This is a genomic window from Mycoplana sp. 10N416, assembly GCF_056394765.1.
On sequence record NZ_JBFTIM010000001.1, the window covers coordinates 115,076 to 339,659 of the forward strand.

The 224,584-nt window shown below is 63.5% G+C and carries 208 protein-coding genes, 1 tRNA gene and 3 pseudogenes (1 of these 212 only partly in view); 97 read left to right on the top strand and 115 right to left on the bottom strand.

Annotated elements, in window-relative coordinates; translation table 11 throughout:
* Window positions 1–92: the 3' portion of a calcium-binding protein gene (locus AC1DDS_RS00535; protein WP_477477117.1), read on the top strand. 1,219 nt of this gene lie to the left of the window's left edge; only the last 92 of its 1,311 coding nucleotides appear in the window; its start codon lies off the left edge, out of view; its stop codon occupies window positions 90–92.
* Between the two features lie 211 nt (window positions 93–303).
* On the opposite strand, the gene AC1DDS_RS00540 is transcribed toward AC1DDS_RS00535, so the two are convergent.
* From AC1DDS_RS00540 to AC1DDS_RS00565, 6 genes are all read right to left on the bottom strand, one after another.
* Window positions 304–1,200: a calcium-binding protein gene (locus AC1DDS_RS00540; protein WP_477477118.1), complete on the bottom strand. Its 897-nt coding sequence runs from the start codon at window positions 1,198–1,200 to the stop codon at window positions 304–306.
* A 129-nt stretch (window positions 1,201–1,329) separates the two neighbouring features.
* Window positions 1,330–2,853 carry an exopolyphosphatase gene (ppx, locus tag AC1DDS_RS00545; protein ID WP_477477119.1) on the bottom strand — a complete coding sequence of 508 codons (1,524 nt, stop codon included), beginning with the start codon at window positions 2,851–2,853 and terminating at the stop codon, window positions 1,330–1,332.
* 12 nt (window positions 2,854–2,865) lie between these two features.
* Window positions 2,866–5,067, bottom strand: a complete 2,202-nt coding sequence (locus AC1DDS_RS00550; RefSeq protein WP_477477120.1) for an RNA degradosome polyphosphate kinase — start codon at window positions 5,065–5,067, stop codon at window positions 2,866–2,868.
* A gap of 66 nt (window positions 5,068–5,133) precedes the next feature.
* Complete coding sequence (hdaA, locus tag AC1DDS_RS00555; protein ID WP_477477121.1) at window positions 5,134–5,835, bottom strand: DnaA regulatory inactivator HdaA; 702 nt, start codon at window positions 5,833–5,835, stop codon at window positions 5,134–5,136.
* Between the two features lie 11 nt (window positions 5,836–5,846).
* Window positions 5,847–7,010, bottom strand: a complete 1,164-nt coding sequence (locus AC1DDS_RS00560; RefSeq protein WP_477477122.1) for an AI-2E family transporter — start codon at window positions 7,008–7,010, stop codon at window positions 5,847–5,849.
* Window positions 7,007–7,549 carry a CDP-alcohol phosphatidyltransferase family protein gene (locus AC1DDS_RS00565; RefSeq protein WP_477477123.1) on the bottom strand — a complete coding sequence of 181 codons (543 nt, stop codon included), beginning with the start codon at window positions 7,547–7,549 and terminating at the stop codon, window positions 7,007–7,009. The genes AC1DDS_RS00560 and AC1DDS_RS00565 overlap by 4 nt, the downstream gene beginning before the upstream one ends.
* Window positions 7,550–7,747: 198 nt before the next feature.
* Between AC1DDS_RS00565 and purM the strand changes: the two genes are divergently transcribed.
* Together purM and purN are read left to right on the top strand one after the other, a co-directional pair.
* Complete coding sequence (gene purM, locus AC1DDS_RS00570) at window positions 7,748–8,821, top strand: phosphoribosylformylglycinamidine cyclo-ligase (RefSeq protein WP_477477124.1); 1,074 nt, start codon at window positions 7,748–7,750, stop codon at window positions 8,819–8,821.
* Window positions 8,818–9,486: a phosphoribosylglycinamide formyltransferase gene (purN, locus tag AC1DDS_RS00575; protein WP_477477125.1), complete on the top strand. Its 669-nt coding sequence runs from the start codon at window positions 8,818–8,820 to the stop codon at window positions 9,484–9,486. The genes purM and purN overlap by 4 nt, the downstream gene beginning before the upstream one ends.
* Before the next feature lie 266 nt (window positions 9,487–9,752).
* Here the strand turns inward: purN and AC1DDS_RS00580 are convergent, their stop codons facing one another.
* Both AC1DDS_RS00580 and AC1DDS_RS00585 read right to left on the bottom strand, forming a co-directional pair.
* Window positions 9,753–10,337, bottom strand: a complete 585-nt coding sequence (locus AC1DDS_RS00580) for an NUDIX domain-containing protein (RefSeq protein ID WP_477477126.1) — start codon at window positions 10,335–10,337, stop codon at window positions 9,753–9,755.
* The gene (locus tag AC1DDS_RS00585; RefSeq protein WP_477477127.1) at window positions 10,334–12,454 is read right to left on the bottom strand and encodes a molybdopterin-containing oxidoreductase family protein; all 2,121 of its coding nucleotides are present in this window, start codon (window positions 12,452–12,454) and stop codon (window positions 10,334–10,336) included. The genes AC1DDS_RS00580 and AC1DDS_RS00585 overlap by 4 nt, the downstream gene beginning before the upstream one ends.
* Before the next feature lie 87 nt (window positions 12,455–12,541).
* Here AC1DDS_RS00585 and AC1DDS_RS00590 point away from each other — a divergent pair, with 87 nt between their 5' ends.
* The 4 genes from AC1DDS_RS00590 to AC1DDS_RS00605 all read left to right on the top strand — a co-directional run bounded on the left by AC1DDS_RS00590 (window position 12,542) and on the right by AC1DDS_RS00605 (window position 15,438).
* A complete protein-coding gene (locus tag AC1DDS_RS00590; RefSeq protein WP_477477128.1) occupies window positions 12,542–13,405 on the top strand; it encodes a 23S rRNA (adenine(2030)-N(6))-methyltransferase RlmJ in 864 nt (287 codons plus the stop codon).
* Window positions 13,406–13,520: 115 nt separating this feature from the next.
* On the top strand, window positions 13,521–13,982 hold the full coding sequence (locus AC1DDS_RS00595) for a hypothetical protein (protein ID WP_477477129.1): 462 nt from the start codon (window positions 13,521–13,523) through the stop codon (window positions 13,980–13,982).
* A 3-nt stretch (window positions 13,983–13,985) separates the two neighbouring features.
* Window positions 13,986–14,732, top strand: a complete 747-nt coding sequence (locus tag AC1DDS_RS00600; protein WP_477477130.1) for a ribonuclease T2 family protein — start codon at window positions 13,986–13,988, stop codon at window positions 14,730–14,732.
* A 115-nt stretch (window positions 14,733–14,847) separates the two neighbouring features.
* Complete coding sequence (locus AC1DDS_RS00605; RefSeq protein WP_477477131.1) at window positions 14,848–15,438, top strand: glutathione S-transferase; 591 nt, start codon at window positions 14,848–14,850, stop codon at window positions 15,436–15,438.
* 252 nt (window positions 15,439–15,690) lie between these two features.
* On the opposite strand, the gene AC1DDS_RS00610 is transcribed toward AC1DDS_RS00605, so the two are convergent.
* Complete coding sequence (locus AC1DDS_RS00610; protein WP_477477132.1) at window positions 15,691–16,329, bottom strand: outer membrane protein; 639 nt, start codon at window positions 16,327–16,329, stop codon at window positions 15,691–15,693.
* A 383-nt stretch (window positions 16,330–16,712) separates the two neighbouring features.
* Between AC1DDS_RS00610 and AC1DDS_RS00615 the strand changes: the two are divergent.
* Both AC1DDS_RS00615 and uvrC read left to right on the top strand, forming a co-directional pair.
* A pseudogene (locus AC1DDS_RS00615) lies at window positions 16,713–16,910 on the top strand (short-chain dehydrogenase); the annotation flags it as partial.
* Window positions 16,907–18,958, top strand: a complete 2,052-nt coding sequence (uvrC, locus tag AC1DDS_RS00620) for an excinuclease ABC subunit UvrC (RefSeq protein ID WP_477477133.1) — start codon at window positions 16,907–16,909, stop codon at window positions 18,956–18,958. The pseudogene AC1DDS_RS00615 and the gene uvrC, both read left to right, overlap by 4 nt.
* Window positions 18,959–19,020: 62 nt before the next feature.
* On the opposite strand, the gene AC1DDS_RS00625 is transcribed toward uvrC, so the two are convergent.
* Window positions 19,021–22,104 carry a cadherin-like domain-containing protein gene (locus AC1DDS_RS00625; RefSeq protein WP_477477134.1) on the bottom strand — a complete coding sequence of 1,028 codons (3,084 nt, stop codon included), beginning with the start codon at window positions 22,102–22,104 and terminating at the stop codon, window positions 19,021–19,023.
* A gap of 370 nt (window positions 22,105–22,474) precedes the next feature.
* Here AC1DDS_RS00625 and pgsA point away from each other — a divergent pair, with 370 nt between their 5' ends.
* Genes pgsA through AC1DDS_RS00640 form a run of 3 tightly spaced genes read left to right on the top strand, consistent with a single transcriptional unit; the run spans window position 22,475 to window position 23,805 of the window.
* Window positions 22,475–23,056 (top strand): CDP-diacylglycerol--glycerol-3-phosphate 3-phosphatidyltransferase, encoded by a 582-nt coding sequence (gene pgsA, locus AC1DDS_RS00630; protein ID WP_477477135.1) that lies wholly within the window; start codon window positions 22,475–22,477, stop codon window positions 23,054–23,056.
* Complete coding sequence (gene moaD, locus AC1DDS_RS00635; protein WP_310418494.1) at window positions 23,056–23,310, top strand: molybdopterin converting factor subunit 1; 255 nt, start codon at window positions 23,056–23,058, stop codon at window positions 23,308–23,310. Before pgsA ends, moaD begins: the two co-directional genes overlap by 1 nt.
* A 3-nt stretch (window positions 23,311–23,313) precedes the next feature.
* A complete protein-coding gene (locus tag AC1DDS_RS00640) occupies window positions 23,314–23,805 on the top strand; it encodes a molybdenum cofactor biosynthesis protein MoaE (RefSeq protein ID WP_477477136.1) in 492 nt (163 codons plus the stop codon).
* A 37-nt stretch (window positions 23,806–23,842) separates the two neighbouring features.
* Here AC1DDS_RS00640 and AC1DDS_RS00645 read toward each other — a convergent pair whose 3' ends face one another.
* Window positions 23,843–24,739 carry a branched-chain amino acid ABC transporter permease gene (locus AC1DDS_RS00645; RefSeq protein WP_477477137.1) on the bottom strand — a complete coding sequence of 299 codons (897 nt, stop codon included), beginning with the start codon at window positions 24,737–24,739 and terminating at the stop codon, window positions 23,843–23,845.
* A gap of 67 nt (window positions 24,740–24,806) precedes the next feature.
* On the opposite strand from AC1DDS_RS00645, the gene AC1DDS_RS00650 reads away from it, so the two are divergent.
* Entirely contained in the window at window positions 24,807–25,361 is a 555-nt protein-coding gene (locus AC1DDS_RS00650; RefSeq protein ID WP_477477138.1) for a CGNR zinc finger domain-containing protein, read from the top strand.
* Window positions 25,358–25,891 carry a hypothetical protein gene (locus AC1DDS_RS00655; protein WP_477477139.1) on the top strand — a complete coding sequence of 178 codons (534 nt, stop codon included), beginning with the start codon at window positions 25,358–25,360 and terminating at the stop codon, window positions 25,889–25,891. Before AC1DDS_RS00650 ends, AC1DDS_RS00655 begins: the two co-directional genes overlap by 4 nt.
* Here the strand turns inward: AC1DDS_RS00655 and pdxR are convergent.
* The gene (gene pdxR, locus AC1DDS_RS00660; RefSeq protein ID WP_477477140.1) at window positions 25,888–27,294 is read right to left on the bottom strand and encodes a MocR-like pyridoxine biosynthesis transcription factor PdxR; all 1,407 of its coding nucleotides are present in this window, start codon (window positions 27,292–27,294) and stop codon (window positions 25,888–25,890) included. The genes AC1DDS_RS00655 and pdxR overlap by 4 nt on opposite strands.
* A 78-nt stretch (window positions 27,295–27,372) precedes the next feature.
* Here pdxR and AC1DDS_RS00665 point away from each other — a divergent pair, with 78 nt between their 5' ends.
* The gene (locus AC1DDS_RS00665; protein ID WP_477477141.1) at window positions 27,373–28,110 is read left to right on the top strand and encodes a pyridoxamine 5'-phosphate oxidase family protein; all 738 of its coding nucleotides are present in this window, start codon (window positions 27,373–27,375) and stop codon (window positions 28,108–28,110) included.
* 282 nt (window positions 28,111–28,392) lie between these two features.
* Here the strand turns inward: AC1DDS_RS00665 and ndk are convergent, their stop codons facing one another.
* Together ndk and AC1DDS_RS00675 are read right to left on the bottom strand one after the other, a co-directional pair.
* Window positions 28,393–28,815 carry a nucleoside-diphosphate kinase gene (gene ndk / locus AC1DDS_RS00670; RefSeq protein ID WP_034803877.1) on the bottom strand — a complete coding sequence of 141 codons (423 nt, stop codon included), beginning with the start codon at window positions 28,813–28,815 and terminating at the stop codon, window positions 28,393–28,395.
* 104 nt (window positions 28,816–28,919) lie between these two features.
* Complete coding sequence (locus AC1DDS_RS00675) at window positions 28,920–29,609, bottom strand: glutathione S-transferase family protein (RefSeq protein ID WP_477477142.1); 690 nt, start codon at window positions 29,607–29,609, stop codon at window positions 28,920–28,922.
* Window positions 29,610–29,752: 143 nt separating this feature from the next.
* Here AC1DDS_RS00675 and AC1DDS_RS00680 point away from each other — a divergent pair, with 143 nt between their 5' ends.
* From AC1DDS_RS00680 to AC1DDS_RS00700, 5 genes are all read left to right on the top strand, one after another.
* Entirely contained in the window at window positions 29,753–30,268 is a 516-nt protein-coding gene (locus AC1DDS_RS00680; protein ID WP_477477143.1) for a DinB family protein, read from the top strand.
* 143 nt (window positions 30,269–30,411) lie between these two features.
* Window positions 30,412–30,693: a hypothetical protein gene (locus tag AC1DDS_RS00685; protein ID WP_477477144.1), complete on the top strand. Its 282-nt coding sequence runs from the start codon at window positions 30,412–30,414 to the stop codon at window positions 30,691–30,693.
* Window positions 30,694–30,907: 214 nt separating this feature from the next.
* A complete protein-coding gene (locus AC1DDS_RS00690; protein ID WP_477477145.1) occupies window positions 30,908–31,924 on the top strand; it encodes a GGDEF domain-containing protein in 1,017 nt (338 codons plus the stop codon).
* Window positions 31,925–32,089: 165 nt separating this feature from the next.
* Entirely contained in the window at window positions 32,090–33,979 is a 1,890-nt protein-coding gene (locus tag AC1DDS_RS00695) for an ABC-F family ATP-binding cassette domain-containing protein (protein WP_477477146.1), read from the top strand.
* A gap of 363 nt (window positions 33,980–34,342) precedes the next feature.
* A complete protein-coding gene (locus tag AC1DDS_RS00700) occupies window positions 34,343–35,449 on the top strand; it encodes a TRAP transporter substrate-binding protein (protein ID WP_477477147.1) in 1,107 nt (368 codons plus the stop codon).
* Between the two features lie 169 nt (window positions 35,450–35,618).
* Here AC1DDS_RS00700 and AC1DDS_RS00705 read toward each other — a convergent pair whose 3' ends face one another.
* From AC1DDS_RS00705 to AC1DDS_RS00715, 3 genes are all read right to left on the bottom strand, one after another.
* A complete protein-coding gene (locus tag AC1DDS_RS00705) occupies window positions 35,619–37,013 on the bottom strand; it encodes an ArnT family glycosyltransferase (protein WP_477477148.1) in 1,395 nt (464 codons plus the stop codon).
* A 220-nt stretch (window positions 37,014–37,233) separates the two neighbouring features.
* Complete coding sequence (locus AC1DDS_RS00710; protein WP_477477149.1) at window positions 37,234–39,087, bottom strand: TRAP transporter large permease; 1,854 nt, start codon at window positions 39,085–39,087, stop codon at window positions 37,234–37,236.
* Window positions 39,084–39,659 carry a TRAP transporter small permease subunit gene (locus AC1DDS_RS00715; RefSeq protein ID WP_477477150.1) on the bottom strand — a complete coding sequence of 192 codons (576 nt, stop codon included), beginning with the start codon at window positions 39,657–39,659 and terminating at the stop codon, window positions 39,084–39,086. The genes AC1DDS_RS00710 and AC1DDS_RS00715 overlap by 4 nt, the downstream gene beginning before the upstream one ends.
* Window positions 39,660–39,911: 252 nt before the next feature.
* Between AC1DDS_RS00715 and AC1DDS_RS00720 the strand changes: the two genes are divergently transcribed.
* Together AC1DDS_RS00720 and AC1DDS_RS00725 are read left to right on the top strand one after the other, a co-directional pair.
* Window positions 39,912–40,838: a Gfo/Idh/MocA family protein gene (locus tag AC1DDS_RS00720; RefSeq protein WP_477477151.1), complete on the top strand. Its 927-nt coding sequence runs from the start codon at window positions 39,912–39,914 to the stop codon at window positions 40,836–40,838.
* Window positions 40,839–41,216: 378 nt separating this feature from the next.
* Entirely contained in the window at window positions 41,217–41,639 is a 423-nt protein-coding gene (locus tag AC1DDS_RS00725) for a TIGR02594 family protein (RefSeq protein ID WP_477477152.1), read from the top strand.
* Between the two features lie 55 nt (window positions 41,640–41,694).
* On the opposite strand, the gene AC1DDS_RS00730 is transcribed toward AC1DDS_RS00725, so the two are convergent.
* Complete coding sequence (locus AC1DDS_RS00730; protein ID WP_477477153.1) at window positions 41,695–42,144, bottom strand: DNA polymerase III subunit chi; 450 nt, start codon at window positions 42,142–42,144, stop codon at window positions 41,695–41,697.
* 5 nt (window positions 42,145–42,149) lie between these two features.
* The gene (locus AC1DDS_RS00735) at window positions 42,150–43,640 is read right to left on the bottom strand and encodes a leucyl aminopeptidase (protein WP_477477154.1); all 1,491 of its coding nucleotides are present in this window, start codon (window positions 43,638–43,640) and stop codon (window positions 42,150–42,152) included.
* Between the two features lie 274 nt (window positions 43,641–43,914).
* On the opposite strand from AC1DDS_RS00735, the gene lptF reads away from it, so the two are divergent.
* The 7 genes from lptF to AC1DDS_RS00770 all read left to right on the top strand — a co-directional run bounded on the left by lptF (window position 43,915) and on the right by AC1DDS_RS00770 (window position 52,274).
* Complete coding sequence (lptF, locus tag AC1DDS_RS00740) at window positions 43,915–45,102, top strand: LPS export ABC transporter permease LptF (RefSeq protein ID WP_477477155.1); 1,188 nt, start codon at window positions 43,915–43,917, stop codon at window positions 45,100–45,102.
* Complete coding sequence (gene lptG / locus AC1DDS_RS00745) at window positions 45,099–46,178, top strand: LPS export ABC transporter permease LptG (RefSeq protein ID WP_477477156.1); 1,080 nt, start codon at window positions 45,099–45,101, stop codon at window positions 46,176–46,178. Before lptF ends, lptG begins: the two co-directional genes overlap by 4 nt.
* Window positions 46,178–48,520, top strand: a complete 2,343-nt coding sequence (locus tag AC1DDS_RS00750; protein ID WP_477477157.1) for an LPS-assembly protein LptD — start codon at window positions 46,178–46,180, stop codon at window positions 48,518–48,520. The genes lptG and AC1DDS_RS00750 overlap by 1 nt, the downstream gene beginning before the upstream one ends.
* Before the next feature lie 231 nt (window positions 48,521–48,751).
* Window positions 48,752–49,666: a SurA N-terminal domain-containing protein gene (locus tag AC1DDS_RS00755; protein WP_477477734.1), complete on the top strand. Its 915-nt coding sequence runs from the start codon at window positions 48,752–48,754 to the stop codon at window positions 49,664–49,666.
* Window positions 49,667–49,729: 63 nt separating this feature from the next.
* Window positions 49,730–50,755, top strand: a complete 1,026-nt coding sequence (gene pdxA, locus AC1DDS_RS00760) for a 4-hydroxythreonine-4-phosphate dehydrogenase PdxA (RefSeq protein WP_477477158.1) — start codon at window positions 49,730–49,732, stop codon at window positions 50,753–50,755.
* The gene (gene rsmA / locus AC1DDS_RS00765) at window positions 50,755–51,588 is read left to right on the top strand and encodes a 16S rRNA (adenine(1518)-N(6)/adenine(1519)-N(6))-dimethyltransferase RsmA (RefSeq protein ID WP_477477159.1); all 834 of its coding nucleotides are present in this window, start codon (window positions 50,755–50,757) and stop codon (window positions 51,586–51,588) included. The genes pdxA and rsmA overlap by 1 nt, the downstream gene beginning before the upstream one ends.
* A 77-nt stretch (window positions 51,589–51,665) precedes the next feature.
* Window positions 51,666–52,274, top strand: a complete 609-nt coding sequence (locus AC1DDS_RS00770; protein WP_477477160.1) for a methyltransferase family protein — start codon at window positions 51,666–51,668, stop codon at window positions 52,272–52,274.
* 24 nt (window positions 52,275–52,298) lie between these two features.
* Here AC1DDS_RS00770 and gmk read toward each other — a convergent pair whose 3' ends face one another.
* The 8 genes from gmk to fabD all read right to left on the bottom strand — a co-directional run bounded on the left by gmk (window position 52,299) and on the right by fabD (window position 59,058).
* Window positions 52,299–52,964, bottom strand: a complete 666-nt coding sequence (gmk, locus tag AC1DDS_RS00775; protein ID WP_477477161.1) for a guanylate kinase — start codon at window positions 52,962–52,964, stop codon at window positions 52,299–52,301.
* A 2-nt stretch (window positions 52,965–52,966) separates the two neighbouring features.
* Window positions 52,967–53,854 carry a YicC/YloC family endoribonuclease gene (locus AC1DDS_RS00780; RefSeq protein WP_477477162.1) on the bottom strand — a complete coding sequence of 296 codons (888 nt, stop codon included), beginning with the start codon at window positions 53,852–53,854 and terminating at the stop codon, window positions 52,967–52,969.
* Window positions 53,855–54,010: 156 nt separating this feature from the next.
* Window positions 54,011–55,204: an endolytic transglycosylase MltG gene (gene mltG, locus AC1DDS_RS00785; protein ID WP_477477163.1), complete on the bottom strand. Its 1,194-nt coding sequence runs from the start codon at window positions 55,202–55,204 to the stop codon at window positions 54,011–54,013.
* Window positions 55,201–55,404 carry a hypothetical protein gene (locus tag AC1DDS_RS00790; RefSeq protein ID WP_477477164.1) on the bottom strand — a complete coding sequence of 68 codons (204 nt, stop codon included), beginning with the start codon at window positions 55,402–55,404 and terminating at the stop codon, window positions 55,201–55,203. Before AC1DDS_RS00790 ends, mltG begins: the two co-directional genes overlap by 4 nt.
* Window positions 55,405–55,470: 66 nt before the next feature.
* Window positions 55,471–56,730 carry a beta-ketoacyl-ACP synthase II gene (gene fabF / locus AC1DDS_RS00795; protein ID WP_477477165.1) on the bottom strand — a complete coding sequence of 420 codons (1,260 nt, stop codon included), beginning with the start codon at window positions 56,728–56,730 and terminating at the stop codon, window positions 55,471–55,473.
* 107 nt (window positions 56,731–56,837) lie between these two features.
* Window positions 56,838–57,074 (bottom strand): acyl carrier protein, encoded by a 237-nt coding sequence (locus tag AC1DDS_RS00800; protein ID WP_097139127.1) that lies wholly within the window; start codon window positions 57,072–57,074, stop codon window positions 56,838–56,840.
* 277 nt (window positions 57,075–57,351) lie between these two features.
* Window positions 57,352–58,089, bottom strand: a complete 738-nt coding sequence (gene fabG / locus AC1DDS_RS00805; protein WP_310418373.1) for a 3-oxoacyl-[acyl-carrier-protein] reductase — start codon at window positions 58,087–58,089, stop codon at window positions 57,352–57,354.
* A 24-nt stretch (window positions 58,090–58,113) separates the two neighbouring features.
* Window positions 58,114–59,058, bottom strand: coding sequence for an ACP S-malonyltransferase (gene fabD, locus AC1DDS_RS00810; protein WP_477477166.1), 945 nt, complete (start codon window positions 59,056–59,058; stop codon window positions 58,114–58,116).
* Window positions 59,059–59,401: 343 nt separating this feature from the next.
* On the opposite strand from fabD, the gene AC1DDS_RS00815 reads away from it, so the two are divergent.
* Window positions 59,402–60,445 carry an aldo/keto reductase gene (locus AC1DDS_RS00815; RefSeq protein ID WP_477477167.1) on the top strand — a complete coding sequence of 348 codons (1,044 nt, stop codon included), beginning with the start codon at window positions 59,402–59,404 and terminating at the stop codon, window positions 60,443–60,445.
* Between the two features lie 77 nt (window positions 60,446–60,522).
* Here the strand turns inward: AC1DDS_RS00815 and AC1DDS_RS00820 are convergent, their stop codons facing one another.
* Window positions 60,523–60,822 (bottom strand): hypothetical protein, encoded by a 300-nt coding sequence (locus AC1DDS_RS00820; protein ID WP_477477168.1) that lies wholly within the window; start codon window positions 60,820–60,822, stop codon window positions 60,523–60,525.
* 400 nt (window positions 60,823–61,222) lie between these two features.
* Here AC1DDS_RS00820 and rpsF point away from each other — a divergent pair, with 400 nt between their 5' ends.
* The 6 genes from rpsF to AC1DDS_RS00850 all read left to right on the top strand — a co-directional run bounded on the left by rpsF (window position 61,223) and on the right by AC1DDS_RS00850 (window position 66,968).
* On the top strand, window positions 61,223–61,675 hold the full coding sequence (gene rpsF / locus AC1DDS_RS00825; RefSeq protein WP_310418366.1) for a 30S ribosomal protein S6: 453 nt from the start codon (window positions 61,223–61,225) through the stop codon (window positions 61,673–61,675).
* A 24-nt stretch (window positions 61,676–61,699) separates the two neighbouring features.
* Window positions 61,700–61,948: a 30S ribosomal protein S18 gene (gene rpsR / locus AC1DDS_RS00830; RefSeq protein ID WP_108001130.1), complete on the top strand. Its 249-nt coding sequence runs from the start codon at window positions 61,700–61,702 to the stop codon at window positions 61,946–61,948.
* Between the two features lie 214 nt (window positions 61,949–62,162).
* Complete coding sequence (locus AC1DDS_RS00835; RefSeq protein ID WP_477477169.1) at window positions 62,163–63,140, top strand: DUF2232 domain-containing protein; 978 nt, start codon at window positions 62,163–62,165, stop codon at window positions 63,138–63,140.
* Window positions 63,141–63,163: 23 nt separating this feature from the next.
* Window positions 63,164–63,739 (top strand): 50S ribosomal protein L9, encoded by a 576-nt coding sequence (gene rplI, locus AC1DDS_RS00840; protein WP_477477170.1) that lies wholly within the window; start codon window positions 63,164–63,166, stop codon window positions 63,737–63,739.
* Window positions 63,740–63,926: 187 nt separating this feature from the next.
* Window positions 63,927–65,279 (top strand): class I SAM-dependent methyltransferase, encoded by a 1,353-nt coding sequence (locus AC1DDS_RS00845; RefSeq protein WP_477477171.1) that lies wholly within the window; start codon window positions 63,927–63,929, stop codon window positions 65,277–65,279.
* A 186-nt stretch (window positions 65,280–65,465) separates the two neighbouring features.
* Window positions 65,466–66,968 carry a replicative DNA helicase gene (locus AC1DDS_RS00850; protein ID WP_477477172.1) on the top strand — a complete coding sequence of 501 codons (1,503 nt, stop codon included), beginning with the start codon at window positions 65,466–65,468 and terminating at the stop codon, window positions 66,966–66,968.
* 18 nt (window positions 66,969–66,986) lie between these two features.
* Here the strand turns inward: AC1DDS_RS00850 and AC1DDS_RS00855 are convergent, their stop codons facing one another.
* Window positions 66,987–67,577 carry a hypothetical protein gene (locus AC1DDS_RS00855; RefSeq protein WP_477477173.1) on the bottom strand — a complete coding sequence of 197 codons (591 nt, stop codon included), beginning with the start codon at window positions 67,575–67,577 and terminating at the stop codon, window positions 66,987–66,989.
* A 156-nt stretch (window positions 67,578–67,733) separates the two neighbouring features.
* On the opposite strand from AC1DDS_RS00855, the gene alr reads away from it, so the two are divergent.
* From alr to AC1DDS_RS00880, 5 genes are all read left to right on the top strand, one after another.
* Window positions 67,734–68,912 (top strand): alanine racemase, encoded by a 1,179-nt coding sequence (alr, locus tag AC1DDS_RS00860; RefSeq protein WP_477477174.1) that lies wholly within the window; start codon window positions 67,734–67,736, stop codon window positions 68,910–68,912.
* Window positions 68,913–68,982: 70 nt separating this feature from the next.
* Window positions 68,983–70,386, top strand: coding sequence for a DNA repair protein RadA (gene radA, locus AC1DDS_RS00865; protein ID WP_477477175.1), 1,404 nt, complete (start codon window positions 68,983–68,985; stop codon window positions 70,384–70,386).
* 147 nt (window positions 70,387–70,533) lie between these two features.
* A complete protein-coding gene (locus tag AC1DDS_RS00870; protein WP_477477176.1) occupies window positions 70,534–71,160 on the top strand; it encodes a CvpA family protein in 627 nt (208 codons plus the stop codon).
* A 244-nt stretch (window positions 71,161–71,404) separates the two neighbouring features.
* A complete protein-coding gene (gene purF / locus AC1DDS_RS00875) occupies window positions 71,405–72,901 on the top strand; it encodes an amidophosphoribosyltransferase (RefSeq protein ID WP_477477177.1) in 1,497 nt (498 codons plus the stop codon).
* A 95-nt stretch (window positions 72,902–72,996) separates the two neighbouring features.
* Window positions 72,997–73,737 (top strand): SDR family NAD(P)-dependent oxidoreductase, encoded by a 741-nt coding sequence (locus tag AC1DDS_RS00880; protein ID WP_477477178.1) that lies wholly within the window; start codon window positions 72,997–72,999, stop codon window positions 73,735–73,737.
* A 94-nt stretch (window positions 73,738–73,831) separates the two neighbouring features.
* Here the strand turns inward: AC1DDS_RS00880 and AC1DDS_RS00885 are convergent, their stop codons facing one another.
* The 7 genes from AC1DDS_RS00885 to AC1DDS_RS00915 form a co-directional block, all read right to left on the bottom strand.
* Window positions 73,832–74,911 carry an HlyD family secretion protein gene (locus tag AC1DDS_RS00885; RefSeq protein ID WP_477477179.1) on the bottom strand — a complete coding sequence of 360 codons (1,080 nt, stop codon included), beginning with the start codon at window positions 74,909–74,911 and terminating at the stop codon, window positions 73,832–73,834.
* A gap of 9 nt (window positions 74,912–74,920) precedes the next feature.
* Entirely contained in the window at window positions 74,921–76,630 is a 1,710-nt protein-coding gene (locus tag AC1DDS_RS00890) for an MFS transporter (protein WP_477477180.1), read from the bottom strand.
* Between the two features lie 2 nt (window positions 76,631–76,632).
* On the bottom strand, window positions 76,633–77,082 hold the full coding sequence (locus AC1DDS_RS00895) for a MarR family winged helix-turn-helix transcriptional regulator (RefSeq protein ID WP_477477181.1): 450 nt from the start codon (window positions 77,080–77,082) through the stop codon (window positions 76,633–76,635).
* A gap of 405 nt (window positions 77,083–77,487) precedes the next feature.
* A complete protein-coding gene (gene pssA / locus AC1DDS_RS00900; RefSeq protein WP_310418328.1) occupies window positions 77,488–78,339 on the bottom strand; it encodes a CDP-diacylglycerol--serine O-phosphatidyltransferase in 852 nt (283 codons plus the stop codon).
* An 88-nt stretch (window positions 78,340–78,427) separates the two neighbouring features.
* Window positions 78,428–79,126, bottom strand: a complete 699-nt coding sequence (locus AC1DDS_RS00905; RefSeq protein ID WP_310418325.1) for a phosphatidylserine decarboxylase — start codon at window positions 79,124–79,126, stop codon at window positions 78,428–78,430.
* 214 nt (window positions 79,127–79,340) lie between these two features.
* Window positions 79,341–81,230, bottom strand: coding sequence for an ABCB family ABC transporter ATP-binding protein/permease (locus AC1DDS_RS00910; protein WP_477477182.1), 1,890 nt, complete (start codon window positions 81,228–81,230; stop codon window positions 79,341–79,343).
* Window positions 81,231–81,440: 210 nt separating this feature from the next.
* Window positions 81,441–83,600: a LysM peptidoglycan-binding domain-containing protein gene (locus tag AC1DDS_RS00915; protein ID WP_477477183.1), complete on the bottom strand. Its 2,160-nt coding sequence runs from the start codon at window positions 83,598–83,600 to the stop codon at window positions 81,441–81,443.
* A 158-nt stretch (window positions 83,601–83,758) separates the two neighbouring features.
* On the opposite strand from AC1DDS_RS00915, the gene AC1DDS_RS00920 reads away from it, so the two are divergent.
* Window positions 83,759–84,379 (top strand): LOG family protein, encoded by a 621-nt coding sequence (locus tag AC1DDS_RS00920; RefSeq protein WP_477477184.1) that lies wholly within the window; start codon window positions 83,759–83,761, stop codon window positions 84,377–84,379.
* A gap of 85 nt (window positions 84,380–84,464) precedes the next feature.
* Here the strand turns inward: AC1DDS_RS00920 and rarD are convergent, their stop codons facing one another.
* The 9 genes from rarD to cysS all read right to left on the bottom strand — a co-directional run bounded on the left by rarD (window position 84,465) and on the right by cysS (window position 91,291).
* Window positions 84,465–85,403 carry an EamA family transporter RarD gene (gene rarD / locus AC1DDS_RS00925; protein WP_477477185.1) on the bottom strand — a complete coding sequence of 313 codons (939 nt, stop codon included), beginning with the start codon at window positions 85,401–85,403 and terminating at the stop codon, window positions 84,465–84,467.
* Between the two features lie 133 nt (window positions 85,404–85,536).
* The gene (locus AC1DDS_RS00930; protein WP_477477186.1) at window positions 85,537–85,962 is read right to left on the bottom strand and encodes a hypothetical protein; all 426 of its coding nucleotides are present in this window, start codon (window positions 85,960–85,962) and stop codon (window positions 85,537–85,539) included.
* Between the two features lie 6 nt (window positions 85,963–85,968).
* Window positions 85,969–87,585, bottom strand: a complete 1,617-nt coding sequence (gene cimA / locus AC1DDS_RS00935) for a citramalate synthase (protein ID WP_477477735.1) — start codon at window positions 87,583–87,585, stop codon at window positions 85,969–85,971.
* Window positions 87,586–87,661: 76 nt separating this feature from the next.
* Window positions 87,662–88,138, bottom strand: coding sequence for a GFA family protein (locus AC1DDS_RS00940; RefSeq protein WP_310418303.1), 477 nt, complete (start codon window positions 88,136–88,138; stop codon window positions 87,662–87,664).
* Window position 88,139: 1 nt separating this feature from the next.
* Complete coding sequence (locus AC1DDS_RS00945) at window positions 88,140–88,634, bottom strand: GFA family protein (protein WP_477477187.1); 495 nt, start codon at window positions 88,632–88,634, stop codon at window positions 88,140–88,142.
* Complete coding sequence (locus tag AC1DDS_RS00950) at window positions 88,631–89,113, bottom strand: GFA family protein (protein WP_477477188.1); 483 nt, start codon at window positions 89,111–89,113, stop codon at window positions 88,631–88,633. The genes AC1DDS_RS00945 and AC1DDS_RS00950 overlap by 4 nt, the downstream gene beginning before the upstream one ends.
* On the bottom strand, window positions 89,110–89,526 hold the full coding sequence (locus tag AC1DDS_RS00955) for a PIN domain-containing protein (RefSeq protein WP_477477189.1): 417 nt from the start codon (window positions 89,524–89,526) through the stop codon (window positions 89,110–89,112). Before AC1DDS_RS00955 ends, AC1DDS_RS00950 begins: the two co-directional genes overlap by 4 nt.
* The gene (locus tag AC1DDS_RS00960) at window positions 89,523–89,801 is read right to left on the bottom strand and encodes an antitoxin (RefSeq protein ID WP_477477190.1); all 279 of its coding nucleotides are present in this window, start codon (window positions 89,799–89,801) and stop codon (window positions 89,523–89,525) included. The genes AC1DDS_RS00955 and AC1DDS_RS00960 overlap by 4 nt, the downstream gene beginning before the upstream one ends.
* Before the next feature lie 62 nt (window positions 89,802–89,863).
* On the bottom strand, window positions 89,864–91,291 hold the full coding sequence (gene cysS / locus AC1DDS_RS00965) for a cysteine--tRNA ligase (protein ID WP_477477191.1): 1,428 nt from the start codon (window positions 91,289–91,291) through the stop codon (window positions 89,864–89,866).
* 401 nt (window positions 91,292–91,692) lie between these two features.
* Here cysS and AC1DDS_RS00970 point away from each other — a divergent pair, with 401 nt between their 5' ends.
* A complete protein-coding gene (locus AC1DDS_RS00970; protein WP_310418289.1) occupies window positions 91,693–91,830 on the top strand; it encodes a hypothetical protein in 138 nt (45 codons plus the stop codon).
* Window positions 91,831–92,082: 252 nt separating this feature from the next.
* Window positions 92,083–92,259: a hypothetical protein gene (locus AC1DDS_RS00975; protein ID WP_310418286.1), complete on the top strand. Its 177-nt coding sequence runs from the start codon at window positions 92,083–92,085 to the stop codon at window positions 92,257–92,259.
* A gap of 42 nt (window positions 92,260–92,301) precedes the next feature.
* Here the strand turns inward: AC1DDS_RS00975 and AC1DDS_RS00980 are convergent, their stop codons facing one another.
* Complete coding sequence (locus AC1DDS_RS00980) at window positions 92,302–93,081, bottom strand: SOS response-associated peptidase (RefSeq protein ID WP_477477192.1); 780 nt, start codon at window positions 93,079–93,081, stop codon at window positions 92,302–92,304.
* A gap of 155 nt (window positions 93,082–93,236) precedes the next feature.
* Between AC1DDS_RS00980 and AC1DDS_RS00985 the strand changes: the two genes are divergently transcribed.
* From AC1DDS_RS00985 to AC1DDS_RS01020, 8 genes are all read left to right on the top strand, one after another.
* Window positions 93,237–93,677, top strand: coding sequence for an NUDIX domain-containing protein (locus AC1DDS_RS00985; RefSeq protein ID WP_477477193.1), 441 nt, complete (start codon window positions 93,237–93,239; stop codon window positions 93,675–93,677).
* A gap of 5 nt (window positions 93,678–93,682) precedes the next feature.
* A complete protein-coding gene (locus tag AC1DDS_RS00990; RefSeq protein WP_477477194.1) occupies window positions 93,683–94,111 on the top strand; it encodes a TIGR02301 family protein in 429 nt (142 codons plus the stop codon).
* 93 nt (window positions 94,112–94,204) lie between these two features.
* Window positions 94,205–94,474, top strand: coding sequence for a hypothetical protein (locus AC1DDS_RS00995; protein WP_310418280.1), 270 nt, complete (start codon window positions 94,205–94,207; stop codon window positions 94,472–94,474).
* 16 nt (window positions 94,475–94,490) lie between these two features.
* Window positions 94,491–95,282: a hypothetical protein gene (locus AC1DDS_RS01000; RefSeq protein ID WP_477477195.1), complete on the top strand. Its 792-nt coding sequence runs from the start codon at window positions 94,491–94,493 to the stop codon at window positions 95,280–95,282.
* Between the two features lie 132 nt (window positions 95,283–95,414).
* Complete coding sequence (gene ygfZ / locus AC1DDS_RS01005) at window positions 95,415–96,254, top strand: CAF17-like 4Fe-4S cluster assembly/insertion protein YgfZ (RefSeq protein ID WP_477477196.1); 840 nt, start codon at window positions 95,415–95,417, stop codon at window positions 96,252–96,254.
* A complete protein-coding gene (locus AC1DDS_RS01010; RefSeq protein WP_477477197.1) occupies window positions 96,251–96,886 on the top strand; it encodes an HD domain-containing protein in 636 nt (211 codons plus the stop codon). The genes ygfZ and AC1DDS_RS01010 overlap by 4 nt, the downstream gene beginning before the upstream one ends.
* Window positions 96,883–97,434 (top strand): tyrosine phosphatase family protein, encoded by a 552-nt coding sequence (locus tag AC1DDS_RS01015; protein ID WP_310418268.1) that lies wholly within the window; start codon window positions 96,883–96,885, stop codon window positions 97,432–97,434. The genes AC1DDS_RS01010 and AC1DDS_RS01015 overlap by 4 nt, the downstream gene beginning before the upstream one ends.
* On the top strand, window positions 97,431–98,399 hold the full coding sequence (locus AC1DDS_RS01020) for an NUDIX hydrolase (protein ID WP_477477198.1): 969 nt from the start codon (window positions 97,431–97,433) through the stop codon (window positions 98,397–98,399). The genes AC1DDS_RS01015 and AC1DDS_RS01020 overlap by 4 nt, the downstream gene beginning before the upstream one ends.
* A 137-nt stretch (window positions 98,400–98,536) precedes the next feature.
* On the opposite strand, the gene AC1DDS_RS01025 is transcribed toward AC1DDS_RS01020, so the two are convergent.
* The 10 genes from AC1DDS_RS01025 to recO form a co-directional block, all read right to left on the bottom strand.
* Window positions 98,537–99,046, bottom strand: a complete 510-nt coding sequence (locus AC1DDS_RS01025; protein WP_477477199.1) for a superoxide dismutase family protein — start codon at window positions 99,044–99,046, stop codon at window positions 98,537–98,539.
* Window positions 99,047–99,132: 86 nt separating this feature from the next.
* Complete coding sequence (gene nadC / locus AC1DDS_RS01030) at window positions 99,133–100,038, bottom strand: carboxylating nicotinate-nucleotide diphosphorylase (RefSeq protein ID WP_477477200.1); 906 nt, start codon at window positions 100,036–100,038, stop codon at window positions 99,133–99,135.
* Window positions 100,039–100,081: 43 nt separating this feature from the next.
* On the bottom strand, window positions 100,082–101,680 hold the full coding sequence (locus AC1DDS_RS01035) for an L-aspartate oxidase (RefSeq protein ID WP_477477201.1): 1,599 nt from the start codon (window positions 101,678–101,680) through the stop codon (window positions 100,082–100,084).
* A 53-nt stretch (window positions 101,681–101,733) separates the two neighbouring features.
* Window positions 101,734–102,807, bottom strand: coding sequence for a quinolinate synthase NadA (gene nadA, locus AC1DDS_RS01040; protein ID WP_477477202.1), 1,074 nt, complete (start codon window positions 102,805–102,807; stop codon window positions 101,734–101,736).
* A 159-nt stretch (window positions 102,808–102,966) separates the two neighbouring features.
* Entirely contained in the window at window positions 102,967–104,202 is a 1,236-nt protein-coding gene (locus AC1DDS_RS01045) for an MFS transporter (protein ID WP_477477203.1), read from the bottom strand.
* A 120-nt stretch (window positions 104,203–104,322) separates the two neighbouring features.
* Window positions 104,323–105,168: an MOSC domain-containing protein gene (locus AC1DDS_RS01050; RefSeq protein ID WP_477477736.1), complete on the bottom strand. Its 846-nt coding sequence runs from the start codon at window positions 105,166–105,168 to the stop codon at window positions 104,323–104,325.
* Window positions 105,169–105,272: 104 nt separating this feature from the next.
* Entirely contained in the window at window positions 105,273–106,370 is a 1,098-nt protein-coding gene (locus tag AC1DDS_RS01055; RefSeq protein ID WP_477477204.1) for an acyltransferase family protein, read from the bottom strand.
* An 86-nt stretch (window positions 106,371–106,456) separates the two neighbouring features.
* A complete protein-coding gene (locus AC1DDS_RS01060) occupies window positions 106,457–109,369 on the bottom strand; it encodes a DUF2339 domain-containing protein (RefSeq protein ID WP_477477205.1) in 2,913 nt (970 codons plus the stop codon).
* 132 nt (window positions 109,370–109,501) lie between these two features.
* Complete coding sequence (locus AC1DDS_RS01065) at window positions 109,502–110,011, bottom strand: PaaI family thioesterase (RefSeq protein ID WP_477477206.1); 510 nt, start codon at window positions 110,009–110,011, stop codon at window positions 109,502–109,504.
* Window positions 110,008–110,763, bottom strand: a complete 756-nt coding sequence (gene recO / locus AC1DDS_RS01070; RefSeq protein WP_477477737.1) for a DNA repair protein RecO — start codon at window positions 110,761–110,763, stop codon at window positions 110,008–110,010. Before recO ends, AC1DDS_RS01065 begins: the two co-directional genes overlap by 4 nt.
* Before the next feature lie 226 nt (window positions 110,764–110,989).
* Between recO and AC1DDS_RS01075 the strand changes: the two genes are divergently transcribed.
* Entirely contained in the window at window positions 110,990–111,730 is a 741-nt protein-coding gene (locus tag AC1DDS_RS01075; protein WP_477477207.1) for a L,D-transpeptidase, read from the top strand.
* 67 nt (window positions 111,731–111,797) lie between these two features.
* Here AC1DDS_RS01075 and AC1DDS_RS01080 read toward each other — a convergent pair whose 3' ends face one another.
* Window positions 111,798–112,286, bottom strand: a complete 489-nt coding sequence (locus AC1DDS_RS01080; protein WP_477477208.1) for an SRPBCC domain-containing protein — start codon at window positions 112,284–112,286, stop codon at window positions 111,798–111,800.
* Window positions 112,287–112,336: 50 nt separating this feature from the next.
* On the opposite strand from AC1DDS_RS01080, the gene AC1DDS_RS01085 reads away from it, so the two are divergent.
* Together AC1DDS_RS01085 and AC1DDS_RS01090 are read left to right on the top strand one after the other, a co-directional pair.
* Entirely contained in the window at window positions 112,337–112,660 is a 324-nt protein-coding gene (locus AC1DDS_RS01085) for an ArsR/SmtB family transcription factor (RefSeq protein WP_477477209.1), read from the top strand.
* Between the two features lie 413 nt (window positions 112,661–113,073).
* Window positions 113,074–113,709: a DUF1062 domain-containing protein gene (locus tag AC1DDS_RS01090; protein ID WP_477477210.1), complete on the top strand. Its 636-nt coding sequence runs from the start codon at window positions 113,074–113,076 to the stop codon at window positions 113,707–113,709.
* A 97-nt stretch (window positions 113,710–113,806) separates the two neighbouring features.
* On the opposite strand, the gene AC1DDS_RS01095 is transcribed toward AC1DDS_RS01090, so the two are convergent.
* On the bottom strand, window positions 113,807–114,040 hold the full coding sequence (locus AC1DDS_RS01095; protein WP_477477211.1) for a hypothetical protein: 234 nt from the start codon (window positions 114,038–114,040) through the stop codon (window positions 113,807–113,809).
* A gap of 208 nt (window positions 114,041–114,248) precedes the next feature.
* Between AC1DDS_RS01095 and AC1DDS_RS01100 the strand changes: the two genes are divergently transcribed.
* On the top strand, window positions 114,249–114,887 hold the full coding sequence (locus tag AC1DDS_RS01100) for a glutathione S-transferase family protein (RefSeq protein ID WP_477477212.1): 639 nt from the start codon (window positions 114,249–114,251) through the stop codon (window positions 114,885–114,887).
* A 65-nt stretch (window positions 114,888–114,952) separates the two neighbouring features.
* Window positions 114,953–115,447: a methyltransferase family protein gene (locus tag AC1DDS_RS01105; protein ID WP_477477213.1), complete on the top strand. Its 495-nt coding sequence runs from the start codon at window positions 114,953–114,955 to the stop codon at window positions 115,445–115,447.
* Window positions 115,448–115,465: 18 nt separating this feature from the next.
* Here AC1DDS_RS01105 and AC1DDS_RS01110 read toward each other — a convergent pair whose 3' ends face one another.
* From AC1DDS_RS01110 to AC1DDS_RS01120, 3 genes are all read right to left on the bottom strand, one after another.
* Window positions 115,466–116,146 (bottom strand): redoxin domain-containing protein, encoded by a 681-nt coding sequence (locus AC1DDS_RS01110; RefSeq protein ID WP_477477738.1) that lies wholly within the window; start codon window positions 116,144–116,146, stop codon window positions 115,466–115,468.
* Window positions 116,147–116,433: 287 nt separating this feature from the next.
* The gene (locus tag AC1DDS_RS01115; protein ID WP_477477214.1) at window positions 116,434–118,731 is read right to left on the bottom strand and encodes a Tex family protein; all 2,298 of its coding nucleotides are present in this window, start codon (window positions 118,729–118,731) and stop codon (window positions 116,434–116,436) included.
* 146 nt (window positions 118,732–118,877) lie between these two features.
* A complete protein-coding gene (locus AC1DDS_RS01120) occupies window positions 118,878–120,125 on the bottom strand; it encodes a class I SAM-dependent methyltransferase (protein WP_477477215.1) in 1,248 nt (415 codons plus the stop codon).
* Between the two features lie 163 nt (window positions 120,126–120,288).
* Between AC1DDS_RS01120 and AC1DDS_RS01125 the strand changes: the two genes are divergently transcribed.
* Both AC1DDS_RS01125 and AC1DDS_RS01130 read left to right on the top strand, forming a co-directional pair.
* Window positions 120,289–121,341: a polyamine ABC transporter substrate-binding protein gene (locus AC1DDS_RS01125; protein ID WP_477477216.1), complete on the top strand. Its 1,053-nt coding sequence runs from the start codon at window positions 120,289–120,291 to the stop codon at window positions 121,339–121,341.
* Complete coding sequence (locus AC1DDS_RS01130; protein WP_477477217.1) at window positions 121,328–123,697, top strand: putative bifunctional diguanylate cyclase/phosphodiesterase; 2,370 nt, start codon at window positions 121,328–121,330, stop codon at window positions 123,695–123,697. Before AC1DDS_RS01125 ends, AC1DDS_RS01130 begins: the two co-directional genes overlap by 14 nt.
* Before the next feature lie 57 nt (window positions 123,698–123,754).
* Here AC1DDS_RS01130 and era read toward each other — a convergent pair whose 3' ends face one another.
* The 8 genes from era to rpoZ form a co-directional block, all read right to left on the bottom strand.
* Window positions 123,755–124,684 carry a GTPase Era gene (gene era / locus AC1DDS_RS01135; RefSeq protein WP_477477218.1) on the bottom strand — a complete coding sequence of 310 codons (930 nt, stop codon included), beginning with the start codon at window positions 124,682–124,684 and terminating at the stop codon, window positions 123,755–123,757.
* Window positions 124,685–124,810: 126 nt separating this feature from the next.
* Window positions 124,811–125,524: a ribonuclease III gene (gene rnc, locus AC1DDS_RS01140; RefSeq protein WP_477477219.1), complete on the bottom strand. Its 714-nt coding sequence runs from the start codon at window positions 125,522–125,524 to the stop codon at window positions 124,811–124,813.
* On the bottom strand, window positions 125,521–126,264 hold the full coding sequence (lepB, locus tag AC1DDS_RS01145) for a signal peptidase I (protein WP_310418200.1): 744 nt from the start codon (window positions 126,262–126,264) through the stop codon (window positions 125,521–125,523). The genes rnc and lepB overlap by 4 nt, the downstream gene beginning before the upstream one ends.
* A 183-nt stretch (window positions 126,265–126,447) precedes the next feature.
* Complete coding sequence (gene acpS, locus AC1DDS_RS01150) at window positions 126,448–126,858, bottom strand: holo-ACP synthase (protein ID WP_477477220.1); 411 nt, start codon at window positions 126,856–126,858, stop codon at window positions 126,448–126,450.
* 48 nt (window positions 126,859–126,906) lie between these two features.
* Window positions 126,907–127,479 (bottom strand): DUF2062 domain-containing protein, encoded by a 573-nt coding sequence (locus AC1DDS_RS01155; RefSeq protein ID WP_477477221.1) that lies wholly within the window; start codon window positions 127,477–127,479, stop codon window positions 126,907–126,909.
* Window positions 127,480–127,628: 149 nt separating this feature from the next.
* On the bottom strand, window positions 127,629–127,781 hold the full coding sequence (locus AC1DDS_RS01160) for a DUF3563 family protein (RefSeq protein ID WP_310418191.1): 153 nt from the start codon (window positions 127,779–127,781) through the stop codon (window positions 127,629–127,631).
* 204 nt (window positions 127,782–127,985) lie between these two features.
* Window positions 127,986–130,226, bottom strand: a complete 2,241-nt coding sequence (locus AC1DDS_RS01165; RefSeq protein ID WP_477477222.1) for a RelA/SpoT family protein — start codon at window positions 130,224–130,226, stop codon at window positions 127,986–127,988.
* 178 nt (window positions 130,227–130,404) lie between these two features.
* Window positions 130,405–130,809: a DNA-directed RNA polymerase subunit omega gene (gene rpoZ / locus AC1DDS_RS01170; RefSeq protein ID WP_477477223.1), complete on the bottom strand. Its 405-nt coding sequence runs from the start codon at window positions 130,807–130,809 to the stop codon at window positions 130,405–130,407.
* Window positions 130,810–131,148: 339 nt separating this feature from the next.
* Between rpoZ and AC1DDS_RS01175 the strand changes: the two genes are divergently transcribed.
* Together AC1DDS_RS01175 and AC1DDS_RS01180 are read left to right on the top strand one after the other, a co-directional pair.
* Entirely contained in the window at window positions 131,149–131,727 is a 579-nt protein-coding gene (locus AC1DDS_RS01175) for a LabA-like NYN domain-containing protein (protein ID WP_477477224.1), read from the top strand.
* Between the two features lie 137 nt (window positions 131,728–131,864).
* On the top strand, window positions 131,865–132,272 hold the full coding sequence (locus AC1DDS_RS01180; protein WP_477477225.1) for a hypothetical protein: 408 nt from the start codon (window positions 131,865–131,867) through the stop codon (window positions 132,270–132,272).
* Window positions 132,273–132,429: 157 nt separating this feature from the next.
* Here AC1DDS_RS01180 and smpB read toward each other — a convergent pair whose 3' ends face one another.
* Both smpB and dapA read right to left on the bottom strand, forming a co-directional pair.
* Window positions 132,430–132,909 carry an SsrA-binding protein SmpB gene (gene smpB, locus AC1DDS_RS01185; protein ID WP_310418177.1) on the bottom strand — a complete coding sequence of 160 codons (480 nt, stop codon included), beginning with the start codon at window positions 132,907–132,909 and terminating at the stop codon, window positions 132,430–132,432.
* 8 nt (window positions 132,910–132,917) lie between these two features.
* A complete protein-coding gene (gene dapA / locus AC1DDS_RS01190; protein ID WP_477477226.1) occupies window positions 132,918–133,802 on the bottom strand; it encodes a 4-hydroxy-tetrahydrodipicolinate synthase in 885 nt (294 codons plus the stop codon).
* Between the two features lie 297 nt (window positions 133,803–134,099).
* Here dapA and AC1DDS_RS01195 point away from each other — a divergent pair, with 297 nt between their 5' ends.
* Both AC1DDS_RS01195 and AC1DDS_RS01200 read left to right on the top strand, forming a co-directional pair.
* The gene (locus AC1DDS_RS01195; RefSeq protein WP_477477227.1) at window positions 134,100–136,163 is read left to right on the top strand and encodes a lytic transglycosylase domain-containing protein; all 2,064 of its coding nucleotides are present in this window, start codon (window positions 134,100–134,102) and stop codon (window positions 136,161–136,163) included.
* Window positions 136,164–136,256: 93 nt separating this feature from the next.
* Window positions 136,257–137,156 (top strand): alpha/beta fold hydrolase, encoded by a 900-nt coding sequence (locus AC1DDS_RS01200; protein ID WP_477477228.1) that lies wholly within the window; start codon window positions 136,257–136,259, stop codon window positions 137,154–137,156.
* A 150-nt stretch (window positions 137,157–137,306) separates the two neighbouring features.
* Here the strand turns inward: AC1DDS_RS01200 and AC1DDS_RS01205 are convergent, their stop codons facing one another.
* Window positions 137,307–138,404 (bottom strand): porin, encoded by a 1,098-nt coding sequence (locus AC1DDS_RS01205; protein ID WP_477477229.1) that lies wholly within the window; start codon window positions 138,402–138,404, stop codon window positions 137,307–137,309.
* 507 nt (window positions 138,405–138,911) lie between these two features.
* Window positions 138,912–139,982 (bottom strand): porin, encoded by a 1,071-nt coding sequence (locus tag AC1DDS_RS01210; RefSeq protein ID WP_477477230.1) that lies wholly within the window; start codon window positions 139,980–139,982, stop codon window positions 138,912–138,914.
* 511 nt (window positions 139,983–140,493) lie between these two features.
* On the opposite strand from AC1DDS_RS01210, the gene AC1DDS_RS01215 reads away from it, so the two are divergent.
* Together AC1DDS_RS01215 and AC1DDS_RS01220 are read left to right on the top strand one after the other, a co-directional pair.
* Window positions 140,494–140,739: a porin gene (locus tag AC1DDS_RS01215; RefSeq protein WP_477477231.1), complete on the top strand. Its 246-nt coding sequence runs from the start codon at window positions 140,494–140,496 to the stop codon at window positions 140,737–140,739.
* A 135-nt stretch (window positions 140,740–140,874) separates the two neighbouring features.
* A complete protein-coding gene (locus tag AC1DDS_RS01220; protein WP_477477232.1) occupies window positions 140,875–141,933 on the top strand; it encodes a porin in 1,059 nt (352 codons plus the stop codon).
* Window positions 141,934–142,002: 69 nt separating this feature from the next.
* Here the strand turns inward: AC1DDS_RS01220 and ftsZ are convergent, their stop codons facing one another.
* Window positions 142,003–143,019 (bottom strand): cell division protein FtsZ, encoded by a 1,017-nt coding sequence (ftsZ, locus tag AC1DDS_RS01225; RefSeq protein WP_310418151.1) that lies wholly within the window; start codon window positions 143,017–143,019, stop codon window positions 142,003–142,005.
* A gap of 827 nt (window positions 143,020–143,846) precedes the next feature.
* On the opposite strand from ftsZ, the gene AC1DDS_RS01230 reads away from it, so the two are divergent.
* A complete protein-coding gene (locus AC1DDS_RS01230) occupies window positions 143,847–145,109 on the top strand; it encodes a pilus assembly protein TadG-related protein (protein WP_477477233.1) in 1,263 nt (420 codons plus the stop codon).
* Between the two features lie 139 nt (window positions 145,110–145,248).
* On the opposite strand, the gene AC1DDS_RS01235 is transcribed toward AC1DDS_RS01230, so the two are convergent.
* The gene (locus AC1DDS_RS01235) at window positions 145,249–145,431 is read right to left on the bottom strand and encodes a hypothetical protein (RefSeq protein WP_477477234.1); all 183 of its coding nucleotides are present in this window, start codon (window positions 145,429–145,431) and stop codon (window positions 145,249–145,251) included.
* A 117-nt stretch (window positions 145,432–145,548) separates the two neighbouring features.
* Window positions 145,549–145,638, bottom strand: a tRNA-Ser gene (locus AC1DDS_RS01240).
* Window positions 145,639–146,163: 525 nt separating this feature from the next.
* Between AC1DDS_RS01240 and AC1DDS_RS01245 the strand changes: the two genes are divergently transcribed.
* From AC1DDS_RS01245 to AC1DDS_RS01265, 5 genes are all read left to right on the top strand, one after another.
* Entirely contained in the window at window positions 146,164–147,750 is a 1,587-nt protein-coding gene (locus AC1DDS_RS01245; RefSeq protein ID WP_477477235.1) for a sugar ABC transporter ATP-binding protein, read from the top strand.
* Window positions 147,747–149,060 (top strand): ABC transporter permease, encoded by a 1,314-nt coding sequence (locus tag AC1DDS_RS01250; RefSeq protein ID WP_477477236.1) that lies wholly within the window; start codon window positions 147,747–147,749, stop codon window positions 149,058–149,060. Before AC1DDS_RS01245 ends, AC1DDS_RS01250 begins: the two co-directional genes overlap by 4 nt.
* Window positions 149,057–150,022 carry a substrate-binding domain-containing protein gene (locus tag AC1DDS_RS01255; protein ID WP_477477237.1) on the top strand — a complete coding sequence of 322 codons (966 nt, stop codon included), beginning with the start codon at window positions 149,057–149,059 and terminating at the stop codon, window positions 150,020–150,022. The genes AC1DDS_RS01250 and AC1DDS_RS01255 overlap by 4 nt, the downstream gene beginning before the upstream one ends.
* A gap of 125 nt (window positions 150,023–150,147) precedes the next feature.
* Window positions 150,148–150,720 (top strand): DUF1349 domain-containing protein, encoded by a 573-nt coding sequence (locus tag AC1DDS_RS01260; RefSeq protein ID WP_477477238.1) that lies wholly within the window; start codon window positions 150,148–150,150, stop codon window positions 150,718–150,720.
* Between the two features lie 502 nt (window positions 150,721–151,222).
* Window positions 151,223–152,260: a calcium-binding protein gene (locus AC1DDS_RS01265; protein WP_477477239.1), complete on the top strand. Its 1,038-nt coding sequence runs from the start codon at window positions 151,223–151,225 to the stop codon at window positions 152,258–152,260.
* A 54-nt stretch (window positions 152,261–152,314) separates the two neighbouring features.
* Here the strand turns inward: AC1DDS_RS01265 and AC1DDS_RS01270 are convergent, their stop codons facing one another.
* The gene (locus tag AC1DDS_RS01270) at window positions 152,315–153,448 is read right to left on the bottom strand and encodes a Gfo/Idh/MocA family protein (protein ID WP_477477240.1); all 1,134 of its coding nucleotides are present in this window, start codon (window positions 153,446–153,448) and stop codon (window positions 152,315–152,317) included.
* A gap of 135 nt (window positions 153,449–153,583) precedes the next feature.
* Between AC1DDS_RS01270 and AC1DDS_RS01275 the strand changes: the two genes are divergently transcribed.
* From AC1DDS_RS01275 to AC1DDS_RS01310, 8 genes are all read left to right on the top strand, one after another.
* The gene (locus AC1DDS_RS01275; protein WP_477477241.1) at window positions 153,584–154,459 is read left to right on the top strand and encodes a MurR/RpiR family transcriptional regulator; all 876 of its coding nucleotides are present in this window, start codon (window positions 153,584–153,586) and stop codon (window positions 154,457–154,459) included.
* A 105-nt stretch (window positions 154,460–154,564) separates the two neighbouring features.
* The gene (locus AC1DDS_RS01280; protein ID WP_477477242.1) at window positions 154,565–156,487 is read left to right on the top strand and encodes a bifunctional 5-dehydro-2-deoxygluconokinase/5-dehydro-2-deoxyphosphogluconate aldolase; all 1,923 of its coding nucleotides are present in this window, start codon (window positions 154,565–154,567) and stop codon (window positions 156,485–156,487) included.
* A gap of 119 nt (window positions 156,488–156,606) precedes the next feature.
* On the top strand, window positions 156,607–158,451 hold the full coding sequence (gene iolD / locus AC1DDS_RS01285) for a 3D-(3,5/4)-trihydroxycyclohexane-1,2-dione acylhydrolase (decyclizing) (RefSeq protein ID WP_477477243.1): 1,845 nt from the start codon (window positions 156,607–156,609) through the stop codon (window positions 158,449–158,451).
* A 79-nt stretch (window positions 158,452–158,530) separates the two neighbouring features.
* The gene (gene iolE / locus AC1DDS_RS01290; protein ID WP_477477244.1) at window positions 158,531–159,430 is read left to right on the top strand and encodes a myo-inosose-2 dehydratase; all 900 of its coding nucleotides are present in this window, start codon (window positions 158,531–158,533) and stop codon (window positions 159,428–159,430) included.
* A gap of 279 nt (window positions 159,431–159,709) precedes the next feature.
* Entirely contained in the window at window positions 159,710–160,507 is a 798-nt protein-coding gene (iolB, locus tag AC1DDS_RS01295; RefSeq protein ID WP_477477245.1) for a 5-deoxy-glucuronate isomerase, read from the top strand.
* 267 nt (window positions 160,508–160,774) lie between these two features.
* A complete protein-coding gene (locus AC1DDS_RS01300; protein ID WP_477477246.1) occupies window positions 160,775–161,998 on the top strand; it encodes an acyl-CoA dehydrogenase in 1,224 nt (407 codons plus the stop codon).
* Between the two features lie 204 nt (window positions 161,999–162,202).
* Window positions 162,203–162,631 (top strand): PilZ domain-containing protein, encoded by a 429-nt coding sequence (locus tag AC1DDS_RS01305; RefSeq protein WP_477477247.1) that lies wholly within the window; start codon window positions 162,203–162,205, stop codon window positions 162,629–162,631.
* Window positions 162,632–162,854: 223 nt separating this feature from the next.
* Window positions 162,855–163,976, top strand: a complete 1,122-nt coding sequence (locus tag AC1DDS_RS01310) for a pyridoxal phosphate-dependent aminotransferase (RefSeq protein WP_477477248.1) — start codon at window positions 162,855–162,857, stop codon at window positions 163,974–163,976.
* A 93-nt stretch (window positions 163,977–164,069) separates the two neighbouring features.
* Here the strand turns inward: AC1DDS_RS01310 and AC1DDS_RS01315 are convergent, their stop codons facing one another.
* The gene (locus tag AC1DDS_RS01315) at window positions 164,070–164,339 is read right to left on the bottom strand and encodes a sel1 repeat family protein (protein ID WP_310418101.1); all 270 of its coding nucleotides are present in this window, start codon (window positions 164,337–164,339) and stop codon (window positions 164,070–164,072) included.
* A gap of 555 nt (window positions 164,340–164,894) precedes the next feature.
* The gene (locus tag AC1DDS_RS01320) at window positions 164,895–165,596 is read right to left on the bottom strand and encodes a glutathione S-transferase N-terminal domain-containing protein (RefSeq protein WP_477477249.1); all 702 of its coding nucleotides are present in this window, start codon (window positions 165,594–165,596) and stop codon (window positions 164,895–164,897) included.
* A gap of 195 nt (window positions 165,597–165,791) precedes the next feature.
* Here AC1DDS_RS01320 and AC1DDS_RS01325 point away from each other — a divergent pair, with 195 nt between their 5' ends.
* The 4 genes from AC1DDS_RS01325 to AC1DDS_RS01340 all read left to right on the top strand — a co-directional run bounded on the left by AC1DDS_RS01325 (window position 165,792) and on the right by AC1DDS_RS01340 (window position 168,163).
* Window positions 165,792–165,959 (top strand): hypothetical protein, encoded by a 168-nt coding sequence (locus AC1DDS_RS01325; RefSeq protein WP_310418094.1) that lies wholly within the window; start codon window positions 165,792–165,794, stop codon window positions 165,957–165,959.
* A gap of 25 nt (window positions 165,960–165,984) precedes the next feature.
* Window positions 165,985–166,164, top strand: a complete 180-nt coding sequence (locus AC1DDS_RS01330; RefSeq protein WP_310418090.1) for a hypothetical protein — start codon at window positions 165,985–165,987, stop codon at window positions 166,162–166,164.
* Window positions 166,165–166,242: 78 nt separating this feature from the next.
* Window positions 166,243–166,563, top strand: coding sequence for a YnfA family protein (locus AC1DDS_RS01335; RefSeq protein WP_477477250.1), 321 nt, complete (start codon window positions 166,243–166,245; stop codon window positions 166,561–166,563).
* 97 nt (window positions 166,564–166,660) lie between these two features.
* Window positions 166,661–168,163 carry an AMP nucleosidase gene (locus AC1DDS_RS01340; protein WP_477477251.1) on the top strand — a complete coding sequence of 501 codons (1,503 nt, stop codon included), beginning with the start codon at window positions 166,661–166,663 and terminating at the stop codon, window positions 168,161–168,163.
* 4 nt (window positions 168,164–168,167) lie between these two features.
* Here AC1DDS_RS01340 and AC1DDS_RS01345 read toward each other — a convergent pair whose 3' ends face one another.
* Window positions 168,168–169,136: a lysylphosphatidylglycerol synthase domain-containing protein gene (locus AC1DDS_RS01345; protein WP_477477252.1), complete on the bottom strand. Its 969-nt coding sequence runs from the start codon at window positions 169,134–169,136 to the stop codon at window positions 168,168–168,170.
* A 142-nt stretch (window positions 169,137–169,278) separates the two neighbouring features.
* On the opposite strand from AC1DDS_RS01345, the gene AC1DDS_RS01350 reads away from it, so the two are divergent.
* Together AC1DDS_RS01350 and AC1DDS_RS01355 are read left to right on the top strand one after the other, a co-directional pair.
* The gene (locus AC1DDS_RS01350; RefSeq protein WP_477477253.1) at window positions 169,279–170,289 is read left to right on the top strand and encodes a glycosyltransferase family 2 protein; all 1,011 of its coding nucleotides are present in this window, start codon (window positions 169,279–169,281) and stop codon (window positions 170,287–170,289) included.
* 5 nt (window positions 170,290–170,294) lie between these two features.
* On the top strand, window positions 170,295–171,788 hold the full coding sequence (locus AC1DDS_RS01355) for a glycosyltransferase family 39 protein (protein WP_477477254.1): 1,494 nt from the start codon (window positions 170,295–170,297) through the stop codon (window positions 171,786–171,788).
* A gap of 155 nt (window positions 171,789–171,943) precedes the next feature.
* Here the strand turns inward: AC1DDS_RS01355 and AC1DDS_RS01360 are convergent, their stop codons facing one another.
* The gene (locus AC1DDS_RS01360) at window positions 171,944–173,305 is read right to left on the bottom strand and encodes an aspartate aminotransferase family protein (protein WP_477477739.1); all 1,362 of its coding nucleotides are present in this window, start codon (window positions 173,303–173,305) and stop codon (window positions 171,944–171,946) included.
* Between the two features lie 202 nt (window positions 173,306–173,507).
* Between AC1DDS_RS01360 and AC1DDS_RS01365 the strand changes: the two genes are divergently transcribed.
* Window positions 173,508–174,866: a glutamine synthetase family protein gene (locus AC1DDS_RS01365; RefSeq protein ID WP_477477740.1), complete on the top strand. Its 1,359-nt coding sequence runs from the start codon at window positions 173,508–173,510 to the stop codon at window positions 174,864–174,866.
* 4 nt (window positions 174,867–174,870) lie between these two features.
* On the opposite strand, the gene AC1DDS_RS01370 is transcribed toward AC1DDS_RS01365, so the two are convergent.
* Window positions 174,871–175,806 (bottom strand): diacylglycerol/lipid kinase family protein, encoded by a 936-nt coding sequence (locus AC1DDS_RS01370; RefSeq protein WP_310418072.1) that lies wholly within the window; start codon window positions 175,804–175,806, stop codon window positions 174,871–174,873.
* A 311-nt stretch (window positions 175,807–176,117) separates the two neighbouring features.
* Here AC1DDS_RS01370 and AC1DDS_RS01375 point away from each other — a divergent pair, with 311 nt between their 5' ends.
* Together AC1DDS_RS01375 and AC1DDS_RS01380 are read left to right on the top strand one after the other, a co-directional pair.
* The gene (locus AC1DDS_RS01375; protein WP_477477255.1) at window positions 176,118–177,365 is read left to right on the top strand and encodes an MFS transporter; all 1,248 of its coding nucleotides are present in this window, start codon (window positions 176,118–176,120) and stop codon (window positions 177,363–177,365) included.
* 160 nt (window positions 177,366–177,525) lie between these two features.
* The gene (locus AC1DDS_RS01380; RefSeq protein WP_477477256.1) at window positions 177,526–177,954 is read left to right on the top strand and encodes a DoxX family protein; all 429 of its coding nucleotides are present in this window, start codon (window positions 177,526–177,528) and stop codon (window positions 177,952–177,954) included.
* Between the two features lie 49 nt (window positions 177,955–178,003).
* Here AC1DDS_RS01380 and AC1DDS_RS01385 read toward each other — a convergent pair whose 3' ends face one another.
* Window positions 178,004–178,477, bottom strand: coding sequence for an Lrp/AsnC family transcriptional regulator (locus AC1DDS_RS01385; RefSeq protein WP_477477257.1), 474 nt, complete (start codon window positions 178,475–178,477; stop codon window positions 178,004–178,006).
* Between the two features lie 131 nt (window positions 178,478–178,608).
* Here AC1DDS_RS01385 and AC1DDS_RS01390 point away from each other — a divergent pair, with 131 nt between their 5' ends.
* Complete coding sequence (locus AC1DDS_RS01390) at window positions 178,609–179,514, top strand: DMT family transporter (protein WP_477477258.1); 906 nt, start codon at window positions 178,609–178,611, stop codon at window positions 179,512–179,514.
* Window positions 179,515–179,623: 109 nt separating this feature from the next.
* On the opposite strand, the gene AC1DDS_RS01395 is transcribed toward AC1DDS_RS01390, so the two are convergent.
* From AC1DDS_RS01395 to AC1DDS_RS01410, 4 genes are all read right to left on the bottom strand, one after another.
* Entirely contained in the window at window positions 179,624–180,511 is an 888-nt protein-coding gene (locus tag AC1DDS_RS01395) for an ABC transporter permease (RefSeq protein ID WP_477477259.1), read from the bottom strand.
* Window positions 180,512–180,618: 107 nt separating this feature from the next.
* Window positions 180,619–181,617 carry an ABC transporter substrate-binding protein gene (locus AC1DDS_RS01400; protein ID WP_310418056.1) on the bottom strand — a complete coding sequence of 333 codons (999 nt, stop codon included), beginning with the start codon at window positions 181,615–181,617 and terminating at the stop codon, window positions 180,619–180,621.
* 313 nt (window positions 181,618–181,930) lie between these two features.
* Window positions 181,931–182,548 carry a L,D-transpeptidase gene (locus tag AC1DDS_RS01405; protein WP_310418053.1) on the bottom strand — a complete coding sequence of 206 codons (618 nt, stop codon included), beginning with the start codon at window positions 182,546–182,548 and terminating at the stop codon, window positions 181,931–181,933.
* A gap of 318 nt (window positions 182,549–182,866) precedes the next feature.
* Window positions 182,867–184,531: an electron transfer flavoprotein-ubiquinone oxidoreductase gene (locus AC1DDS_RS01410; RefSeq protein WP_477477260.1), complete on the bottom strand. Its 1,665-nt coding sequence runs from the start codon at window positions 184,529–184,531 to the stop codon at window positions 182,867–182,869.
* A gap of 289 nt (window positions 184,532–184,820) precedes the next feature.
* Here AC1DDS_RS01410 and AC1DDS_RS01415 point away from each other — a divergent pair, with 289 nt between their 5' ends.
* From AC1DDS_RS01415 to AC1DDS_RS01440, 6 genes are all read left to right on the top strand, one after another.
* Entirely contained in the window at window positions 184,821–186,110 is a 1,290-nt protein-coding gene (locus AC1DDS_RS01415; protein ID WP_477477261.1) for an Hsp70 family protein, read from the top strand.
* A gap of 120 nt (window positions 186,111–186,230) precedes the next feature.
* Window positions 186,231–187,019 (top strand): SDR family oxidoreductase, encoded by a 789-nt coding sequence (locus tag AC1DDS_RS01420; RefSeq protein ID WP_477477262.1) that lies wholly within the window; start codon window positions 186,231–186,233, stop codon window positions 187,017–187,019.
* 118 nt (window positions 187,020–187,137) lie between these two features.
* Entirely contained in the window at window positions 187,138–188,034 is an 897-nt protein-coding gene (locus AC1DDS_RS01425; RefSeq protein ID WP_477477263.1) for a uracil-DNA glycosylase, read from the top strand.
* A gap of 198 nt (window positions 188,035–188,232) precedes the next feature.
* Window positions 188,233–188,409 carry a hypothetical protein gene (locus AC1DDS_RS01430; protein ID WP_310418037.1) on the top strand — a complete coding sequence of 59 codons (177 nt, stop codon included), beginning with the start codon at window positions 188,233–188,235 and terminating at the stop codon, window positions 188,407–188,409.
* Between the two features lie 65 nt (window positions 188,410–188,474).
* Entirely contained in the window at window positions 188,475–188,618 is a 144-nt protein-coding gene (locus tag AC1DDS_RS01435; RefSeq protein WP_477477264.1) for a hypothetical protein, read from the top strand.
* Window positions 188,619–189,006: 388 nt separating this feature from the next.
* Complete coding sequence (locus AC1DDS_RS01440) at window positions 189,007–190,290, top strand: MFS transporter (protein ID WP_477477265.1); 1,284 nt, start codon at window positions 189,007–189,009, stop codon at window positions 190,288–190,290.
* A 39-nt stretch (window positions 190,291–190,329) separates the two neighbouring features.
* On the opposite strand, the gene AC1DDS_RS01445 is transcribed toward AC1DDS_RS01440, so the two are convergent.
* Entirely contained in the window at window positions 190,330–191,268 is a 939-nt protein-coding gene (locus AC1DDS_RS01445) for a DMT family transporter (protein WP_477477266.1), read from the bottom strand.
* Window positions 191,269–191,488: 220 nt separating this feature from the next.
* Complete coding sequence (locus AC1DDS_RS01450; RefSeq protein WP_477477267.1) at window positions 191,489–193,786, bottom strand: xanthine dehydrogenase family protein molybdopterin-binding subunit; 2,298 nt, start codon at window positions 193,784–193,786, stop codon at window positions 191,489–191,491.
* 260 nt (window positions 193,787–194,046) lie between these two features.
* Between AC1DDS_RS01450 and pepN the strand changes: the two genes are divergently transcribed.
* Together pepN and AC1DDS_RS01460 are read left to right on the top strand one after the other, a co-directional pair.
* A complete protein-coding gene (pepN, locus tag AC1DDS_RS01455) occupies window positions 194,047–196,695 on the top strand; it encodes an aminopeptidase N (RefSeq protein ID WP_477477268.1) in 2,649 nt (882 codons plus the stop codon).
* Between the two features lie 189 nt (window positions 196,696–196,884).
* Complete coding sequence (locus AC1DDS_RS01460; protein WP_477477269.1) at window positions 196,885–199,230, top strand: PAS domain-containing sensor histidine kinase; 2,346 nt, start codon at window positions 196,885–196,887, stop codon at window positions 199,228–199,230.
* A 24-nt stretch (window positions 199,231–199,254) separates the two neighbouring features.
* Here the strand turns inward: AC1DDS_RS01460 and AC1DDS_RS01465 are convergent, their stop codons facing one another.
* The 26 genes and pseudogenes from AC1DDS_RS01465 to AC1DDS_RS01590 form a co-directional block, all read right to left on the bottom strand.
* Window positions 199,255–202,212, bottom strand: a complete 2,958-nt coding sequence (locus AC1DDS_RS01465; RefSeq protein ID WP_477477270.1) for a bifunctional [glutamine synthetase] adenylyltransferase/[glutamine synthetase]-adenylyl-L-tyrosine phosphorylase — start codon at window positions 202,210–202,212, stop codon at window positions 199,255–199,257.
* 36 nt (window positions 202,213–202,248) lie between these two features.
* On the bottom strand, window positions 202,249–203,673 hold the full coding sequence (locus AC1DDS_RS01470) for a sensor histidine kinase (RefSeq protein WP_477477271.1): 1,425 nt from the start codon (window positions 203,671–203,673) through the stop codon (window positions 202,249–202,251).
* 1 nt (window position 203,674) lies between these two features.
* The gene (locus AC1DDS_RS01475) at window positions 203,675–204,358 is read right to left on the bottom strand and encodes a response regulator transcription factor (protein ID WP_477477272.1); all 684 of its coding nucleotides are present in this window, start codon (window positions 204,356–204,358) and stop codon (window positions 203,675–203,677) included.
* A 117-nt stretch (window positions 204,359–204,475) separates the two neighbouring features.
* Window positions 204,476–206,038, bottom strand: coding sequence for a Do family serine endopeptidase (locus AC1DDS_RS01480; protein WP_477477273.1), 1,563 nt, complete (start codon window positions 206,036–206,038; stop codon window positions 204,476–204,478).
* A 144-nt stretch (window positions 206,039–206,182) separates the two neighbouring features.
* Window positions 206,183–206,668, bottom strand: coding sequence for a cytochrome c-type biogenesis protein (locus AC1DDS_RS01485; protein ID WP_477477274.1), 486 nt, complete (start codon window positions 206,666–206,668; stop codon window positions 206,183–206,185).
* Window positions 206,665–208,656 (bottom strand): heme lyase CcmF/NrfE family subunit, encoded by a 1,992-nt coding sequence (locus AC1DDS_RS01490; protein WP_477477275.1) that lies wholly within the window; start codon window positions 208,654–208,656, stop codon window positions 206,665–206,667. The genes AC1DDS_RS01485 and AC1DDS_RS01490 overlap by 4 nt, the downstream gene beginning before the upstream one ends.
* The gene (gene ccmE / locus AC1DDS_RS01495; protein ID WP_477477276.1) at window positions 208,653–209,105 is read right to left on the bottom strand and encodes a cytochrome c maturation protein CcmE; all 453 of its coding nucleotides are present in this window, start codon (window positions 209,103–209,105) and stop codon (window positions 208,653–208,655) included. The genes AC1DDS_RS01490 and ccmE overlap by 4 nt, the downstream gene beginning before the upstream one ends.
* Window positions 209,102–210,232 carry a c-type cytochrome biogenesis protein CcmI gene (gene ccmI, locus AC1DDS_RS01500; RefSeq protein WP_477477277.1) on the bottom strand — a complete coding sequence of 377 codons (1,131 nt, stop codon included), beginning with the start codon at window positions 210,230–210,232 and terminating at the stop codon, window positions 209,102–209,104. The genes ccmE and ccmI overlap by 4 nt, the downstream gene beginning before the upstream one ends.
* A gap of 107 nt (window positions 210,233–210,339) precedes the next feature.
* The gene (locus tag AC1DDS_RS01505) at window positions 210,340–210,768 is read right to left on the bottom strand and encodes a hypothetical protein (RefSeq protein ID WP_477477278.1); all 429 of its coding nucleotides are present in this window, start codon (window positions 210,766–210,768) and stop codon (window positions 210,340–210,342) included.
* 115 nt (window positions 210,769–210,883) lie between these two features.
* Window positions 210,884–212,305 (bottom strand): ATP-binding protein, encoded by a 1,422-nt coding sequence (locus AC1DDS_RS01510; protein WP_477477279.1) that lies wholly within the window; start codon window positions 212,303–212,305, stop codon window positions 210,884–210,886.
* Entirely contained in the window at window positions 212,295–212,966 is a 672-nt protein-coding gene (gene feuP, locus AC1DDS_RS01515) for a two-component system response regulator FeuP (protein ID WP_310417976.1), read from the bottom strand. The genes AC1DDS_RS01510 and feuP overlap by 11 nt, the downstream gene beginning before the upstream one ends.
* Before the next feature lie 50 nt (window positions 212,967–213,016).
* Complete coding sequence (locus AC1DDS_RS01520) at window positions 213,017–213,271, bottom strand: hypothetical protein (protein ID WP_310417973.1); 255 nt, start codon at window positions 213,269–213,271, stop codon at window positions 213,017–213,019.
* A gap of 101 nt (window positions 213,272–213,372) precedes the next feature.
* Window positions 213,373–213,582 (bottom strand): hypothetical protein, encoded by a 210-nt coding sequence (locus AC1DDS_RS01525; RefSeq protein ID WP_477477280.1) that lies wholly within the window; start codon window positions 213,580–213,582, stop codon window positions 213,373–213,375.
* Window positions 213,583–213,599: 17 nt separating this feature from the next.
* Window positions 213,600–217,051: pseudogene (locus AC1DDS_RS01530) on the bottom strand (baseplate multidomain protein megatron).
* Window positions 217,052–217,246: 195 nt separating this feature from the next.
* A complete protein-coding gene (locus tag AC1DDS_RS01535; RefSeq protein WP_477477281.1) occupies window positions 217,247–217,690 on the bottom strand; it encodes an NlpC/P60 family protein in 444 nt (147 codons plus the stop codon).
* Window positions 217,683–218,573, bottom strand: coding sequence for a DUF2163 domain-containing protein (locus AC1DDS_RS01540; RefSeq protein ID WP_477477282.1), 891 nt, complete (start codon window positions 218,571–218,573; stop codon window positions 217,683–217,685). Before AC1DDS_RS01540 ends, AC1DDS_RS01535 begins: the two co-directional genes overlap by 8 nt.
* Window positions 218,570–219,208, bottom strand: coding sequence for a phage distal tail protein, Rcc01695 family (locus AC1DDS_RS01545; RefSeq protein WP_477477283.1), 639 nt, complete (start codon window positions 219,206–219,208; stop codon window positions 218,570–218,572). The genes AC1DDS_RS01540 and AC1DDS_RS01545 overlap by 4 nt, the downstream gene beginning before the upstream one ends.
* A gap of 9 nt (window positions 219,209–219,217) precedes the next feature.
* A pseudogene (locus AC1DDS_RS01550) lies at window positions 219,218–219,753 on the bottom strand (phage tail tape measure protein).
* Complete coding sequence (locus tag AC1DDS_RS01555) at window positions 219,750–220,031, bottom strand: rcc01693 family protein (RefSeq protein WP_477477284.1); 282 nt, start codon at window positions 220,029–220,031, stop codon at window positions 219,750–219,752. The pseudogene AC1DDS_RS01550 and the gene AC1DDS_RS01555 overlap by 4 nt, the downstream one beginning before the upstream one ends.
* A 17-nt stretch (window positions 220,032–220,048) precedes the next feature.
* A complete protein-coding gene (locus tag AC1DDS_RS01560) occupies window positions 220,049–220,399 on the bottom strand; it encodes a gene transfer agent family protein (RefSeq protein WP_477477285.1) in 351 nt (116 codons plus the stop codon).
* Window positions 220,399–220,806 carry a phage major tail protein, TP901-1 family gene (locus tag AC1DDS_RS01565; RefSeq protein WP_477477286.1) on the bottom strand — a complete coding sequence of 136 codons (408 nt, stop codon included), beginning with the start codon at window positions 220,804–220,806 and terminating at the stop codon, window positions 220,399–220,401. Before AC1DDS_RS01565 ends, AC1DDS_RS01560 begins: the two co-directional genes overlap by 1 nt.
* 253 nt (window positions 220,807–221,059) lie before the next feature.
* A complete protein-coding gene (locus AC1DDS_RS01570; RefSeq protein WP_477477287.1) occupies window positions 221,060–221,458 on the bottom strand; it encodes a DUF3168 domain-containing protein in 399 nt (132 codons plus the stop codon).
* Window positions 221,458–221,790 carry a phage head closure protein gene (locus tag AC1DDS_RS01575; RefSeq protein ID WP_477477288.1) on the bottom strand — a complete coding sequence of 111 codons (333 nt, stop codon included), beginning with the start codon at window positions 221,788–221,790 and terminating at the stop codon, window positions 221,458–221,460. Before AC1DDS_RS01575 ends, AC1DDS_RS01570 begins: the two co-directional genes overlap by 1 nt.
* Window positions 221,790–222,359: a head-tail connector protein gene (locus AC1DDS_RS01580; RefSeq protein WP_477477289.1), complete on the bottom strand. Its 570-nt coding sequence runs from the start codon at window positions 222,357–222,359 to the stop codon at window positions 221,790–221,792. Before AC1DDS_RS01580 ends, AC1DDS_RS01575 begins: the two co-directional genes overlap by 1 nt.
* Window positions 222,360–222,680: 321 nt before the next feature.
* Entirely contained in the window at window positions 222,681–223,925 is a 1,245-nt protein-coding gene (locus tag AC1DDS_RS01585) for a phage major capsid protein (RefSeq protein ID WP_477477290.1), read from the bottom strand.
* A gap of 19 nt (window positions 223,926–223,944) precedes the next feature.
* Window positions 223,945–224,502 carry an HK97 family phage prohead protease gene (locus AC1DDS_RS01590; protein WP_477477291.1) on the bottom strand — a complete coding sequence of 186 codons (558 nt, stop codon included), beginning with the start codon at window positions 224,500–224,502 and terminating at the stop codon, window positions 223,945–223,947.
* Window positions 224,503–224,584 lie beyond the last annotated feature (82 nt).

The following is a 224,584-nucleotide window of genomic DNA, read 5'->3' on the forward strand; positions in this document are numbered from 1 at the left end:
CAGACGGAACCGGCAGCGCGGCCGCAGTTCAGTTTGCGACCCTGACCAAAGGGCTGGCGATGACCGCGACGGACTTCGACATCATCGCCTGACGGCAAAGGTTCGCGGCGACCGGGTTCAATGCTGCGTCCGGCAGCCCCATCGCTTCGGCTTCCCGCGCAGAACGCGGGGGCCGATCGATGACGGACCTTATCACATCAAGGCCGGTGAACTGCTGAAGGCGAAGTGACCAGTGCGAAAGGGAAAGGGGCGGCCGATGCCGCCCCCTCTCCTGATCTACAGAAACATTCCGATTTCCACCGCTCAGAGCAGGAAATCGCGCGCGTCGAGATCCTTCAGCTTGAAATCGTCGAGGATGATGATGTCCGTGCTGCTGAGCTTGATGTGAACGTCCGCTCCCACCTGGTGCGCCTTTTTCAGCACCGCACCGACCGAGGCAAAGTCGTAGGACCGAAGATCGATGTCATCGATGTTGTTCTGGAAATCCGTAATCGTGTCCTTGCCGTAACCCTTGGCAAACACGAAGACATCGGCCCCGCCGCCGCCGGTCAGCGTGTCGTTGCCCTTGCCGCCGTTGATCTTGTTGGCGCCGCTGTTGCCGGCCAGCTTGTCGGCGTAGCTCGAACCGGTCAGGTTCTCGATGGAAACGTAGGTGTCGCCCTTGGCATCGTTGGTGTTTACGGATGCCTTGGCGAGGTTGGCGACAACGCCCTTCGCCGAGCCGGCATAGGACGCCGTGTCGGTGCCCGCGCCGCCATTGAGCTTATCTGCACCAGCACCGCCGATCAGCGTGTCGTTGCCGGCTTCGCCAAGAATCGAGTCCGCATATTGCGTGCCCTTGATCGTATCATGGCCGGACAGGAGCAGCGCGATGCCCTGCTGCACGGTGCCGTCGAGCGCATCGCTGAAGGCCTTGCCGGAGATTTTGAGATCCGTTAGCGAAAACAGAGTCTTGCCACCCTCGACATGCGTCAAGCCGGTGATCGTGCCGGCCTTGATCCCGTAGACTTCACCGTTCTTGATGACCCAGCTGAGGCTCGTTCCTTTGACCTCGGTATAGTTCGTGCTGTTCTGATAGATCTTGACGCCCGTCGATACCGGCGTCGTGTTGCGGTCGAAGTCCATGAAGTTCGTGTAGCCCAGCTTAGCGAAGCTGAAGCCGGTGTTCTTGCCCAGGCTGCCGAGTGTGATCTTTGCCATGTGAAATGCCCCTTGCGCATGCTATCGACAGAGCGGGTCTGTCGAGCGCGCATCTAGGCTGCGAGGTGTTAACGCACTCACCTGCCAATGGATAAAAACGCTCATTAAGACGTTATTTTCAAAGAATTTTCAGGCGTCGTAACGGAAACCGATTCTCGTTCCGGTCAGCTTCGAAAGCTGTTGCAGGCGCCCATCCAGGCGCTCGCCGGCGAAATCGGAATATTCGGCGGGGACGACGAACTCAAGGTCGAGGTCCGGTGTTTCCGAACGGCGGATGGTCAGGTTGCGCACGACCCCCGGCATCGAGGCGGAAAACAGGTAGGCGACGCGCAGCAACCCGCCGAGCAGCTTCGCCAGCATCAGCATTCTCGGGGTGGCGATCGCGGCGAGCGGGCTCGACGCGCCGTCGTCGTTGAGGCCCTCGAAGCGATAGTAGTTGGCGAGCGCAATATAGGCGCGGCCGGGATGGGTGATGCCGGTAAAGGTGCCGTGCGAGATGATGTTGAGGGCCTGCAGGCCGCGATAATCCGGATGCGCCCGCCAGCTGATGTCGGCAAGCAGGCAGGCAGCCTGGCGATACCGCCCCTCCTCCCGGCTCTCCTCGATGCCGAAGTGGGGCATCATGCGGCCGGTCCATTGGACAAGCTCGCGTGCGTGCTCGGGCGAGCGGGCGCGCAGGATCGCGAGTTGATCGGCCGCGGTGAGCAGCGGATCGCACATCTTCTCGCCCTCCGGCAGCAGCGAGTAGAGATAGCCTTCGCGCACCCCTTGAGCGGAGAACGAGACCTTGGCCGGCCGCATCAGCGCGATGGCCTCCTGCATGGCGACGGCGCCGAAGGGCAGAAGCGTGCGGCGGCTCTTGGAGATCGCCGCATAGGCGGGGTCCTTCGTGTCCTTCGTCGTGACGACATAGGTCAAAAAGTCCATCGCCTCGTCGAAGGAGATCTCATAGCCCTGCATCATGTGCAGGGGATAGTTGTTTATTTCCATGTGCAGCTTGGCGAGCGATCGCCAGGTTCCACCGACGGCGTAGAAGGTTCGCCCCGTGCCGCGCTTGAGCAGCCCGGCGGTCTTGAGGAACCGGCGCGCGACGATCCGCGCCTGTGCGACCGACCCCGCCGCCGCCTCGGACAGGCGAATGCCGCCAAGCGGCAGCGTCATCCCCGTGCCGATCGCCTCTCCGGTGACGTCGACCAGTTCCAGCGATCCGCCGCCGAGGTCGGCGACGATACCGTCGGGATCGTGGAAGCCGCTGATGATCCCCAGCGCGGAGAAATAGGCTTCCTCGTCGCCGGACAGCACCCGCACCTTGTGTTCGAGGATGGCCTCGGCGCGCTCGATGAATTCCGGCCCGTTCTCGGCCTCGCGCGCGGCCGCGGTCGCCAGCGCATACATGCGCGTGGCGCGGGCCTGGCGGGACAACGCCTTGAAGCGGTGGAGGGCGCCGAGCGCGCGTTCGACACTCGCCTCGTCCATGCGGCCGGTCTTTGCCAGCCCCCTGCCGAGGCCGCACATGACCTTTTCGTTGAAGAGGATCGACGGCGCGCGGTTCATCCCCTCGTAGATCACGAGACGAATGGAGTTCGACCCAATATCCACGACCGATACCGGGGCAATTCCCGGCAGGCGCCCCTGCGCTTCCGATTCAACCATGCAAGCCCAATGTCACCGTTTGCGCTGGCTCTTCCAGCCGGCGATCGCTTTCGGAGCGCTCGACTTCAAGGCGCCGCCCCGGCCGGAAAGGCTCGGGTTCGTCATGAAATAGTGCTGCGCATTGAACGGCTCGGTTCCCTGCGGCACCTGCATGCGCCGCGAAGTGCCGTCCGGCAGGATCTCATAGCTTTGCTGGTTGTCGATCAGATTTCCCAGCATGATCTGCGATAGAACCTGTTCATGCACAGTGCGGTTGGTCAGGGGAACCAGCGTCTCGACCCGCCGGTCCAGGTTACGCGGCATCAAATCCGCGGAGCCTATATAGACGAGCGCATTCTCCGAGGGAAGCCCGTGACCGTTGCCGAAACAGAAGATGCGGGAATGTTCGAGGAAGCGGCCGACGATGGACTTGACGCGGATGTTGTCCGACAGGCCCGGCACCTGCGGGCGCAGGCAGCAGATGCCGCGCACCACCAGATCGATCTCCACCCCCGCCTGGCTGGCGCGATAGAGCGCATCGATGATCTCCGGGTCCACCAGCGAGTTCATCTTCATCCAGATTGCCGCCGGCCGGCCGGTCCCGGCGTGTGCGATCTCCTGCTCGATGTGGTGGAGCATGCGCGGACGCAGCGTATGCGGCGAAACGGCGATCTCCATATCGGCCTCGGGCTGGCCATAACCGGTGATGAAGTTGAAAATGTTCGCCATGTCGTGGGCGATCGAGGCGTTGCAGGTGAAGAAGGAAAGGTCGGTATAGATCTTTGCCGTGACCGGGTGGTAGTTGCCCGTGCCGAGATGGCAGTAGCTGCGCAGCTTGCCTTCCTCGCGACGGACAACAAGCGACATTTTTGCGTGCGTCTTCAACTCGATAAAGCCGAAGACGACCTGCACGCCCGCGCGCTCCAGATCGCGCGCCCAGCGGATGTTCGCCTCCTCGTCGAAGCGTGCCTTGAGTTCGACCAGGGCGGTGACCGACTTTCCGGCTTCCGCCGCGTCGATCAGCGCGCGCACGATCGGGCTGTCGTTCGAGGTGCGGTAGAGCGTCTGCTTGATTGCCACGACCTCCGGATCGCGCGCAGCCTGGAGAAGGAACTGCACGACCACGTCGAAGGATTCGTAGGGGTGATGGACGACCATGTCCTTTTCCCGGATGGCGGCGAAGCAATCGCCGGCGTGCTCGCGGACACGCTCAGGGAAGCGGGCATTGTAGGGCTCGAAGCGCAGGTCGTCGCGCGGCGCCTTGGTGATCTCGCTCAGCGTGTTGAGCGCAAGAAGTCCGGGCAGGACCGCCACCCGGTTTTCCGGCACGCCGAGTTCGTTCACGACGAACTGGCGGAGCGACGCGGGCATGTCGGAATCGGTTTCGATGCGGATCACCGACCCGCGGCGGCGGCGCTTCAGAGCGGTCTCGAAGAAGCGCACCAGGTCCTCAGCCTCTTCCTCGACCTCGATGTCGCTGTCGCGGATGATGCGGAACGTGCCGGTTCCCTGCACCGAGTAGCCTGGAAAAAGCCTGTCAATGAACAGGCTTACGGCATCCTCGAGCGTGGTGTAACGGATCACGCCCTTATGATCGGGCAAACGGATGAAACGATCGAGCGCCGGCGGCAGGCGCAGCAGCCCCGTCATCGGGTGTCCATCGAGCTTGCTGGTCAGTTGCAGCCCCATCGAAAAGCCGAGATTGGGGATGAAGGGAAACGGATGGGCCGGATCGATGGACAGCGGTGTCAGCACCGGGAAGATCGACTGCTCGAACTCCTGGGCCAGCCAGGCGCGGTCTTCGGCCTTCAGGGCAGCCGGCCGGACGACGACGATGTCTTCCTTGGCAAGGTACTGCTGAAGCACCGCGAGCGACGCCTGCTGCTCCATCTGCAGGTTGTCGATTTCCTGGAGGATGTCGTCGAGTTGCTCGGCAGACGTCTTGCCATCCGGGCTGCGCATGGCGATTCCCGCCCGCACCTGGCCCTCGAGGCCGGCGACGCGCACCATGAAGAACTCGTCGAGATTGGCAGCCGATATCGACAGGAAACGGACGCGCTCGAGCAGCGGATGGGCCGTGTTGAGGGTCTCCTCGAGGACGCGGCGATTGAACTGCAGCCAGGAAAACTCCCGGTTCACGAAGCGCTCGGGGCTGGTCATCAGGTCCGAGACGGGTGCCACGTTCTCGCTCGCCGGCTGCTCCGTGCTTTCCACAGTCGTCGATATTCCGTCCATATCCATCACCGCCCCTTTGTTTTTGTTTCAGGCTCTTAGAGCAGTTTGACGACGGTTCTGTGACAGTCAATCCCCAAGCCCGTCGCCGTCTCCCTCGGCCATATCGCCGAGCACTTCCTGGGCCATCGCCCGGGTGATGCGGCTGCCGCGCGCAAGCGCCAGGCGGTCGAGGCGCTCGACCAGCGTCTGGGCCGCGTCCAGCGAGCGCTCCATACGCGCCACCATGTAGGAGACAAGGCGATCATCGACAAAGAGCTGGCGATCGGCAAAGAGCTTGACGATGACCTGCGACAGCAGCTCGTCATCCGGCTCGCCGATCTCGACCACCGTCGCCGCCTTCAGCCGCGACCGCAGGTCGGGCAGTTCGACCGGCCAGGACATCGGCCAGAGCCTCGTCGTCATCAGCAGCGTGTGGCCGTGCTGGCGGACATTGTTGATGACGTGGAACAGCGCCTGATCGTCGAAACCGCGCCTGTCGACGTCCTCAAAGAGCAGGGGGCCGGCGGCTGCCGCCTCCTCTGCACCGGCGCCCTTGACCGGGTGGATCTCGACCGCCCCAGCCTTCTCGCGCCAGATCGTCGCCAGATGCGACTTGCCCGATCCAACCGGGCCGGCCAGGATAACGACCGGCGACGGCCAGTTCGGCCAGGCGTCCACGACGGTTACCGCCGCACTCAACGGATCCGAGATCAGCAGGTCGTCCCGCCCGGAGGCAGGAACGTGCTGAAACGTAAGCGGCAATTGCTCGGTGGCCTTCGGCGATTTCATGCGATACTCGGTCACGGCTTCGTTTTCGAAGCCGTCTCTTTTTTCTTGGCGACAGGCGGATTGCCCTGACCGTGATAGAGGTCGCTGTCAAGGTAGCGCCGCAGGCCGAAGCGAACAAGCACGCCGACCGCCGCGGCGGCCGGCACGGCGACGAGCAGGCCGACGAAGCCGAACAGCGCACCGAAGGCAAACAGCGCGAACATCAGCCAGACCGGGTGCAACCCGACCTGCTTGCCGACCAGTTTCGGCTGCAGGATGTTGCCCTCGATGAACTGGCCGGAGAAAAAGATGGCGACAACGGCGCCGATCCACAGATATTCCGGCCAGAACTGGACGACGGCGACGCCGACCGAAAGCACCAGCCCGACCATCGAGCCGACATAGGGCACAAAGCTGATCATGCCGGCGAACAGCCCGATCAAGAGGCCGAAGTTGAGGCCGACGGCCGTCAGCCCGATACCGTAGAAGAGCCCGAGGATGATGCAGATCGAGCCCTGGCCGCGGACGAAGCCGGCAATTGCCGTGTTCATCTCGTCGGCGATCTGGCGCACGCTTTCCACGTGCTGGCGCGGAACCCAACTGTCCACCTTGGCGATCATCCGGTCCCAGTCCAGCAGCAGGTAGAAGGCAACGACCGGCGTCACGATCAGAAGCGACGCGATGTCGACAAGCGCGAGTCCGGAGTTCCAGATCTGTTTGAAGATCGTTCCGAGAAGTCCCGCGCCTTCAGCGAGAACGCCGGCAAAACCCTGCTTGATCGTGCCCATCTGGCTTGAGATCCAGGGCGGCAGGATGTCCGGGTCGAAGCTGGTCACCAGCGACTGCAATTGCGCCAGATAGCCCGGCAACTTGGAAAGCAGATCGGAGGCCTGTGTCGCCAGCAGCGGAATGACGATCATCAGCGACAGCGAGAACAGGATGAGGAAGGCGACCAGGATGACGACGGTCGCCATCGTGCGGCTGAGCCCGAGACGTTCCAGCCGGTCGGCGACGGGATCGAGGAAATAGGCGAGCGCCATCCCGGCGACGAACGGCAGCAGGATCGAACTGAACACCAGCAGGAACAGGACGAGACCTACAAGGGCAAGCAGCCAGAAGACCACTTGCCGCTTCAGCCCGGCGCCACTGACGTGCGTCGCGGTTGGTCTTTGCTGTTCGATCTCGTGCCCCTTCAAGTTGCCGTGACTCCCCGCATGTGGCGCATCCATATGTTGAAATAGGCCGCGCCCGAGAGAATGGTCAAGGTGGCGGTTGCAACGATCACCGCCCAGACGACATCATCGGCCGCAAAGGCAAAAGCCAGGTCGGCAAGCACGAGCACGACGAGAAACACCTGTGCAGCCGTATTCGCCTTTGAAACCAGGATCGGCTTTATCTCCAGCGCCTTGCCCTGGAGGCGCGCGACCCCGACCGCGACAACGATGAGAACGTCGCGGCCGACCACGAGCAGCACCAGCCACGCCGGCAGAAAGCCGAGAAAGCCGAGCAGGCCGTAGGCGCTGGCCATCAGCAGCTTGTCGGCGATCGGATCGAGCCAGGCGCCGAAGGCGGAATGCTGGTTCCAGCGCCGCGCCAGGTAGCCGTCGATCGCGTCCGACACCCCGGCCGCAAGGAAGATGAAAAAGGCGGTTTGCAGCAATCCCTCCAGCAGCGACCAGGCAAAGACCGGAACGGCCAGAAGCCGTGCAACCGTGATCATGTTCGGTATCGTCATCGCCTGCCAAAAATCCTTTCCCACCCGATTTGCAACGCAATGTGGAGCCGATGACAAGCGAATTAAAGCCCCAGGGCGAGAACGGCGAACGGTCGCCGGCAAAAACGTGAAAAAGGCCCGGCCGATGCGGGCATTGCGCTTGCACTTCCGCCCCCGACGTGCCAATCGGGCGCAAACATCACCAGCGGAGATCCGAGCATGAGCCAGTCTGGGAAAAACGGCCTGACCTATAGCGATGCGGGCGTCGACATCGACGCGGGCAACCTGCTGGTCGAGAAGATCAAGCCGGCCGTCCGCTCGACGCGGCGGCCCGGCGCCGACGGCGAGATCGGCGGCTTTGGCGGCCTGTTCGACCTGAAGGCCGCCGGCTTCACCGATCCGGTCCTGGTCGCCGCCAATGACGGCGTCGGCACCAAGCTGAAGATCGCGATCGACGCGGACAAGCACGACACCGTCGGCATCGACCTCGTCGCCATGTGCGTCAACGACCTCGTGGTGCAGGGCGCCGAGCCGCTGTTCTTCCTCGACTACTTCGCCACCGGCAAGCTCGACCCCGACCAGGGGGCGGCGATCGTCGGCGGCATCGCCGAGGGCTGCCGGCAGGCCGGTTGCGCGCTGATCGGCGGCGAAACGGCGGAAATGCCGGGCATGTACGCCGGCGGCGACTACGACCTCGCCGGCTTCGCGGTGGGCGCTGCCGAGCGCGGCAAGCTGCTGCCGGCTGGCGACATCACCGAGGGTGACGTGATCCTCGGGCTTTCCTCCTCCGGCGTCCACTCCAACGGCTATTCGCTCGTGCGCAAGATCGTGGCGCTGTCCGGCCTTGCCTGGGATGCTGCTGCCCCCTTCGCAGCCGGCCAGACGCTGGCCGAGGCGCTGATGACGCCGACGAAAATCTATGTGAAGCCGCTCTTGAAGGCGATCCGCGAGACCGGCGCAATCAAGGCGCTTGCCCACATCACCGGCGGCGGCTTCCCGGAAAACATTCCGCGCGTGCTGCCGAAGCACCTCGCCGCCGAGATCGATCTCGGCGCGGTGAAGGCGCCGGCGGTGTTCTCCTGGCTGTCGAAGACCGGCGGCGTCGCCGCCAACGAGATGCTGCGCACCTTCAACTGCGGCGTCGGCATGATCGCCGTCGTTGCGCCCGGCGACGTCGAGAAGGTGAGCGCGGTTCTTGCGGCGGAAGGCGAGAGCGTGTTCACGCTCGGGCGGATGGTCGCCCGGCAGGACGGTGCGCCCGGCACGATCTACAAGGGCACGCTCGCCCTATGATTTCAGGCTCCCCCCGCAAGCGCGTCGTCGCCTTCATCTCCGGCAGCGGCTCGAACATGCTGACGCTGGCGAAGGCCTGTGCTGCGGAGGGCTTTCCGGCCGAGATCGTCGCGGTGTTCTCGGACAAGGCGGACGCGGGCGGCTTGGAAAAGGCGCAGGCACTCGGCATCCCGACCTTCGTCTTTGTGCGCAAGGATTTCCCTTCCAAGGAAGCACACGAAGAAGAAATCCTGGCCGAACTGGAGCGCCAGCGCCCGGACATCGTCTGCCTCGCCGGCTACATGCGACTGCTGTCGGGACGCTTCATCTCCCGCTACGAGGGGCGGATCCTCAATATCCACCCTTCCCTGCTGCCGTTGTTTCCCGGCCTCGACACCCATCGTCGCGCCATCGAGGCAGGGGTCAAGATCGCCGGCTGCACCGTGCATTTCGTCACCGAGGGCATGGACGAGGGCCCGGCGATCGTCCAAGCCGCCGTCCCGGTGCTTGCCAGCGACACGCCGGCCGACCTTGCCGCCCGTGTGCTCACCGTCGAACACCAGGCCTATCCGCTGGCGCTGAAGCTGGTGGCCGAGGGCAGCGTACGGATGGAGGATGGCAAGGTCATCACAGCCGGCTCGGGCGAAAGCCGGCCGAATGAATCGCTGATCTCCTCCGGTCGCTGATAGGCGCCCCACTCTCGAACGACCACTTTCCGTCATCCCGGCCTTGAGCCGGGATCCAGCAGCGCCGCGTCCGCGGTGCAAGGAGTCCTTTGCGCTCAAGGACTTGAGCGCGCTGGATGCCGGATCAAGTCCGGCATGACGGGTGAGTTAGGTGCCGTTCGCACACCCTAGGCGGGCGATCCGAGATTTGTTGGCCAGGCGAACCGGGCAGCGTGGCAAGCTGGCTCAACTCTCCGTTCATGCCTATCGGACGGCGGGTTCTGCGACTACTTCCGCTGCAGCAACGCCCATTGGACCAGCATGATCGTCTTGGCGTCGCAGATCTCGCCGGTTTCGATCATCCTCGCGGCATCGTCGAGTTTCACCTCGACCACCTCGATGTCCTCGTGCTCGTGGTCAAGGCCGCCGCCCTCGCCTTCGCGGATCGAGGCGTCGATCTCGGCGGCGAAGAAATGGATGATTTCTGTTACGGCACCCGGGCTCATGAACACCCTAAACAGCGACTTCACCGCGTCGATGCGGTAGCCGGTTTCCTCCATCACCTCGCGGCGGATGACGTCGGCGGGATTGTCGCCGTCGAGCAGGCCGGCGGGCGTTTCCAGGAGCCAGCCGGAGTGGCCGTTCTGGTGGGCGGGCATCCGGAACTGGCGGACGAGGATGATCGTGTCGCGCTTCGAGTCGTGCAGCAGGATCGTCGCGCCGTTGCCGCGGTCGTAGACCTCGCGCTTCATCCGCACCGTCTCGCCATCCGAGCGGGTGTAGTCGAAGGTGACGTTGCGAAGGTGATACCAGTTGTCCGAAAGCGTCTTGTCCGAGACGATCTCGACCTTCGCGTTGCGGAACTTCGTCATGCCGTCTCTTTCACAAGCCAGACGCGGTTGTCGTGCACGGCCGCCCCGCCGTAGGGAGCGACAGGATCGCCACCGGTCAGAACGTTGATGCCTTCGCCGTCGAGATGGGCGTCGTTCGGCCAGACGCCTTCGGCAATCAGCACGCCGTGCTTCGTCTCGCTCGTCACCTTCGCATGGAGGCGGATGTCGCCGCGCGCATTGCCGAGCCTGACGATATCGCCATCAGTCACCCCGTTGGCCTCGGCGTCGGCCGGATGGATCATCACTTCCGGCCGGCCCTCGCGTTCGCGCGACCACTTCATCTCGGTGAAGCTGGAATTGAGGTAGGTGCGCGCCGGCGGCGTGGCGAGGCGGAACGGATGGGCGGCATCGACCGTCTCGATGACTTCGACATAGTCCGGGAATTCCGGCAGCGCCTGGTGCGGCCCCAGAACGCCGATCGAGGCCGGCGGCTGGTTCGGCGCGGGCGTGGCAAGCCAGTCCGGCCGGAAGCGGAACCTGCCGTCCGGATGGCCGAAGCCGTTGGCGAAATGCGCGGTCTCGAAATCCGGCTGGCAGTCGATCCACTTTGCTTCCGCAAGCCCGTCATAGTCCATCTCGTAATGCGGCAGCATGCGGGTGATGTGCTCGCGTTCCGAAAGGCCGAAGCCCGGCAGGTGGTCGACACCGAGACGCTTGGCCAGCTCGTCGATGACGAAGAGGTTGGTGCGCACCGTCGCCGGCGGCTCGACGAGCTTCGGACCGAGCAGGATGTGCTGGTGGCCGCCACCGCGATAGAGGTCGTCGTGTTCGACGAACATGGTCGCCGGCAGGACGATATCAGCGAGCTTCGCCGTATCGGTCATGAAATGCTCGTGCACGGCGACGAAGAGGTCGTCGCGCAGGAAGCCACGCTTCACCAGCCGCTGCTCCGGGGCGATGTTGGCCGGGTTGGTGTTTTGGATCAGCATGGCCGTGACCGGCCCGCGCCGGCGCAACGCCACCGGATCGCCGGTCAGGACGCGGCCGATCTGCGACTGGTCGAGTTCGCGAATGTCCGGGTCGACCATGTCGAGGCCCATCAGCTCGCGCTTGTCGAGGCGGAAGATGCCGCCGTTGTTGTGGAAGGCACCGCCGCCCTCGTGCTGCCAGGAGCCGAGCACGGTCGCGACCGAAACGGCTGCATGCATCGAGACCGAGCCGTTGCGGCTGCGGGTAAAGCCGTAGCCGAGACGGAAGAAGGTGCGCTTCGTCTCGCCGACGAGGCGGGCGAAGGCTTCGATTTCGTTCACCGAGAGCCCGGTGATCTCGGTCGCCCATTCGGGGCCGCGCGTGGCAAGATGCGCCTCGAGACCGCCCGGGTCATCGGCGAACTTTGCCATGTAGGCTCGGTCGGCATAGCCGTCGCGGAAGGCGATGTGCATGACGGCGCAGGCAAGTGCTGCGTCGGTGCCGGGACGCAGCTTAAGCGCCATGTCGGCCTGCTTCATCGTCGGGTTGTCGTAGATGTCGATGACGACGAGCTTGGCGCCGCGCTCCTTGCGCGCCTTCACCGCGTGGGTCATCACGTTGACCTGGGTGGAAACGGCGTTGGTGCCCCAGATGACGACGCAATCGGCCTTCGCCATCTCGCGCGGATCCGGGCCGCGCAGGCTGCCGGTGCCCATCACATAGCCGGTCCAGGCGGTGTTGGTGCAGATGGAATCGAAGAAGCCGGAATAGCGCTTGGCGTGACGCAGGCGATCGATGGAATCGCGCTGCACCTGCCCCATCGTGCCGGCATAGTAATACGGCCAGACGGCTTCGCTGCCATGCGCCTGCTCGGCCCTGACAAAGGCTGCCGCGATCTCGTCGAGGGCGGCCTCCCAGGAAACCTCCTGCCAGTCGCCACCGCCCTTTGCCCCCATGCGGCGCAACGGCTTCATCAGCCGGTCGGGATGGTAGAGCCGGTCGGCATAGCGGGCGACCTTGGCGCAGATGACGCCGGCCGTATAGCTGTTGTCGGCGCTGCCGCGCACCTTGCCGATCCGCCCGTCGGCGCCGATCTCGATGTCGAGGGCGCAGGTGGAGGGACAGTCGTGCGGACAGGCCGAGTGGCCGATCGTGGGTTTGCCGAGATTGGGGGTCGCAACGTTCATGGCTTTTCTATATTCCAGAGCGAGAGCGCCAAGAAGGCAGATTTTTCTTCCTATCGCAACATTTCATCGGCGTCTCACGGGAAAGCAATGAACTATCGCCACATCTACCATGCGGGCAACTTCGCCGATGTTCTCAAGCACGCGGTGCTGGCGCGGCTCGTCACCTACATGCAGGGCAAGGACAAGGCGTTCCGCGTCCTCGATACCCACGCAGGAATCGGCCTCTACGACCTGTCCAGCGGGGAGGCGCAGAAGACCGGCGAATGGCGTGACGGGATCGGCCGGCTGCTCGACGGCGAGTTGCCTGCGGACATCGCCGCGTTGCTTGCGCCCTATCTCGATGCGGTCAAGGCACTCAATCCGGATGGCGGCGTCCGGCTTTATCCCGGCTCGCCGAAGCTTGCCCGTGTCCTGTTCCGCCCGCAGGACCGCCTGTCCGCGATGGAACTGCACCCCGACGACTACGAAACCCTGCACCGCCTGTTCGACGGCGACTTCCAGAGCCGGATCACCTGTCTCGACGGCTGGCTGGCGCTCGGCGCGCACGTGCCGCCGAAGGAGAAGCGCGGCATCATCCTCGTCGATCCGCCCTTCGAGAAGGAAGGCGAGTACGAACGGCTGGCAGACGGATTGGCCAAGGCCTACCGGCGCTTTGCCGGCGGCACCTACTGCCTTTGGTATCCGCTGAAGAGGGGCGCGCCGATCGCCGACTTCCACAGGGCACTGAAGGAACTCGAGATCCCGAAGATGCTGTGCGCTGAGCTTTCGGTCCGCAGCGACCGCGAGACGACGGGACTGACCGGCTCCGGCCTCATCGTCGTCAACCCGCCCTATACGCTCAAGGCCGAACTGGAGAAGCTGCTGCCGTTCCTGAAGGAAAAGCTACGGCAGGATCGCTTCGCCTCTGCGCGCAGCTTCTGGCTCACCGGCGAAGCACAACTCGCCTCTTGACCACACCCGGTCCGGGCCGCAATCTGCAGCTTAGGTGTGAGGACGCTGGTGGCGGCCGGCATACCAAGTGGAGCGCTGCCGATCGCAATTGCAGCGAGTCGGCCCGGAGGGGAACATGTTCGCACGCGCCGCAGCCCTGTCAGCATGCCTTGTCACCGGTCTCCTTGCCACAGCGGCGAACGCCGCCGACTACGGCACCTATGTCGAACCCCAGCCGGCCTACGCGGCCGCCCGGCCGTCAGGCGCCTGCACCGACCCGGGCGTGCTTCGCTTCATCACCCACCGATTCGAATACAAGGCGGCGAACTATATCCGGCAAGATCTGTCGATCTACGAAATCCGCCGCATGCAACTGACCGGGTTCGAGCCGTTCAACCAGTACATCTCGTCGGTCCAGCGCGAATATTGCCTCGCCGAAGCGACGCTGACGGACGGGAGCCACCGCCCGCTGTTCTACCTGATCGAGCGGCCCTGGGGCTTTGCCGGCGTCGGGCGCAGCATCGAGTTCTGTATTCCCGGCCTCGATCCCTGGTATGTCTACGGCGCCCATTGCGCGTCGCTTCAGCCGTCCTATTGAGCCGTGCCCGATCCGGATTCGCCTGACCGGCGCCCTGCCGCCCGTCTTGCCAAACTTTTGCTTGCTGCCGCCCTGCCGCTGGTTCTTGCCGGATGCGGCGAAGAAGCCCCACAGTCTAATAGTGGGAAGCCGGCCGCCTCCGCCGGCAACTCGGTCGCCGCCAAGGCGCCGGTACCGCTGGGACACGGCTTCGACTTTTACGTGCTGTCGCTGTCCTGGTCGCCGACCTGGTGCATGGACAACGATGCCGCCGGCCGCGGCGAGCAGTGCCGCAGCGGCCGCAACGCCGGCTTCATCGTGCACGGCCTGTGGCCGCAGTTCGAGCGCGGCTTTCCGGAATACTGCCGCTCGCGCGAACCCGACCGGGTGCCAGCGGGGCTCGGCCGTCAGTATCTGGACATCATTCCGTCGATGGGCCTGATCGGACATCAGTGGCGCAAGCACGGCAGTTGCTCGGGACTGTCGCAGCGCGACTATCTCGCCGCCACCCGCGCGGCCTTCGCCCGTATCGCCATCCCCGACAGCCTGGAAGAGGGTTCCGGCGAGCGGCTGGCCACAGACGCGATCGAAGCGGCGCTGGTTGCGACCAATCCGGGACTGAGCGAACGCGGCATCGCCGTGACCTGCGACGGGGGCCGACTCGATGAAATCCGCATCTGCATGACGCCGGGCCTCGATTTCCGCGATTGCCCCGAGGTCGACCGGACCGCCTGCAAGGCGAAGACCATAACCCAGCCGCCGGTTCGCTAGAGACTTTCGGCTTTTCACCGAATCGCGAAAATGCTCTAACTTCCTGTTTTTACGCGCGCCCCGCGCCTTTTGCTGGATTCGGCCCCAGTCGGACCATTCACTCAGGAGAACATACGTGAAGATCTTCTATTCGCCGGCCTCACCCTACTCCACGAAGGTGCGCATGGCGGCCCACTACAGCGGGCTCGATGCCGAGCACATTGCTGTCGACACCACGGCCGATCCGGCGGAGTTGATCGCCGCCAATCCACTCGGCAAGATCCCGACGCTCGTGACCGACAGCGGCCTGGCCGTTTTCGACAGCCGCGCGATCATGCAGTTCATCGACCGCGAGACCGGCCGCAAGCTCTATCCGCGTGCCAGCGCCAAGCGGACGGAGGCAGAGGTTCTCGAAGCGACCGCGGACGGTATCTGCGATTGCCTGCTGGCGATCGTCTATGAGAAGCGCTACCGGCCCGAAGACAAGGTTCACCAGCCTTGGATCGACCGGCAATGGGGCAAAGTGGAACGCGCGCTCGACCTGCTCGAGGGCAACATGCCACGGCTCGGCAAGAAGCCGCACGGCGGCCATTTCGCGCTGGCCGCCATGCTGCGCTACATCGAACTGCGCTTCGCCGGACAATGGCAGCGGGGCCGGCCGAAGCTGAAGCGCTACCTGGCAAAGTTCGAGGCGGCGTTCCCGGACTACTCGAAGTTCAAGGATTGAGGGGGCGCCGTCCCGTCATGCCGGACCCGATCCGGCATCCAGCCACGGCGCGTCTGCGCCGTGCAGGACCAATGGCCGTCGGTTTGTTTTGAATCTCACGCGCGATGGACCTCACGCGATGGATGCCGGTTCTGGTCCGGGATGACAGAGGTGGAGTGCCACCGTAGACGACGGCCGAGGACGACCTATTCGCCCATGAAAAAAGGCCGGGCGATTGCGCCCGGCCTTTCAATGTCTGCCTGATCGGCTTGATCAGAACTTATAGCCCATGCCGACGCGGACGCTCTGCTCGTCCTGACCGGCCCGGACGTTGCCGGAGTCGAGGCTGAACTTCTTGTCGCCGTAGTCGGTGTAACGGTATTCGACGCGGGCCGTGACGTTGTCGGTGACGAAGCCTTCGGCACCGACGCCGGCGGTCCAGCCGTACATGGTGCGCTTGTCGGACGAGGTGTCGTCTTCCATCTTCGAGCGCGCGACGGCAACACCGCCCGTGCCGTACAGCAAGACAGGGTTCAGATCGACACCGACGCGGGCGCGCAGCGAGCCGTTGACGCCCTGCTTGGCTTCGCGGGTGGCATTCTTCGAGTCGATGCCCGAGTAGTTCACGTCGGCTTCACCACCGTAAACCAGCTGGCCGTTCTGCATGTTGTAGCCGCCATAGACGCCGCCGCCGAAGCCGTTGGCGCCGTTGCCGCTCTGCTTTTCGAAGTTGCCATGCTGCCAGGTGACCGTACCACCCGCGTAGCCACCGGCCCAGTTGCCGCCGACGGGCTCGGAGTAATCCGCAGCCGGAGCCTGCGGGATTTGGTCGACGGCGTCAGCCGCACGAGCCGCCTGGAAGGCAGCGATCGACATTGCGGAAGCCATCAGGGTGATGATCAGGGTGCGCATGCTATTCTCCTTTGCATTTCCATACCGACGGCAAACTATAGGCCAATTCGGCATTACTAATATACGGTTCAGACCGCCCGCTTGAGATCAAATTGAATAAAGATTGAGGATTTGAAAGAGCCAAAATGTGGAATTTTCGTGGCAACGGCGTGATCAGATTAAGATGTTGCTTTCCAACAACAGGTAATTTGTTAACCATAAATCCAGAAGCATCAAATATACTTCAAAAACCACCTTCAATATTACAAGGCAGACACGTTTTGTTAATTTATCGGGAAACTCTCACCTTGTCCGGCTTAAGCGGGCGCGTTGTTCGAAATATCTCGGTTTGAGCAAGCAACGGTGACGCAATACGGGCAGAATGTTCTTCATAGGACGCTGCCAACGAACTGCAGAGCGGAGACGATTTCCGGGCGCAGACCGATGCGCTCCCGCTTCGATCCGGTCCGCAGCTTGAGGAATTCGGCCGGTCGGTTCGCTTTCTGTTCGACACGCCATCGATTACGGGGCAAATGATGGCTTTGGACGGCGGGCAGCAACTCGCCTGGAAAACGCCAGACGTGGCGGAGATCGCGGAATGACCACCGGAAGGCCAATCGAGGATGGCGGCATCCTCTATGACGAGAACGAACGGGACGACGAGGAGGATCTGGCAGCAGAGGGCCAGCCCGCTCCCTCGCCGCTGCCCGCGATCGAGTGGTCAGAAACAGTCGATGTGCAGGAAGGTCTGCGCGGCGCGGAGCTGATCCAGGTCTTCGTCAAGCGCCTGCCGAACAGTCCCGGCGTCTACCGCATGTTCAACGAGGCCGGCGACGTGCTTTATGTCGGCAAGGCACGCAGCCTGAAGAAGCGCGTCAACAACTACGCGCTCGGACGCGGCCACTCCAATCGAATCGGCCGGATGATTCGCGAGACGGCCAACATGGAGTTCGTCACGACGCGCACCGAGACCGAGGCGCTGCTGCTCGAGGCGAACCTGATCAAGCGGTTGCGCCCGCGCTTCAACGTACAACTGCGCGACGACAAGTCGTTTCCCTATATCCTCCTGACGGCCGACACTCGCGCGCCGGCGATCTTCAAGCATCGCGGCGCCCGCAGCCGCAAGGGCGACTACTTCGGACCCTTCGCCTCGGCCGGCGCCGTCGGGCGGACGATCAACTCGCTGCAACGGGCGTTCCTCCTGCGCACCTGCACCGATAGCGTGTTCGAGAGCCGCACTCGGCCCTGCCTGCTCTACCAGATCAAGCGCTGCTCAGCGCCCTGCACCCATGAGATCAGCGACGCCGGCTATGCCGACCTGGTGCAGGAGGCGAAGGATTTTCTGTCCGGCAGGAGCCAGAACGTGAAGGGCCAGATCGCAGCCGCGATGAACGAGGCGGCGGAGGAGCTGGATTTCGAGCGCGCCGCCGTCTATCGCGACCGGCTGGCGGCGCTGAGCCATGTCCAGAGCCACCAGGGCATCAACCCCGCCGGGGTCGAGGAGGCCGACGTCTTCGCCATCCACCACGAGGGCGGGATCTCGTGCATCCAGGTGTTCTTCTTCCGCACCGGCCAGAACTGGGGCAACCGCGCCTACTTCCCGAAGGCCGACCCGCAACTTACGGGTGCGGAGGTGCTGAACGCGTTCCTGGCACAGTTCTACGACGACAAGCCCTGCCCGCGGCAGATCCTGCTGTCCGAAAAGATCGAGGAACTGGACCTGCTCGCCGCGGCGCTGAGCGAGAAGTCCGGCTACAGGGTGTCGATCCTGGTGCCACAGCGTGGCGAGAAGAAGGATTTGGCCGACCAGGTGCTTCAGAACGCGCGCGAGGCGCATGGCCGCAAGCTCGCCGAAACCGCCTCGCAATCCCGGCTGCTGGAGGGCTTCGCGCAGACCTTCAAGCTGCCCTACGTGCCGCGGCGGATCGAGATCTACGACAACTCGCACATCATGGGCACGAACGCGGTGGGTGGAATGGTGGTCGCCGGCCCGGAGGGTTTCGTCAAGAACCAGTACCGGAAGTTCAACATCCGGTCGACCGACATCACGCCGGGCGACGATTTCGGCATGATGCGCGAAGTGATGACGCGGCGCTTTTCCCGTCTGATCAAGGAAGAGGGCCTGCCTGACCGCAGCGCCGACGTGGGCGCGGATAGAAGCGCCGACGCCGCCGACCTGCCCTTCCCCGCCTGGCCGGACGTGATCCTCATCGACGGCGGACAGGGGCAGATGACAGCTGTGCGGACGATCCTGGAGGACCTCGGCATCACCGACCAGGTGATCGCCATCGGCGTCGCCAAGGGTGCCGACCGCGAGGCGGGCCGTGAGCGCTTCTTTGCCACCGGCACGCCGGACTTTTCGCTGCCGCCGCGCGATCCTGTGCTCTACTTCGTCCAGCGCCTGCGCGACGAGGCGCATCGCTTTGCCATCGGCTCGCACCGGGCGCGGCGCAAAAAGGAAATGGTCAAGAATCCGCTGGACGAGATCGCCGGGATTGGACCGAGCCGCAAGCGCGCGCTGCTGCAGCACTTCGGCACGGCAAAGGCGGTGTCGCGCGCCGGCATCTCGGATCTCATGGCCGTCGAGGGCATTTCCGAAAGCGTCGCCCGGCTGGTCTACAACCATTTTCACGAGGACGCGGCACGGTAGATGCCAGATGCAGGGCGCGTCGATCATCGGCGGACGGGTCGACCGACCACCGGGGACGTCCGCTACAGCAGGAAATCGCCCTTCGCGAACGCGACGCTGCCTGTGACGAGAATGCTGAAGTCGGCCCTGCCGTCGCCATCCGTATCGCCAAGGACAAGCGTGTCGCTGCCGCTCTTCTGATAGCGCAGTTCTCCCGCGCATTTCGTGAAGGCGGACTTGCCGATAAAGACGAAGGCGTTGTCCGCGCTGCTTGCCTGGCGGGCGTCGATACCACTGAGATCAATCCGATCGCCGGCAGCCTTCGAAAAGTCCACGATAGTATCCCGACCGCCAATGGCAGCGGTGCTGTCCGATACCGAACGGAACACGAAGGTGTCGCAACCCGAGCCGCCGGACAGCGTATCGGCGCCGGCATCGCCGACGATCTTGTCGCTGCCGTTGCCGCCGTAGATTCTGTCGTTTCCTCTTCCGCCATAAAGCACGTCGTTGCCATCGAGACCTTTGAGGACATTGGCGGCTGCATTGCCGACGATGCGGTTGGAGAGCGCATTGCCCGTGCCGGAGTGGCTGCCCGTGCCGGTCAGGACCAGCCGCTCGACATGATCGGCAAGGGTGTAGCTGCAGCCTGCCTCGACGGTGTCCGTGCCGCCGCCGGCGGCCTCGACCACCGTGTCGCCGGCACAGTTCACCACGTAGGTGTCGTTGCCGGCGCCGCCCAAGAGGGTGTCCGCGCCGGCACCGCCGTTCAAGACATCGTTTCCGTTGCCGCCGTCGAGACGATCGTCACCGGCGCCGCCCGAAAGCCTGTCATTGCCATCGAGCCCCTTGAGGACGTTCGCGCCGGCATTGCCGGTGATCGTGTTGCTCTGGGCGTTTCCGGTGCCGCTGTAGTTTCCGGCTCCGATCAGGACCAGCTTTTCGACGTTCTCGGTCAGCGTGTAGCTCCGGCTCGCCTGGACCGTGTCCGTTCCGCCATTGGCGGCTTCGATGACCTTGTCCCCGGCATTGTCGACCACATAGCTGTCATTGCCGGCCTCGCCCTTCAGCGTGTCTGCCCCGCTGCCGCCGTCGAGCAGATCGTTGCCGGCGCCACCGCGAAGCGCATCCTCTCCGCCCTTGCCGTACATCAGATCGCCGTAGCTGGTCCCGGTCAGACGGTCGGCGCCGCTCGTCCCGGAAAAGATGTCGGCCGAGATGCCCATGACGGTCAGGGTGATGGTCGCGGTCGCGGTGCCTCCCCTGCCGTCCGACACGGTGTAGCTGATGACGACCGTGCGGGTGTCGCCGTCACCGATGTTCGGGTTTGCCCCGCCCATCGGATTGTAGATCAGCATCTTCTTCGCATCGATCATCACCGAGCCGAAGCCGGAGACGATCTTCGCGTTGAGCATCGTCAGGTTGTCGTTGTCCGCGTCCATCACGGCATCGGCAACCTCGATCGTGAACACCGCGTTCTCGTAGGTCGAGCCCGTCACCACCCTGGCGACGGGGTCGTCGTTGACCTCGGCGACGTCAAAGGTGATCTTGCGGATGAAGGGATCGGTGTCGACGCCGCCGTGGTCCTTGCCGCCGTCGTCAACAACATTGAAGGACAGGGCGCCGAGCCCGACCCCGTTGAGGTTCTGGCCCGCGGCCCAGACAAGCTTGCCAGCCTCGATGTCTGCGGCCTTGATCTCCTGCCCGGGGACGACGATCCTGCCATTCACCGTCAATGTGCCGTTCGCCGGCACCGCGGTGATCTTCACGGCCTTCAGCGCATCGCCATTGGCATCCCTGAAACCGAAGTCCTCGACTGAAAAGACATAGCTGCCGTCTTCCTTGATGTATCGGATCGTGCTTTCACCGCTCGGGGCGTCGTTGATGGCCCGGAAGACCTTTTCGTAGATGTGAACGCCATCCGCACCCTTGGCCTGCCAGGTCAGGGCGAGGCCGCCGTCCGCAAGCGCAACGATCCCGGGCGATCCGTGTAGTTCGGCGGTAGTGCCGTCCAACGGCTCCTCGATCTCCATGCGCGCGGTGCCGCTCGCATTGAAGACCTTGAGCACGATTCTGTATCCATCCTTGTCTTGCGTGGCCCAGGCTACGGCGAAGCCGCCGCCTGCCAACGCCACAACGCATGGACTGCTTTGCAGGCCCTGGGTGTAGCCATTGACCGCAATGTCGCCGGCAATTCGGGTTTTGCCATCCGCATTGTAGACCTGCATCGCCAGGCCGCCGTCAGGATCATGCAAGGTCGAACCGCGCCACAGGACTACGAAACCGCCATCCTTCAGGGCCGTCACGACCGGATCGAGCTGTTCGCCATCGGTATGGCTGTTGACGGCGAAGTCGGTCTGGGCGCGCGCGGTGCCGTCGGCGTTGAAGATCTGCAGGGCGATACCGTCGGCGTCATTGTGCCGGTCGCCTTCCCAGGCAACCACGAAACCACCGTCGGCAAGGGCGGTGACGGCCGGATTGCGTTGCAGGCAGGCCTTGCCCGAAGAGATCGCAACGGCTGCATCCGTCTGCAACGTGCCGTCAGCGTCGAATATCCGCATGCGCAAACCGGGGGTGTCCCCCTCGGCAGGTGCCACCGCCTCGTAGACGACCGCAAAGCCGCCGCCGGCAAGCGCCACGATCTTGTAGCCTGGCTGGCTTTCCGCGTTAAAGCCGTCGATGGACAAGTCGGTTGCGTTCCCGTCCCGATGGTACACGCGGAGCGACAGGCCGCCCGCTTCGCCGGGCGCACCGGCGGTGGTCCAGGCGATCACGTAGCCGCCGTCGGCGAGCGTGGTAATCTGTGGCGCGAACTGATCGCCGTCCGTTTGCGCATTCACGGTCGTTGCAGCGTCGCCCAGCGCCTTGCCGTCGCGATCGAACAGGCGCACAGCAATCCCCGCATCGTCGTTCGCGGTCTCGCCGCTCCAGACCATGGCGAAGCCGGTACCTGAAAGAGCCGTCAGTTGCGGCACGAACTGGGGGGATTGCGTGGGGACTGAAAATTCCATCTTCGACCGGAGCGTGCCATCGGCGTTGAAGACGCAGAGCAGCACGTCAGCGACGCCATCCGCAGGGACGCTGCCCCAGGCAACCGCAAAACCGCCGTCGGCAAGAGTCACGACATCGCTCTGGTACAAATCCTGTGCCAGATAGCCGTCAACCGACAAACGTTCTCCGCCGACGATCCCCATAGAGGATCCACCCTTTCCAAACTCGATGCTGTTTTGCTGCGACGCGCGAAAATAGCCAAATGCAACCCAAGGTCAATGGGGTCGCACCGGCAAAACGCGCTTTTTGTCGAAAAACGAACATGAACCGCAAATTATTCGAAGAAAAATGAAAAACTTTCTTCAGGATTGTCCGTGCCGGTGCGGGCAAACCGCAACTGCCATCACCATGCGGCGAACCGTCCTATGTGCTTTTCATGGGCATCATCGGAATATTGCCTTGTTCCCGGCGAAAAGGTCTCGCAAATAGTTGACGGACCTGTCACAAAGCCCACAACTAAACGGAAACCCCGTCCGAGACTGTGAATCCATGGCCACCGCTTACAGCATCCCCAATCTCCTCACCTACGCTCGGATCCTCGCCGTTCCGTTGATCGTCCTGTGCTTTTTCGTGGAGGGGAGGCTGCAGTCTTCGGATTTCGCCCGGTGGTCGGCGTTCGGCCTGTTTGCGGCCGCCTCCATCACCGATTTCTTCGACGGCTATCTGGCGCGCATCTGGAAGCAGACCTCCAATATTGGCCGCATGCTCGATCCGATCGCAGACAAGCTGCTGGTCGCCTCGGTGCTACTTCTGATGGCAGCGGACGGGACGATTGCCGGCTGGACGATCTGGGCCGCGATCATCATTCTCTGCCGCGAGATCCTCGTCTCTGGCCTGCGCGAATACCTGGCCGAACTGAAGGTCAGCGTACCGGTCACCCGGATCGCCAAGTGGAAGACGACGATCCAGATGTTCGCCATCGGCTTCCTGCTGGCCGGCCCGGCCGGCGCCAAGTACTTGCCGTATACGACGGAGATCGGCATCGTGCTGCTCTGGATTGCCGCAGCGATCACCATGTATACTGGCTATGACTATTTCCGCGCCGGATTAAAGCATATCGTGGGCGACTGATGACCAAGCTTGTTTACTTTGCCTGGGTGCGCGAGCGGATCGGACGGGACGAAGAGGAGATCGACCTCCCCGGCCACGTCAGGACCGCCGGCGACCTGCTGAAGCACCTGAAGACACTCGGCGAGGAGTATCAAATCGCCCTCGAGCACGAGAACGTCATCCGCGTCGCTGTCAACCACGAGCACGTCGAGCATCAAGAATCGATCGCGGGCGCGCGCGAAATCGCCCTGTTCCCGCCGATGACCGGTGGCTGAACCATGACCGGCGCGGCCAACATTCCCGTTGCCGCCCAGCCCGTCGTCGTCCGGGTTCAGCGCGAGGACTTTGACCCCATGATCGAGACGGCGGCCCTGACGGAAGGGCGCAGCCAGATCGGCGCGATCGTCACCTTCACCGGCCTGTGCCGCGACGAAGGCGGCAGTCTTTCCGCCCTCGAGCTCGAGCACTACCCCGGCATGGCGGAGGCGGAGATCCGGCGCATCTGCAACGACGCCGTCGAGCGGTTCTCGCTGGAAGGCATCGCCGCCATCCACCGCGTCGGCCGGATCGCACCGGGCGAGAACATCGTCCTCGTCGTCGCCACCGCCCCGCATCGCCACGCTGCCTTTGATGGCGCCTCCTTCGTCATGGACTTCCTCAAGACCTCCGCTCCCTTCTGGAAGAAGGAGCATCGCGCCGACGGCAGCACGGGCGGATGGGTCGAGGCCAAGGATACGGACGATCGGGCCCGGGCGAAGTGGCAGGAATAGCTGAAGCCCACCTTCGGTGAACCCGGCCTGCTAGCCGCTACGGTATCCCCTTCTCCCGCCGGAAGATCACCAGCAGCAGCACCAGCGCGGAATAGATGACGAAGTCGCGCCAGAGGAACGCGCCGTAGGCGTTCCAGATCGTCTCGGCGAGCCCGACCGCTGCCCCACCCAGCGCCGACAGGATCGGCGTCGAATAGCCGCCGATCGCGGCAATGAACAGCACCTTGACGCCGAAGTTCAGACCCGCGCCGAAATCCATATTGCCGTAATAGCTGGCGGCCAGGATGCCGGCGAGGCAGGCGATCAGGGCGGCAAGAGCGAAGGCGGCGAGGAAGACGCGGCCGGAATCGACGCCACAGAGCTCCGCTGCCCTGCGGTCATCGCAGACGGCGCGCCAGCGCCGCCCCCACCCGGAGCGGGAAAGAAAGAGATGCCCCAGCAGAACGATCCCCGTCATCAGCGCTGCGTTCACCACCTGCAGGACCGTCAGCGTCACCGGGAAGGAAGGATCGCCCCACAGATCCAATGGTCGGCTCAGCAGCGGCGGGAGCCAGAGACTGCGAGTGTTGGAGGCCAGCCGCGCCGTCTCCATCAGCACAAGTACGACGCCGACGGCGGCCACCACGACTGTATTGTCCGAGGAGAAGGCGAGCGGACGCATGACGTATCGGCCGGACACCATGGCAGCCCCCATGCCGAAGACGATGGCCATGGCCGCGCCCAGCGCAAGGGCTGCCGGAAGCACGAGCCATAGCCGGTTCCAACCATAGTCGGCGAAGAGAATGAACATCTGCGCGGCAAAGGCGAAGATCGCACCGAAGCTGATATCCGCGCGCCGCGTCACGGAAAAGGCGATCGCGTAGCCAAAGGCAAGCACGGCATAGAGCGCGGAGACCGGGACGGCATTGGCAAGTTGCTGCAGGAAATACGCCATGGACAGCCTCGCGGGTGACAATCCCATCATAACTGGTAAAATCAATTTTACCAGTTAGGGTATTGGCATGACGTTTTCCTGGACCCCGCATCGTTTTGCCGGCGGCGCGCTGGCGTTGGACGTGGCGAATTCGGTCGTGCTGCGTTTCGATCCGGCACGGCGGATCGACCGCTATGCCGACGCCAAGGCGATCGACGCCTTTGCAGGCGCGGCCAACCGCCTTTGTGCCGAGCGCGAGCGGACGGGGCTACTCGTTCCTGTCGCACCGGAGCGCCGCGCAGCGTTTCTAGGCCTGCGCGAGGCGATCGACGGGCATTTTCGCGCCGAGGCGAGCGGGGAAGGCACGCCGGCCCGGCTGGCAGCCCTGCTGGAGGCGATCGCCGACACGCTGCGCCATTCGGGGAATCGTGCTGGTGCGCTCGACGCGGCCACCGCCCATTCGGCCCTGCGCCTGACCGTCAATGCGGCGCCGGACCGGCTGAAGATCTGCCCCAATTGCGGCTGGCTCTTCCTCGACAAAAGCCGCAACCGCTCGCGGACCTGGTGCGACATGGCGGTCTGCGGCAACCGCACCAAGGCGAGCCGGCACTACTATCGCCACCGGGAGGAAGCTGGCCCATGAAGATCGTCGCCCGCCTGCCAGCCCTCCTGCTCCTCGCCCTGTCGCTTGCGATGGCGCTCGCCGCCTGCCAGCGCGAGATCGGCCCCGATCCGCTGCAACTGACCGGCAAGCTGTTCGTCTTCAACTACAGGCTCGCCTACGCGACCTACATGATCACGCTTAACCGGACCGAACCCGTGCCAGACGGTTCGACTGTCACGGCCGAATTCGAGAATCCGGCCGGTGGCGAACCGCTCGTGCTGACGCGCAAGCTCTTTCCGCAACTGGAGAAGGTGGTGCTGGAAAGCCCGGACATTACCTGCGTGAAGAAGGCCAGGCCCTACCGGGTAACGATCCGCGTCAACGGGCCGGATGGGGCGGTGCTGCAAACCCTGGAGACGACAGTCACCTCCGATGCCGACCAGAGCATTCTTCCCGCCGAACCGCTTGTCGTCGGCCCGGCCTACGAGAAGAACCCGCGCGTCTTTCGAAACGGCAACGCGCCGGAGCACTTTGAGACGGCGAAATGTCCGGCCGACCTCGGCCGCTAAATCTGACGCCTTTCCAGCGCCGACCTGAAGTTACTGGCAGCCGTGAACAGCGCTTCCGGCGAGAAACCGGAGAAGCCGACTACGAGGCCCTGTCGCGGCGGCTGCGATACCGCCATGGCCGATAGGACCCGCACCCCGAACCCGACCGAGCGCGCGATCTCGACAAGGTCGGTGTCCCTGGCGAACGGATCCATTTCAACGAGCAGATGCAGCCCCTGTTCCGGAACGGTGACGGTGAGACCACGCGCGCCCCTCAGTCCCTCGACGAGCGCATTACGCGCGGCAACCATGCGACGGCGGCCACGACGCAGGTGAGCGGCGAGATGGCCTTCGCGAATGAAGTCCGTGAGTGCCGCTTCCGCGAGCGTGGAGGGAAAGCGGTCCGTCCGCGCGCGCAGGGCGATGACCTTCTCCATGACCTCATCGGGCAGCACGGCATAGCCGATGCGCAGGCCGGGCAGCAGCACCTTGGAAAACGTCCCGAGATAGACGACGCGGCTGGAGCCATCGAGCCCCTGCATCGCCGTCAAGGGCGGGCCGGCGTAGCGGAACTCGCTGTCGTAGTCGTCCTCGACGATCCAGGCATCGTTGCGCCTTGCCCAGTCGATCAGCGCCAGCCGGCGGCGCATCGTCATCGCCACGCCGAGCGGGAACTGGTGCGACGGCGTGACATAGACGGCCCGGGCGCCCGGCATCAGTGCGGCGCCGCGCTCCGGATCGAGCCCTTCCGCATCGACCGGCACCCCTTGAAGCCGAATGCCGTTGCCCTCGAAAACGGCACGCGCGCTCGGATAGCACGGGTCCTCGATCCAGACACCGTCGCCCGGCTCCAGCATCGAGCGGACGAAGAGGTCGAGCCCTTGCTGCGTGCCGGTCGTGACGACGATGCGCTCGGCGTCGCAGCGCACGCCGCGCGCCGTCCGCAGATAGGCGGCGATCGCCTCGCGCAGCCCTGCCCCACCCCTCGGGTCGCCATAATGGAAATGCTCCGGCGTCGGTCGCGCCAGATGCCGCGACAGCAGCGTGCGGAAGATCTTCAACGTGCGCTCGTCCGCCGTTGCCACACCAAGCGTACCCGGCAGCGGCATCGTCGCCTTCACCGCAGGAGCTTCCGCATGCGCGCTCGCCCCGATCAGCGGCACGTCGTCGCTGACGAAGGTGCCGGCGCCGACGCGCGCGGTGGCAAAACCATCGGCCGCCAACCGCTCGAAGGCGGCGACCACCGAGATGCGGGACATGCGCAGACGCGCTGCGAGGTCACGGGTCGGCGGAAGCTTGGAACCGGACGGCACCGTTCCTGTCTCGATCAGTCGCCGGACCGCATCGTAGAGCGCCTGCGTGCGCGGGCCCTCCCCTGGCAACACGGGCACGAGAGCCGACCAGTCCGACAGATTGGCCTTCATCTTTACTTCCTAATTGGAGCTTTTTCGAACCATTGCCATGCGGCAAGTAGACTGCCTATCAAAGGAAAGGCAAGCCTCATGTCCGACGCACAGCAACCAGACCCATCAACCAGCTACCCGGTCACGGACCGCAACCGGGTGAAGCGCCTGCACGAGCGGGGAAGCTACGATCGCGCGGCGGTCCATGCGATCCTCGACGCCGCGCTCCTCTGTCATGTTTCCTATGTGATCGACGGCCAGCCCTATTGCACGCCGACGCTGTTCTGGCGCGAAGGCGACCGGCTTTATTGGCATGGCTCGTCGGCAAGCCGCATGCTCCGTCATCTGAAGACGGGGACGCCGGTTTGCCTGACCGTGTCGCACCTCGACGGCCTGGTTCTCGCCCGGTCCGGCTTCAACCACTCCGCCAACTACCGCGCGGCCATGTGCTTCGGGACTGCCCGCATCATCGACGACGCGGAAGAAAAGGCAGTTGCCATGCGCGCCGTCATCGACCGCTTCTATCCCGGCCGCTCCGCCCGACTGCGGCCCATTACGGCACAAGAGGCGAAGGCGACGACCATCATCGGCATGGAGATCGAACAGGCCTCGGCCAAGGTCCGCGCGAAGGGCGTGGGCGATGACGAGGCGGATTTCGACCTGCCGATCTGGGCTGGCGTCATACCGGTTCGGACCGTGCTCGGCGATGTGGAACCCTGTTCGCGGCTTGTAGGGGGCGTGGAGCAGCCGCCGGAACTCGCACTCTACCCGTCGGGCACTACGCTGGACCAGAGCCTTCTGGGTGCACAGCGAGCCTATCAAGAAGATCTGGCATAGGCCCCACCCCTTCCGTCATCCCGGCCTCGAGCCGGGAGCCAGCAGCGCCGCCTCTGCGGCACGAAAGCCACTGTTTCGCGCAAGGACCTGCGCGTGCTGGATGCCGGATCAGGTCCGGCATCACGGATGGACATGTTGTGACGGGAGAGCACCAATCGCGAACGCGCCACAGCCAAAAGAAAATCGCCCGAAGCGCAAGCTTCGGGCGATTTGTCATTTCAAGTCTCTTGCGGCGTCGCCAAGCCCGTTCAAGGCCTTGCGATCAAACCATGCGAAACCGGATCAGCCGACGATCTCGGTGCCGGAGAACCAGTAGGCGATTTCTTCGGCAGCGGTTTCCGGGGCGTCGGAGCCGTGAACGGAGTTTTCGCCGATCGACAGCGCGTGAACCTTGCGGATGGTGCCTTCGTCGGCGTTGGCCGGGTTGGTGGCGCCCATGACTTCGCGGTTCTTGGCGATTGCGTTTTCACCTTCGAGGACCTGGACGATCGTCGGGCCGGAGGACATGAACTCGACGAGTTCGCCGAAGAACGGACGTTCCTTGTGAACCGCGTAAAAGCCTTCGGCTTCGCGGCGGCTCATCCAGACGCGCTTCGACGCGACGACGCGCAGGCCTGCATCTTCGAGCATCTTGGTGATGGCGCCGGTCAGGTTGCGCTTGGTGGCGTCCGGCTTGATCATCGAAAAGGTGCGTTCAATCGCCATTTTCAGGTATCCCTTGGTGTTTGGTGAAAAGTGGCGGTTCATTACCCGCCAATGCCCGGGAAAACAAGGGGGCGAGGCAAACGCCCTGCTAGGCCTCGAAGTTTTCACGCAGCTGTCACGCGATGACCGACGCCGCCGTGCAGGTCGAGACACCGGTTGAACCAGTCGGCGACCGGATCCTCGCTTTCGAGCACCTTTGTACTGGCGGTCGTGCGCAGCCATTGCAATGCACCGAAGACGATGTAGTCCGAAAAAAGCGGGCCTTCGCCGCCGATGAAGGGCTGCTTTTTCAGCATGTTGCGTAAAGGCTGGAGCTTCTTGGCGAAGCTTTCGATCTCCACCTTACCGGCGGCGGCGATGTCCTCCAGGGAAGCACCGAGGCGATCCTCGCGACTGCGACGAAAATACTCCCGATCGGCAGGGCCGAGCAGATTGTGGATGTCGAGGATGGCGATGCGGGTGACGGCCATGTGCAGCGTCGACTGCGTCCAGTTCTCTATAAAGCGGGCCATGGCCTTGCCGCCATCGCCGGCAAACAGCGACGGCCGGTCGGGATAGGCGTCGTCGAGATAGAGCGCGATATCGAAGCTGTCGCGCACCAGCCGCTCGCCGTCGCGAAGCAGCGGCAAGGTGGCTGTACCACCGCCCTCAATGGTCGGGATCTCGGTGAACGCAACCGGGACCGTCTGGTAGTCGAGGCCCTTGTGGGCGAGCGACATCACGGTTTTCCAGACGTGCGGGGAAAACTGGCGCGTCCTGTCGGCGCCGCTGAGGGCATAGAGTTTGCGTGTCATTGCTGCTCCCGCTTGAGTCGCGCGATTTGGACCAATTCAGAGTTCGCGATCAAATCAGAAAAATTCATGTGTCGCAGCACCGCCAATGACGCGACGGGATGATAGGCTGTGCGCCATCGCCAACACACCCTCCGGAACCAGCCATGCTCAATCACTACAAGATGTTCGCCGCCTACAACGCCTGGGCAAACCGGATCCTCTATGCGGAGGCCGCGGCCCTGTCGCCTTCCGCCCTGCGCGAGAACAAGGGCGCCTTCTTCGGCTCCCTGCTCGGCACGCTGAACCACCTTCTCGCCGCCGACCGGATCTGGATGCGTCGCTTCACCGGTTCCGGTGACGTCCCACCCCGTCTCGACGCCATTCTCTTCGAGGACATTGATGCCCTGCGGCAGGCCCGCATCGCCGAGGATCAGCGGATCATCGACTGGACCAACTCGCTCGACGAGAAACAGCTCGCCGAAACGATCAGCTATGTCACGGTGGCCAATCCAGTGCAGATCAGCCAGCCGCTCGGTCCGGCGCTGGCTCACTTCTTCAACCACCAGACCCATCATCGCGGGCAATGCCACGCGATTGTGACCTCGCTCGGCCGGCCCAGCCTTGTGCTCGACCTGCTCTACTTCCTCCGCGCCGAAGGGGCCGAGTGGATGCATCGCTGATGCCGTTTCCCTCGATGAACCGGGAGTGTTTTGACCCTGTTACCGCGGTGACAGGGTCATGCTCCGGCGGATGCAATAGTCCGGCCGTCGGGCAAGCCGCAGGGCGCCTGCAACTGATAGCCCGGCGAAACGAGGGAAAAGACATGGCAAGAACAACCGAGGAATGGAGTGCTCTTCTGGGCAGCACCCTGTCGAAGATGGCACTGGTCTATGGGACCGACACTCCCAATGCCTACCTGCCCGACGATTGTTACCCGGTCATAGAGAAGATGTTCGAGGCGGCCATGAAGCAGGCGCACGGCGAAGGTTATGCGGCGGCCGTTCGCGATTCCCAGTACGACACGGCGCAGCCGAGGGATCGGGCCGGCGACGGCGTGATCCGACAGGTGATCCGCGCCGTCCCACTCGCTCGACGGTTCGCCTGATGCCGAGGCCGGCAACGACCGCCGGCACCGATCCACCTGTGCCGCCACGGCACTTCGGAGCGACCGGGATTCAACGGTTCTTAATGCTCGTCAGCTAGAGGTTGTGAACGACGGCCGGATCACGGCCGGTGTTCCAGGCGATCTGCCCAATAGCTGGTGACGTATGAACGCTAAGGTGAATGCATCGGAGACGCTTGCCCGGTCGGCGGCGGTAATGGCAAAGATCTCGCATCTGATGACGCGGCTCGAGATCCCCGCGATCCCGCGCAACTACGCTTTGCTGCATGAGGCCATCACCGGTAACAATTCGGCGCTCGGACGCGAGATCACCGGCCTCGGCAAGGCGCCGCCGCAGGAGGCGCTCGACGCCATCGGCGTGCGCCACGGGCTACCGGACCACAATTCGCTCGTCCTCGGCCATAGCGCCACCGACCTCATGCGCACGATCGAGGCGCTGACGGCAGAGGCCGAGACCGAGCGGCAGAAACGAACCAATGCCCTGACCCAGGTCAATCACCTGCTCGGCAAGCTCAAGGCCGATCCGGTGATGGCCATGTCCGACTTTGCCGGCCAGGCGGATCTGCTCGTGACAGCCGTGGAGGCACTGATCGGCAGCGAGAGCGCCCATTGCCAGCGCCTCGACGCGCTGGTGGCACGCCTGGAAAACGTCGCCTCCGGCGCGGCGGCAAGCGAGACGGCGCTGCTGCACGACCCGGTCACCGGCCTTGCCAACCGCACCGCGCTGATGAACCGGCTGGTGGCCGCCTATGACGCCGAGGACGGCACGGGCAGTGCCCTTCTGCTCATGCGCGTTGACCGGCTGAAGACCCTTTCCGACAGCCATGCGGCCGGCGCCAGCGAGGAAGCGGTCAAGCAGATCGCGACCCTGTTCCGCAAGTCGATCAAGAAGCTGGATTTCGTGGCGCGCGTCGGCGGCGACGGCTTCGCCTTCCTGTTCGAAAAGGTCGATCGCGACAGCGTCTTCTCCATCGCCGAGCGGATCCGCAACCGGATCGAGGCGGAGGTGTTCTGGATATCCGGTCGGGAGTACCTTCCCGGAACGTTGTCGCTCACGATTGGCGCGGCCTTCACGGAGGATGCCCCCTCCTCCAACGAGCTTTACCGCCAGGCGATGCTGGCGCTGGATGCCGCCAACGAGAGCGGCACCTGCGTCTATTCGCTGGATCTCTCCGAACGGGCGGGACGCAACTACCGGCGCGGCGCCGCCTGACGCGACGCCGCCTCTTGCACAGGGGCGATCCGGCACTGCGGCACCGAAGCGGCGAAACCGGTTCCGACATTCGGGACACATGCATTTCAAAATTTTGCTCTTCTGCATGTCTTTGTCCCGAAACCGGTTCCCACTTTCGCGGGACATGCATTATAGACGCCGGTCATGATCACGATTTCCGGCCTTTCCGCCCGCATCGCCGGGCGCCTGCTTCTCGACAATGCCTCCGTTTCGCTGCCAACCGGCACGAAGGCCGGACTCGTCGGCCGCAACGGCGCCGGCAAGTCCACGCTTTTTCGCGTCATCACCGGCGACCACGCCGCGGAGGCGGGAACCGTTTCGCTGCCGAAGAATGCGCGGATCGGCCAGGTCGCCCAGGAGGCGCCGGGCACCGACGAGCCGTTGATCGAGATCGTGCTTGCGGCCGACAAGGAACGCGCAGCGCTTCTGAGGGAGGCGGAGACGGCGACCGACCCGCACCGGATCGCCGAGATCCAGACGCGGCTTGCCGATATCGGCGCGCACGCGGCCGAGGCGCGGGCAGCCAGCATCCTCGCCGGGCTCGGCTTCGACCACGAGGCGCAGAAGCGGCCGGCGAAGAGCTTTTCCGGCGGCTGGCGGATGCGGGTGGCGCTCGCGGCGGTGCTGTTTGCAGAACCCGACCTGCTGCTTCTCGACGAGCCGACCAACTATCTCGACCTCGAAGGCACGCTGTGGCTCGAGGACTATGTGCGGCGCTACCCGCACACCGTCCTCATCATCAGCCACGACCGCGACCTCTTGAACACCGCGGTGAATGCGATCGTCCACCTCGACCAGAAGAAGCTGAACTTCTACCGCGGCGGCTACGACCAGTTCGAACGGCAGAAGGCGGAGGCCGACGAACTTCAGATGAAGGCCAAGGCCAAGAACGAGGCCGCGCGCAAACACCTGCAGAGCTTCATCGACCGCTTCAAGGCCAAGGCGACGAAGGCGCGCCAGGCGCAGAGCCGCGTCAAGGCGCTGGAGCGCATGGGCACCGTCGCCGCCGTAATCGAGGAGCACGTCCAGGGCTTCACGTTCCCCGAACCGGAGAAACAACCTGCCTCGCCGATCATCGCCATCAGCGGCGGGGCGGTCGGCTATCAACCGGGCGAGCCGATCCTGAAGCGGATGAACCTGCGCATCGACACCGACGACCGCATCGCGCTGCTGGGATCGAACGGCAACGGCAAATCGACCTTCGCCAAGTTCATCTCGGGCAAGCTGGCAGCCGAAAGCGGCGAAGTGAAAACCGCACCGGGCCTGAAGATCGGCTTCTTCGCCCAGCACCAGTTGGACGACCTTGTTCCGACGCAGAGCGCGGTCGAACACGTGCGCCGGCTGATGCCGGACACGCTTGAGGCGAAGGTGCGCTCGCGCGTGGCCCAGATGGGGCTTGCGACCGAGAAGATGGACACGCCCGCCAAAGACCTTTCCGGCGGCGAGAAGGCGCGGCTCCTGATGGGACTTGCGGCCTTCGACGCGCCGAACCTTTTGATCCTCGACGAGCCGACCAACCACCTCGACATCGACAGCCGGCGCGCGCTGATCGAGGCGCTGAACGACTATCCCGGCGCCGTCATCCTGATCTCCCACGACCGGCACCTGATCGAGGCGACCGTCGACCGGTTGTGGCTGGTGAAGGACGGGACGGTGACGAACTTCGACGGCGATCTCGAGGAATACCGCACACAGATCGTCGGCGGGTCGAAGCCGAAGGAAGAAAAGGCGCGTCCGGTTTTGACCGACGAAGGTCTTTCCAAGGCGGACCAGCGCAAGGCGAACGCCGACCGGCGCGCCTCGCTGGCGCCGCTTAAGAAAAAGATCAACGAAGTCGAGTCGTTAACGGCGAAGCTTGAAAAGCTGATTCAGGCGCTTGATACCGAACTTGCGGATCCGGCGCTCTACGAGAAGAACCCCGCCAAGGCGGCGATGAAGGCGAAGGATCGCTCCGATGCGGCCGACAGGCTGGCCGCTGCCGAAGAAGAATGGTTGCTGCTGTCCTCGGACTACGAAGAGGCGATGGCGGGCTGACGCACGTCACGTGAAACGGATCGAGGCGCATGCTCCATCGATGCGCGCCCCTCACGACCAGACGTCATGCCGGCCGTGCGCAGCGCGAACAAGCTGCGTTAAACGGCTGCAACTGCAACATGGGCAGACTGCGGCGATGGCTGCAGGTGAGCAGCAAACATGGCAGGCCGTGCCGACCCGACTCCGAGCCCGCCACAATCCGTGCGAAAACAGGCTGCGGCACAGACGCATGCCTAAGACGAAAGTCGCATCGCTTCGTCGCCTGCCGCTTCAGCCCTGCGCTTGACGCCATTCCTAACATGTTTAGGTTCGTCGTGATCAAAACAGCGGACCCGCCGGTCCGCATCCTGTGGGAGGATAGGAATGGATCGTCGCTCGTTCATGAAGAAGGCCGGGGTTGCCGGCGCGGGGGCTGCGGCTTCGGCCGTGCTGGCCGCACCGGCGCTCGCCCAAAGCAACCCGAAGATCAACTGGCGGATGGCCTCGTCGTTCCCGAAGTCCCTCGACACGATCTACGGCGGCGGCGAAACGCTGGCGAAGTATCTCTCTGAAGCGACCGACGGCAACTTCCAGATCCAGGTGTTTGCGGCCGGCGAGATCGTGCCCGGCCTGCAGGCGGCGGACGCTGCCGCTGCCGGCACGGTCGAGGCCTGCCACACGGTTGGCTACTACTACTGGGGCAAGGACCCGGTCTGGGCCCTCGGCTCTGCGGTCCCCTTCGCGCTGAACGCGCGCGGCATGAACGCCTGGCAGTACCACGGCGGCGGCATCGAACTCTATAACGAGTTCCTCGCCACCCAGGGCCTGGTCGGCCTGCCGGCCGGCAACACCGGCGTGCAGATGGGCGGCTGGTTCCGCAAGGAAATCAAGACCGTCGCCGACCTGCAGGGCCTGAAGATGCGCATCGGCGGCTTCGCCGGCAAGATCGTCGAGCGCCTCGGCGTCGTGCCGCAGCAGATCGCCGGCGGCGACATCTACCCGGCGCTGGAGAAGGGCACGATCGACGCGGCCGAATGGACCACGCCCTATGACGACGAGAAGCTCGGCTTCTACAAGGTCGCGCCCTACTACTACTATCCCGGCTTCTGGGAAGGCGGCCCGACCGTGCACGCCATGTTCAACAAGCCGGCCTTCGACGGCCTGCCGGCGAACTATCAGTCGCTGCTGCGCACCGCCTGCCAGGCGACCGACGCGAACATGCTGCAGAAGTACGACTGGCTGAATCCGCCGGCGATCAAGCGCCTCGTCGCCGCCGGCGCGAAGCTTGCGCCGTTCAGCCAGGAAATCCTTTCGGCCTGCTTCGACAAATCCGACGAAGTCTATGCCGAAATGGAGGCCGAAAACCCGACCTTCAAGAAGATCTGGGAGTCGATCAAGGCCTTCCGCGGCGAGTACTACCTCAATGCGCAGATCGCCGAATACAATTACGACACCTTCATGATGATCCAGCAGCGGAGCGAAAAGCTCTGAGCGGATCGCTCATCGAACGATCAGAACCCCGGACATCGCTCCGGGGTTTTTTGTAAGGACAACCCAGGTCGGATGTACATGGCGGTCGCCGGGGGCCGAAGTGTCCCCGCCCAGTGGAGGGCCCGCGATCGAGCAAGCGAGCAATTGAAGTCAGACGAGCCGCGCCTTTCTAGGGCGCATCGTTTCTGCTGTACACGCCCATCCTCCGGCCGCGGTAGGGACCGTCCAGGATCTGCCGGTAGTCAGCGACCTTTTGGGGGTCCCGGTAGATGATGGCGGCAAACCCATCCGGGTGCTTCGAAAACCACGCATCAAGATCTTGTGGAAGCACATCGTCGACGGGCTTTTCGAGCCTCGCGAGAAAACCGAACTCGCCGTGGTAGTTGTTCACGAACGCCCAGTCCCTGTCCTGGTTCGCCTGAACGAAGGCTGCTGTCGGCACCAGGTCGTAGCGATGCAGGAACGTCACAGAGGCAATGGCCTGCCCGGTCACGAACAGGCCGACCATGACCGCGACCATCCGGGCCAACTGCTGCGTCGAGACCGCCCCAAGGCAAAGCGTCGTGATCAGCACGGCGCCCGGAATGAGCGGCATGAGGTAGTGCGGTTGCTTGTTGCTGAACAGGCAGAAACCGAGGAACGTCGGCGCCAGCCAACACACCAGGAAGCGCGTTCCCTCGGTCTCCAGAAGATGGTGGCGAAGCTTGGCCGCCCCCCTCCAGAAACCGGGCACGAAAATCCACGGGACGAAAATCGCCGGCAGGAGCAGCAGATAGAAATAGAACGGCGCGAGATGGTCCTCGACGCTGCCGGTCACGCGGCCGGCCGTCTGCTTCCACAACAGCCAATAGGCAAAATCGGCGTCACTCTGACTCAAGACGGGGATCAGCCAGACAAGCACGATGGCAAGGGAGATCAGGCCCGCAAGCGCGTTCCCCGCATACCAGCTAACGATGTTGCCGAGGTTCTTGGCCCAGTAAGGCGCAAGCAGGATGGGAAAGAAGATGCAGAACGGCGCAAACGGCCCCTTTGCAAGCCCGCCGAGGCCGAGCGAGACCCCGATCAGCAAAATGGTGCGCCAGCTTCTTTGCCGGGCGTGAAGCACCACACCGATCAATGACAGCAATACGAAAACGGTCAGTGTGATGTCGAACATGACAATGGTGCCGTAGGTGAGAAACGGCACGCCAGCGACCATGACCAGCTTGGTGCGATTGCTGTCTGCGAGCGCCTGCGGAAAAAGCAGACGGCCAAGCACGCCGGTGAGATAGACGCTCGCAAGCGCCGACAGGACGACCGGTATGGTTGCCGCCCAGCGGCTGATGCCCAGGGTGGCCCAGGACAGGTTGATCAGCCAGAACAACAGGGGTGGCTTGTGATGGTAGGGCTCGAAGTTCAGCGTCAGCGGCTTGAACCAGCCACTTCGCAGATACATCTCCCACGCGACGCTTACATATCGTGTCTCGTCGACCGGCAGCAGCGGCCGGAAGGCGACCGCCGCCAAATACAGGATCGCCACCGTTGCCGGGAGCCAAAATAGCCTCGTCTGCGCAGTAACCTTCATCATACGATCTCGCTCGATCTGCGGAACGTCCGGCCGGGACGCATTCATGCGGCAGTTAGACAGATGCGACTCTACTGACAGAAACCTGAACACTCATGACTATTGACGACGCTTTGACAAGGAAAGCCGCTGTCGTTGTACTTGACTGCCGATCGCCAGGAAGTCGGCGCGGCAGCAGAAAAGCGATCGGGCGGCCTTCGCAGGCCGCCCGATGCTGGCATCAATTGAACGATGGTGGCTGGCTGAGGTCGTTCGCCGGCGGCTTCGGCGTCTGGCCGGCGCCGTTCTGGTTGAACGACGGCGGCTGGCTCAGGTCATTCGCCGGTGGCTGTTGCGGCTGGCCTGTCCCGCCGCCACCCGCCGGTGGCTGGTCGAGCGGACTGCCACCTGGGAGTTGCAGGCCGCCGGGCAAACCGAGACCTCCGCCGTTGTCGGGCAACCCCAGGCCGCCCCCCTGCCCGCCGAAGCCGGGCACTTCGATCTTGATCGTCGAGGGATCGACAGTCGCGGCGTCGCCCTTGTAGTGCATGACCATCTGCGGGAACAGGATGGTCAGCGCCACCATCACGATCTGGATGCCGACGAAGGGCACCGCCCCCCAGTAGATCTGCCCCGTCGTGACGGGAGCGATCTTCTTGCCCGTGATCTTGTCGATATAGGGTACCTTGGCGGCCACCGAGCGCAGGAAGAACAGCGCAAAGCCGAAGGGCGGATGCATGAAGCTCGTCTGCATGTTGACGCCGAGGAGGACGCCGAACCAGATCAGATCGATGCCAAGCTTCTCCGCCGCCGGCGCCAAGAGCGGTACGACGATGAAGGCGAGCTCGAAGAAATCGAGGAAGAACGCCAGGAAGAAAACCAGGATGTTCACCGCGATCAGGAAGCCCGTTTCCCCGCCGGGCATCGAGACGAGCAGATGCTCGACCCAGAGGTGGCCGTTGACGCCGTAGAAGGTCAGCGAGAACACGCGCGCGCCGATCAGAATGAACAGCACGAAGGCGGAGAGCCTGGTCGTCGAGGTCAGCGCCGAGCGGATGACGTCCAGCTTCAGCCGGCCCTTGGCCGCCGCCAGGAACAGCGCGCCCACAGCGCCCATGGCGCCACCTTCCGTCGGCGTGGCGACGCCGAGGAAGATCGTGCCGAGCACGAGGAAGATCAGCGCCAGCGGCGGGATCAGCACGATGACGACCTGCTGGGCAAGCCGCGACATCGCGTTGACCTTCAGGTTCCTGTCGAGCAGGGCGACGATGTAGATGAAGATGACGCCGACCGTGCCGCCGAGAATGTCGGCGTTCTCGCCGTGGGTCGGATAGAGATAGACGTGCGCACCATAGGCGATGCCCGCGGCGACGACGAGCGCGACCGCAAGCGAGGTGACGCCGGAACCGAGCGTGCGGGCCTCGAGCGGCAGCGCCGGCATCGAGTTCGGCCGGACGATCGACATGAGCATGATGTAGGCGGCGTAGAGGCCCGTCAGCACGAGACCCGGGATGAGCGCGCCGGCATACATGTCGCCGACGGAGCGACCGAGCTGGTCGGCGAGGACGATCAGGACGAGTGACGGCGGGATGATCTGCGCCAGCGTTCCCGAGGCGGCGATGACGCCGGAGGCAAGGCTGCGATCATAGCCGTAGCGCAGCATGATCGGCAGCGAGATCAGGCCCATGGCAATGACCGAGGCGGCGACGACGCCGGTGGTGGCTGCAAGCAGCGCCCCGACGAAGATCACCGCATAGGCCAGACCGCCGCGAATCGGGCCGAAGAGCTGGCCGATCGTGTCGAGCAGGTCCTCCGCCATGCCGGATTTTTCCAGCACGATTCCCATGAACGTGAAGAACGGAATGGCAAGCAAGGTCTCGTTCGACATCACCCCCCAGAAGCGGTCCGGCAGCGCGTTGAGCAGCGGCCAGGAGAGGTTGATCGTATCCGACAGCGGCGCCAGCTCGACGCCGACGATGAAGAACAGCAGGCCGTTTGCGGCGAGCGAGAACGCGACCGGGTATCCCAGAAGCAGGAACACGATCAGCGACATGAACATGATCGGCGCAAGGTTTTCCGCGATGAACTCGATCATGCACGCGCCTCCTCTGAGCCTTCCTCATCGAGGGCCTGGTGGCTCGGCACATAGGGGGTCGGATCATCCATGTCGCCGCGGATGATGGCGATCTTCTTGATGATCTCCGAGATCCCTTGCGCGCCGAGCAGCAGGAAGCCGGCAAGCAGGATGCCCTTGGCGGGCCAAAGGATCAGGCCGCCGGCGCTCGAGGACACTTCGCCCGACTGGTAGGACCTCGCGGCGTAGGGAATGAAATAGTAGATCATCAAGAGCACGAACGGCATCAGGAAGACGCAGTGCCCGAACAGGTCGATCCAGTGCTGCGTCCTCCGGGAGAACTTGCTGTAGACCACGTCGATGCGGATGTGCTCGTTCTGCGCCAGCGTATAGGCGGCCGCGAGCATGAAGGCGCCACCGAAGAGATACCATTGCGCCTCAAGCCAGGCGTTGGACGAGACGTTGAAGACCTTCCGGACAATGGCGTTGCCGGCGCTGACGAGTACGGCGAGAAGGATCAGCCAGGACACCGCCTTTCCGATCTTTTCGGTAATCAAGTCGATTAATCGGCTTAGCCCAAGCAATCCTCGCATCGTTCCCCCCGCATTGGTGAAATTATTGGTATCCTGCCATGCGCAGCCAGAGTGCGCATTTCAGGCACGGTTTCAAGCGCTGGCTCCTCGGTTTTCCCGGCCGGCTCGCTGACATTAGACGAAAGGCGGAGAGATCGGCGGCGCTGCTGTGTCCCGACGCGTGAGGCAGCCGATACAGCCGAACCGCCTTGCCGGCGGGCCGCATTCTGCTACAACAGCTCGTCAATCATCATACAAATCGAGCAAAACCCCATGTCCCCGATCCATCTCGCCCTCGTCGGCGTCGGCAAGATCGCCCGCGACCAGCACCTGCCCTCGATCGAAAAGAACCCTGATTTCAAGCTGGTCGCCGCCGCCAGCCGACACGGAACCGTGGACGGAATTACCAACTTCAAGTCCATCGGGGAGATGCTTGCCGCCGTGCCGGAGATCGAAGCGGTGTCGTTGTGCATGCCTCCGCAGTATCGCTATCAGGCCGCCCACACGGCGCTTTCCGCCGGCAAGCATGTCTTCCTGGAAAAGCCGCCGGGGGCGACCTTGAGCGAGGTCGAGGACTTGCAAGCGCTGGCGGCCTCCCGGGGCCTGTCGCTGTTCGCCAGCTGGCATTCGCGCTATGCGCCGGCTGTCGAATCCGCGAAAGGCTTTCTCGCTTCGACCAAGATCGGCTCCGTGAGGGTGATCTGGAAGGAGGACGTGCGCCACTGGCATCCGAACCAGGAATGGATCTGGCAGGCCGGCGGGCTCGGCGTGTTCGATCCGGGCATCAATGCGCTATCGATCGTCACCCACATCCTGCCGCGGCCGGTCTTCATCACGAAGGCGACGCTGGAATTTCCGGAAAACCGTGACGCGCCGATCGCCGCCGACATCACCTTCACCGACGCCCAAGGCCTCGACCTATTGGCCGAGTTCGACTGGCGCCAGACCGGCAAGCAGAGCTGGGACATCATCGCCGAGACCGATGCCGGCCGGATGGTGCTTTCGGAGGGCGGAGCAAGATTGTCGGTCAACGGCGTGCTGAAACACGAGGAGCCTGAGCAGGAGTATCCGATGCTCTACAGGCGCTTTGCCGAGATCATCAGGGCCGGCCGGTCGGACGTCGATATCGCCCCGCTGCGCCACGTCGCCGACGCCTTCATGCTCGGGCGGCGCAAATTCGTGGACGCCTTCTACGACTGACGGCCCACGCAGCGGACTGCTACGCAGCTCCGCATACGGCGCCGGCTCCCACATGTGTCCCACCAACCGGGCAACCGAACCGTTTACATCCGGCTCCATCCGCTGTCGTTCAGCGGCGACCATCGCGCGCAGTCCTCGATCGCGCCGCTCAAGCGACGGGCGGCGTCAGCTCCGGCATCACCAGCAGCGACAGCAAAGCCACGAACAGCCGGCCGATCGGGATCGGCATCGGGGATGCATTCTTGTCCGCGCCAGTTTCTTGCATGATTCGCACAAATATCCGGCACAATTTGTCCCGATTTACGCCCTGATTGGCACGTAGTTTCCTGTCGCCCGGTGGGGGATCATTACAGAGATCCAAACATTGGTGAGAAACAGATGAGGGTTATTCTAGCCATCATTGCCACGCTTCTTGCCGTGCCCACCCAGGCTGACATGCTCAGCACGGCCACAAAATTCAACAACATGCACGAACGCTCCATAACCTTTCTCGGAGTCAACGCCCGAAAGATTGCCTGGTGCGGAGCATTTCTTGCCTACGTCGCGAAACGGTCTTTTCGCCAACCGCCGACGAACCCGAACATGGCCGTGTCCTGGAAAAGCTTCGGCAGACCTGTCGCTTATCGCTTTGCGCGGCCGGGAGATGTCGTGGTTATTCGGGCCGGCAAGCGTTTCCATGTCAGCCTGTTCCATCACTTCGACAACAAGCGCACTTATGTCTACCTGTTCGGCGGCAATCAGTCCGACCGGGTGCAGTTGTCGAGATACCGCATCAGTTCGATCGTCGCGGTACGGCGATAACGGGTCGACAGTCCCGGGCGCACGCCGGTTCAATCCCAGCGGATACAGCGCTGCCTCAGGCCTTCTTCACCCAGCGACCGTCATTGTTCTGCTGCCAGTAGGTGAGCTGGTGCCCCTCGCCCTTCAGGCGCTTCCAGTGGCCGCGGGCAGCCTCCAATTCGGCCTGATCGTGTCCATCGAACATGAAGATCACCCGGTCGTAGGCGTCGAGCGGCGGCGGCTCGGCGCCGTCGACGAGGAAGCGGACGGTCGCGGAGTTCTGATTGTCCGATCCGCTGGTGAGAAGCACCGGCTGGTCGCTTACGTTCGGCTGCTCGTCAGTTCCGTGCGGCAGGAAACTCTCGTCGCGATAGGTCCACAGATGCACGTCGAGCGCGTCGCGCCGCTCCACCGTGCCCGTCTGGACGACGACCCGCCAGCCGCGCTCCAGGCTCTTGTCGAGCAGCGGCGGGAGGGCGTCCTCCAGCTTCGATTCGGTCAGGTGGTAGAACAGGATCTCGCTCAACGCGATCAGCTCTCGTAGTTCGTCCGGACCAGTTCATCCAGGAGGCGCACGCCGAAGCCCGACCCCCAGGACTGGTTGATCTCGTCCGTCGGCGAGCCCATGGCGGTGCCGGCGATGTCGATATGCGCCCAGGGCGCGTCCTTGACGAAGCGCTGCAGGAACTGGGCGGCGGTGATGGAGCCGGCATAGCGTCCGCCGGTGTTCTTCATGTCGGCGAACTTGCTGTCGATCATCTTGTCGTATTCCTTGCCCAGCGGCATGCGCCAGACACGCTCGTTCGACGCAAGGCCCGCCGCCGTCAGCCGGGCGGCAAGGGTGTCGTCGTTGGAGAAGAGACCGGCGTGATGGCTGCCGAGCGCCACCATGACCGCCCCCGTCAGCGTGGCAAGGTCAATGATGAACTGCGGCTTGAAGCGGTCGTTGCAATACCAGAGCGCGTCGCACAGCACGAGGCGACCTTCGGCATCGGTATTGATCACCTCGATCGTCTGTCCGGACATGGAAGTGACGATGTCGCCCGGACGCTGGGCGTTGCCGTCCGGCATGTTTTCCACCAGGCCGAGGATACCGACGGCGTTGACCTTCGCCTTGCGGGAGGCAAGCACGTGCATGAGGCCGATGACAGCGGCCGCGCCGCCCATGTCGCCCTTCATCTCCTCCATGCCGGCGGCCGGCTTGATCGAGATACCGCCGGTGTCGAACACCACGCCCTTGCCGACGAAGGCGACCGGGCGATCCTTCGGCTTGCCGCCGTTCCACTGCATGATGGCAAGCCGCGGCGGGCGCTCGGAGCCCTGTGCCACACCGAGCAGCGCGGCCATGCCGAGCCGCTTCATCTCGCGCTCGGTCAGGATCTCGACCTCGACCCCGAGCTTTTCCAGCGCCTTGGCCTTTTCGGCGAATTCGACCGGGCCCAGGACGTTGGCCGGTTCGTTGACAAGGTCGCGGGCGAGAAGGACGCCGCCGGCGACCGCCTCGCTTTCCGCATAGGCCTTCTTGGCGGCGGCGGCCGCGGCGGTCACGATCGTGACCTTGGTCGGCTTCTTGTTGTTGGTGCGCGGCTCGTCCTCGTCCTTCTTCGTCTTGTAGGTCTCGAAGCGGTATGCGCCGAGCAACAGGCCCAGCGCGAAATCCGCCGCCGCCTGGCCGCCGACTTCCACGCCGGCGGCATCGAGGTAGACGGTGACCGATTCGGAATCGCGAAGTTTTGCGACCGCGGCGCCGCCGGCTTTCAGCCAGTCATGTGCAGCCATCTTGGCGAGATCGCCGAGCCCGAGGAGCAGAATGCGATCGAAGGGCGAGCCATGCGGCGCGACAATGTCCAGCGTTTTGAGCGCCTTCGCCCTGAAGCGTCCGATCTCAGCCGCCTTGGCAACGACGCCCGCTGGATCCACTTCGCCGGGAGCGCCGATGGCTTCCGGCGCCTGCAGGACGACGGCGATCCCGCCGGCGGGCTTCTGCGCCTTGACGAAATTGACATCGAATTTCTGGGACATGATCTACTCCAGGGTATACGCAGGCCAGGCGATCGGCCTGCGATTGCAAGGTGGCGTTCGCCAATTCCTTGTCGCTTTTGCGACGCTTGGCAAGATGCCATGGCGTGTTTAGAAGGTGGCAAGCCTGTTGTTCGCCGCAATTTTTCCGAGGCACGGGGTGCCGATTGCGCTCGCGCTCGCTGCTTGGCGGCCTATATGCACACTAATCCCCTTGCCATGGTGGCGGCGGCAGGACAATACGTTACGCAAATGGGACTTCGGTTCGGGAACAGACATGAAGCTGATTGAACGCTACGTCCTGCGCCGGACAACGGTGATGTTTCTGGCGACGCTGCTGCCGCTGCTCGGCATCGTCTGGACCACCCAGGCCTTGTCCAGCATCAATCTCGTCACCGACAGCGGCCAATCGATGATGGCCTTCCTGAAGCTCGCCACGCTGATCCTGCCGTCCGTCATCCCGATCATCCTGCCGTTCGCCTATATCATCGGCGTCGCCCAGACATTGACGGTGATGAACGCCGATTCGGAGCTGACCGTGCTGAATGCCGCCGGCAGTTCACGGATGATGATCATCAAGCCGGTGATGTATCTCGGGATCGCACTCAGCGTCGTATCCTTCACCGTCGACAACTTCATCGAGCCCTATTCCCGTATGGCGGTTCGCCAGATGATCGCCACCGCGCACGCGGACATGCTGTCCGCCGTGATCCAGGAAAACGCTTTCCGCAAGGTGACGGACGATCTGTACGTGCAGGTGTCCCGCCGCAGGGGTGGCGGCGTGCTCGAGGGACTGTTCGTCGCAGACACCCGCGATCCGAAGGTAGAATATGTCTACTACGCCCGCGAGGGCGCCGTCGACGAGAAGACGTCGGCGCTGGTGATGAAGGACGGCGAAGTCCACCGCAAGCTGCCGAACGGCGACGTCTCGGTGATCAAGTTCGATTCCTATGCGTTCGATCTGGCGGACCTGACGGAGCGGGCGGGCGAAGCGACGCTGCGCGCCAAGGACCGCGACCTGCCCTTCCTGCTCAATCCCGATCCCAACGATTCGCAGGTCAAGAGAAACCCCGGATCCTTCAAGGCCGAACTGCATCGTCGCTTCACCGAATGGCTGCTGCCGATCCTCTTCGGCCTCGTTGCCCTCGTGGTCAGCGTCGATGCCCGTTCCCACCGCGAGGCACGGGTCCACCCCATGGTCACGGCGTTGCTCGCGGCACTCGCCATTCGCTGGCTCATCTTCTACGTCGGCAACGCAGCCGCGCATTCGACCTACTTCATCCCGCTTCTGTATATTATACCCGCCGCCATCGCGGGCCTCGCCCTGCATCTGCTGATGCGCCACAAGAGCCTTTCCCTTCCCGCCACCTGGCGATCGCGACTGCTGGACCTGCGCGACAGCGTCCTGTCGCGCCTGCCCGGCCGATCCAACGCCGCCTCCTCGGGCAACGGACCGCAGCCATGATCCCCACCCTCGGCCTCTACTTCTTCCGGCGTTACGTCATAACGACGATCTGGTTCCTGATCGGCATCTTCGCGCTGGTGTTCATCATCGACTTCAGCGAGACGTCCAACCGCATGGGCGCCTTGCCGAAGTACACCGTCGCCAGCGGCCTGGTGATGACGACGCTGCGCATCCCGATGATCCTGATGCAAACCATCCCCTTCGTCGCCCTCTTTTCCGGCATGGCGGCGCTGATCTCCCTCAACCGGCGCTACGAGCTCGTCGTCACGCGGGCGGCGGGCGTGTCGGTCTGGCAGTTCCTGCGCCCCTTCGCCATCGGCGCCTTCCTCTTCGGCATCCTCGCGGTTACCGTGTTGAACCCGGTTGCGGCTTGGGGAACGCGCCAGGCGCAGGTGCTGGAAGCGGAATGGGGTTCCAGCCGCAAGTCCACCGGATCGGGCATTCCCTGGATCCGGCAGCGCTACGGCGACGACGATGCGATCATCGGCGCAAAGGCGGTCGAGGGCAACGGCACCCGCCTCCTGAACGTCAGCATCATCCACTTCGACAAGGACGGCCGCATCAGTTTTCGGCAGGATGCCGATTCGGCAATTCTTAAAGATGGTTACTGGCTGCTTAACAACGTGCTGGAGACGCGCAACGGCGAGTTGCCCAAGCGTTCGCCTACGGCACAACTGCGCACCAATCTGAGACAGGAATTCGTCCAGGAGAGCCTCGAGAAACCTGATTCCATTTCGTTTTTCAGCCTCCCAAGGAAGATAGAGGCCGCCAAATCGTTCGGATTCGCCACCGAGCCGCTCGAAACGCAGTTTCATTCGATGCTGTCGCTGCCACTGCTCCTGGTTGCCATGACCCTGATCGCGGCTAGCGTCTCGTTAAAATTTAGCAGGTTTAATCAATCACGTGCGGTGATTCTGGGTGGCATCCTTTCGGGGTTCATGCTTTATGTCGTCACCGTGCTTGTGAAAGCATTCGGAAGCAGTGGAATTGTTCCTCCGTTCGTTGCGGCATGGCTACCAGTTGTTGTAGCAATGTCTCTTGGCGCGACGATTCTGCTGCACCAGGAGGACGGCTAGTGGCGGCAGGCAACCGCGGACAATTGAGTGTGATCGCGACCGTGCTCTTTGCGGGTGTCGCAGCGTGCGCGCTTGCGCCCCTGGCGTCCGTGCCGGCGATGGCGCAGACCCGTAATGTCGAGGCCCTGGCGCCCAGCATTCCGCCCGAGGCCAAGCTCATCCTGGCCGCCAACGAACTGGTCTACAACAGGGACACCGAGAAGGTGACCGCGCGCGGCGCGGTGCAGATCAACTATGGCGGCTACCAGCTCGTTGCCCAGCAGGTCGTCTACGACCAGAAGACCGGCCAGTTGCATGCGTCCGGCGACATCCAGTTCATCGAACCGACCGGCAACCGCGTCTATGCGCAGGAACTAACGCTTTCCGACGATTTCGCCAACGGCTTTGCCAATGCGCTGCGAATCGAGACCACCGACCTGACCAAGATCGCCGCGATCAGCGGCGAGCGGGTCAATGGCGAAGAGCTGATCCTGAACCGCGGTGTCTACACGGCCTGCACGCCTTGCGCGACCGACCCGACGCATCGCTCGCTGTGGCAGATCAAGGCCGAGCGCGTCGTCCAGAACGGCAGGACCCACACCGTCCGGCTCGAACACGCCCGTTTCGAGATGTTCGGCAAGCCGATCGCCTACTTCCCGGTGCTCGAGGTTCCGGACCACACGGTCAAGCGCAAGACCGGCGTTCTCTTCCCGCGGATTCGCTACGCGCAGAAGCTCGGGCTTGGCGTCGGCGTTCCCTACTACTTCGCGATCGCGCCGGACATGGACGCGACGGTCACACCGAACGTCTACACGAAGCAGGGCTTCCTGCTCGATGGCGAGTTCCGCAAGGCGTTCCACAACGGCCTGGTCACCCTGCGTGCGGCCGGCATCGACCAGACGAGCCCGGGGGTCTTCACCGAGGGCACCAGCGACCGCGAAGTCAACGGACGCGGCATAATTGCCTCCCAGGGCGCGTTCCAGATCAATCCACGCTGGGCTTTCGGCTGGGATTTGATGGCCCAGACCGACAACAACTTCGCCCGCACCTACGACCTGTCGAACTTCAACGACCGCATCGTCAAGAACCAGGTCTATCTCAACGGGCTCGGCCAGCGAAACTACTTCGACCTGCGCGCCTTCTACTTCGACGTCCAGGACGCCGATCCAGACGATGTGGCGGAGCGCCAGCAGGCCATTCCGCAGACCCTCGACTACGAATACATCGCGCCCCAGCCGGTTGCCGGCGGCCAGCTCAGCGCCACCGTCAACCTGACAAACGTCGAGCGAAACCGTCTGGACGAAACCGAGATCGGTTCGTCCTTCCGTTTCCCGGGCCTCGAAGGCGGTACGACTCGCCTGACAAGCGAGCTCGAATGGAAACGGCAGTTCGTCGTTCCCGGCGGCCTCGTCTTCACGCCGCTGCTCGCCGCGCGCGGTGATGCCCTGCGTCTGAACATGACCGATCCCGGCTCGAATTATGACGGCAACTTCGACACGGACGACAGCGCGACCCGCTACATGCTCACAGCAGGGCTGGAAGCGCGCTATCCGATCCTGATGACGACCGACAACAGTTCGCACGTGCTGGAGCCGGTCGCCCAGGTCTATGCCCGGCCGGATGAGCAGCTGGCCGGCGGTCTGCCGAACGAGGATGCGCAGAGCTTCGTCTTCGACGCGACGAACCTGTTCGAGCGCGACAAGTTTTCCGGCTTCGACCGGATCGAAGGCGGCACGCGCGCCAATTTGGGCCTGCGCTACACCGGCACGTTCGATACCGGCTATACATTGCGAAGCCTGTTCGGTCAGTCCTACCAGCTGGCCGGCAAGAACTCGTTCGCATCCCACGACCTCGTCAATGCGGGCGCCAATTCCGGGCTTCAGTACGACAGCTCAGACTACGTCAGCATGGTCGGCATCGACACGCCAACCGGCTGGGCGTTGGCCTACAGCACACGGCTGGACCGCAACGACCTGTCGCTGCAACGCGCCGACACGAGGATCGGCTTCGAGAACCACCGCCTGCAGGCGGCGATGACCTATACCCGGATCGCCGCCCAGCCGCTCTACGGCTCTGACAGCGACCAGGACGAACTCCAGACCATCGCGGCGCTGAAGTTCCGCGACTATTGGACCGTATTTGGCTCTGCGACCTACGACATGAACTCCAACAATCTCGCCCGCAGCGGTATCGGCATCACCTACGACGATCGCGACACGATCTTCTCGCTCGTCTACGAGAATACCCGCGATTCGAGCCAGACGATCGCCAATGACTGGTCGATCGGAGCGCGGTTGAGCTTCCGCACGCTTGGCGACATCAACATCGGCGACACGACCCTCGACGGCTTCGACGACTACTAAGCACGCGCGCGGGACATACTTGTCATCGTTTGGCCGTATGCATTATGCAATTGGCCAGGCGAGGGCGAATTGCAGCAGGTACCGAATGTCCTGCGAGGGTTCGCAGCTAAATGGAATGCGCGGGGTGCTGCCGGAATGCGGACGCTCCTGACCGGCGGACACGGGATCGGCACTGGATGCAACCCGTTCGCCGGAACGACGAAAGGGATGGGCATGAAGTACACGATGTCGCTGGTGCGGGCCATGGTTCTTGGCACGGCCCTTCTTGCAGCCGCCGGGACTGCCACCCTGCCGACGGTGTCGGTTGCGGCGACCGGCGTGACAGCCGTCGTCAACGGTACGCCCATCACGTCCGGCGACGTGGCCCGGCGCGCAGCATTCCTGAAGCTGCAGCGGGCGAAGAGTTCCACCCAGATCGCGCGCGAGCAACTGATCGACGAAGCGCTGAAGCGCTCCGAGATTTCCCGACTCCGGATGTCCGTCAGCACTCAGGATGTGGACGCTTCCTATGCCCGCTTTGCCGCGAGCAACAAGCTTTCGACCGACCAGATGGACCAGATCCTCGATCGCGCCGGCGTGGGCACAGCCCATTTCAAGCAGTACATTGCCATTCAGATGAGTTGGCCGCGCGCGGTGAACGCCCGGTTCGGCGGCACGAAGAACGGCAAGAGCCTTGTCGATCGCATGCAGGAAAACGGCGGCCAGAAGCCGTCCACGACGGAGTACTTCCTGCAGCAGGTCATCTTTGTCGTACCGGCGGCGCGCCGCAATGCCATCCTCGGCAAGCGCAAAGCCGAGGCCGAGGCCTCGCGCTCGAAATATCCGGGCTGCGATGACGCCAAGATCTTCGCCGCAACCATGCACGACGTGTCGATCCGCAACCTCGGCCGCCTGCTTGCACCGCAGCTTCCCGACGACTGGAAGCCGCTGATCGAAAAGGCGGAAGGCAACACCACCGGCGTGCGCGTGACCGACCGCGGCGTGGAGTATCTCGGCATTTGCAAGAAGCGCGAGGTCAACGACGACATGGCTGCGGAGATGGTGTTCCGCGCCGAGGATCTCGGCAAGGGCGGCCAGAAGGACGACGGCAACAGCCAGAAATATATCGATGAACTGCGCAGCAAGGCGCGGATCGAGATGCGCTGACAACCTCCGCCGCCGGCGTGACTTGCGCGCCGGCATCGTCCAGTTCACAGAAGCCAGACCCCGATGACTGTCGCGACCGTTCCCCCGCTGGCCCTGACGATGGGCGACCCGTCCGGGATCGGCCTGGACATCACCCTTGACCTCTGGGCGGCCCGCACAGCGCTCGACCTGCCCCCCTTCCTCTTCATCGGCGATCCGCAGGCACTGACGCGCCGTGCCCAGGAGCGCGGTCTCGGGGCCGCAGTGGCCGATGCGACGCCCGAAACCGCCCGCGGGCAATTCAACACCGCCATACCGGTGCTGCCGGTCCCCCTCGCCGAGCCCGCCGTCGCCGGAGCACCGTCATCGCGCAACGCACAGGCGATCATCGGCGCGATCGAAAGTGCCGTGCAGCTGACGCTGGCGGGGCGTACCTCGGCGGTCGTCACCAATCCGATCGCGAAATCCGTGCTCTACGAGGCCGGCTTCCCCTTCCCCGGCCACACCGAGTTTCTGGCCGACCTGGCGGCCCGCGCCACGGGCAAGCCGGTGCTGCCGGTCATGCTGCTAGCGGGACCGAAACTGCGCAGCGTGCCGGTGACGATTCACATTCCGTTGAAGGACGTGCCGGCGACGCTGACCGAGGAGCTTGTCTACGAGACCGCGGTGATCACCGCGAACGACCTGAAGCGTCGCTTCGGCATCGCAGCTCCGCGGCTGGCCGTCGCCGGTCTCAATCCGCACGCCGGCGAAGGCGGCGCGCTCGGCAAGGAAGACGAGACGATCGTCGCCCCGGCGATCACGCGCCTGAAGGCGGCCGGCGTCGATGCATACGGGCCGTTGCCGGCCGACACCATGTTTCACGACGAAGCGCGCGCGGCCTATGACGTGGCGATCTGCATGTACCACGACCAGGCACTGATCCCGGCCAAGGCGCTCGGCTTCGACGACTCTGTCAACACCACGCTCGGTCTACCCTTCATCCGCACCTCGCCCGATCACGGCACGGCGTTTTCGCTCGCCGGAACCGGCCGCGCCAAGCCGGACAGCCTGCTTGCCGCGCTGCGGCTGGCGCAGGAACTGGCCGTGCACGAGCGGAGCGGCGGCTGATGGCGGCGATCGACGGGCTCCCGCCACTCCGCGATGTCATCCAGCGGCATGGGCTCGATGCGAAGAAGTCGCTCGGGCAGAACTTCCTGCTCGACCTGAACCTGACCCAGAAGATCGCAAGAACGGCCGGTCCGCTGGAGGACTGCACTGTGATCGAGGTCGGACCGGGGCCCGGCGGGCTGACGAGGGCGATCCTCGCGCTCGGCGCAAGACACGTCATCGCCATCGAGCGCGACGCGCGGGCGATCCCGGCGCTGCAGGAGGTCGCGGACCACTATCCGGGTCGATTGACCGTTATCGAGGGCGATGCGCTTAAGGTGGACTTCGAGACGCTGGCGCCGCCCGGAGAGCCCGTTCGGATCATCGCCAACCTGCCCTACAACGTCGGCACGCAGTTGCTCGTCAACTGGCTGCTGCCGAAGCGCTGGCCGCCCTTCTACCGCTCCCTGACGCTGATGTTCCAGCGCGAGGTGGGCCTGCGCATCGTGGCGCGCGAAGACGACGATCACTACGGCAGGCTGGGCGTGCTCAGCGGCTGGCGCACCAACGCGCGCCTGGCATTCGACGTCCCCCCGCAAGCCTTCACGCCGCCCCCCAAGGTCACATCCTCGGTGGTCCATCTCGAACCGATCGAGCAACCACTGCCCTGCAAGGCGGAGGCGCTGGAGCGGATCACACAGGCGGCCTTCGGCCAGCGCCGCAAGATGTTGCGGCAAAGCCTGAAATCGCTGGGCGGCGAGGCACTCCTGGCAAGGGTGGGGATCGATCCGCAGAGGCGTGCCGAAACGCTTTCGGTCGAAGAGTTCGTGACCCTGGCGAACGCCCTCGGTTGATCGCGGCGGCCGCGCAGACATTAATCGGCCACAGTCCGGTCGCCGTAGTTGACCTGTCGATCGGGGGAGCGGCGCCGATGCAACTGCAGGCATTCAACCAGAAGAAGCGGATCGCGCTGCTCTGGCTGCTCGCCTCGGTGTTCCTCGCCAGTGCTCTTTGCGTTCGGCCCTATTGGAGCGAAGGCGGGCTTCACGAGGTCCTTGAGACGACGGGGCTTATGCTGGTGTTCTTCGCGATCCTCGGCCGGCTCTGGAGCATCCTGTACATCGGCACGCGAAAAAACAGGGAACTCGTTGTCGTCGGACCCTATTCGATGACCCGCAATCCGCTTTACCTGTGTTCCCTCGTGGGCGTTCTGGGCGTCGGGCTGTTGGTCGGCTCGCTGATCCTGGCACTCTCGGCGACCGCGGCGTTCTATGTCGTCTTCCGCTACACCGCCCGGCGCGAGGCTGCCTATCTTAGTGATCGGTTCGGGCGGGCCTACGACGACTATGCCCGACAAACACCGTTGTTCCTGCCGAATCCGCTTCTGCACAAGGGAGTTGCAGGAGCAACCTTCTCCCAGCCGGCCCTCACGGCGACATTCCGCGACAGCCTGTTCCTGCTGGCACTGTTTCCGCTGATCGAAGGTCTCGAATATTTCCGGGCAAACGGCCAGATCCCGATTCTCGTTACGCTTTTCTGAACGCGTCTCGAACGGGAGCCTTCCTCAGAGCACCGGCTGTTCGGTCAAAAGCTTCGTGACGAATTCGTACATGCCGTGGCGGCGGTCGCGGCGTAGGCGTTCGGCCTTGACGATGCTCTGCACGGCATCAAAGGCGGCATCGAGGTCGTCGTTCAGGATCACGTAGTCGTATTCGTGCCAGTGCTCGATCTCGGCGCGGGAATTGGCCAGCCGGGTGGCGATGACTTCCGCGGTGTCCTCGGCACGGCGATGCAGGCGAGATTGCAGTTCCGTCATCGACGGCGGCAGGATGAAGATCGAGACGACGTCGGCTGCCATCTTCTCCTGCAATTGCTGGGCGCCCTGCCAGTCGATGTCGAACAGCATGTCGCGTCCGGCCGCCATCGCCTCCTCCACCGGCTTGCGCGGCGTGCCGTAGAAGTTGCCGTGCACCTCGGCCCATTCGAGCAGCGCGTCGGAATCGCGCAGCATCTCGAACTCGGCGCGGTCGATGAAGTGGTAGTGGCGGCCGGCAATCTCGCTCGGGCGACGCTGGCGTGTCGTCACGCTGATCGAAAGGCTGATGCCGGAATCGGCCTCGAGCAGGTTGCGGGCGATCGTCGACTTGCCCGCCCCGGACGGCGAGGAAATGACCAGCATGAGCCCGCGCCGGGCGATCTCGATCGGTTTTGCTGTCTGCGGCGCGCTCATGGTCACTCCAAATTCTGTATCTGTTCGCGGAACTGGTCGATGACGACCTTCAACTCGATCCCGGCAGCCGTGACGGCGGCCGCGTTGGACTTCGAACAGATGGTATTCGCTTCACGGTTAAATTCCTGTGCAAGGAAATCGAGCTTTCGTCCGACCGGATGGTCCGCTGCAAGCAGGCCCTCGGCCGCGCCGACATGGGCGGCAAGACGGTCGATCTCCTCGCGCAGGTCAGCCTTGGTGGCGAGCAGCACCGCCTCCTGATAGAGCCGGTCCCGGTCGAGGCCGTTACTGCCCTGAAGTAGCATCTGGACCTGACCTGCCACCCGCTCGGCGATCGCCTCGACGCTTCGGCTCGGATCGGCTTCGATCGTCGTCGCCAGTTCGGCGATCCGGTCCACCTGCCGCCCCAGCACCTGGCGCAGCGCCTCGCCTTCGCCGAGCCGCATCGACAGAAGCCGGTCGATGGCAGCATCGAGCCCTCCGGCGATATCCTCGTCGCGACGTGTGCGCTCCGCCTCGCTCTCCTCCGCCTCGCGGAAATCGACCACGCCGCGGACGCCGAGCAACGTGTCCAGCCTGAGCGGGGCGGGATCGACAACGCCGGAAAGCTGCTCGCGAAGGGCAAGGATCGCCGAAAGGGCGGCCTGGTTGACCACCGGCTGCACCTGCGGTTCGGCAATGGAAACGGAGAGACCGATCTGCATGTTCCCGCGGGAGAACGCCGCGGCCGCCTTCTGCCGGACCTCCGGCTCGAAATGCTCAAACCCCTGGGGAAGGCGGATGCGCAGATCCAGGCCCTTGCCATTGACCGAACGAAGCTCCCAGGACCAGCGACAGCGGCCGCTTGTTCCCTCGCTCCGGGCAAAACCGGTCATGGATTGCAATGGCATGTCAAACTCCGATCAGATACCAGCGCGCCGCGAATGTGGAATCATCCCGGCAGCCATGTTCTATATAATTCGTTCCGAGACGAAATGCGCTGGCTTGGATGCGATTTCCGCCACTCCAATTTGAGGGGTGACGGGTGTCGCTATACTTGCTGCACGTCACTGACCGGGGCTCTGGCCCGCGTCCTGCGTTTCCTGCGTTTCCTGTGTCGCCTGCTTGGCCTTCTCGGCTTCCAGCTTGCGCCAGCGCCGGACGTTGGCATTGTGGTCGTCCAGCGTCTCGGCAAAGGCGTGGCCGCCGGTGCCGTCAGCAACGAAGTAGAGGTCGGCCGTGCGCGAGGGATTGGCAACGGCCTCGAGCGCGGCGCGGCCGGGGTTGGCGATCGGCGTCGGCGGCAGGCCCTTGATCACATAGGTGTTGTAGGGCGTCTGCTTGTCGATGTCCGACTGCAGGATCGGCCGATCGGTGGGTTTTCCGTCGCCGCCGAAGATGCCGTAGATGATCGTCGGATCGGACTGCAGGCGCATGCCCTTTTCGAGACGGTTGATGAAGACCGAGGCGACCCGCGGCCGTTCGTCCGCCCGGCCCGTTTCCTTCTCGACGATCGAGGCGAGCGTCACCATTTCCTCCGGGGTCGCGATCGGCAGACCGTCGTCACGTTTTTCCCATATCTGGCCGATGAGCGCCTTTTGCGCCGTCAGCATCTGCTGGAGGATTTCGGCACGCTTCGTCCCGCGGGAGAACTTGTAGGTGTCCGGCATCAGCGTGCCTTCGGCCGGCAGGTCGGCCGGCAGGTCGCCTTCCAGCACCGGATCGTCGGTTAGGCGGCGGAAGACCTGCTTGACCGTCAACCCCTCGGGCACCGAAACGCTGTAGAGGATGGATTTGCCGGACTTCAAAAGCTCCAGCACGTCGCGCATCGATGCATTGGCACGAATTTCATACTCGCCGGCCTTGAGGACGGCATCCTCCAGGTGGATGCGGCTCAGGTAGCGAAACACGCGGCTGTCGGTGATGATGTTATTGCGCTCCAGGCTGGCCGCGATCTCGTTCAGGCCGGCGCCGTTGCGCACGATGAAATTGGTGTTGGCCGTCAGCGGGCCGGGCTTCTCGAAGCTGTCGAGGGCATAATAGAAGATCGCCGCCGCCGCGAGCGTGACCAGAACGAGCGAGGTCATGAGGAAGTTCAGGAAGACGACGACCTGGCTGCGCGCCTTGCGCGAGCGGCGCGGCGGGCTCGGCACCGGCTCCGGGCGCAACGCCTCATTGGCGGACTTAGGGATGATGGGACCCTTGCTGGCGTTGTCGCCGCGGCCGAACGGCATTTCCGTGGAATCGTTGTTATCGCTCACAGACAATCCTCAAAAGATCTGGCCATCAATGGTCTTTCCCTGACGTTGAAAAACGCGTCCGCTCCCATGAACTGGAAGATCATCCGCTTTTTCAGAACGATATTGCGCCCACCCAGAAGCAAATGAGCGACGCAGTAGGACAGACCAATGCGGCAAAAAGCAGGATCGGAGCCCGCCCTTCCGGCGAGATCCGTCGTCATTTGCCCAGTACGCGCACCTATCGGCAACGGGTCAACACCATCACCTATTCGCAAGCACCGCCGGTCTCAGCCGTAGCGGCGCAGAATCAGTGATGCGTTCGTGCCGCCGAAACCGAAGGAGTTCGACAGAGCCACGTTGATCTCACGCTTGCGCGCCTTGTGCGGCACGAGATCGATGGCCGTTTCCACATCCGGATTGTCGAGATTGAGCGTCGGCGGGGCGACATTGTCGCGAATCGCAAGCGCCGAAAAGATCGCCTCGACCGCACCGGCCGCGCCGAGCAGATGGCCGATCGCCGACTTGGTCGACGACATCGAGATCTTGTCCGCATGGTTGCCGACCAGCCGCTCGACGGCACCGAGTTCGATCGTATCGGCCATCGTGGAGGTGCCGTGGGCGTTCACGTAGTCGAGATCGCCCGGTGTCAGGCCGGCGCGCTTCAGCGCCATCTGCATGCAGCGATAAGCCCCGTCGCCGTCCTCGGACGGCGCGGTGATGTGATAGGCGTCGCCCGAAAGGCCGTAGCCGACGACTTCGGCATAGATCTTTGCCCCGCGCGCCTTGGCGTGCTCGAGCTCCTCCAGGACGACGATGCCGGCGCCCTCGCCCATCACGAAGCCATCGCGGTCGCGATCGTAGGGGCGCGACGCCTTCGTCGGCTCGTCGTTGTACTGGGTGGAAAGCGCCTTGCAGGCGGCAAAGCCCGCGAGCGCCATGCGCGAAATCGGCGATTCGGTGCCGCCGGCGACCATGACGTCGGCATCGCCGAACGCGATCAGACGGCTGGCATCGCCGATCGCGTGCGCACCAGTGGAGCAGGCGGTAACGACCGAATGGTTCGGACCGCGCAGCTTGTGGCGAATCGAAACATGGCCGGAGGCGAGATTGATCAGGCGGCCGGGGATGAAGAAGGGGGAGACGCGGCGCGGACCCTTCTCGCGCAGGATATATCCGGCTTCGACGATACCTTCGAGGCCACCGATGCCGGAACCGATGAGCACGCCCGTCGAGGTCTGCTCCTCGTCCGTCTTCGGATGCCAGCCGGCATCATCGAGCGCCATACCGGCGGCGGCCATCGCATAAACGATGAAGGAGTCGACCTTGCGCTGCTCCTTCTGCTCCATCCACTGGTCGGGGTTGTAAGTTCCGTCGGTGCCGTCACCGGTCGGAATGTAGCAGGCGATCCTGGCGGGAAGGTCGTCGACCTCGAATCCCGTCGCCGGACGGGCGCCGCTCTGCCCTGCAAGCAGTCGCGACCAAGTCACTTCGGTACCACAACCCAAAGGAGATACCATGCCGGTACCTGTGATAACGACACGTCTCATCGTCGGTGATCCACCCTATGCATCATTCTTGGACCGAGGCGGCGCGGCGCGGCGCGTTCCGCAAACGGGGTCGCGACGGGCCCAATGGGCCCGCCCGAAAGGCAGTCTCAGGCCTGGGCCTTCTCGATGAACTTGACGGCGTCGCCGACCGTCAGGATCGAGTCGGCCGCGTCGTCGGGGATCTCGACGCCGAATTCCTCTTCGAACGCCATGACCAGTTCGACGGTGTCGAGCGAGTCCGCGCCGAGATCATCGATGAAGCTTGCGCCTTCGCTGACCTTGTCGGCGTCTACGCCCAGATGATCGATCACAATTTTCTTTACGCGTTCTGCGATATCGCTCATGTCGGATTCCTCGACCTTTGTTTTCGTCGATGCCTTTCACGGCACCGGGCACTCAACCAAGCCCGATCCGCCGAGGCATACGGGCAATTCTTTTCAACCGCAGATGCCCCCGAGCGCTGTGTTGTAGCGCCGCACAAAGCATGCATCCCCCGGTCGACTGCGGACAGTCATGGCCCGATTAACACGGTTTAACTCTGCCGCAAAGTCCGAAAATGCCCGTCCATCGCGCGTTCAACATGCTATTTCCGCGCGACCAGCCGGGCAATTTCGACCGTCTTCAGATCATCGCCATACCACCGTTGACGTGCAACGTCTGTCCCGTCATGTAGCCGGCCTCCGACGAAGCCAGATAGGCGACGGCCGAGGCGACTTCCGCGCCGGTGCCCATGCGCTTCATCGGGATCGCACCCATGATCGCTTCCTTCTGCTTGTCGTTGAGCTTGCCAGTCATGGCGCTCTCGATGAAGCCCGGCGCGACACAGTTGACGGTGACGTTGCGGGTGGCGATCTCCTGGGCAAGCGACTTGGTGAAGCCGATCATGCCGGCCTTGGAGGCGCAGTAATTAGCCTGGCCCGGATTGCCGGTGACGCCGACGATGGACGTGATGTTGATGATGCGGCCGTAACGGCGGCGCATCATCGGATGCGTCAGCTCGCGCGTCAGGCGGAACACCGAGGTGAGGTTCACCTCCAGGACCGAATCCCAATCCTCGTCGCTCATGCGCACGAACAGGCCGTCCTTGGTGATGCCGGCATTGTTGACGAGGATGTCAACGCCGCCGAGTTCGGCCTCGGCCTTCTCGCCGAGCGCCTTGACCTCGGCGCGGTCGGCAAGGTTGGCCGGGAAAAGCTGAACCCGCTCGCCGAGCGTGTTGGCCAGCGCCTCGAGCTTTTCGACGCGCGTCCCGTGCAGGCCGACGATTGCGCCCTGCGCGTGCAGGATCTTGGCGATTTCCTCGCCGATACCACCGGAAGCGCCGGTTACCAGTGCCTTGCGGCCGGAAAGATCAAACATGGTCGTTTTCCCGTTTGCTGGGTGTCAGCCGCAGAGGGTCTGCAGCAGATTTTCAATATCAGTCGCCGTGTTGACGGCATAGCCGGTCACGGACTTGTCGATGCGGCGCGCCAGGCCGGTCAGCACCTTGCCGGAGCCGATCTCGTAGAGCGAGGTGGCGTCGTTGCCGGCGAACCATTCGATGGTCTCGCGCCAGCGGACCTGGCCGGTCACCTGCTCCACCAGCAGGCGGGCGATTTCCTTGGCGTCCGTGACGGGCTGGACCGAGACGTTCGCGATCACCGGAACGACCGGCTCGCGAATCTCGACTTCGGCCAGCGCCGCGCGCATGGTTTCAGCGGCCGGCGCCATCAGCGTCGAGTGGAAGGGCGCCGACACCGGCAGCATCAACGCACGCTTTGCCCCCTTCTCGGTCGCCATGCGGGCCGCGCGCTCGACGGCCGGTTTGGCGCCGGAGATGACGAGTTGGCCGCCGCCGTTGTCGTTGGCGATCTGGCAGGAGCCATGCACCAGCGCCTCGTCGCAGATCGCCTGCACGTCGTCCTGCTCAAGACCGATGATGGCCGCCATCGCCCCCTCGCCGACCGGCACCGCCGCCTGCATGGCATTGCCACGGATGCGCAGCAGGCGCGCCGTGTCGGCGATCGTGAAGGTGCCGGCGGCGCAGAGCGCGGAATACTCACCGAGCGAATGACCGGCGACATATGAAACCTTGTCACGCAAGATGAGGCCGCGCGCTTCAAGGACCCGAACGATGGCCATCGACACCGCCATCAGCGCCGGCTGGGCGTTGGCGGTGAGCGTCAGTTCGGCCTCGGGTCCGTCAAACATGAGTGCGGACAGGTTTTCCCCCAGCGCGTCATCGACTTCAGCAAAGACGGCAGCGGCCTCGGGAAAGGCATCCGCCAGTTCCTTGCCCATGCCGACGGCCTGGCTGCCCTGGCCCGGAAAGGTGAAAGCAATGGTCATTGGGCTTCTCCCATGATGTTTTCCCCTCAATTCACGGATTGCCGCAGCGAGTCAAGTTTCGCAGGCGAGGATACACAATGCATGGCTACCGGAGCACGGGTCGTGGGGCTTGGAAGAGCACCGGTGATTTACTGTGTACTGACAGCCAATGCGAGGGCGAAGGGCAAACGGCCGGGGCCATCCGATGTGAGGCCGAAGGGTCTCCGCTGTTTCTCGACGCAGGTCCTCCGCGGCTGCGCACCTTGCATTTTGGAGCCTGCCGTATATCTCTTGGCCGGCTGCCGGCAACCGGCTCGCAGACCCCTTCCCGCGGCAGACGCCGCCCCAACAGAAACTCTCGTTCATGAAATACAATACACTTGGCCGCACCGGAATCGCGGTGTCCGAAATATGCCTCGGCACCATGACCTGGGGCTCGCAGAACAGCGAAGCCGAGGCGCACGCCCAACTCGATCAGGCGCTGGAGCACGGCGTCAACTTCATCGACACCGCCGAACTCTATCCGACCACGCCGCTCTCGCCGGAGACTTACGGCGACACGGAGCGCTTCATTGGCTCGTGGATGGCGGCCCGCGGCAACCGTGACAAGGTCGTGCTCGCTACCAAGGTGGCAGGACCCGGCCGGCCTTATATCCGCGACGGCAGCCCGATGAGCCGCGCGAGCATCATTGCGGCGGCCGAAGGCAGCCTGAAGCGCCTCCGCACCGACCACCTCGACCTTTACCAGTTGCACTGGCCGAACCGCGGCCATTATCATTTCCGCCATTCCTGGACCTATGAGCCCTGGACGCAGGACCGGGCCCGTACGGTGGCTGAACTGGCCGAAGCCCTGGAAGCGCTCGCGGAATTGCAGAAGGCCGGCAAGATCCGCGCGGTCGGCCTGTCCAACGAGACGGCCTGGGGGACCATGCAGTTCCTGAAGCTGGCCGAGACGCACGGCTTGCCGCGCATCGCCTCGATGCAGAACGAGTACAATCTCCTGTACCGCACCTTCGACCTGGACCTCGCCGAATTGGCCCATCACGAGGATATCGGGTTGCTCGCTTATTCGCCGCTGGCGGCCGGCCTCTTGACGGGCAAGTACCTGGACGGCGCCCGCCCGAACGGTTCGCGCCGGACGACGAACGACGATCTCGGCGGGCGTTACCAACCGCTGCAAGAGCCGGCGGTTGCCGCTTACGTGGCGCTGGCGCGTGAGCATGGGCTGGATCCGGCCCAGATGGCGCTGGCGTTTTGCCTGAGCCGCCCCTTCACGACGTCTGTCATCATTGGCGCGACGACGATGGAACAGTTGCGCACAAACATCGCGGCGACGGACGTGACGCTTGCACCGGAGGTCGTCGACGGCATTCGCAAGTTGCACCGCCAGTACCCGGCGCCGATCTGAGTGGGCGACCTGGTTACTTGGTCCCATACTGAAAAACCCGCCGGAAGGCGGGTTTTTCATGAGTAATCCCGGCACCGCTACTGGGCGGGCTGGCTTGGCGCCGGCTGCGCCGGAGCCGGAGCCGGCTGCGTGCCGGTCGCCTGGCCGTCGGTTGGCGGGACGGTCGCAGGAGCCGGCGCCTGCGTACCGATCGACGAGGTGTTCGCGTTCGGGTCGACACCGTCGCCGGTGTTGTTGGCGAAGTAGAACACGCCGACGGCCAAAAGCAGGGCCACGACCACCGCGACGGCCCAGCCGCCACCGCTTCCGCGCGTGCTCGTGTTGACGACGGAGCTGCGGTCTTCGGGCGGGCGATTCTCTGGAATACGGTCTTGCATTTGCAGTTGCTCCTCTGTTTCCATCAAGCAGAACAACGCTTTCCATCGACTCTGGTTCCCGCGCTGCGCGCGCTGGCTGAGGATGGACGCGTCATGCGGGATAAAGCCGCCTGTCAAACGCGACGAAAGGCGAGATGTTCCTCATCCCTTGCTTTCGCCGCAAAAATCCGTATAAGCGCCCTGTTCAAAACACCCGGTCGCATCGGCTGGTGGCTGAACGGAGGGCCGTTCCCGGCAACGGGAGCGACAGGAACGTGAAGCGTTCCGGCCTCCCGTGTCTCCGCTCTCGACCGTATAGATGAAACGCTTTTCTTGCCCGGGCCGCCTGGCCCTAAGATCAGTCGTTGAGGCTTGGCGCCGGTTTCCGGGTGTGGATCAAACGCAAGAAAGGCACAGCCAAATGGCTCTCTACGAACATGTATTCCTGGCTCGCCAGGACGTGTCCGCCCAGCAGGTCGACGCACTCGTCGAACAGTACAAGGGCGTGATCGAAGCAAACGGCGGCAAGGTCGGCCGGATCGAGAACTGGGGCCTCAAGTCCCTCACCTACCGCATCAACAAGAACCGCAAGGCGCACTACGCGCTGATGGACATCGATGCTCCGGCTGCAGCCATCCACGAGATGGAGCGCCAGATGCGCATCAACGAAGACATCCTGCGCTACATGACCATCGCCGTCGAAGCCCACGAAGAAGGCCCGTCCGCGATGATGCAGAAGCGCGACCGCGACGACCGTCCGCGCCGCGATGGCGACGACCGTGGCCCGCGCCGCGAGTTCGGCGACCGTCCGCGCCGCGACTTCGGCGACCGTCCGCCGCGTGGCGACCGTCCCCCGCGCGAAGACCGCGCGTAATCGAAGCTGAAGGAGAAAAAGACAATGGCTGAAGTATCTTCCGCTCCGGTTCGCCGCCCGTTCCATCGCCGTCGCAAGACCTGCCCGTTCTCCGGCGCCAACGCTCCGAAGATCGACTACAAGGACGTACGCCTGCTGTCGCGCTACATTTCCGAGCGTGGCAAGATCGTCCCGTCCCGCATCACGGCCGTTTCCCAGAAGAAGCAGCGCGAACTCGCCAAGGCGATCAAGCGCGCCCGCTTCCTCGGCCTGCTGCCCTACGTCGTCGCTTAAGGCACTCCGCGCGCCCGCTCCGGCGGACGCGTAACAAATTAGGGAAGGCGTCATCGCCTTCCCTTCTCCCTTCCGTGTTGGGCGCGGATCGGAACAGTCACCGGCCACAGTCCGAAACGCTTTCGGGCAATAGCCATCCCCCATGTTGGGGAGCAGTTCCTGAAGCATCTTTTCAGGAAACTCCTCTAACTGTCTGGCAAGACAGGACAGCGCCGTGCAGAACTTGAACTGGACCTCGATTGCGACCGGGCTCGTTGCCGGTGTGACCGCCGCTCTGCTTTCGCTGAGCGCGAATGTCCAGTCGACGCTTGCGATCTTCTTCTTCGCCGGCTCCGCCCTGCCCATCCTGATTGCCGGCCTCGGCTGGGGCAATGCGAGCGCGCTGATTGCCGTGATTGCTGGCGGTGCCGTGGCCGCTGCGATGGCATCCTCTCATTTTGCGCTGCTGATCGTGATCATCACGCTGATCCCGGCCGGCTGGCTCAGCAACCTGGCGAACCTCGCGCGCCCTGCCTCCGAACTCGGCGGCCCGAAGGATGCGCTCGCCTGGTATCCGCTTTCCAACATCCTGACCCACCTTGCGGTGATGGTCACGCTCGGCATGATCGCCGTTGGCGCGATCATTGGCTACAGCGGCGGACTTGCCGACCAGATGGTCGACGTGATGCTGCAGGCATTGAAGCAGCAGGAACCGCTCTATAATCCCGATCCCGCCGCCGTCGCGCAGATGAAGGCGATCTTCGGCCTTGCGTTGCCGATCGTGCAGGGCGCGCTCTGGGTGCTGCTGCTCTTTGCTTCCTACTACATCGCCAGCGCGATCGTGCGGCTGTCGGGCAAGGGACTGCGGCCGCGCGAGAACATGCCGACGGCGTTGCGCATGCACCGCAATGCGATCTTCGTGTTTCTCGCCGGGCTCTTGCTCTGCTTCGCCGGGGGGACTCCCGCCGTCATCGGTGCGCTGGTCTGCGGCACGTTCGGCGCGGGCTTCGTGCTGTCTGGCTTCGCGATCCTGCACCAGCGCAGCCGCGGCAAGGCATGGCGGCTGCCGGCTCTGTGGCTCGCCTACGGCTCGGTGCTGCTGTTCCTCCTCCCCATCCTTCTCATCCTCGTTCTCGGCCTGACGGATACGCGGCGCACGATTGCGCTGACCCCGGCAGGGCCGAAACCGGAAACGAAATCAAACAACAACTGAACTGAAAAGAAAGGAACTGAAACATGGACGTTATTCTCCTCGAACGCATCGCCAAGCTCGGCCAGATGGGCGAAACCGTAAAGGTTCGCGACGGCTTTGCCCGCAACTACCTGCTGCCGCTCGGCAAGGCGCTGCGCGCCAATGAAGCCAACAAGAAGCGCTTCGAAGCCGAACGCTCCACGCTGGAAGCCCGTAACCTCGAGCGAAAGTCGGAAGCCCAGAAGGTCGCCGAGAAGCTCGACGGCAAGTCCTTCGTCATCGTCCGCTCCGCCGGCGAAACCGGCCAGCTTTATGGCTCGGTTGCCGCTCGCGACATCATCGAGACGCTGTCTGAAAACGGCTTCAACATCGGCCGCAACCAGGTCGAGCTGAACACCCCGATCAAGGCGATCGGCCTGCACAAGGTCGTCCTGCATCTGCATTCGGAAGTCGAACTCGCCGTCGAAATGAACGTCGCTCGCTCCGCCGACGAAGCCGAGCGCCAGGCCAAGGGCGAAAGCCTCACCTCGGCCGATGCCATCTATGGTGTCGACGAGGACGCCCTGAAGCCGGAAGACTTCTTCGATCCGGAAGCCGATCACGAAGGCGAAGAAGCCTGAGACAGGCACTGCGGCACACAGCGATCAAGCGCGTGCGCCGCCTCCCGCTATAGGCGCGAAAAAACCCGGGTTGAAATCCGGGTTTTTTTGTTATTTGCTAGGGAAATCAGACTGGAAAGCGGTCAGGCCGCACCAGGCGGGTTTCCGTTTCAGACCCGCTCCGCCGCAGCCTGCGATGGAGTTTCAGATGAAAATCATTCTTGCTTCGATGATTTCCCGTCTGGTTCGGCGCGGCAATCTGAAGATGACCTACCCGGACGGCGAGACGCGCCGCTTCGGCGACGCCACCGGCAAACCGGTTCATATCCGCGTCAACAGCAAGCGCGCCCAATGGGGCCTGGTCGTCGACCCCGCCTTCTACCTCGGTCATTACTACGGCACCGGCGATATCGATCTGGTCGAGGGCGACATGTTCGACCTGCTCGAAACGGTCTTCACCGGTAACCCCGATTTCAAATATTACGACAGTGGCTGGAACCGCTTCCTGGAACGGAGCCGCTACCTTCTGCGCTGGCTGCGGGAGAAGAACGGCATCCGCCGCTCGCGCGACAACGTCCAGCATCACTACGACCTGACCGGCGCCCTCTACGATCTTTTCCTCGACCAGGACAAGCAATATTCCTGCGCCTATTTCGAGACGCCGGACCAGAGCCTCGACGAGGCGCAACTTGCGAAGAAGCGGCACATCGCCGCTAAGCTCACGATCGGGCGCCCAGGGCTCTCCGTATTGGACATCGGCAGCGGCTGGGGCGGCATGGCGCTTTATCTGGCCCGCAATCTCGGCGCGCGCGTGACCGGCGTAACGCTGTCCGACGAGCAGTTTGCCGTCTCGCGCCAGCGCGCCGTGGACGCTGGGCTGGAGGACGAGGTGCGCTTTTTGCTGGAGGATTATCGCAATGCGCCCGACACCTATGACCGGATCGTCTCGGTTGGCATGTTCGAGCATGTCGGGCGACCGAATTACCTCACCTTCTTCCGCAAGGCCGCCTCGCTGCTCAAACAGGACGGCGTGATGCTGCTGCATACGATCGGCAGAACCGACGCGCCCACCAGCAACAACCCGTTCATCGAAAAGTACATCTTCCCGGGCGGTTACATTCCTGCGCTTTCGGAGGTGATGCGGGCGGTTGAGAAATCGGGCCTGCGCGTGACCGACATCGAGATCCTGCGGCTGCACTATGCCAAGACACTTCGGCATTGGCGCCAGCGCTTCATGGCGCGCCGGGACGAAGCCAAGGCGCTCTACGACGAACGCTTCTGCCGGATCTGGGAGTTCTACCTCGCCAGTTCGGAGAGTGCTTTCCGCTGGCAGAATCTCGTCGTCTTTCACCTGCAGCTCGCACATGATCAGCAGGCTGTGCCGCTCACGCGCGACTATGTCGGACAGGGCGAAGGCGCCTTGAAGGCCCACGAAGGCGACGGCAAGGGCCGCGCGACCGGGACGCGGTCGTTCCCGCAGGGTACAGCGCTCAAGGCCCCCCCGGCGCTGCCGAATCGGCGGCTGCGCTCCGTCAAGTCCGACCGTCGGATTCGTCCCTGAGCAGGCGCGATTGTCCGCCACTGTGGGATTTCCGCACGCCCCTTGCTGTGGATAGGTCGAAGACCGTGCTGAACGACCTTCCCATCGCCCCCTTCACCCCATTCCAGACAGTCGGCGCTTGACCCGTGCGGCTTCACGGTTGAAGCAGGATCCATCACTGCAATGGGATTCGGGGATTCGGGCCACATGAACGACGCTGTGCGAAAGCTTGCCAATCCGGGTCGCGACGATCTTGGTGTGCATCACCGCGAAGCGCCGAACAACATCGAGGCCGAGCAGGCGCTGCTGGGCGCGATTCTCGTCAACAATGATGCCTACTACCGCGTCTCAGATTTTCTCAAGCCGATCCACTTCCAGGAGCCGCTGCACCGCAAGATCTTCGAGCTCGCCGGCGACACCATCCGCATGGGCAAGATCGCAACGACGATCACCTTGAAAACGCATCTGCCCGCGGACGGCCGCGTCGGCGAACTGACCATCCCGCAGTACCTCGCCCGCCTTGCCGCCGAGGCCGTGACGATCATCAATGCGGAAGACTATGGCCGCGCGATCTACGACCTGGCATTGCGCCGCTCGCTGATCACCATCGGCGAGGACATGGTCAACATCGCCTATGACGCGCCGCTCGACATGCCTCCGCAAAACCAGATCGAAGACGCCGAGCGGCGCCTGTTCGAGCTGGCCGAAACCGGCCGCTACGACGGCGGCTTCCAGTCGTTCAACGACGCGGTGGCGCAGGCGATCGACATGGCCGGCCAGGCCTTCGAGCGCGATGGCAGCCTATCCGGCATCTCCACCGGTATCCAATCGCTGGACGCCCGCATGGGCGGGCTACAGCGCTCGGACTTGATCGTGCTCGCCGGTCGCCCCGGTATGGGCAAGACGTCGCTTGCCACCAACATCGCCTACAATATCGCGGCGGCCTACGAGCAGGAAGTTCAGGCGGACGGCTCGTACAAGGCAAAGAACGGCGGCGTCGTCGGTTTCTACTCGCTCGAAATGTCGTCCGAGCAGCTCGCCACCCGTATCATTTCCGAGCAGACCGAAGTCTCCTCGTCGAAGATCCGCCGCGGCGACATCTCCGAGGCCGATTTCGAAAAGCTCGTCGCCTGTTCGCAGATGATGCAGAAGGTGCCGCTCTACATCGACCAGACCGGTGGTATCTCGATCGCGCAGCTTTCCGCCCGGGCGCGGCGCCTCAAGCGCCAGCGCGGTCTCGACTGCTTGGTGGTGGACTATATCCAGCTGATGACCGGCTCGGGCAAATCGAGCGACAACCGCGTGCAGGAAATTACCCAGATCACCACCGGCCTGAAGGCGCTCGGCAAGGAACTGAACGTGCCGATCATCGCGCTCTCCCAGCTCTCCCGCCAGGTGGAAAGCCGCGAGGACAAGCGCCCGCAGCTCTCCGACCTTCGCGAATCGGGCTCGATCGAGCAGGACGCCGACGTGGTGCTTTTCGTGTTCCGCGAGGAATACTACGTCAAGAACCTCGAGCCGCGCGACGAGTTCGATCCGAAGTACGAAGAATGGAAGATGCTGTTCGAAAAAGTGAAGGGCACGGCCGACGTTATCATCGCCAAGCAACGTCACGGACCGACCGGCACCGTCAAGCTCGCCTTCCAGTCGGAATTCACTCGCTTCACCGACCTCGCGGATCCGTCCTTCTCGCAATACGAAGAGCACTGACCCCGCGACTGCCGCCGGTCAGTGCCGCAAGACCGTGATGTTGCACTTTCCGGCCATGAGGGCGAGTGCCGCCAAAGCCTCGTCCGTCAACTCGATGTCGAGCCGGTCACGGCAGGTGCCGATCGGCTCGTCCACATCGGCCTCGAGCGACAGACGCGTCGTGCACCGCAACCCCTTGCCTTCAAGTACCAACTGCCTGACGTCAGGATCGTGCGGTGGCAGCGGATTTCGTTCTGCGATGAGGTCGTCGATGGAGCGATAGGCGACGGCGCGCGTGACACTGTGCAGGTCGATCATGGTCAGGGAGAGAACGGCCCACTTCCCCGGATACTGCAGGGCCGAGGTGGTGCGCGCGCGACATCCGTTTCCCCCCACCTCCAGACGGGTCAGCAGCCGCGGCGCCTCGGGGTCGTCCAGAACCGAGCGATAAACATCGATGTTGCCGTCCCGTATGGCCCTGCTGCCGTTCAGGTCGAGGCCGAGCAGCGTGGCAAAGGCGTCGCGCAGTTCCCATGGGGCACTTTCTGGCTCCTGGGCACGCAGCGGCAGCACACCGAGGGCAGCCACCAGCCCCAACGCCAACACAACTATCGCATAGTGCTTTTTCATGCCCTGCAGTTCGCCTCCCATCGCGCGCCGGGACGTTAAGAGGAACCTCTAGGCGCGAAAAGCCCCCGGAATGCATCGAATTGCAAATTCCTTTGCTTTTGCAGTGGTTGCTGCAATCCTGTTGCCGCCCGATGCTGGAGCGAGTATTCGATAACAATGACGAAGAGCAGTTTCTCCCCGACCAGTCCCTTCTCATCCACGGCCCCGATTGGCGAAGAACATGCCCGGTTGACCATCAACCTTCAGGCGCTCGCCGACAATTGGCGCCTCATGGCCCGCAAGTCAGGCAAAGCCCGCACCGCAGCCGTGCTCAAGGCCGACGCCTATGGCACCGGGCTGGAGCCGGCGGCCCGGACATTCTACGGCGCCGGTGCCCGCGACTTCTTCGTGGCAAGCCCGGCAGAGGGCGTCATGTTGCGGCCGCTCGTGCCGGACGGGCGCATCTTTGTCCTCTCCGGAATGTGGCCTGGCTCGGAGCGGCTGTTCTTCGATTACGACCTAGTCCCGGTGCTGGCGTCACAAAACCAGCTGGCCGTTTTCATGGCGGCGATCTCGGAGCGCGGCGATCATCCGTGCGCGCTGCAGGTCGATACCGGCATGAACCGGCTCGGCCTGTCTGTGAACGACGCGATCGGGCTCGCCCATGACCCGGCGCGGCCGGCGAGCTTTTCGCCGGTGCTGATCCTGAGCCATCTCGCCTGCGGCGACGAGCCGATGCACCCGATGAACCGCATGCAACTCGACCGTTTTCGCGCCGCGACACGAGCGTTCGAAGGGGTCGAGGCGAGCCTAGCCAGTTCCGCCGGCGTCTTTCTGGGCGAGGAATTCCACTTCGACCTGACCCGGCCGGGCATCTCGCTTTACGGCGGCGCTGCGGTGAACGACGAACCGAACCCGATGAAACCGGTCGTCACGGCCGAGGCACGTATCCTTCAGGTGCGCAATGCAGGCATCGGTGAAAGCGTCAGCTACGGCGCCGCCGCCGTCCTGACGCGCGACAGCCGGATCGCCGTCGCCGCGATCGGCTATGCCGACGGCTATCTGCGCAGCCTGTCCGGCGCCGGCGTGCCGCTGCGCCAGACCGGCATTTCCGGCGCCAGCGGATACCTGCATGGGCGCGCCGTGCCCCTGATCGGCCGCGTCACCATGGATCTGACCCATTTCGACGTGACCGATCTTCCCGAAGGTGCGGTGCGCGCGGGCGATTTTATCGAGCTGTTCGGCCCGAACATGCCGATAGAGAAAGTGGCAAAGGCGGGCGGCACGATCGACTACGTGCTGCTGACCAGTCTCGGCCCAAGGTATCGCCGAGACTATATCGACGCGAACAGGTAGGCGACGTTCCCGCTTTGTGCTAACTCGCTTTCAGCGAATCCCCACACGTAGCTGTTGAAAGCGAGACCGGATGGCCAAGGCCCGCACCCAATTCGTCTGCCAGAACTGCGGCACGGTTTTTTCACGCTGGCAAGGCAAGTGCGACGCCTGCGGCGAGTGGAACACCGTTGTCGAGGAAGACCCGATGGGCGGCATCGGCGGCGGTCCGGGCAAGACGCCGAAGAAGGGCCGCGTCGTCGCGCTGACCGCGCTGTCGGGTGAAATCGAGGAGGCACCGCGAATCGGGACCGGGATCAGCGAACTCGACCGCGTCACCGGCGGCGGCTTCGTTCGCGGATCGGCCGTGCTCGTCGGCGGCGATCCGGGCATCGGCAAATCGACGGTGCTGATGCAGGCGGCGGCCGCCCTCTCCCGCCGCGGCCAGCGGGTGATCTACGTATCGGGCGAGGAAGCCGTCGCACAGATACGGCTGCGCGCGCAGCGGCTGGGAGCCGCCGAGACCGATGTGTTGCTCGCCGCCGAAACCAACGTCGAGGACATTCTCGCCACGCTCGCCGACGGCAAGCGGCCCGATCTCGCCATCATCGACTCGATCCAGACGCTGTGGAGCGACATCGTCGAGTCGGCGCCGGGGACCGTTACGCAAGTGCGCACCGGCGCACAGGCGATGATCCGCTTCGCCAAGCAGACCGGTGCTGCCGTGGTGCTCGTCGGCCATGTCACCAAGGAAGGCCAGATCGCCGGCCCGCGCGTCGTCGAGCACATGGTCGACGCCGTGCTCTATTTCGAGGGCGACCGCGGCCACCACTACCGCATCCTGCGCACGGTCAAGAACCGCTTCGGGCCGACCGACGAGATCGGCGTGTTCGAAATGTCCGACAAGGGCCTTCGCGAAGTCTCCAATCCGTCGGAGCTGTTTCTTGGCGAGCGCAACGAGAAGGCGCCGGGTGCCGCCGTCTTCGCCGGCATGGAGGGCACGCGGCCGGTTCTGGTCGAGGTGCAGGCGCTGGTGGCGCCGACCTCGCTCGGCACGCCGCGCCGCGCCGTTGTCGGCTGGGACTCGGCCAGGCTTTCGATGATCCTTGCCGTGCTCGAAGCCCATTGCGGCGTACGGCTCGGGCAGCACGACGTCTATCTGAACGTCGCCGGCGGCTTTCGCATATCCGAGCCCGCAGCAGATCTTGCCGTTACCGCCGCCCTCGTTTCGTCGCTGGCCGGTCTTGCCCTGCCGAAGGATTGCGTCTATTTCGGCGAAGTAAGCCTTTCGGGCGCCGTCAGGCCGGTGTCGCACACCGCGCAGCGCCTGAAGGAGGCCGAGAAGCTCGGGTTTTCGCAGGCCGTGCTGCCGACCGGCTCGGCCGAATTGCCGCGGGGCAATGGCGGACGATGGGCGGAGATCGACAGCCTGCCGGATCTGGTGGCGCGCATTGCCGGCTCGAAGGGCGCGCTCATGCGCGGCGACGAAGACAACTGATGCGGCTGCCGCGAAATTGGCAAACCTTTGTGGAAACAGTTCGTTGCTGATGAACCGAATTGAGACGCGCTTGACGCAATCGGCTAATGTGCGCGAGCACATCGCACCCGGGTCGAACGACATTCCAGGTCTGGAGTAGGACAAAACATGCCCATCACCCTTCTCGACGGTATCGTCATCGGCGTCGCGCTTTTCTCGGCCGTCCTGGCGATGGTGCGTGGATTTTCGCGCGAGGTTCTGTCGGTCGCAAGCTGGGTGGGCGCCGCTGCCGCCGCCTACTTCCTCTACCCGGTGCTCCTGCCGTACGCCAAGGACTACACGGCCAGCGATACGGTCGCCATCATCGGTTCGGCCGCCGCCGTCTTCCTCGTCGCGCTGATCGTGATCTCCTTCATCACCATGCGCATCGCCGACTTCATCATCGACAGCCGCATCGGCGCGCTGGACCGCACCCTCGGCTTCCTGTTCGGCGCCGCCCGCGGCATCCTACTGGTCGTCGTTGCCATGCTGTTCTTCAACTGGCTGGTGGCCCCGCAGCAGCAACCCGCGTGGGTCGGCAGCGCGAAATCGAAGCCGCTGCTCGACAATCTCGGCACCAAGCTGATCGCGCTTCTGCCGGAAGACGCCGACACGCAGATCCGCGACCGCCTGCTTGGCAAGCGCGCGCCGGCGGAAGGCACAGAAACGCCTGCCGAAGGCACCGACGGCGCAGCCGGGCAAGCCCCGGCCAGCGGCGAGGAGCCGGCAGAGGAGGCACCGGCAACGAACGGATGATCTCGCAAGGCTGCCCAGCACTTTTCGCCAGAGCGGCCGCGGCGAAAATCTGATAGGATCAACCAAGCTACCACTGAAGCCTGCGGACTTCGGTGGTAAAGTCGTTAAGGCGTACACATATTGGCGTCGCGGCCAAAAATTGGATATGAGCCTCATCCATGGATCCGGTGAAGCGGTATTCGCCCGGCACCGATAGGCAAAACCCGTGCAACCCCGAAATGTCCCGAGCAAAGGCTTGCAGCAAATGAGCGATTTTTCCGTTTCCGCCCACCGTTCCGACAGCGATCTGGACGGGGATACGCTTCATGAGGAATGCGGTGTTTTCGGCATCCTCGGCCATCCGGATGCGGCGACGCTGACAGCACTCGGGCTACACGCCCTCCAGCATCGCGGCCAGGAAGCCGCCGGTATCGTCTCTGTCGACGGCAAGCAGTTCCATACCGAGAAGCACATGGGCCTGGTCGGCGACCACTACACGAACCCGGTGACGTTGGCGAAGCTGCCCGGCAACATGGCGATCGGTCACACCCGCTACTCCACCACCGGCGAGGTGGCGCTGCGCAATGTACAGCCGCTGTTTGCGGAATTGGAAGTCGGCGGCATCGCGGTCGCCCACAACGGCAACTTCACCAACGGCTTGACGCTTCGTCGTCAGTTGATTGCCGGCGGCGCCATCTGCCAGTCCACCTCGGACACGGAGGTGGTGCTGCACCTGATCGCCCGCTCGCGCTACACGAACACGACCGACCGTTTCATCGACGCCATCCGCCAGATGGAAGGCGGCTACTCGATGCTCGGCATCACCCGTACCAAGCTGATCGCCGCCCGCGACCCCACCGGCATCCGTCCGCTCGTCATGGGCGAACTCGACGGCAAGCCGATCTTCTGCTCGGAAACCTGCGCGCTCGACATCATCGGCGCGAAATACATCCGCGATGTCGAGAACGGTGAGATCATCATCTGCGAGATCGAGCCGGACGGTTCGATCTCCATCGAAGCCCGCAAATCCGGCAATCCGACGCCGGAACGCCTGTGCCTGTTCGAGTACGTCTATTTCGCACGGCCCGACTCGGTGGTCGGTGGCCGCAATGTCTACGTCGCGCGCAAGAACATGGGCATGAACCTGGCCAGGGAATACCCGGTGGAGGCAGACGTCGTCGTGCCGGTTCCGGACGGCGGCACGCCGGCGGCCCTCGGCTACGCGCAGGAGAGCGGCATTCCATTCGAGTACGGGATCATCCGCAACCACTATGTTGGCCGCACCTTCATCGAACCGACGCAGCAGATCCGCGCCTTCGGAGTGAAACTGAAGCACTCGGCCAACCGCGCCATGATCGAGGGCAAGCGTGTCGTTCTCGTCGACGATTCGATCGTTCGCGGCACCACCTCGGTCAAGATCGTGCAGATGATCCGCGACGCCGGCGCCAAGGAAGTGCACATCCGCGTCGCCAGCCCGATGATCTTCTACCCCGACTTCTACGGCATCGATACGCCGGACAAGGACAAGCTGCTGGCCAACCAGTATGCCGACGTCGAGGCGATGGCGAAGTATATCGGCGCCGACTCGCTGCAGTTCCTCTCGATCGACGGTCTCTACCGAGCCGTCGGCGGCGAGGATCGCAATCCCGCCCGTCCGCAATTCACCGACCACTATTTCACCGGCGACTATCCGACACGCCTGCTGGACAAGGACGGTGAGACGATGGGTCGCAAAGTCTCGGTGCTCGCCAGCAACGGCTGAACCGAAGCAGCGGTTTTCAATTTGCAACGCTTACGCTAGAAGGCTGCGGAAACGCGGCCTTCTTCTTTTGGCCGGCCTCACACGGGAAGGGTATGATGGACATCGATCTGAAAGACCGCATCGCGCTTGTCACTGGCGCCTCGCGCGGTATCGGCTATTTCACCGCCCTCGAACTGGCCAAGCGCGGCGCGCATGTGATCGCCTGCGCCCGGACCGTCGGTGGCCTCGAGGAGCTCGATGACGGCATCAGGGCCGTCGGCGGCACCGCCACGCTCGTACCCTTCGACCTGGCCGACATGGCGGCGATCGACAAGCTCGGCGGCTCGATCTTCGAGCGCTGGGGCAAGCTGGACATCCTCGTCGCCAATGCCGGCGTGCTCGGCACGATCTCGCCGATCGGCCATGTCGAGGCGAAGGTGTTCGAGAAGGTAATGACGATCAACGTCAACGCCACATGGCGGCTGATCCGCTCGGTCGAGCCGCTGCTTCTGAAATCGGACGCCGGGCGGGCGCTGATCCTGTCGTCGGCGGCGGCGCACAAGTGCAAGCCGTTCTGGGGCCCCTACTCCGCCTCCAAGGCGGCCGTCGAGGCGCTGGCCCGCACCTGGGCCGGCGAGACGCAGCGCACCGCGCTCCGCATCCTGTCCATCGATCCCGGCCCGACGCGGACCGCCATGCGCGCCCAAGCCGTCCCCGGCGAGGATCCTGCAACGGTGCCGCATCCTTCGGAGGTCGCCGAGGCTTTGATGCCGCTGCTCGGCCCGGACATGACCGAGACCGGCAAGCTCTTCATCGTCCGCGAGAAGAAGATCGTCGACTACAACATGCCGAGCTGACAGCTGCTCGGCGCCATCATCAGGCAGACGTGAAAAGGCCCGCGCAACCGGTAAGTTGCGCAGGCCTTTCGTGCGCCTCGCCGCATTTTCCGCATCAGCCCTTGTGCTCTACGGCAGCCATTGCGGCTGCGGTCGTGTCCTCTTCAACCACCGTTCTGACGACCACCGACAGGCCGGGGCTCAGGTACTTCGCCTGCTCCTGACCCGGATCGATCGAGATACGGATCGGAACGCGCTGGGCAACCTTGGTGAAGTTGCCAGTGGCGTTGTCGGGCTTGATGATGCTGAACTCGGAACCCGCGGCCGGCGAGAAACGCTCGACATGACCGCTCAGTTCGCGATGGTCGAGCGCGTCGACGGAGATCGTTACCGGCTGGCCGACGTGAATTCGGCTCAGTTGCGTTTCCTTGAAATTGGCGATGATCCAGGTTCCTTCGGGCACGACCGCCATAAGTTGCGTGCCGGCGCCGACATACTGGCCGAGCTTGACGCCGACCTCGCCGACGACACCGTCGCGCGGCGCGGTGATGCGCGTGTTGGCGAGATCGATTTCGGCAAGCTCCACGGTCGCCCTGGCGCCGTCGACGGCTGCCTTCAGAGAGTCCCTGGCGACGATGATCCCTTGGAGATCCTGCCGTGCGACCTCCAGCTGGGCCTTCGCCTGCTTCACCGCGGCCTCTGCCTGGTCCAGCGTGGCGCGGCCTTGTTCGCGGTCACTCTCGGCCATCACGCCCTTCTTCGCGAGCGCTTCGACCCGGTTCCAGTTCTCCGTGGCGCGGCGCAGACCGTATTGGGCGCTTTCGACGCTCGCCTCGCTGGAGCCAATCTTGGCTTCTGCTGAGCGCTGCTGCTGGTTCGAGTTGACCAACGCCGCTTCCTGGGCCGCAAGCGCCGCCTTCGCCTGGTCGGCCTTCTGCCGGTAGATGCGGTCGTCAAGGCGGGCGAGCATCTGGCCGGCCTTGACGGCCTGGTAGTCCTTGACGGGGACATCGACGATGTAACCGGAAAGCTGCGGGCTGATGAGAGTTACAGAACCGCGGACATATGCATTGTCGGTCGTCTGGACGTCGCTCCTGAACGGAGGGAGGTCCCAGGCGTAGAGAACAAGCGTAATGGCGGCGACACCCGTTGCAACTGCAAGGGTCGAAGCAAGATTGGCGATCAGTTTCTTCATGACTTTTACTCAGGCGGCAAGCTCGACCGGACCAGTGTTCCGGAGGCGAGTCTTGATGGCGTTGAAAATCAGATGGAGCAGCAGGCACGCTGCGGCGCCCGCCGACAGAACGGAAACCAGCATGAACACGTCATTGTAGGCGAGCACGTTCGCTTCGCGGGTGATCTGCTGGCTGAGAAGGCTTGCGCCCTCCGCGTTGAGGATGGCCTTGTCGGTCAGCGTGTGGCCATAGACGGCCGACAACTGGTTTACGCGGCCCGCAACGATCGGATCGGTCAGCGTGATGCTCTGGGCGAGAACGTTCGAATGGAACTTTTCGCGCAGCGTGATCAGCGTGCCGAACGCGGCAGAGCCAAGCTGACCACCCAGGCTCTGTGTGGCCAGGAACAGGATGATGAAGGAGAAGATGTAGTTCGGCCCCTTCTTCAGCGCGTTCATCAGCCCGTGCGCCATTGAAGGCGGCAGGAACATGACGCTGGCGACGGCGACGAGGCCCTGGCTGAAATAGACGTCCTGCGGCCGGGTCAGGTTGGTCGCGCGACTGTCCATCCAGGCACCGATCGAGATCAGTGCCAGCGATACAAGATGGATATATGGCTCCCGCCCCGGCTTGATCAGGCAGGCGCAGATGACGCCGCCGATGATCGTCGCGATTGCGATGACCGTGTAGAGCCCGGTCAGTTGGTCCGTCTGTAGCCCCATGACAAGGAAGAAGTTCGTGGCGGAGGCCGTCTGCTCGGTCAGAAGCAGGCGGAAGAGCAGCAGCACCGTCGTAAAATGGAGGATCTCCGGGCTCACCAGCCAACGGATGTCGATGAACGGCTGTTTGCGGTTCAGCTCGATCAAAGCCGCAATCGTCAGGCATACCAAGGACAGGACAGAAAGCTCGCCCACCCACTGCGCCTCCAGCCACCAGTAGAGCCGGCCCGTGGTCAGTACGATCGCGAGCGAACCAAAACCGATGGCCACGAAAAGATAGCTGACGATATCAAGTCGTTCGATCACCTTTGCCCGAGGCGGTGAGTTGAGCGGCAGCAGGTAAATCGCACCGAAGCTCGCCATCGCGAGCGCAAGCTCGAACAGGTACAGGCTATGCACGCCCCCGAGTTCGAACAACGTCGGAAACATGATCCGCGTCAGCGATGGTGCCAGCGCAATATTGGTCAGCGCTGCCGTCAGCGCCCAGGTCAGCTTGTACTGCGGCGGAACCTTTTCGATCATATAGAGGAAGGCAAGGCTCGACATCGGGGCCGCGGCGATACCGGCGACGAAGCGGAGCGCAATCGCCGACTGCAGGTCGGTCACGAACAGATGCAGCATCGAGACAAGAACGAAGAGGACGATGCTCCACTCCGCGAAAGTGCGGATACCGTACTGCGCGCGTACCTTGATGAGCGCTACGGAGAGGGAGACATTCGGTGCCAGATAGGCTGCGATCAACCAGGTAGCCTCGGTCTGGGTCGCACCAAAGGCACCCTGCAGTTGCTGCAGGTTGCCCGCAATCATGTTCATCCCGAAGCCCTGCGTCAGGGCCAGGAGAGAAGATGCACCGATATATGCCGCCACCGGCAGGCGGCGGGGCGAGACGGCCTGCGCCTCTGCAGCTTGCTCGGATTGCTGCGCCGGCACGGCAGATGAAGCCGCATCGTCGTTGGCAGCCGTCAGACGATGTTGCGGCTTGTCCTCTTCGGCGGCGTAGGTTGCCACTCCGGCAGACATGGTCACACGCTCTCCCGACAGGAGGTCATCGCACTCTCGGTAATGGTACGGATAACCCGCACGGCCGTTGCCATGTCTGCCTCGCTAACCCCGCGCAGGAGATCGCGGCGCAACTCCTTTGCGAGCGAGGCGATCTCTTCGGCGACCTGTTCGCCATAGGGCGTCATGGCGATTTGCTTGGCCCGCCGGTCACCCTCGACGTTGCGCCGCTCGATGAAACCCTGCTTCTCCATGCCATCGAGCAAACGCACGAGCGTCGGCGTCTCGATATCTAGCTCGTCAGCGAGCTCGCGCTGGGTCAGGTTCGGCATCTTGCCGAGAACAAGGAGTGCGCGGCCACGCGACAGCGTCAGCCCCCTCTCCTTCACCCGGGCATCGAACAGCGCGCGCATCTTGCGACCGGCGCGGGAGAGTTCGTCGAGAATGATGTCGCGGGAACTGGTTCTGGACATTTTCCTAGCCTGAATATTATTAGCTTGCTACTAATTATCATGCTAAATAACACCATCCGACCCGATTTTCAAGACAGGCCTGGAATCGCCAACGCAAAGCAGCGACGCGGCATTTGCATGTCGCTCTCAGGCCGCTGAAAAAACTGGTTGCTTTGGAGCGCCCCCTCCTTCCGCCACCCTGGAGGTCGGGGTCGAGCCGCGTCTGCGGTGCGAGAGGGTCATTTGCGTTCAAGGACTTGAGCGCAATGTATGCCGGATCAAGCCCGGCATGACGGAGCAATCGGGCGATGCTAGCAAAAGAAAAATCGGAATCAGGGTTTTGACAACAAGTAAGGCGCGGAATCTGCCGCGCCTACTTGTTCCATGTCGGAATGCACTTTGTACGAACGGCGTGTCCGTCCGTCTTCAGTGTTCGTCGCTTTCGCCGGGAAACGGGTTCTCGACCGAGGAATCGGTCGCCGGCCAGCCGCCATATTTGCGGTACCAGGCACGCGCGCCGAAGGGCAGCGATGCAAGGTAGAGGGCGACGGTCACGACCATCGTCTCCCAGGTGAAGCTCATGAGCGTCGCCACATAGATGACGATGGCGAGCATGACGGGCAGAACCAGATCCTTGCGGATGCGCCCGCCCTCGGACTTGCCGGACCAGACCGGGACACGGCTGACGAGGAGGAAGGCGATCAGCACGGTATAGGCCGAAGCGATCAGGGCGAAGGGCTGGCTCGGCGCCACGCCCAGGAAGCCGACATAGACCGGCAGCAGCACGAGCATGGCGCCTGCGGGCGCCGGAACGCCGACAAAATACTCGCTCTGCCAGCTTGCCTTGGTCTCCCGCTCCGCCATCACGTTGAAGCGGGCAAGACGCAGGCCGGCGGCGATGGCGAAAATGAGAGCTGCGATCCAGCCGATCGAGCGGGCCTGGTCCAGCACGAAAACGTAGAGCACCAGCGCCGGCGCAACGCCGAAATTGACGATATCGGCCAGCGAATCCATCTGTACGCCGAATTTCGACGTCGCCTTGAGAAGACGGGCGACGCGCCCGTCGATGCCGTCGAGGAAGGCGGCCAGCAGCACCATGCCGACAGCGAGCTCGTAGCGATTTTCGAAGGCGAGGCGAATGCCGGTCAAGCCGGCGCAGATGGCAAGGATCGTGATCAGGTTCGGGATGATCACCCGCAACGGGATCTGACGCAAACGCGGGCCGCGGGCCTCATCATTCGGCCCGTTCGGCTCATAGGGGTGGAACGGCGTTTTCATTTCGGCTCGCTTTGTTTGCAGGCCGGAACGCACTGATGTCGATCCGGCAAGACACCGAACTCCGAAATCACGCGATCCCGCGCCCCTGTCAACCCCGGCGTCCCAGTGTTGGCCCCTTCGAGGAACCGAACTCCGCAAGCACCGTCTCGCCGGCAACCGCCGTCTGGCCGAGCGCAACCCGTGCCTCGGCACCGGCCGGCAGGAAAACGTCGAGTCGCGACCCGAAACGGATCAGACCAAAGCGTTCACCGGCCTCGAGACGATCGAATGTCGAGGTCCAGCAGACGATGCGGCGGGCCACGAGACCGGCGATCTGAACGACGCCGATCTCGCCGTGCGCCGTATCGATGACGAGGCTGTTGCGCTCGTTCTCCTGGCTCGCCTTGTCCAGTTCGGCATTGAGAAACCGGCCGGCGCGATAGGCGATGCGACGAACGCTGCCGCGCATCGGCGCACGGTTCACATGGCAATTGAACACGTTCATGAAGACGGTGATGCGCAGCATCGGCTCGGAGCCAAGCTCAAGCTCGAGCGGCGGTGTCACCATTGCGATCGACGAGACACGGCCGTCCGCCGGGCTGATGACGAGGTCCGGATCCTGCGGGGTGACGCGCTCGGGGTCGCGGAAGAAATAGGCGCACCAGGCCGTCAGGATGAAGCCGATCCACATCAACGGTTCCCACAGGAGCCCGAGCACGAGGGACACCACGAAGAAGATGGCAACGAACTTCCAGCCGTCGCGATGGACGGGAACCAGGGTGTTTCGCACCGTACCGACCAGACTCATGCATACCTCTCCGTTTCTCTTGCGCACTGCAACTAGCGCGAAACCGCGACGGGGGCAATGCGGCGATGCAGCAAGAGGTCGGCAATCGGCACGGATTCATCGGCCATGAGCGGAGCTTCTGGTTGCCCCGGACCTTGTCCCCGAGCGATCAGCAGATCGGTGCTATCGAGGACCCTGGGAGCATGGTGACCTCCGGCCACCATGCTCGTCACGATCAGTTCACTGGAGCGCCTCGCACGACCACACCGAGCTCGTCCGCATCGCGAACCTGCTTGAGATGCTCTTCGGCTTCCGTCGCCTCGCGCTGACGGTTCCACATCGAGGCGTAGAGGCCGCCTTGACGAAGCAGTCCGGCATGGGTGCCGCGCTCGGAGATCCGGCCGTCCTTCAGCACGATGATCTCGTCGGCCGAAACCACGGTCGACAGCCGGTGGGCGATGACCAGGGTCGTGCGGTTCTTCGAGACAAGCTCGAGCGCAGCCTGGATCTCCTGCTCGGTGCGGGTATCGAGCGCCGAAGTCGCCTCGTCGAGGATCAGGATCGGCGGGCTCTTCAGGATCGTGCGAGCAATCGCCACGCGCTGCTTCTCGCCGCCGGACAGCTTCAGGCCACGCTCGCCCACCATTGACTTGAACCCACCCGGCAGGTGCTCGATGAAACCGCTGATCTGGGCAACGTCAGCGGCCGCCCTCACCTCCTCGTCGGTTGCCGACGGCCGGCCGTAACGGATGTTGTAGGCGATCGTGTCGTTGAACAGCACGGTATCCTGCGGCACCATGCCGATCGCTGCGCGCAGCGACTTCTGCGTCACGTCGCGCACGTCTTGTCCATCGATCGTGATTGCCCCCTGCTGAACATCGTAGAAGCGGTAGAGCAGGCGCGACAAGGTCGACTTGCCGGCCCCGGAGGGACCGACGACTGCGACCGTCTTGCCGGCCGGGACCTCGAACGAGACGCCCTTCAGGATCGGCCGTGCGGGGTCGTAGGCGAAATGAACGTCGCGGAAGGAGATTGCGCCGGCGCCGATCGCAAGCGGCCCCGCGCCCGGGCGGTCCTCGACTTCCGCATGCACTTCAAGGAGATCGAACATCTGCTCGATGTCGGTGAGGCCCTGGCGGATTTCTCGGTAGACGAAGCCGATGAAATTCAGCGGGATCGCCAACTGGATCAGCATCGCATTGACAAAGACGAAGTCGCCGATCGTCTGCTCGCCGCGTTGGACGGCCAGCGCCGACATCACCATCATGACCGCCGTGCCGACGCCGAAGATCAGTGCCTGGCCGAAGTTCAGCCAGCCGAGCGAGGTCCAGACCTGCGTCGCCGCGCGCTCGTAGCGCGCCATCGACTGATCGAAGCGTTTCGCCTCCATATCCTCGTTGCCGAAGTACTTCACGGTTTCGAAGTTGAGCAGCGAGTCGATTGCCTTGGTGTTCGCCTCCGTATCGCTCTCGTTCATCGTGCGGCGGATGGCGATGCGCCAGTCACTGGCGCGGACGGTGAACCAGATATAGAGCGCGACCGTGACCGCGGTGACGAGGAGATAGCTGAAGCCGTAGCCGACCCAGAACACGACCGCCGTCAGAAGGAACTCGATAATGGTCGGGACGGAATTGAGGATGGTGAAGCGGACGATCGTCTCGATGCCCTTGGTGCCGCGTTCGATGACGCGCGAAAGCCCTCCCGTGCGCCGCTCGAGATGGAACCGCAGCGACAGCCGATGGAGATGGACGAAGGTCTTGTAGGCGAGTTGGCGCACGGCATACTGGCCGACGCTGGCAAACAGGGCGTCGCGAAGCTGGTTCAATCCGGCCTGGAAGATGCGCGCGAAATTGTAGGCGATCACCAGCATCACCGCGCCGAGCAGGAAGGGCGGCAGCAAGCCCACCATATCCGTCTTGCCGCCCAGCGCGTCGGTCGCCCATTTGAAGAAATAGGGCACCAGCAGCAGAACGAGCTTGGAGAGGAGCAGGAAGACCGTCGCCCAGACCACCCGCATCTTCAGATCGGGCCGATCCTCGGGCCACATGTAGGGCCAGAGATTGACGATGGTTGCGAACGGATTGCTGGTATCGGCTGAAACCGTTTTCTTCGTTGTGGCCGCCACGCACGCCTCCGAGTGCCGGATGGTTCCGGCTCAAGCTTTCATGAAAAAATGCGGCGTCCCAACAGGACGCCGCATGGACTGACATAGGGTGCACGGGCCCGCAATACAATGTTCGGACGCCAAGTCGACGAGAACGCTCAAGCGCGTCGGGATCTTACCTGCTGCGCTTTTGTTGATTTTCTCGCATGCCCTTCACTTTCGGGCGACATGCTAGTTCTTGAGGCGCTTGCGGTGCATTTCCTCCGCCTCCGCCTCGGGCATCGCCTCGTCAGGAACGCCGAAGATCTGCCCCGGCAGGATGCGGTCCGGATTGGTGATCTGGTCCTCGTTGGCGAGATAGATCGACGTGTAGCGCACGCCCTGACCATAGACCCGACGGGCGATCTGCCACAACGTATCGCCGCGGCGGATGATGACGGAGGTCTTGCTCTCCTTCAGCGGCGCCTGCTCCACGGTTTTCGGCTGCTCGGCTGACGCCTGGGTCTCCGTACCAGCCACAGCCGCTTGCGTGCCCGCATCCGCCGGCTTCGTATCGGCTACCGGCGACGCAGCACCTGCGTCCGCTGCCTGGCTGCCGGTCGCCGCGGCGGCTTCGGCCGATGCGGAGAGGACGGCCGGAGGGGCGGTCTTCAGCGTCGCGAGTGCCTCTGCATAGCTCTCCTTCGGCGCATCGGCCGGGAGTTTGGCCAAAGCCTCCTCCGCCGACTTTGCCCAGGCTTTCAGCTTGTCTACCAGCGCCAGCCGGTCGGCGTCGGTGCCGGTCGGCGCAGAGTATGCGGTAATCCTTCCGAGGGCAGTCGTAAGCGCGCTGCGGGAAGCCTGAATCGCGTCGGTCTGGGCGTTGCCCTCCGCGAACAGGTTCGAGAACTTCGCGTTCAGTTCAGCCACTTCGGACTCGAGCTTGCCGATATCGACCGTCGGCGCCTGCGCGACGTCCTTGGCCGCGGCGTTGCCGTTGGTTGCCGGTGTCAGGGCATCCTTGACAGACGCTTCGATGGCCGCGATGGACTGGCCGACGGTCGCGGCATCGGCCGGAAGCGCCTTCAGCTTCGCCAGCGCATCGGCGGCCACGGCCGAGACACGCGCGGCAATCACTTCGCCAGGGCCACCTGGCGGCGCCTTGTAAGCCGCCAGCGACTGCAAGGCGATCTCGGTGGCCGACCGCGCCGCCGCCAGTTCCTCGGCCGAAGGCAGGTTCCCGTTGGCATAGAGTCCGCTCAGAAGGGCGACCGCCTTGTTCGCCTCCGCCCGAAGCTTGTCGAAGGCGCCGTCGTCGATCAGGCCGAGCGTGGTGCCGGCCTGATCGGCCGCGCCGCTGTCCTGGGCCACGACCGCGACCTGCTCGCCTTCGGGACGATCGAAGGGAACGGAGGCGCGCAGCTCCACCTTGGCGCCATCCTGGCTCATCACGTCAGCGCGGATGGTATGGCGGCCGACCGGAAGCGACATCTGGCCATCGACCACATAACGCCCCTGCGGATCGGACTTGATCTCGCCGAGGAGCTTGTCGTTGGCATAAATGCGCACCAGCGTGTCCGGCTTCGTCGTTCCCGCGACGAACATCTTGTCGCCCTCGAGTTCGACGGCCGAGATGCGCACGTTCGGCAATTCGGCCTGACCGCCGGTTGCGGCCGGTGTTTCAGCACCTCCTGGCGCCTGCCCGGCGACGCCGGTATCCGGCGTGGGCAGCGCGGCGGTGTCGGTTGCGCTGCCCTCAGATGGCGCCACACCCGTTTTCACACTGCCCTGCGGCCCCTGAAGCACCGTGATCAGACGGCTGGCCGAACCGGGCTTGGTGACCATGGCAAGCAGCTCTCCGCTCCCGTCCTTCGGAATTGAGATGGTCGCGACCTCTTCCGACGTCTTGGCAACGCCGCCCTCACCCAGGATACGCAGCGCCAGCTCATGATCGCCGGCAGCGAGCGGCTTGTCGAAGACAGCGGCGAAATCGCCGGAGGGGCCGACTTCGGTCGTAGCGACAACCGTTTCACCGCTCAGGATCTGCAGTTCCTTGTTCGGCTCGGCGTGGCCGGCGATCACGGTGGATCCGTCCGGCTCGACACGCAGAAGGTCGAAGGACGGCGCCTGCCAAGCGGCCGCCGAGTCGGCGCTTGCCGTATCGGATGCGGCCTTGCTGTCCGTCTGTCCATCTGTCTGCGTGGCGGCTGCGTCTGGGGCAGTTTCCGTGCGCGCCTGCTTTGCGGCGGACGCCGGCGCTTGCGCCGGTGGCGTTTCGCTTGCGGGCTGCTCCGCCTGCTGCGTTGCGTCGGGCGCCTGGTCCTCGTCGATGTTCGGAAGGACGAAAAACACCATCAGTGCCGTGGCTGCCGCCAACACGCCTACCGCAATCAGGCCGGTCTTGTACTTCATCTCTTAGAATCTCCACGCGGCACGCCGCTATTCCCCTCGGAATTGCTAGCGATTCCTAAGGGTTTCCACAAGCTTGCGGCCAGTTTGCACACGAATTCGCCGTGCCTTTTATGTCATTTTCCTTGACCTGCCCCGGTATGGGATGGCTCAATCTGACCATGAACGATGAAACCATGCCAATTCGAGCCATCTGCGTCTATTGCGGTTCCCAGCCGGGCCGTGATTCCGCCTACATCAACGCCGCCCGGACGCTCGGCCAGTCCATGGCCGCGAATCACCTCCGCCTCGTCTACGGCGGCGGCACCAAGGGCATCATGGGAGCGGTCGCCAGCGGGGTGCTTGCCGGTGGGGGGCGGGTGACAGGAATTATACCGCAATTCCTCATTGATATGGAGGCAACCCGCCATTCGCTCGGGCAACTCTCCGAACTGATCGTCACGGCCGACATGCACGAGCGCAAACACAAGATGTTCGAGCGCGCCGACGCCTTTGTCGCGCTGCCGGGCGGCATCGGCACGCTCGAGGAGATCGTCGAGATCATGACCTGGGCCCAGCTCGGCCGCCACCGCAAACCCATCGTCTTCGCCAATATCGGCGGCTTCTGGGACCCGATGCTGAAGCTGATGCGACACATGGCCGATGCCGGCTTCGTGCACGCTGCCCACCTGGTCCAGCCGATTGTCATCGACGAGCCCGAGCAGATCGTCCCGGCCCTGATCGATCATTGGGCCGGCACCGTTGAGCGCGGCGGCGAAGCGGGGATCATCGCAAGGCTGTAGGTCCAGCCCCCATCCGGTCAAAGCGCGTCGCGGCCCTTCAGAGCGGGGGCCGCGCGTTCTGAACCGACCCCCTCTTCCCGAAGCGCTATTCCGCCGGCTTGAGCGTCTGGGGACGCCGGCGGCGAACATTGGTCAGCATCGACCCGGAGTAAACGATCACTGCCGCCCAGATCAGCGCAAAAGCGGCCATCTGCGAGCGACCGAACGGCTCGTGGAAGAAGAACACGGCCGTCAGGAAGATCATCGTCGGCGTGATGTATTGCATGATGCCGACGGTGGAGAGCCTGAGCAGCTTGGCACCGTTGGCAAAGACCATCAGCGGCACGGCGGTGACGACGCCGCAGGAAAGCAACAGGACAAGATCAGTCGTACCGGTATCGCCAAAATGGCCGCGACCAGTCGCCTCCAGCCAGACGATGTAGCCGAGCGCGGGGATGCTCAGAAGCATGACCTCCAGGAAAAAGCCCTGGTTCGGCCCGATCGGCAGGGTCTTGCGGAAGAAAGCATAGAAGCCCCAGGATATACAAAGCGCGATCGAGACCCAGGGCAGGCCGCCCGCCTCGATGGCAAGAATCGCGACAGCCGCGGCGGCAAGCGCGATCGACACCATCTGCGCCCCCGACAGCTTTTCCTTCAGAATGACGGCGCCGAGGAAGATCGAAAACAACGGGTTCATGTAATAGCCGAGCGCGGCCTCAATCGCTTGTCCCGCCGCGATCGCCCAGACATAGATACCCCAGTTGATGGTGATCAGCACAGCCGTGAGCATCGCCATGGAAAGCACGCGTGGCGATCGCAGCGCTCTCCAGATATCGGCCGTGCGACCGAGCCAGAGAAGGATCAGCCCGGCGATCGGAACGGACCAGACGATACGGTGCGCCACGACCTCGGCCGCAGGAATATGGGCCACAGCCTTCATGAAGAAGGGCAGAACCCCCCAGAGGAGGTAGGCCGTGAGCGCGAAGAGAAATCCGCGCAGGGAATCCCCGTTCGTCGCCTCCGGCGCGTTGGACTGGTCGGCCATGGAGTTGAATCCTGCTTTCAGGTGGCGCAGCGCGAGGTTGCGTCCGCGCAACAGTTCGAAATGGCTTTATTAAAGCAACCGCACTGAATACACCAATTCATTTCGGTGAAGGGTAGATGAAGCGCGCTTCATTCTAGCCGCGGCCTGCAATCCGAGCCGTCAGGGATGATTGAAGCGCGCCGCAGGCCGCCCCTGCTATCGCGCCAATGATCGCATAGGCAGGCTCCCAGCCGGGTGCGGTGAAGTAGTCGTCGAGACTGGCAAAGAGACCCAGCAAAAGGCCGCCAACGATGCCGTTGCAGGCGATGATCAGCAGCGCCCTCGTGCTTGCCTTCAACCGCCCGCCGGCAAGCGTTTCGGCAAGCCAGGCGGTCAGCGCACCGGGTGTCAGGATGATGGCGATGACGAGAATCGCCAACCCGTCGTCGGGGTCGAGCCGCAGCGGCTTGCCGTAGAGCACGTCACCAGCCGACGTCGAGACCTGCGCCAGTGTCACAAGCAGGAAAGCCGCAAGACCTACCGCGAGAACGATCAGGGCGAGTTTTGCCATCATGCGCATGGTCGCCTACTCCGCCGCCACCCTGCCCGCTTCACCGCGGTTCTTCAGGAGCTTGTAGATGATGCTGTCCATCAGCGCCTGGAACGAAGCGTCGATGATGTTGTCGGAGACGCCAACCGTCCACCAGCGCGCACCGGTCGCGTCCGTCGATTCGATCAGGACGCGGGTGACGGCTCCCGTACCACCATTGAGGATGCGGACCTTGTAATCCGCCAGTTCGAGATCCTCGATCTCGCTCTGGAACTTCCCGAGATCCTTTCGCAGCGCCAGATCCAGCGCATTGACCGGGCCGTGCCCCTCCGCCACCGACATCATCGTCTCGCCGTCGACGACGACCTTCACCACCGCCTCCGAGACCGTCTTCAGGTTGCCGTTGGCGTCATAGCGGCGCTCGACCATGACGCGGAAGCTCTCGACATGGAAGAACTGCGGGATGGTGCCGAGCGTACGGGAGGCAAGCAGCGCGAAGCTGGCATCCGCGCCCTCATAGGCATAACCCGTCGCCTCGCGCTCCTTGACGACCTCGATCAGACGGTCGAGCTTCGGGTCGTCCTTGGAGACGACGATCCCGCGCAGTTTCAGCGCGTTGATGAAGTTCGCCTTGCCGCCCTGATCGGAGACCATCACCTTGCGCAGATTGCCGACGCTTTCCGGCGGAACGTGCTCGTAGGTCCGCGGGTCCTTCAAAAGCGCCGAGGCATGGATGCCGGCCTTGGTGGCGAAGGCAGAGGCCCCGACATAGGGCATCTGGTGATCGGGCGAGCGGTTCAGCAACTCATCGAACTGGTGCGATAGCCGGGTCAGCCCCTGCAGGCGCTCCCGGTCGATCGAGATCTCGAAGCGCTCCGCGTAGCTCTCCTTCAGCACCAGCGTCGGTATGATCGTCACGAGATTGGCGTTGCCGCAGCGTTCGCCGATGCCGTTCAGCGTACCCTGAATCTGGCGCACGCCCGCTTCCACCGCCGCCAGCGAATTGGCAACCGCCTGCCCAGTATCGTTGTGGGCATGGATGCCGAGATTGACGCCCGGCACCCCGGCCGCGATCACGGCGGCGACGATGTCACGGATTTCCGGCGGCTGCGTGCCGCCATTGGTGTCGCACAGGACGACCCAGCGGGCGCCGGCGTCATAGGCCGCCTTGGCGCAGGCGAGCGCGTAGGCGGGATTTTCCTTGTAGCCGTCGAAGAAGTGCTCGCAGTCGACCATGGCCTCCTTGCCCGCCGCAACGACGGCCGCAACCGAGGCGCTGATGGATTCCAGGTTCTCTTCATTGCTGCAGCCGAGCGCCACGCGCACGTGATAGTCCCAGCTCTTGGCGACGAGACAGACGGCATCGCTTGCCGCCTCCAGAAGGGCCGCAAGGCCCGGATCGTTGGAGGCTGAGACGCCGGCGCGCTTGGTCATGCCGAAGGCGACGAAGCGTGCACTGCGCGTGCGCCTCTTTCCGAAGAAGGCGGTATCGGTCGGGTTGGCACCGGGATAGCCGCCCTCCACATAGTCGAGACCGAATTCATCGAGCATTGCGGCAATCGCAATCTTGTCCTCGACCGAAAAATCCACGCCCGGCGTCTGCTGGCCGTCACGAAGCGTCGTGTCGAAGAGGTAGATGCGTTCTCTGGTCATGCTCATGTCCCTTGCCGGTGGTATCCCACGCGGCTTCTCTGCGTCAGTTCTTGTCGAGATCCCGGCGGCGGCCGCCCTAGATCTTCAACCCTTGCGATGGCCACTGGTCGGTCTCGTGGTCGGGGTGCTGGAAGGAGATGATCGCCTCCTGCCGCGAATAGTAGTCGGGGTCGTCGTGGACCGGCTGGTCGAAGATCGTCTCCACCCACGGCAGCCGCGCGGCATGGTTGACCTGGACCTGCGGGGCGAGATCGGAACGGTCGTCGAAGGTGCCGACGGCGATCTCGAGTCCGCCCGGATGGCGATAGGTCATCGGCGTGCCGCAGTTCTTACAGAAACCGCGATCGATGTTGACGGACGACTGGAAGTAGCTGGGCTGCGCGCGCGTCCATTCCACGCCGCCCTTCGGCGCCGTGACGAGCGCGGAGAAGAAACCGCCGAACTGCTTCTGGCACATGCGGCAGTGGCAGATCGACGGGCGCCCGAGCTGGCCGTGGATGCGGAAACGGACGGCGCCGCACTGGCAGCCCCCGGTGCGATAGGTTTCGGTCATATCAGTCCTCCGGTGGCCAGTGGTCCGTGTCGTAGTCGGGGTGCTGGCGGTTTGTCTCCAGAATTTCGATGTGATGCTCGCGCCCGGCCGGCCCGTCCGGATCCGTCTCCCGCTCGGGCAGGCGCGAAAGCTGCGAAAACCACGGTACGCGCGCCTCGACGCCGGACTGCGAATGCGGGCGCACGTCCTCGGGATCGTCGAGCGAACCGAGCACGATGTTGACGAAGCCTTCCACCGGCACATCGTAGAAGAGCGGCGTACCGCAATCCCGGCAAAACCCGCGGCGCACGTGCTGCGACGACTGGAACCAGCCCGGCTCGCCGCGGGTCAGCCGGAAGGTCTCGCGAGCGGCGTTGGCAAGCGGCAGGAAATAGTTCCCCGCCGCCTTCTGGCACATGCGGCAGTGGCACAGGTGCGGATCGTCGAGCGTGCCCTCGGCGCGATAGCGTACCGCCCCGCACTGGCATCCGCCCGTATAGATCCGCGCGATGCTCATGGCCGTCCCTCCGGCGGCCAGGCCACGGTATCGTGGTCGGGGTGCTGCTTGGAGACTATATCGAGGACGAAGGGAGCTTCCTCCACATCCTCCTCCGTCGTGCGTCCAGGCAAGGTGTGGAGGCGATCCACGAAGGCGACCTTTCCTTCCGTGCCGAACTGTACGGTCGGCGGCAGTTGAGAAGGGTCGTCAAAGGCACCGGCGGCGATTGCGACCCCGTCCGGCGCCTCATAGGTCAGCGGCGTGCCACACTCGGCGCAGAAGCCACGTGACGCGAAGTTGGAGGACCGGAAGCGCTTCGGCTCGCCGCGCGTCCAGACGAGTTCGGCGCCGCGCGTCGAGACGAGCGGCGCATAATAGGCGCCAAAGGCCTTCTGGCACATGCGGCAATGGCAGATGGAGGCATCCTTCAGCTGGCCCCGAACGCGGAAACGAACGGCGCCGCACTGGCAACCACCGGTGTAGACGGTATCGGTCATGGAGTGGTCTCCTGCCAGTTCTCCACATTCAGGCCCCTGACGCGAACGAACTCGGACACATTGTCTGTCACGAGCGTCAATCCGAGCGCAAGTGCATGTGCAGCGATGAACAGATCGGTGTAGCCGATCGGTTGGCCGATTTTCTCAAGCTCGAATCTCGCCTCGGCATACTTCCAAGAAACGTCTTCGTCGTATGGCACGATGGCGATGCGCTCCAGTGCGTTCTCGACGAGGCTGGAGAGCCGGTTCGATCCCTTTTTCCTAAGCCCATACCGCAACTCCGACGCCACGATCGCGCTGGTGCACAGGCTATCAATTCCGACCTCGGCAACGCGCATCGTGACCGCGCCGGCGGGGCTGCGCACCATCTGCGAAATGACGTTGGTGTCGAGCATGTAGCGGAAGCCTGTCATAGATCGACATCCTCCGGAGGTGGCTGTCTCTCGTCCAGATCCGGAAATTCCTCATCCCAAGGCTCCAGCGTCGCCAGCCACTCCAGGAGATCGCTCTTTCGCTCCTTTGGTTCGATGATCAGCCGGTCGCCCTCCTTGCGCATGATCGCCTTGTCGCCCGGCAGTTCGAACTCCACCGGGATCCGCACAGCCTGATTGCGGCCGTTGCGAAACAGCTTGACAACCCTTTCGCCGGCTTCCGTCTCGCCGGTCTTTTCGACGCGGACTACATTCATGGCAGCCTCCACTGGAGTGGCATATGCCTGAGCATATGCCTTTCATACCTTGTGCGCAAACCTCACCGTTTCACCTCCCAGGTCGTCACCCGCTCGCCCGACTGCGGGTCCTTGCCGTCCTTGAGCTGGATCCCCTTGGCCAGCAGGTCGTCGCGAATCTTGTCGGCCTCGGCGAAGTTTTTGGCCTTAAGCATCGCCAGGCGGAGTTGAATGATCGATTCAACACTGGCCTCCAACGCCGCTGAAATCTCGACCTTTTTTGGCTTGACGCCGAGAAGCGCGGCACTCGCCTGGAAGCTTGCGGCCGCGGTGGGATCATTGGCTGCCTTCTGCGCCAGCGCGTGCAGCGCCTGGACGGCGGCGACCGTATTGAGGTCGTCGGCAAGGGCCGCAAGTACCGCCGGATCGACAGGCCCCTCGCCCGCCTCCTCTGCCGGCCAGCGGGCGAGCAGCCGCTCAGCCTCTTCCAGCCGCTTCACCGAGAAATCGATCGGCTCGCGGTAATGCGTCATCAGCATCGCCAATCGCAGCACCTCGCCCGGCCATTTGCGGCCACCGAAGGTTTCCGTGTGCAGCAGGTCGTGGATGGTAACGAAGTTGCCTTCCGACTTCGACATCTTGCGGCCTTCGACCTGGACGAAGCCGTTGTGCATCCAGACGTTCGCCATCACCTTCGTGCCGTGGGCGCAGCGCGACTGGGCGATTTCGTTCTCGTGGTGCGGGAAGATCAGGTCGAGCCCGCCGCCGTGGATGTCGAAGGTCTCGCCGAGGTAGGCGGCCGCCATGGCCGAGCACTCGATGTGCCAGCCCGGGCGTCCCCGGCCCCATGGGCTGTCCCAGCCCGGCTCTTCCGGCGAGGACAGCTTCCACAGCACGAAATCGCCTGGGCTCTTCTTGTGTCCCTCGACGGCAATGCGGGCGCCGGCCTGCTGCTCGTCGAGATTGCGCTTCGAAAGGTCGCCGTACTCGGACCAGGACGTGTCGAACAGCACCTCGCCGCCGGCCTGATAGGCATGGCCGCGCTCGATCAGCCGCTCGATCAGCGTGATCATGTCGGCGCGGCCATCCACCCGCTTCTCCACGAAATCGGTGGCGCGTGGCTCCTGCGTCGGCGGCAGGGTGCCAAGCATTGCAACGTCGCTGTGGAACTGGTTGGCGGTCTTCTCCGTCACCCGGCGGATCGCCTCGTTCAGCGTGATCGTTCCGGCCTTGATGTCGGCGCCGAAATCGCGCAACGCGCGGGCGTTGATCTTGTCGTCCAGGTCGGTGATGTTGCGCACATAGGTCACGTACTGTTCGCCATAGACGTGGCACAGCAAGCGGAACAGCACATCGAAGACGATGACCGGGCGTGCGTTACCGATATGGGCGAAATCGTAGACGGTCGGACCGCAGACATACATGCGGACATTGGTCGGATCGATGGGCTCGAAAGGCGCCTTCGACCGCGTGAGCGTGTTGTACAAGGTCAGGACCGGTTTGTCGGCCATCAAAAATCTCCCATGGGCAAGCGTCCGGTTGGCCCGGCCCGTTTGTCATCTGGGGATTTCAGGAGACGAAAACGGCCAAGCCAGCGGTGAGGCTAGCGAATAATGCTCCGGCAAATAATGCAGAGACCCGTTTTCATGGCAGGCTTTATCGCGCCGGTTTCATCGATGGTCAAGAGCACCCTGCGCCTCCTGCGACACACATCTTGATTTTATTTTGTGCGCACGCCCGTCACCCGCACCCGCCGCCGCCAATTCGTCATGATTGCAGCCTGTTTCCTCGGACGCGGATTCGCGGTCGCCAGACATAGGTTTGATGGCCTGTTTCCCCGGTGACACCCGTGCGGTGAGCGATGTGCGAAAGGATGTCACATGATCCTCCGAAGCGACCAAGGAAGAACGAAATGACGAAGACGAACAAGAAATCGAAATCCGGATGCGACCTCATCCATCGCTATCGGCCGCTGGGGCTGAAGGCGGTTCTCGCCGCGGCGCTGCAACTGAAGGCGCGCATGCGGGATTCGAACATACCGAACGCCTGACGAAAGCGGCGCAATTGGCAGCACGATGGCCGGCGTTGCCGGCCCTCCGCGAAAACGAAACCACCACAACCGAAGAATTATACTCTGAACAAGTTAATTTCTGTTAACAACCACATCCAAAGCGACAGCAGGACCCAACATAACTCGAATTTCTGGCGAACTTTGACCAAATTCATGTGCTAATGCAAAATAGAGATCCAAGATCCGTCATGAATATCTTGGTGCCGCCGTATTTGTTAATGGGAGTTAAACATGGGTACGGAACGAGCGAAGAAAACGACCGCGCATCTGGAGAGCTCCAAGCCGCTGGTGGAGCAGTACAAACCATTGGGATTGAAGGCTGTGCTTGCCGCCGCGAGCCAACGCAAGCCAGCGGTTCCAAGCGTCAGGCGGGAACTTCCGGCCGGCGTGAAGCTGGTGGACGCGTGAACTGTTGAGGGCCGCGGCTTGCGTTCGCGCGCTCCCGCCCCCTCAGAGCAGTGAAAGCTGGCCGGAATCGTCGTCCTTCGCGCGCTCTTTCCTTTGCGCGGAAGGGGGCGCAATCAGCGCCTCAGCCACCGGCTCCTGAATGTCGGGGTCGACATTCGCCACCTTGTTGACCTTATCGGATACCGGGATGGCCTCAAAGAATTCATCTTCCACCGGCGTCAGAAGATCGGCGACATTGCGCGGCTCCTGCGTCGTGCAATCCAGCCAGCGGGCAAAGTCCTCCGGGCGGATGACAACCGGCATCCGGTCGTGGATCCGGCCGATCGAACCATTGGCCCTCGTGGTCAGGATCGCGCCGGTGTCGATCTCGGACCCGTCAGCCGAAGACCAGGTTTCCGTCAGCCCAGCAAAAGCAACGATCCGCCCGCTTCGCGGCCGAATCCAGTAGGCTTGCGACTTTTCCCCTGTCTCCTTTGGCGGGCGACGCCACTCGTAGAAACCGGTCGCCGGCACCAGGATGCGGCGATGGCGCATGGCGGCCCGGAACGAGGCCTTGCCGATCGCCGTTTCGGCGCGCGCATTGATCAGAAGCGGAAACTCGCGCGGATCCTTCACCCACGACGGCGTCAATCCCCAGCGGACCAGAATCGCCTTGCGCTCCGGCAGATTGCTTCCCGGCAGCTGGCGATCGCCGGAGATAACAACGAGAATCGGCTGGGTCGGCGCAATGTTGTAGCGTGGCGGAAATTCCTCCACGTCCATGACATCGAGAAACTCCTCCAGCCGCGCCGCCGGCTCCGTCAATGCAAATCGCCCGCACATGATAACCGATCCCGCCTGCGGCGCACCGTCTCCCGCGGATGGGCAGCGGTACGCTTCATTTCAATACCGGATGCCGTTCGTTCCGCCGGCACGCCAGTCTGGAACAATCTACGGGGAGTACCTATAAAGGGTCAATGAACAGTCCGGATTCGCCGATGTCGCCCCAAGCAGCCTCCTCTGCCATTCTCGAGCGCGACGGCCGCTACCTGTTGGTGCTGCGGCGCAATCCGCCGGCGGCCGACATGTATGCCTTCCCCGGCGGCCGTGCCGAATCGGGCGAGACGCCGGCCGAGACGGCGCTGCGCGAGTTTGCTGAAGAGACCGGCATCGTCGCGCGCGAACCTCGCCTCTACGCCACCTACGACCTGAAGAGCAGCACGACCGGCAGCCACTATTTCCTGTCCGTCTTTCGTGTCGAAGCAGACCCCGACGCAGTCGCCGTCGCCGCCGATGACGCGGCCGATCTCGGCTGGTTCACGGCGGAGGAAGTCGCCACACTGCCCGCCCCAGAGAGCGTGCGCGACTGCATCCGCCGCCTAGAGGCTGATCGTGGGCAACAGGCTGCTGCACCATTTCACCGCGTCGGAATGAGCTAGGCACGATGGTGAAGCTTACCCACCTCGCCCTACTGCTGCTGTCCGTGACGTGGCCCGCCATGGCACAGGAAAAGCCTGGCGCCGCCCCCAACGCGGCCTCGACGGCCGAGCCTGCGCCGGAAAGCAAGCCCGCGCCCTATGACGCACGGCTGGAGCGGCTGTCGGAGATTCTCGGATCCGTCCACTATCTGCGCAACCTTTGCCTGAAGGACGGCGAGGACACTTGGCGGAAGGCGATGGAAGACCTCATTTCGATGGAAGCCGAAAACGAGCAGGCCCGCAAGGAGCGCCTCACTGCCGCCTTTAACCGCGGCTATCGCTCCTTCGCCTCGGTTTATGCCACCTGCACCGCGCAGGCCGTCGTCGCAGAAGAGAAATACCGTAACGAAGGTGCAACACTGGCCACCGAAATTACCGCCCGGTTCGGAAATTAGAGGATAATTAACCTCTTTTCGTCCTGCCCCGTGTCGTTTTGGGAAAAGGCTGATAAGGTTGTTAACAGTCTGGTAAAGAAGTAGATGCCGCGCATGGATCATATGATGGAACCTAGCCTCAACGATATCGACGAGATGATCGTGCATGAGAAGATGCAGGCCGCGCTGGAATACCAGAACGAGGCCTGGGCAGATGGCATGGCTGACGGCATCGAGCCGGAGATCATCGCCGACGCCGCTATCGCGCTGGCCATGCGCGAAACGATTCGCGTTCTCGGCGAACAAGGTGCCGAGGCCATGCTGCAGTCCCTGCGCGAGCGCATGCTTGCCGGCGAGTTCTCTCCTGAGCGCACGCTTCAATAGGGGCGAGATCGGGACAATGCACAGGTTCGTCGACCGCATCAGGCTGCTTCGCGGCAGCGTGTTCGCTGCTTCCTTCTTGTTGACGGTCACGGGAACACTAGGCCCAACTTCGCCTGCCTTCGCACTCAGCGAGTTGCAGCAGGTTCCCGGACAGCACACCGAAGACAAGTCGACGGAAACGCCCGCAGACGATGGCGCGGCGACCGAGACCGAGACCGTTCCGGACGAAGGCGCGCGGCGCCTACAACTGCCGATGCCCGATCCGCTGATTCGCAAGGACACGGCCGAGCAGGAGGCAGCGAAGCCTGAAACCGACAACACCGTTGACGAGCCTGAAACGCCGGTCGAAGTGATCTACGACATCGACAAGGCGCCCCAAGCCGTTCGCCGGATGCGCGAATTGATCGTCGAGGCCGCGGCATCCGGCGATATCGAGCGTTTGCGACCGCTGCTCGGCAAGGGACCGACACAGACGCAGGTTTCCGTCGCCGACGGCGATGACGACCCGGTCACGACTCTGAAAGGCCTTTCCGGCGATCCGGACGGCATCGAGATCCTGGCGATCCTGCTCGATGTTCTGGCGACAGGCTTCGTCAAGGTCGACGCCGGCACGCCGAACGAGACGTATGTCTGGCCGTATTTCACCGAAAAGTCGCTCGACAATCTGGCCCCGCCGGAAAAGGTGGAGCTTCTCCGCATCGTCACGGCAGGTGATTTTGCCGACATGCAGGAATTCGGCGGCTACAATTTCTATCGCATCGGCATCGCGCCGGACGGGCAGTGGAAATTCTTCGTCGCGGGCGATTGAGCCGGCTAGGTTCGCCCGCGGGCGCACACCATAGGCTTGGGCCTTGCGAAGCCTGATCCGACATTCTACCTCTCACTGAAATACATGATTTTGTGCGTGCTTCTTCGCGCCAACTGGGAACTGGATCAAACCATGCCTGCCGTCACACTTGCCGGACGCGCCCACATCACCGTTGCCGGCGGCGACGCCGAAGATTTCCTGCAGGGATTGATCACCTGCGACGTGGTCTCATTGCCGGAAGGCGCGGCCCGCACCGCCGCACTTCTGACGCCGCAGGGCAAGATCCTGTTCGATTTTCACGTCAGTCGCGTCCCTTCCGGCGGCTTTCTCATCGAGACGGCCGAAGAACAGCGCGAGGCGCTGGTCAAGCGTCTGGCCATCTACAAACTGCGCGCCGCCGTGGAGATTTCTCCCTTGGCGGAGACACACACGACCATCACCTGGGGCAGCGAGGGAGAAGGCGTCGTCGACGGTCGCTTCCTCAAGGCCGGACAACGGGTCCTGCGCCGGCCGGGCGCCGGCGGCAGCGATGAACCTGCCGCCTACGACGCGCTGCGGATTGCGCACGGCATCGTCGAATCCGGCCGAGACTTTGCCCTTTCGGACGTCTTCCCGCACGATATCCTGCTCGATCTCTCCGGTGGGGTTTCCTTCCGCAAGGGCTGCTTTGTCGGGCAGGAAGTGGTGTCGCGCATGCAACATCGCGGCACGGCCCGGCGGCGGCCGGTCATCCTTCGGGCAGCAGCGCCGCTTCCGGCACCCGGCGCGGAACTGACGGCCGAGGGCAAGCCGATCGGCACGCTTGGTACGGTTGTCGGGCAGGATGGCCTTGCCATCGTTCGCATCGACCGCGTCGCCGACGCCATGCGTGCGGGCGCGCCGGTTCTTGCCGGTGACGTCGAAGTCGAGGCGTGGCTTCCGGAATGGACAGGGCTCGATTTTCCCGGCGAATCCGAGGCACCGGCACAATGAGCGGCGCGGCACGGCCGAAGGCCGAGCCCCGGGCCTGGCAACGGATGCTGTCCGGACGCAGGCTGGATCTGCTCAATCCCTCGCCGCTCGACGTGGAGCTTTCCGACATCGCCCATGGGCTGGCGCGCGTCGCCCGCTGGAACGGCCAGACCTCCGGCGACCATGCGTTTTCCGTCGCCCAGCATTCGCTGCTGGTGGAAACGATTTTCCGCCAACAGAACCGCTGCACGCCGGACGATTGCCTGATGGCGTTGCTGCACGACGGGCCCGAATATGTGATCGGCGATATGATCTCGCCCTTCAAGGCCGTCGTCGGCGGCGGCTACAAGACGGTGGAGAAGCGGCTGGAGGCGGCCGTGCATCTGCGGTTCGGCCTGCCCGCGGAAACACCGCGCGCCCTGAAGGAGAAGATCAAGAAGGCGGACCGCATCGCCGCCTTCTTCGAGGCGACTGAGCTTGCCGGCTTCTCGCGTGTCGAGGCGGCGAAGTTCTTCGGCGAACCGCGCGGCGTGACGCTGGACCTGCTGACCATCACCCCAATGCCGGCCGTCGAGGCGCAGCGGCGGTTTGCCGAGCGCTTCGCGGCGATCGAGGCCACCCGTGCCGGCGCGGCCCTGGAGCCGCAGGCATGAGCAGGATCGTCGTCGCACCACTTTCGCGCATCGCCGAAATGGCCGTACGGAACCGATGCCGGGAGATGATCAGCCTCGTTGCGCCAAAACAGGATTTCCACCGCCCGGCGGTGATCGATCCGGCGCGTCATCTCGTGCTCGGCGTCAATGACATCGCCTTCGCCGGCACCGGCGATCTGGTTGCCCCTCAGGAAGCCCATGTCGAGGCGATCATCGCCTTCGCCCGGAACTGGGACCGGCAGGCGCCGCTGCTGATCCATTGCATGATGGGCGTTTCCCGCTCGCCGGCCGCCGCGTTGATCGCGGCTCTTGCAGTCTCTCCCGACCAGGACGATGATGCGATTGCACTTCGCCTGCGCGTCGCCTCGCGCCAGGCAACGCCCAACAGCCGAATCGTCGGAATTGGCGACGCGCTATTGTCACGCAACGGCCGGCTTGTTCGGGCGGTACAGCAGATCGGACGGGGCGCCGACTATGTCGGCGAGCAGCCATTTTTCTTCGACATCGAACCTGCAGTGACCGAAACAGACGCTGGAGCCGCCCCATGATCGTGCCGTCGCCATCGCCGCCCGTCGAAATCGGCCTTAACGCGGCAGTGGTGGCCATCTTCAATCGGGGACCAGCGATCCTGACTGTCGGAGGCGGGGCTGGCGAGCGTGAGGCCCTCCCCTTCGGCCCGTTTGAACCGACCCGGCATCGCACCTTTGAAACCAGCCTGCGCGCGAGCGTCGAGCAGCAGACGGCGCTCAAGCTCGGCTATATCGAGCAGCTTTACACCTTCGGCGATCGCGGTCGGCAGAAATCGCCGAGCGAAGCCGGTACGCACATGGTGTCGGTCGGCTACCTGGCGCTGACGCGCATGGATGCCGAGGCAACCGAAAGACTGGAGGCGACCGGCGCCCACTGGCGGGACTGGTATGCCTTACTGCCGTGGGAAGACTGGCGGCACGGGCGACCGGCCGTGCTTGACCAGACAATCATTCCCGCCCTGTCGGAATGGGCAGCGGCGAGTTGGCAGAACGATGGCAAGTCGCTTCCCAATCGCAGAACACGACTGAGGCTCGCCTTCGGACTCGACGACTTCCCCTGGGATGAGGAGCGGGTCCTGGAACGCTACGAACTACTCTATGAAGGCGGGCTTGCGGAGGAGGCGGTGACCGACGGCCGTGCACCCGGCAAGGCAGCCGTCGGCCTTGCCATGCAGCACGATCACCGACGCATCCTGGCGACAGCGGTTGCGAGGCTGCGGGCAAAGATCAAGTATCGCCCGGTCATTTTCGAGCTGATGCCGTCGGAATTCACGCTGACAGAACTGCAGGCGACGGTCGAGGCGATCTCGGGCCGCCACCTGCACAAGCAGAACTTCCGCCGCCTCGTCGAGGGAGCGGAACTGGTGGAGCCGACGGGAGGAACCACCTCGGCGACCGGCGGCCGTCCTGCGGCGCTGTTCCATTTCCGGAGGCAGATTCTGCAGGAGCGCCCAGCGCCGGGACTGAAGGTCGGCGGACGGTAGTCACACGCTGCCCCGATATGGCGCGTGCACGTTTTCTAAAGCGCGTCGCGATCTGTCAGATCGCTTGCCACGCTTTAGGTCCTTGTTCTTTCGCTGTCTTTGTCCCGAAACCGGTTCCCACTTTCGGGAGACATGCTTCAAGGAATGACCGCGCAGGCCACGCGATCGCCAGCCCCGCCGGCCGGATCGGTGCGATAGTCGTCCGACCCGCCGTGCACGACGACCGCCCGGCCACGAATGCCTCTCTCCTTGTCTTCGAGCAAGACAGACGCATCGAAGACCTGAGCCCGCAGGACGCCGTCGTCGCCGACATACTGGTTCGGCATGTCGCCGGCGTGGGGGCCCTCGGCGGAAAGAAATCCGTGCTTCTTGCCAAGGGGGTTGAAGTGGGCGCCGGCCGACTTGAAACCATCCTTCGGATCACAGGCACCCGTCTCGTGAATATGCAGGGCCACCCACTTGCGTGGCGGCAAGCCGGTGAGTTCCATTTCGAGCAAGACCCCGCCATCGCTCTCGGTCAGCAGGACGCGACCGATTTCGGATCCTGAGAGCCCGATGAAATCAGCCTTCACGGAATTGCCGTCCTGGGCGAAAGCGGATGCGGCGACGAAAATTGCCGCGGCGAATGGTACGATATGCCGGGTCATCTGACGTCCTTCCGATCTGGAGTGGAGACAGGACATGAACACACTCGGAGGCGGCGAGTTCCCCGAAAGCGTTCTTCAGCAGAAACTTATCGTACGACCACGTCCAGCCCGATGTCGAGCGTCGGCGCGGCCATCGTGATCTTCGAGGTGGAGATGTAGTCGACGCCGGTTTCGGCGATGGAGCGGATCGTCTTGAAATTGACGTTGCCGGACGCCTCGAGCTTCACCCGGCGCGGGTCGCCGACATAGTCGTCATCCGTCAGGCCGGCACAATCGCAGTTGATCTCGACGGCGCGGCGCAACAGTTCCGGCCCCATATTGTCGAGCAGGACGACGTCGGGAGCGGCCTCCAGCGCCTCCTCCAATTCCTCCAGCGTGGTCACTTCAACTTCGATCTTGACCAGGTGGCCGGCGAATTCACGCGCCGCACGGACGGCGCCGGCAATGCCGCCGGAAACGGCGATGTGATTGTCCTTGATCAGGATGGCATCATCGAGCCCGTAGCGATGTGACGAGCCGCCGCCCAAGCGCACGGCGTATTTTTCCAGCGCCCGCAGGCCGGGAATGGTCTTTCGGGTGCAGCAGACCCGCGCCGTGGTATGGGCGATCTCATCGGCGAAGGCGGCCGTGTAGGTGGCGACACCCGACAGATGCATGAGGAAGTTCAGCGCCACGCGTTCGGCCGAGAGCACGCCGCGCGCCGGCCCGGAAACCCGCGCAAGCACGGTGTCGGGCTCGACCCGATCGCCATCCCGTACCAGGGCCTCGAAGACGATCGCCGGGTCCATCAGCCTGAACGCGGCCGCCGCGAGCTCCATGCCGACGATCACGCCGCGCTCGCGCGCGTTCAGCTCCGCCTCCGCCATCATGTCGGCTGCGACCGTCGCCTGGCTGGTGATGTCGCCGGCGCGGCCAAGGTCCTCGACAAGAGCGGCGCGCACCTGATCCTCGATCAGGAACGGCGAAAGAACGGGAAGGTTTGGTGCTGTCATCGCTATTGTCCAATCTGCGGGCATCGTTCCAGCCCGCCGGTGCTTATGCCGCTGCCGTTTCCGCCAATTCGGCCACGACCTGGTCAGCCTCCGCAAGCGTTATGTAGGTGCGGTGCTTCCATTCCTTCCGCTGCTCGGGGAAATCGGCGCGGAAGTGACCGCCGCGGCTTTCCTCGCGCAGATAGGCACCCACCGCGATCAGCTTGGCCGTGGTGACGATGTTGTGGAAGCGCATCCGGCTGTTCTCGCGCTCGAGGCTGGCGATCGCTCGGATTGCCTCCTTCAGCCCGTTGCGATCGCGGATCACGCCGACCTGCGCGCTCATCAGCTTGCGCAGGGCCGTCAGCGCCGGGCTGTCTTCCACCGTCACCAGATCGTCGCTCTCGTCGGCCTTCTTGCCCCAGTCGCCGGTTTTCGGCTCCGGCAGCATGCCCTTGATATTTTCCGCGATGCGTGCAGCAAAGACAACGGCTTCCAGCAGTGAGTTCGACGCCAGCCGGTTCGCACCATGGACGCCGGTCGATGTCACCTCGCCGGCAGCCCAGAGCCCGTCCACCGAGGTGCGGCCCTCCGCATCCGTCAGCACGCCGCCCATGTGGTAATGGACCGCCGGGACGACTGGAATCGGCTGGGTCACCGGATCGATGCCGGCCGCCACGCAGGACGCGTAGACGGTCGGGAACATCTCGGGAAAATGCTTGCCCACCGCCTTGGTGCAGTCGAGGAAAGCACCGCGCCCGGCCTGCACTTCGGCGAAAACCCCTCGTGAGACAATGTCGCGGGGTGCGAGTTCGCCGTCCGGGTGAATGTCGAGCATGAAGCGGCGCCCGGCGGAATTGAGGAGTTGGGCGCCATCGCCGCGCAGCGCTTCCGTGGCAAGCGGCGCGGGGTCGCGACCGATGTTGATCGCCGTCGGGTGGAACTGGACGAACTCCGGATCGGCCATGATGGCGCCGGCGCGGGCGGCCATGCCCACCCCCTGGCCGCAGGCCTCCCACGGATTGGTCGTCACCGCGTAGAGATGGCCGACGCCACCGGAGCAGAGCACGACGGCGCGGGCCGGAAAATGCACGCGATTCTTCGACTGGCCGGCGTCGGGCCGGGCGATCACCCCGGAGACGAAGCGGCCTTCCCGCACCAGCTCTTCGACCACATAGCCTTCCAGCACGCGGATCGACGGTGTCTTGCGGACGGCGGCGATTAGTGCCTCCATGATCGCCTTGCCGGCCATGTCGCCGCGCACGCGCACGATACGCCGCTCCGAATGGGCCGCCTCGCGCGACAGGAGCAGCTTTCCCTCCAGGTCGCGATCGAACGGGACGCCGTAATCGAGCAGATCATGGATGCGCGCCGGCCCTTCGGAAACCATGAAGCGCGCCATTTTCTCGTCGACAATACCGGCGCCGGCTTCGATCGTGTCGGCGACGTGCTTCTCGAACGTGTCGCCGGCGCTCATCGCCGCGGCAATGCCACCCTGCGCCCAGGCCGACGAGGCGCCCTGACCGATCGGTGCAGCGGCAAGGATCGTCACCGGCCGGGGGCTGAGCTTCAGCGCGCAAAAAAGCCCGGCCAGCCCGCCGCCGACGATGACGATGTCGTCGATGGCGTTCCAGGAAAGGGGGCGAAAACTGTCGATCGGCATTCCATTCTCCTCCACGGACCGCCTCTTCCCTCCCCTTGTGGGGAGGGCAGCCCCTACTGCTTCAAATTCACCATCCGCTCGACGGCGAGACGGGCGCGATCGGCAATCGCAGGGTCGATCACCACCTCTTCCGTCATGTTCACCAGGCTGTCGAGAATTTTCGGCAGCGTGATGCGCTTCATGTGCGGACAGAGATTGCACGGCTTGATGAAATCGACGTCCTTCACCTCGGCCTGGATATTGGAGGCCATCGAGCACTCGGTGACGAGCAGCACGCGCGGCGGCCGCTTGTCCTTGACGTAGTTGATCATGCCCGAGGTGGAGCCGGAGAAATCACAGACGGCGATCACGTCCGGATGGCATTCCGGGTGGCCGATGATCTCGATCGACGGATCGGCTTCCTTGTAGGCGAGGAGCTCGGCCGGCGTGAAGCGCTCGTGCACTTCGCAATGGCCCTTCCAGGTCAGGATCTTCTTGTTCGTCTGCTTGGCGACGTTCATCGCCAGGTACTCGTCGGGAATGCAAAGCACCGTATCGCTTTCCAGGCTTTCCACGACGGCAAGGACGTTGGAGGAGGTGCAGCAGATATCGGTCTCCGCCTTTACCTCGGCAGAGGTGTTGACGTAGGTGACGACCGGCACGCCGGGGTAGCGCTCCTTCAGCAGCCGCACGTCGGCGCCGGTGATCGATTCCGAAAGCGAGCAGCCGGCACGAAGATCGGGAATGAGGACCGTCTTTTCCGGGTTGAGTAGCTTCGACGTCTCGGCCATGAAGTGGACGCCACACTGGACGATGATCTCTGCATCCACTTTCGTCGCGTCGCGGGCAATCTGCAGCGAGTCACCGACGATATCTGCAATGCAATGAAAGATCTCGGGTGTCTGGTAGTTGTGCGCGACGATGACCGCCCCGCGTTCCTTCTTCAGCCGGTTGATGGCATGGACATAGGGGGCGTAGACCGGCCACTCGATCGCCGGAATGAACTGCTTCACCCGCTCATACAGATGCTCGGTCTCGCGGGCGATTTCGGAGGTAAAGGAGAGGTCCGGCATCGCAAGAACGCCGAAGCGCTCGGCGGCGCTGCGTGGCGTGGTCCTGCCGACACTTGTGGCAGCGGTTCGGGTCATGCCCCCTCCCTTTCTACCGCCTTCAGGCGGCCGACTGTTTTGCTCATACTGAGCATAATTGGCACCCAACAAAACCGGCAGAGCCGGCTCGGCTGATTTAGAAATTTTTGTGACGCTTCGCAAGGGATCGCCCGCCATTTCCGGCGGGCAATTTTTGCCTCACGCCATCGCCGGGCGGCGGACGGCCTGTTCGCGGATCGGCCAGTGGACGATCGCCGCGAAGACGCCCAGCGCCACACCGAACCACCAGACCGGATCGTAGGTGCCGAAGTGGTCGTAGAGGTAGCCGCCCATCCAGACGCCGAGGAACGAGCCGATCTGGTGCGACAGAAAGACGACGCCGCCAAGGAGACCAAGGTGACGCGTGCCGAACATGATCGCCACCAGCGCGTTGGTCGGCGGCACGGTCGAGAGCCACAACAGCCCCATGACGATCGCAAACAGGATGACCGACAGCGGCGTCTGCGGCAGCAGGATGAAGGCAGCGACGGCGACGGAACGGGCGATATAGATCAGCGCCAGGAAGTAGGGCTTGGAATAGTGCTGGCTGATCACGCCGGAGGCGAGCGAGCCGATGATATTGAAGAAGCCGATCAGCGCCAGCGCAATCACCGCATAGCGCGCGTCGATGCCGATATCACCGATATAGGCGGGGAAGTGCGCGGTGATGAAGGCAACCTGATAGCCGCAGACGAAGAAGCCGGAGACCAGCAGCAGATAGCTCTTGTGGCCGAGCGCCTCTTTCAGCGCCTCGCCGATCGATTGCTTGTACTCCGCCTCCTTCTGCGTGCCGGAGGACGAGTTGCCCCGCAGCGGCATTGCAAACAGCGGAACGAGGAGCATCAGCACGCCGAGGATGACGAGGCTATCCGACCATCCGTAGGTCGAAATCAAACCCTGGCTCAGCGGCGCGAACAGAAACATGCCGGCGGAGCCGGCGGCCGTCGCGATGCCGAAGGCCATCGGGCGCTGCGCCGGCGTGACGTTGCGCGCGAACGCGGACAGCACCACGCCAAAGGAGCCGGCCGCCACGCCGAGACCGACGAGCACGCCGCCGCCGAGATGCAGCGTCAGGGGCGAGCCGCCGACAGACATCAGGAACAGGCCAGATGAGTAGAGAATGCCGGATAGCGCCAGCACGCGCCATGTGCCGAAGCGATCGGCGATCGCGCCGAAGAAGGGCTGTCCGAGACCCCAGAAGAGATTTTGGAAGGCCATCGCCAGACCGAAAGTCGTCCGATCCCAGCCGGTCTCCTGCAACATGGGAAGCTGGAAGAACCCCATGGCGGACCGCGGGCCGAAGGTGAACAAGGCAATGATGCAGCCCGCGCCGATGATCAGCCATGGCATTTGCGGGCGGCTGGTCGCGGCAACGGTGGTGGAAGGAGCAGACATGGGAATCTCCGGATGTTCGGGCGGCAAAAATAGCGGCCACGACCTATCCAAAAAAGTGAATAAATTTGACCGGCCGATCAGCGAAATTCATGCTGGAAATCGTTCAAGCAAACCACGGTGTCAGCCACGAACTTTCATCGGCCAGCGCCCGGCGCGCTGGCCGATGACGCTCACCGTGTCGCCAACCCGCAGCGTCCCCTCCCCGCGCGGCACCGCATTCCAGCCGAACAGCACGCCGGCGACGCGACGGTCCGCCGACATGCGCTTTTCGGCTAGGCCCTGGATCGGGTTGCCGCCGATGCGCTCGCCGGTCATCTGATCCTGCGTGGTCATGATGCAGCGAGAGCAGGGCTTGACGAGATCGAAGACGAGGCCGCCAATCTCGACTGCCTCCCACAGGTCTTCGTCCCACGCGCCGTCGTGGTCGATCAGGATATTGGTGCGGAAGCGATCCATGCCGACCGGCTCCTGACCCTTCTCGACAAGCGTTCGGTTGAGATCAGCGAGCGAGCCGGTGGTGGTGATGAGGACCGGAAAGCCATCGGCAAACCCGACCGGCGCCGGCTGGCCAGCCCACGTCTCTCCCTCGTAGCGGCGCGAAAGCGCATCCATGTGGACAAGCCGGACATCGCGACCGAGCCAACCGGAGAGGGCCGAGTTGGCGGCATCGTCGGCAAGGGCCGCATCGACAGAACTGTCCCAGACCGTGACCTGCAGCCGGCGCGCGGGATCGAAGCCGGGCACGATCTCCCGCCCCTGCATGACGAGGCGAACCGTGCCGTCCAGTGGATAGGCTTCCACCTGCGCCAGAAGCTGCAGCTCCCGTTGCGTGATGAAGCGGCCATCCGGATCGGTCACCATGAAGCGGCGATCGTCCGCGAAACCGTCGAGGCGCACCGAAACCTCGGCCTTGGCGATGGCGCGTCCGCTTTTCAGCGGGTGGATGTTCAGGGCGGCGACGGTCATAGGCTTCATAGGCTGCGTCCGGTTCCTTGGAAGAGGTCCCGCACCTTTAGCTGATCGGCGACGATGCTGGAACTGGTCGCGGAACGCTGAAGTACTTTAGGTTGCTACCCGCGCAGAGAAGCCCGGCCGACATCGAGACCGTGATTCTTGTCGCGCCTTCCAAAAACCACCATCGGCCGGCGCAGCAGGCCGCGTCTCAACCGGCTGGCCCGCCAGAGGTCGCCGACCACACGCCGCCCCGGTGCCTCGATCACGCTATAGCTGACCCAGGCGGCAAGGAGGGCGGTGACGAGCGTCAGAACGGCCAGGACCGGCAAGGGCAGCAATGCAGAGAACGTCTGGCGCGTCAGGAACATGACCGGAACATGGAGAAGATAGAGCGAAAAGCTCGTCACGCCGAGGAAACGCAGCGGCTCCGAGGAAAGCACGCGCGCCGTCAGTGGATGCTCACGCGCGACCAGCGCGACGATCAGCGCGGATGCCAGCGCCGTCGGAAGGCCCCAGAAAGGCTCGCCCACAACCGTAACCATATGCTTGTAGCTGAAGAAGACGATGAGAAGAACGACCGCCATGACGCCAACCAGCACCGACGGCGGACGATCGGCCAGGGCGGTGTGAAGTCGCCCAGCAACAACGCCGAAGAGGAAATAGGGCAGCTTGGCGTGCAGCAGGATCCCCGGCCCCGGAAAATCGAGCAGGCTGACAACGGCGACCACCCCCATCAGGCCGAAGCCGATGACCTGGTAGCGGCGCGGATCGCTCAGGAACAGCCAGATCACCGGAAAGGCGACGTAGAACTGGATTTCCGGCGGAACCGACCAGAAAACGCCGCTCTTGCCAAGCAGCATCACATGCAGCGCAAAATCCAGCAGGCCTTCCATCGGCTGCGGATAGCCAAGCTGTGTCACCGTCGACAAAACCCCGACGAGACAGACGGCTGCGAGGTAGACTGGGTAGATCCTTGCGAATCGACTGACGAGAAAGTCACCTACGCTCTGACGCGTCACCGGGCGGCGGCCGTAGAGATAGGCCATCAGGAAGCCACTCAGCGCGAAGAAAATGCCGACGGCCTCGGTGCCGATATCGAGATAGGGAAGCGCTCCGAATTCGGGAAAGATCAGGGTGATGTGCGACACGAGGACGATGGCCGCCGCGAGTCCGCGCAGTCCGTCAAGACTTCCGATGTGACCTGGCCCGTTCATCCTGCCCGCCGCCTGCCCCGTTGCTGGTATTCAGGGCGGCAGATGATGGCTCATCACCGGTTTATGGCGCGTTAAGCCGACGCGCATCAGGCTCCCGGCGGCGCGGTGGTTGCACGCTCCCCGTCCCGCCTGGACAGGATCTTCTGGTAGAACAGGCCGATGCCGATCAGCACCGCCCCGAGGCCGATGAAGGACAGCGCGCGCAGGATGCCTTCGAGGTTGGCCATGTCGAAGAGGAAGACCTTGATCACGGCGATCAGCACCAGGGCCGCCGACGCGAGGCGGAGGCTCTTGGCATCGAAACGCGAACCGAGTGCCAGCAGCGCCACCCCGAGCAGCAGCCAGACGACGGAATAGGTGTAGGCCTCGCCCTGCAGGAAGCCTTTCCAATCGGCAATCCCCTCGCCGTGCCAGTAGCGGCGCACGGATAGCGAAAGCCAGGCGAAGATGAGCGCGGCCCCGGTCAGCGCCAGCAGCATGACATAGGGCGCCGGCCGCCTCCCACGCGCGTACCAGGCGAGCCCGGCAAAGGCGAGGCCCGGCAGCAGATAGCCGATGAGCAGCAGGTTGAAGAACGGCCGGCGGCCGGTCAGTTCGCCGGTGAAATACGGGTTGAGCGCGACGAAATGCGCCATCAGGATCGACAGCATCGAAAGAACGCCGATCACCATCGACCCGTAGCGGAAGACCGGGCTCGGCGATTTCACATCCAGGGTCATGAAAACGGCCGAGGCACCGGCGGCAAGCAGCGTGTAGATCGACTGCTCGCCGAGCGTCGGCACGGCGCTGTCGAGCACGCCGCCGTTCATCGCGTGACGGACGAGGATGGAGATCGCCAGCAGGATTAACAGGCTCGCCAATGCCTGCAGGAGATTGCGCACCCGCGCGTGCGGCCAGCGGCGCAGCTCGTAGGCGGCAATCGCAAGCAGCAGCGCGGGCCCGCCATAGCCGGCAAGGAGCTGGTTGAACAGCGGCGTCCTCGACAGGTTGGCGGCGCCCACGACCGTCGGCTCCCAGGCAATGCGAACCGCCACGACAAGGGCGGCGCCCACCATCATCCAGGGCAGCACCGGCCAGGGACGAAGCCGCGTCGCAAACACCATGGCGAGACCGAGGACGGCGACGAGCAGCGTCGTCGCCAGGCCGTCGGTCAAGGCAAACAGCGCCAGCACGAGAAAGGCGAAGCCGCCTGTCACCAGCGACCACTGCGGAATTTGTCCGCTCCGATCGGCGGACCCGCGCGAAAAAACCTCGGCCCCGGCGAAGTAAGCCAGGCCGATCACGAGCGCGAGAAAGCCATGCTTGAGGTCGAACGACAGATTGCCGAAGGCGAGGAAGCTCACAGCCATGATGGCAATCGGAAAAATGGCGATCAGCACGCTCCAGAGTGCCGCATAGGCCGGCGCGCTCTCCCGCCACCTCCACAGCGCCGCGGCGCCGATCGCCGCCAAGCCCGCGGCAAGCAGCAGGATGAGGTTGATGGCGTGCGCACCTGCCATTGCCTGCTGCGAAGTTGCGGTCTCGAACCCTGCCGATCGATCCAGGAGGCCGATGGCGAAACCGGCAACATCAGCAATGACCATCGTGCCGGACAAGGCGCACAGAGCGCCCAGAACCGCCGGATAAAGCGCCCAGGATCGCACGGCGCCAACCGCCGCCAGCCCCAACACGAGCACCACAAATCCCGCCAAAGCCGTGGCCGGGATCGGATAGAGGAACGCGAGGATGATCGCCGGCACGACGGTCGCCAGGGCCGCGCTGAGGGACACCGTTGCCCAGGCGGGGGCAAGCCACCGCTGCCATCGCGCGGCAACCGGTTCGGAGGTGCCCACCGCCGTTGCCGTGTCGGAGGCTGGCGCTTCGCCCTCACCGTCGGCTGCGTCCGTGTTCCCCTGCCCGACCGACGTGTGCGTGACATCCCCTGCCACGCGCCCGGAGCCCGGCCAGACGAACGCGGTTCCCGCCAGCATGATGCAAAGCGCCAGCGTTAGCGGCAATGTCGCGAGCGGTTCTGCTGCGGCGAGATAGAGGATCGCCCACAGGCCGAGACCCGCATTGGCGAGCGTCGGAACGACCTGCCAGCGGCGCAGGCGCGAGGCGGTGATCGTGGCGAGCCAGGTCAGGGACAGATAACCGAACAGCCGCCAGGGGTCGGGCTCGGGTGCCGCGACCAAAAGCGGCGTCACCATCGAGGCGAGCAGGCCGAGACCGGCGAGCGCCTGGCCGTGCAGCAGCGAAAGCGCGATCGTGGCAAAGGCAACGGCGGCAAGCAGCAGGAATGCGACCGGCGCGCCGAAGTACGCATAGACGCCATGGGCGGCATAGGTAACCCCGAAAAGGGTGAGTGCACCGGCGGCAGTCAGAATCCCGGGGACCATGGCGTTCTGGAAGGCGTTGGCGATCAATGGCTGCGTGCGACGGCGGATGAGCTCGCCTGCGGCAATCAGCACGAGGCCGAACAGGGCGGCGAGCGACAGGCGCACCGCCGGGCTGAGCAGGCCGCTCTCGATTGCGTATTTCACCATGAAGATGCCGCCGAGTGCGAGCGCCAGCCCTCCGACCCAGACCGCCCAGCGCGCGCCGATGCGGCTTTCAAGGCTCTCGCGCACCGGCGCCGTCTGAGCGGTAGCGGGCTGGACCAGCCCGTTGGCCCCATCGATCGTCATTGCGCGGCCAGTGTCGGCAGTTGCAACGTCGCCGGCCTGCACGGCCGCAGCGTCTCCGGGTTGCGATAAGGGCGCCCCGCTTGTCGCGCCTGCCGCCGACCAGGGGCTTGCAAACGGTGCTTCAGCCTCCTGCAGCACGCCATCTGCAGTAACCGCTTCGACCGCCTCGGCGGCTGCTTGAGAAGTGGCAGGCACAACGCCACCGACCTTCAGGGCCTCGATCTCCTGCCGCAGTTTCTGAATCTCTTCAGTGAGTTTCGCCGCGTTCTTGCGGGTCTTGTTCATCACGGTGATCGCAAGCACGATGGCGACCAGGGCCAGTATTTCCGCCATGACTTCTCCGCTTGTCCGGGGCGACCGCCGTCACCGGCGCACGCTGTTCATCTGATCATGCGGGAGCAGGTGCGCAACCTCAAGGGGCGGTATTTTGCCGGCATCGCGCGTGGCATGGCGTTGCAGTCGCCGTCAGCGCATCAGGTTGGCGATCGGGAAGATGGTGCAGGTCTCCGTACCATGCGCGAGCAGCTTGCCGTTCTTGTCGCGCAGCCACGCCTCGGACGTGGCGATCGTGCGGCCGCGGTGCACGATCCGTCCTTCACAGAACACCTCGCCCATCCCCGGCAGAACGGGACGGACTAGGTTCACCTTGAATTCGACAGTCGTATAGGCCTCGCCCGGCAAAGTCGTGGCGAAGACGGCACAACCGAGCGCCGAATCCATCACCGTAGCGGTCCAGCCGCCATGCACGGTTCCGAGCGGATTGAGGTGTTCCTGCGTCGGGTATCCCTTGAAGACGACTCGCCCTTCCTCGACTTCTGCCAGCGTGAATTTCAGCGTCTTCGCCATCGGCGGCGCGGGCAGCTCGCCGGCGAGCATCGCCTGAAGGACCTTCAGTCCGCCGTCGCGCGCGACCACGTCCAGGGGCAGAGTGCCGACACCGGCAACGCTCAGTCCCGGGTAGAGTTCGATATTCATGAAGTCATCTCCGAAGGGGGAACGACGGCAAGCGCCTTCAGCGTCGCCTGGATAAAGCCGTCGCGTGCGCTGGAAAGCTGCAGCCCGCGCGGCTCGCAAACATACCGGTTGAGAAAGAAGGCGGTCAGCCGAAAACCATCGGATAACGCCTGCTGGTCGGCTGCCTTGCTGGCCTGCGTACCGAGAAAGGCCGGTAGCGCCAGCATCTTGTCGGCCCACGGCGCGCCGGCATCGCGGCTGACGGCACGACCCGATTTCGGCGACACGAAGACGAGATCTTCGCTCCTTTCGGTCGCGGCGCATCGGGCGAGGTCCAGCCCGAAGCCGAGATCCTCGAGCACCGCCAGTTCGAAGCGGACGAAGAGCTCGCCCGCATCCCTTGGATCCTCCAGATGCTCCAGGATGACGCCAAGCATCTCGAACAGATGCGGATGGGGATCGCGCTCAGGCAGGAAACGCAGCACTGCGGCCATGGCCTGCACGCCATAGACGGCGGTCGCCGTCTCCATCAGTTGACCGGCGCGCAACTGCAGCGGCTCCATGCGGAACTCGCCGAGATGCTCGTCGAGCCGCGCCCGCCAGGTCACCTCCACCGAATTGCCGGGCTGCAGCACCGGCTGCATCGTCCGCGAGCGCCCCGAGCGGACGACGCCCAGGTGCCGACCGTGCGCGCGCGTCATCACCTCGGCGATCACCGAAGTCTCTCCGTGACGGCGCACGCCAAGCACAACTGCCTCGTCGCTCCATTGCATGGCAAAGCCATACGCCCCACCGGTGGCAGGGGCAAGCATGGAAGCCTGTGGAAGACTGCGGCCGCGCCCCGCCAATGCGTGACCTTTGCGCCACACTGCGCCACGCCGGGGATACCTGCCGCATTTTCGCTCTCTTCTTGCCGCGCCACCGTCAGAATTGGCTTTAGAAGAGGCGCGAAGGACTCGAACGTCCGGTATCGAAAAACGAACAGCAGGTCAGTTCATTATGTGTGTGTCCGCGATCCGTGCAGTTGCTTGCGCGCGTCCCCTCGCCCTCCTCTTGCTTTCCCTGGCGCTTGCGGGCTGCGTCACTGCAAAACCAGTGAAGAAGGGACCGGATCCGATGCATCTGGCGATGTACGGGCCGCAGCCAGAGGAAAAATTCCCGCTGCCGGCAATGGACATCGCCGGTGTTAACCCGAAATATTTCCGCCAGCAGGTCGCCTATCCGACCGGCGAGGTGCCCGGCACGATTGTCATCGATACCCAGAACCGCTTCCTCTATCTGGTGCAGGAGAACGGCATGGCGATGCGCTACGGCATCGGCGTCGGCAAAGCCGGGCTGGAGTTCGAGGGAACGGCGCGGATCGGGCGCAAGGCGGAATGGCCGCGCTGGACGCCGACGCCGAACATGATCAAGCGCGAGCCCGAGCGCAACGCTAAATGGGCCGGCGGCATGGAACCCGGCCTGACCAATCCGCTCGGGCCGCGCGCGCTCTATCTCTTCGAGGGCGGCAACGACACGCTGTTCCGCATCCACGGAACCTCCGAGCCGTGGTCGATCGGCAAAGCGGTCTCAAGCGGTTGCATCCGTCTGTTCAACCAGGACATCATCGACCTCTACGGCCGCGTGCCGACCGGCAGCCGCGTCGTCGTGCTGCAGCACGAGGCGCCGATGGACGTTCCGGCCAGCGGAATGCCGATGGCGAATGCCACCAATTACAGCACGGCTCCCGCCGCGCTGTAATTGCCGACGTGACCCGACGCGAACGACGCGTCGGGCATAGCTCGATCCCGGATTCCACGGGTCCTGCCTAGACGAAATCCTGCTGCTCGGAGGCGACGACGCCCTTGAGCTCGCTCGGGTAATAGCCGTGGCGCAGGTTGATGCCGTATTCGAGATAGGCTTTCATGCAGGCGAGCATCTGCGACCAGCCCTCGCAGTTCATGTAGGACGATTTCTGGCCGCGGGCGTTCTCGCGCCAGCCGGTTTCGGCAATCGTCACCATCGTGCCGCCGTCCTCCAGCGGCGCGAATCGCATCTCGACGCACGTCTTGTAGGGCGCCTCCCCCTCGTCCACCATGGCATCCCAGCGGAAGACAATCCGGGAATTTTCCTCAACCTCGTCGACGATCACCGGGGCCATGCCCCACCACGTCACCGTCGTGCCAGCGACGAGCGGCGCACTGGCGCCGCCGATCGTGGTGAAATAGCCGCTCAACTTCTTCGGATTGACGACGGCATCGAACACATCAGCCACTGGCTTGTCGATCCGTCCGTTTACGCGAAATTCCAGCGCCATGCCGTCCTCCTTCGCTTGTCCAAGTCAGAATTATGTTATATTTTTATAACATGTCAAGCGAATCGAACGAGGATGCCGTCTTCAAGGCACTGGCGAACGCCAGGCGCCGGCAGATGCTGGACGCGCTCAAGGACGCGCCGCAGACGACCGGCGCGCTGTGCGAAGCCTTTGCCGAGATGGACCGCTGTACGGTGATGCAGCATCTGAAAGTGCTGGAAGACGCCGGGCTGGTGATCGTGCGCCGCGAGGGCCGCGAGCGCTGGAACCATCTCAACGCCCTGCCGATCAAGGCGATTCACGACCGCTGGATCAGCCAGTATGCCGGCCACGCGATGAACGTGCTCGAGGCGCTGAGAGAAGAGATTGAGAGATAGGCTGGCTTACTAGCGGCCAACCCAAGCCCAACCAGGACCCACCCTCAATGAGAAGTTGCGCAGAAGCCACAAAACAGCAACTTTCATCTTCCGGATGTGTCAGGGGACTCCATTTCGAGCCGATCATTTGTTATCGCTTTGGCTGAAGAGCATTGGCGCATCGAGGTCAACTTTGCCTAAGTAAACACCGGTCTCAATCCAGTTTCACCCGTACTGCCGGATAGCAACACGCTGTCGGCGTATGAACGTGTTCATCGGGTGGTGGCAAGAGACCGGTTTGGCATTGTTGGAATGTGCCATGTGCATCTCCGCTGTCTCAGCTCTTCAGCCGCCCGAAACAACGCCACACCGTGCCCGAAAGGGTCTTCTTATGCACCATCTTGGTGGACTTCCGAACGGAAGACCAAGACGATATGTGCAATATACTTCGGGTCCGATGGACCATCGTTCCTAAGACAGCTCCCCAGCCCTGGATTGCGTGCAGCGGATGTGGAGGCCTGAGGGCCTTCCAATCCAGCGGCAAAATCCGGCTCAACGCCAACGGCCGCAAGCTTGATGCGTGGCTCATCTACAAGTGCTTGATCTGCGAGAAAACGTGGAACCGGCCGCTCTTTGAGCGGCAGAACGTCCGCGACATCAATCCTGCGGTCCTCGAGGCGCTGCAGTCCAACGATCCGCAATGGATTCGGACGGAAACGTTCAACCTCGAAGCACTGCGGCGCAAGTCGCAGCTCGTCGATGAATTTTCTGAGTTTGATACCGAAAAGGAGATACTGCGCGAAACTCGCAATTGGACGAAACTGGAAATCGAACTAGTCGTTCCGCTTCCGCTCAACACACGCCTTGACCGTCTGCTGGCGTCCGAGTTGGGCGTCTCGCGCGCACGGCTCGTAGCGCTTCACGACAAAGGCACACTTTGGATCAAGTCGGATCGCGTCGACATTTTGCGGCGGCGTGTCAGATCTGGCACCCAGGTTTCGATTGATCTCTCCACCGAGGCCGAGCGAGAGCAATTGTGGCGACCGCTGGCGACGGGTAGCCCGCTATAAATTGCGTCACGGAGGCTTGAGAAACAGGCCTTCGTGAGTTCACGTTTCCTGCTCGGCCACGTTCTAGCCTGTCGTTGTATCGCGGGACGCAAGTCGCCTACAGGGGGCAGCGCGCCCCATGGATTTCGCTTATCGACGGCAACAGCGTGATCACCTCGCGCTGATGGCTCTCGTCCATTGGTTCGATGTTTTCCCTCCAGAACGCTTCCGCTTCGGCGGGTTCGCTTTCCCAGATGCGGGTGGTGACGTGGTTGTCATCGACCTTCGAGAGCCTTCGCCCGCCAAGACGAAGATATTTGGCTGCCAGTTCGGCTGCATGTGTCGCTTCCATGACGCGCAACCTTCCGTAATCGGTGTAACGGGAGCATCGTATCACCGCCAGCGACTTGCCACTAACGGCAAATGGTTAAAGAGGGCAGTACGGGTGGTGCGAGGAGCTTCCCTTCCAGAATACCGTTCTGAAGCATTCAGCTCGGTCACATGGACAGAGTGTTTTACAGTGAGGCCCGAGGCCTAAACCAGATGCAGGAAGGTGGGAAATGAAAGAACAGCCGATTCTTTTCGGTGCGGACTACAGCGTTTACGTACGGATTGTCCGGCTTTGCCTGATAGAGAAGGGTGTCGGATATCACCTCATGCCAGTTGACGTTTTTGCGGAGGGAGGTCCTCCGGCGGGCCATTTGACGAGGCATCCATTCGGACGTATCCCTGCCTTCGAGCACGGTGGATTTTCCCTTTACGAAACTGGCGCGATCACCCGATACATCGATGAAATGTTCGAAGGGCCAAAGCTTCAGCCCTTGGATGCCGCGCACCGCGCACGATGCAACCAGTTCATCAGCATCGCTGACAATTATGCCTATCCCCAATTGGTCTGGGGAGTTTACGTGGAGCGGGTGTCAAAACCAGAAACAGGTGTTGCAACAGACAGGGAAAAGCTGGCCGCTTCTCTCGCCAAAGCCCAGACATGCCTGTCCGCGATGTCTGATCTGATGGAGGACGGTCCATGGCTCGTCGGCAAGGAACTGACGCTGGCTGATATTTATGCCGCCCCGATGTTTGACTATTTCCTTATGGCCCCCGAGGGCGTGGAATTAATCCAACACTATAAAAAACTCAAAGCATGGTGGTCACGCATGGCCTTGCGACCTTCGATGGTGGCGACCAGACCTTTCTGACGGCCGCTCATCGCGCTAATTCAAGTATGCTAGAATTCCGGCCCGGATCGTGGGAACAGATCGGCATGGGCGACAACATGGACCAGCCAAACGGCAATCTGCGGGACAGTTCAGGTGCGGTGATCCGGCCGCCGATCGCCTGGGGACTTTCGGTAATCGCCGGGCTTACACTCGGCCGGCTATACCCGCTGCCATTCCTGCCGGCAAACGTGCCGACCGGCTGGCTCGGCGGCATCGTGTTCCTCGCCGGCCTCGCACTGCTGGTCTGGGCTGCAACGACCTTTCGTCGCGCGGGAACGCAGATCCAGACGACCGAGCCGACAACAACGATCGTCGAGGCAGGGCCATACCGCTACACGCGCAACCCGATCTATATCGGCATGTTCCTCGGCCTGATCGGCCTCGCCATCGCCTTCGACACCCTATGGCTCGTTGTCCTGCTGGTGCCGTTCTATCTCGTCATCCGTTACGGCGTTGTCGCCCGCGAGGAGAGCTATCTTGAGCGGAAATTCGGTGACGCCTATCTCGGCTACAAGACCCGCGTCGGACGTTGGTTGTAGGCAAGCGCGTTTTCCGTCTCAGTGCGCAACTTGTGAAAGTGCCGACATCAATTCTTCCGGATTCAGCGCCTGGCACAGATTTCGACCTTGCCCTTCGACTTCGGTGAAGCTCCAGCGCACCAAACCTTCTCGATCGAGCAGGAAATGTCCGACAAGCTGCATATGTCCGGCTATCCTCACCTGCTGATCGGCTTCTGTAAGTTCGTAGCCATCCTTTTCGCTGAGAAGATCGCCCGCGGCGGCCGGATTCATAGGTTCCGGCAACTCTCCCGGCCGATCGACCCGCATTGTTGCGACCTCGTCCATCCCGACCTTGTATGGCCAATCGGTCTCGTTCTTCGTCAACTCGAGCAGGGGCAGGCCAAAGGCGCGATGTGAAGCGCGTTGCGGGTCGGAGGCAGCAAGAAGACCGGGTATCGGACGATAACGGAAATAGAGTCGCGCGCGTTCGACCGGGGTGATGACAACCGCCAGGGACTCCACGCCCTTCTCGCGCAGAGCGGAGTTGAGTTGTGCCATCGCGGCGACATGGCGTCGGCAGAACGGGCAGAGCAGGCCCCGATATAAACCGATCAACAGCGGGCTCCGACCCCGGAAATCATCAAGTGCGATCGTCCCCTCGCAGGAAATCGCATCCAGGACGATGTTCGGAGCCTGATCGCCGGGTTGCAACGGATAGTCGGCATGACGTGCTGGCATCGACGACCTCCTCGCATCAAAGCTCAGCCAGCAAAGGAGGTTGCCACGAGTTGATGCCATGCCATTCGCGACGCGATTGACGATGGCCGCGGCAAACACCTGGAACTCATCCAGGATCGGCCGATCGTGAGCCAGGATCTGCGTGCCCAATTTTACCCAGGAGGACCAGGTTGAGCAACCAACCGGCTCGCCCGCGGGCACGGCTGCAAGCGGACGAGAGCGGCGGATCGTGGTGGCCCAATTGTCGTGGCGGCGTACCGGAGGCCACCCCGTTCCGCAGATGCCTCCTACTTCCGCTTCAACGCCTCGGCCAGGGCCGCGCCGAAAGCGCCCTGGCTCGGGGCCTGCGGCTTTTGCTGCGGCATGCGGTTGTTGTTGCCTCGCGGTGCATCGCGGCGCTCTCCGCGCGCGGGCTGCTCGCCGCCGTCCTTGCGCATGGTCAGCCCGATACGCTTGCGCGGCACATCAACCTCGGTGACGCGCACCTTCACGACGTCGCCGGCCTTGACCACCTCGTGCGGGTCCTTGACGAAGCGATCGGCGAGCTGGGAGACGTGCACGAGGCCGTCCTGATGCACGCCGATGTCGACGAAGGCGCCGAAGGCGGCGACGTTCGTCACCGTGCCCTCCAGCAGCATGCCGACCTTGAGGTCCTTGATGTCGTCGATGCCGTCGGCAAAGGTCGCCGTCTTGAATTCCGGGCGCGGGTCGCGGCCGGGCTTTTCCAGCTCCGCCAGAATATCCTTCACCGTCGGCAGGCCGAAGCGCTCGTCGACGAAGAGCTGCGGATTGAGCTGCTTCAGGGCGGCGCTGTCGCCCATCAGGGCGCGCACATCGCGGCCGCAGGCGGCGACGATCTTCTTGGCGACACCATAGGCCTCCGGGTGCACCGACGAGGCGTCGAGCGGCTCCTTGCCAGCCGGAATGCGCAGGAAGCCGGCGCACTGCTCGAAGGTGCGCGCGCCGAGGCGGGAAACCTTCAGAAGCTCCTTGCGGCTCTCGAACGGGCCGTTGGCGTCGCGGTGGGCGACGATAGCCTCGGCCGAGGATTTTCCGAGACCGGAGACGCGCGCCAAGAGCGGCGCGGAAGCCGTGTTGAGATCGACGCCGACGGCGTTCACCGCGTCTTCCACCACCGCATCCAGCGAGCGCGACAGCTTGCCCTGATCGACGTCGTGCTGGTACTGGCCGACGCCGATCGACTTCGGCTCGATCTTGACGAGCTCGGCGAGCGGATCCTGCAGGCGGCGGGCGATCGAGACGGCGCCGCGCAGCGAGACATCGAGGTTCGGGAATTCGGCCGCAGCCGTTTCCGACGCGGAATAGACCGAGGCGCCCGCTTCCGAGACGATCACCTTGGTCGGCTTCGGCGCCGGAAGTACGGCCAGCATGTCGGCGACCAGCTTCTCCGTCTCGCGGCTGCCGGTGCCGTTGCCGATGGCGATCAGCTCAACATTGTGCTTGCGGACGAGGCTCGCGAGTTCGGCCTGGGTGCCGCGAATGTCGTTCCGCGGCGGGAACGGATAGACGGTCGTGGTCTCCAGCAGCTTGCCGGTGTTGTCGACGACGGCGACCTTGACGCCGGTGCGGATACCCGGGTCGAGGCCCATGGTGGCGCGGGTCCCCGCCGGAGCGGCCAGCAGCAGGTCCTTGAGGTTGCGGGCAAAGACACGGATCGCTTCCTCCTCGGAACGCTCGCGCATCTCGCGCATCAGGTCGAGCGACAGCGACATGGAGAGTTTTACCCGCCAGGTCCAGCCGATCGCCTCGGCAAGCCACTTGTCGCCAGGCTTCTGGCCGAGCGCGTAGAAGGAGGCGACGATGCGCTCGACCGGCTTGACCGGATCCGTGTTGTCCTGATCGACCGCGATGTCGACGGAGAGGAATTCCTCGTTCCAACCGCGCAGCATGGCGAGCGCCCGATGGCTCGGCACGCCCGACCAGCGCTCCGTATGGTCGAAGTAGTCGGAAAACTTCGCGCCCGCCTCCTGCTTGCCCTCGACCGCGCGCGAGCGCAGGAAGGCATTGTCCTTCATGTAGTCGCGCAGCCGCTTCAGGAGGTCGGCGTTCTCGGTGATCTGCTCGGCGACGATGTCGCGCGCGCCCTCGAGCGCGGCCTTGGCATCGGGCACATCGGCGGAGAGGAAAGCGGCGGCGAGTTCGGCCGGCACCTTGTCGCGCTCGGCAAGGATCTGCTCGGCGAGCGGCCCGAGACCGCGCTCGCGGGCAATCTCGGCCTTGGTGCGGCGCTTCGGCTTGTAGGGCAGGTAGATATCTTCCAGTTCGGCCTTGGTGGAGACGGCGGCGATCTTCGCGGCAAGCTCATCCGTGAGTTTGCCCTGCCCGCCGATCGATTCGAGGATGGACGCGCGACGCGCCTCCAGTTCGCGCAGATAGGCCAGGCGCTCGGAAAGCACGCGCAACTGGGTGTCGTCGAGGCCGCCGGTCACTTCCTTGCGGTAGCGGGCGATGAAGGGAACGGTGGCGCCCTCGTCCAGCAGCCCCACTGCCGCCTGGACCTGGGCGGAGCTTGCCTTGATTTCGGCAGCGATCGTATTGGCGATCTTCAGCGGGGTTGCAGCCATTTTGCTCTCCTGATCATGCATGCCGATTGGCTTCGGCCCCAGAGGTTCCAGGCACCGTATCGGCGGACGGCGACCATAATGCGGCCCCCCTTCTCCGCCAACCGACACGCGGCGCAGAGTCCACAACATATCGCTGGGCGCTTCGTTCAGATGCGAACTGGTGCGAGCGGCGGGCGCCTCGCTTCGAATTCCCGCAGCCGCGCCTCGGCCTCGCTGACATAGTCCCGCGCGAAGGGCACGGCATCCTGATGCCGGGCGAGCTGGATCTGAATGATCGGCAAGCGGTCGTGGCGGAACGCTGCCTCCATCGCTGCGAGGTAGAATTCCCACATCCGGCAGAAACGCGCGTCATAGAGCCTCGCCGCCTCGTCCCAGCGCGCGACGAAGCTCTCGCGCCAGGCCCTGAGCGTCCACGCATAGTGCATCGGCAGCATCTCGATGTCCTTGACGAGGAAACCCGCCCGCTCGATCGCCGGCAGGACCTCGGAAAGCGCCGGCAGGTATCCGCCTGGAAAGATATACTTCTCGATCCAGGGATTGATCGTGTAGGCGGGCTTCACGCGACCGATGTAGTGGAGGACCATCACGCCCTCCTTCTTCAACAGGCGGGCCATTGTGTTGAAAAACTTGCCATAGTTGGCGAGCCCCACGTGCTCGAACATTCCGACGGAGACGATCCGGTCGAACTCGCCATCAAGATCGACGTAGTCTTTCAACTCGAAGCGCACATGCTCGGTGAGGCCGCGTTGCGCGATGCGGGTGCGGGAGATGGCAAGCTGCTCCTCGCTGAGCGTGATGCCGGTGACGTCGACGCCGGCGCTTTCCGCCATGTACATGGCGAGCCCGCCCCAGCCCGAACCGACTTCCAGCACCTTCTGCCCCGGCATCAAGAGCAGCTTGGCGGTGACATGCCGCTTCTTGGCCGTCTGGGCTTCATCCAGCGAAATGTCGCGCGGCTCGAAATAGGCACAGGAGTATTGCCAGTCGCGGTCGAGAAAAAGGTCAAACAGGCGCGCATCGAGATCGTAGTGATGCGCCACGTTGCGGCGATTGTGGTTGACCGGCACCCGGGCTTTGATCTGATAGGCGAGAAGTCTCAGCAGCCCCTTTGCCTTGACGCCAATTGTCGCCGCACGACGAATGCCGTTGCGCCTGAGAAGCGAGAGCACATCGAAGATGTCGCCCTCCTCCACCACCAGCCGTCCGTCCATGTAGGCTTCGCCGATCTTCAGTGCAGGATCGGCAGCGATGTCGCGACCAACGGCGGCATCGGCCAAGCGGATGCGCAACGTGGGCCCGACGCCGTCGCCATAATGGGCCAGTTGACCCGATGGATCGACGACCTGCAACTGCCCGTTCCTGATCACCCGTCCAAGCAGCGTGGAAAGTTCCATGCCGTTTCCCATTGCGGCCACCATAAGCAAAGCCTAATGAACCGAGCCGACGGCACAATACCTGCATTTTCGCAAAACGGCTCAACGCAGGGTTTTTCCGTAACAATTCATCAATTCCTGCCGCCTATCCTTCCAGCACCTACGACTGGGGGAGCGGGGGGGTATGCGATCCAACTTGATTTCGGCGACGCTGTCGCTGACCGTGCTCCTGTGCCCGCAAGCGATCCGCGCCGAGGGCCTCAATCTCCTGATCTGGGAGTCCTACATCGACCAGGCGATCCTGGCGGACTGGACGGCGAGAACTGGCGTAGAGGTCCGCCAGACCTACTACGACAGCGGCGATGCGCGCGATGAGGTGTTGTCTGATCCCAACAGCGGCGTCGATCTGGTCGTCACCGGTGAGAACGGCGCCAAGCTATTCGGCGACCGCGGCATCCTGAGCACGCTTTCTACGGAGAATGCCCCTTCGCTCGTCCAGTATGACCAAAGCTGGATCAGCCGCTGTGGCGGCTATGGCGTTCCCTACCTGTGGGGAACGATGGGCATTCTTTACCGCTCCGACATGGTCCCCATGACACCGACGTCATGGCCCGACCTGATGCAGCCAGCGGAAGCGCTCCGTGGCCACATCGCAATGTATCAGGATCACAACGAGGCATTCGTGCCGGCGCTGGTGCTGCTCGGCAAATCGGTCAATTCGAATGACAACGAAACGCTCAAGCAGGCCTATCAGCTGATGAAGGCTCAGGCGCCGTTCGTTCTCACCTACGACTACATCGTCACCTCGATCCAGAACCCGGAAGTAGGTCCGCAGGTTCAGATGGCGTTGGGCTACAGCGGCGACCAGCACACCCTGAACGGCAAGGTCGGCAATGGGGGACAGTGGCGCTACGCCATGCCGAAGGAAGGCACGCTTTCCTGGCTCGACTGCCTGTCGGTGACCGACCGGTCACAGCACAAGGACCTGGCGCTTGACCTGCTCGACCACATCGCCAGCGCAGCATCCGCCGCCCGCAATGCGATGTCGCTCAACATGCCGACTGCGAACCGGGAGGCGTTGGCACGCCTGCCGGAGAGCATTCGCAACAACCCCGAAATCTATCCCGCGCCGGAGATTATGGCAAAGAGCCAGTATCAGCAGGAATTGACCGTTCCGTCGGTGCAGGCCCGCCGACGCATCATCAACAGTCTGGTTCAGTTCCGTGACACTCGGTAAACGCGCTTTCACACTGATCTTTCCCGTTGTCCTGACCGGCTACGTGCTGGCCGCCTCGCTTCTTTACGTGAGCCAGAGCGCCTCGATCGTGGGGCTGGAGCGGGCACGGCTGTGGCAGCAGCTTGGCCTGCTCGGCGCCGTTTTTCAGAACGACGTCACGCAGAACAAGAGCCTGCTCTATTCGCTGGTCGAGGGGAGTGCGGTCCGCCTCTTCATCAATGAGCCGGATGCCGGCTATCGCAGCAACGCTATTGGTGTGCGAATTCAGAAAAGCATCACCTCGCTGTCCGAAGATCCCACCCGCTTCGTTTCGATGGCGATCCTCCGCCCGCCTGGGTCGGTCGACTACTATTACGAAAACAGCAAGGATCCCTTTGCCGAAATTCCGGCGGCGCAGATAGACCACGCGCGAAAGCTCATCGACAGCCCGAAGCTCTCCAACTGGTCGTACATCGAGCAAGAGAATGGCGATCCACTCGTCGTTCATTCCGAGTTTCTCGACCCGCTCACACTCAACCGTCCCGTCTCGAGCGCCAAGGCCGCATCGATCCTGCTTCAAACCGCGGTGCGTCCCCGCCCGTTCCTGGACATGAAGAAGGCACTCGAAAAGGAGTACGCCGCCAACATCGAAATATCGACCTCTCCACTGGAGACGGAGGGCATGCTTTCGGCGACCGTCAAACTCGGTCCGGCGCTGTATGCGCGTCTGACGCCAGAGTCCGGGCATCTCGACCAGAGGCTTTTCAATCTCAAGCTCCTGCTTGCCCTAGGTGCCATTGGTCTCAGCCTGTTCACGATCGGCATCGTGCTTGCCCTCGTGCGCCGCTACATCACCAATCCGATCGTCCGTCTGGACCGGCAGCTGACCGACGTCATGTCCGGAGCACGCACCGAGATCGCCCCTAGCAGCGAAGCCGGCGAAATCGGCCGGCTTTCGGCCAATATGAAGCAGTTGCACGACGAAGCGGTTGAGTCCTTCGGCCTGGTTCAGACCACCTCCTGGACCGATACGTTGACGGCCATTTCCAACCGCGAACACTTCAACGTGCGCTCGACGCAGATTCTCGATGCGGCCCGCGAATCCAATGCCAGTTGCTCGTTGCTCTTCATCGACGTCGACAACTTCAAGTTCGTCAACGACAAGCACGGCCACAAGGTCGGCGATGAACTCCTGAAAACACTGGCTTCACGGATCCTGGCAATCGTGAAAGCGGTCGCCGATGGCCGCGAGTTGCCGGAAATTCTCGTCGCCCGGCTGTCGGGGGACGAATTCGCCATCATGGTCCAATCGCAGCCGGGTGACGGCACGATCAACGAAATCACGACGAAGATCCTCGACCTGTTCTCCGACGGGTTCGAGATGGTCGACAAATCCTTTCCGGTCACCGCCAGCATCGGCATCGCCGCCTTTCCCGAGGACGCGGCCAGCCTGCCGGAGCTCCTGGCGAGCGCCGATGCGGCAATGTACCAGGCCAAGGCGCAGGGCAAGAACGGCTCGGCGCGCTACTCACGCTCCCTGCACGAAAAGCGCACGCGCAAGCGCCGGATCGAGGAGGAATTGCGGACCGTCAACCCGATCGAGGAGATGCATCTCGTCTTCATGCCGATCGTCGACAGACAGGGCAAGGTTACGGCCTGCGAGGCGCTGTTGCGCTGGAATTCGCCGCTCCTGGGGCAGGTCACCCCGGACGAGTTCATTCCGATCGCCGAAACCACCGGCCTCTTCAGCAAGATCGATTCTTGGGTGATCGACCGGGCGATGTCCAATTGCGGACAGATAAAGCAGTTCTTCGGCTCGGAAACGATGCTGTGCATCAATATTTCGTCCGCGGAACTCTACACAAAGTCGATCGCCGACCGCTTCTGCGACGGCCTCGAGCGCTACGGTCTTGATGCGCGGTCGATCGAAATCGAACTGACGGAAACGTTCGCCGTCAAACTCGGCGACCAGTCGCAACGCAACATCGAAACGTTACGAGCCAAGGGGTTCCGCATCTCGATCGACGACTTCGGCGCCGGCTACACGTCCGTCCAGCAGATCATCGACTACCCGGCCGAAACGATCAAGCTCGACAGGGAACTGGTCGAGAGCCTGACCAATGGCGCCGCCCTACCGACGTTGCGGGCGCTTATCGCACTCTGTCATGCGCAGGGCATGCAGGTCGTGGCGGAAGGCGTCGATACGACCGAGAAGATGACGCTGCTCGCCGCCGCTGGCTGCGACCTCTACCAGGGCTACCTGATCAGCAAGCCGTTGACGGCCGAGGATCTTGGCATCTGGGCCATGCAGCGGCTGATGAAGCAGGCGAAGGAAACAACCAGAAAAACGGCCGCTCGGGCTGCGAGCGGCGCCTGAGGCGCCGATCCGCCGCCGGCTAGGCTCAGGACCTGTTAAATTCGTCCTGGGTCTGGACTATCGCGGAAATTCCAGACCCATCTCGCGGAAGCGCTCCGGGTCGTCACCCCAGTTTTCGCGCACCTTGACGAACAGGAACAGGTGGACCGGCTGCTCGAGGATTTCGGACAGTTCCTTGCGAGACGCCATCGAGATTGCCTTGATCGCCTCGCCGTTCTTGCCGAGCGCAATCTTCTTCTGGCTGTCGCGTTCGACGTAGATCACCTGCTCGATGCGGACGGAGCCGTCCTTGCGCTCCTCCCACTTCTCGGTCTCGACGTGCGAGGAATAGGGAAGCTCCTGGTGCAGGCGCAGGAACAGCTTTTCGCGGGTGATCTCGGCGGCGAGCTGGCGCATCGGCAGGTCGGAAATCTGGTCTTCGGGATAGTACCAGGGGCCCTCCGGCAGCGCCTTGGACAGATAGTCCAGCACGTCCTCGCAGCCCGAGCCGTTCAGTGCCGAGATCATGAAGGTGCGCTCGAATTTTACGACCTCGTTTGCGGCCGCCGCGAGCTTCAGCAGATCCTCCGGCTTCACACGGTCGACCTTGTTCAGCACCAGGATCTTCGGCTGGTGCACTTCCTTCAGGCCCTCGAGGATCGCTTCGGCATCGCCCTTCAGGCCGCGCTCGCTGTCGATCAGGAACATGATCTGGTCCGCATCCTTGGCCCCGCCCCAGGCGCTGGTGACCATGGCGCGATCGAGCCGGCGGCGCGGCTTGAAGATGCCGGGCGTGTCCATGAAGACGATCTGGGCGTTGTCGTGGATGGCAATGCCACGCACGATCGCCCGCGTCGTCTGTACCTTGTGGCTGACGATGGAAACCTTGGCGCCGACGAGGCGGTTGACCAGCGTCGACTTGCCGGCGTTGGTCGCGCCGATCAGCGCCACGAAGCCGGAGCGGGTAGAGCTGCCGGTTTCGGCGGAATCGTGTTCTTGTTCTGTCATGATCGTTCCATTGCTTTTGCGCTTGCGCCTGCGGCATGATGCACACAGGTCGCAGCCGCACTCAAATCATTTCGGGAGCAGCCTAAGCCGCACTGGCCACCTTCCAGGGCGCGCGGCGCGGTTGGTTCAACGGTCTGCCTTCTGCCAGATCCCCTCGCGCTCCAGCACCTTTTGCGCCGCCACCTGCTCTGCCGCTCGCTTGGACCGCTCGGTCCCGGTTGCCGGCGCCACGCCGGCGATCTCCACCGTAACGGTGAAGCGCGGGTCGTGATCGGGGCCGGAGCGCTCGTCGACGCGATAGACCGGGGTGGTTGCGAAATTGGCGTGCGCCCACTCCTGCAGTTCGGTCTTGGCATCGCGGCGGCCGCCATGCTCGCTCGTGGCCCGGTTCTGCCAGTTGCGCAGCACGAAACCGCGTGCAGCCTCGAGTCCTCCGTCGAGATAGATCGCCGCAATCAGCGCCTCGACCACGTCGGCACGCACGTTCATCATCGGCTTTCCGGTCAGCTTCTTCACGTCGGAGCCGGTGCGAATGAATTGGTGCAAGCCGAGATCGTCCGAGACCTTTGCGCAGGTGTCGGCGCTGACCAACTGGTTGAGGCGCACCGACAATTCGCCCTCGCTCGCCTCGCGAAAGGTCTGGAACAGCAGTTCGGCGACGCTGAGGCCGAGCACGCGGTCCCCCAGGAACTCCAGCCGCTCGTAGTTGCTGCCCTTGGCCGGCCGGGCGCTGGCGTGCGTGATCGCCCGGTCCAGCCGATCCTTGTTGGTGAAGGCGTATCCGATTGCGGTCTCGAGCCGGACACGGTTCTCTTCGTTCAGCGGCTTGGCCGACTTCATTCGACGACCTTGAACAGCCGATCCCAGCGCAGGTTCGCCGGCCACTTCCAGATTTCGCGGAAGGCAGTGTCGTTGCCGAGCGAGAAGAAGATCAGGCTGGCGCGGCCGATCAGGTTTTCGGCCGGCACGAAGCCGACGTCGAAACGGCTGTCGGCGGAGTTGTCGCGGTTGTCGCCCATCATGAAGTAGTGGCCTTCCGGGACGATGAACTCGCGGGTGTTGTCGCCGATGGTGCCGATGCGGGTATCGAGCGTGTCATAGGACACGTCGTTGTCCAGCGTTTCGCGGAAGACGGGGACGTTCTCGCCGGTGTCGTACTGGTCGTCGGCGCGGAAGAAGCCGTTCGGCTGGCGCGGCACGGGCTTGTCGTTGATGTAGAGGACGCTGTCACGCACCTGGACGCGGTCGCCCGGCAAACCGATCACACGCTTGATGTAGTCGATGTCCGGATTCGGCGGAAAGCGAAAAACGGCGATGTCGCCGCGCTCGGGCTCGCTTTCAAAGATGCGGCCGGAGAACAGGTTCGGCGAGAACGGCAGCGAATACTTCGAATAGCCGTAGGAGAACTTGTTGACGAACAGGTAATCGCCCACCAGCAGCGTCGGCATCATCGAGCCCGACGGGATGGTGAACGGCTGGAACAGGACGGTGCGGATGACGACTGCGAGCAGAAGGGCCTGAATGATGACCTTGACGTTTTCCCACAGGCCACTTTCAGCCTTTTTAGTGTTCTCAGTCACGCCTGTTTTGTCCTCTCGTGCGAATATGGCGCTCTCTCTAGCGCAAGTTCGGTGGAAATGAAATCGCAGCCGTGAAAATGCCGCAGCATTTCGCGGGACGCTTGCCGGTGCGTTCGATGCTTCAGGTCGCCGGTGTTTCGCATGCCATTGTCCCGAAGCGATACCACTTTCACATGCCCTGCCCTAGGACGTATCCTTCGCCGGCAGGGCCTCGATAATGACAAAGGCCTGAGCCAGCGGAAAGTCGTCGGTGATGGTGATATGGATATGCGCCTCATGCCCCGCGGGCGTCAACGCCTTCAGCCGTTCCCCCGCCCCGCCGGTCAGTCGCATGGTCGGCTTGCCGCCCGGCAGGTTGACGACGCCCATGTCCTTCCAGAACACGCCCTGTGCCAGCCCTGTGCCGAGCGCCTTGGAACAGGCCTCCTTGGCCGCGAAGCGCTTGGCATAGGAGGCCGCACGGTTCTTGCGACCATCGGATTTCCTGCGCTCGATTTCCGTGAAGCAGCGATGGGTAAAGCGCTCGCCGAAGCGCTCCAGCGATTTCTCCACCCTGCGGATATCGATCAGGTCGCTGCCAATGCCGATAATCATGCTCAACTCTCCGGTAAAATCTCTCCGCCACGCTCCCTGGCGCGTTCTTCAAACGGGCGGTGGCGGGTTTTCCGGCCTGCCACGGCGAAGGACACGCTGCAGCCGTTGCCGACGAAACATGTTCACGCCGACGCGCGCTCCAGCATAGGCGACTGCCGCCGCAGGCAGACCGAGCGCGAACGAGCCGACAAGCATCGGCTCCAGCACCGGCCCCCACAGGTCGGAGAACGTCAGGTGGTCGTACAGGCCGGCGAGGTCAAGTGCTCTGCCACTGTATTCCGAGGGAGCGCCCAGGAGGCTCTCCCCAACCTCAAACGTTCCCGCCCATATCAAGGGAAGCGTCAACGGATTGGCGATGGCCGTCGAAAGCGCGGCGGCGATGATATTGCCGGCCAGAACATGGGCAAGCGCAACCGCAAGGACGACATGCAGCCCGAGGAACGGGGTAAAGGCAGACAGGGTGCCGGCGGCAACGCCGACCGCGACAGCGTGCGGCGAGGCGGACAGCCGGAGGATCCGCTTTCCGTAATAACGGAACGGCCTATCGATGCCCTTTCGTGGCCAAAGGATTGCGCGAACCCGGTCACGCCAGGTCGCCGGGTTGCGGCGTCGGAACAACATGGGCCACGCATAGCGCATATCGGCGAAAATCGAAATCGGGAACTATGTGAAACGTCGATACGCTGCTGGGTTCGTTTTAGCCGCTGCGCAGGTTTGCAGCAAACAGGCTCGGGCGGCGGCGCACACACTGCGCCGCGGACTGGCAAAACTCAGTAATACTTGCGGAAGAGGCCGCGGTCGACCTGACGCTGGCGATACTCGAGATCGAGACGGTCTACCGAGCCGTTCAAATAGGCAGCCTCGCGGTCGGTGCGGGTCGGCAGGCGCAGGGCACGCGTGAAATTCTTGATCTGCTTCAGCATTGCATAATCCTTCTTTTTCTGACCTCCCTGCACAAAAATAGGGAAGCCCCGCCGGGAGAACCAGCATCAGGATCAGATCGCAGACATGCGGTGCACGCATATCGCCGATCAACAAATGGGCAATTCTGCACATACTGAGGCAGCCGGAGCTGCCACATTTTCAATCGTCTGCGGGCGCGGGCGCCCGCCTTGACTAGGCAGGCGTCAGGTGAAGACGCGGGTGACCGTCGAAACGCAGTGCAGTTCCTTGATCTGGCTGATGATCTGGTTCAACTGGCGCAGGTCCCAAACCTCAAGGTCCATCTGCACCTCGGTGAAGTCGGCGGCCACGCGCGACATCGTCATGGAGCGGATGTTGACGTCACCGGTCGCAAGCACCTGCGTGACCTCGGCGAGCGATCCCGGCTCGTTCAATTCGTTGACGATAATGCGCGCCATGAAGCGCGTGTTGTTGGCCTCGTCCAGGTCCCAGCGGACGTCGATCCAACGCTCGGGCTCGTCATCGAACTTCTGCAGCGCCGGCGACTGGATCGGATAGATCGTGATGCCCTTGTCCTTTTCCATGATGCCGACGATCCGGTCGCCCGGGACCGCCCCGCCTGCGGAGAAGTGCACCTCCGCATTGCCGGAAAGGCCGCGGATCGGAAGCGCTTCCGGGCCCTCGCGCAGGGCTGCGTCGAGTTGCGCTTTCGACTTGCCCGGCAGCTTGAACACCATCCCGGCAACGCTGCGCATCGGAAACCAGCCCTCCTCCTGGCTCGGCTTCACGGTCACGCGCTCATCCTGATAGTCGGGGAAGACAGCGCGCAGGACATCGAGCGAGGAGAGTTCGCCGCGGCCCACCGCCGCAATCGCGTCCTCGACCTCCTTGTGGCCGACACGGTGAACGACGGACTTCAGGCCGTCACGCGAGAAAGACTTGCCAGCGCGATCGAACGTCCGCTCGAGAATGCGATAGCCGAGCCCGGAATACTGCTTGCGCACGGCCGCGCGCGTGGCCCGGCGGATAGCCGCCCTCGCCTTGCCGGTGACGACGATCTCCTCCCACGCCGGCGGCGGCACCTGGATGCCGGAGCGGATGATCTCGACTTCGTCGCCATTGTTCAGGCGGGTGACGAGCGGCATGATCCGGCCGTTGATCTTGGCGCCGACGCAGGTGTCGCCGATATTCGTGTGAACGGCATAGGCGAAATCGATCGGGGTGGCGCCGCGCGGCAGCGTGATGAGCTGGCCCTTCGGCGTGAAGCAGAACACCTGGTCCTGAAACAGTTCCAGCTTCGTGTGCTCGAGGAATTCTTCGGGATTGTCGCCTTCAGCCAGCGATTCGATCGTCCGGCGCAACATGGCATAGGCATTGGAAGGCAATGCGTTCTTGTCGCCGTTCTTATCACCGTTGCCGTTCGTCGCGTGTCCGTCCTTGTAGAGCGCGTGGGCCGCGATCCCGTATTCGGCGATCTCATGCATCCGCCGGGTGCGGATCTGCAGTTCGATGCGCTGGCGCGACGGACCGATGATGGTGGTGTGGATCGACTGATAATCGTTTTGCTTCGGCGTCGAGATGTAGTCCTTGAAGCGGCCCGGAACGACGCGCCAGCGCGTGTGAACGATGCCAAGGGCGCGATAGCAGGCGGGAACATCATCGACGAGAATGCGGAAGGCATAGACATCCGACAGCTGCTCGAAGGAGAGCGACTTCGACTGCATCTTGCGAAACACCGAATAGGGCTTCTTCTGCCGCCCCCTGACGACAGCCGTCGTCAGCCCATTGGCGACCAGCAGGTCGCCAAGCTCCGCCTCGATCTTGCGGATCAGCCCCTCGTTGCGCTGCGACATTTCCGCGAGCCGCCGCGTGACGGTCTCGTAGGCCTCGGGGTTGATGTGGCGGAACGCCAGGTCTTCCAGTTCCTCGCGCATGTCCTGCATGCCCATGCGGCCGGCAAGCGGCGCATAGATGTCCATCGTCTCCTCGGAAATGCGCGCCTTCTTCTCGGCCGACATGTGGTCGAGGGTGCGCATGTTGTGGAGCCGGTCGGCGAGCTTGACGAGCAGCACGCGCACGTCGTCGGAGATCGCCAGCAAGAGCTTGCGCAGGTTCTCGGCCTGCTTGGCCTTCTTGGTGACGAGGTCGAGCTTCTTGATCTTGGTCAGCCCCTCGACCAGCGCGCCGATGTCCTCGCCGAAGAGTTCGTCGATTTCGGCACGGGTCGCCGTCGTGTCCTCGATCGTATCGTGCAGGAGCGCCACCGCGATGGTCGACTCGTCGAGCTTCATCTCGGTCAGGATAGCCGCCACTTCGAGCGGATGGGATATGTAGGGATCGCCGCTCGCCCGCTTTTGCTGGCCATGCTTCTGCATGGCGTAGACATAGGCCTTGTTCAGCAAGGCCTCGTTCGCGTCGGGCTTGTACTTCTGAACCCGTTCGACGAGTTCATATTGGCGCATCATCCGGGTGTCGCTCCTCCAGCGCCGCACGCCGAACCGGCACGAGACGCGGTAACATTCTCTGCGCACAAACCGATGCGGAATTCGACACTTTCAGGTCGTGCGGCTGGCTCAACGAAAAAGTGCGCCGATCGCGGGGACGGCGCACTCGCATCACGTATATGAGGCGGCTACTCCGCCATCAATAGTCGTCGCTCTTTTCCGGGGGCACAAGGCCTTCGATACCGGCGAGCAGTTCTTCCTCGGACATGCGATCGAAGGTGACGACCTCCGGCTGGTCTTCCTCGTCCTCGGCCACCACGAATCCGGCTGCCTCGTCGGCGGCGATGGAAGCCGCATCGGGCTCCGGCTCGTCAACTTCGACGTGTTTCTGCAGCGAGTGGATCAGGTCTTCCTTCAGGTCACCCGGCGAGAGCGTCTCGTCGGCGATCTCGCGGAGGGCGACGACAGGGTTCTTGTCGTTGTCGCGGTCGACGGTGATGGAAGCGCCCTGCGAAATGAGGCGTGCGCGGTGGCTTGCAAGAAGAACCAGCTCGAAGCGGTTATCTACCTTGTCGATGCAGTCTTCAACGGTGACACGGGCCATTGCCTGTCCTTTGCGGTCGAGAATTTCGGGGTTAGCAAGCCGATACAATCAATAGGCCGCAAATTCAAGTTTTTCCTTGGCACCCATTCCGGCCTTACTATCGCTCCGAGCGTCCCGAAACGCTTCTCCACTGCTGCGGGCAGTCCGGTCGGCCGGTCGACACAATTTGCGGGCCGTTCATAAAATTGCCGCTTTCAACCTGCGTTTGCTTGGAAAAATCTAGGTGCTGACCTAAATCGAGTATATGATCGCTTCTTAATGTTTGTGATCCGGAAATGCTTAATCGCATCGGAGTCACGCAGATTTTTCAAGCGCTTTTCGGTAAAAGGATACGGCTGAATGTTTGATCCCCGCGAGAAAATCGCACTCTTCATCGACGGCGCCAATCTCTACGCTGCTTCCCGCACACTCGGCTTCGACATCGACTACCGCAAGCTGTTGAAGGCCTTCCAGAAGCGCGGTTATTTGCTACGCGCCTACTACTACACGGCGCTGATCGAGGACCAGGAATATTCCTCGATCCGGCCGCTGATCGACTGGCTCGACTACAACGGCTACAAGGTCGTTACCAAGCCGGCCAAGGAATTCACCGACTCACTCGGACGCCGCAAGATCAAGGGCAACATGGACATTGAACTTGCGATCGATGCCATGGAACAATCCGAAACCGTCGACCATCTGGTGATTTTCTCCGGTGACGGCGATTTCACGACGCTGGTCGAAGCACTGCAGCGCCGGGGACGCAAGGTCTCGGTCGTCTCCACCCTGTCGACGCAGCCGCCGATGATCGCGGACGATCTGCGCCGCCAGGCCGACTACTTCATCGACCTCATCACGCTCAAGGCCGAAATCGGCCGTGATCCGTCCGAGCGCCCAGCACGTACAACCGATCACCCCGCGGACGAGGTGACCAGTTGAGGGCGAGTTGATGGCCCAGGCGCGCCATCACCCCGGTTGACCGGTGCAATACGAATAAAATCTGACCGAAATCGCTCAGCATTTCTCAATGGAATGCCGCTAAGGAAAAACCCGGACGGAGGAGATACGTCAGGGAAATGCTGAGCGCACTAACGAACATTAGCGGCATGCAACACGTTGCGACCGGTCGGCCGCAGGTCAATGCCGCGCGGACCGAAACCGCTGCCGCCGCTCTGGCTGCACTGTCGCCCGCCCAGCCGCTTCCTTCCGTCTCCGATCCGATTGACGAGGACGGCTTTTCCTTCCTCTACCGCCCCAATGGCCTGCCGCCCGGCGCAGACGCATCACCTCTCGCTGCGCCGCGGGCCGCCGCCAATGGCAGCAGCGCGCCCAGCCGCCTTGCAGTGGAGAGCACGCAACTGTCGTCCCTGCTGTCATCGCTGATGTCGGCGGCGCCGACCGCAAGCTCCACCGTCTCGCGAGCAGCGACGGAGCCGTCCGGCGCACAGGAAACGCTGATCGTCAAACTTTATCAGCAGTTCTGAGATCGGGTGCCGGACCGTCGGGTTCGCCAGCGGTCGGGATCCCGGTAAAGACCAGGTCGCAGCCGTCAGGCTCGCTGCAGCGCTGTAGCTTCCATTTTCAGACTTTGTCCCGGGGCCGGTGCCGCCCCGAAACCGCTCCGCACCTCCGGAGACAACGCTAGCCGCGTTCCTTCAGCAGACGGCTCTTCTGCCGGTTCCAGTCGCGTTCCTTGGCAGTTTCGCGCTTGTCGTGCAGCTTCTTGCCCTTGGCGAGCGCCAGTTCCAGCTTGGCGCGGCCGCGATCGTTGAAGTAGATCTTCAGGGGCACCAGCGTCATGCCCTCGCGATTGACCGCGTTCTGCAACCGATGCATTTCGCGCTTGGAAAGCAGAAGCTTGCGGCGGCGGCGGGTCTCGTGGTTGAAGCGGTTCGCCTGCAAGTATTCCGGCAGATAGGAATTGATCAGCCAGATCTCGCCGCCCTCGTCGGAGGCATAGGATTCGGCAATGTTGGCCTTGCCGTCCCGCAGCGACTTGACCTCCGTGCCGGTCAGGACCAGCCCGGCCTCGTAGGTATCCACGATCTCGTAATTGAAGCGCGCCTTGCGGTTTTCCGCCACGATCTTCTTGACCGTCGTCGGCTTGGCCTTGGTTGCCATAGTCAGCCTCAGCTCAGAAGGTCCGCGTGCCGCAGGGCCGCGTCCAGTGCCGCTTCGGTCGAGGGCTCCAGCGTCGAAAGGAGCGGCGACCGGACCGCGCGGCTCATGCCGCGGACGCGATTGAGCGCGTACTTCGCGCCGCAAACGCCCGGCTCCATGAAGATCGCCTTGTGCAGCGGCATGAGGCGGTCCTGGTATTCCAGCGCCGCGGTGTAATTGCCGGCCAGGGTTGCCATCTGGAACTCGGCGCACAACCGCGGGGCGACATTCGCCGTCACCGAGATGCAGCCGACCCCGCCGTGAGCGTTGAAGCCGAGCGCGGTCGCGTCTTCGCCGGAGAGCTGGACGAAACCCTTGCCGCAGGCGATGCGCTGTTCGGAGACTCGCTCGATCCTGCCGGTGGCGTCCTTGACGCCGACGATCGTCGGATAGGCCCTGGCCAGCGCACCCATCGTCTCCGGCGACATGTCGACCACCGATCGCCCGGGGATGTTGTAAATGACGATCGGCAGCTTCACCGCCTCGGCGATCGCCGCAAAATGCGCGAACATGCCCTTCTGCGTCGGCTTGTTATAGTAAGGGGTGACCACGAGGATCGCGTCTGCACCCGCCTTTTCGGCGTGCTCGGCCAGTTCAATCGCCTCGCTGGTGTTGTTGGAGCCGGCGCCCGCAATCACCGGCACCCGCTTCGCCGCCACCTCGATGCACAGTTCGATCACACGCTTGTGCTCGTCATGCGAGAGCGTGGGCGATTCGCCCGTGGTTCCCACCGGAACCAGCCCGTGGCTGCCTTCGGCGATCTGCCACTCGACGTGAGCGGCGAAGGCGGCTTCGTCGACCGCCCCGCTTTCGGTGAAGGGGGTGACGAGGGCGGGCATGGAACCCTTGAACATCGAGAACTCCTGAGGCCAGAGCGGTTGCGACCGAACCCACGCTTTGGCCGTATTCGATCGTTAAAAGTGGCCGCAACATAGTCGTGAGACGGCCGGGCGGCAAGCGGCGGCTTTTGCGTTTTTTCGTTTCCAACGCCCGTTCACGCATGCTGCGGAGGTCGACAAGTCAGCAGCCGGCAAGCAGGTTCGACGGGGAACGACAGTCACCGGGGTAACACTTCATTAACACAACAATCCGTTAATCAATCGAAATCGTTCGCAGCGCGTGCGGCGCATGTTTCAGCGGGCCGGATCTTCATGACGATCACCAACAGCTTGGCAGTGTTCCTTCTGCTTGCGACCGGCAGCCTGGCTACGGCGGCGCTTGGCGCGCAGCTTCCGACCGACGGCGCACCGTTGCCGCAGGTCAAGCCGCTCGGCTTCGCGCCCGGCCAGGCCCCGCACGGAGCAACCGGTACCAACCCGCTTGCCAGCAGTCCATCGCCCGTCGCGGCAAACCTCAAGAACGGTCTCGACGCCCTTTCCAACAAGGACGCCGAGACGGCCTTGGGTATCCGTGACGCTATGCCGGAAGGCCTGGACCGCCATATCCTCACCTGGGCCATCGCAGTCTCCGGGCAGAAGGGCGTTCCCTCCTATGAGATCGCCGACGCACAAAACGCGTTGAAGGGATGGCCGGGACTGAAGGTCCTGCGCGCCAATTCGGAGCGGGCCATGGCGCGCGAGACCCCGACGACCCGCAACGTCCTCGCCGCCTTCGGCACGACCAGCGCCGAGACGGTCGAAGGCGCGATGGTGCTGGCGCGCGCTCGTCTCGCAAACAACGATCCCTTAGGAGCAGCGCAGACGCTGCGAGCGTTCTGGCACAAGGACGCGCTCGACCAGCAGACCGAAACGAAGATCCTCGATGAGTTTGGAGGGCTGCTGACGGTCGCCGACCACCGCAAGCGCATGGACATGTTGCTCTATCGCGAGCGGACGCAGCAGGCGCAGCGGTTCGGCGACCTGGCGCGCGCGCAATCGCTCTATCGCGCCTGGGCCGCCGTCATCGGCAAGGCAAAGAATGCCGATGCCCTGGTGAAGGCGGTCGATCCGTCCTGGCAGAAGGACCCGGCCTATGCCTTGCTGCGGGCAGAACTGGCGAACCGGGCCGAGAACTACGAGGCGGCCGCGCAGTTGCTGTCACGCAAGCTGCCGGAAGATGCGGTCGCAAACGCGGCGGGCGCTTGGTGGGTGGAGCAGCGCATCGCCAGCCGCGGACTTGCCGATCGGGGAGACTACAAGGCGGCCTATCGCCTCGCGGCGAACCACGCCGCCACCTCGGAGACCGACGTCGTTGAAGCCGAGTTCCACGCCGGCTGGTATGCGCTACGCGGGCTCAAGTCCCCATCGGACGCATCCGCCCATTTCCAGAAGATCCTGCGCGTCTCGAACCGGCCACTGGCCGTCTCACGCGCCTGGTACTGGATGGGCCGGACCGCAGAGGCCGGCAGCGAACCGCAGGCGCAGGAATACTACGGCAAGGCCGCAACGTTCAGCGGCACCTATTACGGCCAACTCGCCGCGGCCCGGCTCGGCCGGACAGTGCTGAACGTCGCCTATCCCACGCCGACCGCCGACGAGCGCGCCCGGTTTCAGGCGCGCGAGGCCGTGCAAGCGATCGACAGGCTTTCCGCCGCCGGTCACGGCTGGAGGGCCGCCAGCATCTACCGCGCCTTGGCTGAAGAACTGCAAAGTCCGGGTGAACTGGCGCTGCTTGCAGCACAGGCGGAACGGGCCGGCAACCATCAGCTTTCGCTGCAGGTCGGCAAGATCGCCTTCGGGCGCGGCATCGACGTCGCGGCGCTAGCGTTTCCGGTTGGCGTCATTCCCGCGAGCGCCAACATTTCCGGCGCCGGCAAGGCCCTTGCCTACGCGATCGCCAGGCAGGAAAGCGCCTTCAACCCCGCAGCCGTCTCGCCCGCCAACGCCCGCGGCCTGCTGCAATTGATGCCCGGCACGGCGCAAGGCGTCGCCAAGCGCTATGGCCTCGCCTATTCCAAGGAGCGCCTGACCAGCGACGCCGCCTACAACGCCACGCTCGGGGCGCATTTCCTCGGCGAACAGATCAACGACTTCCAGGGCTCCTACATTCTCACCTTCATCGCCTACAACGCCGGCCCGCGTCGCGTCGACCAATGGATCCAGCGCTACGGCGATCCGCGCGGCAAACCGATCGATGACGTCGTCGATTGGGTCGAGCGGATCCCCTTCTCGGAAACACGAAGCTATGTGCAGCGTGTGATGGAAAACTATCAGGTCTACAAGACCCGGCTTGGCCAGACGGCCGACATCGTGCAGGATCTGCGCATGGGACGGTGAGCTCATCCGGAATGTTCGATTGCACCGGAAGGCCTTTGTTTATGCTATTTGTTCTGGAGCCGCACCCGCCGGCGGGAATGGACCATAACCCGGATGACACTTGATCGTGACAGCGCATTTGAGCAATGCCGGTTTCCGGCGCGCGACGGCCTGATGCTTCATGCCCGCGATTACCATCCGGTCGAGACGGACATGCCGGAGGTGCCGGGAATACCGGTCATCTGCCTTCCCGGCCTCAGCCGCAACGCCCGTGACTTTCATCAATTCGCGTCGATGATCTCCGCGCAAGGGGAGAAGCCGCGACGCGTGCTGGCGCTCGACTATCGCGGACGCGGCCGCTCGGGATGGGACGAGAACAAGGCAAACTACAATCTTGCCGTCGAGTGCGAAGACGTGCTGACAGCAATGCAAGCCTTCGATATCGCACGTGCCATCTTCATCGGCACTTCGCGCGGCGGACTGATCCTGCACTTGCTGGCGGCAAGCAGGCCGGAACTGCTCGAGGCGGTGATCCTGAACGACATCGGACCGGCAATCGAAGCAGAGGGCCTAAGGGAAATCGCGACCTATCTGGGCCGCCATAGCGAACCGAAGGACTGGAATGATGCGGCCAGCATCCTGCGCGCCACGCACGGTTCCACCTTTCCCGCCCTGACCGAAACGGACTGGCACGACATGGCCGTGGCAATCTATGCTGAGAAGGATGGGCGTCTCACATCAGACTTCGATCCGGCAATCGCAGCCCAATTGCGGGCCCTGGATCTCTCACAGCCCCTCCCCGACCTCTGGCCGCAATTCGACGCGTTCACCGCCAAACCCCTGTTGGCGATCCGCGGCGAGCATTCGCGGCTGCTATCCGAGGCGACGCTGAACGAAATGGCGCGCCGTCATCCGGCGATGCGGCGCTGCACCGCCGGTGGACAAGGACATGCTCCGCTCCTGCATAAACCGGATGCTTTTGCTGCAATCGCAGATTTTCTCGACACGATCTGAACCGGCTGCAGTCGCAGCCTTCAGTGCCACCACACCATCGCAACCTGCTACCGCAGCGTCAGGTCAGCGCTTAACCGTGCCCTCGCCCGAAATGCGAAAAGCCCGGCTCGAAAGCCGGGCTCCGTCCAAAATGACCGAGGTCAGATCAGATTAGAACGAACGCTGGAAGCGGATCTTGCCGCCCCAATCGTTGGCACCTTCATGCAGGTCGTCGTAGTTGTTGACCCAGGAAACTTCCGGCTGAATGGTGAAGCCCGGAACGACCGAGTAAGCAATACCGACCGATGCTTCAGCGTCGCCGGCGTTGTCGCCAGATACGCCGTCCATGAAGTTCAGGTCAGCATAGATAGCGAGCTTTTCGGTTGCCTGGTACTGTGCACCGAGCCAGACAGCCCAGTCACCGTTCCACTGAGCGTAGTCGTTGACCTGGTCGCCGTCGGTGTTCCAGCCGGCCATTACGAACGCGCTGAAGGCGCCGAACGTAGCGTTGATACGGCCCTTGATGGCGCCTTCTTCGACAACGCTGTCGTAGCCGCCAACGAGGAACGCCTGGAAGCCACCAGCCGAGTAGCCGAGACCGCCTACGAGGTTCGGGATGTACTCGTCAGCATTGAACTCGTTAGCGTCGGTGTTGTCTTCGACAGCAGCCGTGAACGAGAAGCCATTGCTCGTGTCGCCGTAGGTGTAGCGGATCTGCGTGCGAGCCGTATCACCGTAGTTGACGAGGATGTAGTCGTTCATGGCGTAGCCGCCACCGATGTAGCCGCCAGCGAACAGCGAGTCGGTGTAACCGATCAGGAGGCCGGCGAACTCGATGTAGCCATGAGCAAGGCTCGTGCCGCCACCGTTGTTGTCGTCACGGTCGAAGTTGATTTCGGCGTAGGTCTTCAGAGCACCGTATTCGGTGTCGGAAGCCGACGAGACGCGCAGGTTGAAGCGCGAACGGGTGCTCCAGGAGTCGCCGCCGCCGTCAGCGGTACGGACGAGATCGCCGTCTGCATTTTCTTCAAACTTGAAGGTGTTCTGACCGAGAACGTCGCCGCCGTTGACGTCAACGCGGATGTAGCCGCCGATCTTGAGGCAGGTTTCGGTGCCGGGGATGTAGAAGTAGCCGGTGCCGAAAGCGTCGCAAACGCGAACGTATTCCATCGGCTCGGGCTCGGCAGCGACGATTGCGTCAGCGGCCTGTGCGCCGGATACTGCTGCGAGAGCAGCAGCGGAGCCGAGAAGAAGGCTCTTGATGTTCATTTTCTGACCTCCAGTCAAAAGTTTCATTCGGGTCTGGGTCTTTTTGCTGAAGGACAGCGTTTCCCTGCCCCATCCCCAATTTCAGGAAGCGGACGATCACCGCCCCTGCTTCCGGAGTTGAAAATACAAGACGAGGATGCGGAGGCAATCTCCAAACCGCCGGAAGGAAGCGTTTGCCTCACCCTTCCGGTTCCCCTGTTGCGCAAAGGACACAAAATTGTAACTGGGGGACAGGGAAATTTACCAGTCGTTAACAAAGTCCCTTACGATCCGGGCACTTAGACGGTCAGAGCCGACACCGTGCGCAGGCCTTGCGGAGGTCGATTCACGCGGGATTCGCGCTTGAAAGTCGTTAAACCGCCCCTGCTTTCCGACAAGAGTGCCAGTCATGCCATGCAAGACGAAGGCAACAAGACGCGGCAGCACGTGTCTCGATTCGAGAATCATCGAGCGAAACAGAGAGGTGGAAACCCGGCCGAAGCCGGGTCCCCAATCGGATGGAACGGATCAGAAGTTCCGCTGGAAGCGGAGAACGCCGCCCCAGTCTTCCGCCTTCGGGCCGAGCTTTTCGTCGGCGTCGCTGCGGTAGTTGACTTCCGGAATGATCGAGAAGCCCGGAACGACCTGGTAGGCTACGTTGAGAGCGGCTTCGACGTTGTCGCCGTCATCGAAGTTGACTGAAGCGTTCAGCGTGGCCTTCTCGGTCAGGCTGTAGGAACCGCCGAGCCAGACGGCCCAGTCGCCATCCCAACGGGCGTAGTTGTTCTGGAAGTCGCCGTCGGTGTTCCAGCCAGCCATCGCGAACAGCGAGACCTGACCAAGGGTGACGTCGCCGCGAACCTTGATTGCGCCTTCTTCAGCCGACTCGTCATAACCGCCGACTGCACGAAGCTGCCAGGCGCCACCGTTGTAGCCGAGGGCTGCGACCAGATCCGGCATGTAGTTGTCGTCACCGGCGAGATTGGGCTCATTGTCATCTCCGCTGCTGTCGTCTTCGACGGCGAACGCGAAGCTGAAGCCATTGCCAGCATCGTAGGTGTAACGGATCTGCGTGCGGTTAAAGTCACCGTAGTCAACGTCGTAGAAGTCGTTGATGGTGTTGCCAGCATCGCCGGTGAAGGCGGTGAAGAGCGTATCGGTATAACCGACGAGGATGCCGCCGAGCTCGATGTAAGCCTGGTCGAGTTCGGTTTCGCTCTGGTTGTCGTCAGCCTGGAAGAGGAGTTCCGCGTAGGTCCTCAGGGCACCGTATTCGGTGTCAGAAGCCGTCGAAACGCGCAGGTTCAAACGCGAACGGGTCTTCCAGGAGTCGCCGCCGCCGGTGCCATCTGCGGACGGATTTGCGAAGGTGTCCTGGCCATTGATGTCGCCGCCCTGGAAGTCAACGCGGACGTAACCGCCGATCTTGAGGCAGGTCTCGGTGCCGGGAATGTAGAAGTAGCCCGTGCCGAACGCGTCGCAAACGCGAACGTATTCCATCGGCTCCGGCTCGGCGGCGATGATCGCGTCCGCGGCCTGGGCGCCGGAAACTGCTGCGAGTGCTGCAGCGGAGCCGAGAAGAAGGCTCTTGATGTTCATTTTTGACCTCCAGTCAATTCTGATCTGATTGCGCCGGCGGGCGAACTCTTCGTCCATCCGTCCGACTGACGCATGCCTGGGATGGGAGCCCCCGACCTGCTGGGCGCCACATTGCAGCCAGGCAGACGCCGCGCAACCGCCAAATTCAAATATTACTTGAGTCTATCAGGCTGCCGATGTGGCTTGTTGCAATAATAGCACGCTGATTTTCAGCGTTTTTGCATCATGATGTTGATATAATTGAAAAATTAGTGCCTAAAATAGAAACAATTATGTATTCAGGTTACCTTTTTGTTCCTAATATTTACTTTGATTGTTAGTTACATTTGCGAGAAATACGTTATTTTACCTGAATAGTACGCAAATTGTACGAGTGCTTTATTTAAGCTTCATACAAAGCACGTGAGTATTCCTACCAAATCACCGAACTGTCGCAGGCCTTGGCTTGCTTGCGGGGGGCCGATAGGCGAAAATCGGGGGCGACAGTTCGCGAGCTGAGAGGAACCAGCAAATGCCTGCCACCAGATCCGGCGCCATAGCCGTTGCCGCGCTCGTCTCGTGCGTTTCCGTGGCGCTGGCGGAAGATGCGATCAAGGCCGGCGAGCAAAAGGCGCGTGAGGAGATCAATCCCTGCGCAACGTTCGGCCCCGGCTACAACAGGCTCGCTGGCACCGAAACCTGCATCAAGATCGGCGGCAGCGTCCGGATCGATTTCGGCGCGGGCGACATCGAACGCAGGCGGCGCAGCGAAAACTAGTCGAGCCCATCCCGAGAAAACGATTCGATTCTTCGGCGGAATGTGCGCAGACTGAGAATATTGCCGTGTGTACGCTCCGGTCGCATGAAAGGTGCGGCTGATGTTTCCATCCGCCGGTTCTCAACGGAGGCGGCGATGCGGATTGGACGTGTCCTGCTGGTCTGCGCCGCGGCCCTTGCCGCCGCGGAGGCGCGTGCGGCCGACGCCATAGTCGCCGCGCCGCCGGAACCTGCTGCCTATGTCCGCGTCTGCGACGCCTTCGGAGAAGGACACTTCTATATTCCCGGCACGGAAACCTGCCTGAAGATCGGCGGCTATCTTCGCGTCGAGGTGGCCGGAGGCGATCCCAACGAGCAGGACACCTTTCCCGGTGGCGGCGGCGATTCCTGGTCGACGCGCTCCCGATTCGATCTGCGCGCGGGTACTGCGACCGATACCGAATACGGCCCACTGACCACCTTTGCGGAGGCGGAGATCCAGAACGACGATAACGGGCCGACCGAGATCGACATGGAGAACATGTATATCGAGCTGGGCGGCCTGCGGTTCGGCTTCTCGGATACGCTCTTTACCGAGTTCACCGGCGACGCGGGCAACACCATCAAGGACTACTACGACGTCGACTACGGCGACTTCGGCCGTACCCAGGTCCGCTATACCTATAACACCGGTGCAGGCTTCGGCTTCGCCGCCTCCATCGAGGACGGCAGCGACGACAACGCTTCCTTTGCCCTGCCGGACACCCAGAGTGACGACAGTTACATGCCGGACCTGGTCGTTGCGGCCGGATACGATGCCGATATGTTCGCGATTCGCGCCGTCGGCGGATACGACGAGTCGATGGAGGCGGGCGCAATCAAGCTACGGCTGGATGGCAGCCTCGGCCCGCTCGACCTCTTTGCCATGGGCGGGTGGAACACCGATGGCGACACGCCCAACACCTATGCGCGCTGGAGTGGCGACTGGGCCCTCTGGGTCGGCAGTTCCTTCAAGGTGACGGAGAAGGCGACGATGAACGCCTCCGCGAACTTCGACGACGGCGGCGATGCCGAAGCCTCGCTCAATCTGTCCTACACGGTCGTTCCTGGCTTCACCGTCACGCCGGAACTCAATTATCGCAACAAGATGGACGAGAAAGCCGGTCCAGATGCCGAGGACTGGGGCGGCGTGATCCGGTTTCAGCGAAATTTCTGACGTTGCCCTGGAGATACAAGAAGGCCCGGCATTGCCGGGCCCCTTTCGTGTCGCTGCGATGCCTGCGCCTTAGCGCTGGAAGTTGACCACGACGGCGGGGTCGACGGCGCCCGCCTCCGCTTCCGCAACGCCCAGTCCCGTTGCCACCACCGACACGCGGAACTTGCCGGCCAGTTCCTGGTCGAAGATCGCGCCGACGACGATATTGGCATCATGATGAACCTCGTCGCGAATGCGGGAGGCCGCTTCATCCACCTCGAAGAGCGTCATGTCCGTGCCGCCGGAGATCGAGATCAGCACGCCCTGGGCGCCCTTCATCGAGGCCTCGTCAAGCAGCGGGTTGGCGATTGCAGCCTCCGCCGCGTTCATCGCCCTGCCCTCGCCCGAGGCTTCGCCCGTTCCCATCATGGCACGGCCCATGTCTTTCATGACCGCCCTGACGTCAGCGAAATCGAGGTTGATCAGGCCTTCCTTGACGATCAGGTCGGTGATGCAGCTGACGCCGGAATAGAGGACGCGGTCGGCCATGATGAAGGCGTCGGCAAAAGTCGTGTCGGCCGTCGCGACGCGGAAGAGATTCTGGTTTGGAATCACGATGACGGTATCGGCGCTTTCGCGCAGGCGCGCGATGCCCTCGTCGGCCATCTGCATGCGCTTGCGCCCCTCGAAGCTGAAGGGCTTGGTGACGACGCCGACGGTGAGGATGCCGGCATTGCGGGCAGCCTGGGCAATGACGGCAGCCGCTCCGGTGCCGGTGCCACCGCCCATTCCGGCGGTGACGAAGCACATGTGCGTGCCGGACAGGTGGTCCATGATCTCGTCGATCGACTCCTCGGCTGCGGCGCGGCCGATTTCCGGATGCGCACCCGCTCCGAGGCCGCCGGTGACATCGGCGCCGAGCTGGATGATGCGCGATGCCTTGGACATGGTGAGCGCCTGGGCGTCGGTGTTGGCGACGACGAACTCCGCGCCTTGCAGGTTCTCGGTGATCATGTTGTTGACGGCGTTGCCGCCACCGCCGCCGACGCCGATCACGGTGATCTTCGGCCGCATCTCCGCAATCTCGTAGGGGCGGGCATTCGTCATGTTTGGTCTCCTCGTAGAATCGGGGGCGGCGCATTGCCTCGGTCGTCCGCGGCCGCGAATCACTGCGTCCCCGTTTGTGGATAGTGGATAACAGATATCGTCCGCAAATGGGCGAAACCGCCAGTCGGCATTCGGATAATGGCGACGCAACCAGAAGAGTCGGCAAGTGCGGCTTTCTCACGGCACGAAGGCCGAACCTCGCCGGTCAGCAGATCGACCTGCTCGCAGGTTACCGGCAGACGAGAGTGATGCCGTCACGACGAACCGTCGCGGGCGGCACTCGATTGCCCGATCCAATCGATCTCACCTGAGGTCGTGCTTGCTTTGCTGGAAAGCCTCGAACCGCCTTGCTTCCTCCTCCGTCAGGAACGCCGTGTGCACGGTGTTGTCGTCGATGCGCACGGTCACGATCCATCTTCCGCTCTGTTGCACGACTGTGACGGCTTTTGCCGGCCTGTTCCCGATTTTCAAGTTCGCCTCCGATGTCCCACCAAAAGCTTTCCCATGGTCAACGAAGCAGGCAGGCCGTGCAAGCGGCACGACGGCAACCACCGGTAAACGATTCGTGAACCCGGTGCCCCTCGTGCCGCGCGAAGCCAACGGTCCTGCATTGTGCAGGCCGGGGATTGCGCAGTTTCGGAGGGGTGGAGCAATGCGAAAACGCCGCGGAATGAACATATGAAAAAGTTTCGCAGTCCCGCTAACAGTACATAAACGAACATCAACTAAATTAGCCCATCATCAATTTGGGGTGAATCGAGATGAATGGGGTCTCTGTTAATAAAATGCGGCGCCTTCTCGAGGATGAAGGTGGCAACTTCGGCATAATGACAGCGCTGCTGCTGCCAGTGCTCTTCCTCGCCGGTTCAGTGGCAGTGAACGTAACCTCCGCCGTGAAGGAAAGCTCCAAGATGCAGGCGGCGCTGGATTCGGCAGCGATCACCGCCGTCAAATCCTTTGGCGAAGGGGAGAGCGAAAGCGACGCGCGGACGGCGGCCAATGCGCTGTTCTTCGCAAATTTTGAACGATCTTCCCACCTGGAGGCGGACAACCTGTCCGATCCGGACGAAGGGGCGACGATCCAGGTTGAATTCTCGGTGATCGACGACGAACCGACTGCCACAGCATCATACAAAGCGGACTACGATCCGCTTTTCTGGGGCCTGCGTCCCTATCGGATCAGCCGAGAAAGCGTCGCCGCGCGCGCGCAGGGTACGGAGGCGTGCATCCTGGCCCTCCATCCTACGGCCACCCGGGCCTTCGAGGTTGGCGGCAGCGCGACCGTCGACACCTCGAACTGCACGATCACATCCAACTCAAAAGACGTACAGTCCATCTATATCGGCGGTACAGCCACCCTGAAGGCTGAATGTCTCTACGCGACCGGCAAGGTGTCGGCAACGCTCGCGAATACCAAACTTGCTTGCGGCAAGGCGCGTGAGGACGTGCCACCAACGCCCGACCCCTTCAAGCGGAAGGCCATGCCCACGGCGGGAAGTTTGGTCAACCTGGCTGGATGCGGTCAGAACTTCGTCGGCAATGGCGGCGGCAACGGCGACTGCAACGGCACCGGCAAAACGCCGAGCAAGGTGCCGGATAACTACAGCGTCACGTTGAAACCTGGCACCTATCGTGGCCTGGAGGTCAAGGGAAAGGTCCGCCTAGAAGCCGGGAACTATATCATCGACGGGGGTGCCCTGAAGTTTACCAGCCAGTCGATCATCAGCGGAGATGGCGTAACATTCTTCCTGCTCAATGGAGCCCAGATCGACATTCACGGTGGGGCGACCTTTCACGTGACCGCAGCCACGAGCGGCCCTTGGGCCGGTTTTGTCATCGTTGCGGCCAGGAACAACACCCAGGCGGCTGTCATCAACGGCAACAGCGCCTCCTCGTTGACGGGCATCATCTACATGCCGGCGTCGACGGAGATCAAGTACGCGGGGAGTGGCACGACCGGCGGGGAGTGCGTCCGCATTGTCGCGCAGGAGATCACGATGATCGGCAACAGCGCCTTCAAAAGCGACTGCAAAAAGGAGCTGGCCGACGCCAAGATCAACAATCCCGGTGCGATCCGGCTGGTGCGGTGAGTGGCGTTCGCGCGCCACCGCACTCGCGTCCGAAATGTCCCGCGGCGCCATTCTTGGCGCCGCCCTTTTACCAGAAACTGAAGGCTGCGCTTCGCCCGAATATCTGCCAGCGGGCGCAAGGTAACGCTCCCGGCAGGGTTCACTCGGTCGTGTCTTCCGTATTGCTGCTCTCGTTGCGGACGTGGATCGGCAGATAGCCGCTCTCCTCCAGCCACTCCCGAACGATCAGCGCGATCGCATATTCGCGCTTCCAGTTGAAGTCGCCGCACGCTTGAGCAAGCGCATCCTCGACGTTTTGGTCAAAGATCAGGCCGACTTTCACCCCATTGGTTATTGTCCTCAGTCGGGCGTTTCGATTCGTTCGCGAGCGCCCCGAAACGGTCCGTCGCAGTCTTCGCTCCGACCCTGCCGAAGCATCGTCAAGAAATTCAAGGATATATGGCGGAGAAGAAGGGATTCGAACCCTCGATACCGTTCCCGGTATACTCCCTTAGCAGGGGAGCGCCTTCGACCACTCGGCCACCTCTCCGTCGCGGCTTCACTAAGTCGTAGGGCTTTTGATTGCAAGGCTTTTTTGTCAACAAACCAAAAAACGCTTCCAGGCTCTACACTCAGTTGTGTGCGGCCCAAACCGGAACAAAACAGGGCGCGCGCTGGTGCTAACGGCGCAAATTTGGCGCGCCCGATCCTTGAAGTGTTCTGATCGGTCGCCCGATCGCGGATCGAACTGCCGGACGACAGTCCTCGACGAAGCTTCCTATCGATCGCAAGATTGAACAGCGCCAATTCTGAGGGTCGGTCACGGTTCTCGTTCCCAGGCGACCGCCTCGAGCAAGAGAAGCGCATCGTTGAGCGTGTCAGGGCCGGCGATCCAGGGCGTCCTTGTTGCCGAACTGAACCACCGCGTGGGTGTCGTTGCCGGGCTGCCGCCACCACTCATGACCGCATCGCCAGCGGGAGTGTGCTTGCTTGACACGATTTTAACGTTTCTAATAACCTCACAAGTATTGGAGAATTCAAGCGTTGGATGTCGGCTAGGGAGGCCGCCCATACCATGCGCGATGATGTTCCGGTGCCCCCAGAAAACAGCGTTGCTCCATCTGCTGATCCGCTTTTGACGGCTGATGGAGTCTCAAAGTCGTTTGGCGGAGTCGCGGCTTTGCGCGCGGTTCATTTCGATCTCATGGCCGGCGAAATCCATTCGTTGATGGGGGAGAATGGCGCTGGCAAGTCGACGCTGATGAAGATTCTCTCCGGTGTGTATACGGACTACGAGGGCACGATCTGCGTCGATGGATCGCTCGTCCGTTTTGGCAGTGTCCGTGATGCAGAAGCTGCTGGCATCGCGATCATCCACCAGGAGCTGAACCTCGTCCCGGAGCTCAGTGTTGCAGACAATATCTTTCTCGGCCGCGAACGCTTGATCGCCGGCCTTTTCGTGGATCGCAGGGCAAGCCTCAATTCTTCCCGCGCGCTCTTGGGACGGCTCGGTATTCAACTCGATCCGGAGGCGCGCGTCGGAGCCTTGCGTGTCGGCGAACAGCAGCTCGTCGAGATTGCCAAGGCGCTGTCGTTGAACGCACGAATCCTCATCATGGACGAGCCGACTTCGGCGCTGTCACCGGCCGAGTGCCAGCGTCTGTTCAAGATCATGCGCCAGCTCTCGGAGAGCGGGGTCGGGATCATCTACATCTCGCACCGGATTGACGAGGTGATGCAAGTAAGCGATCGGGTCTCCGTTTTCCGCGATGGCCGGCATGTCTGGACGCGTCCGAGACTTGGCTTGGACGAGGACACGGTAATCGCGGCGATGGTCGGCCGCAGTTTTCTTGGTGGTGACCGGGCATCGATGACTGCGTCGGGTCCGAGCATCCTGTCCGTCCGCAACCTCTCTCTTTCGGTCGCTGGGCGGCGCGGCAGGCGCGAGGTCCTGCGTGGGGTCAGCTTCGACCTCCGCGCTGGCGAGATTCTTGGTGTCGGTGGACTGCTCGGCGCGGGGCGTACCGAAATACTGACGACGATCTTCGGGTCGAGTGGCGGGCATATGGGTGGCGAGATCTGCCTGGACCGCGTTCCCGCCAATATTCGCTCACCACGCGATGCACGCCGGCTCGGCATTGCATTGGTGACCGAAGACCGCAAGACGCAGGGCCTGCACCTGCATGACACGATTGCGGACAACGTCGCATTGCCGCTGGTCGGGCGGCTTGCGCGCTTCGCGCTGCGCTCGCTCAGGCGCGAAGAAGCAATCGCAAAGCATATGGTCGATGTCCTCGCCGTACGCTGCGAAGGGGTGGACCAGATAGCGAGCACCCTATCCGGCGGCAACCAGCAGAAAGTCGTGATCGGCAAGTGGCTGGCCACCCGCCCCCGCATACTGCTGCTGGACGAGCCCACACGCGGCATCGATGTCGGAGCCAAGCGGGAGATCTACGATCTGATCTTCAAGCTGGCAAAGGAAGGACTTGCCATTGTCGTGGTGAGCTCAGAATTGCCCGAACTGCTTCATCTCTCCGACCGCGTGCTCGTCATGGCGGAGGGGCGGCAGACCGGTGTCCTTTCGCATGCTGAGGCAAGCGAGGAACGCATCATGCAACTTGCTGCTCCTCGCGGGGCCGCCGCCAGGGGGGCAGCCGCATGACGCTCGTCAAGTTGATCGGCCGGACGAAACTCTACTGGGGGCTGATTGCGATCTTCCTGATCGGCGTTCTCTCTTCACCGCTGACCTCTTCCGGAAAGAACATCTTTCTGTCGTCCGGCAATCTCCTCGACGTGCTTCGGCAGGTATCCACGACTGGGCTGATCGCAACAGGCATGACTGCGGTAATCCTGACCGCGGGAATCGATCTCTCGGTTGGCTCGCTCATGGCGATCTGCAGCGTCGTCTGCGCGATGCTCCTGACGGTGCCGGGCGAAACGCCAGCCGTCTTTCTTGGGCTGCCCTCGGTCGGTGTTGCGTCGCTGCTGCTCGGCGCGGTGATCGTGCGCTTCGCCTTTCTGAACATCGAGAAGGTACGGGCAGGCAAGGATAGTACCCGTGACATCCGCCTTGACCGCATGCGCGGGTTTGTGCTGCCCGCGCTCGCCGGAATCCTGTTCTGTGCGCTGGTGCTGAGTTACTTGCTGCCCCAGGTCCAGACGAAGTTCGGCGTCCTTGGTGTCCTTCTGGTCGCGCCCGCGGTCGGCCTCGTCTTCGGAGCAATCAACGGCGTGATCATCGTCTTCGGACGATTGCAGCCTTTCATCGTCACGCTGGCGATGATGGTCACGGCCTTGGGCGTTGCCCGGTTGACGGCCGGACAGAACAACGCGGTGCTGCCGGTCTATACCGGCACCAACGCGACCGCGGATTTCGATATCCTGCGCCAGTTGGTCTTCGGCATCGTTCCGATGCCCGGCATTTTCTTCATCGTTGCAATCATCCTCTACGGTGCGGTGCTTCGCTTCACGCCATTCGGACGCTACGTCTATGCGATCGGCGGAAATGAAGAAGCAGCGAGGCTCTCCGGTATCAATGCCGGCCGTGTGAAAATCGTTACGTACGCGGTGTCGGGGCTGCTCGCCGGGATCGCCGCCGTCCTCTACGTGGCCCAGTATCGCCAGGGAAAACCCGATGCCGGCGCGGGGCTGGAACTCGACGCAATCGCCGCCGTCGTCATCGGTGGCACGAGCCTGATGGGTGGCAGGGGCGGTCTTGCCGGCACCTTTTGTGGTGTTCTCATCTTCGGCTTTCTCTCCAACATCCTGCAGCTCCACAATATCAACTCCAACCTTCAGCTGGTCCTGAAGGGGGTCATCATCATCGGTACCGTGCTCGTGCAGGAGCGCAGCGCCGGCGATATTTTCAGCCGTCTATGGCATTCGCGCCATCAGCCGGAAGCGGGTTCGGCCGCGGAGGAGCGGTCGTCATCAGAGACGGTGTCTCTAACAATGGGAGGAAAGAAGGAATGAAACGTCGTGAGCTTATGTTGGCGGCCTTCGCAGCCGTCCTCACCGCAACCACCGCCTTGATGCCCGCGAACAACACCGCGGCCCAGGACAAGAAATGGCGAATAGGCTTCAGCCAGGCAACGACCATCGAGCCCTGGCGGGCCCAGTTCAACAAGGACATCATCGCCGAGGCAGCCAAGCATCCCGATGTCGAGCTGATCATCACCGACGGCGAGGACAAGACGGAAAAGCAGGTTGCTGACGTCGAGAACCTCATCCGGCAGGAAGTCGACGCACTCCTCATCTCGCCGAAGGAATCCGCGGGCCTGACCGGTGTCGTACAGCAGGCCATCGACGCCAAGATCCCCGTCTTTGTACTGGACCGAAATGTCGACACCGACCAGTACACCCAGTTTGTCGGGGGCGATAACAAGCTGATCGGCCGCGCGGCGGGTGAGTATGCAGTCGAAGTCCTTGGCGGAAAGGGCAAGGCCCAGGGGAACGTCGTCGAGATATGGGGCGGCATGGGCACGCAGCCCGCGCATGACCGTCATGACGGTTTCCACGAGTTCACCGACAAGGAATCGGGCATCAAGAACCTGCTCGACCAGCAATCTGGAGACTGGAAACAGGACCAAGCCTACAACATCATGGCAACAGCCCTTCGCAACAACGAGAAGATCGACCTCGTTTATGGGCACAATGACCCAATGGCCTACGGTGCCTATCTTGCCGCCAAGGACGTCGGCCGCGAGAAAGAGATCAAATTCATCGGCATAGATGCCCTACCCGCTGAAGGCGTGACCTGGGTCAATAATGGCGAACTAACGGCCACCTTCCTCTATGCCACCCCGGGAGCAGAGGGCTTGCGCCAGGCGATCAAGTTCCTGAGCGGCGAAAAGGTGGAAAAGACCATCACCCTCGACACGCTGATGGTCACCAAGGACAACGCAGCGCAGATCATGAAGGACAACGGTCTCTAAGACCCCTTTTCCAGCAGCGCCCCGGGTAAACCGGGGCGCTGCGTCAGACGACCTCCCGTCGAGCATTGAAACGAGCGTCATGGCAGATGCGCAGATCCTGAGGAGATCGCTAGTGAGGAGGAAGCATGGGAGCGAAGTATCGCTGGCTGAATGAACCCGCTTCGTGGCACGGAGAGGCGGCACATCTGACGGTGACAACGGACGCGCGGACGGACTTCTGGCGTCACACGTTCTACGGCTTTACCCGGGACAACGGCCATGCCTATCTGCGTCCGATATCAGGCGATTTCACGTGCACGGCAACGGTCGTGGGCGAGTACGACACGCTGTACGATCAAGCGGGCCTGATGCTTCGGGTCGATGCTGAGAACTGGATCAAGTGCGGCATCGAATACACCGACGGCCTGATGCACTTCAGTGTCGTGGTGACGAACTCGGTCTCGGACTGGTCTGTCATACCGCTCCCCGACGTCGCACCGACCACTCCCCTGTCCGTTCGATTGACGCGCCACGATGACGCGGTACGCGTTCAGTTCCGATTTGGTGGGACAGCGTGGCAGATGGCGAGGCTCTGTCCCTTTTCGAGTGCCGATGGCCATGCCGGTATCATGGCATGCTCTCCCGAGCGCGAAGGGTTCAGAGCCAAATTCTCCGGTATCGAAGTGGGACCACCGATCCCTCGCACATTGCATGAGTGAACGACTGAGCGGCTTCCCAACGGTGATTTTTCTCCCCCGGCTTGCCAGTTCGGCAAGACAGCTGGCCGTTCCCTGGGAACAACTCGATCTTTCGAACGCAGCTTCACCGAAATTGCTTTGTGACCCGCGGCAACTGAAGTCGCCTCGCCGCTCGTCGCGATCGCCTGGAACGCGCTTGCCCAATCATCCGCCGCGTTGCGGGGCGAGGTGAGCCCGGAGGCATGCCAGGCCGCGTTTCTCACCGCGGCACGCGAGGCTGGAATTCCCGTCATATGTTGTCAGCACGCGGCACCGTAACGCTTCGTTAACGAAATTGGCGATCCTGCGTCCGATGCCGGATCAAATGCCACCGAAGAATCATCGTTGCCGCCGGATTTGGCCACAAAGCCTCGGCAACTATGAGATGCGCCTCGGAGGCACCGTTCGTTCAAGTCGCGTTCAGGAACGCGCGCATAATGTTCAGGTCAAGCAACTTTATTTGCAGTAACAAGGAATGTACGCCATGGGTTGGGTTAGCAGCTACAAATATATCGGCAACGATAGCGCAAACACCGTTTCTCAAGGAAGCGTTTCCGAAGTAGACATCTACACCAAAGGCGGAAACGACACGATCTACCTGAATCTCGTCAGTCGCGATGGCGGCTTCAACTATGTCGATGCCGGCACCGGGCACGATTATGTGAAGAACTGGTTCGAAGGCGGAAACACAATCTATCTCGGCTCCGGCAATGATACTTACGTCCATACCGGCTACGCGATCGAAGACAGTTCCTATGACAAGGTCTACGGCGGCGCGGGCGACGACTGGTTCGAAGTGCTGACGCTGAAGAGCAAATACTACGGCGAGGGCGACGACGACACCTTCCTGTCAGCCGGATTCCGGAACTATTTCAACGGCGGCAGCGGCATCGACACGCTGAGCTATGAACTCCAGGACAGCAGCAAGCTGAAGGGCCGCGGTGTCTTCGTCGACCTCGAAGGCAAATACGCCAAGGTCGGCTCCAATAAGGAGACGTTCTCCAGCATCGAGAACGCGGTCGGCACCAGCTACAACGACACGCTGCGGGGTGACTCTTTTGGCAACGACCTCGAAGGTGGCAGCGGCAACGACATCCTGTGGGGACGCGGCGGCAGCGACCTGCTACTCGGCGGCAGCGGCAGCGACGAATTGCTGGGCGGCAGCGGCAACGACTATCTGATCGGCGGTCGCGGCCACGACATCCTGAACGGCGGCACCGGCCGTGACACCTTCATCTTCGAATCGATCAAGGATTCGGTCGTCGGCAGCAACCGCGACATTATCGAGGACTTCATCCGCTCCGAAAAGGACAAGATCGACCTCAGCAAGATCGATGCCGACGTCTACAGCAAAGGCAACCAGGCGTTCCACTTCATCGGCACCAAGGCGTTTACCGGAGAGGCGGGCGAATTGCGCTATTCCGGACACATCATTTCGGGTGACGTCAACGGCGACGGCCGTGCCGACTTCCAGATCGACGCCAACTATACGAAATACTACTCGAGCGATTTCATTCTCTGATCGGCAGACGCAGATCAGACTGGCGGCCGGGGCAACGCTCCGGCCGTTCTTTGTTTACTCAGTTGCGGGTCCGGTCGCCACGTCCACCCAGCGCCGCTCGCGGAACGACTGGGCCATGGCATGCACCGAGCGTTCGATCTGCAGGCCGTCTGTAAAGTCCACGGCGCGGTACGGCTCTGCCGCGATGGCGGCCATCAGTTGGCGACACTCGATGACCTTGAGATCGTTGAAGCCGAGGCTGTGGCCGGGTGCCGGGATGAACCGGTCATAGGGTTTGTGCTGCGGCGCAGCCAGCACGGTGGCAAAACCCTGTTCGGTGGCAGGATCGCTGGCGCGATAGATCTGGAATTCGTTCATCCGCTCTTGGTCGAACAGGATCGAACCTTGCGAGCCGAAGACCTGCAGGGCGATTCGTCCCTTGCGGCCCCAGGCGGCGCGATTGGCCATCAGCACAGCCGAAATGCCGCCGGAAAGCCGCATCAACACGCTGGCCTGGTCATGGTTTTCGACGGGCTGCCGGTGACCGTCGTGCAGCGGGCGATCCGGATAGGGCTTGCCCAGGTCGGCGATGACCGCCTCGACATGGCCGAACAGGTTCCACAGCAGCGACAGCGGATGCACGGCGAAATCGTCCAGCGCGCCGTAGCCGCCCGTTGCCTCGCTCTTCGGCGAGAACAGCGCCTCCGGATCGGCCATGAAGTCCTCGTCCATTTCGACGCGGACATGGTTCACCTTCCCGATCGCCCCCTCCCCGATCAGCGTGCGGAGATGGCGCATGACCGGATTCTGGATGTAGTTGTAGCCAATGATCGCCACCTTTCCCGAACGCCGCGCAGCGGCTTCCATGCGTTCGGCGTCGGCGAGCGCGGGTGCCATCGGCTTCTCGCACCAGACATGCTTGCCGGCCTCGAGTGCTGCGATCGCCATTTCGGCGTGGAACTGATTCGGCGTGGTCACGGAAACGACGTCCACGTCGGGGTCGGCCAGCAGGTCGCGCCAGTCGGAGGTCGCCTTCGCAAAGCCGAATTCACGGGCCCGGATCTCGGCAAGTTCCGAATTCCGTTCCGCCAACCGGACGAGCCGCGGCCGCGCAACATCGCCAAAAATGGCCGCCACATTGTTCCAGGCAAGGGCATGGCACTTGCCCATGTAGCCCGTTCCGATCAATCCGACGCCAAGCGCTGCCATCCACTCTCCTCCTGCGGGCAATTTTCGCGTAGATGATGAACCGGAAAGATACGGAACAAAAGCTGTATTTCCGAAGCCATATGGAATAAACATTTCATATGCTCCATTATAATGTTTTCGAGGGACCGCGGAGCCATGAACGACGAAAACGACAAGCAGAACGGGCGCGTGCCGCGTGACTTCGACAGTCTGCGCAGCGTCATCATCGATCGGAAGTCGACGATGCCGAAGCGGCTGATGCAGGTGGCCGCCTATGCGCTTTCCCACCCGGACGAGATCGCCTTCGGAACGGCCGCCAGCATCGCTGCCGCCGCCGAGGTGCAGCCTTCGACGCTGGTGCGCCTTGCCCATCATCTCGGCTTCGACGGTTTCTCCGACTTGCAGACGGTTTTTCGCGAGCGCCTCCGCGACCGCAATCTGTCCTATGAGGAGCGGCTGGCGACGCTGGAAAAGGGGGCTGCTGCCAACAGCGAAGACGAGCTTTTGAGCGGCTTCATTGCCGCTGCCGGTCAGTCCGTCGCCCGACTGGGCCAGACGATCGACCGGAACGATTTTTCCAGCGCCGTCGCCTTGCTGGCGCGGGCCGAGACGATCTTTCTCGTTGCCAAGCGCCGCTCCTACCCGCTCACGGCCCATATGGCCTACGCCTTCGGCAAGCTCGGTATTCGCCATCAGGTCATCGCCTCGCCGAATGGCATCGATGCGGAAATCGCAGCCTTCGCGACGCCGCGCGACGCCGTCGTCGCCGCAAGCTTTGCTCCTTACGCGACCGAAAGTCTCGCCCAAGCGCAGGCATTGCACGAGCGTGGCGTACCGATCGTGGCAATCACCGATTCGGCTTTCTCGCCGCTTGCCGGCTGTGCTTCGCATTGGTTCGAGGTGACGGAGGCCGACTATGGCGGGTTCCGCTCGCTCTCCGCCTCGATGGTGCTCGCCATGGCCTTGCCGGTGGCAATTGCGGAGAAACGGCGCAGTCTCGATCGGAGCGGAAAGACTGCTGCCAAGGCGTGAAATTGTCGGAGCGACACGGAATATATATTCCGAATTGACGAACAGTTGGAATTGATGTTTCGTTCCGTCATGACGCCGACCAGTTAGGCGGCGAAGGGAGGAGTTATGGCGCAACGCGATCTTGACACCCCGACGCTCAACGTCATCTCGATCGGCCGCTCGTCCGTCGATCTCTACGGCCAGCAACTCGGCAGCCGGCTGGAGGACGTCACCTCGTTTGCGAAGTCTGTCGGCGGCTGCCCGGCGAACATCGCCATCGGCACTGCGCGGCTGGGGCTGAAGTCCGGCCTGATCACCCGCGTCGGCGACGAGCAGATGGGCCGCTTCATCCGCGAGCAGTGCACGCGTGAGGGGGTCGCGACTACAGGCATCGTGACCGACAAGGATCGCCTTACGGCGCTGGTGCTGCTCGCCATCGAAGCCGAGGGCGTCTCGCCGATGATCTTCGTGCGCACCGACTGCGCCGACATGGCGCTCTGCGAGGACGACATCGACGCGGCCTTCATCCGCTCGTCGCGCGCCGTTCTCGTCTCGGGGACACATTTTTCGCGGCCGAACACGGAGGCCGCGCAGCGAAAGGCGATCCGCATCGCGCGCGCGAGCGGACGCAAGGTGATCTTCGACGTCGACTATCGGCCGAACCTCTGGGGCCTTGCCGGCCATGCCGAGGGCTTCGAGCGCTACGTGAAGTCCGACCGGGTCTCGCAACTGATGAAATCCGTCCTTCCCGACTGCGACCTGATCGTCGGCACCGAGGAGGAGATCATGATCGCGTCGGGCGCCGACGACGTGCTCGCCGCGCTGAAGGCGATCCGGGCGATTTCCGAGGCGACGATCGTGCTCAAGCGCGGGGCGATGGGCTGCATCGTCTATGACGGCCCGATCAGCGACGACCTGGAGAACGGTGTCGTCGGCAAGGGGTTCCCGATCGAGGTCTACAACGTGCTCGGCGCCGGCGACGCCTTCATGTCCGGCTTTTTGCGCGGCTGGCTGGCCGGTGAGGACCATGCGACATCGGCCACCTGGGCGAATGCCTGCGGCGCCTTCGCCGTCTCCCGCCTGCTCTGCTCGCCGGAATACCCGACCTGGGAAGAGTTGCAGTTCTTCCTCGAACACGGCAGCAAGCACCGGGCTTTGCGCAAGGACGACGCCATCAATCACCTCCACTGGGCGACCACGCGCCGCGGCGAGATCCCGGTCCTGATGGCGCTCGCCTGCGACCACCGGATGCAGCTTGTCGAGATCGCTGACCAGTTCGGCGCACCGCACGAGAAGATTTCCGCCTTCAAGCGGCTAACGGTCGAGGCGGCAGCGCGCGTGGCGGGCGGGCGACCGGGCTACGGCATGCTGCTTGACGAGCGCTTCGGACGCGACGCTCTGTTCGATGCAGCAGCGAAGAACTTTTCCTGGATCGGCCGCCCCGTGGAACTGCCGGGCTCGAAGCCGCTGCGCTTCGAGTTTGGCCAGGACATCGGCTCGCAGCTTGTCGAATGGCCGATCGGCCATTGCATCAAATGCCTGTGTTTCTATCATCCGGACGATCCGGTGGCGCTGAAGGCGGAACAGCAGGAAAAGCTGCGGGCGCTTTTCGACGCTGCGCGACGGATAGGCCGGGAGCTGCTGATCGAGGTCATCTCCGGCAAGAGCGGGCCGCTGGACGACACGACGGTGTCCACGGCGCTGCAGGAACTGTATGATCTCGGCATCAAGCCTGACTGGTGGAAGCTGGAGCCGCAGGCCTCGGCGGCGGCTTGGCGCAACATAGACGCGGTGATTGCGCGCAACGATCCCTATTGCCGCGGCATCGTGCTGCTCGGGCTGGAGGCGCCGAAGGAGAAACTGCTCAAGGCATTCGAGGCGACCAGGGCAGCATCGGCGGTGAAAGGCTTCGCTGTCGGGCGCACCATCTTTGCCGATGCGGCGCGGGACTGGCTGGCCGGGACAATCACCGATGAGGCGGCGATCGCCGACATGGCTGGCCGCTTCGGCGAACTGACGGACGCCTGGCTGAAAATGCGCGGGCACTAGAGCATGTCTCCGAAAGTGGGAACCGGTTTTCGGGACAAGGACATGCGGAGGAACAAGGACCTGAAGCGCGGCCGGCTGAAAGATTGAGACGCGCTTTTGGGGAATTCAGGGAGGACATGATGGACAAGACGATCCGGCTGACGATGGCGCAGGCCGTCGCGCACTTCCTCAAGGCACAGATGACGGTCGTCGACGGCAAGAAAATGCCGATCTTTGCCGGTGTCTGGGCCATTTTCGGCCATGGCAACGTCGCCGGCATCGGCGAAGCGCTCTACCAGGTGCGCGAGGAGCTTCCGACCTATCGCGCGCACAATGAGCAGGGCATGGCGCACGCGGCCGTCGCCTTCGCCAAGGCGAGCTTTCGCAGCCGCTTCATGGCCTGCACGACCTCGATCGGCCCCGGCGCGCTCAACATGGTGACGGCTGCTGGCGTGGCGCATGTGAACCGCCTGCCGGTGCTCTTCCTGCCGGGCGACGTCTTTGCCAACCGCATCCCCGACCCGGTGCTGCAGCAGATCGAGGATTTCGGCGACGGCACGGTTTCCGTGAACGACGCTTTTCGCTGCGTCTCGCGGTATTTCGACCGCATCACCCGGCCCGAGCAGATCATCCCGGCGCTCAAGCGCGCCATGCAGGTTCTGACCGATCCTGTCGATTGCGGCCCGGTGACGCTGTCGCTGTGCCAGGACGTGCAGGCCGAGGCCTATGATTATCCCGAAAGCCTGTTTGCGGAGAAGGTCTGGCGGGAGCGCCGTCCCCGTCCGGACAGCGACGAACTCGCCGCAGCACTGGACGCTATCCGGCAGGCCGAGCGGCCGCTGATCATCGCCGGCGGCGGCGTGCTCTATTCGCGCGCGACGGCAGAACTGAAGGCATTCGCCGGCATGCACGGTGTCCCAATCGCCGTTACACAGGCCGGCAAGTCGGCGCTGCCCGACGACCATCCGCTCTGCATGGGCTCGATCGGCGTCACCGGCACCTCCGCGGCCAATGCCTTTGCCGAAGAGGCCGACCTCATCCTTGCGGTCGGCACCCGTTTGCAGGATTTCACCACCGGCTCCTGGGCGTTGTTCAAGAACGAGCGCGCCCGGATCATCGGGCTGAACACTGCGGCCTTCGACGCCGCCAAACACGACGGCCTGCCGCTCGTCTGCGATGCGCGCGAGGGATTGACGCTGCTGTCCGAGGCGCTCGGCGGCTGGAAGGCGCCGACCTCGGTCGAGGCGGCGGCGAAAGCGCGCAAGGCCGAATGGCTGGCGGCGGCGAACCGCGCCACCGCTCCGACCAACGCCGCCCTTCCCTCCGATGCCCAGGTGATCGGCGCTGTCCAACGCATGACCGGCGGCGAGAATTCAATTCTCGTCTGCGCCGCGGGCGGCCTTCCGGGCGAGTTGCACAAGCTGTGGCAGGCGCACAATCCGGGCAGCTACCATCTGGAATACGGCTTTTCCTGCATGGGCTACGAGATCGCCGGCGGGCTGGGCGTGAAGATGGCGCGACCGGACGCCGATGTCGTCGTCATGGTCGGCGATGGCTCCTACATGATGCTGAACTCGGAGCTTTCGACCTCGGTCATGCTCGGCCGGAAGCTGACGATCGTGGTGCTGGACAATCGCGGATTTGGCTGCATCAACCGGCTGCAGATGGCCACCGGCGGCGCGAACTTCAACAACCTGCTCAAGGACGCAAGGATCGAGACGATGCCGGAGATCGACTTCCGGGCGCACGCCGAAAGTATGGGCGCGATCGCCGTTAAGGTCGCCTCGATCGCCGACCTCGAAACGGCGCTGGAGCAGAGCAAGAAAAACGACCGCACTTCCGTCATCGTCATCGAGACCGACCCGCTCGTTACCACCGAGGCCGGCGGCCACTGGTGGGACGTGGCGGTGCCCGAGGTCAGCCCGCGACCGCAGGTGAAGGCCGCGCGGGAACAATACGAGGCGGCGCGCAAGCAGCAGCGCTGAGGGATTGAACGGCAGCCTGCCCGGCCGGCATTTCCGCAACGGACGGGCACGCAGGAAATTGTTTGGGAGACACCGACATATGATCCGCTACGGCACCAACCCGATTGCCTGGAGCAACGACGACGACCGGACAATCGGGGCGCACCTGACGCTCGAGGACTGCCTCTCCGATTGCGAAAAAATCAGCTTCGACGGCGTCGAGAAAGGGCACAAGATGCCCAGCGACGGCGAGGAACTGAAAAGGGTTCTGGCGGCGCACAAGCTCGTCTTCGTGTCCGGCTGGCACTCGCTGAACCTGCTTGCCCATGACGTGGAGGCGGAAAAGAAGGCGATCCAGCCGCATCTCGACATGCTGAAGGCGAACGGCTGCAAGGTCTGCATCGTCTGTGAGACTTCCAACGCCATCCACGGCGACGACGGCACCGCGCTGGCCGACAAGCCCGTCCTGCCCGAGGCCGCGTGGGCGAAATTCGGCGCCAACGTCGAGGCTGTTGCGCAATACTGCGCCGATCAGGGCATCGACCTCGTCTACCATCATCACATGGGCACGGTCGTGCAGACCGGGGAAGAGATCGACCGGCTGATGGCCAACACCGGGCCAGCGACGAAGCTCTTGCTCGACACCGGTCATGCCTGGTTCGGCGGCGCGGATCCGGCGGAACTGGCACGCAAATACATGGACCGCGTGCGGCACATTCACGCCAAGAACGTGCGGCCAGCGATCCGCAGGCAAGTCGAGGGCGAAAAGCTCTCCTTCCTCGAAGGGGTGCGCCGCGGCGTTTTCACCGTCCCCGGTGATCCGGAAGGCGGCGTCGACTTCCTCCCGGTTCTGAAGATCGCCGCCGAGCACGGCTATGACGGCTGGCTTGTCATCGAGGCGGAACAGGATCCGCTGGTGCGCAATCCCTTCGAGTACCAATCGCTGGGACTGAAGGCACTGAAGGCGTTTGCGCGGGAGGCTGGGCTGGATCGGGGGTAGTCTCCTCCGTCTCAGGCTTGCCCCTCATCCGCCTGCCGGCACCTTCTCCCCGCGAGCGGGGAGAAGGAGGCAAGCCGCACCGGCCTGTCGCTCTCCCGAGTGGGAGGAGGAGACAAGCCGCGTCGATGCCAGTTCCCTCTCCCCGCTTGCGGGGAGAGGGTTAGGGTGAGGGGCAGATTGCCCAGGCAAACCAAGGGCACGTTGCCCGGATGGGAAGTAAGGAGCGCTGGCCGTGATCGTCGGGCAAGCTCCGAAAAGGACAAAGCCGAGGAGACATTGATGCCGAACCTGCTCGTCAAGCCGAACGGAACCCATGGCCGGGTGACGCATGTGACGCCGGAAAACGCCGGCTGGACCTATGTGGGGTTCGACCTGCACCGTATGAAGCCCGGGGAGATCGTCGCGGCGGAAACCGGAAGCCGGGAGGTCTGCCTCGTCTTTGTCACCGGCAAGGGCTCGGCGACCGCCGATGGCGAGAGCTTCAGCGTGCTCGGCGAGCGAATGAGCGTGTTCGAGGGCCAGCCGCATGCCCTTTATGTTCCCTCCAACTCCAACTGGTCGGTGACGGCGGAGACGGCCCTGGAACTCGCGGTCTGCTCGGCACCGGGCGGCGGGGACCACAAGGCCAAGGCGATCCCGCCCGGCACGCATCCGCAGATCGTCCGCGGCAAGGGCAGCAACGTCCGTCATGTAACCAACATCATGCCGGAAGACGACGGTTCGGCGCATTCGCTGCTGGTGGTGGAAGTGGTCACGCCGGAGGGACACACCTCCTCCTATCCGCCGCACAAGCACGACCGGGACGACCTGCCGAACGAGAGCCTGCTTGAAGAGACCTACTACCACCGCCTCGACCCGCCGCAGGGTTTCGCCTTCCAGCGCATCTACACCGACGACCGTTCGCTCGACGAGGCGATGGCGGTGGAGGACGGCGACGTGACCCTGGTGCCCAGGGGCTATCACCCCTGCGCCACCTGCCACGGCTACGACCTCTACTATCTGAACGTCATGGCCGGGCCAAAAAGGGTCTGGAAGTTTCACAACGCCGAGGCGCATGAGTGGCTGTTGACGCGGTGACAGGCGGAAGGGAGCCGGGCAATTGTTGGCCCCTTGAAACCCTCCTGCACAATCGCCTGCCTTGGCGTTTGATACGCCGACGGACAATGCAAGCTGCGGAAGAGCCGCCATTGGGGCGTTTTTGACGGTTCTCATTCTGCAGGCGCATGAAGCCATGCACAATTAGGCAGAGCACCGGAGGAACCGAAGGGCTTGCCCCCTTTAAGGCTCCGGCAAGCTGATGTAGCACATCTGCAACGAGACAGATGGCGAGAGAGGAATTTTCCAATGAGCGCACACCACAAAGCAACACCGGAACAGGCCCGCGCGAAAATGGCCGCCTTCGACTGGGAAGATCCGTTCCTGCTCGAGGACCAGCTGACCGACGAGGAGCGGATGATCCGCGACGCTGCCCGCGCCTATTGCCAGGACAAGCTCGCCTCGCGCGTGCTGGAGGCCAACCGCCACGAGATCTTTCACCGCGAAATCATGACCGAGATGGGTGCGCTCGGCCTGCTAGGACCGACCATCCCCGAAGAGTTCGGCGGCGTCGGCGCGAACTACGTTTCCTACGGCCTGGTTGCTCGCGAAGTCGAGCGTGTCGATTCCGGCTATCGCTCCGCCATGTCGGTCCAGTCCTCGCTCGTCATGCACCCGATCTTCGCCTACGGCACCGATGAGCAGCGCAAGCGCTACCTGCCGAAGCTCGCCTCCGGCGAGTGGGTCGGCTGCTTCGGCCTGACCGAACCCGACCACGGCTCCGACCCCTCCTCCATGATCACGCGGGCGAAGAAGGTCGACGGCGGCTATCTCGTCTCCGGCGCCAAGAACTGGATCACCAACTCGCCGATCTCGGACGTCGCCATCGTCTGGGCCAAGTCGGAGGCGCACGACGGCAAGATCAAGGGCTTCATCCTCGAGCGCGGCATGAAGGGCTTCGAGACGCCGAAGATCGAGGGCAAGTTCTCGCTGCGCGCCTCGATCACCGGCATGATCATGATGCAGGACGTGTTTGTTCCGGAAGAGAACCTGCTGCCGGAAGTCTCCGGCCTCGCCGGCCCGTTCGGCTGCCTTAACCGCGCCCGCTACGGTATTGCCTGGGGCGCGATGGGGGCCGCGGAATTCTGCTGGCACGCCGCCCGCCAGTACACGATGGACCGCAAGCAGTTCGGCAAGCCGCTCGCCCAGATGCAGTTGATCCAGAAGAAGCTGGCCGACATGCAGACGGAGATTTCGCTCGGCCTGCAGGGCGCGCTGCGCCTCGGTCGCCTGTTCGACGAACACCGCGCACCGGCCGAACTGATCTCGCTGATGAAGCGCAACAACTGCGGCAAGGCGCTGGATATCGCCCGTGTGTCCCGCGACATGCACGGCGGCAACGGTGTTTCCGACGAATACGGCGTCATCCGCCACGTGATGAACCTGGAAGCGGTCAACACCTACGAAGGCACCCACGACGTGCACGCCCTGATCCTCGGCCGCGCGCAGACGGGCCTGCAGGCGTTCCAGTAAGCCGCTCAAGATCGACGACCGGACGGCGCCTCGCAGCGATGCGGGGCGCCGTTTTCATTTGTACTAATAGGCGTCATGCAGGCGGCGCCACCAGAATTGCGATACGTAAATTTTGATATGCCGTCTTTAGCGATTGCCAACACAAATCTGCACAAACTCCTTGGATGGTCATTCGGGGCATGATGCCTACTTCCGGGAGAGCATATGATGGAGTTGGTCGACAAGCGTCAAAGCGGCGGCCTTTACGAGCGCAAATGGGAGCGCTTCAAGGTGAACCGGCAGGGCATGCTGTTGTCCGTTGGTCTTGATCTCGCAGTCCCCAAGACGCGAAGCTGCCAGTTGATCGACATTTCGCAAGGCGGCGCCAGCATTTCCGTCAACACGACGATCGGCCTCGGTGCTCACTACTATCTGACCGTCGTTGGCGTTTTCGCCAAGGTCGGTTGCGCGGAAATCTACCGCAACGATCATCGCATCGGCGTGCAGTTCATCAAGGAGATCGATGAAGAGCTGCTGCATGAAATCGTGCGTGCCGACTACTTCACCGGCGGCGTCGCCACCAGGAAGAAGGATGCCCCGCCCCCCTATGCCAAGGGCTTGGAGCGGCCGCAGTTCAGCCTGCAGCGCACCTGATCGACCGGTCGGGTGCGGGCTCGCCAGAGGTGCCCGCAGATTGGCCTCACGTCGAGCCGCAAGCGCAGCGGCGATAACGCTTTGAAAACAACACACAATTCTTGCGGAAAATCGATTTTGATTTTTGCCGGCATGCGCTAGTGTGCCGGCAGCTTGCGCTGCCGGAACGCACGGCGGACGCGGCACGCTCTTCCCTGACGTCCCTCAAAAAGGTGCCCGCAGAATGTCCGGCTTCTCCCGCTTCACCCCGCTCGTCAACGCTCTGCCCTCCACCATCCCCTTCGTCGGGCCGGAGGCGATCGAGCGCCAGCGCGGAGCGAAGGTGAAGGCGCGCATCGGCGCCAACGAGAGCGGCTTTGGTCCCGCCCCGTCGGTGCTGGAGGCGATAACGCGCGCGGCCGGTGAAACCTGGATGTACAACGATCCGGAAAATTTCGAACTGCGCGAAGCGCTTGCCCTCCAGCACGGGGTCTCGCGCGACAACATCGCGGTCGGCGGCGGCATCGATGGACTGCTCGGCGAGATCGTCCGCCTCGTCGTCGAACCGGGCGTACCGGTGGTGACCTCGCTCGGCGGCTATCCGACCTTCAATTACCACGTCAACGGCTACGGCGGGCGTCTCGTCACCGTTCCCTACGTCAACGACCGGGAAGATCTCGACGGCCTGCTCGCGGCGGCCAAGCGCGAGGACGCGCCACTCGTCTATTTTGCCAATCCGGACAATCCGATGGGAAGCTGGTGGGACGCCGACAGCGTCGTCGCCTTCGCCCGGGCGCTGCCGGAGCGCAGCCTGCTGATCCTCGACGAAGCCTATTGCGAAACGGCGCCGGCCGGATCGACGCCAGCGGTCGAAGCGCTGATCGGCCTGCCGAACGTGCTGCGGATGCGAACCTTCTCCAAGGCCTATGGACTGGCGGGGGCTCGCGTGGGTTATGCGATCGGCACGATCGGCAACGCCCAGGCGTTCGACAAGATCCGCAACCATTTCGGCATGGCGCGAATTTCGACGGCGGCGGCGCTAGCCGCGCTCGCGGATCAGGCTTATCTGCAAGAAGTTGTCGGTCGCATCGCCGCCGCGCGCGACAGGATCACCGCGATCGCCACGCAGAACGGCCTGCGCCCCCTGCCCTCCGCCACGAATTTCGTCGCGATCGACTGTGGACGCGACGGCGCGCATGCCCGCGCGCTCGTCGACGGACTGATGGAGCACGGCGTCTTTATCCGCATGCCCGGTGTCGCGCCGCTGAACCGCTGCATCCGCGTCAGCGTCGGCCCGGAAACGGAGATGGCTCTGCTGGAAGACGTCCTGCCGAAGGTATTGCGGACGGTGGAGAGCAATCGGTAGGCAGCAGGCTATCGTTGTTGGACAGCGATGCCTTTTGCAAGGTTCTTGTAGGTTGATTTTCCTACTGCCTACCGGCCTGATTGCCCCTTGATATCAGTGCGTCGTCATCCAGTCGCGGGCGGCGCGAAGCGCCAGCGCCAGATCGGTCTTGGTCATCGTCGCGGCGAGGTCGGCCCGCAGCTCGGCAGCCCGATCACAACCCCTGATGGCGGCGATGTTCAGCCACTTGTGGGCCGCGATCAGGTCGACGTTGCAGCCGCGACCCGTTGCGTACATCAGCCCCATGTCGCAGAACGTGTCGGCGCGGGTGTCGCCGCCCATCATGGCGGCCATTTCGGCGTTCTGGATATCGTAGCGTGCCATTGTCGTTTGTCCCTGTCCTGTTGTCTTCTTCTTGTATCGCCCTGTTTTTTCAAGCCTTTCGAGGGCCTGCCGTCTTCTGCGGCATGTGCTCCCCGAAGGTTTTCCGGCCGGTTGTTTCCCGTGCTCGTCTTATGGCTCCACTATGCCATCGCCCTTTCAATAGGCGCTTAAAATGCATGATTAATTTGAGACGAACAAAGTTCAAACAGTTGGTAAACTTGGGTTTTCGTTAAGCATCGCATCCGCTGGAACGCCGCGGATTTGCTTCAAAATTTACGCATTCTTCAACTTGCGATTTCAACCATTCGCTAACCACGGAAAACGGTCGCGAAGTTTCGCCCGAGCGAAAAGTGGTTGTTCCGCCCTCAGGCAGATGGCGCAAAACCCACAACGGCGCGTCGCCGGTCGCCCTGCCCATCTTCTGGTCACAAGGGCCTCGAGCCGGTGTCCAGCCGCGCCGCGTCTGCGGCGCGATTGGTGCTTTTCTCGCGCAAGGATGCGCGACTGGATGCCGGATCGAGGCCCGGCATGACGGGGTCTGGCGACGCGGCGCCCTTATCTTGCCCGCTGGCCGAACAGGATCTTCTGCGCTTCCTTGTCGTCGGCGAGGCTCGCCTGGCGCTCGCGCTCCTCCTTGCCGACCTCGATGCCGCGCTGCACCGCGGGACGGGCGAGAACGGCCTCGAACCAGCGTTTCAGGTGCGGGAAGTCCTCCAGCTTCTGGCCCTGGTTCTCGTAGGGACGCACCCAGCCGATGCAGGCCATGTCGGCGATCGAGTAATCGCCAGCAAGATACTCGGTTTCCGCCAACCGCTTGTTCATCACCCCATAGAGACGGTTGACCTCGTTGGTGTAGCGGTTGATGCCGTATTCGATCTTCTCGGGCGCATACTGGCGGAAATGGTGCGCCTGTCCGGCCATCGGGCCGAGCCCGCCCATCTGCCAGAACAGCCATTCCTCCACTTGCACGCGGGCGCGCTCCTCGGTCGGATAGAATTTTCCGTATTTGCGGCCGAGATATTGCAGGATGGCGCCGGATTCGAACACCGAGATCGGCTCGCCGCCCGGCCCGTCGGGATCGACGATCGCCGGCATGCGGTTATTGGGCGCGATCTTCAGGAAGTCGGGCGCGAACTGCTCCCCCTTGCCGATGTTGACGTACTTCACCTCGTAGGGAACGCCCAGTTCCTCCAGCATGATGGTGATCTTGAAGCCGTTCGGGGTCGGCCAGTAGTAAAGCTCGATTGGTCTGGTCATCCGGTTCTCCATTCGATGTCACAATGAGTTAGCCACGACCGCGCCCGGCTTCAAGGCGCGCCGTCGGCCAAACCAGCCATCCTTCCTCGACATCGCTCATCGCTTTCTGAACGCCAGATGAACCGCCCTCTCAGGACGCATTCAGTCGCGCCATGCGAGAAAGGCACAACGGAAAGACAATCTTAGGGACGAATAATGGAAATCCTGGCCCGCCGACTGACGATCATAACGCTGCTGATGACCGTTTTTGCGATCTCGGTCGCTGCCGCCGTCGAAACCGATGCGCGCCGCCACGACCAGAACAAGCGGTACGGCACTGCAAGTGCCTGCTCGATCCCGACCATTTGCCATCGCGCCCTCTAACCCGGCCGCAGCAAGGACGCCCGCCATGCCGATCGCGCTTTTCGCCAGCCTCGCCGTCAGCCTGCGCATTCTCGTTCTCACCGCATTGATGGTCGCACCGCTCGCGGCCGTGACCTACGCGGCCCACAATGGCAGCCTCGGTGCCGGCAAGCAGGGCGCCGGGCTCGTGCTGTTCGTCACGCTGCAGCGACAGGCAATGAGCTGAACCTGCCCGACGTTTGACCGTCAATTTCCGTTTCTCAAGTTTTGCGCTATGCCATGGGCTCCTTCGACCGGAGCCCGCATGAAATCCTTTCTGATCTACGGCGCCGCCGCCCTTGCGGAAATTGCCGGCTGCTTTTCCTTCTGGGCCTGGTTGCGGCTGGAGAAGTCCGCGCTCTGGCTTATCCCCGGCATGGTATCGCTTGCGGCCTTCGCCTGGTTGCTGACGCTGATCGATTCGAGCGCGGCCGGCCGCGCCTACGCCGCCTACGGCGGGATCTATATCGCGGCGTCCCTGATGTGGCTCTGGGCTGCGGAAGGCGTCTCCCCCGACCGCTGGGATTTGACGGGTGCGGCGATCGCCGTTGCCGGTGCCATTGTCATTTTGGCCGGTCCACGCTGAAATTCGCACAGAAGCGCTCGAAAGCGACCTGGTTGACCGCCTCCGGAGGTTACAATCTTGTCGTTTGCGTGCAGAATTTGCCGAACTATAATGATTCATGAGCAAAGAAATCTTGTCCCGGCCCGCCCTTCCGTTTGCCCAGCCAGATCCCTTCGAGCCGCAGACCTTCGACGACCCGGTCAAGGCGGTCGATTGCCTGGAAGCGCTCTATGAGCGGAATACCCGCTTCCTGACGGATGCTTTCGCCGGACTGGCGAGCACCAGAGCGCCGGAGTGCCGCTATCGCGCGTGCTATCCGCAGGTCAGCGTCGAGACGACGAGCTTCGGCCATGTCGATTCCCGCCTGTCCCACGGCTATGTCGCCTCGCCGGGCGTCTACTCGACCACCGTTACGCGGCCCAAACTCTTCCGACACTATTTCAAGGAACAACTCGGGCATCTGATGCGCAACCACGGCATCGGTATCACTGTGTCGGAATCCTCGACGCCGATCCCGTTGCATTTCGCCTTTGGCGAAGGCGCCCATGTCGAGGCGGAGATCGCCGAAAACATCACCGTACCGCTGCGGGACCTGTTCGATGCGCCCGACCTGACGAACACGGATGACGAGATCGCCAACGGCTCCTACGAGGCCGGCCCCGGCGAGGCCTTGCCGCTTGCCGCCTTCACCGCCCAGCGGGTCGACTACTCGCTCGCCCGCCTCAGCCACTACACCGCCACCAGCGCCAACCACTTCCAGAACTTCGTGTTGTTCACGAACTACCAGTTCTATGTCGACGAGTTCTGTGCCTGGGCGCGGCTGCAGATGGCCGAGGGCGGCAACGGCTACACCGCCTTCATCGAGCCCGGAAACGTCATCACCCAGGCCGGCAACGACAAGCCGGATACCGACCTGACGCTGGCGCGGCTGCCGCAGATGCCGGCCTACCACATCAAGCGCAAGGGGCACGGCGGCATCACGCTCGTCAATATCGGCGTCGGCCCCTCCAACGCCAAGACGATCACCGACCACATCGCCGTGCTGCGCCCGCATGCCTGGCTGATGCTCGGCCACTGCGCCGGCTTGCGCAACAGCCAGACGCTCGGCGACTACGTCCTTGCCCATGCCTATGTGCGCGAGGACCACGTGCTCGACGACGACCTGCCGGTGTGGGTGCCGATTCCGGCGCTAGCCGAGGTGCAGGTGGCGCTCGAAAGTGCCGTGGCCGAGGTGACGGGGCTCGAGGGCTACGACCTGAAGCGCATCATGCGCACCGGCACCGTCGCCACGATCGACAACCGCAACTGGGAACTGCGCGACCAGCGCGGGCCGGTGAAGCGGCTGTCGCAGTCACGGGCGATCGCGCTCGACATGGAATCGGCGACGATCGCGGCCAACGGCTTCCGCTTCCGCGTGCCCTATGGAACCCTGCTGTGCGTCTCCGACAAGCCGCTGCACGGCGAGTTGAAGCTGCCCGGCATGGCAACTGCCTTCTACCGCACGCAGGTCAACCAGCACCTGCGCATCGGCATCCGGGCGCTGGAGAAACTCGCCGGCATGCCGACGGAGAAGCTGCATTCCCGCAAGCTCCGAAGCTTCTTCGAGACGGCCTTCCAATAGGCCGTCACCGCGCCTTGGCGGAAAACCACGACAGGACGATGGATAGCGCCGTGCCGACGCAGGCGCTGGCGACAATGAGGAGATGGGCATTGATCGCCGCCTCCGCCATCATCGCAACAGTTGCCCTGTCACGCTCGGCACCGAACGCGACCGCACCGGCCGTGATGCCGGCCGGATAGGTGCCGACGCCACCCGGCGCATGCACGGGCAGGACCGAAGACAGTTCGCCGCCGAGCGCCCCGCCGAACGTGGCGGAAAGCGGCGTCACCCCGAGCAGGCCGAGCACCCAGGCGAGCACGACCACCTTCACCGCCCAATTCAGCACCGTGAAGACCCAGGCGCGGACGAAGCCCGCTGCGTTCGCCGGGACGCCGGCCTCGACTTCCTCCAGCAGCTTTTCCAGTTTCTGCGGCAAGGTGCCGTTCAGGTGCCGGAAAATCGGACCCTTAGCGGCAAAGAACGCCAGTGGCGAGACGAGGAACGCACCCCAGGCGAGCCAGGCCGCGGTCGTGTTTTGGGCCCCCAGCACGAGGCCGACGCCGGCAGCGGCGCAAAGGGCGTGCAGGTCCAGGAGCCGCATGACGAGCAGCGCCGCCGTCGCGCGCGGTAGGGGCACGGCAAATTGCGAGCGCATCAGGAGCGGGAAGCTCGTCTCCCCTGCCCGGAACGGCAGCATGATATTGAGGAGGTTATGAACCTGGGTCAGACGGAACAGCTCCAGGAAGCGCCCCGCAGTGTCGGCCGGAAAGTAGTCATAGATGCGCTGGGCACGTACGAGGTAGGTTGCGGTCAGCAGCAGAAGGGCGCAGATCGCGGTCCCGGCGCCCACCCTCGCCCACTGGGAAAGCAGCTGTTCCCAACCCCAACGCCATTCAACGAAACCGACATAAGCGGCGAGACAGGCCAGCGCCAGCAGGCTCGTGGCGTGGCGGGAAAGCCAGGATCGACGACTGGAATTTTGCACGGAAGTCATTTTAGCTTGCTATCGTGTCCGCATACAATATTAGCAATGTGCTGTCCTCGTTGGAGTGCACGCCTGTCGTATCACGACACACAGTCTGAGAGAACGCAGTCGAATTGAAGTAATGCAATTGCCGGCCGGGAAAGGGATCCAATTGCTGGAAGAAACGCAGGCAGTGACCGCGGTGAGGCCGGAGCGCCCCGCGATCGAAATCTCGATCGTCGTTCCCGTCTTCAACGAAGAAGAGAGCGTTGAACTGCTGATCGACCGCATCGGCGAGGCCATGCAGGGCTTCGACAAGGCCTGGGAACTGATCCTCGTCGACGACGGCAGCACCGATGGCACACTCGCCAGGGCCCGCGGCTTGATTGATCGTCCGGGCTTGGAAATGGCCATCATCGAGCTGCAGCGCAATTTCGGCCAGACCGCGGCCATGCAAGCGGGCATCGATGCAGCAAGCGGTCGCCTGATCGCAACCCTCGACGGCGACCTCCAGAACGATCCGCGCGACATCCGTGCCATGGCAAAGGCCCTGGAGGATCGCCAGCTCGACCTTCTGGTCGGCTGGCGCAAGAACCGCAAGGATGGGCTCTTCCTGCGCAAGATCCCCTCCTGGTGTGCCAACGCACTGATCGGACGGATCACCGGCGTTCGCCTGCACGACTATGGTTGCAGCCTCAAGGTCTATCGCGCCTCGATCATCAAACAGGTCAAACTGATGGGCGAGATGCACCGTTTCATCCCCGCCTGGGTGGCCGGCGTCGTCCCGAGCTCGCGGATCGGCGAGATGGTCGTCACGCACCACCCACGGATGTTGGGGACGTCGAAATACGGCATTTCCCGCACCTTCCGGGTGATACTGGACCTTCTGTCCGTGCTGTTCTTCATGCGCTACAAGGCGCGCCCCGGCCATTTCTTCGGCTCGATCGGGCTGGCTGCCGGCGCTGTCAGCGCACTTATCCTCACCTATCTCTTCATAGACAAATTTGCCTTCGGCACCGACATCGGGGCGCGGCCGCTGTTTCTCGTCGGCGTGATGCTGTTTCTGTCGTCGATCCAGCTCATCACCACCGGTATCCTCGCCGAAATGATGGCCCGCACCTATTTCCGCGACGACGACACACCGAACTACGTCATCCGGCAGACCTTCCGGCAGTCGTTGTGACGTCTATGACCAAACGCCCCCTTGGGGCCGTCTTTATCCTGTTGGCGCTCTATTTCGCGCTGCAGGTCATTTTGCGCGTGTCTCTGCCGCATGCCCTGGAACTGGACGAAGCCGAGCAGATCTTCTTCGCTCAGTGGCAGCAGCTCGGCTACGGCCCGCAACCTCCTCTTTACAACTGGCTGCAGACAGCAATGTTCGCAGCAATCGGCCCCTCGGCATTGGGGCTTGCGCTGCTAAAGAACGCGATCCTGTTCTCCTGCTACGTATTCCTCGGCCTCGCGGCCACAATCGCGTTGAAGGATGCCCGTCTGCAGGCGATTTCGGTGCTTGGTCTGCTGACCTTGCCCCAGGTCTCCTTCATGGCACAACAGGATCTAACCCACACCGTCGCCCTGCTTGCCGCCTCCGCGATGCTCATCTACGCGCTCTTCCTGACGATCCGCTCCGGAAGTGTCGCGGCCTACGCGCTTGCCGGGCTCGCTACCGGTTTTGGCTTTCTCGCCAAGTACAATTTCATTCTCTTGCCCCTGGCAGCCCTTCTTTCCATGGGGATGGATCGGCACTTTCGCGAACGGGTGTTCGATCGCCGCATCCTTGTCGCAGTCGCCGTCGCCTGCATCGTCGTCCTGCCGCACGGGTCATGGCTCATCAACAACTTCCAGTCCGCCGCTGCGGGCACTCTGGACAAGATGTCGACCAATGCAGCGTCCGGACCGCTTGGCGCGATTTTGACTGGTCTTGCCTCGCTATCAGTGGCGATCGCCGCCTTCTCGGCGCTTACGCTGGTCGTCTTCGTTGCAGTGCTCGGCAAGAACACCGCAACGGTTTTGCGCGCGCAAACGCCAACGACGAAGATGATCGAGCGCATGCTCTTGATCATCCTCGTCGGACTGATCGCAATCATCGTCGCAACGGGAAGTACGAAGGTTAGGGAGAGATGGCTCGATCCGTTCCTTCTTATACTGCCACTCTACCTTTGCATGAAGATCGAGGCGGCGGGGTTGGCCGAGCGGGTTGCAAGGAAGCGGCTGTTTCCGATTGCCGCCGTCATTCTCGTCATCGTTCCAGCAATCCTGGCTATACGTGTGATCGCCGCGCCAGTGATCGGCCGATACACCAAGATCAACGTGCCCGTCGACACATTCGCGACGAAGCTTCTGGACGAAGCGCCCCACGAACCGGGCCTCGTTGTCGCATCCGACAGGCACTTGGCCGGCAATTTGCGCCTCACCATGCATGGCCTGCCGGTTCTGGCCGCCGGCATGCCGAGTTTCGACCTTCCCTTCGTCTGGAGTCCGGATCGTCCGATCCTGCTCGCATGGCGCAAGCCTGAGAGCCCCGTCGGTATCCCTGACGAAATCACAGCCTGGTTGCGCGATCGTCCGCAGATGAGCAACGCCATCATCGTTCCGGGCGAAACTGCCCTGCCCTACCATTTTGGCCGCCGTGGCGACACCTATGGCTTCGGTTATGCATGGGTGTATCCGTCGCGCGACTGAGGCGGGTGAAAAAGCACCTTTCAGGGGCTCCGGCGCAAGTCCCGCTCAAAAGCGCTGCTCTCCGTCCAGCTCTATCGCAAGGGATCAGGCCCCAAAGCAAAACAGGCACGGCATCAAAGCGATGCCGGGCCCGTTGAATTAAAGGAGAGTCCCCCTCAGCCCTTCATCGCCTTCCACGCATGATCGAGCCCCTTGCGGGTGATGTCGATCATCTGGTCGATCTCGCCACGGGTGATGACGAGTGGCGGCGAATAGAGCATGCGATCGGCCGTCGCGCGCAGGACCAGGCCGTTGGCGAGGCAGTGATTGCGGACCTCGACACCGGCCCGTTCGCGATCCTCGAACCGCGTGCGGGTTTCCTTGTCCTCGGCAAGCTGGACCGCGGCCATCAGGCCGACCGACTGCGTTTGCCCGACCATCGGATGGTCCTCAAGCGACTTCAGGCCGGCCGCGAGATAAGGGCCGACGTCGTCGTGGACGCGCTCGACCAGCTTCTCCTCCTCGATGATGCGCAGGTTTTCCAGCGCCGCTGCGGCGCAAACCGGATGGCCGGAATAGGTGAAGCCGTGGTTGAAGTCGCCGACTTCATTGACCAGCACGTCAGCGACGCGATCGCTGACCATGACGCCGCCGATCGGCAGGTAGCCGGAGGAGAGACCCTTGGCGATCGGCGCAAGGTCGGGCTCGACGCCGAAATGCTGGTGACCGAACCAGCTGCCGGTGCGGCCGAAACCGCAGATCACCTCGTCGGTGACGAGCAGGATGTTGCGCGCCTTGCAGATGCGGGCGATTTCCGGCCAGTAGGTTTCCGGCGGCACGATGACGCCGGCTGCGCCCTGGATCGGCTCGGCGACGAAGGCTGCGACGTTGTCCTCGCCCAACTCGTCGATCTTCGCTTCCAGTTCACGCGCCATCTTGAGGCCGAAGTCGGCCGGGGACAGATCCCCGCCCTCGCCGTACCAATAGGGCTGGCCGATGTGGACGATGCCGGCGATCGGCAGGTCACCCTGCTCGTGCATCCATTTCATGCCGCCGAGCGAGGCGCCGGCGACGGTCGAGCCATGGTAGCCGTTGACACGGGCGATCACCGTCTTCTTCGTCGGCTTGCCCATGGCGGCCCAGTAGACGCGCGCCATGCGGAACCAGGTGTCGTTGGCTTCCGAACCGGAGCCGGTGAAGAAGACGCGATTGATGTTCGGCCCGGCATGGGCGGTGATCTTCTGTGCCAGCAGCACCGTCGGCGGCGTCGTGGTGCCGAAGAAGGTGTTGTAGTACGTCAGCTCGTTCATCTGCTTGTAAACGGCGTCGGCAATCTCCCTGCGCCCGTAGCCGATGTTGACGCACCACAGACCGGCAAAGCCATCGAGATACTTCTTGCCGTGGTTGTCATAGATGTAGCAGCCTTCACCGCGCTCGATGATACGGGTGCCGGCCGCATTCAGCTTTTTCATGTCGGAGAAGGGGTGAAGATGATGGGCAGCATCGAGGGCGCCGAGATTGGAGACGGCAGCAGGCATAGTCGACATGAATGGCATCCTTGGGTTTCACAGGGTTCTCGCCAATTCCACCTCAGACCGGCGAAAGCTCCCTGACGCATTGAACGACGGGTCAGAATGGGTTAGGAAAATGCCCACCTGACAGGCATTTGGCAATAGAGCGGCACAAGAATCGCTCACCGCTGACCGATCTGTGAACAACCCGCCAGAGTGAAAATTGACCATGATCAACGAAAACCCGGTGGCTGGCACCACGCCCGCCAATGCTCCCTCCCGTATCGAAATCCTGCTCGTCGGCATGAACGGCGATCTGCGCGGAAAGCAGGTCCCGATCGAGGCGGAAAAGAAGGTCTGGGAAGGGACCGTCCGCCTGCCCTCGTCCACCCAGTCGCTCGACATCTGGGGCGACGACAACGACGACATCACCGGGCTGTCTATCTCGATCGGAGACCCCGACGGCAATTGCATTCCCGACACCCGCTCGCTCGCCGCCTTGCCCTGGGCGCCGGCCGGCTCGAAGCAGGTGCTCGCCACCATGCACGAACTCGACGGCACGCCGAGCTTCATGTGCCCGCGCGCGATCCTGGCAAACTTGCTGAAGCGTTTCGAGGAGCGCGGACTGACGCCGGTCGTTGCCACCGAACTGGAATTCTACGTGGTCCAGGACGATTGGCGTGTCACCGGCAAGCCGCGCCCGCCGGAGCGGCTGATGTACCGCGACCAGCCGAACGGCTTCCAGCTATACGACATGAGCGCCGTCGACGCGCTCGAGGGCTACCTGCAAACGCTGCGCACCTGGGCGCGCGACATGGAACTCCCGGCAGACGCCACCACGGCGGAGTTCGGCCACGGCCAGTTCGAGATTAACCTCCTGCACCGGCCCGACGCACTCGCCGCCGCCGATGACTGCATCTATCTCAAGCGCGTCGCCGAGCAGGCCGCACGCCGGCACGGGCTGAAATCCACCTGCATGGCCAAGCCCTATGCCGACCAGGCCGGCTCCGGCCTGCATGTGCACGCCAGCATCATCGACAGGGACGGCCGCAACATCCTCGACGCCAAGGGCGGCGATCCGAAGAAGCTGAAGTCGATCTGCGCCGGCATGCTGAAGACGATGCGCGACGCGCAGCTGATCTTCGCCCCCTTCGCCAACTCCTACCGCCGCTTCCAGCCGGGCTCGTTCGCGCCGGTGGACATCGACTGGGGCTTCGGTCATCGCGGCACGGCGATCCGCATTCCGGACAAGGACGGCCCCGCCGCCCGTGTCGAGCACCGGGTCGCCGGCGCGGACGTCAACCCATACCTGCTCTTGACGGCCATTCTCGGCGGCATCCTGCTCGGCCTGGACGAAGACCTTGACCCCGGCCCGGCGACGGAACCCGGCAAGGATCCGGTGGGAGTCGGGCGGCTGACGCACGACTTCCTGACGGCAGTCGAGGACTTTTCGGCCTCGGCCTTCATCGCCGACGTGTTCGGCACGGCCTACCAGAAGCTCTATGGTGACACCAAGCGCAAGGAAGCGATCACCTACCTGCGTACAGTCTCCGACTTCGACTACCAGACCTACTTGCCGCGGATCTGAGGCTTCAGGCGGCCGCTTGCGGCTTTATCGTCGATTGTGCCGCCACCCGCGGCACGATCACCTTCAACTCACCGGCGTGCAGCCGCAACGAGACGTCGCGGCCCATCGGTAGCAATTCGCCGTCGATGACGCAGTTGACGGCGCGATCGATCCTGGGGAAGTGCAGATCGACGGCGCTGCCGGTCATCTCGGTTACGGCCGTGTTTTCCCGCAACCGTCCGCGCAGGATATCGTAGGCCAGGCGAGCGACGCCCGAGGTCGTCAGCGGCTGCGCGACGTAAAAACCGAGGTGACCGCCCGTGACGGCATCGGCATAGAGCAGCGAGTCGTTGCCGAAGCGGTTGTTCGATACATTGATCGCGGAGACTGTCCGGTGCTCGCGCAAACCGTCGACGTCAAACTCGACCTCGAATTGCGGCGGATCCAGCATGACGCCGATCGCCGCGCGAACATTGGCGATGATCTTGCCGGGCCGCGAGCGGTAGGTCATGGCATTGCGCAACCGCACCATGCGCGCATGCAACCCTGCGGAAAACTGATGGACGAAGGCGCGGCCATTGGCGCTGCCGATATCGGCATCGGTCACGGTTCCGTCGGCGAGCGCATCGACTGCCTGCCAGATATTGAGCGGGATGCGCAACGAGCGGGCGAACAGGTTCATGGTGCCCGCCGGGACAACTCCCAGACAGATGCCGCTCTCCCAGGCGAACCCAGCCGCTGCCGAGATCGTGCCGTCACCGCCGCCGGCAAGCATCGCGTCCAGATCGGTCCGCCCGGCGCAACGGCGCAGCGCCATCTCGATATCTGCACCCTCGACGACATCGCAATCGAGATGATGGCCCGCGGCGGCGAAAACGGTCTCGGCATGCCGCACATAGGCTTCCATGTCGGTGGTGCGGAAGGTGCCGCCGTCCTTGTTGAAAATCGCCTGGATCCGCATCTTTGTTCTCCGACCTTCGCGCCAACGCCCTCCCCGCAACGTTCCAGGCAATTAAACAGTTGCAAAGCGGCAAAATAGCAGCAGAGGCCGAGAACGTCCGTCCCGTGGACGCAACAGCAGTGCTGCCATGCAAAAATGGCCATGGGAATCGCCGCAAATAGTGCTAGCTTTGCCGCCACCGCGTGCATCGCGGGCTCTGTTTTTTCCCAAGCATGGCCGTCGGCCGGAGCGTCTGCAAGGCACCCAGGAGGAGGGCTGCGGCGCAAGCTCTGCCCGTTTGCCGCGCGTTGGGCCATCACACGGAAGACGACGTGACCGATCTGCGCATCCGCTCCGACGCTGCCCCCTCCTCCGGGCAGCCCACCCTCACCGCCATGACAGTCACGCTGATCATCGTCGCGCTTGCTGTCGGCAGCTTCGGCATAGGCACGGGCGAATTCGCGATCATGGGACTGTTGCCCGACGTGGCGACGACGTTCGGCGTCACCAATGCACAGGCCGGCTACGTCATCAGCGCTTACGCGTTCGGCGTCGTCGTCGGTGCGCCGGTTCTTGCGGTCGTCGGCGCGCGGTTCCGCCGGCGCGACTTGCTTCTCGCCTTCATGGCCGTGTTTGCGGTCGGCAACATTGCGAGCGCGCTTGCGCCCACGTTCGAGAGCTTCATGCTGATGCGTTTCTTGACCGGCCTGCCGCACGGCGCCTATTTCGGCGTGGCGGCGCTGGTCGCGGCGTCGATGGTACCGGCAAACCGGCGCACACAGGCCGTCGGCAAGGTCATGCTCGGACTGACGCTGGCGACGCTGATCGGCACCCCGCTCGCCGCCTTCTTCGGCCAGATGCTCGACTGGCAGTACATGTTTGCCGCCGTCGGTGTCACCGGCGTCCTCACCGTCATCCTGATCGCCATCTTCCTTCCGCGCGACCAGGCCCCGGTCGGCGTCAACGCCTTGACCGAGCTCGAGGCGCTGAAACGCAAGCAGGTGTGGCTGACGCTCGGGATCGCCGCGACCGGATTCTGCGGCATGTTCGCCGTCTTCACCTACATCTCGCCGATCGTCACCGAGGTTGCTGGCCTTTCGCTGTCGATGGTGCCGGTCATCATGGTGGTGTTCGGCTCGGGCATGATCGTCGGCAACATCTTCGGTGCGAAGCTCGCCGACCTGTCGCTGGTGCGCACGATCGGATGGACGCTGTCCATCTATTTCCTCGTGCTCGTCACCCTGTCGCTGACGGCCCACATTCCGGCGATGCTGTTCATCTGCTGCTTCCTGATCGGCTGCAGCTTCGTCGTCGGCCCGGCCCTGCAGACGCGCCTGATGGACGTTGCCGGCAACGCGCAGACGCTCGCCGCCGCGCTGAACCATTCGGCCTTCAACGTCGCCAATGCGCTCGGCGCGCTGTTTGGCGGCCTCGCGATCGGCCAGGGTTACGGCTACGCCTCGATGGGCTTTGTCGGTGCGATCATGGCCGTGTGCGGCTTCGCCGTCTTCTCGGTCTCCGTCGCCCTCGAGCGGCGCGACCGGGACATCGCCGCGCTCTCCGCCTGCCCGGCGGAATAGCCGCCCGCAAAACGGGTGTTACCTCGGTGACACCCGCGAACTTTCACTCTGTTAGACGTGTTCACACCGGCCCGCACAACTGATCCGCAAGGATCGACCGGGTCGACACCGGGGCCCGCAGTCGGCACCCGAAGAACCAACATGTCACTCGGAGATTGAAATGCCTCGCTTTATCGACTCGCTCACCGGTTCAGACTGGTTCGGCTACTTCGCCCGCATCGTGCTGACCTCGATGTTCTGGATGAGTGGCCTCGCAAAACTTCTCGACTTCGACGCCGGCATCGCGGAGATGGCTCATTTCGGACTGGAACCCGCCCCCTTCTTCAACGTCGCGGTCGCACTGACGCAACTCTTCGGCTCCGCCTTCATCATCGCCAATCGGCTGACCTGGCTGGGCGCCGGCATGCTGGCCGTCTTCACCGCGCTGACCATTCCGATCGCGCATGCCTTCTGGACCATGGAAGAGCCGATCCGCACGCTGGAATTCTACTTCGTGGCGGAACATGTCACCGTGATCGGCGCGCTGATGGTTGTCGCCTGGAAATCCAGCCACTCGGACGTCATGAACACGGTTGCCGCTGCAGCGTAGCGGCAAAAGGGGCGCCGCCCTCCCCCCACAACCCGGGGCGGCGTCCCGCTTACCGCAAGTCCGGCAACTTCAACGGACCACCGGTCTTGATCGTGCGGATCGCGAAGTTGGAACGGATGTCGGAGACGCCCGGCAGCGTCAGAAGTGTATCGGTGAGGAGCCGTTCGTAGGCCGAAAGATCGGCGACCACCACCTCCGCCAGGAAATCGGCATTGCCCGAAATCAGGAAACAGGACACCACCTCGGGAATGGCCAGCAGCGCCTCCTGCTGCGACAGCGCATTGGGCAAATTGTGGCGGTCGACCTTGATCTCGACGAAAACGGTCAGACCGAGACCGACTTCCTTGCGGTCGATATCCGCCCGATATCCCTTCAGGATACCGCTTTTTTCCAGATTGCGTATCCGGCGCAGACACGGCGACGGCGACAGGTTCACACGCTCGGCAATCTCGACGTTGGTGGCGCGTGCATCCTCCTGGAGGATGCGCAGGATCGCGATGTCGAATTTATCAAGACTTGGCATATCTTCTACTTTCAGCCGCACATTTTGGCAGATAGTTGCGCACAATAATCGTCCATAGCCACATTTCGCAAGGACATGCTTCGGCATTCGGCAGTAGCTTTGCTGCAGAAAACGCTCCCGAGGAAAGCCGCATGTCCATCACGACCCTCTCTCCCACCGAGCGCACCTCGACCGCCGCCGGCTATGCCGGGGCGATCGTTACGGTGCTCGTCTGGGCAACCTGGGTGCTGGCCACCCGGCATACCGCCTCGACATCGCTCACCACAATCGACGTCGGCCTGCTTCGCTATGGCGTTCCCGCCATCTTCCTGGCGCCGATCTGGTTGCGCATGGGCCTGTTTCCCAAGGGCGTGCCGCTGCGGCTGATCGTGGTGATGGTCGCGGGTGCCGGCGCATTGTTCTTCCAGGTGACGGCCTATGCGCTGCACTCCACGCCGGCCGCTGCTGGCGGCATCCTGCTAGGCGGCTCCATGCCGCTCGCAACCGCCGTCATCGGCATCGTTCTGTTCGGCGAACGTCCGGACCGGATGCGCGTGCTGGGTCTCGTCGCGATCCTCGCGGGCCTTGCGATCCTGCTCGGAAAGGCCGTCGTGACGGGCGGGATGACGCTCGCAGCCTTCGTGCTGCTGCCGCTTGGCGGGCTGCTGTGGGCCGGCTACACGCACGCCTTCCGGCGCTCCGGCCTGTCGCCGTTGCAGGGCGGCGCCCTGATCACAACTTGGTCGACGCTCATTCACCTCGCGCTGGCAGCGTTCTTCGGCACGACGCTCGCCGCCGCGCCGCTGTCGGAAGTGGCGGTGCAGTTCACCAGCCAGGGAATCCTCTCCGGCCTTGTCGCCACCTTCGCCTATGGGACGGCCATCCGCGCCCTCGGCGGCACGCAGGCGGCGGCATTCACGGCAATCACGCCGGTGCTGGTGACGCTCGGCGGCGGCCTGCTGCTCGGCGAACCGCTGGGTATGACGGAAATGTTCGCTGCCGTCGTCACCGGTGCCGGCGTCGCACTCTCCACCGGCATCCTGTCGAAGCGGGCGTGAGGCCACCGCAGCGCGAACGAAACAGGCCCCAGCGAGCAATCACCGGGGCCTTTCGAACTAGTATCGCTGAGGTATCGCTTGGTGCCTTCTTCGTCCGCCCAATCAACCCTTACCCATGCACGATCTCACGGTGGCGCTGCAGGCGCTTGCCGTAGGCCTGGCTAACGCGGTCGAAGATGATGGCGATACCGACGATGGCCAGGCCATTGAAGATGCCGAGGGTGAAGTACTGGTTGGCAATCGCCTTCAACACCGGCTGGCCGAGCCCCTGCACGCCGATCATCGAGGCGATCACCACCATGGCCAACGCCATCATGATCGTCTGGTTGATGCCGGCCATGATGGTCGGTAGCGCCAGCGGCATCTGCACGTTTTTCAGTTTCTGCCAGTTCGACGAACCGAAGGCGTCCGCCGCCTCCAGAACGTCCTTGTCGACCAGCCGGATACCGAGATTGGTCAGGCGAATCATCGGCGGGATCGCATAGATGACCACGGCGATCAGGCCGGGCACCTTGCCGATGCCGAGCAGCATCACGACCGGGATCAGATAGACGAAACTCGGCATGGTCTGCATCACGTCGAGGATCGGGTTGACCAAGTTCTGGACGCGATCCGAGCGCGACATGATGATCCCGAGCGGAATGCCGATCGCGATCGACAACACGGTACAGACGAAGATCATCGAGATCGTCTTCATCGTGTCGTCCCACATGTCGAAATAACCGATGACAAGCAGCGTGCCGATGCAGCCGGCGACGATCTTCCAGTTGCGGCTGGCAAACCAGGCGATGAGCGCGATCGCGATCAACACGATCGGCCAGGGCGTGCGCGTCATCAGCCGCTCGGACTGGATCAAGAAGAACTGCAACGGCTCGAAGAAGGACTCGATGGCGTCGCCATAGGCGCGCGTGAAGGATCTGAAGCCTTCATCGATCATCTTCTTCAACGCGCGCAGCGAGTCATCGTTCATGTGCGGAAAGCTGGTGAGCCAGTCCATGCTGTTTCCCCTTTTTTCGTTGTCTTGCGCCAACCGGCGGTCTTCCGGTGGCGGAAAAGACGACAGGCGGCGCGATGGTCGCGCCGCCTGCAGTCAAACCTTGCAAATCAAAGGGATGCCTTGATCTTCTCGGCTGCGTCCGGCGACACCCAGGGGGTCCAGAGCGCTTCGTTTTCCTTCAGGAAGTGCTTGGCGCCATCCTCGCCGCTCGCCTGGTTGTCGGTCATCCAGGCCATCAGCTTGTTGACCGTGTCGTTGGACCAGGAACGCTTGTTCAGGTAATCCATGACGTCGGAGCCGGCGCGCTCGGAGAAGCTCTTGGTGACGAGCGTCTGCACCTTGTCCTTCGGCCAGTCGTTCTTCTTCGGGTCCGGGCAATCGGCGACGGTGTTGCAGCGCTTCCACTCGGCCTCATCGAAGGGCACGCCATGCTCGAGCTTTACCATCTCGTACTTGCCGAGAAGGGCAGTCGGCGCCCAGTAGTAGCCGACCCAGCCCTGCTGGCGCTCATAGGCCTTGGCGATCGAGCCGTCGAGGCCGGCAGCAGAACCGGTGTCGACCAGGTTGAAGCCAGCCGCCTCGCCGCCATAGGCCTTGAAGAACTGCGTCGTTGCCAGCGTGCCACCCCAGCCCTGCGGGCCGTTGTGAACCGCGCCCTTGCTGGAATCTTCCGGATCCGGGAACAGTTCCGGATGCTTCAGCGCGTCGTCGATCGTCTTGATGTCGGGATGGGCGTCGGCGATGTACTTCGGAATCCACCAGCCCTGGACGGCAGCGTCGGACAGAGCAACCGCAGCGCCCACCAGCTTGCCCTCTTCCAGACCGCGATTGACGACGTCGGGCAGCAGGTCGACCCAGCCTTCCGGCGCCAGGTCGGGATCGCCCTTTTCGATCATCGAGGTGATGGTCGGAACCGTATCACCGACGATGACTTCGGCGTTGCAGCCGTAGCCTTCGCTGAGAATGATCTTGTCGAGGCTCGCCAGGACCTCGGCGCTCTGCCAGTTCATGCTGGCGATCGTAACGTCGCCGCACTCGGCCGATGCCGCGCTCGCCATGCCAAACAGGCCAAAGGCGAGACAGGTGGTTGCAAGCAGGTGTTTCATGTCGGTTCCCTCTTAATCAACGGCGGTGTTACACCCCCGATGTCCGACTGCACCGCCGCAACCGGCATCATGATCCATTGCGAAGCTTCGCCGGCCACTCCCGCCAGCGAAAATTGGATCTGCTCCGCATGAAGGAGTTTTGCAGGAGTGTGGAGGAATGTCGATCAATAAGCGCCCGAGACTGGCCCGGTTGCGCCATCGATGGCGAATTTCGCCGGCACTCCGATTGAAATTTAACGCAGGCCCCCACGCTATGCGGGTAGAGCACCTAATCCGATGAATGAATTTGATTTTTTACAGGTACAGGGCCGGTTCAGGCCTGCAGCACGACCACCTGCCCACCCACTTTGACGCGTTCGTAGAGGTCGACCACGTCATGATTGAGCATGCGGATGCAGCCACTCGACATGGCGAGTCCGATCGACTGCGGTTGATTGGTGCCATGGATACGGAACATGGTGTCGTTGCCACCGCGATAGAGATAGATGGCGCGAGCGCCAAGCGGATTGCTTGGCCCGCCTTCCATCCCACCGGCATACTTCTGGTACCGGCCCGGGTCGCGACCGATCATGTTCGGCGTCGGTGTCCAGTTCGGCCATTCCGCCTTGCGGCCAATGGCGGCGTTGCCGGACAGCGCCAGGCCGGCACGTCCCACGCCAACGCCATAGCGCATGGCCCGACCGTCACCGAGCACGTAATAGAGCCGGCGTGCCGGCGTATCGACGACGACGGTGCCGGGTGCGTGGGCCGTCTCATAGGCGACTTCCTGACGGCGCAATTCCGGCTTCACCTTTTCCAGCGGCATCGGCTGCAGCGGAAATTTTTCGTCCGGCAGCGCTGCATAGTTGGCCTGGTGATTCGGAGCATTGGTCGAGCAGCCGGCGAGAAGGGCAGATGCGCCCAACAGCAGGCCACGGCGGGAAATTGACATAAAATATTCCTTAAGATTCGGTTGGCGCGGCGAACCTAGGAAATTTATGGTTAATGCCCGGTTAAGCTGCAAAAACTGTAAAAGAAGCCAAAGAGTTGAGCGCTCGCACAACGGCAATTGCGAACGCTCGCACCTGCGTTGCTGCGATGTATCGATGCGCTGCAACGCAACAAGGGCAGCCCTCACCACGTTTCAGGTGGTGGATGGCCGCCCATTCACGACTGGCCCGCATGGGCCGGATTGAACATCACATGTTCGAATAAACCGGCCCTTCGCCACGCATGTTTTGACGGTGGTCCGGGCGGGCCGGACCGAACATTACATGTTCGGGTAGACCGGCCCCTCGCCGCCCTGTGGCGGCACCCAGTTGATGTTCTGGTTCGGGTCCTTGATGTCGCAGGTCTTGCAGTGGACGCAGTTCTGGGCGTTGATGACGAACACGTCCTGACCGTCCTTTTGCACCCACTCGTAGACGCCGGCCGGACAGTAGCGAGTCGACGGCCCGGCAAAGACATCGAGTTCGGAGGTCTTCTGCAGTTCCGGGTTCTTCAGTTGCAGGTGGATCGGCTGGTCTTCCTCGTGGTTGGTGTTCGACAAAAACACCGAGGAAAGACGGTCGAAGGTCAGGACGCCATCCGGCTTCGGATAGTCGATCTTCTGGTGCTTTTCGGCCGGCTCCAGCGAGGCGGCATCGGTCTTGCCGTGCTTGAGCGTGCCGAAGAAGGAGAAGCCGAACAGCGTGTTGGTCCACATGTCGAGACCGCCGAGGGCGACGCCGACCGCGGTGCCGAACTTCGACCACAGCGGCTTGACGTTTCGGACCTTCTTCAGGTCCTGGCCGATCGCGCTGTCGCGCCAGCCGTTTTCGATCTCGACCGGCTCGTCATGGGCGCGGCCGGCGGCGATCGCGTCCGCGAGCTTCTCGGCGGCGAGCATGCCGGAGAGCACGGCGTTGTGGCTGCCCTTGATGCGCGGCACGTTGACGAAGCCGGCCGAACAGCCGATCAATGCGCCGCCCGGGAACGACAGCTTCGGCACCGACTGGTAGCCGCCCTCGGTGATGGCGCGGGCGCCATAGGAGAGGCGCTTGCCGCCCTCGAAGGTGCCACGGATCGCCGGGTGCGTCTTGAAGCGCTGGAATTCCTCGAACGGGAACAGCCACGGGTTCTTGTAGTTCAGGTGGACGACGAAGCCGACGGCGACGAGGTTGTCTTCCAGATGATAGAGGAACGAGCCGCCGCCGGTCTTCATGCCAAGCGGCCAGCCGAACGAGTGCTGAACGAGCCCCGGCTTGTGGTGCTCCGGCTTGACTTCCCAGAGTTCCTTCAGGCCGATGCCGAATTTTTGCGGCTCGCGGTCCTTCTGCAGATCGAACTTGGAAATCAGCTGCTTGGCGAGCGAGCCGCGCACGCCCTCACCGATCAGCGTGTACTTGCCGAGCAGCGCCATGCCGCGGGTATAGTTCGGCCCCGGCTCGCCGTCGCGGCCGATGCCCATGTCGCCGGTGGCGACGCCGATCACCGCACCCTCGTCGTTGTAGAGCACTTCGGTGGCGGCAAAGCCCGGATAGATCTCGACGCCCAGCGCCTCGGCATGGGTGGCAAGCCAGCGGCAGACATTGCCGAGCGAGACGATGTAGTTGCCGTGATTGTTCATCAGCGGCGGCATGGCGAAGTTCGGCAGACGGACAGAGCCGGCGGGGCCGAGAAGCAGGAACTGATCGTCCGTCACCTGGGTCTTGAAGGGATGATCGGCCTCCTCGCGCCAGCCCGGCAGCAGCCGGTCGATGCCGATCGGATCGACGACGGCGCCGGACAGGATGTGCGCACCGACTTCGGCACCCTTCTCGAGCACGACGACCGACAGCTCCGGATTGACCTGCTTCAGCCGGATCGCCGCGGCCAGGCCGGCAGGCCCCGCGCCGACGATCACCACGTCGAATTCCATGCTCTCGCGCTCGGGAAGGTCCATCGCCTCAGTCATCTTATCTTGCCTCCAGATTCAGCCGTCCCCCGACAGCCAACCATTTGTTGGATTTTCTCATGACAAATGCACAAAGTCTTGTCGAGCCAAGCTGCGACACTCATTCATCGCATTTGTGCATAAGATGATGCGGCAACAGGAAAATCGGCTCGTTGCGGCCGAAAAATGCCATCACTGGTCGTCGCACGCCGACCGCAAAATGTGCTTCCAGCGGCTGATCCGCCTTGCTTTTGCCCGCCCGCCATGGGAGGAGGCGCGCCCCTCCGCCCTTTCCCGCATTGGATAGTTCATGACGACCGCATTCGGCCTCGATTTCGGCACCACCAATTCGGTTCTGGCGACGGCCTGCGGCACAACGACGCAGTCGGTGCTTCTCGACACGCCGGTTGGCGAAGCCGACACGTTGCGGACGGCCCTGTCCTTCCTGAAGAAGAACGCGCACACCCTTTCCTTCGAGGCCGGCCAGGCGGCGATCGCCCAGTTCATCGACAATCCCGGCGAATGCCGCTTCCTCCAGTCGATCAAGACGTTTGCTGCCTCGCCGCTGTTCCAGGGCACATTGGTCTTCGCCAAGCGCTACCAGTTCGAAGACATCATGCATGCCTTCCTGTCGCGACTCCGGGACTACGCTGGTGCAGCCTTCGACGGACAGGCCGGGCGCGTGGTTGTCGGGCGCCCCGTGCGCTTTGCCGGCAGCAACCCGGACGAAGCGCTGGCAACCGAACGCTACAACGCGGCGCTGACCCGCTTCGGCTTTCCGGAGATCCACCACGTCTACGAACCGGTCGCCGCCGCTTTCTACTTCGCCCGCAACCTCGACCGCGATGCCACCGTGCTCGTCGCCGACTTCGGCGGCGGCACCACCGACTACTCGCTGATCCGCTTCGAAAGCCATGCCGGACGGCTCACGGCGACCCCGCTCGGCCATTCCGGCGTCGGCGTCGCCGGCGACAATTTCGACTTCCGCATCATCGACAACATCGTCTCGCCTGTCATCGGCAAGGGCACGCTGTTCAAGAGCTTCGACAAGCTGCTCGAAGTGCCCTCCGGCTACTACGCGAATTTCGGGCGCTGGAACCAGTTGTCGATCTTCAAGACGCTGCGCGACTTCGCCGAACTGAAGAAACTGGTGCGGGTTAGCCTCGAGCCGGAAAAGCTCGAGGCTTTCGTCGACCTGATCGAGCACGACGAGGGCTATCCGCTCTACCAGGCGGTGTCAGCGACGAAGATGCGCCTTTCCACCGCCGAGGAGACGGAATTTTCCTTCGCCCCGCTCGGCGACAAGGCCACGCGGACCGTCCTTCGGTCCGACTTCGAGCAATGGATCGCTCCCGAACTGAAGCGGATCGAGGATGCGCTCGACGACGTGCTTGCCAAGACCAACACCGAATGCGGCGACATCGACAAGGTGTTCCTGACCGGCGGCACCTCGTTCGTCCCGGCGGTGCGGCGGCTGTTCGAGCAACGCTTCGCCCGTGACCGGATCGAGAGCGGCGGAGAACTGCTGTCGATCGCCCACGGGCTGGCATTGATCGGCGAGCGCGACGATATCGCCGACTGGACGGCCAAGCTCTCTTGACCATCAGCCGGGAAAAGTCGTTGATATAACACTTTGAAATGTTGCGCGATTTCAAGCAAGGCCGTCTTCGGCCAGAAATGTGCGCGCAACGAGCATTGCAACGGCAGCAAGGAGGCAGACATGGATCTCGGCATCAAGGGAAAGCGGGCACTGGTGCTGGCCTCCTCGCGCGGACTGGGCCGCGGCATAGCCGTGGCGCTGGCACGCGAGGGCGCCGATGTGCTGCTGTGCGGCCGCAACACCGACGAACTGGCTCGCAACTGCGCGGCGATCAACGCCGAGGGGAACGGCAGGGCCTCCTTCGCCCAGGCCGACCTTTTTGAAGGCGACGTTGTCGAAACGTTGGTCGCGGCCGTCGCGGAAAAGCTCGGCGGGCTCGACATCCTCGTCAACAACTCCGGCGGACCGACGCCGGGATCGAGCGAGGACATGACGGCAGAACTGCTCGAAACCTACTTCAACGCGATGGTGCTGCGGCTGATCACCCTGACAAACCGCTTCGTGCCGGAGATGAAGCAGCAGCGCTGGGGCCGCATTCTGACGGTCGCATCGGGCGGCGTGATCGAGCCGATACCCGGCCTTGCGCTTTCCAACACGCTGCGCCCGGCCCTAGCCGGCTGGTCGAAGACGCTGGCGAGCGAAGTCGCCCAATACGGCGTCACCTCCAACCTGCTCCTGCCGGGCAGCATTTTCACCGATCGGCTCAAGAGCCTTGATGCCGCCGCGGCCCAGCGCAGCGGCAAGTCGGTCGAAGAGGTGAAAGCGGAATCGGAACAGGCCATCCCGGCGCGCCGCTACGGCACCGTCGAAGAGTTTGCGGCCACGGCGGCCTTCCTGTGCAGCCAGCCGGCAAGCTACGTCACCGGAAGCATCATTCGTTGCGACGGCGGCGCGGCCCGCTCCGTCTGATACCGCTTGCCCCGGGCGCTGATCGGACGCTGACCGACGGCCAGCATATCAACTGCGAAAAGCGCGGCAGCGATGCCATGACTTGCCGCCGCCGATGTCATTCCTGTATGGCTAAAGGATGATCTCCGCTTCCGACCTCGACGCCGCCGAACTGGCCGCACTGCTCGCGTTTCACGCGGATGCGGGCGTGGAGTGGCTGCTTGAAGAAAAGGCCATCGACCGGATCGCGGAATTCGAGGCAATGCGCGCCGCGCACGCGGCCCGGCAAGGCGCGGCCGACACTGCCGCTCGTTCCGAAAGCGGTTCGGCCAGGCGAACCGACAACGCCTCCGGCAGGGGGGCGCAGCCGACACGCCGCGAGCCGGCGCCGGTCGCACCCGCTGTCGCGATTCCGGACAGCCAAGCCGTCGCCGATGCCGTCTTTGTCGCAAGCCGCGCCCGCTCGCTTGCGGAACTGAAGGTTGCCATGGAAGCCTTCACCGGCTGCAACCTGAAGAACAGCGCCCGCGGCCTGGTCTTCGCCGAAGGCAATCCGCGACCGGCGGTGATGGTGATCGGGTCGATGCCCAATGCGGACGACGACCGCGACGGACTGCCCTTCTCCGGGCGGCAAGGCGCGATGCTGGATCGGATGCTCGGCGGCATCGGCCTGAGCCGCGCCGACATGCTGCTCACCAACGTCATCCCCTGGCGCCCGCCCGGCAATCGCGTGCCGTCTGCAGCGGAAAGCGACATCTGCCGGCCTTTCATCGAACGTCAAATCGAGCTGGCCGAGCCGAACCACCTGTTGTTCCTCGGCAATTTCGCTGCCCGCTTTTTCTTTGGCGGAACGCAGACCATTCACCAGCTGCGCGGCGATTGGCGCGAGGTCGTCGTCGGCGGACGAACGATCCCGGCATTTGCCACACTGCATCCGCAGGATCTGGCCGCGGCGCCCATCAGCAAGCGGCTTGCCTGGCAGGATCTGCTTGCTTTCCGCGCCGGGACCGTATCGTCAGCCGACCAATCCGGCTGACACAGAGCGGCGCCGCTTCCACCATTTCGTGATGGTTGCTCGAACGGCATCCGAGCCGTTCGATTCGCGCAGATAGATGAACCTGAAATGACCGAAGCCATGAAAATTGCGCATATCAGCCGGGCACAATGTCGCATTGCAATATTCATGCTGCACTGCGATATGCAGACAGGGAGGACAGAGTAAGGATATCGAATCATGACCGCCCGCCTTCGCCCCATCCATTCGAGCTTCGAGACGCTGCGCTATGTCGGCTTCCGTCCGGCCAATGGTTTCGGTGGCTTGCGTGCTCCGGCTGTTGAACAGCTGACCGCCTCCGGTTACGCCCGCATCAATCGCCCCGCGAGCATTTACGCCGACTTCATCCAGCGCTGAGGCGTGGACAACGAAAGACCGCCGTTTGGCCGAACCTTTCGCCGAGAACGGACCGGAGTCCCGCGATGACAAGACTGCGTAAACTCATGTTGGACCTGCAGGATATTCGCACCGCAGTGAACGCCGCGCGCGAATACAACGTGCTCGCCTCGCTGCCACCCGATGCGGCCCAGCGCCGCGATCCGCTCAAGGCGTTCATGCCGAACTGACCGAGCAGCGGCCCATGGAAAGCAAAAGCAGGGGGCTTCGGCGCCCCTTTGTTTATTGACAGAGCCCTGCTTCGATCCTTCATTTTTCGCAGCGCCAATTTGGTCCGTCATGCCGACGTGATCTGGCATCCAGCCTGCTTGAGCAACAAAATACTCTTTGGCACCGCAGAAGCGACGGTGCTGGATCCCGGATCAATTCCGGGGTGACGCAGGGAGTGCGCGCTCCGCTAGGACAGCCACTCCGTCAGCATTCCGGGCAGCGGTTCGGCGCCCCTTCGTTTGCGTCAACGATTGTCGCAATGGACAGCGTCAACGAGCTTGTTTAACAGCCACACTCGTCCTGTCCGTCTATGCCATCCCGGCGTGCGCAATCTCCTTCGGAATATTCATGCTGACGAGTCTCGTCCCCTTCGTGAGCCTCCTTGTGTCCACGCTGTTGATGATGGTGGCGTTCGGATTGCAGAGCTACGTCATCCCCGTGCGCTCGGTGGCGGAGGGCTGGTCGACGCAGACGATCACCTGGATCGCCACCGGCTACACGCTCGGCTTCACTATCTCGTGCATCGTCACGCCGAAGTTCGTCCTGGCGGTCGGCCATGTTCGCGTCTTCGTCGCGCTGGTGACGCTGCTGTCCACAGCCATCCTTCTCTGCTCGCTGGTGGTGGACTGGCGCGCCTGGATGCTGTTTCGCGCCATCTCCGGCTTTGCCATTTCCGGCAGCTACCTCATCATCGAGAGCTGGCTCAACGAACGGGTGACGAACGAGAACCGCGCCTCGATCTTCTCGCTGTACGTGATGACCACCATGGTCGGCGGCATTGGCGGCCAGTATCTGGTGCCGCTCGGCGATCCGACCAATACCTCGCTGTTCATCCTCTGCGCCATCATTTTTTCCGTCTCGCTGCTTCCGACGGCGCTGACCTCGTCACCGCTGCCCGCTCCCCCCACGCAGGCGCGCTTCAATGTCCTCAAGCTGTATAGGCGCTCCCCCGTCGCCGTCGTCGGCGCCTTCCTGGCCGGGGCGCTCTCCGGCGGCTGGCTCAACCTCGGCGGCGTCTTTACTCAACGGATCGGGCTGACGACCGCACAGGGCGCGACACTGCTTGCTGCCGTTCTCGTCGGCAGCGCGCTGTCGCAAATTCCGATCGGACGCGCGTCGGATCGCATGGACCGGCGATTGGTGATGGTCGCGTGCGGCCTCGTCGGCGTCGTCTCGTGCCTTGCCATGATGGCCGCGCAGGGCAGTTCGCCGGCCGTGCTCTATGTCATGGCTGCTGCGGTCGGGTCCGTGATCTTTCCGATCTACGCGCTGAACGTGGCGCATGCGAACGATCTCGCCAAGCCCGACGAATACGTCGAGGTTTCCTCGGGAATGATGATCGTCTACGGCGTGGGCACGATCTCCGGCCCGCTGATGGTCGGGCCGATCATGGACCGCTTCGGGCCGAGTTCACTGTTTGCCGTTTTCACCCTGTATTTTGCGCTCTACGGTGGCTATGCCGCATGGCGGATCATGCGTCGCGATGCAGCAAGCGGCATGGTAGCCAAGACCGATTTCCGCGCGATGCCGGTGCAGCCGGTCGGGGCGGAGGCCACCGTCGTGGCTTCGCCTGCTGATGGTGCAAGCGACATCGTCGAGGACACGACCACGCCGCAGTGGAACAAGGCGTAAGCGCGCACAGTCCCCGCAAGGAACCCCGGTGAGCGCCCATCACCCCTGCGGCGTCAGGTGCCGGCGGGCGGCCTTTCTCTGCAGGCCGAGCCGGTGCTCGCGGACGATGATGAAGATGCCTGCGGAAATCACGATCGTCGTGCCGACCAGCATCGTCAGCGTGGGAATGTCGTCGAAAAGCAGGTAGCCGAACACCAAGCCCAGCACGATCGACGTGTATTCGAACGGGGCGATGGTGGAGACGTCGGCGTAACGGTAGCTTGCCGTCAGCAGCAATTGCGCGACGCCGCCGCAGAAACCGGCAAGTGCCAGCAGCGTCAGCGCCTTGCCGCTGAGGTCCACCCAGCCGAAGGGCAGCGTCGCCAACGAGAAGACGGCGGCCGACAGGGAGAAATAGAGCACGATCGTCGGCGTCTTCTCCGTCTGCACCAGCTTGCGAACAAGCACCATGGCAACGGCGCCAAGCGTCGCCGAGGCAAGAACGGCCGCAGCCCCGAGTGCCTCCGCCATTCCGACCGCGCCTTCGCCGAACAGCGTCAGGCGCGGAAAGGTGATGATCGAGACCCCGAGCAACCCGACCAGCACCGCCGACCAGCGATAGATCCCGACCGTCTCCTTGAGAAAGACTGCTGCAATCATCACCGCAATCAGGGGCATGGCATAGCCGATCGCGATCGCTTCCGGCAGCGGAAGATGGATCAGTCCGTAAAAGCCGAAGCTCATCGACACGATGCCGACGAAGCCGCGCGCCAGGTGACCGGGCAGGTTGCGCGTGCGGAAGGAAGCAACGAGTTCCCCGCGCGCTGCGAGAAACAGCACGATCGGCACCATGGCAAAGGCGGAACGGTAGAAGGTGATCTGGCCGGTGGTGATATCCTTGCCGGCCGCCTTGATCAGCGTCGACATGCAGACGAAGATCACCACCGAGGAAACCTTGAGGAAAATCGCCTTCATCGGCTGCTGTTCGGCGAATTCCATGGGAAAGTCAGTCTCTTCCGCGGCCGGAATGGGCCGGCATCGATCATGCGAGGCAAATCATGTCCGCCGATACTAGCGCCGCATTCGTGAAAGAGGGATCAAAATTCGTGATGCGGGAGCACAGCTTTTGATGCTCTCGCTGCTCTTCCGGAGAAAGCCCGCCAAGCTCGTCGGATGAGAGGATACACAGCCGCTGCTCGCACGATCCGATGCGGCCGGCTCAGCCGCCGTTCAGTAACGCCCAGACCTTCTGCGGCGTCGCCGGCATGTCGATGTGGTCGATGCCGCGTGCTCGAAACAGGGCGTCTACGACCGCATTCATCACCGCGGGACAGGAACCAATCGTCGCGGCCTCCCCCGCCCCCTTGATGCCGAGCGCATTCGTCGTCGAGGGAACGTTGCGGGTGTCGAAGCGGAAGAACGGCAGTTCCTCGGCGCGCGGCAGGCCGTAGTCCATCAGCGTCGCGGTCAGGAGTTGGCCCTCGGGCGAATAGACCGTCTCCTCGTTCAGGCACTGGCCGATGCCCTGGACGATGCCGCCATGCACCTGCCCCAGCAGAAGGATGGGGTTCACCGTCAACCCGAAGTCATCGACAACCTGATAGTTCACGATTTCGACGCGGCCGGTATCGGTATCGATCTCGACTTCGACGATATGGGTCCCATTCGGATAGGTGGCCTCGTCCTGCACAATGTCGGAGACGGAAATCAGGTCGTCCTCGGATTTTGCTGCAGCAGCGATCCCGGCAAAGCTCAGCGCCTGGTCGGTGCCGACCACGCGTGCCTCGCCCGCCACAAGCTCGATGTCGTCGACCGCCGCTTCCAGTTCGTCGCCGGCAATGCGCTTCATCTTCTCGGCCAGCCCCTCGCTGGCGGCGGCAACGGAAACGCCGCCAAGCGGGATCGAGCGCGAACCGCCGGTTCCCCCGCCCCTCTCCAATTCGGCCGTATCGCCCTGGCGCACGATGATCTTGTCGAAGTCGATGCCGATCTTGTCGGCGATGAACTGGCTGTAGGCAGTCGCGTGCCCCTGCCCGTTCGTCTGCGTACCGATGAAGAGCGTAATGGTGCCGTCGCCGTTCAGCTTCAGCTTCGCGGGCTCGGAGCCGGCAAAGGCGCAGGCCTCGACATAGGTCGACATGCCGATGCCGCGGATCAGCCCTCTTTCGGCACTCTGATCGGCGCGCGCGGCAAAACCGTCCCAATCGGCAAGTTCCATCGCCTTGGTCATGTGGCCGTCGAACTCGCCGACGTCATAGAGCCGTCCGCCCTGGGTCTTGTAGGGGAACTGTTCGGGCCGGATGAAGTTGCGGCGCCGGAACTCCGCCGGCGACAGGCCGGTTTCGCGCGCCGCCTTGTCCACGAGCCGCTCGATCGCGTAGGCCGCCTCCGGCCGCCCGGCGCCACGATAGGCGTCGACGGGCGTGGTGTTGGTGTAGAAGGCGCGGATGTGCATGTCGAGCAGCGGAATGTCGTAGACGCCCGTTGCCATGATCGCCGCCATCGTCGGGATCATCGGTCCGTACTGCGAGAGATAGGCGCCCATGTTGGCATCCATCCGGATACGCAGCGCCGTGATCTTGCCGTCCTCGTCCATGGCAACTGCGGCATGCACGATGCTGTCGCGCCCGTGCGAGTCGGCCAGGAAATGCTCAGCGCGGCTACTGACCCATTTCACCGGCCGTCCGAGCCGGCGGGCCGCCTCCATCACCAGCGGATACTCGCGATAATTGAAGGCCTTGGTGCCGAAGCCACCGCCGACGTCCGGTGTGATGACGCGGATCTTGTCGGGCGGCACGCGGAAGACTTGGGCGAGCGAATTGCGCACCCCATGCACGCCCTGCGAGCCGCTGGTCAGCGTGAAGCTCTGGCTTGCCTCGTCCCATTCGCCGAGTGCCGCGCGCGGCTCCATATAGTTGGCGACGAGACGGTTGTTGACGAGTTCGATCTCGGTGACCCGGTGGGCCCTGGCGAAGGCATCGGCCACCGGCGCGGGTTCGCCGGTCTGATGCTCGTAGACCAGATTGGTGCCCAGTTCCGGCCAGACCAGCGGCACGTCGTCCTCGGCAGCCGCCCGGAGCGAGACGTTCGCCTCTTGCATCTGCCAGTCGATCTCGATCAGTTCCGCCGCATCCTCGGCCTGGTCTTGCGTATCGGCGACGATGAAGGCCACGGCATCGCCGACGTGGCGCACGCGGCCGCGACAAAGGACGGGGGCATTGCGCACCTCATGCTTGCTGCCGTCCGGCTGGACGATCCGAGCAAGGCACGGCACGTCGCCGAGATCGGGAATGTCGTCCGCCGTGAGGACCAAGCGGATGCCGGGCGCCTCTCGTGCGGCGTCAAGCGACACGATCTCGAACGTCGCGGCCGCATGCGGCGAGCGCAGCACGTACCCGCGCAATTCATCCGGACGCGCAATGTCGCTGGTATAGGAGCCTTCCCCTTTGAGCAGGGGGAGATCTTCCTTGCGCAGCGCGGAGGCCCCCACTCCGAATTTCGGTGTAGCGATCGTCATGCCGGTCGTGTCCTGAGGTTTTCCCAAAAGCGGTCGCGACGGCGCGCCGTCATCTCGTGCAAATGTTAGGTCACGCTCGTAAAATGTCGAGAGGCACCACGGCATTATTCCTCAAAATGAAAGGAACACCCGCGCGTGTGGCAATGAGATGTTAAGTCACAACCCATATCAAAAGAGCGAGCCTAAGACCAATCCGTCCTTTTCCCCTTGTCCAGTTGCGTTAAAACGGGACAGACTGAAGGACACGAACAGGACATACCATGCGCACTGAGAGCGGCCGGATCATCCATCTGACAGACTACCGCCCGACAGACTTCGTTCTTGAACGCGTCGACCTCACCTTCGAACTCGATCCGACCGAAACCAAGTGCACATCGCGCATGCTGTTCCATCGGCGGGAAGGCGCCGCTCTCGACGCTCCGCTGGTCCTCGACGGGGACGAACTGAAGATGACCGGCCTGCTGTTCGACGGCATGCCCATGGAGCCGGAAAGGTTCACCGAAGAGAACGACACGCTGACGATCCGCGACCTGCCGGAGGCGGGCGCCTTCGAGATCACCGTCGACACGATGATCAACCCGGAAGCAAACACCCAACTGATGGGCCTCTATCGGACGAACGGCATCTATTGCACCCAGTGCGAGGCCGAAGGGTTCCGCCGCATCACCTATTTCTACGACCGGCCGGATGTGCTCTGCGTCTACACGGTCAATATCATCGCCGACAAGGAAAGCTGCCCGCTACTGCTGTCGAACGGGAACTTCCTTGGTGGCGCGGGCTATGGCGAGGGCAAGCACTTCGCCGCCTGGTTCGACCCGCATCCCAAGCCCAGCTACCTCTTCGCCCTCGTCGCCGGCGATCTCGGCGTGGTCGAGGACACCTTCACGACCATGTCCGGCCGCGAGGTTGCGCTGAAGATCTACGTCGAGCACGGCAAGGAGCCGCGCGCGACCTATGCGATGGACGCGCTGAAGCGCTCGATGAAATGGGACGAGGAGGTGTTCGGCCGCGAATACGACCTCGACATCTTCATGGTGGTCGCCGTTTCCGACTTCAACATGGGGGCGATGGAGAACAAGGGGCTCAACGTCTTCAACGACAAGTACGTGCTCGCCGACCCAGAAACGGCGACCGATGCCGACTATGCCAACATCGAGGCGATCATCGCGCACGAGTACTTCCACAACTGGACGGGCAACCGTATCACCTGCCGCGACTGGTTCCAGCTGTGCCTGAAGGAAGGGCTGACGGTCTATCGCGACCACGAGTTCTCCGCCGACCAGCGTTCGCGCGCCGTCAAGCGCGTCGCCGAGGTGCGGCACCTGAAGTCGGAACAGTTCCCCGAGGATGCCGGCCCGCTCGCCCATCCGGTCCGGCCGACGATGTATCGTGAGATCAACAACTTCTACACCACGACGGTCTACGAGAAGGGGGCCGAGGTCACCCGTATGATCGCCACCATCCTCGGGCGCGACCTCTTCAAGAAGGGCATGGACCTCTATTTCGAGCGTCACGACGGAGACGCGGCGACGATCGAGGACTTCGTCAAGTGCTTCGAGGACGCCAGCGGCCGCGACCTTGGCCAGTTTTCGCTCTGGTACCACCAGGCAGGGACTCCTCTCGTCACCGTCAGCGGCGCCTTCGATCAAGCCAACGGAACTTTCACGCTGTCGCTCGAGCAGATGGTGCCGCCGACGCCGGGACAATCCGCCAAGGAACCGATGCATATCCCGCTGCGCTTCGGACTTCTTCTCCCCGACGGAAGCGAAGCGACGCCGACCTCGATCGACGGTGTCGAAGTCACCGGCGACGTGCTGCACCTGACCGAGCGCAAGCTAACCGCCAGCTTCGCCGGCCTCACAACCCGGCCGGTCGTCACCCTCAACCGTGACTTCTCCGCACCGATCAACCTGCACTTCGAACACACACCCGCGGATCTCGCCCACATCGGCCGGCACGACCGCGATCTGTTCGCGCGCTGGCAGGCGCTGAACGACCTCGCGCTGCCGAACCTGGTGGAGGCGTCGCGCAACGCGCGCGCCGGCACGGCCATTGCCGTGAATTCACTCCTGTCCGACACACTCATCGAAATCGCCGCAGACGAGACATTGGAGCCTGCATTTCGCGCCCAGATCCTGGCGCTGCCGAGCGAGGCAGACATCGCTCGCGAACTCGGCAGCAACAACGATCCCGACGCGATCCGTGCCGGTCGCGAGGCCGTTCTCGCCTTCCTGGCGAGCGAGGGGGCAGCACTTTTCACCACGCTCTTCGACCGCCACGATAGGAAGGGCAGTTTTACGCCGGATGCTGCAAGTGCCGGCCATCGGGCGCTTCGCAATGCCGCCCTGGCCTATCTCTCCATCGCCGACGGCCAGCCGGCCCGTGCCGCGCAAGCCTTTGCCGGCGCAGACAACATGACGGACCTGAGTGCAGCACTGACGGTGCTCGCCCATCGCTTCCCCGAGGCGGAGGAAACGCAGGCGGCGCTCGAGACCTTCCGTGCGCGTTTCGCCGAAAACGCACTCGTTCTCGACAAATGGTTCGCGATCCAGGCAACGATACCTGGCGAAGGCGCATTGGCCCGGGTGCAGCACCTGATGCAGAGCCCGCATTTCAACGCGGCCAATCCCAACCGCGTACGCGCGTTGGTCGGCACCTTTGCCTTTTCCAATCCGACCGGCTTCAATCGCCTCGACGGCGAGGGCTACCGCTTCCTGGCATCGCAGATCCTTCAAATCGATCCGAAGAATCCGCAGCTGGCCGCCCGCATCCTCACATCGATGCGCTCCTGGCGCTCTCTGGAGGGCGTGCGAGCCGAGCATGCGATGAACGCGCTGCGACAGATTGCAGCCGGCGAGAAGCTTTCCGCCGACGTCGCCGACATTGTCGAGCGGATGCTGAACGGCTGAGAAGCGGCGCGAAAGCGCAGGCAAGCGTGCCGGCGGCGGAGGGCGCCGTCGGACTATGATTTCTCAACCCTCAAAACTGGTTAAGAAACCCTTACCTTTCCTCTGGACAAGGCGAATCGCGAATGATTCATTAGCTTAGATTCGGACGGGCGATTTGCCGAATCACCAAGACGGAACAGGGTGTTGGATATGGCGGACGCGCAACGGGGACGCGCAGCCGAGGGGCGGATTCGTCTCAAATTTTCAGGTGTGGCAGCCTGGGACGAAAATCTGGCGGGTCACGCCCGGATCTTCGCCGGTCCGGCGACGTTGCGCCTGTCGCGTGCGGAGCCGGTTCTCAAGCGCTCGCTCCCGATCCTGATCGTCGCCTTCCTGCTGGTGGTCGGCATTTCACGGCTGGCCGGCATCCTGCTGGAGCATCAGCGCATGGATGCAGGTGTGCGTGACGGCACGGCGCTGATGGCTGTCGCCGTGGGTGCGGTGTTTTCCGTAGACGATGGCGCCCTTTCCGACGGTCAGCGCAACGAGGTCGAGCGCGCGCTCACCGCGCACTTGCCGCAAGACCGGCTTCCCGAGGGAGCCCTGGTGCTGTTCGTGCAAAAGAGCGGCCGCATCTTCGCCAGTTCGCTTTCCGGCGCCGGCTTCGTCGGCATGTCGGTGGCGCGGGTCGCGCCCGACGTCGCCGCCGCCCAGTATTTCGACGAGCCGTCCGGGGTCATGCAGGCCCGCATCGGCGATGTGGAGCACTATTTCTCGATCGTAGACGGCTCCAAGGGCGGAGGCTATGCGATCGTCGCCAGCCCGCTCGACGGGGTCGAGGCGCAGTGGCGCAGCGAACTGTCGCTGAACGTCACGCTCTTTGCCGGAATCTCGGCCATCCTCGGCTTCACCCTCTATGCCTATTTCCTGCAGTCGAAGCGTGCGCGCGATGCGGATGCGATCTTCGCCGAGTCCAACTTGCGGGTCGAGACCGCGCTCGCGCGCGGCCGCAGCGGACTTTGGGATTTCGACCTGTCTGGCCGGCGACTGTTCTGGTCGCGCTCCATGTACGAAATGCTGGGCATGACGCCGCGCGACAACTACCTGTCCTTCGGCGAGGCGGCCAGGTTGATGCATCCGGACGACGACGGCATTTACCAGGTTGCCCGCGCGGTGGCGAAGGGCGAGGCACGCCAGGTCGACCAGGTGTTTCGCATGCGCCACGCCGACGGGCACTACGTCTGGCTTCGCGCCCGAGCACAGCTGATCCGCATGTCGTCCGGCCGGGCGCACATGATCGGTATCGCCATGGACGTGACCGAGCAGCATCGGCTCGCTGAGCGTTACCAGGAGGCCGATCAGCGGCTCGCGGCTGCGCTCGAATGCACGTCGGAAGCATTTGTCCTCTGGGACAAGGACGACCGCCTCGTCATGTGCAACGCGCACTATCAGCAGGCCTACGGCTTGCCGGACGAAGTGCTGGTCCCCGGAACCGAGCGCATCGTCGTGCTCGCCGCGGCGGCCCGGCCGGTGATTGCCCGCCGAATCGCCGACGCCAACCGCACCAACAGTTCCCAGACGTCCGAGGTCCAACTTGCCGACGAGCGCTGGCTGCAGGTGAACGAACGACGCCCCCACGACGGCGGCCTCGTCTCGGTCGGCACCGACATCAGCATGATCAAGCGTCACCAGGTGCGCCTGCGCGAGTCCGAACGCCGCCTCGTCGCCACCATCGGCGATCTGTCCGCCTCGCGCGCCAAGCTTGAACGGCAGACGTCGGAGCTTTCTGTCGCCAATGCGAACTATCAGGCCGAGAAGGAGCGTGCCGAGGCCGCGAACCGGGCAAAATCCGAATTCCTCGCCAACATGTCGCACGAGCTGCGCACGCCGCTGAACGCGATCCTCGGCTTCTCGGAGATCCTGCAGAACCAGATGTTCGGTCCACTCGGCTCGGAGAAGTACGACGAGTATGTCCGCGATATCCATGAAAGCGGCCGGCATCTCCTGAACGTCATCACCGACATCCTCGACATGTCCAAGATCGAGGCGGGACACATGCGCATCAGTTGCGATGCCATCGATCTGGCACCGCTGGTGGACGAGACCCTGCGCCTCACCGCCGTGCAGGCGCAACAAAAGGACATCCATGTCGAGCAGCAGGTCTCGTCTGGCCTTTCGCTGATCGCCGACCGACGGGCGATGAAGCAGATCCTGCTCAACCTTCTCTCCAATGCCATGAAGTTCACCAATGACGGCGGCAGGGTCAGGGTGCGGGCACAGAAGCGCGACGGCGCTGTCACCGTGACAATCGCCGACACCGGCATCGGCATCCCGAAGGCAGCCCTTGCCAAGATCGGCCAGCCGTTCGAGCAGGTGCAGAGTCAATATGCCAAGAGCAAGGGCGGCTCGGGGCTCGGGCTTGCCATCTCCCGATCGCTGACCCGGCTGCACGGGGGAAGCATGCGCATCTTCTCCGAAGAGGGCAAAGGCACGATCATCTCCGTGCGCATTCCCGATCGTGGCGTCGTTATCCTGCCTGGCGAGACCCGCGCCTGAACTCTCAGACCTGACCGCGCTGGGTCAGGCCTTGATCGTCGCCTGGAAGATCCGCCGCACGGCCTTCGACAGACGGCGGATCTCGCTCTCGAGCGTGCGCAGGTCCGGGCTATCTCCAGCCCGGCAAACGAGATCGATCAGTCCCGCAGGCGCCTCCTTCGGATCGAACGGCCCGTCGATGCAGAGCCGCACAATTTGGGAAATCTCCGTATAGAGCCGCAGCGCCTGTTCGAGGGTCTCCAGGTCATTGATATCCAGCTGCCCGCCGGCAACGGCGGAGAGCGCTTCTGCGGTGGGAAGCGCCTGTTCCGGCAGGCCGACACGGCGCACCGGCGCAACCAGCATCAGGAACTGCGCGATGAACTCGACGTCCACCAGCCCGCCCGGGATCAGCTTCAGGTCCCAGATGTCCTTCGGCGCCTTTTCCTCCTCGATCAAGGCGCGCATCTCGCCGACGTCCTTGGCGATCGCGGCAACATCCCGCTTTCGATCAAGGATATGGCGAATCGTCGACTGCGCCTCGCTTGCCAGGCCCTCGTCGCCGCAGATGACGCGGGCGCGGGTCAGCGCCATATGCTCCCAAGTCCAGGCCTCCTCCTCCTGATACTTGGCAAAGGAGGCGATGCGGGTCGCGACCGGCCCCTTGTTGCCGGAGGGCCGAAGCCGCATGTCCACCTCGTAGAGCACGCCCTCCGAGGTGGGCGCCGAAAGGGCCGAGATCAGCCGCTGCGTCATCCGCGCGTAATAGCGGGTGGCGTCGAGCGGCTTGGGACCGACTGACTCGGTCGCGGCCGATCCGTCATAATCGTAGAGCAGGATCAGATCGACGTCGGATCCGTCCGTCAGCTCGAAGCTGCCGAGCTTGCCCATGCCGACCACGGCAACACGCCCGCCCGGGAAGGTCCCATGCGCCGTCTCGATTTCGCGTCTCACCGCCTCCAGCGCCGCCTCGATGATCAGGTCGGCCACGTGGGTGAAGGCACGCGCAGCCTGCCGCCCGCCAATGGCTCCGGTGAGAAGGCGGATGCCGATCAGGAAACGTTGTTCGGCGGCAATGATGCGCAGCCGGTCGAGAATGTCCTCGTAGTGTCGCGCGCCGGCGACGAACCCCTTGATGCGCTCCGCCAGGTAGCCGCGTGTCGGCAGCTCGGCCAAAAGCGTGGGGTCGAGCATGCCATCGAACACATGCGGCCGGGCGGCGATGATCTCCGCCAGGCGCGGTGCAGACGACATGATGTTGAAGATCAGCGACAGCAGCCGCGGGTTGTTGCCGAGCAGGGAAAAGAGCTGGATCCCCGCCGGCAGGCCGGAAATGAAATGGTCGAAGCGCAGCAGCGCCTCGTCCGCCCGCTTGCTCTGGCCAAAGACCCTTAAAAGGTCCGGTGTCAGCTCGGTCAACCGCTCTCGCGCCTCGACGGACTGCGTGGCCCGGTAGCGGCCGTAGTGCCAGGTGCGGATCGTCTGGGAGATCGCCTCAGGCCGTTCGAAGCCGAGCTTGCGCAACGTCTCCAGCGTATCCGGATCGTCGCGCTGGCCGGTGAACACTAGGTTGCCGCCGTCGGTCGAAAGCTTCGCCTCCTGTTCGAACAATGCGCCATAGCGCCGCTCGACCGTCTTCAGCACATTCACGAGTGCAGCGGAGAAATCCGCCGTGTCGGCGAAACCCATCATGTAGGCGATGCGCTTCAGCTCGCTTTCGGTATCCGGCAAGAGATGCGTCTGCTCGTCGCGCACCATCTGGACGCGGTGTTCGACGTCACGCAGGAACCAGTAGGCGTCGGTCAGTTCCTGGGAAGTAGCTTCGTCGATCCAATTGGCCTTGGCGAGTTCCACGAGCATCGGCTCCGTCGCGCGCAACCGCAATGCCGGCATCCGGCCGCCGGCGATCAGTTGCTGCGTCTGCACGAAGAACTCGATCTCGCGAATGCCGCCTCGCCCGAGCTTGATGTTGTGTCCCTTGACGGCGATCTCGCCGTGCCCCTTGTGGACATGGATCTGGCGCTTGATCGAATGAATGTCGGCGATCGCTGCATAGTCGAGGTATTTGCGGAAGACGAACGGTATAAGCTCCCGCAGGAACCGCTCGCCGGCATCGACGTCACCGGCGATCGCCCTGGCCTTGATAAAGGCTGCCCGCTCCCAGTTCTGCCCGCGCCCTTCGTAATAGAGCATCGCGGAATCGACGGTGATCGCCAGCGGGGTCGCGCCCGGATCCGGCCGCAGTCGCAGGTCGGTCCGGAAGACATAGCCATCGGCGGTCCGTTCCTGCATGATCCGGATCAGGCGGCGAACGAGCCGCGCGAAGGTCTCCGTCGCCTCGCTGCGGTCCACCACCACGTCGGCCTGCGGATCGAAAAAGACGACGAGATCGATGTCGGAGGAGTAGTTGAGTTCGGCCGCGCCCAGCTTGCCCATGCCAAGCACGATCAGCCCGGAACCTTGGCTCGGCCGCGCGGCGTCCTTCAGTTTCAGCTTGCCACCAGCATCGGCTGAAAGCAGCAGATGGTCTACCGCCGCCGATACGGCGGCCTCGGCAAGATCGCTCAGCAATCGGGTGGTCTGGCGGCCGTCGATCAGCCGGCCAAGGTCGGCCATAGCGGTCAGGAAGGCGACCTTGCGCTTGGCCTGACGCAACCGCGCCATGACCGCAGCCTCGCTGGTGTCCTCGTGAAGCGTTGGATCCCATGCCCGGCGCGCAGCGGAAACCGCCTGACGGATCTGCGGCAAAAGCGGCTCGCTGATCGCCAGGGAAAGCAGTTGCGGGCAAACCCGCGCCGTGTCGCGAAGATAGGGTGAGAGCGCGAGTGCAGCGACGACGAAGTCCTTCAACGCCCCTTCGGAGGAGAGAAGTTCCGCCACGTCGGAATGTGCGCGTGCGATGTCCTTCAGATCCGAGAGTGTCGCCTTGGCTTCCGTTTGGCTGGGCACTCGGATCGGGGACGTCTCGATGTCGCCCAGGCGTGTGGTCTCGGCAAAGGTCATCGTTCCCCCTGAAAGCGCTTATGCCTCCACCGTCTATCAGGCCCCGCCTCTGCCCGCCAGCGTCAAGGGAAAATGCATCGTTGCCGTGAGGCCGCGCTCACCATCATCCGAAGCGGTGGCTCCGAGCTCCAGATGGCCATGATGCACTTCCATCACGGCCTCCACCAGCGACAGGCCCAGGCCGGTGCCGGGCTTGGTGCGGCTCCCGTCCAGCCGAACGAAACGCTTCAGAACATCGCTGCGGTGCTCCGGGGGAATACCGGGACCATTGTCGGCCACTGCGACCATGGCGCCGTCGCCGGCCCGCGCGAGGCTGACCCTGATATGCGCATCCGGCCCGCCTTCGGCATATTTGATCGCGTTGTCGAGCAGGTTTCCGAGCGCCTGGCCGATCAGTTCGCGGTTGCCTGTGATCTTGATTCCCGGAGCGATCTCGGACGTGACCGACAGGCCGGCCTCTTCCGCGGCAGGCTCATAGAGTTCGACGCAGTCCGCCACGATCTCGGTCAGGTCGACCGGGCCCATCTCCGCGACCGCCGAACCGGCCTCGACCCGCGAGATCATCAGAAGGGCGTTGAAGGTGCGGATCAGCTGGTCGGATTCCGCAATCATCTCGGACAGGGCTTCGCGGTAGTCGGGCACCCTCGCATTGCCGGCAAGGGCCGCCTCCGCCTTGTTGCGCAGGCGCGTGAGCGGCGTCTTGAGGTCGTGGGCGATGTTGTCGGAAACCTGACGAAGCCCTTCGTTGAGCTTCTCTATCCGCTCGAGCATCGCATTCAGCGATTCCGAAAGGCGATCGAATTCGTCGCCGGAGCCGCCGACTGGAAGGCGCTGTGTCAGATCACCGTCCATGATGCGTTGGCTGGCGTCCGACATACGGTCCATGCGCCGCAATGCATTGCGGCCGATCAGGTACCAGATCGCCAATGCTCCGATGCCCATGATGCCGAGCGCCACAACGAGCGCCTGCCGCACCAGGCCGCGGAAATTCTCCGGCTCGCCGAGATCGCGGCCAACGAGAATTCGCAAGCCGTTGTCCAGCAGGAACACCTCCGCGCGCGCAATGTGACGCTCCGAACTGCCCTCATCCTCAAAGCGCTGATAGCGAAAGGACGTTTGCGTCCAGCCCTCTTGGTCCATCACGCCTGGCTGCAGCGAATACACGTTGCCCGCAAGGATCTCTCCTGTCGGGCTGGCGATAACGTAGAGGTTGGCGCCGGGCTGGCGCGCTCGCCGTTCGAGGGTCCTGAGCAGTCCATTCATGCCGCCGGCGGCATACATCTGCTTGATTTCGCCGACCTCGATCGAAACGGTTTCCCGCATCTGCTGCTTCAGTAGGCCCTCCGACATCGATGTCACGTAGAACACCAGGAAGGCAGCGCAGGCGGCAAAGAGCAGGATGTAGAGGGCGGAAAGGCGAACCGCCGTGGTCCGGAAGAGCGTGGAGAGCCCCGAGCGCATTTCAGGCGGACACCTCGTCCTTGATCATGTAGCCGGCGCCGCGTACCGTGCGCAGCAGCGGCTGCTCGAAGTCCTTCTCGATCTTCGAACGCAGCCGCGAGACGTGCACGTCGATCACGTTGGTCTGCGGATCGAAATGATAGTCCCAGACATTCTCCAGCAGCATGGTGCGCGTCACCACCTGGCCGGCGTTTTTCATCAGATACTCAAGCAAGCGAAACTCGCGGGGCTGCAGCAGTATTTCCTTGCCGCCGCGCCGCACGACATGGGCCAGCCGATCCAGTTCGAGATCGCCGACGCGGTAGGTCATGTCCTGATCGGGCGTGCCCTTGCGGCGGCCGAGCACCTCCACGCGAGCGAGCAGTTCGCTGAACGCATAAGGCTTCGGCAGGTAGTCGTCGCCGCCGGCGCGCAGGCCGGTGACGCGATCGTCCACCTGTCCCAGCGCGGAGAGAATCAAAGCCGGCGTGTGGATGCCTTTCGCGCGCAGTTCGGAGATCAGCGACAGGCCATCCCGCCGGGGCAACATCCTGTCCACCACGAGCACGTCGTAGCTGTTCTCCGATGCCAGAAACAGGCCGCTGTCGCCGTCGGAAGCGTGATCGCAAACGATTCCTGCCTCGCGAAACGCCTTGCAGAGATAGGCGGCGGCGTCCAGATCGTCTTCAACAATCAATATCTTCATGGCCGGACCTTACACGTGTTGGCATCCACTTGAACAGACCGCCGCAACGGTGGCGATCGGGACGCGAACGCCGCGAAATCTTGCGATTTCGCGGCGCAGCAGATCGAACTGTGCGGATCAGCCCTGGTCGATCGGCAGGGCAAGGAAGCGGCTGCCGTCATCGGTTTCCACCTGGAACAGCGCCTTGGAACGACCGTCCTTGCGGGCCTGGTCGATGACCTTGGTGATGTCGTCCGCGGACTTGACTTCCTGGTTGTTGACGGTGGTGATCCGATCGCCTTCCTTCAGGCCACGATCGCTGGCGTCGGAGTCCGGGTCGACCGCGGCCACCATGACGCCGTTGCCGTCATCGGCCGGGCTGACGGAAATGCCGAGATCGGCAAGTTCCTGTTCGCTGGACTGCTGTTCGTCGGGATTGGCCTGCTGTTCGGAGGCGGAAGCCTGCTGATCGCTTTCCAGCTTGCCGATCTCCACCTTGACCGTTTCGGACTTGCCGTTCCGCCAGACCGACAGATCGACATTGGTGCCCGGCTTGACCACGGCGACGCGCTTGGCCAGATCGCGCGGGTCCTTGACGGTGTCGCCATCGAGCGCTGTGATCACGTCACCCTTCTTGATGCCGGCCTTCTCGCCCGGCGAGCCGGACTGCGGCTCGACCACCAGAGCGCCCTGCGCGTCGGCCAGGCCGAGTGACTCGGCGATGTCCTTCGTCACCGGCTGGATCTGCACGCCGAGCCAGCCGCGCTCGACCTTGCCGTCCTTCATCAGTTCGGCGACCACGTCCTTGGCGACCGAGGCGGGGATCGCGAAAGCGATGCCGACATTGCCGCCGGAGGGCGAGAAGATCGCGGTGTTGATGCCCACGACCTGGCCGTCGAGGTTGAAGGCCGGGCCACCCGAGTTGCCGCGGTTCACGGCAGCGTCGATCTGCAGGTAGTCGTCATAGGGGCCCGAACCGATGTTGCGGCCGCGGGCAGAGATGATACCGGCCGTCACGGTGCCACCGAGACCGAACGGGTTGCCGACGGCCACGACCCAGTCACCGACGCGAACCTTGCTGTCGTCGGCGAAGTTGACATAGGTGAACTTGCGGTTTTCCTTGTTGTCGACCTTGAGGACCGCGAGGTCGGTTCGGCTGTCCTTGCCGACCAGCTTGGCATCGAGTTCCGTGCCATCATTCATGATGACGGTGAAGGCCGCGCCTTCGTCAACAACGTGATTGTTGGTGACGATATAGCCGTCTTCGGAGATGAAGAAGCCGGAACCCTGCGAGGTGGGACGGAGATGCCCCTTGCGCTTGCCGCCATCCTTGTCGCCGAACTGGCGTGGCGCGCGCTGGCCGCCATCCTGGCCGCCGAACTCGCGGAAGAAGCGCTTGAGCGGGTGGTCGTCCGGCAGTTCGTCAAAGCCGCGGCCGCCGAAATTGAAGCTGAAATTGCCGTCATTCTCGACCGGCTTGACGTCGGACTGAACGCGGACGGATACGACGGCCGGGGAAACGGCGTCGACGACATCGCCGAAGCTTGCAACCTGCGGTGCCGTAACCTTGACCGGCTCGGCAAAGGACTGGGCGACGCGGGCCGGGATGCCGGTTGATAGCATCACTGCTGCAAGACCCGCGACAGTCGAGGTCTTCAGGACCGTCTTGAGCGAGGGACGAAGGGAGTTTTGCGTGAACATCGCGGATGCCTTTTCTCTGTGGTCGTTCGAAGAAATTCGATGTCCCAGAGATAGGATCCCAAACCTTACGGCACACTGTCCGCGACATGAATTTTTAGTAATCTTCGCAAAATGCTGAAACAAAAGGGCTTCCTAGGCTGAGGCCTAGCTTTGCCGCTCGTCTTTTCCGGCCGCGTCCGCCGCGACGATCCGCTCCAGCGCGGCACGTTCCTCGGATGTCAGCGGTACGCCCACTGCCTGGCCCGAACGGCGGCGGACAAACATCGCCATCGCGACTGCCCCACCTAGGAAGAGAATCGCCGGTGCGCCCCATAGCAGTATGGTTTCCGGCTTCAGGCGCGGCTTCAGCAAGACAAATTCGCCGTAGCGCGACACAACGTAATCGATCACCGCCTCGTCGTTGTCGCCGCTTGCGATCCGTTCGCGCACCAACAGGCGCAGGTCGCGGGCCAGTTCGGCATTGGAGTCGTCGATCGACTGGTTCTGGCAGACCATGCAACGAAGCTGGGCAGACAGCGCGCGGGCGCGCGCCTCCAACGCCGGATCGGAAAGAACCTCGTCCGGGTTTACCGCAAAGGCCGGAAAGGCGCTCAGCAAGAACGCGACGACAACGAGCAGCCTGCGCATCATTCCGCCGCCTCCAGTGCCGGCACGGGCTTGATCCTCCGCGCCTTCTGCGGCGCACCAACGCGCAGCCGGCGGTCGAACAAGGATACCGCCCCGCCCGCCATCATGATCAGCGAACCGAGCCAGATGCACAGGATCATTGGCTTCCACCAGATGCGGACGACGATGCCGCCGTCGCTCATCGGGTCCCCGAGCGATACATAGAGCTGGCTCAGCCCGAACGTGCGGATTCCGGCCTCGGTCGTCGGCATGCGCCGCGCCGTGTAAAGCCGTTTCGACGACCAGACTTCCGTGACCTTGACGCCGCCGCGAGCGACGGTGAAATGCCCGCTTTCCTCGGTGTAGTTCGGACCCCGCCCCTCGCGCATCCCGTCGAATGTCAGGCTATAGCCGCCCGCCTCGACGGTAACGCCGGGCTTCATCTCCACGACATGTTCGGTCTCGAAGGCCGTCACGGCGACGACACCGATCACGGTCACGCCGAGACCGAAATGGGCGAGCGCCGTGCCGAACGCCGAACCCGGCAGGCCGAACAGCCGCTTGCGGGCGACGCTGGCGCTCACCTTGCCGATGCCGGCGCGCAGCCACAGGTCGGTAACCGCGCCCGCGAGCATGTAGAAGCCGAGCGCCAGGCCGAAATAGGCGAGGACCGGCCCACCGCCATGCGTCCATTGCACGATTGCCGCGATCGCCAGCCCGATTCCGACCGCCGCAAACAGCCGCTGGCCGGCTGCGAGCAGGTCGCCCCGTTTCCAGGCGAGCAGCGGCCCGAAGGGGACAGCCAGCAGCAGCGGCACCATCAGCAGTCCGAAAGTCAGATTGAAGAACGGCGCGCCGACCGAGATCTTTTTACCCGTCAGCGCCTCGAGCACCAGCGGGTAAAGCGTGCCTGTCAGAACGGTCGCCGCCGCGGTCGTCAGGATCAGGTTGTTGAAGACGAGCGCGCCTTCGCGCGAGATCGGCGCGAACAGGCCCCCGGCCTTCAGCGTCGGCGCCCGGAAGGCGAAGAGCGAGAACGCGCCGCCGATGAAGATCACCAGGATTGCAAGGATGAACACGCCGCGCGTCGGATCGGTGGCAAAGGCATGGACCGACGTCAGTACGCCGGACCGGACCAGGAAAGTCCCGAGCAGCGACAACGAGAAGGTCAGGATCGCCAGCAGCACCGTCCAGATCTTCAGCGCCTCGCGCTTCTCCATCACCAGCGCCGAGTGCAGCAGAGCCGTGCCGGCGAGCCAGGGCATGAAGGAGGCGTTTTCCACCGGGTCCCAGAACCACCAGCCGCCCCAGCCCAGTTCGTAATAGGCCCAGTAGGAACCCATGGCGATGCCGGCGGTGAGAAAACTCCAGGCAGCCAGCGCCCACGGGCGCACCCATCGCGCCCAGGCTGCATCGATCCGCCCGTCGATCAGTGCGGCGATCGCAAAGGAGAAGCAGACGGAGAAGCCGACATAGCCGAGGTAGAGCAGTGGCGGATGGATTGCGAGTCCGACGTCCTGCAGGATCGGGTTGAGGTCCTTGCCCTCGCCCGGCGCGGGAGCAAGGCGCAGGAAGGGATTGGATGTCAGCAGGATGAAAAGCGCAAAGGCCGCGGTGATCCAGCCCTGGACCACAAGCACGTTCGCCTTGAGGCGCTCGGGGAGGTTGGCGCCGAAGCTCGCCACGAGGGCGCTGAAGAAGCTCAGGATGAGCAACCACAGCATCATGGAGCCCTCATGGTTCCCCCAGACGCCGGAGATCTTGTAGATCAGCGGCTTCATCGAATGGGAGTTCTCCCAGACGTTCAGCACGGAGAAATCCGACACGACATAGGCAAAGGTCAGGACGAGGAAGGAGAACGCCGTCAGCAGGAAGCCCGCGATCGCCGAGGACGGCGCGACCGCCATCAGCGAAGGATCATTGCGCAATGTGCCCGCGAGCGGCAGCAGCGACTGGATGATGGCCGTCGCCAGCACCAGCACCAGCGCATAATGTCCAAGCTCGATGATCACTTGATGGTCTCCTTGCCGCCGAGTGTGACGCCCTGCGCCTCCAGGCGGTCCGCCACGTCCTTCGGCATGTAGGTCTCGTCATGTTTGGCAAGAACGGTGTCGGCCACGAATACCGGTTCGCCCGCCACGAACGCGCCCTCGGCGACCACGCCCTGCCCTTCGCGGAACAGGTCCGGGAGGATGCCCGTATAGGTCACCGGCACCGTCCCGATCGTGTCGGTGACGACAAACGTTACGGTCGAACCCTGGCCCCGTTTTACCGACCCGGCCTCGACGAGGCCACCAAGCCGAATTCGCGTACCCGGCGGCACGTTGGTCGTGGCGAGGTCACCCGGAACGTAGAAATAGGCGATCGACTGGCTGAAGGCGAACATCACGAGCAGCACCGCTGCGAGGAGGAAGGCGACGCCGCCTCCGATGACCGCCAAACGCTTCTGCTTTCTCGTCATTGTCCGTTACCTTCAGCCACGATCGCAAGCTCGCCGGCCAGCGCCAGCAACTGCTTGCCCTTCTCGCTCTCCGGCGGGAAGCTCTTCAGCGCCGTGCGTAGCGCCTCTGCAGCCGCCTCTCTTTGATCGAGCACCACATAGGAGCGGATGAGGCGCGTCCATCCCTCGAAATTGTCCGGATCTTCCTTCAGCTTGCCGGCGAGGCTCTCCACCATCCCCGCGATCATCTGCTTGCGGTCCTCCGCATTCATCTCGCCCGCCGCAGCGACGTCCTGCTCGGTCGGATTGCCGGGAGCCACCTGCTCGGCGTCGCCGCCAAGAGCAGCGACATGACGGTTGACGAGCGACAGCCAGGGCGCGTCGGCTGGCGAATCCTTGACCAGCGCCTCGAACGCTGCCTTCGCCTCCTCGCGCCTGCCTTCCTGTTCCAGCGCCAGCGCCAGATAATAGCGCGTGCGCGGATTCTTCGCATCCAGCGCCTCGGACTGTTGCAGGACCTCGCGCGCATCCTTGGTGACGATGCCGTCGGCAAGCGCAATCAACACTTCCGCATAGCCGTCGAGCCGCTCAGGCGAAGCGCCGAGGACGCGGATCGCCTCGCGATAGGCGTTGGCGGAATCCTCGATGCGGCCGTTACGGAAATAGATCGGCGCCAACAGCTCCCAACCCGCCCCGTCGTCGGGATTGTCGACAAGGTGACGCTCGGCCCTGGCGATCAGGATATTGAGATCGTTGCCCGGCTCGGCCAGCCGTGCCGCCAGCGGCTGAGCCGGAAGATCGGGGCTTCCCTCGGCAAGATAGAGGCCGAGACCGATCGCCGGAAACAACACCATGATCGCAACCTGCGCCAGCCGGTTGCGGCGCTCCGACGTCGCCGGCCCCGCCTTCGCCTCGCGTCCCTTGGCGGCGATCAGCCGGCGGGCGATTTCAGCCCGCGCCAGTTCTGCTTCGTCCGCGCCGATCAGCCCTGTGGCCTGGTCGCGGCTCAGTTCATCGAGCTGGTCGCGATAGACTTCGGCGTCATGCGCGTCCGCAATATCGGCGCTCCGGCCGGCCCGCAGCAGCGGCAGGAGCAATACGGCCGCGACGGCGGCGGTCATGACGGCGACGAGGATCCAGAAAAGCATGCGATCCAATTAATGGAACGGCTTGCGTTTTCCAATTGCAAAAGGAGAAGTGACGGAAATTTGAGGCGTTTAGCCGCAAGCTGGCGAGGTCCGGCGGCTGTGCGGCCTCAGCTCAGCGGTGTCCAGGTCCCGGCGGCGGTCCGGCATGCGGCCCCGCGGCTCACCGTCTCGCGTCCGCCGACGATCAGCGTATGGCTGTATTGCCGGCAGTTCTGCGATCCGACCTGATAGGGGGCCGCTGCAACGACCGAGCCCTGCACGCCACGCCCCTGCCAGACGACAGGCTGGCCGCCCGGAGCGGCTTCAAGGGCGCGATACTCGGCCTCAAGCGCCCGCTGACGGTCGCCTGCCGACAGGGAAATCCCCTTGGTACGGGACACGAGCCCCCCTTCGAGCGCGGCAATATAGGCGGCGGACGACACGACGACGCCGGCAGAGGTGCTCCCCGTGGCCGAGGTGCGACCGGACGTCGTACTGCAGCCGGCAAGGCCGATCGAAGCAACAACCACCGGAATCGCGACAACACGTGATCTCATGTTCAACCGGTAAGTCCGCTTCATTTCACGCCTTTTCTGCCTGTTTTCGCTTTGGTTCCAACGCCGCCGGCCGGTCCTGCCCAGGCGGTGCACCTATCTTGCATTGTCTGCCGTGTCAGGCAACATCCTTTGCCACCGCAGGCAGCATCAGTTGCGCCAGGAGCCCGCCCGACTTGCCGCGGGAAAGCGTCAGCGTTCCCTGGTACTCGGAGGTGATCTCGCGCACGATCGACAGTCCGAGACCGGTCCCGGGCTTGCTCTCGTCCAGCCGTTTCCCGCGCTTCAGCGCTTCCTGGATCTGTTCCGGCTCAAGGCCGGGCCCATCGTCCTCCACCTCCAGAACGATCCAACGCCTGCGCTGGGTATCGTCGTTTCCAGGCTCTTCCGGAGCCAGCATCGCCCGGATCGCAACCGTGCTATGCGCGTAGCGCGCGGCATTTTCCAGAAGGTTGCCCACAACCTCCTCGATATCCTGCTGCTCCATCGCCACCATCAGGTCCTCAGGCTGGATCGACAGTGGAAACTCGATGTCGGCATTCAGCCGCCGCATGACGCGCGCCAGCCGCTGCAGAACGGACGCGGCTTCCGTTCGCGCCAGCACCGACTCCCGTTGCGCGGCGATACGGGCGCGATTGAGGTAGGATTGCACCTGGCTCTGCATGGCCTCCGCCTGGTTGCGGACCAGCTCGCCATGCGGGGCGACGAGCACGCGTGCCTCGTTCAGCAGAACCGCGATCGGCGTCTTTAGCGAATGCGCCAGGTTGCCGACCTGCATGCGCGCCCGCTCGATGATACGGCGGTTGCTGTCGATTAGCGCGTTCACCTCACTCACCAGCGGCTGGATTTCGCGCGGAAATACGCCACCGAGCCGCTCGGCCTGGCCGGCGCGGATCTGTTCCAGCGCCTTGCGCACGTGGTCCAGCGGCCTCAGGCCGATCAGGATCGCAATCGCATTGAGCACAAGACTGCCGACACCGAAGCCGACCAGCGCCAGGTAGAGGTTGCGCGAAAACGCGCTGATGTCGTCCTCGAGCACATTCCGATTGCCGGCGACACGGAAGCGCGCCGTCCGTCCGTCCTGGTCAAGCACCACCTCGGTTTCGACCACCTCGACCGTATTTCCGAACGTGTCCTCGGTCGTGTAGTAGCGCTCGTAGCGCGTGTCGAAGGGGATCGTTTCCGTATCGGGAATGGGAATGCTGCCGTAGCCGAGCGAGGTCGACGACATCGGTTCGCTCGGGAAGTTCTCACCGATCGGCTCGACGATCCAGTACCAGCCGGTTTGCGGCTGCGAGAATCGCAAGTCGCCCAATTGCGGGCTGCCGGTCAACTGGAACTGATCATCGGTGGAGACGGAGTTGATGACGTTGTAGAGCTGTGCCCGCAGCAGGTCCTGGAAACTGGACTCGGCACTGCGGCGATACAGGGTCGAAATCGCAAGCGCGATGACGATCAGTGCCACCATCGACCATAGCGACGCCAGCAGCAGCACGCGGAAGGTGAGCGACCGCGCGCCTCTTGGCGCCCTAACGGCCATCGTTCGGCGCTTGCATACGGTAACCGAGGCCGCGGACGGTCTCGATCAGGTCGACGCCGATCTTCTTGCGGAGCCGGCCAACAAACACCTCGATGGTGTTGCTGTCCCGGTCGAAGTCCTGATCATACATGTGCTCGACCAGTTCGGTGCGCGAAACCACCTGCCCCATGTGATGCATCAGATAGGAGAGCAGCCGATACTCGTGCGATGTCAGCTTCAGCGCCGCGCCGTTGACCGTCGCCTTCGATCCCTTGGTGTCGAGCCGGACCGGGCCGCAGACGATCTCGGAGCTGGCGTGCCCTGCCGCGCGGCGGATCAGCGCGCGGATGCGTGCCAGCACCTCCTCGACGTGGAACGGTTTTGCCACGTAGTCGTCGGCGCCCGCGTCGATGCCGGCAACCTTGTCGCTCCAGCGATCGCGCGCCGTCAGCAGCAGCACCGGCATGCGCTTGCCGTCCGCACGCCATTTCTCCAGCACGGTGATGCCGTCCAGTTCCGGCAGGCCTATATCGAGGATAACCGCGTCGTAGGGTTCGGCGTCTCCGAGGTAGTGCCCCTCTTCGCCGTCATAGGCCTGGTCGACCACATAACCGGCCTCCTTCAACGCCTCGGCCAGCTGACGATTGAGGTTTTCGTCGTCTTCGACCACGAGAATGCGCATCTGTCGGTTTTCCTTCCTTCAGCGGACCGCCGGTGCGGCGATCCGGCCGATTATTGCATCGGCACCCGGACGGTGATCTTGCGCGGACGCGCATTGCCCTTGCCGGGGACCAGAACAGTAACCACGCATACACCATTTCGTGGCTGCGCCGAAAGCAGTTCGCCACCCGTGTCGGAGACGACTTGACGCGCGGCCTCGCTGCAATCGGCCGCCGCCGGCAGCACGCCGGTCGGACGGTCTGCGGCTGGCTGAGCGAACGCCGCCAGGCTGGCCGCAGTTGCGGCGATGAGGAAGGGCGAGGTCATAGACACACTTTCATGGCAGTAACAATGTGGCGCCAGAATTAACCGAACGACGCTGAATGGCAAATGAATGTGGCAGCGCAATTCACGCCCCGGCGTGCCCGTTATTTGAGCTTTCTTTGCGCCACGATCCGCCCCGCTATGGCAACGATTCCACCCGCGGCGGCCAGAAGCGCGGTGATGTGATCGGCGAGTTCGGCCTGCTCGAGGCTGCCGATGCCCAGCCCGGCGAGGTTCGCAAGCGATGCGGCGATCGCCAGCACGCCGCCCCAGACGGTCTTCGACAGATACCAGGGTTTCAGGTCTGCATTCATGAAACGATCCTTTCTTTTCAGAGTGTCACCACCTTGTGCGAGGGTATCCCGTCCCGAACGGCAAGGCCGAGCTGCCGGACACGAATGGCGATCTGCGTCTGCGTGCCGCCGAAATCGGCGATCTCGTCCGCTGCCGCGTAGTCGAAGAACGGCCGGTCGGTCTCGACAGTGCGAGCGACTGCCTCCCCGGAAAATATCTCGAGGCGATAGGCCTCGAACGGCTCGTCGAGAGGGACGTCGTAGCCGTCCCAGCCATCCGCGTTCAGACGCGCCCGCCGCGTCCAGGAGAAGCGAATCCCGCCCTCCGCAAGACGCCGGCCTTTCAGGTGCACGGGCGCGATCGGCATTTTTGCGCGTACCCCGCCTGCAAACGCGAACGCAGTGGGAGCCTCCGTCACGCCCCTCGCCTCGGCGATCCAGTTGACGCTGCGGCCCGCCTCCTCCGCCGACAACGCCAGCGGTTGAACGGCGATATCCAGGAACACCGCGGCAGCGCCCGTTTCATGCCCCTCCGCCATCACGTCCTCGCTGCCCGCAAGCCCGCGCAAGAGCCCGCTCAACCGCCAATGCCGCCGGGAGGTCTCTTCCGCCTCCAGAAAGCCGACGATCTCCCAGCGTCCGGACGGCGAGGCAATCGCGATGCGGTTTTCCCCGCCGAGCACCGCGTTTCGTCCCTTTGAAGAGAGCCCTCCGAAGGGCATGTCGAGTTCGATCGTGTGCGTACGGTCGAAACGGCCCCAGGCTCCCGTCTCAAGCGCCGCGGTCAGCCGGCCGATGCGCGCCGGCCGATCGAGCCGAACGCGCGGAGCGTAGCCGTCGCTCCCGGGCGAGGACGAGATGAGGATCGGCCGCCAGGGTTTCGCGTACGCGCCGACGCGGGCAAAGCTCTCCGCCAGCCCCGCCTCGAAGCAATGCAGGTCGAGAAACTGTATTTCAGGCAGGAATGCAGCGGCCTCCAGTCCCCCACCGGCCTGCGTGGACGGCCTGGCGGACGGCGCCGGCGCACTTGCCTCGCCACCGGCAAAGCTGCGCGCCTCCACCTCACGCACGGCGCCCTCCGTGATCCGCGTCACCAGAAAGCGCTCCTCAGGTCCCTCGTTCAGTCGTACGACGTCGCCCGGCATCACGTCGAGCGCGTTTGGCGGCAGCCGGAACGTCAGCTTCCGCATTGCGGCGCGGTGATCGCGCAGCGCGGCTTCGACGCATCCCGAAGCAGCGCCGGCGTGCAGCACGGCCGGCAGCGACAGCCGCAGCATGCGATCGTTCTCGGCCGTCATCCGCCGCGAGCGTGCCGTCACCCGCTGGTAGGCGGATGCATCGGAGGCATGGTCCAGGATCGCCTCGCCGGCGAATTCGCTCGGATGGCTGCGTACCTCCTCGAAGGCTGTTTCCTCCGGTCGCTCGGCGAGCACGTCGATCGCGATGGCCGGCAGCGCCGCCCGCAAACGCGAACGGAAGTGCAGAACACCGTTCTCCTCGACCGCATCGATCTGGAACGCCGCCATCAACGGCTCCAGCAGACTGCGCGCCGAACCCGGATCCGCCTGCACGAAGCCCACCAGGTCGCCGCTCACCATCGAGACGTCGAAAGCGGTGAAGCCATGATCCTTCAGGATGGCCGCGATCGCGTCCGCCACGGTCGTCGCCCCAAGCCGGCCGTTCAGCCAGTGGCCGAGCTGCCAATTGTGGCCGTCCGCCCAAAGCGCATCGTTTTCCGGAAAGGCCGGATAGGGCCGCGCGTCCCAGGTCCAGACGAAGATGTGATCCGGATCGACCATGCCCGGCTCGACGCCGGTTCCCTGCCACCAGCGGTGATGGGCGTCGAGGAACCGCCGCTGCATCGCATCGGCGCGTCCGCCCGCGGAAAAATAGGGAAGCGCGTTTTCCGCGCTCTTCGGATCGGTGAAGACGTTCGGCTGGTTCGCGCCCTTGTCGACGGCCGGGCATCCGAGCTCCGTCAGCCAGATCGGCTTCGAGCGCGGCACCCAGGCCGACGCCGTCGACGCTTCGGTCCCGCCGGCGCGCTTGAAATGCCGGTTCGTCCACCAACCGGCCAGATCCTTGTAGCGGTACAGCCAGTGCTTGCCCGCCATGCCGTCCGTTATCGGCGAGCGGAGCCGCGCCGTCCGGTCTGCATCGCTTGCATAATACCAGTCGAAGCCCTCGCCGCTTTCGATCATGCCGCGCATGGCATTCTCGTCGTCCGGCAGGCGAAAGCCGTCCGGATTGCCGGAAAGCGCGTCGCCGTCGCGCCAATCGGAAAGCGGCATGTAATTGTCGATCCCCACCGCATCGATCGCGGGCGAGGCCCAGAGCGGATCGAGGTTGAAATGCACCTCGCCGCTGCCGTCCGCGGGGTGATATCCGAAGTACTCGCTCCAGTCGGCGCCGTAGGTGAGCTTCGTCGCCGGCCCGACGATGGCGCGCACGTCCACGGCAAGGTCGCACAGCGCCTCGACGAACGGGAAGGCGCCCGCGCCATCGCGCAGTTGCGTTAGCCCCCGCATCTCCGACCCGATGATGAACCCGTCCACGCCACCCGCGGCCTCGGCCAGATGTGCATAGTGCAGCACCATCCGCCGATACCCCTCGTCGGTGGCTTCGGAAACGACCGAGGTACCGGACACGGAAAAGTCGCCGGCCGTGGCACTGCCGCAGAACGCCTCGACCTGGCTGCGCGCCGAAGCCGTTTTGTCGGAGCTCCCGGGCCGGCCCGTCGCCGGGTGACAGGTGATCCGCCCCCGCCAGGGGTAAGCCGCCTGACCGATGCCACCATAGGGGTCGGGCAGATCGTTGCCGGCCGGCACGTCCATCAGCACAAAGGGATAGAGATAGACCTTCAGTCCCCGTTGCTTCAGGTCCGCGATCGCCGCCACGACGCTCTCGTCCGACGGCGTGCCGCCATAGGCCGGCCCGCCATCGTTCCGACTGACGAGGTGGGCGGCACCGCGGCCGATGCCGCTGACCCGCCAGGGCCGGCTCTCGTCGCTGCGCGCCAAAACCTCCACGCCCGGCACGATCCGGCATTGGCCCGCGCGCAGGTCGGTGCCGAACCAGGCGACGACCAGCGCCACGCGCTCGACATTGGGGCAGAGCGCCTGCAGCTCGTCGATCGATGCCGTCCAGTCGGAGGCGGCGATCCGGTTGTTGCGGTTGATGTTGCGCCCCTCGCCCGCCCCCAAGCGCTCCGTGACCTTGCGCGGATCGTAGCCGTGCTCGCTGGAGCCGGGAATGATCGTCACGGCGCGGATGCGCTTCTCCAGTGTTCGATCCCCGCCCCCTCGTCCGCGCCGGGGATGCGCGCATCCTGCAGTCTGTTTCGCTCGATCGTCGCGTGACTGCCTCCGAGCAGTGCCTGGTCGACGGCAGATCCGGCGAGCGCGCCGATGGCCCGCCCCGCGATCGCCCCGAACGGCCCGAAGATGCCGCCGAGCGCTGCGCCGGCCGCCTGGAAGAGAATCGTCGCCATTTAAAACCTCTGGCTCGGTTTGTGCGTGACTTGAGAGGTTGGTTTGGCTGATCGCCGCCCCTCCTCCGTCACCCCGGACTTGATCCGGGGTCCAGCCGCGCCGCGTCGGCGGCGCGAGAAAACCTTCCGCGCTCAAGGACTTGAGCGCGCTGGATGCCAGATCGAGTCCGGCATGACGGTGGTGTGAACTGCGGTTCAGCACTTTTCTGGAAACCGGAAGACGGCACAGATCCGCCGTCGCCAGGCCGGCACGAGCGAAGACTCGATCACCGCCGCCTGCTCGTAGGCGTGGATGAAACGGTCCGGTCCGCTGAGAATGCCCAGATGCTTGGCCGGGCAGCCCGCTTGCCAGCGAAACAGCAGCACGTCCCCTTCCAGCATTTGCGCCAAATCAAGCGCGGGCCCGAAATGGCGCAGCGCTGCCGCAAGCAACCGGTCCTCGCCACCCCGCTCCGCCCAGTCCGGCTGGTATGGTCCCGCCTCCTCCGGCTCGCGGCCGTAAAGCTCGCGCCAGACGCCGCGCACGAGGCCAATGCAGTCGCTGCCCACGCCCTTCAGACTCGCCTGGTGCCGGTAGGGAGTGCCGATCCAGCCGCGCGCGATCGCAACCACGGCATCGGCGTGTCGGTCCTCACTCATAGAGCGGCCTCCCGTCATGAACCGTGTCGCCGTCGGCATAGCCATAGGCGAAGTCGCTCCCCGGCATGTGCGGAAAGCCGCGAAAATTGATCTGGTTGGCGAACTTCTCTTTGCAGGTCGCAAAGCTCTTGTCGCAGCCGGCGACGACGGTGAACCGGTCGCCGGGCTTCAGCGTCAGCGACGTTGGCAGCCAAAGCGTCAGTTCCACCGCGCCACCGCCGCTGCGGTGATCCTCGATATCCGCCGACAGCCCCGCATTGGCGCCGTCGACGAAGGTCAGCAGGCCATAGCGGAAGTGTTGCGTCTTGTACCCGCCGAGACCGGACACGCGCAGTCGCCGCTCGTCGACGATCGCGGCGACCGCGCCGTTCCCCTTCAGGCCCGCGGCATCCAGATCGAGACCACAGCGCGCGTCGCCGAGCACGGCGTCGCAACGATGCGCATAGATTCGCCCCTTTACCTGGTCGAGGGCGTGGGTCATTCGTCGCAGTTCGGCACGAAACGCCGCACCGGCCCGCGTCACCTCGCCGATTTCGCCGGTGCGCAGCAGCACCCGCCGGCTGGGCGCCTGCCAGTCGACGAGAAACACCTCGACCCGCGCCCCGTCATAGCGTCCAGCGACGAGATCCGCCTCGCTGATCGCGGCGGACGAGAAGCCGCCGGCGATCTCGCTTGCCTCGGCCGCGAGCCCCGCGCCCGTTTCGGCGTCGCTCGCCTGGAAACCGCTTGCGGCGCGATAGATGAGCCCGGCAAACACCAGGTCGCGATCGTGCTCGGTAAAGCCCAGGATTGTTCCGTCCCTGCGCGTCACCCGCCAGCACTGGCAGACCGTCGTCGCGTCGCCGGCAAGGTGGTCGGCAAGCCCCGAGGGGATCTGTCTCATGGCGCGATCTCCACCAACGGGATGGAAGGAATGCGCCCGGCGTTGAACTGCGCCAGGTCGACGTCGATGCGGTCGGTGTCGAAACGCACCGGCACGTCGAACTCGAAGCCCGCCCACACCGTCCGCCCGCTCTTGGGAATGGCCGCCGCCGAGAAGGTGACGACGCCCTTCGCGTGGTCGACGGCATATTGCCCGGCCGGCACGGCGATGCCGTCAACCGAGACCACGACGCTGCCCGCCACCGGCTTTGCAATCGTTCGCGTCGTCGCCCCGCCGGTATCCTGATAGGTCTTGGTCAATTGGAACGCCGCGGTCGTTCCATCGCCGGTTCCGATCTGCTGATCCTCCGCGGAGACGGTATCCGCCGGCGCGCAGGACTTGAAATCGACGGGATCGCGAAAGCGGAAGCCGTAGAGCTGGCCCGCCCTGGCCTCGAAGAAGGCGAGAACCGCATAGAGATCGTCGACGGAGCGGACGCCGGAGCCCGCATCGTAGCGCCGCCTGGCGTCATGCCAGCGGCGGTTCCGGTTTTCCCGCCCGTTGGAGAGCGAGACGATGTCGGTGCGCCGCACCGGCCCGCCGCTCGTGCCGAGTGCGATCCGCAGCGGAAAGCGCACTTCGTGAAATCCCGTCATGGCCATCTCTCAGAGCCCCCGCTGCCCGCGCCCGACCGCCCGCGTCAGCATCGCGGCGACCTGTCCCTGCGAGCGCATGAAACTTGCCGCATCCGTGGCGGTCACGTGAAGACGATGCTGGTTCCTCCGCCGCCCTCGCTGGCCACGCCGAGCGATCCGTCGGCGCCGCGCCGCAACGGCAGGATTGCCTCCGCCCCGGCCTCGCCCATCAGTCCCAAGCCGCCACCGGAGGAAAAATAGGTCGGCGCGGCGACCACGCCGCCCTTGGCAAACGGCGTCACCTTGCCTGCCAGCCCGGAGATCCCGGACGCGAGCAAACCCTCGAGCGGCTTCAGGCCGACCGACAGCCCGATGTTGCTGATGCGCAGGGCCAGACCTTTCAGCACATCCTCCAGTCCGCGTCCGTCCACCGTCGCCGATTTCAGCGCGCCTGTCAGCGCCGTACCGAACGAACGCGATCGCGCCTCGAGGTCGTCGAAGACGGACCTCAACGCCTCCGCACCCTCCACCGTTTCGGCCAACGGCCTGCCATCCGTTTCCGTCATCTTTCCGCTCCTTGAAAGGATGTCGCCCCATGCCCGGGATGATCGTCGTCCGCCTCATTTCGCGTACTTGCCGCTCGGAGCCGCGCATCGGGAAACGCCTGCATCAGCGCTTCCAGCCCCCGCCGGTCCGGCGCGCCACCGCCGCCGTCGCCAAGCCCGGCCGCGATCGCGAACTCCAGCGGCGTCATCGTCCAGAATGACTTGGGATCAAGCCGCATCCGGCAGAGTCCCGCGTGCAGCACCGCCTCCCAGGGGAAGGGTGCTGCTTCGCGGCTCAATTCGCCGGATGCGGCACCTAAGGGTTTTTTCGCCCGTCTCCCGCGGTCTCGCCCGAACCGAACGTGGCCGAAAGCAACGCCGCGACCGTGCGTGCAGAGCCCTCGAGGCCGTCCTCCGTCATCATCCCGGCCACGTCCTCGTCGCCGTAGAGATTGCCGCCGCCGCGCAGGCCCGCTCCGAGAATACGGATGATGTCGCGCGCGCTGATGCCGCCGCGCGAAAACCGTCGTGCGAGATCGTCCAGATTGTCGACCTCAAAGGCGGTCTCGAGTTCCGCAAGCGCTCCGAGCGTCAGGCACAGGATCCGCCGCTCCCCGTCGAAGACCGCCTCGATCTCGCCCCGCCGGCGATTGGCTCGCCCGACCATCACAGCACCGCGAACGTCAGAGCGCCGGCCGATTCCAGCGACAGTTCGAACAGCATTTCCCCGTCATGCGCTCCGGAATATTCGAGCGCGGTGATCTGGAAAGCCCCGGCGACCGTCCCGAAGTCGGGAATGACCAGTTCCCACGACAGGATCGCGCCGGCAAAGAACGCCGCCCGCACCAACGCATCCGACGCCTGGTCCTTGAAGATGCCGCTTCCCGACACCGACGCCCGTTGCACGCCGGCACCGCCCAGAAGTTCGCGCCAGCGCCCAGCCGACTGCGCGTCCGTCACGTCCACCGCCTGCGCGTTGAAGGAAAGCTTCTTCGACCGCAATCCCGCGACCGTGACGAAGCTCCCGCTATCCTCGACCTTCAACAAGAGGTCCCGCCCCTTCTGCGCCACCATTCGCCTGCTCCTTTCCAGAAACGAAAAAGGCGCTCCGAAAGAGCGCCGCGATTTCTTCCGTCATCCCGGCCTCGAGCCGGGATCCAGCCGCGCCGCGTCCGCGGCGCGAAAAACTCCCTGCGAACTGGCTGCGGACTGGCCCCGGGCTGGCACTGAGTGCGGGATGGCCGGACACGACGGTCCGCTTCCAGCAACCTGAACAGCCCTCGTGCGCGAAACCGTCGTCAGCGATCCTGCCGTCCGGCTATGCCGTCTATTCCGTAACCGCCCGAAACCGCATCTCGGCTTTGTGGACCGCCTTCGCCCCCTCCCGCGCGATGCGAGTGGAACGATGCAGCAGGCTCACCAGGTGAAATCCATCGAGCGGCAGGCCGGCGTCGTGCAACAACGCGCGAACCCTTGCCGCGATCGTCTGCACCTCCAGGTGCCCGCCCCCCTTCGACCAGGCGACCAGCGTCAGCCAGTGCTCGTCACCCTCATCCGTCGATGTCGAGAGATCGCGGCTCTCGATCGCCTCGATGACGACCAGTGGCATTCGCTGCCGGTCGAGCAGCCGGTCGCACACGCCGTCCGCGCCGATCAGCGCCGTCAGCGCCGCGTCTTCGGAAAGCCGCCGGTGGATCGCCTTCTGCAGGGTTGCGGCAGCGCTCATCATTCCGTCTCCTCGCACTCGCAGACCATGTAGCGCGCCGTCTCGTCCGGATCGCGGAAGGTCCTGATCTCGAAGAGGCGCGCGCCCTTGCGAAGTCGCATGCCGCTCTGCAGGTCGGAGCGATGGCGCAACCAAATCCGGTGCGTCACCGTCATCGCCTGCGCGCCGGCATCCGAAACTCTGTCCGCGGTGACCGGCTCGATCCGCGCCCAGGCGGCGCCCACGGCCGCATGCGTCCGGATCACGCCGCCCTGGCCGTCCGCAACCTCCACCGCCTGCTCGATGGTCAGCCGCGCCGTGAAGGCGCCGGGATCGAAGACGGGTCGCTTCATCACAGCCTCCGCATCCGGAACGGCGCGATCAGCCGGTCGTAGCCGGCGGGCACTGCCCCCGGCTGATCGTCGGCAGACATCACCCCGCGCAGTTCGTACATCGCCGCCACGTGGATCATCAGCGCCCGCTTCAGCGTGTCCGGCACGTCCGTCCCCGCCTCGCCGAAGCCGGCGGTGAAGTCGATCTCGATCCCGTTCAGCGCCCTCCCCGGCGCCGGCAAGGCCGACATGAGAAGCCGCGCCGGCCTTGCATTACCATCGAGCACCGCACCGGTGAGACCGACTTCAAGCGGCGCGCCAACATTGTCGTAAACGGTAACGCCTTCAATTGCTTGCACCGGCCCCTTGGCAATCTGAATCACCCGTTCTTCCGGCCAGTCGTCGATGTAGAGCCGAAACGGGCGGGCGATCAGCGCCAGCCCCGTCTCACGTTCCAGGTGGTCCCGCGCGGTGCGGATCAGCGACCCGAGAAGTTCGTCCTCGGCACTTCCGTCCAGGCGCAGATGCGCCTTCACCTCGGCAAGCGTGATCGGCTCCGCCCCCGGCGGCATCAGTTCGACAATGGTCATGGCAGGTCTCGCGATTAAGAAGAAAGCGCAATTTCAAGAAGCAACACGCGGACAGGCGACCGCGGAAAAACGGACGGATGCGGCGGGAGGAAACCGCATCCGCCCTCGCCCCGGCGGCGGGAAACCGGCCGCCGGCACGAAACGGCAAAACACACATGGTCATTCCGGTTGTGGTCGCTTATGCCGAGCGTCGCCCCTCACCCTGGCCCTCTCCCCGCAGGCGGGGAGAGGGGACGCTTGCCGTCGCGGCAACACACCTTCGCCCCGCTTGCGGGGAGAAGGTGCCGGCAGGCGGATGAGGGGCAATCGCCCCCGCCACAATCAGCTCGCGGCGAACTTCACCAGCTTGATCGCCTCAAAATTCTGCACCCCGCCGCCGACGCGCTTGGTCGTGTAGAACAGCACGTAGGGCTTGGCCGAATAGGGGTCACGCAGCACGCGCACGCCGGTGCGGTCGACGACCAGGTAACCGGCACGGAAGTCGCCGAAGGCGATCGAGACGCTGTTGGCGGCGACATCCGGCATGTCCTCGGCCTCGACGAGCGGAAAGCCCATCAGCGAGGCCTGCTGGCCGGGGCCGGCCGGCGGACGCCAGAGATAGTTGCCGTCGGCGTCCTTGAACTTGCGGATTTCGCCCTGCACCTTGCGGTTCATCACGAAGGAGGCGTTCTGGCGATGCGCGGCCTTCAGCGCGTAGATCGTGTCGATCAGCGTGTCGGAGGGCCCCGCCGCCTTGAAGGCGCCGGCATTGCCGGTGGCGATGTAGCCGATATTGCCCCAGCTCCAGGCATTGTCGGCGACGTTGGTGTAGCTGAGGAAACCCTTCGGCTTATTGACGCCGTCGCCGGAAACAAACGCGGTGCCCTCCTGCTCGGCGAAGACGATGTCCACCTCCGAGGCGATCCAGCTTTCGACATCGACCGCCGCGTCGTCGAGCAGGGCCGCCGTTGCCGCCGGCATGGCATAGAGCTCCATCGTCGGGAAGGACAGCTCGGCAAGCTGCACCGTGCCGGTCTGCGGTCGCGCCGCCGTCTCCGCCACCCATCCGGCTGCCATGCCGCTCGTCGCGAACGGCTTCTTCAGCACCGCCGCGGACACCTGCCGCACGGTCGCAAGCGCGCGGATCGGTGACGCGGCCGACAGCCGGCGGCCGATTTCCGTGTCGGTCTCGGCCGGCACCAGGTAGCCGCCATCAGCCGCCGAACCGACCGACATCGCCTTGCCCTCGAGCTCGCGCAGCGCCGTCTCGTCGCCGCGGCGGATATAGGCGGAGAACGCCTGCTTGTGCTCGGCGGCCTCGATGCTGTCGCCCCCGCGCGACAAGGCCGGGCGCGCCTTCTTCAGCGCCAGATGGTCGAGCGCGCGCTTCTGCTCGTCCATCGCCTTGTTGATGCGATCCAGCTTGTCGCGGGTGACGACGTCAGCGGTCAGCTTCTGCTCGATCTCGCCGAGCCTGCGGTCGTTCGTTTCGTTGAAGGCCTCGAAGGCCTCCATGAAGTCGTCGAAGGCGGCCGTCATCGTTTCCGGCGCCGCCTTGATCTCGGGCGCGGTGGTCAGTTTCTCCATATCGATCTTCCTTGGCTTGCTAGAGTTTCAACATCCGCGCCGCCCGCCGCATGGTGCGGACCAACTCGGTTTCGCGATCGCGGAACCACCGCGCATGCTTCACGTTCGAGACCCGCGCCGACGGCAGCATCGGAAAGGTCACGATCGAGATTTCCCAGAGATCGGCCTCGAGGATGCGGCGCACCCCGGTCGAGCGATCCGTCCTGGACCGAACCGTCTGGAAGCCGATCGACAGCCCGTCGAGCGCGCCGGACTTCATCAGCTGGTGCACTTCGCGGGCCCGCGCCACGCCCGGCGACAGAACGCCCTCGACATAGAGCCCGTGCGCGTCCTCGCGGATCGTCCGCCAACGCCCGAGCGGCTCGGCCGGGTCGTGCTGGAACAGCATGCGCACGCCCGAAGGCCCGCGCTTCTCCAGTGACTTCGCGAACGCCCCCGGCTGGATCGCGTCCTTGCCGAGGTCGACCTCGCCGAACAGGCTCGCATAGCCGGAAAAGATCCCGTCGCCGGTCACGCCTGAAAGCGTCAGGTCCGCATATTTCTTCGTCCGCCAGACCGGCAGCCTGTCAGTGGTCATGGGGGGTCTCCGATGCTGGAACGATTTCTGTCTTCTGGCGTGCCTCGGCTGTCGAGCGAAAGCCTTACCGAAGGCCGTGACG

What these genes read in the sequence shown, in the direction of transcription:
- cimA (WP_477477735.1), bottom strand. Translation starts at nt 87,585, where the DNA reads ATGACCAGAGAACGCATCTACCTCTTCGACACGACGCTTCGTGACGGC.
- fabF (WP_477477165.1), bottom strand. Translation starts at nt 56,730, where the DNA reads ATGAGACGTGTCGTTATCACAGGTACCGGCATGGTATCTCCTTTGGGT.
- radA (WP_477477175.1), top strand. Translation starts at nt 68,983, where the DNA reads ATGGCCAAGGCCCGCACCCAATTCGTCTGCCAGAACTGCGGCACGGTT.
- AC1DDS_RS01440 (WP_477477265.1), top strand. Translation starts at nt 189,007, where the DNA reads ATGCTGACGAGTCTCGTCCCCTTCGTGAGCCTCCTTGTGTCCACGCTG.
- purM (WP_477477124.1), top strand. Translation starts at nt 7,748, where the DNA reads ATGAGCCAGTCTGGGAAAAACGGCCTGACCTATAGCGATGCGGGCGTC.
- AC1DDS_RS00655 (WP_477477139.1), top strand. Translation starts at nt 25,358, where the DNA reads ATGAAGATCGTCGCCCGCCTGCCAGCCCTCCTGCTCCTCGCCCTGTCG.
- AC1DDS_RS01535 (WP_477477281.1), bottom strand. Translation starts at nt 217,690, where the DNA reads ATGAGTGAGGACCGACACGCCGATGCCGTGGTTGCGATCGCGCGCGGC.
- AC1DDS_RS01125 (WP_477477216.1), top strand. Translation starts at nt 120,289, where the DNA reads ATGCGATCCAACTTGATTTCGGCGACGCTGTCGCTGACCGTGCTCCTG.
- ygfZ (WP_477477196.1), top strand. Translation starts at nt 95,415, where the DNA reads ATGCCTGCCGTCACACTTGCCGGACGCGCCCACATCACCGTTGCCGGC.
- uvrC (WP_477477133.1), top strand. Translation starts at nt 16,907, where the DNA reads ATGACCACCGGAAGGCCAATCGAGGATGGCGGCATCCTCTATGACGAG.
- AC1DDS_RS01265 (WP_477477239.1), top strand. Translation starts at nt 151,223, where the DNA reads ATGGGTTGGGTTAGCAGCTACAAATATATCGGCAACGATAGCGCAAAC.
- AC1DDS_RS01305 (WP_477477247.1), top strand. Translation starts at nt 162,203, where the DNA reads ATGATGGAGTTGGTCGACAAGCGTCAAAGCGGCGGCCTTTACGAGCGC.
- gmk (WP_477477161.1), bottom strand. Translation starts at nt 52,964, where the DNA reads ATGAGCGCGCCGCAGACAGCAAAACCGATCGAGATCGCCCGGCGCGGG.
- AC1DDS_RS01360 (WP_477477739.1), bottom strand. Translation starts at nt 173,305, where the DNA reads ATGCCTGCTGCCGTCTCCAATCTCGGCGCCCTCGATGCTGCCCATCAT.
- AC1DDS_RS01425 (WP_477477263.1), top strand. Translation starts at nt 187,138, where the DNA reads ATGATCTCCGCTTCCGACCTCGACGCCGCCGAACTGGCCGCACTGCTC.
- rsmA (WP_477477159.1), top strand. Translation starts at nt 50,755, where the DNA reads ATGGCGGCGATCGACGGGCTCCCGCCACTCCGCGATGTCATCCAGCGG.
- AC1DDS_RS01510 (WP_477477279.1), bottom strand. Translation starts at nt 212,305, where the DNA reads ATGGCCGTTAGGGCGCCAAGAGGCGCGCGGTCGCTCACCTTCCGCGTG.
- AC1DDS_RS01335 (WP_477477250.1), top strand. Translation starts at nt 166,243, where the DNA reads ATGAAATCCTTTCTGATCTACGGCGCCGCCGCCCTTGCGGAAATTGCC.
- fabD (WP_477477166.1), bottom strand. Translation starts at nt 59,058, where the DNA reads ATGACCATTGCTTTCACCTTTCCGGGCCAGGGCAGCCAGGCCGTCGGC.
- AC1DDS_RS01020 (WP_477477198.1), top strand. Translation starts at nt 97,431, where the DNA reads ATGATCGTGCCGTCGCCATCGCCGCCCGTCGAAATCGGCCTTAACGCG.
- era (WP_477477218.1), bottom strand. Translation starts at nt 124,684, where the DNA reads ATGACAGAACAAGAACACGATTCCGCCGAAACCGGCAGCTCTACCCGC.
- AC1DDS_RS01585 (WP_477477290.1), bottom strand. Translation starts at nt 223,925, where the DNA reads ATGGAGAAACTGACCACCGCGCCCGAGATCAAGGCGGCGCCGGAAACG.
- AC1DDS_RS01340 (WP_477477251.1), top strand. Translation starts at nt 166,661, where the DNA reads ATGAGCAAAGAAATCTTGTCCCGGCCCGCCCTTCCGTTTGCCCAGCCA.
- feuP (WP_310417976.1), bottom strand. Translation starts at nt 212,966, where the DNA reads ATGCGCATTCTCGTGGTCGAAGACGACGAAAACCTCAATCGTCAGCTG.
- AC1DDS_RS00800 (WP_097139127.1), bottom strand. Translation starts at nt 57,074, where the DNA reads ATGAGCGATATCGCAGAACGCGTAAAGAAAATTGTGATCGATCATCTG.
- AC1DDS_RS01320 (WP_477477249.1), bottom strand. Translation starts at nt 165,596, where the DNA reads ATGACCAGACCAATCGAGCTTTACTACTGGCCGACCCCGAACGGCTTC.
- AC1DDS_RS00990 (WP_477477194.1), top strand. Translation starts at nt 93,683, where the DNA reads ATGGTGAAGCTTACCCACCTCGCCCTACTGCTGCTGTCCGTGACGTGG.
- iolD (WP_477477243.1), top strand. Translation starts at nt 156,607, where the DNA reads ATGGACAAGACGATCCGGCTGACGATGGCGCAGGCCGTCGCGCACTTC.
- AC1DDS_RS01470 (WP_477477271.1), bottom strand. Translation starts at nt 203,673, where the DNA reads ATGCGCTCGGGGCTCTCCACGCTCTTCCGGACCACGGCGGTTCGCCTT.
- AC1DDS_RS00880 (WP_477477178.1), top strand. Translation starts at nt 72,997, where the DNA reads ATGGACATCGATCTGAAAGACCGCATCGCGCTTGTCACTGGCGCCTCG.
- AC1DDS_RS00640 (WP_477477136.1), top strand. Translation starts at nt 23,314, where the DNA reads ATGACCGGCGCGGCCAACATTCCCGTTGCCGCCCAGCCCGTCGTCGTC.
- AC1DDS_RS00770 (WP_477477160.1), top strand. Translation starts at nt 51,666, where the DNA reads ATGCAACTGCAGGCATTCAACCAGAAGAAGCGGATCGCGCTGCTCTGG.
- AC1DDS_RS00645 (WP_477477137.1), bottom strand. Translation starts at nt 24,739, where the DNA reads ATGGCGTATTTCCTGCAGCAACTTGCCAATGCCGTCCCGGTCTCCGCG.
- smpB (WP_310418177.1), bottom strand. Translation starts at nt 132,909, where the DNA reads ATGGCAACCAAGGCCAAGCCGACGACGGTCAAGAAGATCGTGGCGGAA.
- AC1DDS_RS01365 (WP_477477740.1), top strand. Translation starts at nt 173,508, where the DNA reads ATGATCAACGAAAACCCGGTGGCTGGCACCACGCCCGCCAATGCTCCC.
- AC1DDS_RS00700 (WP_477477147.1), top strand. Translation starts at nt 34,343, where the DNA reads ATGGATCGTCGCTCGTTCATGAAGAAGGCCGGGGTTGCCGGCGCGGGG.
- AC1DDS_RS01245 (WP_477477235.1), top strand. Translation starts at nt 146,164, where the DNA reads ATGCGCGATGATGTTCCGGTGCCCCCAGAAAACAGCGTTGCTCCATCT.
- AC1DDS_RS01180 (WP_477477225.1), top strand. Translation starts at nt 131,865, where the DNA reads ATGCTGAGCGCACTAACGAACATTAGCGGCATGCAACACGTTGCGACC.
- AC1DDS_RS00610 (WP_477477132.1), bottom strand. Translation starts at nt 16,329, where the DNA reads ATGCGCACCCTGATCATCACCCTGATGGCTTCCGCAATGTCGATCGCT.
- AC1DDS_RS00595 (WP_477477129.1), top strand. Translation starts at nt 13,521, where the DNA reads ATGTTCGCACGCGCCGCAGCCCTGTCAGCATGCCTTGTCACCGGTCTC.
- AC1DDS_RS01480 (WP_477477273.1), bottom strand. Translation starts at nt 206,038, where the DNA reads ATGTTCACGCAAAACTCCCTTCGTCCCTCGCTCAAGACGGTCCTGAAG.
- rnc (WP_477477219.1), bottom strand. Translation starts at nt 125,524, where the DNA reads ATGAAGTCGGCCAAGCCGCTGAACGAAGAGAACCGTGTCCGGCTCGAG.
- AC1DDS_RS01065 (WP_477477206.1), bottom strand. Translation starts at nt 110,011, where the DNA reads ATGAATATCGAACTCTACCCGGGACTGAGCGTTGCCGGTGTCGGCACT.
- pdxA (WP_477477158.1), top strand. Translation starts at nt 49,730, where the DNA reads ATGACTGTCGCGACCGTTCCCCCGCTGGCCCTGACGATGGGCGACCCG.
- AC1DDS_RS01370 (WP_310418072.1), bottom strand. Translation starts at nt 175,806, where the DNA reads ATGCGGATCCAGGCGATTTTCAACAAGGACGGCGGCACCTTCCGCACC.
- AC1DDS_RS01485 (WP_477477274.1), bottom strand. Translation starts at nt 206,668, where the DNA reads ATGATGCGCAGGCTGCTCGTTGTCGTCGCGTTCTTGCTGAGCGCCTTT.
- AC1DDS_RS01200 (WP_477477228.1), top strand. Translation starts at nt 136,257, where the DNA reads ATGACACTTGATCGTGACAGCGCATTTGAGCAATGCCGGTTTCCGGCG.
- AC1DDS_RS01275 (WP_477477241.1), top strand. Translation starts at nt 153,584, where the DNA reads ATGAACGACGAAAACGACAAGCAGAACGGGCGCGTGCCGCGTGACTTC.
- AC1DDS_RS01110 (WP_477477738.1), bottom strand. Translation starts at nt 116,146, where the DNA reads ATGCCAGCACGTCATGCCGACTATCCGTTGCAACCCGGCGATCAGGCT.
- AC1DDS_RS01115 (WP_477477214.1), bottom strand. Translation starts at nt 118,731, where the DNA reads ATGGCTGCAACCCCGCTGAAGATCGCCAATACGATCGCTGCCGAAATC.
- AC1DDS_RS00855 (WP_477477173.1), bottom strand. Translation starts at nt 67,577, where the DNA reads ATGAAAAAGCACTATGCGATAGTTGTGTTGGCGTTGGGGCTGGTGGCT.
- AC1DDS_RS01445 (WP_477477266.1), bottom strand. Translation starts at nt 191,268, where the DNA reads ATGGAATTCGCCGAACAGCAGCCGATGAAGGCGATTTTCCTCAAGGTT.
- AC1DDS_RS01105 (WP_477477213.1), top strand. Translation starts at nt 114,953, where the DNA reads ATGGGCGACAACATGGACCAGCCAAACGGCAATCTGCGGGACAGTTCA.
- AC1DDS_RS01155 (WP_477477221.1), bottom strand. Translation starts at nt 127,479, where the DNA reads ATGTTGTTCCGACGCCGCAACCCGGCGACCTGGCGTGACCGGGTTCGC.
- AC1DDS_RS01015 (WP_310418268.1), top strand. Translation starts at nt 96,883, where the DNA reads ATGAGCAGGATCGTCGTCGCACCACTTTCGCGCATCGCCGAAATGGCC.
- AC1DDS_RS01345 (WP_477477252.1), bottom strand. Translation starts at nt 169,136, where the DNA reads ATGACTTCCGTGCAAAATTCCAGTCGTCGATCCTGGCTTTCCCGCCAC.
- moaD (WP_310418494.1), top strand. Translation starts at nt 23,056, where the DNA reads ATGACCAAGCTTGTTTACTTTGCCTGGGTGCGCGAGCGGATCGGACGG.
- AC1DDS_RS01250 (WP_477477236.1), top strand. Translation starts at nt 147,747, where the DNA reads ATGACGCTCGTCAAGTTGATCGGCCGGACGAAACTCTACTGGGGGCTG.
- AC1DDS_RS01465 (WP_477477270.1), bottom strand. Translation starts at nt 202,212, where the DNA reads ATGACCTTTGCCGAGACCACACGCCTGGGCGACATCGAGACGTCCCCG.
- AC1DDS_RS01080 (WP_477477208.1), bottom strand. Translation starts at nt 112,286, where the DNA reads ATGGCGCTGGAATTTCGCGTAAACGGACGGATCGACAAGCCAGTGGCT.
- ppx (WP_477477119.1), bottom strand. Translation starts at nt 2,853, where the DNA reads ATGGTTGAATCGGAAGCGCAGGGGCGCCTGCCGGGAATTGCCCCGGTA.
- lptF (WP_477477155.1), top strand. Translation starts at nt 43,915, where the DNA reads ATGAAGCTGATTGAACGCTACGTCCTGCGCCGGACAACGGTGATGTTT.
- AC1DDS_RS00950 (WP_477477188.1), bottom strand. Translation starts at nt 89,113, where the DNA reads ATGACCGATACCGTCTACACCGGTGGTTGCCAGTGCGGCGCCGTTCGT.
- AC1DDS_RS01410 (WP_477477260.1), bottom strand. Translation starts at nt 184,531, where the DNA reads ATGACTGAGGCGATGGACCTTCCCGAGCGCGAGAGCATGGAATTCGAC.
- AC1DDS_RS01280 (WP_477477242.1), top strand. Translation starts at nt 154,565, where the DNA reads ATGGCGCAACGCGATCTTGACACCCCGACGCTCAACGTCATCTCGATC.
- AC1DDS_RS01195 (WP_477477227.1), top strand. Translation starts at nt 134,100, where the DNA reads ATGACGATCACCAACAGCTTGGCAGTGTTCCTTCTGCTTGCGACCGGC.
- lptG (WP_477477156.1), top strand. Translation starts at nt 45,099, where the DNA reads ATGATCCCCACCCTCGGCCTCTACTTCTTCCGGCGTTACGTCATAACG.
- AC1DDS_RS00815 (WP_477477167.1), top strand. Translation starts at nt 59,402, where the DNA reads ATGAAATACAATACACTTGGCCGCACCGGAATCGCGGTGTCCGAAATA.
- AC1DDS_RS00550 (WP_477477120.1), bottom strand. Translation starts at nt 5,067, where the DNA reads ATGGACGGAATATCGACGACTGTGGAAAGCACGGAGCAGCCGGCGAGC.
- AC1DDS_RS00680 (WP_477477143.1), top strand. Translation starts at nt 29,753, where the DNA reads ATGCTCAATCACTACAAGATGTTCGCCGCCTACAACGCCTGGGCAAAC.
- AC1DDS_RS01565 (WP_477477286.1), bottom strand. Translation starts at nt 220,806, where the DNA reads ATGGTGGCGCAGAAGGGGCGGGACCTCTTGTTGAAGGTCGAGGATAGC.
- recO (WP_477477737.1), bottom strand. Translation starts at nt 110,763, where the DNA reads ATGCAATGGAGCGACGAGGCAGTTGTGCTTGGCGTGCGCCGTCACGGA.
- AC1DDS_RS01545 (WP_477477283.1), bottom strand. Translation starts at nt 219,208, where the DNA reads ATGACGGGATTTCACGAAGTGCGCTTTCCGCTGCGGATCGCACTCGGC.
- pepN (WP_477477268.1), top strand. Translation starts at nt 194,047, where the DNA reads ATGCGCACTGAGAGCGGCCGGATCATCCATCTGACAGACTACCGCCCG.
- AC1DDS_RS00675 (WP_477477142.1), bottom strand. Translation starts at nt 29,609, where the DNA reads ATGACACGCAAACTCTATGCCCTCAGCGGCGCCGACAGGACGCGCCAG.
- AC1DDS_RS01315 (WP_310418101.1), bottom strand. Translation starts at nt 164,339, where the DNA reads ATGGCACGCTACGATATCCAGAACGCCGAAATGGCCGCCATGATGGGC.
- AC1DDS_RS01430 (WP_310418037.1), top strand. Translation starts at nt 188,233, where the DNA reads ATGACCGCCCGCCTTCGCCCCATCCATTCGAGCTTCGAGACGCTGCGC.
- AC1DDS_RS01210 (WP_477477230.1), bottom strand. Translation starts at nt 139,982, where the DNA reads ATGAACATCAAGAGCCTTCTTCTCGGCTCCGCTGCAGCACTCGCAGCA.
- AC1DDS_RS00735 (WP_477477154.1), bottom strand. Translation starts at nt 43,640, where the DNA reads ATGTCCCAGAAATTCGATGTCAATTTCGTCAAGGCGCAGAAGCCCGCC.
- AC1DDS_RS01310 (WP_477477248.1), top strand. Translation starts at nt 162,855, where the DNA reads ATGTCCGGCTTCTCCCGCTTCACCCCGCTCGTCAACGCTCTGCCCTCC.
- AC1DDS_RS01215 (WP_477477231.1), top strand. Translation starts at nt 140,494, where the DNA reads ATGCCTGCCACCAGATCCGGCGCCATAGCCGTTGCCGCGCTCGTCTCG.
- AC1DDS_RS00725 (WP_477477152.1), top strand. Translation starts at nt 41,217, where the DNA reads ATGAGGGTTATTCTAGCCATCATTGCCACGCTTCTTGCCGTGCCCACC.
- AC1DDS_RS00985 (WP_477477193.1), top strand. Translation starts at nt 93,237, where the DNA reads ATGTCGCCCCAAGCAGCCTCCTCTGCCATTCTCGAGCGCGACGGCCGC.
- AC1DDS_RS01355 (WP_477477254.1), top strand. Translation starts at nt 170,295, where the DNA reads ATGACCAAACGCCCCCTTGGGGCCGTCTTTATCCTGTTGGCGCTCTAT.
- AC1DDS_RS01525 (WP_477477280.1), bottom strand. Translation starts at nt 213,582, where the DNA reads ATGAATGCAGACCTGAAACCCTGGTATCTGTCGAAGACCGTCTGGGGC.
- alr (WP_477477174.1), top strand. Translation starts at nt 67,734, where the DNA reads ATGACGAAGAGCAGTTTCTCCCCGACCAGTCCCTTCTCATCCACGGCC.
- AC1DDS_RS01165 (WP_477477222.1), bottom strand. Translation starts at nt 130,226, where the DNA reads ATGATGCGCCAATATGAACTCGTCGAACGGGTTCAGAAGTACAAGCCC.
- AC1DDS_RS01505 (WP_477477278.1), bottom strand. Translation starts at nt 210,768, where the DNA reads ATGAGATCACGTGTTGTCGCGATTCCGGTGGTTGTTGCTTCGATCGGC.
- AC1DDS_RS01400 (WP_310418056.1), bottom strand. Translation starts at nt 181,617, where the DNA reads ATGAAACACCTGCTTGCAACCACCTGTCTCGCCTTTGGCCTGTTTGGC.
- iolE (WP_477477244.1), top strand. Translation starts at nt 158,531, where the DNA reads ATGATCCGCTACGGCACCAACCCGATTGCCTGGAGCAACGACGACGAC.
- AC1DDS_RS00955 (WP_477477189.1), bottom strand. Translation starts at nt 89,526, where the DNA reads ATGACAGGCTTCCGCTACATGCTCGACACCAACGTCATTTCGCAGATG.
- AC1DDS_RS01460 (WP_477477269.1), top strand. Translation starts at nt 196,885, where the DNA reads ATGGCGGACGCGCAACGGGGACGCGCAGCCGAGGGGCGGATTCGTCTC.
- AC1DDS_RS01560 (WP_477477285.1), bottom strand. Translation starts at nt 220,399, where the DNA reads ATGGTCGGGCGAGCCAATCGCCGGCGGGGCGAGATCGAGGCGGTCTTC.
- ftsZ (WP_310418151.1), bottom strand. Translation starts at nt 143,019, where the DNA reads ATGACGAATGCCCGCCCCTACGAGATTGCGGAGATGCGGCCGAAGATC.
- rplI (WP_477477170.1), top strand. Translation starts at nt 63,164, where the DNA reads ATGGACGTTATTCTCCTCGAACGCATCGCCAAGCTCGGCCAGATGGGC.
- AC1DDS_RS01435 (WP_477477264.1), top strand. Translation starts at nt 188,475, where the DNA reads ATGACAAGACTGCGTAAACTCATGTTGGACCTGCAGGATATTCGCACC.
- AC1DDS_RS01380 (WP_477477256.1), top strand. Translation starts at nt 177,526, where the DNA reads ATGCCTCGCTTTATCGACTCGCTCACCGGTTCAGACTGGTTCGGCTAC.
- AC1DDS_RS01100 (WP_477477212.1), top strand. Translation starts at nt 114,249, where the DNA reads ATGAAAGAACAGCCGATTCTTTTCGGTGCGGACTACAGCGTTTACGTA.
- AC1DDS_RS01000 (WP_477477195.1), top strand. Translation starts at nt 94,491, where the DNA reads ATGCACAGGTTCGTCGACCGCATCAGGCTGCTTCGCGGCAGCGTGTTC.
- AC1DDS_RS01390 (WP_477477258.1), top strand. Translation starts at nt 178,609, where the DNA reads ATGTCCATCACGACCCTCTCTCCCACCGAGCGCACCTCGACCGCCGCC.
- AC1DDS_RS01330 (WP_310418090.1), top strand. Translation starts at nt 165,985, where the DNA reads ATGCCGATCGCGCTTTTCGCCAGCCTCGCCGTCAGCCTGCGCATTCTC.
- AC1DDS_RS00920 (WP_477477184.1), top strand. Translation starts at nt 83,759, where the DNA reads ATGAACGATGAAACCATGCCAATTCGAGCCATCTGCGTCTATTGCGGT.
- AC1DDS_RS01450 (WP_477477267.1), bottom strand. Translation starts at nt 193,786, where the DNA reads ATGACGATCGCTACACCGAAATTCGGAGTGGGGGCCTCCGCGCTGCGC.
- AC1DDS_RS00705 (WP_477477148.1), bottom strand. Translation starts at nt 37,013, where the DNA reads ATGAAGGTTACTGCGCAGACGAGGCTATTTTGGCTCCCGGCAACGGTG.
- rpoZ (WP_477477223.1), bottom strand. Translation starts at nt 130,809, where the DNA reads ATGGCCCGTGTCACCGTTGAAGACTGCATCGACAAGGTAGATAACCGC.
- AC1DDS_RS00975 (WP_310418286.1), top strand. Translation starts at nt 92,083, where the DNA reads ATGGGTACGGAACGAGCGAAGAAAACGACCGCGCATCTGGAGAGCTCC.
- pgsA (WP_477477135.1), top strand. Translation starts at nt 22,475, where the DNA reads ATGGCCACCGCTTACAGCATCCCCAATCTCCTCACCTACGCTCGGATC.
- hdaA (WP_477477121.1), bottom strand. Translation starts at nt 5,835, where the DNA reads ATGAAATCGCCGAAGGCCACCGAGCAATTGCCGCTTACGTTTCAGCAC.
- AC1DDS_RS00695 (WP_477477146.1), top strand. Translation starts at nt 32,090, where the DNA reads ATGATCACGATTTCCGGCCTTTCCGCCCGCATCGCCGGGCGCCTGCTT.
- AC1DDS_RS01405 (WP_310418053.1), bottom strand. Translation starts at nt 182,548, where the DNA reads ATGTCAATTTCCCGCCGTGGCCTGCTGTTGGGCGCATCTGCCCTTCTC.
- AC1DDS_RS01420 (WP_477477262.1), top strand. Translation starts at nt 186,231, where the DNA reads ATGGATCTCGGCATCAAGGGAAAGCGGGCACTGGTGCTGGCCTCCTCG.
- AC1DDS_RS01035 (WP_477477201.1), bottom strand. Translation starts at nt 101,680, where the DNA reads ATGCCGATCGACAGTTTTCGCCCCCTTTCCTGGAACGCCATCGACGAC.
- AC1DDS_RS00995 (WP_310418280.1), top strand. Translation starts at nt 94,205, where the DNA reads ATGGATCATATGATGGAACCTAGCCTCAACGATATCGACGAGATGATC.
- AC1DDS_RS00715 (WP_477477150.1), bottom strand. Translation starts at nt 39,659, where the DNA reads ATGCGAGGATTGCTTGGGCTAAGCCGATTAATCGACTTGATTACCGAA.
- AC1DDS_RS01075 (WP_477477207.1), top strand. Translation starts at nt 110,990, where the DNA reads ATGTGTGTGTCCGCGATCCGTGCAGTTGCTTGCGCGCGTCCCCTCGCC.
- ccmE (WP_477477276.1), bottom strand. Translation starts at nt 209,105, where the DNA reads ATGACGAGAAAGCAGAAGCGTTTGGCGGTCATCGGAGGCGGCGTCGCC.
- AC1DDS_RS00685 (WP_477477144.1), top strand. Translation starts at nt 30,412, where the DNA reads ATGGCAAGAACAACCGAGGAATGGAGTGCTCTTCTGGGCAGCACCCTG.
- AC1DDS_RS01090 (WP_477477210.1), top strand. Translation starts at nt 113,074, where the DNA reads ATGTGCAATATACTTCGGGTCCGATGGACCATCGTTCCTAAGACAGCT.
- AC1DDS_RS01270 (WP_477477240.1), bottom strand. Translation starts at nt 153,448, where the DNA reads ATGGCAGCGCTTGGCGTCGGATTGATCGGAACGGGCTACATGGGCAAG.
- AC1DDS_RS00845 (WP_477477171.1), top strand. Translation starts at nt 63,927, where the DNA reads ATGAAAATCATTCTTGCTTCGATGATTTCCCGTCTGGTTCGGCGCGGC.
- AC1DDS_RS01520 (WP_310417973.1), bottom strand. Translation starts at nt 213,271, where the DNA reads ATGACCTCGCCCTTCCTCATCGCCGCAACTGCGGCCAGCCTGGCGGCG.
- ndk (WP_034803877.1), bottom strand. Translation starts at nt 28,815, where the DNA reads ATGGCGATTGAACGCACCTTTTCGATGATCAAGCCGGACGCCACCAAG.
- AC1DDS_RS01415 (WP_477477261.1), top strand. Translation starts at nt 184,821, where the DNA reads ATGACGACCGCATTCGGCCTCGATTTCGGCACCACCAATTCGGTTCTG.
- purN (WP_477477125.1), top strand. Translation starts at nt 8,818, where the DNA reads ATGATTTCAGGCTCCCCCCGCAAGCGCGTCGTCGCCTTCATCTCCGGC.
- AC1DDS_RS01085 (WP_477477209.1), top strand. Translation starts at nt 112,337, where the DNA reads ATGTCAAGCGAATCGAACGAGGATGCCGTCTTCAAGGCACTGGCGAAC.
- AC1DDS_RS01260 (WP_477477238.1), top strand. Translation starts at nt 150,148, where the DNA reads ATGGGAGCGAAGTATCGCTGGCTGAATGAACCCGCTTCGTGGCACGGA.
- AC1DDS_RS00945 (WP_477477187.1), bottom strand. Translation starts at nt 88,634, where the DNA reads ATGAGCATCGCGCGGATCTATACGGGCGGATGCCAGTGCGGGGCGGTA.
- AC1DDS_RS00820 (WP_477477168.1), bottom strand. Translation starts at nt 60,822, where the DNA reads ATGCAAGACCGTATTCCAGAGAATCGCCCGCCCGAAGACCGCAGCTCC.
- nadA (WP_477477202.1), bottom strand. Translation starts at nt 102,807, where the DNA reads ATGACCCGAACCGCTGCCACAAGTGTCGGCAGGACCACGCCACGCAGC.
- AC1DDS_RS00720 (WP_477477151.1), top strand. Translation starts at nt 39,912, where the DNA reads ATGTCCCCGATCCATCTCGCCCTCGTCGGCGTCGGCAAGATCGCCCGC.
- AC1DDS_RS00905 (WP_310418325.1), bottom strand. Translation starts at nt 79,126, where the DNA reads ATGAGTCTGGTCGGTACGGTGCGAAACACCCTGGTTCCCGTCCATCGC.
- AC1DDS_RS00710 (WP_477477149.1), bottom strand. Translation starts at nt 39,087, where the DNA reads ATGATCGAGTTCATCGCGGAAAACCTTGCGCCGATCATGTTCATGTCG.
- rarD (WP_477477185.1), bottom strand. Translation starts at nt 85,403, where the DNA reads ATGGCCGACCAGTCCAACGCGCCGGAGGCGACGAACGGGGATTCCCTG.
- AC1DDS_RS01205 (WP_477477229.1), bottom strand. Translation starts at nt 138,404, where the DNA reads ATGAACATCAAGAGCCTTCTTCTCGGCTCCGCTGCTGCTCTCGCAGCA.
- AC1DDS_RS00590 (WP_477477128.1), top strand. Translation starts at nt 12,542, where the DNA reads ATGAACTATCGCCACATCTACCATGCGGGCAACTTCGCCGATGTTCTC.
- ccmI (WP_477477277.1), bottom strand. Translation starts at nt 210,232, where the DNA reads ATGCTTTTCTGGATCCTCGTCGCCGTCATGACCGCCGCCGTCGCGGCC.
- AC1DDS_RS00890 (WP_477477180.1), bottom strand. Translation starts at nt 76,630, where the DNA reads ATGTCTGCCGGAGTGGCAACCTACGCCGCCGAAGAGGACAAGCCGCAA.
- cysS (WP_477477191.1), bottom strand. Translation starts at nt 91,291, where the DNA reads ATGGCCGACAAACCGGTCCTGACCTTGTACAACACGCTCACGCGGTCG.
- AC1DDS_RS01590 (WP_477477291.1), bottom strand. Translation starts at nt 224,502, where the DNA reads ATGACCACTGACAGGCTGCCGGTCTGGCGGACGAAGAAATATGCGGAC.
- AC1DDS_RS01580 (WP_477477289.1), bottom strand. Translation starts at nt 222,359, where the DNA reads ATGACCATTGTCGAACTGATGCCGCCGGGGGCGGAGCCGATCACGCTT.
- rpsF (WP_310418366.1), top strand. Translation starts at nt 61,223, where the DNA reads ATGGCTCTCTACGAACATGTATTCCTGGCTCGCCAGGACGTGTCCGCC.
- pssA (WP_310418328.1), bottom strand. Translation starts at nt 78,339, where the DNA reads ATGAAAACGCCGTTCCACCCCTATGAGCCGAACGGGCCGAATGATGAG.
- AC1DDS_RS01055 (WP_477477204.1), bottom strand. Translation starts at nt 106,370, where the DNA reads ATGAACGGGCCAGGTCACATCGGAAGTCTTGACGGACTGCGCGGACTC.
- AC1DDS_RS00915 (WP_477477183.1), bottom strand. Translation starts at nt 83,600, where the DNA reads ATGAAGTACAAGACCGGCCTGATTGCGGTAGGCGTGTTGGCGGCAGCC.
- AC1DDS_RS01160 (WP_310418191.1), bottom strand. Translation starts at nt 127,781, where the DNA reads ATGCTGAAGCAGATCAAGAATTTCACGCGTGCCCTGCGCCTGCCGACC.
- AC1DDS_RS01475 (WP_477477272.1), bottom strand. Translation starts at nt 204,358, where the DNA reads ATGAAGATATTGATTGTTGAAGACGATCTGGACGCCGCCGCCTATCTC.
- fabG (WP_310418373.1), bottom strand. Translation starts at nt 58,089, where the DNA reads ATGTTTGATCTTTCCGGCCGCAAGGCACTGGTAACCGGCGCTTCCGGT.
- AC1DDS_RS00940 (WP_310418303.1), bottom strand. Translation starts at nt 88,138, where the DNA reads ATGACCGAAACCTATCGCACCGGGGGCTGCCAGTGCGGCGCCGTCCGT.
- AC1DDS_RS01025 (WP_477477199.1), bottom strand. Translation starts at nt 99,046, where the DNA reads ATGACCCGGCATATCGTACCATTCGCCGCGGCAATTTTCGTCGCCGCA.
- AC1DDS_RS00960 (WP_477477190.1), bottom strand. Translation starts at nt 89,801, where the DNA reads ATGAATGTAGTCCGCGTCGAAAAGACCGGCGAGACGGAAGCCGGCGAA.
- AC1DDS_RS01540 (WP_477477282.1), bottom strand. Translation starts at nt 218,573, where the DNA reads ATGAGACAGATCCCCTCGGGGCTTGCCGACCACCTTGCCGGCGACGCG.
- pdxR (WP_477477140.1), bottom strand. Translation starts at nt 27,294, where the DNA reads ATGAAGGCCAATCTGTCGGACTGGTCGGCTCTCGTGCCCGTGTTGCCA.
- AC1DDS_RS01120 (WP_477477215.1), bottom strand. Translation starts at nt 120,125, where the DNA reads ATGGAACTTTCCACGCTGCTTGGACGGGTGATCAGGAACGGGCAGTTG.
- AC1DDS_RS00585 (WP_477477127.1), bottom strand. Translation starts at nt 12,454, where the DNA reads ATGAACGTTGCGACCCCCAATCTCGGCAAACCCACGATCGGCCACTCG.
- AC1DDS_RS01095 (WP_477477211.1), bottom strand. Translation starts at nt 114,040, where the DNA reads ATGGAAGCGACACATGCAGCCGAACTGGCAGCCAAATATCTTCGTCTT.
- AC1DDS_RS01395 (WP_477477259.1), bottom strand. Translation starts at nt 180,511, where the DNA reads ATGGACTGGCTCACCAGCTTTCCGCACATGAACGATGACTCGCTGCGC.
- AC1DDS_RS01255 (WP_477477237.1), top strand. Translation starts at nt 149,057, where the DNA reads ATGAAACGTCGTGAGCTTATGTTGGCGGCCTTCGCAGCCGTCCTCACC.
- purF (WP_477477177.1), top strand. Translation starts at nt 71,405, where the DNA reads ATGAGCGATTTTTCCGTTTCCGCCCACCGTTCCGACAGCGATCTGGAC.
- AC1DDS_RS01230 (WP_477477233.1), top strand. Translation starts at nt 143,847, where the DNA reads ATGACAGCGCTGCTGCTGCCAGTGCTCTTCCTCGCCGGTTCAGTGGCA.
- AC1DDS_RS00565 (WP_477477123.1), bottom strand. Translation starts at nt 7,549, where the DNA reads ATGACGATACCGAACATGATCACGGTTGCACGGCTTCTGGCCGTTCCG.
- AC1DDS_RS01050 (WP_477477736.1), bottom strand. Translation starts at nt 105,168, where the DNA reads ATGACCGTCGCCGCCCTGAACATCCACCCGCTGAAAAGCGGACGCGCC.
- AC1DDS_RS00540 (WP_477477118.1), bottom strand. Translation starts at nt 1,200, where the DNA reads ATGGCAAAGATCACACTCGGCAGCCTGGGCAAGAACACCGGCTTCAGC.
- AC1DDS_RS00980 (WP_477477192.1), bottom strand. Translation starts at nt 93,081, where the DNA reads ATGTGCGGGCGATTTGCATTGACGGAGCCGGCGGCGCGGCTGGAGGAG.
- AC1DDS_RS00780 (WP_477477162.1), bottom strand. Translation starts at nt 53,854, where the DNA reads ATGCCATTGCAATCCATGACCGGTTTTGCCCGGAGCGAGGGAACAAGC.
- AC1DDS_RS00850 (WP_477477172.1), top strand. Translation starts at nt 65,466, where the DNA reads ATGAACGACGCTGTGCGAAAGCTTGCCAATCCGGGTCGCGACGATCTT.
- iolB (WP_477477245.1), top strand. Translation starts at nt 159,710, where the DNA reads ATGCCGAACCTGCTCGTCAAGCCGAACGGAACCCATGGCCGGGTGACG.
- dapA (WP_477477226.1), bottom strand. Translation starts at nt 133,802, where the DNA reads ATGTTCAAGGGTTCCATGCCCGCCCTCGTCACCCCCTTCACCGAAAGC.
- AC1DDS_RS01575 (WP_477477288.1), bottom strand. Translation starts at nt 221,790, where the DNA reads ATGAAGCGACCCGTCTTCGATCCCGGCGCCTTCACGGCGCGGCTGACC.
- AC1DDS_RS01045 (WP_477477203.1), bottom strand. Translation starts at nt 104,202, where the DNA reads ATGTCTGCTCCTTCCACCACCGTTGCCGCGACCAGCCGCCCGCAAATG.
- AC1DDS_RS00885 (WP_477477179.1), bottom strand. Translation starts at nt 74,911, where the DNA reads ATGAAGAAACTGATCGCCAATCTTGCTTCGACCCTTGCAGTTGCAACG.
- AC1DDS_RS00870 (WP_477477176.1), top strand. Translation starts at nt 70,534, where the DNA reads ATGCCCATCACCCTTCTCGACGGTATCGTCATCGGCGTCGCGCTTTTC.
- AC1DDS_RS01300 (WP_477477246.1), top strand. Translation starts at nt 160,775, where the DNA reads ATGAGCGCACACCACAAAGCAACACCGGAACAGGCCCGCGCGAAAATG.
- AC1DDS_RS00970 (WP_310418289.1), top strand. Translation starts at nt 91,693, where the DNA reads ATGACGAAGACGAACAAGAAATCGAAATCCGGATGCGACCTCATCCAT.
- AC1DDS_RS00895 (WP_477477181.1), bottom strand. Translation starts at nt 77,082, where the DNA reads ATGTCCAGAACCAGTTCCCGCGACATCATTCTCGACGAACTCTCCCGC.
- AC1DDS_RS00650 (WP_477477138.1), top strand. Translation starts at nt 24,807, where the DNA reads ATGACGTTTTCCTGGACCCCGCATCGTTTTGCCGGCGGCGCGCTGGCG.
- AC1DDS_RS00930 (WP_477477186.1), bottom strand. Translation starts at nt 85,962, where the DNA reads ATGCGCATGATGGCAAAACTCGCCCTGATCGTTCTCGCGGTAGGTCTT.
- AC1DDS_RS00790 (WP_477477164.1), bottom strand. Translation starts at nt 55,404, where the DNA reads ATGACGACGGATCTCGCCGGAAGGGCGGGCTCCGATCCTGCTTTTTGC.
- AC1DDS_RS01175 (WP_477477224.1), top strand. Translation starts at nt 131,149, where the DNA reads ATGTTTGATCCCCGCGAGAAAATCGCACTCTTCATCGACGGCGCCAAT.
- AC1DDS_RS01220 (WP_477477232.1), top strand. Translation starts at nt 140,875, where the DNA reads ATGCGGATTGGACGTGTCCTGCTGGTCTGCGCCGCGGCCCTTGCCGCC.
- AC1DDS_RS00580 (WP_477477126.1), bottom strand. Translation starts at nt 10,337, where the DNA reads ATGACGAAGTTCCGCAACGCGAAGGTCGAGATCGTCTCGGACAAGACG.
- AC1DDS_RS01060 (WP_477477205.1), bottom strand. Translation starts at nt 109,369, where the DNA reads ATGGCGGAAATACTGGCCCTGGTCGCCATCGTGCTTGCGATCACCGTG.
- AC1DDS_RS00690 (WP_477477145.1), top strand. Translation starts at nt 30,908, where the DNA reads ATGGCAAAGATCTCGCATCTGATGACGCGGCTCGAGATCCCCGCGATC.
- AC1DDS_RS00665 (WP_477477141.1), top strand. Translation starts at nt 27,373, where the DNA reads ATGTCCGACGCACAGCAACCAGACCCATCAACCAGCTACCCGGTCACG.
- AC1DDS_RS01010 (WP_477477197.1), top strand. Translation starts at nt 96,251, where the DNA reads ATGAGCGGCGCGGCACGGCCGAAGGCCGAGCCCCGGGCCTGGCAACGG.
- rpsR (WP_108001130.1), top strand. Translation starts at nt 61,700, where the DNA reads ATGGCTGAAGTATCTTCCGCTCCGGTTCGCCGCCCGTTCCATCGCCGT.
- AC1DDS_RS01570 (WP_477477287.1), bottom strand. Translation starts at nt 221,458, where the DNA reads ATGAGCGCTGCCGCAACCCTGCAGAAGGCGATCCACCGGCGGCTTTCC.
- AC1DDS_RS01385 (WP_477477257.1), bottom strand. Translation starts at nt 178,477, where the DNA reads ATGCCAAGTCTTGATAAATTCGACATCGCGATCCTGCGCATCCTCCAG.
- acpS (WP_477477220.1), bottom strand. Translation starts at nt 126,858, where the DNA reads ATGATTATCGGCATTGGCAGCGACCTGATCGATATCCGCAGGGTGGAG.
- AC1DDS_RS01325 (WP_310418094.1), top strand. Translation starts at nt 165,792, where the DNA reads ATGGAAATCCTGGCCCGCCGACTGACGATCATAACGCTGCTGATGACC.
- nadC (WP_477477200.1), bottom strand. Translation starts at nt 100,038, where the DNA reads ATGACAGCACCAAACCTTCCCGTTCTTTCGCCGTTCCTGATCGAGGAT.